The 230,686-nt window shown below is 32.0% G+C and carries 195 protein-coding genes, 3 tRNA genes, 6 pseudogenes, 1 riboswitch and 1 other annotated feature (1 of these 206 cut by a window edge); of the genes and pseudogenes, 74 read left to right on the top strand and 130 right to left on the bottom strand.

Annotated elements, in window-relative coordinates:
- The 9 genes from NSQ15_RS01015 to NSQ15_RS00975 all read right to left on the bottom strand — a co-directional run.
- Nucleotides 1–761, bottom strand: the 5' portion of a protein-coding gene (locus NSQ15_RS01015) for a hypothetical protein (RefSeq protein WP_029055892.1). 559 nt of this gene lie to the left of the window's left edge; the window shows 761 of its 1,320 coding nt (coding positions 1–761); it begins with the start codon at nucleotides 759–761; its stop codon lies beyond the left edge, outside the window.
- On the bottom strand, nucleotides 745–2,043 hold the full coding sequence (locus NSQ15_RS01010; RefSeq protein ID WP_029055891.1) for an O-antigen ligase family protein: 1,299 nt from the start codon (nucleotides 2,041–2,043) through the stop codon (nucleotides 745–747). The genes NSQ15_RS01015 and NSQ15_RS01010 overlap by 17 nt, the downstream gene beginning before the upstream one ends.
- A complete protein-coding gene (gene wecB / locus NSQ15_RS01005) occupies nucleotides 2,044–3,168 on the bottom strand; it encodes a non-hydrolyzing UDP-N-acetylglucosamine 2-epimerase (protein ID WP_017637269.1) in 1,125 nt (374 codons plus the stop codon).
- 2 nt (nucleotides 3,169–3,170) lie between these two features.
- Nucleotides 3,171–4,307 carry a polysaccharide biosynthesis C-terminal domain-containing protein gene (locus tag NSQ15_RS01000; RefSeq protein WP_124760328.1) on the bottom strand — a complete coding sequence of 379 codons (1,137 nt, stop codon included), beginning with the start codon at nucleotides 4,305–4,307 and terminating at the stop codon, nucleotides 3,171–3,173.
- Nucleotides 4,308–4,332: 25 nt separating this feature from the next.
- Entirely contained in the window at nucleotides 4,333–5,355 is a 1,023-nt protein-coding gene (locus NSQ15_RS00995) for an SDR family NAD(P)-dependent oxidoreductase (protein WP_046466921.1), read from the bottom strand.
- A 161-nt stretch (nucleotides 5,356–5,516) separates the two neighbouring features.
- The gene (locus tag NSQ15_RS00990; protein WP_154873964.1) at nucleotides 5,517–6,284 is read right to left on the bottom strand and encodes a tyrosine-protein phosphatase; all 768 of its coding nucleotides are present in this window, start codon (nucleotides 6,282–6,284) and stop codon (nucleotides 5,517–5,519) included.
- A complete protein-coding gene (locus NSQ15_RS00985) occupies nucleotides 6,281–6,973 on the bottom strand; it encodes a polysaccharide biosynthesis tyrosine autokinase (protein ID WP_017637273.1) in 693 nt (230 codons plus the stop codon). Before NSQ15_RS00985 ends, NSQ15_RS00990 begins: the two co-directional genes overlap by 4 nt.
- An 11-nt stretch (nucleotides 6,974–6,984) precedes the next feature.
- Complete coding sequence (locus tag NSQ15_RS00980) at nucleotides 6,985–7,656, bottom strand: Wzz/FepE/Etk N-terminal domain-containing protein (protein WP_340746875.1); 672 nt, start codon at nucleotides 7,654–7,656, stop codon at nucleotides 6,985–6,987.
- A gap of 307 nt (nucleotides 7,657–7,963) precedes the next feature.
- A complete protein-coding gene (locus NSQ15_RS00975; RefSeq protein ID WP_070453371.1) occupies nucleotides 7,964–9,133 on the bottom strand; it encodes an MFS transporter in 1,170 nt (389 codons plus the stop codon).
- A 386-nt stretch (nucleotides 9,134–9,519) separates the two neighbouring features.
- Between NSQ15_RS00975 and NSQ15_RS00970 the strand changes: the two genes are divergently transcribed.
- Together NSQ15_RS00970 and NSQ15_RS00965 are read left to right on the top strand one after the other, a co-directional pair.
- Nucleotides 9,520–9,663 carry a hypothetical protein gene (locus NSQ15_RS00970; RefSeq protein WP_017637276.1) on the top strand — a complete coding sequence of 48 codons (144 nt, stop codon included), beginning with the start codon at nucleotides 9,520–9,522 and terminating at the stop codon, nucleotides 9,661–9,663.
- Nucleotides 9,664–9,778: 115 nt separating this feature from the next.
- Nucleotides 9,779–9,868, top strand: a tRNA-Ile gene (locus NSQ15_RS00965).
- Between the two features lie 110 nt (nucleotides 9,869–9,978).
- On the opposite strand, the gene NSQ15_RS00960 is transcribed toward NSQ15_RS00965, so the two are convergent.
- The gene (locus tag NSQ15_RS00960; RefSeq protein WP_017637277.1) at nucleotides 9,979–10,317 is read right to left on the bottom strand and encodes a hypothetical protein; all 339 of its coding nucleotides are present in this window, start codon (nucleotides 10,315–10,317) and stop codon (nucleotides 9,979–9,981) included.
- 300 nt (nucleotides 10,318–10,617) lie between these two features.
- On the bottom strand, nucleotides 10,618–12,843 hold the full coding sequence (lip, locus tag NSQ15_RS00955; RefSeq protein ID WP_340746874.1) for a YSIRK-targeted triacylglycerol lipase: 2,226 nt from the start codon (nucleotides 12,841–12,843) through the stop codon (nucleotides 10,618–10,620).
- 385 nt (nucleotides 12,844–13,228) lie between these two features.
- Between lip (NSQ15_RS00955) and NSQ15_RS00950 the strand changes: the two genes are divergently transcribed.
- Nucleotides 13,229–15,487, top strand: coding sequence for an ATP-binding cassette domain-containing protein (locus NSQ15_RS00950; RefSeq protein ID WP_217194043.1), 2,259 nt, complete (start codon nucleotides 13,229–13,231; stop codon nucleotides 15,485–15,487).
- 363 nt (nucleotides 15,488–15,850) lie between these two features.
- Nucleotides 15,851–17,416 (top strand): YfcC family protein, encoded by a 1,566-nt coding sequence (locus tag NSQ15_RS00945; protein WP_017637280.1) that lies wholly within the window; start codon nucleotides 15,851–15,853, stop codon nucleotides 17,414–17,416.
- A 55-nt stretch (nucleotides 17,417–17,471) separates the two neighbouring features.
- Here NSQ15_RS00945 and NSQ15_RS00940 read toward each other — a convergent pair whose 3' ends face one another.
- Nucleotides 17,472–18,284, bottom strand: coding sequence for an alpha/beta hydrolase (locus NSQ15_RS00940; protein WP_017637281.1), 813 nt, complete (start codon nucleotides 18,282–18,284; stop codon nucleotides 17,472–17,474).
- A gap of 54 nt (nucleotides 18,285–18,338) precedes the next feature.
- The gene (locus NSQ15_RS00935) at nucleotides 18,339–18,866 is read right to left on the bottom strand and encodes a VOC family protein (protein ID WP_017637282.1); all 528 of its coding nucleotides are present in this window, start codon (nucleotides 18,864–18,866) and stop codon (nucleotides 18,339–18,341) included.
- Between the two features lie 223 nt (nucleotides 18,867–19,089).
- Here NSQ15_RS00935 and NSQ15_RS00930 point away from each other — a divergent pair, with 223 nt between their 5' ends.
- Nucleotides 19,090–19,605 (top strand): YceI family protein, encoded by a 516-nt coding sequence (locus NSQ15_RS00930; protein ID WP_017637283.1) that lies wholly within the window; start codon nucleotides 19,090–19,092, stop codon nucleotides 19,603–19,605.
- 112 nt (nucleotides 19,606–19,717) lie between these two features.
- On the opposite strand, the pseudogene NSQ15_RS00925 reads toward NSQ15_RS00930, so the two are convergent.
- The 3 genes and pseudogenes from NSQ15_RS00925 to NSQ15_RS00915 all read right to left on the bottom strand — a co-directional run bounded on the left by NSQ15_RS00925 (nucleotide 19,718) and on the right by NSQ15_RS00915 (nucleotide 22,739).
- Nucleotides 19,718–21,126: pseudogene (locus tag NSQ15_RS00925) on the bottom strand (DHA2 family efflux MFS transporter permease subunit).
- Nucleotides 21,127–21,287: 161 nt separating this feature from the next.
- Complete coding sequence (locus NSQ15_RS00920) at nucleotides 21,288–21,737, bottom strand: MarR family winged helix-turn-helix transcriptional regulator (protein WP_017637285.1); 450 nt, start codon at nucleotides 21,735–21,737, stop codon at nucleotides 21,288–21,290.
- Between the two features lie 30 nt (nucleotides 21,738–21,767).
- Nucleotides 21,768–22,739 (bottom strand): annotated as a pseudogene (locus NSQ15_RS00915) (SMP-30/gluconolactonase/LRE family protein).
- A 269-nt stretch (nucleotides 22,740–23,008) separates the two neighbouring features.
- On the opposite strand from NSQ15_RS00915, the gene trhO reads away from it, so the two are divergent.
- Both trhO and NSQ15_RS00905 read left to right on the top strand, forming a co-directional pair.
- Nucleotides 23,009–23,971, top strand: a complete 963-nt coding sequence (trhO, locus tag NSQ15_RS00910; protein ID WP_154873948.1) for an oxygen-dependent tRNA uridine(34) hydroxylase TrhO — start codon at nucleotides 23,009–23,011, stop codon at nucleotides 23,969–23,971.
- Between the two features lie 127 nt (nucleotides 23,972–24,098).
- Nucleotides 24,099–25,083: pseudogene (locus NSQ15_RS00905) on the top strand (choloylglycine hydrolase family protein).
- Nucleotides 25,084–25,158: 75 nt separating this feature from the next.
- On the opposite strand, the gene NSQ15_RS00900 reads toward NSQ15_RS00905, so the two are convergent.
- Together NSQ15_RS00900 and NSQ15_RS00895 are read right to left on the bottom strand one after the other, a co-directional pair.
- Nucleotides 25,159–26,532 (bottom strand): MFS transporter, encoded by a 1,374-nt coding sequence (locus tag NSQ15_RS00900; RefSeq protein ID WP_017637288.1) that lies wholly within the window; start codon nucleotides 26,530–26,532, stop codon nucleotides 25,159–25,161.
- A gap of 185 nt (nucleotides 26,533–26,717) precedes the next feature.
- Entirely contained in the window at nucleotides 26,718–27,908 is a 1,191-nt protein-coding gene (locus NSQ15_RS00895; RefSeq protein ID WP_046467195.1) for an NADH-dependent flavin oxidoreductase, read from the bottom strand.
- Nucleotides 27,909–28,151: 243 nt separating this feature from the next.
- Here NSQ15_RS00895 and NSQ15_RS00890 point away from each other — a divergent pair, with 243 nt between their 5' ends.
- The 5 genes from NSQ15_RS00890 to NSQ15_RS00870 are packed head-to-tail and all read left to right on the top strand — an operon-like array spanning nucleotide 28,152 to nucleotide 32,219.
- On the top strand, nucleotides 28,152–29,156 hold the full coding sequence (locus tag NSQ15_RS00890; RefSeq protein WP_340746873.1) for an LLM class flavin-dependent oxidoreductase: 1,005 nt from the start codon (nucleotides 28,152–28,154) through the stop codon (nucleotides 29,154–29,156).
- Between the two features lie 21 nt (nucleotides 29,157–29,177).
- Complete coding sequence (locus NSQ15_RS00885; RefSeq protein ID WP_029056213.1) at nucleotides 29,178–29,510, top strand: glycine cleavage system protein H; 333 nt, start codon at nucleotides 29,178–29,180, stop codon at nucleotides 29,508–29,510.
- The gene (locus tag NSQ15_RS00880) at nucleotides 29,511–30,308 is read left to right on the top strand and encodes a protein-ADP-ribose hydrolase (RefSeq protein WP_070452905.1); all 798 of its coding nucleotides are present in this window, start codon (nucleotides 29,511–29,513) and stop codon (nucleotides 30,306–30,308) included.
- Nucleotides 30,295–31,185 carry an SIR2 family NAD-dependent protein deacylase gene (locus NSQ15_RS00875; protein ID WP_340746872.1) on the top strand — a complete coding sequence of 297 codons (891 nt, stop codon included), beginning with the start codon at nucleotides 30,295–30,297 and terminating at the stop codon, nucleotides 31,183–31,185. Before NSQ15_RS00880 ends, NSQ15_RS00875 begins: the two co-directional genes overlap by 14 nt.
- An 11-nt stretch (nucleotides 31,186–31,196) precedes the next feature.
- Nucleotides 31,197–32,219 (top strand): lipoate--protein ligase, encoded by a 1,023-nt coding sequence (locus tag NSQ15_RS00870; protein WP_340746871.1) that lies wholly within the window; start codon nucleotides 31,197–31,199, stop codon nucleotides 32,217–32,219.
- A 278-nt stretch (nucleotides 32,220–32,497) separates the two neighbouring features.
- Here NSQ15_RS00870 and NSQ15_RS00865 read toward each other — a convergent pair whose 3' ends face one another.
- The 4 genes from NSQ15_RS00865 to NSQ15_RS00850 are packed head-to-tail and all read right to left on the bottom strand — an operon-like array spanning nucleotide 32,498 to nucleotide 36,551.
- On the bottom strand, nucleotides 32,498–33,853 hold the full coding sequence (locus NSQ15_RS00865; protein ID WP_070452899.1) for a PTS ascorbate transporter subunit IIC: 1,356 nt from the start codon (nucleotides 33,851–33,853) through the stop codon (nucleotides 32,498–32,500).
- Nucleotides 33,854–33,868: 15 nt separating this feature from the next.
- Complete coding sequence (locus tag NSQ15_RS00860; protein ID WP_017637296.1) at nucleotides 33,869–34,153, bottom strand: PTS sugar transporter subunit IIB; 285 nt, start codon at nucleotides 34,151–34,153, stop codon at nucleotides 33,869–33,871.
- Between the two features lies 1 nt (nucleotide 34,154).
- Nucleotides 34,155–34,598 carry a PTS sugar transporter subunit IIA gene (locus tag NSQ15_RS00855; protein WP_017637297.1) on the bottom strand — a complete coding sequence of 148 codons (444 nt, stop codon included), beginning with the start codon at nucleotides 34,596–34,598 and terminating at the stop codon, nucleotides 34,155–34,157.
- 3 nt (nucleotides 34,599–34,601) lie between these two features.
- Complete coding sequence (locus NSQ15_RS00850) at nucleotides 34,602–36,551, bottom strand: BglG family transcription antiterminator (RefSeq protein WP_070452897.1); 1,950 nt, start codon at nucleotides 36,549–36,551, stop codon at nucleotides 34,602–34,604.
- A 193-nt stretch (nucleotides 36,552–36,744) separates the two neighbouring features.
- Here NSQ15_RS00850 and pcp point away from each other — a divergent pair, with 193 nt between their 5' ends.
- Nucleotides 36,745–37,383: a pyroglutamyl-peptidase I gene (gene pcp, locus NSQ15_RS00845; RefSeq protein WP_124760318.1), complete on the top strand. Its 639-nt coding sequence runs from the start codon at nucleotides 36,745–36,747 to the stop codon at nucleotides 37,381–37,383.
- A 58-nt stretch (nucleotides 37,384–37,441) separates the two neighbouring features.
- On the opposite strand, the gene NSQ15_RS00840 is transcribed toward pcp, so the two are convergent.
- Nucleotides 37,442–38,002, bottom strand: coding sequence for a tubby C-terminal domain-like protein (locus NSQ15_RS00840; protein ID WP_070452891.1), 561 nt, complete (start codon nucleotides 38,000–38,002; stop codon nucleotides 37,442–37,444).
- A gap of 162 nt (nucleotides 38,003–38,164) precedes the next feature.
- Here NSQ15_RS00840 and NSQ15_RS00835 point away from each other — a divergent pair, with 162 nt between their 5' ends.
- Both NSQ15_RS00835 and NSQ15_RS00830 read left to right on the top strand, forming a co-directional pair.
- Nucleotides 38,165–38,632, top strand: coding sequence for a bacillithiol transferase BstA (locus tag NSQ15_RS00835; RefSeq protein WP_070452888.1), 468 nt, complete (start codon nucleotides 38,165–38,167; stop codon nucleotides 38,630–38,632).
- 174 nt (nucleotides 38,633–38,806) lie between these two features.
- The gene (locus NSQ15_RS00830) at nucleotides 38,807–40,225 is read left to right on the top strand and encodes an anion permease (RefSeq protein WP_070452885.1); all 1,419 of its coding nucleotides are present in this window, start codon (nucleotides 38,807–38,809) and stop codon (nucleotides 40,223–40,225) included.
- Between the two features lie 67 nt (nucleotides 40,226–40,292).
- Here NSQ15_RS00830 and rarD read toward each other — a convergent pair whose 3' ends face one another.
- Nucleotides 40,293–41,192 (bottom strand): EamA family transporter RarD, encoded by a 900-nt coding sequence (rarD, locus tag NSQ15_RS00825; protein WP_070452882.1) that lies wholly within the window; start codon nucleotides 41,190–41,192, stop codon nucleotides 40,293–40,295.
- A gap of 154 nt (nucleotides 41,193–41,346) precedes the next feature.
- Nucleotides 41,347–41,553, bottom strand: coding sequence for a zinc ribbon domain-containing protein (locus NSQ15_RS00820; RefSeq protein ID WP_017637304.1), 207 nt, complete (start codon nucleotides 41,551–41,553; stop codon nucleotides 41,347–41,349).
- Between the two features lie 238 nt (nucleotides 41,554–41,791).
- On the opposite strand from NSQ15_RS00820, the gene NSQ15_RS00815 reads away from it, so the two are divergent.
- On the top strand, nucleotides 41,792–42,799 hold the full coding sequence (locus NSQ15_RS00815; protein ID WP_037536337.1) for a HoxN/HupN/NixA family nickel/cobalt transporter: 1,008 nt from the start codon (nucleotides 41,792–41,794) through the stop codon (nucleotides 42,797–42,799).
- Between the two features lie 71 nt (nucleotides 42,800–42,870).
- The gene (locus NSQ15_RS00810) at nucleotides 42,871–43,728 is read left to right on the top strand and encodes an SDR family oxidoreductase (RefSeq protein ID WP_029056222.1); all 858 of its coding nucleotides are present in this window, start codon (nucleotides 42,871–42,873) and stop codon (nucleotides 43,726–43,728) included.
- 351 nt (nucleotides 43,729–44,079) lie between these two features.
- On the opposite strand, the gene NSQ15_RS00805 is transcribed toward NSQ15_RS00810, so the two are convergent.
- On the bottom strand, nucleotides 44,080–45,105 hold the full coding sequence (locus tag NSQ15_RS00805; protein WP_070452879.1) for an SDR family oxidoreductase: 1,026 nt from the start codon (nucleotides 45,103–45,105) through the stop codon (nucleotides 44,080–44,082).
- A gap of 201 nt (nucleotides 45,106–45,306) precedes the next feature.
- On the opposite strand from NSQ15_RS00805, the gene NSQ15_RS00800 reads away from it, so the two are divergent.
- The 4 genes from NSQ15_RS00800 (at nucleotide 45,307) to NSQ15_RS00785 (ending at nucleotide 48,183) form a co-directional block, all read left to right on the top strand.
- Nucleotides 45,307–46,356 carry an ABC transporter permease gene (locus NSQ15_RS00800; RefSeq protein WP_340746870.1) on the top strand — a complete coding sequence of 350 codons (1,050 nt, stop codon included), beginning with the start codon at nucleotides 45,307–45,309 and terminating at the stop codon, nucleotides 46,354–46,356.
- A 15-nt stretch (nucleotides 46,357–46,371) separates the two neighbouring features.
- The gene (locus NSQ15_RS00795; protein ID WP_340746869.1) at nucleotides 46,372–47,034 is read left to right on the top strand and encodes an ABC transporter ATP-binding protein; all 663 of its coding nucleotides are present in this window, start codon (nucleotides 46,372–46,374) and stop codon (nucleotides 47,032–47,034) included.
- A 253-nt stretch (nucleotides 47,035–47,287) separates the two neighbouring features.
- Entirely contained in the window at nucleotides 47,288–47,638 is a 351-nt protein-coding gene (locus NSQ15_RS00790; RefSeq protein WP_046467206.1) for a DUF4064 domain-containing protein, read from the top strand.
- A 185-nt stretch (nucleotides 47,639–47,823) separates the two neighbouring features.
- Nucleotides 47,824–48,183, top strand: coding sequence for a hypothetical protein (locus NSQ15_RS00785; RefSeq protein WP_070452870.1), 360 nt, complete (start codon nucleotides 47,824–47,826; stop codon nucleotides 48,181–48,183).
- Nucleotides 48,184–48,255: 72 nt separating this feature from the next.
- Here NSQ15_RS00785 and NSQ15_RS00780 read toward each other — a convergent pair whose 3' ends face one another.
- From NSQ15_RS00780 to NSQ15_RS00740, 9 genes and pseudogenes are all read right to left on the bottom strand, one after another.
- Complete coding sequence (locus tag NSQ15_RS00780) at nucleotides 48,256–49,950, bottom strand: ABC-ATPase domain-containing protein (protein WP_124760314.1); 1,695 nt, start codon at nucleotides 49,948–49,950, stop codon at nucleotides 48,256–48,258.
- A 185-nt stretch (nucleotides 49,951–50,135) separates the two neighbouring features.
- A complete protein-coding gene (locus NSQ15_RS00775; protein ID WP_070452864.1) occupies nucleotides 50,136–50,912 on the bottom strand; it encodes a tandem-type lipoprotein in 777 nt (258 codons plus the stop codon).
- A gap of 13 nt (nucleotides 50,913–50,925) precedes the next feature.
- Nucleotides 50,926–51,540 (bottom strand): DUF5080 family protein, encoded by a 615-nt coding sequence (locus NSQ15_RS00770; RefSeq protein ID WP_070452861.1) that lies wholly within the window; start codon nucleotides 51,538–51,540, stop codon nucleotides 50,926–50,928.
- Between the two features lie 44 nt (nucleotides 51,541–51,584).
- Nucleotides 51,585–52,216: pseudogene (locus NSQ15_RS00765) on the bottom strand (DUF5079 family protein).
- Between the two features lie 54 nt (nucleotides 52,217–52,270).
- Nucleotides 52,271–52,933 (bottom strand): DUF5079 family protein, encoded by a 663-nt coding sequence (locus NSQ15_RS00760; RefSeq protein ID WP_046467212.1) that lies wholly within the window; start codon nucleotides 52,931–52,933, stop codon nucleotides 52,271–52,273.
- Nucleotides 52,934–53,154: 221 nt separating this feature from the next.
- A complete protein-coding gene (locus NSQ15_RS00755) occupies nucleotides 53,155–53,547 on the bottom strand; it encodes a DUF5084 family protein (RefSeq protein WP_046467213.1) in 393 nt (130 codons plus the stop codon).
- A 1-nt stretch (nucleotide 53,548) separates the two neighbouring features.
- Entirely contained in the window at nucleotides 53,549–53,938 is a 390-nt protein-coding gene (locus NSQ15_RS00750; protein ID WP_046467214.1) for a DUF4064 domain-containing protein, read from the bottom strand.
- A gap of 18 nt (nucleotides 53,939–53,956) precedes the next feature.
- The gene (locus NSQ15_RS00745; protein WP_070452858.1) at nucleotides 53,957–54,331 is read right to left on the bottom strand and encodes a cystatin-like fold lipoprotein; all 375 of its coding nucleotides are present in this window, start codon (nucleotides 54,329–54,331) and stop codon (nucleotides 53,957–53,959) included.
- 308 nt (nucleotides 54,332–54,639) lie between these two features.
- A complete protein-coding gene (locus tag NSQ15_RS00740) occupies nucleotides 54,640–55,098 on the bottom strand; it encodes a DUF1433 domain-containing protein (RefSeq protein WP_070452854.1) in 459 nt (152 codons plus the stop codon).
- Between the two features lie 429 nt (nucleotides 55,099–55,527).
- Here NSQ15_RS00740 and NSQ15_RS00735 point away from each other — a divergent pair, with 429 nt between their 5' ends.
- The 6 genes from NSQ15_RS00735 (at nucleotide 55,528) to NSQ15_RS00710 (ending at nucleotide 61,594) form a co-directional block, all read left to right on the top strand.
- Nucleotides 55,528–56,139 (top strand): DUF5067 domain-containing protein, encoded by a 612-nt coding sequence (locus NSQ15_RS00735; RefSeq protein ID WP_070452852.1) that lies wholly within the window; start codon nucleotides 55,528–55,530, stop codon nucleotides 56,137–56,139.
- A 102-nt stretch (nucleotides 56,140–56,241) separates the two neighbouring features.
- Nucleotides 56,242–57,726, top strand: coding sequence for a DUF6583 family protein (locus NSQ15_RS00730; protein ID WP_070452849.1), 1,485 nt, complete (start codon nucleotides 56,242–56,244; stop codon nucleotides 57,724–57,726).
- Nucleotides 57,727–57,872: 146 nt separating this feature from the next.
- Nucleotides 57,873–59,039 (top strand): ABC transporter permease, encoded by a 1,167-nt coding sequence (locus NSQ15_RS00725; RefSeq protein ID WP_124760310.1) that lies wholly within the window; start codon nucleotides 57,873–57,875, stop codon nucleotides 59,037–59,039.
- On the top strand, nucleotides 59,036–59,956 hold the full coding sequence (locus tag NSQ15_RS00720) for an ABC transporter permease (RefSeq protein ID WP_017637614.1): 921 nt from the start codon (nucleotides 59,036–59,038) through the stop codon (nucleotides 59,954–59,956). The genes NSQ15_RS00725 and NSQ15_RS00720 overlap by 4 nt, the downstream gene beginning before the upstream one ends.
- A 15-nt stretch (nucleotides 59,957–59,971) precedes the next feature.
- On the top strand, nucleotides 59,972–60,646 hold the full coding sequence (locus NSQ15_RS00715) for an ABC transporter ATP-binding protein (RefSeq protein ID WP_154873933.1): 675 nt from the start codon (nucleotides 59,972–59,974) through the stop codon (nucleotides 60,644–60,646).
- A 24-nt stretch (nucleotides 60,647–60,670) separates the two neighbouring features.
- Entirely contained in the window at nucleotides 60,671–61,594 is a 924-nt protein-coding gene (locus tag NSQ15_RS00710; protein ID WP_046467223.1) for a hypothetical protein, read from the top strand.
- A gap of 126 nt (nucleotides 61,595–61,720) precedes the next feature.
- Here the strand turns inward: NSQ15_RS00710 and NSQ15_RS00705 are convergent, their stop codons facing one another.
- The 9 genes from NSQ15_RS00705 to pflB all read right to left on the bottom strand — a co-directional run bounded on the left by NSQ15_RS00705 (nucleotide 61,721) and on the right by pflB (nucleotide 75,114).
- Complete coding sequence (locus NSQ15_RS00705) at nucleotides 61,721–62,350, bottom strand: putative bacteriocin export ABC transporter (protein ID WP_070452843.1); 630 nt, start codon at nucleotides 62,348–62,350, stop codon at nucleotides 61,721–61,723.
- Complete coding sequence (locus NSQ15_RS00700) at nucleotides 62,347–62,667, bottom strand: YxeA family protein (RefSeq protein WP_070452840.1); 321 nt, start codon at nucleotides 62,665–62,667, stop codon at nucleotides 62,347–62,349. The genes NSQ15_RS00705 and NSQ15_RS00700 overlap by 4 nt, the downstream gene beginning before the upstream one ends.
- A 2-nt stretch (nucleotides 62,668–62,669) precedes the next feature.
- Complete coding sequence (locus NSQ15_RS00695; protein WP_124760307.1) at nucleotides 62,670–64,634, bottom strand: DUF1430 domain-containing protein; 1,965 nt, start codon at nucleotides 64,632–64,634, stop codon at nucleotides 62,670–62,672.
- Nucleotides 64,635–64,789: 155 nt separating this feature from the next.
- Nucleotides 64,790–66,187: a YfcC family protein gene (locus NSQ15_RS00690; RefSeq protein WP_070452834.1), complete on the bottom strand. Its 1,398-nt coding sequence runs from the start codon at nucleotides 66,185–66,187 to the stop codon at nucleotides 64,790–64,792.
- Between the two features lie 174 nt (nucleotides 66,188–66,361).
- Complete coding sequence (locus NSQ15_RS00685) at nucleotides 66,362–67,738, bottom strand: MFS transporter (protein ID WP_017637621.1); 1,377 nt, start codon at nucleotides 67,736–67,738, stop codon at nucleotides 66,362–66,364.
- Between the two features lie 12 nt (nucleotides 67,739–67,750).
- Nucleotides 67,751–70,783, bottom strand: a complete 3,033-nt coding sequence (locus NSQ15_RS00680; RefSeq protein WP_070452831.1) for an NADH-dependent flavin oxidoreductase — start codon at nucleotides 70,781–70,783, stop codon at nucleotides 67,751–67,753.
- 71 nt (nucleotides 70,784–70,854) lie between these two features.
- Nucleotides 70,855–71,784 (bottom strand): FAD:protein FMN transferase, encoded by a 930-nt coding sequence (locus NSQ15_RS00675; protein ID WP_083279979.1) that lies wholly within the window; start codon nucleotides 71,782–71,784, stop codon nucleotides 70,855–70,857.
- Nucleotides 71,785–72,095: 311 nt separating this feature from the next.
- Nucleotides 72,096–72,851 carry a pyruvate formate-lyase-activating protein gene (pflA, locus tag NSQ15_RS00670; RefSeq protein ID WP_029056736.1) on the bottom strand — a complete coding sequence of 252 codons (756 nt, stop codon included), beginning with the start codon at nucleotides 72,849–72,851 and terminating at the stop codon, nucleotides 72,096–72,098.
- Between the two features lie 19 nt (nucleotides 72,852–72,870).
- Nucleotides 72,871–75,114, bottom strand: a complete 2,244-nt coding sequence (gene pflB, locus NSQ15_RS00665; RefSeq protein WP_070452828.1) for a formate C-acetyltransferase — start codon at nucleotides 75,112–75,114, stop codon at nucleotides 72,871–72,873.
- Between the two features lie 367 nt (nucleotides 75,115–75,481).
- Here pflB and NSQ15_RS00660 point away from each other — a divergent pair, with 367 nt between their 5' ends.
- Nucleotides 75,482–76,144 carry a M15 family metallopeptidase gene (locus tag NSQ15_RS00660; RefSeq protein ID WP_046467230.1) on the top strand — a complete coding sequence of 221 codons (663 nt, stop codon included), beginning with the start codon at nucleotides 75,482–75,484 and terminating at the stop codon, nucleotides 76,142–76,144.
- Nucleotides 76,145–76,225: 81 nt separating this feature from the next.
- Here NSQ15_RS00660 and NSQ15_RS00655 read toward each other — a convergent pair whose 3' ends face one another.
- Together NSQ15_RS00655 and pbp4 are read right to left on the bottom strand one after the other, a co-directional pair.
- Nucleotides 76,226–76,864 (bottom strand): NAD(P)-dependent oxidoreductase, encoded by a 639-nt coding sequence (locus NSQ15_RS00655; protein ID WP_070452825.1) that lies wholly within the window; start codon nucleotides 76,862–76,864, stop codon nucleotides 76,226–76,228.
- Nucleotides 76,865–77,027: 163 nt separating this feature from the next.
- Nucleotides 77,028–78,269: a penicillin-binding protein PBP4 gene (pbp4, locus tag NSQ15_RS00650; protein WP_070452822.1), complete on the bottom strand. Its 1,242-nt coding sequence runs from the start codon at nucleotides 78,267–78,269 to the stop codon at nucleotides 77,028–77,030.
- Between the two features lie 383 nt (nucleotides 78,270–78,652).
- Between pbp4 and NSQ15_RS00645 the strand changes: the two genes are divergently transcribed.
- On the top strand, nucleotides 78,653–79,009 hold the full coding sequence (locus NSQ15_RS00645) for a DoxX family protein (protein WP_029056731.1): 357 nt from the start codon (nucleotides 78,653–78,655) through the stop codon (nucleotides 79,007–79,009).
- Nucleotides 79,010–79,093: 84 nt separating this feature from the next.
- Here NSQ15_RS00645 and NSQ15_RS00640 read toward each other — a convergent pair whose 3' ends face one another.
- Nucleotides 79,094–79,657, bottom strand: a complete 564-nt coding sequence (locus tag NSQ15_RS00640; RefSeq protein ID WP_046467232.1) for a PepSY domain-containing protein — start codon at nucleotides 79,655–79,657, stop codon at nucleotides 79,094–79,096.
- A gap of 566 nt (nucleotides 79,658–80,223) precedes the next feature.
- Between NSQ15_RS00640 and NSQ15_RS12490 the strand changes: the two are divergent.
- The 9 genes and pseudogenes from NSQ15_RS12490 to gtfB all read left to right on the top strand — a co-directional run.
- Nucleotides 80,224–80,343 (top strand): annotated as a pseudogene (locus NSQ15_RS12490) (KxYKxGKxW signal peptide domain-containing protein); the annotation flags it as partial.
- 33 nt (nucleotides 80,344–80,376) lie between these two features.
- Nucleotides 80,377–86,949: a lectin-like domain-containing protein gene (locus tag NSQ15_RS00635; protein ID WP_445684186.1), complete on the top strand. Its 6,573-nt coding sequence runs from the start codon at nucleotides 80,377–80,379 to the stop codon at nucleotides 86,947–86,949.
- A 118-nt stretch (nucleotides 86,950–87,067) separates the two neighbouring features.
- On the top strand, nucleotides 87,068–88,276 hold the full coding sequence (gene secY2, locus NSQ15_RS00630) for an accessory Sec system protein translocase subunit SecY2 (RefSeq protein WP_070451657.1): 1,209 nt from the start codon (nucleotides 87,068–87,070) through the stop codon (nucleotides 88,274–88,276).
- 10 nt (nucleotides 88,277–88,286) lie between these two features.
- Nucleotides 88,287–89,837 (top strand): accessory Sec system protein Asp1, encoded by a 1,551-nt coding sequence (gene asp1, locus NSQ15_RS00625; RefSeq protein ID WP_070451651.1) that lies wholly within the window; start codon nucleotides 88,287–88,289, stop codon nucleotides 89,835–89,837.
- Nucleotides 89,837–91,405, top strand: coding sequence for an accessory Sec system protein Asp2 (asp2, locus tag NSQ15_RS00620; protein ID WP_037555839.1), 1,569 nt, complete (start codon nucleotides 89,837–89,839; stop codon nucleotides 91,403–91,405). The genes asp1 and asp2 overlap by 1 nt, the downstream gene beginning before the upstream one ends.
- A complete protein-coding gene (gene asp3, locus NSQ15_RS00615) occupies nucleotides 91,395–91,976 on the top strand; it encodes an accessory Sec system protein Asp3 (protein WP_340746868.1) in 582 nt (193 codons plus the stop codon). Before asp2 ends, asp3 begins: the two co-directional genes overlap by 11 nt.
- A gap of 35 nt (nucleotides 91,977–92,011) precedes the next feature.
- Entirely contained in the window at nucleotides 92,012–94,402 is a 2,391-nt protein-coding gene (gene secA2, locus NSQ15_RS00610; RefSeq protein WP_154835576.1) for an accessory Sec system translocase SecA2, read from the top strand.
- Nucleotides 94,403–94,417: 15 nt separating this feature from the next.
- The gene (gene gtfA / locus NSQ15_RS00605) at nucleotides 94,418–95,935 is read left to right on the top strand and encodes an accessory Sec system glycosyltransferase GtfA (protein WP_070451648.1); all 1,518 of its coding nucleotides are present in this window, start codon (nucleotides 94,418–94,420) and stop codon (nucleotides 95,933–95,935) included.
- On the top strand, nucleotides 95,928–97,268 hold the full coding sequence (gtfB, locus tag NSQ15_RS00600) for an accessory Sec system glycosylation chaperone GtfB (protein ID WP_070451645.1): 1,341 nt from the start codon (nucleotides 95,928–95,930) through the stop codon (nucleotides 97,266–97,268). Before gtfA ends, gtfB begins: the two co-directional genes overlap by 8 nt.
- Before the next feature lie 74 nt (nucleotides 97,269–97,342).
- Here the strand turns inward: gtfB and NSQ15_RS00595 are convergent, their stop codons facing one another.
- Nucleotides 97,343–97,816: an arginine repressor gene (locus NSQ15_RS00595; protein ID WP_029056722.1), complete on the bottom strand. Its 474-nt coding sequence runs from the start codon at nucleotides 97,814–97,816 to the stop codon at nucleotides 97,343–97,345.
- Nucleotides 97,817–98,234: 418 nt separating this feature from the next.
- On the opposite strand from NSQ15_RS00595, the gene arcA reads away from it, so the two are divergent.
- The 5 genes from arcA to NSQ15_RS00570 all read left to right on the top strand — a co-directional run bounded on the left by arcA (nucleotide 98,235) and on the right by NSQ15_RS00570 (nucleotide 103,764).
- Nucleotides 98,235–99,470: an arginine deiminase gene (gene arcA / locus NSQ15_RS00590; RefSeq protein ID WP_029056721.1), complete on the top strand. Its 1,236-nt coding sequence runs from the start codon at nucleotides 98,235–98,237 to the stop codon at nucleotides 99,468–99,470.
- Nucleotides 99,471–99,522: 52 nt separating this feature from the next.
- On the top strand, nucleotides 99,523–100,530 hold the full coding sequence (gene argF, locus NSQ15_RS00585) for an ornithine carbamoyltransferase (RefSeq protein ID WP_017637760.1): 1,008 nt from the start codon (nucleotides 99,523–99,525) through the stop codon (nucleotides 100,528–100,530).
- 108 nt (nucleotides 100,531–100,638) lie between these two features.
- Nucleotides 100,639–102,069 (top strand): arginine-ornithine antiporter, encoded by a 1,431-nt coding sequence (gene arcD / locus NSQ15_RS00580; protein WP_070451643.1) that lies wholly within the window; start codon nucleotides 100,639–100,641, stop codon nucleotides 102,067–102,069.
- 17 nt (nucleotides 102,070–102,086) lie between these two features.
- A complete protein-coding gene (gene arcC / locus NSQ15_RS00575) occupies nucleotides 102,087–103,028 on the top strand; it encodes a carbamate kinase (protein ID WP_017637762.1) in 942 nt (313 codons plus the stop codon).
- 19 nt (nucleotides 103,029–103,047) lie between these two features.
- Entirely contained in the window at nucleotides 103,048–103,764 is a 717-nt protein-coding gene (locus NSQ15_RS00570; RefSeq protein ID WP_046467242.1) for a Crp/Fnr family transcriptional regulator, read from the top strand.
- A gap of 148 nt (nucleotides 103,765–103,912) precedes the next feature.
- Here the strand turns inward: NSQ15_RS00570 and NSQ15_RS00565 are convergent, their stop codons facing one another.
- Nucleotides 103,913–105,508 carry an ABC transporter ATP-binding protein gene (locus NSQ15_RS00565; RefSeq protein ID WP_070451641.1) on the bottom strand — a complete coding sequence of 532 codons (1,596 nt, stop codon included), beginning with the start codon at nucleotides 105,506–105,508 and terminating at the stop codon, nucleotides 103,913–103,915.
- 101 nt (nucleotides 105,509–105,609) lie between these two features.
- Here NSQ15_RS00565 and NSQ15_RS00560 point away from each other — a divergent pair, with 101 nt between their 5' ends.
- Genes NSQ15_RS00560 through ggt form a run of 4 tightly spaced genes read left to right on the top strand, consistent with a single transcriptional unit; the run spans nucleotide 105,610 to nucleotide 111,962 of the window.
- Nucleotides 105,610–106,941, top strand: coding sequence for an ABC transporter permease (locus NSQ15_RS00560; protein ID WP_096807711.1), 1,332 nt, complete (start codon nucleotides 105,610–105,612; stop codon nucleotides 106,939–106,941).
- Between the two features lie 4 nt (nucleotides 106,942–106,945).
- Complete coding sequence (locus NSQ15_RS00555; RefSeq protein WP_046467245.1) at nucleotides 106,946–108,112, top strand: ABC transporter permease; 1,167 nt, start codon at nucleotides 106,946–106,948, stop codon at nucleotides 108,110–108,112.
- Nucleotides 108,113–108,128: 16 nt separating this feature from the next.
- Complete coding sequence (locus NSQ15_RS00550) at nucleotides 108,129–109,907, top strand: ABC transporter substrate-binding protein (protein WP_340746867.1); 1,779 nt, start codon at nucleotides 108,129–108,131, stop codon at nucleotides 109,905–109,907.
- 42 nt (nucleotides 109,908–109,949) lie between these two features.
- Nucleotides 109,950–111,962 carry a gamma-glutamyltransferase gene (gene ggt, locus NSQ15_RS00545; RefSeq protein WP_124760293.1) on the top strand — a complete coding sequence of 671 codons (2,013 nt, stop codon included), beginning with the start codon at nucleotides 109,950–109,952 and terminating at the stop codon, nucleotides 111,960–111,962.
- A gap of 258 nt (nucleotides 111,963–112,220) precedes the next feature.
- On the opposite strand, the gene NSQ15_RS00540 is transcribed toward ggt, so the two are convergent.
- The 13 genes from NSQ15_RS00540 to NSQ15_RS00480 all read right to left on the bottom strand — a co-directional run bounded on the left by NSQ15_RS00540 (nucleotide 112,221) and on the right by NSQ15_RS00480 (nucleotide 125,290).
- A complete protein-coding gene (locus tag NSQ15_RS00540) occupies nucleotides 112,221–113,057 on the bottom strand; it encodes a tandem-type lipoprotein (RefSeq protein WP_070451631.1) in 837 nt (278 codons plus the stop codon).
- Nucleotides 113,058–113,270: 213 nt separating this feature from the next.
- The gene (locus NSQ15_RS00535) at nucleotides 113,271–114,071 is read right to left on the bottom strand and encodes a CPBP family intramembrane glutamic endopeptidase (protein WP_017637770.1); all 801 of its coding nucleotides are present in this window, start codon (nucleotides 114,069–114,071) and stop codon (nucleotides 113,271–113,273) included.
- 236 nt (nucleotides 114,072–114,307) lie between these two features.
- Nucleotides 114,308–114,946, bottom strand: a complete 639-nt coding sequence (locus NSQ15_RS00530) for an HD domain-containing protein (protein ID WP_029056712.1) — start codon at nucleotides 114,944–114,946, stop codon at nucleotides 114,308–114,310.
- Nucleotides 114,947–115,153: 207 nt separating this feature from the next.
- Nucleotides 115,154–116,335: a staphylopine family metallophore export MFS transporter CntE gene (cntE, locus tag NSQ15_RS00525; RefSeq protein WP_340746866.1), complete on the bottom strand. Its 1,182-nt coding sequence runs from the start codon at nucleotides 116,333–116,335 to the stop codon at nucleotides 115,154–115,156.
- Nucleotides 116,336–116,346: 11 nt separating this feature from the next.
- On the bottom strand, nucleotides 116,347–117,096 hold the full coding sequence (locus NSQ15_RS00520) for an ABC transporter ATP-binding protein (RefSeq protein WP_029056710.1): 750 nt from the start codon (nucleotides 117,094–117,096) through the stop codon (nucleotides 116,347–116,349).
- The gene (gene cntD, locus NSQ15_RS00515) at nucleotides 117,089–117,904 is read right to left on the bottom strand and encodes a staphylopine uptake ABC transporter ATP-binding protein CntD (RefSeq protein ID WP_070451627.1); all 816 of its coding nucleotides are present in this window, start codon (nucleotides 117,902–117,904) and stop codon (nucleotides 117,089–117,091) included. The genes NSQ15_RS00520 and cntD overlap by 8 nt, the downstream gene beginning before the upstream one ends.
- Nucleotides 117,901–118,770 (bottom strand): staphylopine uptake ABC transporter permease subunit CntC, encoded by an 870-nt coding sequence (gene cntC / locus NSQ15_RS00510; RefSeq protein WP_070451625.1) that lies wholly within the window; start codon nucleotides 118,768–118,770, stop codon nucleotides 117,901–117,903. Before cntC ends, cntD begins: the two co-directional genes overlap by 4 nt.
- A complete protein-coding gene (gene opp1B / locus NSQ15_RS00505; RefSeq protein ID WP_340746865.1) occupies nucleotides 118,767–119,702 on the bottom strand; it encodes a nickel/cobalt ABC transporter permease in 936 nt (311 codons plus the stop codon). The genes cntC and opp1B overlap by 4 nt, the downstream gene beginning before the upstream one ends.
- Nucleotides 119,703–119,714: 12 nt before the next feature.
- Complete coding sequence (gene cntA / locus NSQ15_RS00500) at nucleotides 119,715–121,313, bottom strand: staphylopine-dependent metal ABC transporter substrate-binding lipoprotein (protein ID WP_017637777.1); 1,599 nt, start codon at nucleotides 121,311–121,313, stop codon at nucleotides 119,715–119,717.
- A 69-nt stretch (nucleotides 121,314–121,382) separates the two neighbouring features.
- On the bottom strand, nucleotides 121,383–122,672 hold the full coding sequence (cntM, locus tag NSQ15_RS00495; protein ID WP_017637778.1) for a staphylopine biosynthesis dehydrogenase: 1,290 nt from the start codon (nucleotides 122,670–122,672) through the stop codon (nucleotides 121,383–121,385).
- Complete coding sequence (gene cntL / locus NSQ15_RS00490) at nucleotides 122,665–123,480, bottom strand: staphylopine biosynthesis enzyme CntL (RefSeq protein WP_217194137.1); 816 nt, start codon at nucleotides 123,478–123,480, stop codon at nucleotides 122,665–122,667. The genes cntM and cntL overlap by 8 nt, the downstream gene beginning before the upstream one ends.
- Nucleotides 123,480–124,319: a histidine racemase CntK gene (cntK, locus tag NSQ15_RS00485; protein WP_070451617.1), complete on the bottom strand. Its 840-nt coding sequence runs from the start codon at nucleotides 124,317–124,319 to the stop codon at nucleotides 123,480–123,482. Before cntK ends, cntL begins: the two co-directional genes overlap by 1 nt.
- Nucleotides 124,320–124,729: 410 nt before the next feature.
- A complete protein-coding gene (locus tag NSQ15_RS00480) occupies nucleotides 124,730–125,290 on the bottom strand; it encodes a TetR/AcrR family transcriptional regulator (protein WP_082082900.1) in 561 nt (186 codons plus the stop codon).
- A gap of 141 nt (nucleotides 125,291–125,431) precedes the next feature.
- Here NSQ15_RS00480 and NSQ15_RS00475 point away from each other — a divergent pair, with 141 nt between their 5' ends.
- Complete coding sequence (locus tag NSQ15_RS00475; protein ID WP_017637782.1) at nucleotides 125,432–126,157, top strand: ABC transporter ATP-binding protein; 726 nt, start codon at nucleotides 125,432–125,434, stop codon at nucleotides 126,155–126,157.
- Nucleotides 126,157–127,242 carry an ABC transporter permease gene (locus tag NSQ15_RS00470; protein ID WP_070451610.1) on the top strand — a complete coding sequence of 362 codons (1,086 nt, stop codon included), beginning with the start codon at nucleotides 126,157–126,159 and terminating at the stop codon, nucleotides 127,240–127,242. Before NSQ15_RS00475 ends, NSQ15_RS00470 begins: the two co-directional genes overlap by 1 nt.
- Before the next feature lie 68 nt (nucleotides 127,243–127,310).
- Here NSQ15_RS00470 and NSQ15_RS00465 read toward each other — a convergent pair whose 3' ends face one another.
- The 10 genes from NSQ15_RS00465 to NSQ15_RS00420 all read right to left on the bottom strand — a co-directional run bounded on the left by NSQ15_RS00465 (nucleotide 127,311) and on the right by NSQ15_RS00420 (nucleotide 135,468).
- Nucleotides 127,311–127,997 carry a type 1 glutamine amidotransferase domain-containing protein gene (locus NSQ15_RS00465; RefSeq protein ID WP_070451663.1) on the bottom strand — a complete coding sequence of 229 codons (687 nt, stop codon included), beginning with the start codon at nucleotides 127,995–127,997 and terminating at the stop codon, nucleotides 127,311–127,313.
- 19 nt (nucleotides 127,998–128,016) lie between these two features.
- Nucleotides 128,017–129,021 (bottom strand): NADP-dependent oxidoreductase, encoded by a 1,005-nt coding sequence (locus tag NSQ15_RS00460; protein ID WP_070451950.1) that lies wholly within the window; start codon nucleotides 129,019–129,021, stop codon nucleotides 128,017–128,019.
- Between the two features lie 37 nt (nucleotides 129,022–129,058).
- Entirely contained in the window at nucleotides 129,059–129,505 is a 447-nt protein-coding gene (locus NSQ15_RS00455) for a MarR family winged helix-turn-helix transcriptional regulator (protein ID WP_070451665.1), read from the bottom strand.
- A 167-nt stretch (nucleotides 129,506–129,672) separates the two neighbouring features.
- Complete coding sequence (gene rbsK, locus NSQ15_RS00450) at nucleotides 129,673–130,581, bottom strand: ribokinase (protein WP_046467258.1); 909 nt, start codon at nucleotides 130,579–130,581, stop codon at nucleotides 129,673–129,675.
- Nucleotides 130,582–130,604: 23 nt separating this feature from the next.
- A complete protein-coding gene (rbsD, locus tag NSQ15_RS00445) occupies nucleotides 130,605–131,009 on the bottom strand; it encodes a D-ribose pyranase (RefSeq protein ID WP_029056702.1) in 405 nt (134 codons plus the stop codon).
- Between the two features lie 18 nt (nucleotides 131,010–131,027).
- Nucleotides 131,028–131,909, bottom strand: a complete 882-nt coding sequence (gene rbsU, locus NSQ15_RS00440) for a ribose/proton symporter RbsU (RefSeq protein WP_017637789.1) — start codon at nucleotides 131,907–131,909, stop codon at nucleotides 131,028–131,030.
- A gap of 192 nt (nucleotides 131,910–132,101) precedes the next feature.
- On the bottom strand, nucleotides 132,102–133,046 hold the full coding sequence (locus tag NSQ15_RS00435; RefSeq protein ID WP_017637790.1) for an amidohydrolase family protein: 945 nt from the start codon (nucleotides 133,044–133,046) through the stop codon (nucleotides 132,102–132,104).
- Nucleotides 133,047–133,063: 17 nt separating this feature from the next.
- Nucleotides 133,064–133,687, bottom strand: a complete 624-nt coding sequence (locus NSQ15_RS00430; protein WP_046467261.1) for a nuclear transport factor 2 family protein — start codon at nucleotides 133,685–133,687, stop codon at nucleotides 133,064–133,066.
- 238 nt (nucleotides 133,688–133,925) lie between these two features.
- On the bottom strand, nucleotides 133,926–134,951 hold the full coding sequence (locus NSQ15_RS00425; RefSeq protein WP_340746864.1) for an NAD-dependent formate dehydrogenase: 1,026 nt from the start codon (nucleotides 134,949–134,951) through the stop codon (nucleotides 133,926–133,928).
- A gap of 157 nt (nucleotides 134,952–135,108) precedes the next feature.
- Entirely contained in the window at nucleotides 135,109–135,468 is a 360-nt protein-coding gene (locus tag NSQ15_RS00420) for a DUF2294 domain-containing protein (protein ID WP_070451668.1), read from the bottom strand.
- 162 nt (nucleotides 135,469–135,630) lie between these two features.
- Between NSQ15_RS00420 and NSQ15_RS00415 the strand changes: the two genes are divergently transcribed.
- Nucleotides 135,631–136,179 carry a cysteine hydrolase family protein gene (locus NSQ15_RS00415; protein WP_046467263.1) on the top strand — a complete coding sequence of 183 codons (549 nt, stop codon included), beginning with the start codon at nucleotides 135,631–135,633 and terminating at the stop codon, nucleotides 136,177–136,179.
- A 289-nt stretch (nucleotides 136,180–136,468) separates the two neighbouring features.
- Here the strand turns inward: NSQ15_RS00415 and NSQ15_RS00410 are convergent, their stop codons facing one another.
- The 4 genes from NSQ15_RS00410 to NSQ15_RS00395 form a co-directional block, all read right to left on the bottom strand.
- Nucleotides 136,469–137,836: an MFS transporter gene (locus NSQ15_RS00410; RefSeq protein ID WP_340746863.1), complete on the bottom strand. Its 1,368-nt coding sequence runs from the start codon at nucleotides 137,834–137,836 to the stop codon at nucleotides 136,469–136,471.
- 186 nt (nucleotides 137,837–138,022) lie between these two features.
- Nucleotides 138,023–139,384 (bottom strand): branched-chain amino acid transport system II carrier protein, encoded by a 1,362-nt coding sequence (brnQ, locus tag NSQ15_RS00405; RefSeq protein ID WP_046467265.1) that lies wholly within the window; start codon nucleotides 139,382–139,384, stop codon nucleotides 138,023–138,025.
- A 263-nt stretch (nucleotides 139,385–139,647) separates the two neighbouring features.
- Nucleotides 139,648–140,205, bottom strand: coding sequence for a sugar O-acetyltransferase (locus tag NSQ15_RS00400; RefSeq protein ID WP_070451672.1), 558 nt, complete (start codon nucleotides 140,203–140,205; stop codon nucleotides 139,648–139,650).
- A gap of 171 nt (nucleotides 140,206–140,376) precedes the next feature.
- A complete protein-coding gene (locus NSQ15_RS00395; protein ID WP_017637798.1) occupies nucleotides 140,377–140,598 on the bottom strand; it encodes a hypothetical protein in 222 nt (73 codons plus the stop codon).
- A 315-nt stretch (nucleotides 140,599–140,913) separates the two neighbouring features.
- On the opposite strand from NSQ15_RS00395, the gene NSQ15_RS00390 reads away from it, so the two are divergent.
- Nucleotides 140,914–141,951, top strand: a complete 1,038-nt coding sequence (locus NSQ15_RS00390) for a PTS sugar transporter subunit IIC (protein ID WP_154840843.1) — start codon at nucleotides 140,914–140,916, stop codon at nucleotides 141,949–141,951.
- Nucleotides 141,952–142,007: 56 nt separating this feature from the next.
- Here NSQ15_RS00390 and NSQ15_RS00385 read toward each other — a convergent pair whose 3' ends face one another.
- Together NSQ15_RS00385 and NSQ15_RS00380 are read right to left on the bottom strand one after the other, a co-directional pair.
- Complete coding sequence (locus NSQ15_RS00385) at nucleotides 142,008–142,577, bottom strand: hypothetical protein (protein ID WP_340746862.1); 570 nt, start codon at nucleotides 142,575–142,577, stop codon at nucleotides 142,008–142,010.
- An 81-nt stretch (nucleotides 142,578–142,658) separates the two neighbouring features.
- Nucleotides 142,659–143,612, bottom strand: a complete 954-nt coding sequence (locus NSQ15_RS00380; protein WP_070451676.1) for a hypothetical protein — start codon at nucleotides 143,610–143,612, stop codon at nucleotides 142,659–142,661.
- Nucleotides 143,613–143,896: 284 nt separating this feature from the next.
- Between NSQ15_RS00380 and isaB (NSQ15_RS00375) the strand changes: the two genes are divergently transcribed.
- Nucleotides 143,897–144,406, top strand: a complete 510-nt coding sequence (isaB, locus tag NSQ15_RS00375; protein ID WP_017637802.1) for an immunodominant staphylococcal antigen IsaB family protein — start codon at nucleotides 143,897–143,899, stop codon at nucleotides 144,404–144,406.
- Nucleotides 144,407–144,472: 66 nt separating this feature from the next.
- Here the strand turns inward: isaB (NSQ15_RS00375) and NSQ15_RS00370 are convergent, their stop codons facing one another.
- The 3 genes from NSQ15_RS00370 to NSQ15_RS00360 all read right to left on the bottom strand — a co-directional run bounded on the left by NSQ15_RS00370 (nucleotide 144,473) and on the right by NSQ15_RS00360 (nucleotide 148,204).
- Nucleotides 144,473–145,210: a methyltransferase domain-containing protein gene (locus NSQ15_RS00370; protein ID WP_154873906.1), complete on the bottom strand. Its 738-nt coding sequence runs from the start codon at nucleotides 145,208–145,210 to the stop codon at nucleotides 144,473–144,475.
- 493 nt (nucleotides 145,211–145,703) lie between these two features.
- Nucleotides 145,704–146,942, bottom strand: a complete 1,239-nt coding sequence (locus NSQ15_RS00365) for an ArgE/DapE family deacylase (protein ID WP_070451680.1) — start codon at nucleotides 146,940–146,942, stop codon at nucleotides 145,704–145,706.
- Nucleotides 146,943–147,091: 149 nt separating this feature from the next.
- Entirely contained in the window at nucleotides 147,092–148,204 is a 1,113-nt protein-coding gene (locus NSQ15_RS00360) for an amidohydrolase family protein (RefSeq protein ID WP_124760276.1), read from the bottom strand.
- A gap of 217 nt (nucleotides 148,205–148,421) precedes the next feature.
- Here NSQ15_RS00360 and NSQ15_RS00355 point away from each other — a divergent pair, with 217 nt between their 5' ends.
- The 4 genes from NSQ15_RS00355 to NSQ15_RS00340 all read left to right on the top strand — a co-directional run bounded on the left by NSQ15_RS00355 (nucleotide 148,422) and on the right by NSQ15_RS00340 (nucleotide 153,450).
- Nucleotides 148,422–149,018 carry a TetR/AcrR family transcriptional regulator gene (locus NSQ15_RS00355; protein WP_017637806.1) on the top strand — a complete coding sequence of 199 codons (597 nt, stop codon included), beginning with the start codon at nucleotides 148,422–148,424 and terminating at the stop codon, nucleotides 149,016–149,018.
- A 283-nt stretch (nucleotides 149,019–149,301) separates the two neighbouring features.
- The gene (locus NSQ15_RS00350) at nucleotides 149,302–150,003 is read left to right on the top strand and encodes an ABC transporter ATP-binding protein (RefSeq protein ID WP_154835553.1); all 702 of its coding nucleotides are present in this window, start codon (nucleotides 149,302–149,304) and stop codon (nucleotides 150,001–150,003) included.
- 11 nt (nucleotides 150,004–150,014) lie between these two features.
- Nucleotides 150,015–152,633, top strand: a complete 2,619-nt coding sequence (locus NSQ15_RS00345; protein WP_154873904.1) for an ABC transporter permease — start codon at nucleotides 150,015–150,017, stop codon at nucleotides 152,631–152,633.
- Nucleotides 152,634–152,805: 172 nt separating this feature from the next.
- Nucleotides 152,806–153,450 (top strand): FMN-dependent NADH-azoreductase, encoded by a 645-nt coding sequence (locus NSQ15_RS00340; protein ID WP_017637809.1) that lies wholly within the window; start codon nucleotides 152,806–152,808, stop codon nucleotides 153,448–153,450.
- Between the two features lie 110 nt (nucleotides 153,451–153,560).
- Here NSQ15_RS00340 and NSQ15_RS00335 read toward each other — a convergent pair whose 3' ends face one another.
- On the bottom strand, nucleotides 153,561–154,931 hold the full coding sequence (locus NSQ15_RS00335) for a CitMHS family transporter (RefSeq protein WP_340746861.1): 1,371 nt from the start codon (nucleotides 154,929–154,931) through the stop codon (nucleotides 153,561–153,563).
- A 220-nt stretch (nucleotides 154,932–155,151) separates the two neighbouring features.
- Here NSQ15_RS00335 and NSQ15_RS00330 point away from each other — a divergent pair, with 220 nt between their 5' ends.
- The 6 genes and pseudogenes from NSQ15_RS00330 to lip (NSQ15_RS00305) all read left to right on the top strand — a co-directional run bounded on the left by NSQ15_RS00330 (nucleotide 155,152) and on the right by lip (NSQ15_RS00305) (nucleotide 162,322).
- Nucleotides 155,152–156,180 (top strand): family 20 glycosylhydrolase, encoded by a 1,029-nt coding sequence (locus NSQ15_RS00330; protein WP_070451686.1) that lies wholly within the window; start codon nucleotides 155,152–155,154, stop codon nucleotides 156,178–156,180.
- Between the two features lie 288 nt (nucleotides 156,181–156,468).
- Nucleotides 156,469–157,692 (top strand): poly-beta-1,6 N-acetyl-D-glucosamine synthase IcaA, encoded by a 1,224-nt coding sequence (gene icaA / locus NSQ15_RS00325; protein WP_017637812.1) that lies wholly within the window; start codon nucleotides 156,469–156,471, stop codon nucleotides 157,690–157,692.
- Nucleotides 157,662–157,988: an intracellular adhesion protein IcaD gene (gene icaD, locus NSQ15_RS00320; protein WP_046467279.1), complete on the top strand. Its 327-nt coding sequence runs from the start codon at nucleotides 157,662–157,664 to the stop codon at nucleotides 157,986–157,988. The genes icaA and icaD overlap by 31 nt, the downstream gene beginning before the upstream one ends.
- Nucleotides 157,972–158,850: an intercellular adhesin biosynthesis polysaccharide N-deacetylase gene (gene icaB / locus NSQ15_RS00315; protein ID WP_029056682.1), complete on the top strand. Its 879-nt coding sequence runs from the start codon at nucleotides 157,972–157,974 to the stop codon at nucleotides 158,848–158,850. The genes icaD and icaB overlap by 17 nt, the downstream gene beginning before the upstream one ends.
- Entirely contained in the window at nucleotides 158,834–159,901 is a 1,068-nt protein-coding gene (gene icaC / locus NSQ15_RS00310; RefSeq protein WP_029056681.1) for a polysaccharide intercellular adhesin biosynthesis/export protein IcaC, read from the top strand. Before icaB ends, icaC begins: the two co-directional genes overlap by 17 nt.
- Before the next feature lie 246 nt (nucleotides 159,902–160,147).
- Nucleotides 160,148–162,322, top strand: a pseudogene (gene lip / locus NSQ15_RS00305) (YSIRK-targeted triacylglycerol lipase).
- Nucleotides 162,323–162,418: 96 nt separating this feature from the next.
- Here the strand turns inward: lip (NSQ15_RS00305) and NSQ15_RS00300 are convergent.
- The 6 genes from NSQ15_RS00300 to NSQ15_RS00275 form a co-directional block, all read right to left on the bottom strand.
- Nucleotides 162,419–162,817, bottom strand: coding sequence for a hypothetical protein (locus tag NSQ15_RS00300; protein ID WP_070451693.1), 399 nt, complete (start codon nucleotides 162,815–162,817; stop codon nucleotides 162,419–162,421).
- 524 nt (nucleotides 162,818–163,341) lie between these two features.
- Nucleotides 163,342–163,659 (bottom strand): hypothetical protein, encoded by a 318-nt coding sequence (locus tag NSQ15_RS00295; RefSeq protein WP_070451695.1) that lies wholly within the window; start codon nucleotides 163,657–163,659, stop codon nucleotides 163,342–163,344.
- 217 nt (nucleotides 163,660–163,876) lie between these two features.
- Nucleotides 163,877–164,932 carry a PTS transporter subunit IIC gene (locus NSQ15_RS00290; RefSeq protein ID WP_070451697.1) on the bottom strand — a complete coding sequence of 352 codons (1,056 nt, stop codon included), beginning with the start codon at nucleotides 164,930–164,932 and terminating at the stop codon, nucleotides 163,877–163,879.
- Between the two features lie 671 nt (nucleotides 164,933–165,603).
- The gene (locus NSQ15_RS00285) at nucleotides 165,604–166,581 is read right to left on the bottom strand and encodes a LacI family DNA-binding transcriptional regulator (RefSeq protein ID WP_070451699.1); all 978 of its coding nucleotides are present in this window, start codon (nucleotides 166,579–166,581) and stop codon (nucleotides 165,604–165,606) included.
- A gap of 139 nt (nucleotides 166,582–166,720) precedes the next feature.
- The gene (locus NSQ15_RS00280) at nucleotides 166,721–168,136 is read right to left on the bottom strand and encodes a glycoside hydrolase family 32 protein (protein ID WP_154873892.1); all 1,416 of its coding nucleotides are present in this window, start codon (nucleotides 168,134–168,136) and stop codon (nucleotides 166,721–166,723) included.
- 2 nt (nucleotides 168,137–168,138) lie between these two features.
- A complete protein-coding gene (locus NSQ15_RS00275) occupies nucleotides 168,139–169,440 on the bottom strand; it encodes an MFS transporter (protein ID WP_340746860.1) in 1,302 nt (433 codons plus the stop codon).
- Between the two features lie 170 nt (nucleotides 169,441–169,610).
- Between NSQ15_RS00275 and NSQ15_RS00270 the strand changes: the two genes are divergently transcribed.
- Nucleotides 169,611–170,084, top strand: a complete 474-nt coding sequence (locus NSQ15_RS00270) for a peptide-methionine (S)-S-oxide reductase (RefSeq protein ID WP_017637820.1) — start codon at nucleotides 169,611–169,613, stop codon at nucleotides 170,082–170,084.
- Between the two features lie 111 nt (nucleotides 170,085–170,195).
- On the opposite strand, the gene NSQ15_RS00265 is transcribed toward NSQ15_RS00270, so the two are convergent.
- From NSQ15_RS00265 to NSQ15_RS00225, 9 genes are all read right to left on the bottom strand, one after another.
- Nucleotides 170,196–171,581, bottom strand: coding sequence for an MFS transporter (locus NSQ15_RS00265; protein ID WP_217194024.1), 1,386 nt, complete (start codon nucleotides 171,579–171,581; stop codon nucleotides 170,196–170,198).
- 1 nt (nucleotide 171,582) lies between these two features.
- Nucleotides 171,583–172,761: a M20 family metallopeptidase gene (locus tag NSQ15_RS00260; protein ID WP_124760268.1), complete on the bottom strand. Its 1,179-nt coding sequence runs from the start codon at nucleotides 172,759–172,761 to the stop codon at nucleotides 171,583–171,585.
- 146 nt (nucleotides 172,762–172,907) lie between these two features.
- Complete coding sequence (gene aryK, locus NSQ15_RS00255; RefSeq protein WP_070451709.1) at nucleotides 172,908–175,145, bottom strand: transcriptional regulator AryK; 2,238 nt, start codon at nucleotides 175,143–175,145, stop codon at nucleotides 172,908–172,910.
- 280 nt (nucleotides 175,146–175,425) lie between these two features.
- Nucleotides 175,426–175,836: a phosphate-starvation-inducible protein PsiE gene (locus tag NSQ15_RS00250; RefSeq protein WP_070451711.1), complete on the bottom strand. Its 411-nt coding sequence runs from the start codon at nucleotides 175,834–175,836 to the stop codon at nucleotides 175,426–175,428.
- Between the two features lie 139 nt (nucleotides 175,837–175,975).
- Nucleotides 175,976–177,844 (bottom strand): DUF262 domain-containing protein, encoded by a 1,869-nt coding sequence (locus NSQ15_RS00245; RefSeq protein WP_070451713.1) that lies wholly within the window; start codon nucleotides 177,842–177,844, stop codon nucleotides 175,976–175,978.
- Between the two features lie 111 nt (nucleotides 177,845–177,955).
- Nucleotides 177,956–179,842 (bottom strand): hypothetical protein, encoded by a 1,887-nt coding sequence (locus NSQ15_RS00240; protein ID WP_117239461.1) that lies wholly within the window; start codon nucleotides 179,840–179,842, stop codon nucleotides 177,956–177,958.
- A gap of 80 nt (nucleotides 179,843–179,922) precedes the next feature.
- The gene (locus tag NSQ15_RS00235; protein ID WP_117239462.1) at nucleotides 179,923–180,261 is read right to left on the bottom strand and encodes a nucleotide pyrophosphohydrolase; all 339 of its coding nucleotides are present in this window, start codon (nucleotides 180,259–180,261) and stop codon (nucleotides 179,923–179,925) included.
- On the bottom strand, nucleotides 180,254–181,984 hold the full coding sequence (locus tag NSQ15_RS00230) for a DUF2075 domain-containing protein (protein ID WP_117239463.1): 1,731 nt from the start codon (nucleotides 181,982–181,984) through the stop codon (nucleotides 180,254–180,256). The genes NSQ15_RS00235 and NSQ15_RS00230 overlap by 8 nt, the downstream gene beginning before the upstream one ends.
- A gap of 236 nt (nucleotides 181,985–182,220) precedes the next feature.
- A complete protein-coding gene (locus NSQ15_RS00225) occupies nucleotides 182,221–183,183 on the bottom strand; it encodes a zinc-binding dehydrogenase (RefSeq protein ID WP_124760262.1) in 963 nt (320 codons plus the stop codon).
- A 380-nt stretch (nucleotides 183,184–183,563) separates the two neighbouring features.
- On the opposite strand from NSQ15_RS00225, the gene NSQ15_RS00220 reads away from it, so the two are divergent.
- Together NSQ15_RS00220 and NSQ15_RS00215 are read left to right on the top strand one after the other, a co-directional pair.
- Nucleotides 183,564–184,139: a hypothetical protein gene (locus NSQ15_RS00220; protein WP_070451724.1), complete on the top strand. Its 576-nt coding sequence runs from the start codon at nucleotides 183,564–183,566 to the stop codon at nucleotides 184,137–184,139.
- Nucleotides 184,140–184,160: 21 nt separating this feature from the next.
- Entirely contained in the window at nucleotides 184,161–184,613 is a 453-nt protein-coding gene (locus NSQ15_RS00215; protein WP_124760259.1) for a hypothetical protein, read from the top strand.
- 295 nt (nucleotides 184,614–184,908) lie between these two features.
- On the opposite strand, the gene NSQ15_RS00210 is transcribed toward NSQ15_RS00215, so the two are convergent.
- Nucleotides 184,909–185,484 (bottom strand): TetR/AcrR family transcriptional regulator, encoded by a 576-nt coding sequence (locus tag NSQ15_RS00210; protein WP_017638061.1) that lies wholly within the window; start codon nucleotides 185,482–185,484, stop codon nucleotides 184,909–184,911.
- A gap of 25 nt (nucleotides 185,485–185,509) precedes the next feature.
- Nucleotides 185,510–186,295 (bottom strand): arylamine N-acetyltransferase, encoded by a 786-nt coding sequence (locus NSQ15_RS00205; RefSeq protein WP_340746859.1) that lies wholly within the window; start codon nucleotides 186,293–186,295, stop codon nucleotides 185,510–185,512.
- A 141-nt stretch (nucleotides 186,296–186,436) separates the two neighbouring features.
- On the opposite strand from NSQ15_RS00205, the gene NSQ15_RS00200 reads away from it, so the two are divergent.
- The 3 genes from NSQ15_RS00200 to NSQ15_RS00190 are packed head-to-tail and all read left to right on the top strand — an operon-like array spanning nucleotide 186,437 to nucleotide 189,247.
- Nucleotides 186,437–187,834 (top strand): MDR family MFS transporter, encoded by a 1,398-nt coding sequence (locus NSQ15_RS00200; protein ID WP_154873886.1) that lies wholly within the window; start codon nucleotides 186,437–186,439, stop codon nucleotides 187,832–187,834.
- Nucleotides 187,835–187,856: 22 nt separating this feature from the next.
- A complete protein-coding gene (locus tag NSQ15_RS00195) occupies nucleotides 187,857–188,228 on the top strand; it encodes a DoxX family protein (protein WP_108000551.1) in 372 nt (123 codons plus the stop codon).
- A 53-nt stretch (nucleotides 188,229–188,281) separates the two neighbouring features.
- Nucleotides 188,282–189,247 (top strand): amidohydrolase family protein, encoded by a 966-nt coding sequence (locus NSQ15_RS00190; protein WP_070451732.1) that lies wholly within the window; start codon nucleotides 188,282–188,284, stop codon nucleotides 189,245–189,247.
- A gap of 188 nt (nucleotides 189,248–189,435) precedes the next feature.
- Here the strand turns inward: NSQ15_RS00190 and NSQ15_RS00185 are convergent, their stop codons facing one another.
- Nucleotides 189,436–190,317: a LysR family transcriptional regulator gene (locus NSQ15_RS00185; protein ID WP_340746858.1), complete on the bottom strand. Its 882-nt coding sequence runs from the start codon at nucleotides 190,315–190,317 to the stop codon at nucleotides 189,436–189,438.
- 108 nt (nucleotides 190,318–190,425) lie between these two features.
- Here NSQ15_RS00185 and NSQ15_RS00180 point away from each other — a divergent pair, with 108 nt between their 5' ends.
- Nucleotides 190,426–190,995 (top strand): LysE family translocator, encoded by a 570-nt coding sequence (locus NSQ15_RS00180; protein WP_070451736.1) that lies wholly within the window; start codon nucleotides 190,426–190,428, stop codon nucleotides 190,993–190,995.
- Nucleotides 190,996–191,118: 123 nt separating this feature from the next.
- On the opposite strand, the gene isaB (NSQ15_RS00175) is transcribed toward NSQ15_RS00180, so the two are convergent.
- The 5 genes from isaB (NSQ15_RS00175) to NSQ15_RS00155 form a co-directional block, all read right to left on the bottom strand.
- Complete coding sequence (gene isaB / locus NSQ15_RS00175) at nucleotides 191,119–191,616, bottom strand: immunodominant staphylococcal antigen IsaB family protein (protein WP_070451737.1); 498 nt, start codon at nucleotides 191,614–191,616, stop codon at nucleotides 191,119–191,121.
- Between the two features lie 302 nt (nucleotides 191,617–191,918).
- On the bottom strand, nucleotides 191,919–192,722 hold the full coding sequence (locus tag NSQ15_RS00170) for a Cof-type HAD-IIB family hydrolase (RefSeq protein ID WP_070451739.1): 804 nt from the start codon (nucleotides 192,720–192,722) through the stop codon (nucleotides 191,919–191,921).
- Nucleotides 192,723–193,007: 285 nt separating this feature from the next.
- Nucleotides 193,008–193,586, bottom strand: a complete 579-nt coding sequence (locus tag NSQ15_RS00165; RefSeq protein WP_051522845.1) for a Fic/DOC family protein — start codon at nucleotides 193,584–193,586, stop codon at nucleotides 193,008–193,010.
- Nucleotides 193,587–193,745, bottom strand: a complete 159-nt coding sequence (locus NSQ15_RS00160) for a hypothetical protein (RefSeq protein WP_017638051.1) — start codon at nucleotides 193,743–193,745, stop codon at nucleotides 193,587–193,589.
- Between the two features lie 185 nt (nucleotides 193,746–193,930).
- Nucleotides 193,931–194,635, bottom strand: coding sequence for an alpha/beta hydrolase (locus NSQ15_RS00155; protein WP_070451741.1), 705 nt, complete (start codon nucleotides 194,633–194,635; stop codon nucleotides 193,931–193,933).
- Nucleotides 194,636–194,711: 76 nt separating this feature from the next.
- Between NSQ15_RS00155 and NSQ15_RS00150 the strand changes: the two genes are divergently transcribed.
- The 3 genes from NSQ15_RS00150 (at nucleotide 194,712) to NSQ15_RS00140 (ending at nucleotide 196,536) form a co-directional block, all read left to right on the top strand.
- The gene (locus NSQ15_RS00150) at nucleotides 194,712–195,662 is read left to right on the top strand and encodes an ABC transporter substrate-binding protein (RefSeq protein WP_070451743.1); all 951 of its coding nucleotides are present in this window, start codon (nucleotides 194,712–194,714) and stop codon (nucleotides 195,660–195,662) included.
- Between the two features lie 290 nt (nucleotides 195,663–195,952).
- Nucleotides 195,953–196,201 carry an AbrB/MazE/SpoVT family DNA-binding domain-containing protein gene (locus tag NSQ15_RS00145; protein WP_176745276.1) on the top strand — a complete coding sequence of 83 codons (249 nt, stop codon included), beginning with the start codon at nucleotides 195,953–195,955 and terminating at the stop codon, nucleotides 196,199–196,201.
- Nucleotides 196,198–196,536, top strand: a complete 339-nt coding sequence (locus NSQ15_RS00140) for a type II toxin-antitoxin system PemK/MazF family toxin (RefSeq protein ID WP_070451747.1) — start codon at nucleotides 196,198–196,200, stop codon at nucleotides 196,534–196,536. Before NSQ15_RS00145 ends, NSQ15_RS00140 begins: the two co-directional genes overlap by 4 nt.
- 145 nt (nucleotides 196,537–196,681) lie before the next feature.
- Here NSQ15_RS00140 and NSQ15_RS00135 read toward each other — a convergent pair whose 3' ends face one another.
- On the bottom strand, nucleotides 196,682–198,181 hold the full coding sequence (locus tag NSQ15_RS00135) for an NAD-dependent epimerase/dehydratase family protein (RefSeq protein WP_154835527.1): 1,500 nt from the start codon (nucleotides 198,179–198,181) through the stop codon (nucleotides 196,682–196,684).
- Nucleotides 198,182–198,541: 360 nt separating this feature from the next.
- Here NSQ15_RS00135 and NSQ15_RS00130 point away from each other — a divergent pair, with 360 nt between their 5' ends.
- Nucleotides 198,542–199,846, top strand: coding sequence for a poly-gamma-glutamate hydrolase family protein (locus NSQ15_RS00130; RefSeq protein WP_154873880.1), 1,305 nt, complete (start codon nucleotides 198,542–198,544; stop codon nucleotides 199,844–199,846).
- 270 nt (nucleotides 199,847–200,116) lie between these two features.
- On the opposite strand, the gene rlmH is transcribed toward NSQ15_RS00130, so the two are convergent.
- From rlmH to hutH, 18 genes are all read right to left on the bottom strand, one after another.
- Nucleotides 200,117–200,596 carry a 23S rRNA (pseudouridine(1915)-N(3))-methyltransferase RlmH gene (gene rlmH / locus NSQ15_RS00125; RefSeq protein WP_002466394.1) on the bottom strand — a complete coding sequence of 160 codons (480 nt, stop codon included), beginning with the start codon at nucleotides 200,594–200,596 and terminating at the stop codon, nucleotides 200,117–200,119.
- A 363-nt stretch (nucleotides 200,597–200,959) separates the two neighbouring features.
- Nucleotides 200,960–201,760 (bottom strand): MBL fold metallo-hydrolase, encoded by an 801-nt coding sequence (locus NSQ15_RS00120; RefSeq protein WP_026083453.1) that lies wholly within the window; start codon nucleotides 201,758–201,760, stop codon nucleotides 200,960–200,962.
- 553 nt (nucleotides 201,761–202,313) lie between these two features.
- Nucleotides 202,314–203,105 (bottom strand): two-component system regulatory protein YycI, encoded by a 792-nt coding sequence (locus tag NSQ15_RS00115; protein ID WP_070451751.1) that lies wholly within the window; start codon nucleotides 203,103–203,105, stop codon nucleotides 202,314–202,316.
- Nucleotides 203,106–204,446: a two-component system activity regulator YycH gene (gene yycH, locus NSQ15_RS00110; protein WP_154873878.1), complete on the bottom strand. Its 1,341-nt coding sequence runs from the start codon at nucleotides 204,444–204,446 to the stop codon at nucleotides 203,106–203,108.
- Nucleotides 204,439–206,265, bottom strand: coding sequence for a cell wall metabolism sensor histidine kinase WalK (walK, locus tag NSQ15_RS00105; protein WP_070451754.1), 1,827 nt, complete (start codon nucleotides 206,263–206,265; stop codon nucleotides 204,439–204,441). Before walK ends, yycH begins: the two co-directional genes overlap by 8 nt.
- Before the next feature lie 12 nt (nucleotides 206,266–206,277).
- Nucleotides 206,278–206,979: a response regulator YycF gene (gene yycF, locus NSQ15_RS00100; RefSeq protein ID WP_017636740.1), complete on the bottom strand. Its 702-nt coding sequence runs from the start codon at nucleotides 206,977–206,979 to the stop codon at nucleotides 206,278–206,280.
- Between the two features lie 545 nt (nucleotides 206,980–207,524).
- A tRNA-Asp gene (locus tag NSQ15_RS00095) sits at nucleotides 207,525–207,597 on the bottom strand.
- Between the two features lie 7 nt (nucleotides 207,598–207,604).
- A tRNA-Glu gene (locus tag NSQ15_RS00090) sits at nucleotides 207,605–207,679 on the bottom strand.
- Nucleotides 207,680–208,004: 325 nt separating this feature from the next.
- Nucleotides 208,005–209,288 (bottom strand): adenylosuccinate synthase, encoded by a 1,284-nt coding sequence (locus tag NSQ15_RS00085; protein ID WP_154873873.1) that lies wholly within the window; start codon nucleotides 209,286–209,288, stop codon nucleotides 208,005–208,007.
- A gap of 285 nt (nucleotides 209,289–209,573) precedes the next feature.
- A complete protein-coding gene (gene dnaB, locus NSQ15_RS00080) occupies nucleotides 209,574–210,974 on the bottom strand; it encodes a replicative DNA helicase (RefSeq protein ID WP_017636738.1) in 1,401 nt (466 codons plus the stop codon).
- 29 nt (nucleotides 210,975–211,003) lie between these two features.
- Nucleotides 211,004–211,450, bottom strand: a complete 447-nt coding sequence (rplI, locus tag NSQ15_RS00075; protein WP_017636737.1) for a 50S ribosomal protein L9 — start codon at nucleotides 211,448–211,450, stop codon at nucleotides 211,004–211,006.
- Nucleotides 211,447–213,414: a DHH family phosphoesterase gene (locus NSQ15_RS00070; RefSeq protein WP_070451759.1), complete on the bottom strand. Its 1,968-nt coding sequence runs from the start codon at nucleotides 213,412–213,414 to the stop codon at nucleotides 211,447–211,449. The genes rplI and NSQ15_RS00070 overlap by 4 nt, the downstream gene beginning before the upstream one ends.
- Before the next feature lie 14 nt (nucleotides 213,415–213,428).
- Entirely contained in the window at nucleotides 213,429–214,370 is a 942-nt protein-coding gene (locus tag NSQ15_RS00065) for a YybS family protein (protein ID WP_340746857.1), read from the bottom strand.
- Nucleotides 214,371–214,509: 139 nt separating this feature from the next.
- Nucleotides 214,510–215,475, bottom strand: coding sequence for a homoserine O-acetyltransferase MetX (gene metX / locus NSQ15_RS00060; protein WP_070451761.1), 966 nt, complete (start codon nucleotides 215,473–215,475; stop codon nucleotides 214,510–214,512).
- A 65-nt stretch (nucleotides 215,476–215,540) separates the two neighbouring features.
- A riboswitch (SAM riboswitch) is annotated at nucleotides 215,541–215,646 on the bottom strand.
- A 103-nt stretch (nucleotides 215,647–215,749) separates the two neighbouring features.
- Nucleotides 215,750–216,079, bottom strand: a complete 330-nt coding sequence (locus tag NSQ15_RS00055) for an AzlD domain-containing protein (protein ID WP_154873871.1) — start codon at nucleotides 216,077–216,079, stop codon at nucleotides 215,750–215,752.
- Nucleotides 216,076–216,768, bottom strand: coding sequence for an AzlC family ABC transporter permease (locus tag NSQ15_RS00050; RefSeq protein ID WP_029056646.1), 693 nt, complete (start codon nucleotides 216,766–216,768; stop codon nucleotides 216,076–216,078). Before NSQ15_RS00050 ends, NSQ15_RS00055 begins: the two co-directional genes overlap by 4 nt.
- A gap of 331 nt (nucleotides 216,769–217,099) precedes the next feature.
- On the bottom strand, nucleotides 217,100–218,386 hold the full coding sequence (serS, locus tag NSQ15_RS00045) for a serine--tRNA ligase (RefSeq protein WP_017636731.1): 1,287 nt from the start codon (nucleotides 218,384–218,386) through the stop codon (nucleotides 217,100–217,102).
- 84 nt (nucleotides 218,387–218,470) lie between these two features.
- Nucleotides 218,471–218,688 (bottom strand) — a binding site (T-box leader).
- Nucleotides 218,689–218,766: 78 nt separating this feature from the next.
- Nucleotides 218,767–220,266, bottom strand: a complete 1,500-nt coding sequence (gene hutH / locus NSQ15_RS00040) for a histidine ammonia-lyase (protein WP_154873869.1) — start codon at nucleotides 220,264–220,266, stop codon at nucleotides 218,767–218,769.
- A 346-nt stretch (nucleotides 220,267–220,612) separates the two neighbouring features.
- Between hutH and NSQ15_RS00035 the strand changes: the two genes are divergently transcribed.
- The gene (locus tag NSQ15_RS00035; protein ID WP_017636729.1) at nucleotides 220,613–221,425 is read left to right on the top strand and encodes an NAD(P)H-hydrate dehydratase; all 813 of its coding nucleotides are present in this window, start codon (nucleotides 220,613–220,615) and stop codon (nucleotides 221,423–221,425) included.
- A 100-nt stretch (nucleotides 221,426–221,525) separates the two neighbouring features.
- Here NSQ15_RS00035 and gyrA read toward each other — a convergent pair whose 3' ends face one another.
- The 6 genes from gyrA to dnaA all read right to left on the bottom strand — a co-directional run.
- Entirely contained in the window at nucleotides 221,526–224,201 is a 2,676-nt protein-coding gene (gene gyrA, locus NSQ15_RS00030; protein ID WP_029056644.1) for a DNA gyrase subunit A, read from the bottom strand.
- 37 nt (nucleotides 224,202–224,238) lie between these two features.
- Entirely contained in the window at nucleotides 224,239–226,173 is a 1,935-nt protein-coding gene (gene gyrB / locus NSQ15_RS00025; RefSeq protein ID WP_340746856.1) for a DNA topoisomerase (ATP-hydrolyzing) subunit B, read from the bottom strand.
- Nucleotides 226,174–226,182: 9 nt separating this feature from the next.
- Nucleotides 226,183–227,298, bottom strand: coding sequence for a DNA replication/repair protein RecF (gene recF, locus NSQ15_RS00020; protein ID WP_340746855.1), 1,116 nt, complete (start codon nucleotides 227,296–227,298; stop codon nucleotides 226,183–226,185).
- Entirely contained in the window at nucleotides 227,295–227,540 is a 246-nt protein-coding gene (yaaA, locus tag NSQ15_RS00015; RefSeq protein WP_176745273.1) for a S4 domain-containing protein YaaA, read from the bottom strand. Before yaaA ends, recF begins: the two co-directional genes overlap by 4 nt.
- Before the next feature lie 326 nt (nucleotides 227,541–227,866).
- Nucleotides 227,867–229,000, bottom strand: coding sequence for a DNA polymerase III subunit beta (gene dnaN, locus NSQ15_RS00010; protein ID WP_340746854.1), 1,134 nt, complete (start codon nucleotides 228,998–229,000; stop codon nucleotides 227,867–227,869).
- Between the two features lie 321 nt (nucleotides 229,001–229,321).
- Nucleotides 229,322–230,686: chromosomal replication initiator protein DnaA (gene dnaA / locus NSQ15_RS00005; protein ID WP_154873867.1), on the bottom strand; the 1,365-nt coding region annotated here is incomplete at its 5' end.

The raw sequence follows: 230,686 nt of genomic DNA, 5'->3' as shown, positions 1-230,686 counted from the left end.
CCAATAAGTAGTGGTCCTGAATTTAATAAAGTTAATGAAGCTACGTCTAATAAAAAGAAACCTCCACCAAGTGACAATAATGGTTTAATTAAATCCTTTCGATACCCACTCATGTCTAATTTGACTATCTTTCTATATTTCTTAAAATAAAATACTGTAAAAATCAAAGATACACTTACATTTATTGAAAAATAAATTACGCATAACGATACAACGCTGTGTAAGCCAATCATGTTCATCGCTAATATTAATAAAGTACTAATGAATAAATTTAAAAATTGCATCAAATTAACAATATAAGATTGAAAATGAGCATGATAAATATAAGTTATGGTATTTAAATAAAATACAAATGGAAACATAAAGAATGTGATTAAAAACATTTGATTTACGTCTGATTTTGAATTTTTTATATGAAATAATGTTGTCCAATCCACCCATTGATTAACGATTAACCCTGCATAAAGTAATATAATTAAGGGAACAATCATCGCTACGTATGTCGTGTTGATGACTTCGTTTATACCATGTCGATCTTTCTTTTGAATAGCAATTGTTAATAGATTCCTTAAAGAATTAGAAATACCAAAATCCATAATATAAAACCATGTCATTGTAGATAATATAATTAACCAGATGCCATACAATTCATCATTGTTTAAGTATTGATTTGTCACTCGATAGAACAAGAAATTTGCACATAGTGATAATCCTGTAAATAATCCAATTAAAAGAACATTATTTTTATAGCTTTGATTCATGTTGTAATTCCATTCCTTCTTTTAAATAAATGCCCCATAATATATAACAAAAAATGCCAGCATTCGTTGAACTAAACATAATCATTTCTCCCATATTAACGAGTAACGTCGATATAAATAGTACGATAGTTAAACGAAATGGATGCTGTACAATGAACAACATAAACACGAGATAGATCAAATAACAAATTAATCCGAAAATACCTGTAAATATAATTAATGCAAAGAAAATATTCCCCGCTTCAAAGGTAAAGTTAAGTAAATCCAAACTTGTATTATTCACTGGTATACCAAATCCTCCACCAAATAAAGGGTACTTATCTAGTGCGTCCATTAAATATTCAATTTGTATATATCGAGAATATAATGCTTGGTCACTTCGCTGTCCTTTAACTAAAAAGGCTTTAATGCGTTCCTGAATAAAAGGATTCATAAAAATGATTACTACAGTCATAACTACACTACCGAAAATCAACCATTTATAACGCTTATGCATATTCATCAATAAGAAATACAAGCAGACACAAACAACAAATGATAATACACCTGTACGTGAATTAGTTTTCACTAGTTCATAAGTGCCAATTGCCACTATAATAAGTTGGCATATAATAAATTGTCTTTGATAATTGATTGATACAAGTATAAGTGTCAAACCCATTACCATAATGATTGCAAATAAATTTGGATGATTCAGTATACCTTGAAACGAATAACCATTAAGCAATTTCCCTATTGGTTGATTAATATAAAATGACGAACTTATAATCAACAACTCGATGTATACGGCTAACCAAAATATCAATTTTTTAAAGTCTTTGATCTGTGAAATTAATAATACAATGATCATTAACGGTAAAAAATAATTGATTAATTTAAGAATTGCAACCAATGGAAAGGCTGATGTCAACAAACTCGTAATCGCATATATTGTCATTAATAAGCACGAACCAAACACAAATAATGACATTACTTTACTTGTCGCCCATTGTCTTGAAGATTGATATAAGAAATAGCTACCACAAATGAAAATCAAGACATATTTCATTATATTAATGAATAATTGACTACCTTCAAAATCAATACCAGGCGAAATAAAATAACGCATCATATAAAGAAATATAAGTTTAACGACACCTATCTCACCTTGTTTAATGAGCAGCAAAGAACAACACATTGTAATCAATAATAAAGTTTGATTCTGTATGCTTAAGATAAATAAAATAATCGTTAATAAACACTCAATCCAAAACGAAATATTGATTTTAATACTTTTCTGCATTTACTTTCTCCACACCGTATCATTAATGATATCTTTATAACTTTGTATAATTTTCACTACCTTTTGAGAAACATGTATATCTTTATAGTCATTTGCCTCAATGATTGGAGATGCATTATCTTGCATCTTTTTAACCAGCGCAACCGACTGTATGATATTGTCAAAATGGATGCCGCCTAATACAATCGTTCCTTTATCTACTACTTCCGGTCGCTCTGTAGAATTTCTTAGTAATACTGCTGGAAATTTAAGTATTGCAGATTCTTCAGATAAGGTACCACTATCTGATAACACAACATATGCATTTTTCTGTAAGGCATTATAGTCTATAAAACCAAATGGTCGTAAACGCCGTACTAAAGGATGGAAGTTCACTTGTTGTTCATCAATCATTTTCCAAGTTCTAGGATGTGTAGAATAAATAATAGGCAATTGATAGTGTTCAGCGATTTGATTAATCGCATCCATTAATGATTGAAAGTGGTCTTTGTGGTTAATATTTTCTTCTCTATGTGCAGAAACAACGATATATTGTTGTGTTTTTAAATTGAGTCGTTCTAACACATCACTCGCTTCTATTTTAGACAACTGCTCATGTAACACTTCTTTCATTGGTGAACCTGTAACAAAAATATGTTCTCGTTTAATCCCTTCATCTAATAAATAACGACGACTATGTTCTGTATAAGGTAAATTAATATCACTAATATGATCTACTATTTTACGGTTAATTTCTTCTGGAACATTTTGATCAAAACAACGATTGCCCGCTTCCATATGAAAAATAGGAATTTTCAATCGTTTGGCAGCAATAGCTGATAAACAACTATTTGTGTCACCAAGTATTAGCAATGCATCTGGTTTCTCTTTCTTTAATACGTCATAGGCCTTTTCTATAATATTTCCCATAGTTTGACCCAAATTATCACCAACTGAATCTAAATAATAATCTGGTTCTCTTAACGATAAATCTTCGAAAAACACTTGGTTTAAGGTATAGTCGTAGTTTTGTCCTGTATGCACTAATATGTGATTAAAGTAAGTATCACATGCTTTAATTGTTGCTGATAATCTTATAATTTCAGGTCTCGTACCTATAATCGTCATTAATTTCAACTTTTCCATATTTATACCTCCAAGAAATATGTATCTGGATGTTCAGCATCGAAGATCTCGTTAGCCCACATCAAAGTGACCATATCTTCTTCACCTAAATTTTCAATATTGTGTGTATAACCTACAGGTATATCTATGATTTCCAATTTATCCGAAGACACTACATATTCAATAATTTGTTTGCTATCAGGTAATCGAAAGCGAATGATACCTTTCCCAGCTACGACTAAAAATTTTTCATTTTTAGTATGATGCCAATGATTTCCTTTAACTATACCTGTCTTAGAAACATTAACAGAAATTTGTCCTCGATCTGACGTTTTAAATATTTCTGTAAATGAACCTCTGTCATCTTTATGCATATGCAATGGATAGCCGAATGCATTATCAGGTAAATAACTTAAATATGTGCTGTATAACGCCTTTTCAAAAGGATCTTCTAAATAAGGAAGCGACAATGTTTCTCTCATTTTTTTGAAACGTCGTAATAACTGTTCAATTTGACCTAACGTTTTACGATGTACATTGGGTACAATTGCAAATTCTGCTTGCTTCGTTGGATGGCCATTAATCGCTCTTATTAATTCACGAATAACATCATCAATATAATTCAATTTAAGTTCTTTAGTTGAATCAGTGACATGGATAGGTTTATTTCGAGCAATGTTATAACAAAATGTCGCAACCACTGAGTTATAATTAGGCTTACACCACTTACCAAATAAATTTGGCAACCTGTATATAATAACTTCATTTCCATGGACTTGTTTAAATTGTTGTAGTAACAATTCTGCTTGTAATTTACTTCTTCCATAATGATTATCTAATTCTGCTTGTATTGACGATGTAAATATAATCGATGGTCTTTTTTTATTTTTACTAACGATTTGTAACCAGTCTGAAAGTTGATTCACATTACATTTATTAAATATATCTTGTCTCTGTGTATCACTTATATCTTTTGTGGAATTAAAGCGATTCAAAGCAGCTAAATGAACGATAATATCAGCATTTAATAGATATTGTTCTACTAATTTGGAGTTAGTTTCACGAGATATTTCATAGACTTGATATTGACTATAATTTCTCAATTCAATACAAAGGTTTCGTCCTATAAATCCTTTCGCACCAGTTACTACAATATTCATTCTTAATGTTCCTTCCCTGCAGTTGTTATTGAGTCTGATATACTTTTAATTCATTTCTTACATACTCTAAAGTTAATAATTTTTCTTTAATTTCTGCTACATTTAGTCTTTGTGTATTATTAGAATTATATTCATAAATTGTTTTGTCATGATGTTGTCCTTCATCAAAGTACTTATCATAATTTAGGTTACGTGCGTCTACAGGTATTCTGAAATATTCTCCTAAATCCTCGCAGCGTGCATATTCTTCTTTAGTTAACAAAGTTTCTGCCTCTTTTTCTCCATGCCTTGTACCTATAATTTGGATATCATTATTTGCCTCAAACAATTCTAATAAAGCTTGTGCTAAGTCTTGAATTGTACAACTAGGTGATTTTTGAACCATAATATCCCCATTTTCAGCATGTTTAAAAGCATAAATAACAAGTTCAACAGCTTCGTCCAAGCTCATTAAAAATCGAGTCATTAAGGGATTTGTAATTGGTAACGGCTCTCCTGCTTTAATTTTTTCAATGAATAAAGGAATAACTGAGCCACGTGAAGCCATGACGTTACCATATCTTGTTCCACATATAACAGTTGCTAACGGGTCGACCTTTCTCGATTGAGCGACAAATGTTTTCTCCATTAATGCTTTAGACATGCCCATAGCATTAATCGGATACGCTGCCTTATCTGTAGATAAACAAATAACCTTTTTTATTTTGTGATTGATAGCACTTTGTAACATATTAGCAGTACCTAAAATGTTTGTTTTCACCGCTTCTAATGGAAAGAATTCACATGAAGGAACTTGCTTTAATGCTGCTGCATGAAAGACAAAATCAACACCATTCATAGCTAATTCAATACTGGATAAATCACGTACATCTCCAATATAGAATTTTAATTTTTCACTTTTGTATTGTTTTCTTAAATCATCTTGTTTCTTTTCATCTCTTGAAAATATTCTAATTTCTTTAATACCGGTGTTAAGCAACCTTTGAAGAACAGCGTTTCCAAAAGATCCAGTACCACCCGTGATTAGTATCACTTTATCTTTAAACATAATAAAAAATCTCATATTTATAAGAATATTCTGACTAATAATCTTAAAATGACTTCCACCATTATCCATTCACAGATCCATAGATTCATTTGACTACGAAATAATAACATTTAGTATTTTGAATGTTATTATTCAGAGGTGATACACAACCATTTCTTTTATTAAAACCATTTTAAAAATCGTTTAATTGTTTCCGGTTTACATGGTCTATCTGAATATATCACTTCGTTATTTACAATTGCTTTAGCATTTTGAATCATTTCTTCTATTTCATTACGATATGATGATAGCTTTCGCTCATTAAATAATCCATTTAATGCGAAGGGGCGTTGTTCTATAGAATGTGCATCCGAAGCAATAAAGTGAGCTAGATGACAGTCAATTAAACGTATAGATAACCTTTGAATATTTTTACCAAATTGACCTAATAACGAATCTGCTGTCAATTGACTCAACGCACCATTGCAAATTAACTCGTATAAGATACATGGATTTTTAGCAATCATTTTATTCCTTTCAGGATGAGCTATGATAGGTATGTAACCTCTGGTTTGTAATTCAAAAAATAAACGTTTGGTAAAATGAGGAACTTCTCCAAAAGGAAATTCAATTAATAAATATCGAGATCTATTTAATCCTTGAATACTACCCTCTTCAATACCCTGTATAATTTCATCAGTTATTCTTATTTCCTGACCTGGATAAAACTCAATCCCTAATGATTTAATTTCAGGTAATTGTTTTAATTCCGCTAATTTAAGTGACGTTTGTTGAAAGCTATTTTGATATTTAGGATGTAAATGATGTGGCGTAGCGATGATGCAAGTAATTCCTTCTTGTTTTGCTTGTTTAAGCAATTGGATCATTGCTTCTTTTGATTGTGGGCCATCATCCATATTAACCAATATATGGTTATAAATATCAATCATGATTTGTCATCTCCGTAGTAAGCATAATATTTAGAGTTCTTCTCTTGAGGTGCTTTATTTAATACGATACCAATAATTTTTGAGCCACTTTTTTCAAGTAATTGTTTACCTTTCTTAACTTCTTCTTTATTATTTGATTCAACGTTAACGACATATACTGCATGTTGCGTATAGTTAGAAAATAATTGTGCATCTGTGACTACATTTACGGGTGGCGTATCAATAATGACAAAATTATATTTTTCCGAAATATGATCAAACATATTTTTAAACGATCTTGAGGTAATGAGTTCTGAAGGATTTGGTGGAATAGGTCCTGACGTAAGTACATCCAATCCTTCAATGTGAGTAGATTGAATCGCACTTTCATAATCTGACCATTTAAGTAATAAACTAGACAATCCTTCATTATTAGGCAACTTAAAAAGATAGTGCTGTGTCGGTTTACGCATATCACCGTCAATAAGTATCGTTTTATAACCAGCTTGGGCAAATGAAATTGCAAGATTAGCAGATGTGGTTGATTTACCAGACCCTGGTCCATCTGACGTAACTACAACACTCTTAATAGGATCATCCGCACTTGCAAATAAAATATTTGAGCGAATACCTCTAAATTTTTCACTAATAGGAGATTTCGGTTGTTCATTAACAATTAATTTGGGATATTTTCTTCTTACATTTGACATTGTACTTCCTCTTATACTTTAAATTTTTGTATGACACCTAAAACTGGTAACTGCAATTCATCTAAAACATCTTGTTCAGTTTTAATGCGTCTATCTAAAATATGTTTTAAATAAATGATAAGCAATGTTAAACCTAAAGCCGCAAGACCAGTAAGAAGCATATTATTAGTTATATTCGGTGCTACTTTATTCTCAGTATCGCTCGCTTTAGATAATACAGATACATTATCTACATCCATAATATCGGGCACTTCTTTAGCAAAAACTTTTGCAACTTTATTTGCTATCTTCGCCGATACCTTGGCATTTTCTGTCACTATAGAAACATTAATAATTTGAGAATTCGATTGATTCGTCACTTTTACAAATGAACTTAATTCCTTAACATCGTATTTATAGTCTAGTTCTTTTGAAACTCTCTCAAGTATCCTTGGACTTTTAATTATTTCTGCATATGTATTAACTGACTGCAAACTATTTTGCACATTATTTGGGTTTACGATATTGTTCTCAATTTGTTTCTGATTAACTAAGATCTGTGTCGAAGCCGCGTATTTCGGGGTTACGAATAATGATGTAAAAATTGCACTTAAAATCATAAAGATAACAGGGATGGTGATAAGTTTTTTAATATTTTTACGTAATACTTTGAAAATGCGACTTAAGTCTACCTTTCCTTCCATCATAGGCCTCCTCAATTAGACGTACTATCATTGCTGTGTTGAAGCGCTATTTCGACTATTTGTTCTATTTATAAAATTGTGCCAACGCTCACTATTATAAAATGAATTTTATAATAAATATATCGAATTTCATTATATCATGTTTTTTGAGCGATATATATTCAAAAAATGTATTATTAGGTCTCTTTTTTTCGAATAATTCGTATCATTTTCTCTAAGCCATAAAATATGTGAATCAATTTATACTCAGTTCTATCTTATATAAATAAAACACCTACTCGATACAACTTCGAGTAGGTGATCTCACTTAATTATGAAATTGTATATGTTTTTTCTCATAAAAATGGTTCACTGTATTGAGTAAAATACCTAAAATAATGATGCTTCCTGAAATAAACGTAATCGTCAAATAAGGTAAACCTATAGATAGTAAAATTGATCCTAATATAGCTCCAATAAAATTAGCAACGTTAAATATAGATGCAGCTAATGTACTTGCAAGTAATGGTGCTTCTTGAGCACTTAAAATAATTTTACTATTAAGCAATGGTGTTGTTCCAAATGTACCAAAACCAAATAAAAAGCAGATTAAAAATGCTAATATCGCATAATGCACGAATGTTACAAATAAAATGATTGTGATAAATAGCAATAAGAAAGTATAGAATAAATATTTAGTTAATGCATGTTCTGGTACACTTCCTGTGACTAAATTGCCTATTACCCCACCGAGACCAAATAAAAATAAACATATTGTTAAGCCGACGATTTTGAATGGTGCAAACTCATGTATCATTGGTTCCATAAATGTATATGTTGTAAATACACCTGAGTAACCAAAGACAATGATTGCTATAATGATTAAGATGTGAGGGTTTTTGAATACTGTTAATTCTTTAGAAATATTTACTTCTGAACTTAATGATACATGTGGCGTGAATTTCATCATGCCTAGCATTGTTATGACAGCTAACATAATCATAATGCCAAAAACAACTCTCCAATTTGCTAATCCACCTAAAAATGATCCAAATGGTACGCCTATCATTACTGCTATAGTCAATCCAGCTTGCACTAAGGCAATGGCTTGTGGTTTTTTAGCAGGTGGCGCAACTGCTGCTGCTACACTCATACAAACACCAAAGAAAGGTGCATGCATTGCCGCAGACAATACTCTAGATAATAATAATACATAAAAATTAGGTGCTAACATTCCTATTACATTACTAATAACAAATATCGCTACGAGAAGAGGTAATAGTCGATGTGCATGTACTTTCATAGTAGAAATTCGCATGAAAGGACCTATTACTGCAACACTAATGGCATAAACACTTACTAATAAGCCTGCACTTGAAATAGATACACGCATATCATTGGAAATTTGAGTTAATAATCCTGTTACGACATACTCAGCCATTCCTACAGTAAATGTACCTAACATAAATATGAAAAACATCATTTTATTTTCTCTCATCACTGCTTCCCCCTTTAATCGTTTCGTTAAAAAATCAACATGCGTGATATATTACAAAAAAATTGGAGGTACGTGAAGAGGGAAATTGATATTTTTTTAAATACTCCAAGCGAGTTCTCATAAGCTTTCATTTTATTTTCATTATATTAAAATTAAGACAATTTTTAATTAAGCATTCTAAAGCATCATCTTTAAAAAATCATAATTCTTCTCTTTGAATTACTTTGCATTATAATGTATATTTTTTAAAATTGACGATTATGTGACACCAAGTAATTTTTACTACATACTAAATAAGCAGGATTATTCATTTAATATACAGTAATATGTATAAACGTTATAATATAAGAAAATATATTAGGAATTATTGTATAGGAGGTATAACATTGGGAAACCAACGTAAAGATCAAGATGAAAAAGTAATTGATCAAGAAGATAAGAAGTATAAGCAATCGTTTTGGGCAGATGTATTGAGCTTTATCCCCGAAATAATGAGTGGTATTGCCCGTGTTATTCGTTCTTTATTTTAAAAAAATTGAAGTTGATACCTTGAAATTTACTTATTTTTTACAAAAACTTAATTTTTTCACCATTTGTCTTTACAAATCGTTTAAATTATTATATACTAGTTTCTGTTATTGATTTGGAGGGATACTCAAGTCTGGCTTAAGAGGCCAATCATTTATGATTGGTAGGAGCTTTTAGCTCGCGTTGGTTCAAATCCTTCTCCCTCCGCTACTTATATTAAAGCAAGTTCTTCATTGAAGAACTTGCTTTTTTTATTACCTAATTAATTAACGAGGAGTATCGAATAAATCGATACTCCTTATTTGGTATATTTAAATTTATTTATGAGGATGGAATGTTTTTTGTGGTGTATAAATTGTAACACCATATTTATCTGCAATTCTTTGTGTTTCTTTATTAATTAATTGATTATATTCTTTTACTGAAACTTCACTCGCTTTAGGTAATCTACTTTCTAATTCTTGATATTGTTTTTCAGTCATACCTTTAGGAGCAATACCACCATATGGGCGTTCACCTTGTTTTGTTTGTTGTGTATGTTCTACTTTGTTAGTATCTTGCTTTTGAACTGAGCTTGCATCCGCCACACTAGATACTCCTGCCATAGCAATTGTTCCAGCCAATACAGATCCTGCTAACATTGTCATCTTTTTCATTGTTAAAATCTCCTTCCAAAGTGAATAATTAACTACATACTCATCATAACAATTTTTTAATTTTAAATCATTTATTTTTATAATTTTTACATAAATTTAACTTTTATATTTTACTATAGTCACTATTAATTTTTAAATATAAAAGAGCACCTAACAAATATATTAAATTTTGTTAGGCGCATTTTTAAACTTTTTTATTTAAATAATTCTTTTAACACTTTGAATAATGAACCGATTAATTGGAAGAAGTCTCCAGACATATCGCATTCTCCTTTCTTTATTTTCTATATAATTACTTATTTAAGCATGTGCCTTTTCCTCTGATGTTAGTTTTTCACTTTCTACTAAATCAGCTGCTAAGCCATGCCAGAATTGTTGTAATTCTTCTCTAGTTCTCACTGTATCAGAGCTATCTTGTCCGACAAAGTCAACGTGGTCCCAATCGTGTCTTGTTGGTGTTACTTGCCAAATGCCCTTTTGATTTTTATCTGTAGCATTTGTATATTTTTGATTAAATGGGTGTTGTGAAGAAATAACTGATACAAGGCCATCATTTTCACGCCATTCTTTTTCAGTTGCTTTACCAATTACGTTACCAGTTAAAGTAAACGGCAAGAACATATTTAAATCTGCTTTTTGTCTACCAAATAATCCTTTATGCGTTGCTTCACCTGTATATGTTTTATAGACAATGTTTGGATTTAATGATGTTTTACGGTTTAAATCTGTAGCACCATCTCTAGTTAAATCGTATAACCCACTATCTTGTGATTTCCATAATTTAGAATTTTTCACACGTTTGACATAGTCGATATATGATTCATTAGGTTTTTGTTTTAAGCCCCATTGAGATAATCCGAAATCTACTCTTGAATCTTTATTACCAAATGCTTTACCTAAATCATAAACGACTTGTCTTACAACCGCTTCATTTCCGATTAAATCAGATGCATGCGTACCATTGTGAGGTGTTCCTAATGTTGTAATTGAAGAAACCATATTATCATTATTACCTTTATACAATGGTGAAATTGTGCCACCATGTTTCTTCTGATAATCAATTTCTTCTTGATTACCATTTCTTAATAGTTCTTCAAGTTGTCGAATCGTTTGACCACCCATACTATGTCCTACTAAATGGACTTTTTGACCAGGTTGCCAATCTTTATAAACACCTTCGTACGTTTTACCATAACGGTCATGACCGTATTTTGCAGCGTGAGCAGCACCGTAGTCTACACGACCACCTTTAATATAGTAGTAAAGTTCTACTGCTCTATCATAGTTACTACCAAAAGCACTGATACTTGCTTCGTATGATTTATAACCATTTTCTTCTAAGTCTTGGCGAATATTCATTTTATCGCCACCCCAATAGTGTGAAAGTACTGCTGGGTTAATATCATCTGTAAAACCATTGAATCCATGTACTAGAATAATTGGATCATGGTTTTTATATTGATCTTGTTTAGCCTTCTTGTTTGTTTGATCTTTATTAGCAACAGTGGCATTATTTTTAGATTTATTGTTTAAGGTTGCTACTGAATTTGATTTTAAAGCTTTCAAACCATCTTTTTCTTCTTTATCTTTTTTACTTGGATTATCTTTTGATAGTGTAGTAGTACCATTTTCTAATTCATCTAAAGAAATAGCTTGTTTCTTTTGTTTTGTTGATTTAGAGGCATTTGTTTGATTTAATCCTTTATTATCTTTCGAAGCAGTTTGTTGAGCAGTTACTTTATTTTGTGGCTGTGTTGTTTTACCTACTCTACTGAATTCTGGATCTACTTGCTTCTCTTTGTCGGCCTTGTTGTATTCTGGATCCACTTGCTTCTCTTTATCTGCTTTGTTGTATTCTGGGTCGACTTCTTTATCTTTGTCGGCTTTGTTATATTCTGGGTCTACTTGCTTCTCTTTATCTGCTTTGTTGTATTCTGGGTCGACTTCTTTATCTTTGTCGGCTTTGTTATATTCTGGGTCTACTTGCTTCTCTTTGTCTGCTTTGTTGTATTCTGGGTCGACTTCTTTATCTTTGTCGGCTTTGTTGTATTCCGGATCTACTTGCTTCTCTTTATCTGCTTTGTTGTATTCCGGATCCACTTGCTTCTCTTTATCTGCTTTGTTGTATTCCGGGTCGACTTGCTTCTCTTTGTCTGCTTTGTTGTATTCCGGATCTACTTCTTTGTCTACTCTTTGTTCATTTGTATTATTATTTTTTAACTCAACAGATGATTCATTATGTAAATTTGATTTTACTTCTTCATTTTTATTATTATTCTGTACTTCAACATTATCATTATTATTTTTTGATTCACTAGATTGATTTAATTGTTCATCTTTAACATCATTCCCATGTTGTTCCCCAATAGATTGTGCTTGTTTAGCTTCAGAATCTAGATTTCCCTGATCTTGATTTTCAGCTGCTTGTGCAGAACCGCCACCGATAAATAATAAGGCTGCAATTAAAATCGATGATGTTCCTACGCTAAATTTACGAATACTATATTTATTTTCTCTATTTTTCATATTCAGCACCTCTATTTTATTTTTAATTTTCAAATCAATTCTATGTGACTAGATAAATAAATTAATGATTGCACGTGGTAAAAATTCAAATAGTTTAGTAAACCAAGCTTTCATAATGACCATCCTTTCTCATTTAATAGTAAGCGCTTTCAAAAGCATTAAAATAAAAAATCCTTTTTACATTAAAACCAACGCTTACTTTAACTGGTTATTTATTAAAATGTTACGAATTTTTGTACAAAAAGTCAATCATCAATTCCAATTTTATATAATTTTTATTTTTTACCTAGATATACTTTATATATTAATAGTTAATCTTAAAATACAAACATTAAACGAGTTGGATATCAATTTTAGGGTAAAGTCGACTAAGAGGTGAAGGCATATGTCAGATATTAAAGTCGTTGGCGCCAAACAAAATAATTTAAAAGATATTGATGTTACTATTCCTAAACATCAACTTACAGTTTTTACAGGGAGGTCTGGCTCCGGTAAGTCTTCTTTAGTATTTAATACACTAGCAGCTGAATCTGAGCGTTTACTCAATGAGACCTATTCAAGTTATATACAACATCAATTGAGTCAATTTTCAAAACCTGATGTTGATCAAATTCAAAACTTACCTGTTTCAATGATTATTAATCAAAAACGATTAGGAGGAAATTCTCGTTCCACAGTTGGGACGATTTCTGATATTTATGCATCAGTGCGTTTATTATGGTCACGTATAGGAGAACCATTTGTAGGTTATTCTGATGTCTTTTCCTTTAACAATACAAAAGGTATGTGCGAAACTTGTTCAGGCTTAGGTTATGTAGAGGATATTGATTTAAATGAATTAATTGATTTTGACAAATCTTTAAATGAAGATGCTATCAATTTTCCATCTTTCCGACCTGATAGTTGGAGAGGGAAACGTTATTTATATACTGGACTGTTTGATAACGATAAAAAGTTAAAAGATTATACTAAGGAAGAATTAGATACACTTTTATATACTGAACCAACAAAACTTAAAAATCCTCCTTCTAATTGGCCCAGAACCGCAAAATTTGAAGGTTTAATTCATAGATTCAGACGCTCATTTTTACTAAATGATAATTTTGAGAAAAAAAGATTTGCTAAAGATATAGAACGTGTTGTTCATAAACATGCATGCCCAGATTGTCATGGTAAACGTCTCAATGATAAAGTACTAAGTTGTAAAATTAATGGTATGAATATTGCTGATTTTACTGATTTACAAATTGAAGATGCGTTAGACTTTTTACATAAGATTCATTCTACTAAAGCACAAGTAATTATCGAACCGTTAAAAAAACAGCTTGAATCACTTAGTTATGTAGGTCTCAATTATCTAACTTTATCTCGTGAAACCACGTCATTATCTGGTGGTGAATCGCAACGTATCAAACTTATTCGTCATCTCAACAGTCCATTGAGCGATTTAGTTTATATTATTGATGAACCAAGTGTTGGACTGCATCCTGAAGATATTCAACGAATTAATGATTTAATTCAATCTTTAAAAGACAAAGGAAATACAGTACTCGTCGTAGAACATGACCCTGATGTCATTAAAACTGCCGACCATGTTATCGATATTGGGCCATTAGCCGGTAAAGATGGCGGACAAATTACTTTTGAAGGTAGTTACCAAGACTTACTTAAATCTAGTACGAGTACTGGACAAGCGTTGCATCGCTCTCATAATCTAAAAGAAAATATAAGAGTATCATCTGATATGTTAGATATTAAGGATATTTCTAAAAATAATTTACAACATATTACGACTCAATTACCTAAATATGCGATGACTGTTGTTACAGGCGTAGCTGGTTCTGGTAAAAGTTCTTTAATTACAACAGCATTTGAAAAAGATGAGCAAGCTATATTTATCGATCAGAAGCCTGCTCATGCTTCAAACCGTTCGAATCTACTAACTTATTTAAATATCTTTGATGATGTAAGAGCGTTCTTTAGTGAGCAAACTGGCTTAAAGAAAAGTATGTTTAGTTATAATTCAGAAGGTGCATGCCCAGAGTGTCATGGTAAAGGAGTTATTAAAACTGAATTAGCATTTATGCCCGATTTTTCTCAAACATGTGAAATGTGCGGTGGTACAAGATATCGTCCTGAAGTGCTTGAAGCTAAAGTAAATGGCTATTCTATTGCAGATATTTTATCTTTAACAGTTCAAGAAGCTATTGAGAAATTTAAAGATGACAATCATATTGTGCAACCTTTACAAGCCCTAGCCAACACTGGATTGTATTATATGACACTTGGACAGTCCCTTGATACATTGTCTGGTGGTGAAATTCAACGTGTTAAATTAAGTAAATATTTAACAGAAACTGTACATGATGCGATATTTATTTTTGATGAGCCCACTACTGGACTTCATGAAGATGACCTGCCCATTTTAATTGAATGCTTTAACCATTTAATTGAAGAAGGTAATACCGTTATTTTAATTGAACATAATTTAACAATGATGACTCAAGCGGATTGGTTTATAGATATTGGCCCTTATGCTGGCGATAAGGGCGGACAATTACTATATAGTGGTGAGCCAAAAGGATTACTAGATATAGAACAATCCGTAACTGCCAAACATTTGAAAAGATATATTCAATCCTAGTTAGGATATCAATATAACAACCAGTACAATAGTGACATTTACACCCTTGTATTAGGTTGTTATTGTTTTTAATAAGTAATTAGTATACAAACTTCAAACTTACTTATCTTTAAAAAAAGACTTTGTCAGTCATATTAATAATATATTCTTATTCATAATTTCTTATAGTCTCTTACTTTTATACTAAGTTAAAGTCTTATCCTCTATTTTTTACAAATTTTTAAATTTATAAATATTTGCTCATAAATGTTAAATTTTCCTCACTGTTTATCTCTATCCATGTTATGCTTAAATTGTTTGGAATTAAATGCATATTTATTTATAATAATTCATCAATATAGAATTTGGGTAGGAGGAGATTTTATGAAAGCAGAACAAATAAAAAAAGAAAAGCATACATCTTCACCTAAGAGAAAGTTCAAGTTGAAAATGCCTGGTGCCTTTGCAATTTTATTCATTTTAACCATTTTAGCTGTATTAGCAACTTGGATGATTCCAGCAGGTTCGTATTCAAAATTATCTTATGAAGATCACTCATTAAAGGTCGAAAATCCTCAAGGTAAAGTTGAAACACATAAAGCAACACAACAGGAATTAGACAAAATGGGTGTCAAAATTGATATTAATCAGTTCACTTCAGGTGCGATTAATAAGCCTGTTTCTATTCCAAATACTTATGAACGTTTAGATCAACATCCTGCTAAATTAACTGACATTACAAGTAGCATGGTTAACGGAACAATTGAAGCTGCTGATATTATGGTCTTTATACTTATACTAGGTGGTTTAATTGGTGTTGTTCAAGCGAGTGGTGCTTTTGAATCCGGACTTCTCGCGTTGACTCAAAAGACAAAAGGGAGAGAATTTCTTTTAATCTTCTTTGTTTCTATATTAATGGTACTTGGTGGAACACTATGTGGTATAGAAGAAGAAGCTGTAGCCTTCTACCCTATTCTTGTCCCTATATTTATCGCAATGGGATATGATTCTATTGTTTGTGTAGGAGCTATCTTTTTGGCGAGTTCTATGGGATCAACATTCTCAACAATCAATCCATTTTCAGTGGTTATCGCTTCTAATGCAGCTGGTACAACTTTTGCTGAAGGATTGTACTGGCGTGTTGCCGGTTGTATTATCGGAGCCATGTTTGTTATAGGTTACCTCTATTGGTACTGTAAAAAGATTAAAAAGAACCCTGAAGCCTCATATAGTTATGAAGATAAAGATACATTTAATCAACAATGGTCTGTCATGGAGCATGATAATCAGCAACAAACATTTACTACACGTAAGAAATTAATTTTATTACTATTTGTTATACCCTTCCCTGTGATGGTTTGGGGCGTCATGTCTCAAGGTTGGTGGTTCCCAACTATGGCTTCAGCATTTCTAATATTTACCATTATTATTATGTTCTTAGCTGCGACAGGTCCAAAAGGATTGGGAGAACAAGGTGTTGTAGATGAATTTGTTAAAGGGGCATCAAGTTTAGTAGGTGTCTCACTTATTATAGGGTTAGCACGTGGTATCAATTTAGTATTAAATAACGGAAGAATATCAGATACGATTTTACATTTTTCTTCATCACTTGTTGAAAATATTCAAGGTCCATTATTTGTTATCGCATTACTATTTATCTTTTTCTTCCTAGGATTTATTATTCCATCATCATCTGGACTAGCTGTATTAGCGATGCCTATTTTTGCACCATTAGCCGATACGGTGGGTATTCCTAGATATACGATTGTTACGGCGTATCAATTTGGTCAATATGCAATGTTATTCTTAGCCCCAACCGGTTTAGTCATGGCTACATTACAAATGCTTAACATGCGTTATTCTCATTGGTTCCGTTTCGTTTGGCCAGTGGTTGTCTTTGTACTTGTATTCGGTGGTGGCATGTTAGTAACTCAAGTTTTATTACATTAACTATATTTTATGAAAAGGGATAATACATCGCCATTGATGTATTATCCCTTTAACTCTATTTATTAATTTCACGTGTTAACCACTCAACAATTTCCCGGAAAATATTTTTATTATATGATGACTCATTAAATATTTCATGTTGAAGGCCGTCATAAATGTGTATTGATTTATGTTTAGAACCAATTTCATTATACAATTCTAGTGAATCTTGATAACTTACTAATCCATCATCTTTGCCATGCAAGATCAATATCGGTTCAGTAAAATATGCTGCATTTTCTTTCAATATCTTAACACCATCTAATAACGTATAAATTAAACCCATTGATATATCTTCAGCAATTAAATCATCCGTCTCATATATTTGAACTACTTCTTCATCAGAACATAAGCCTTCTCCTAATTCATTAGGTATATACATATCATAAGGGTGATTACTATCAAGGTCTCCAAACAAATTTAAATGATTCCTCGTTAACGCTCCAGAAGTAATAATACCATCAACAAGCCCAGGATGCTTCGTTCCATATAGAGTAACTGCATAACCACCCATACTATGACCAATCAAATAAATGTTACCTGGACAATTTTCCATCACACATTGTACGGTTGCATCCAAATCTTCAATAATTTCATTTTCATTATTATAATATACAGGTTTTCCTTCTGAACGACCATGCCCTCGTTGATCATAACGAATAACATTAAATTGATTATCGTTCAAAAAAGCCGCCAACTCATCATATCTATCAAGATACTCTGCTAAACCATGTACTATAATGACATTAGCTTTTGAGTTATTAACCGTGTTAATTTTACCGTACAAATTTGTACCATCTGCTGATTGTATATATTTTATAAAATTCATGGTCATCGACCCCTTTATATTATTAATACCCCTTTTTCGAACAATCATAACTCATCACTTAATTTCGTTCGGAATGTAAACTTCTGATTCACTATCAGGAGGATAATAATATCCGTTAGGAATCGTTTGTAATTCAATTAAACTGCCCCATGGTGTTTTGATATAAACTGTTTGATTATCGTTCGTATCTTCATAACGTGTATTTAAATGTGGTTCTGAAATTGGCTCGCCACCAGCAGATTTAACTTGTTCTACAGCATGCTCAAAGTCATCTACATAAAAAGATATGTGCGTATAGCCAATATCTTGCAATGTCTCTGCTTGACGTTGTGTCGCATCTTTAAACTCAAATAGTTCAATATTAGGTCCATTTCCAAATACCATCATTCGTTTTTTAATAATTTTGGCACCTTGTTGTAGTCCTAAGACACGTTCAACAAATTCTCCTTCTCTAGGATTGTCGTATTTTGTTTGGCTATCATAAGCAATTTTTCCATCTAAACCTTCTTTAAAAAACTGTGTTGCTTCTTCAATATCAGGAACAGTAAGTCCAATATGATTAATACCTCTTGAAATTGTCATATTTAAACACCTCTTTACTTTTATTTTTCCCGTATTTTAATTTTTCTACTTTTTTATTCTTATCATTTGACACTTTTTGTTAATAAATATACTTTTAAAGTAGAAAAAACCTAAAACTTTTAGATATTTAAGCATTAAAAAGTTTGCTTTTCTAAAAATAGTGTAGTATATTATTTATATCAAGTACAAATGATATATTAAAAAGAAAACGGAGGAGTTAATTATGACTCAATTTACATTCGATAGCGTACACAGTTCTTTAGAATTCCAAATCAAACACTTAATGGTATCAAAAGTTAAAGGAACATTTGATCAATTTGACGTAAATGTTGAAGGCGACATTAACGACTTAAGTTCTTTAAAAGCAACAGTAACAATCGATCCAAAATCAATCAATACTGCTAATGAAGATCGCGACAATCACTTAAAATCAGGAGATTTCTTCGGTACTGACGAATTCGACAAAATCACTTTCGTAACTAAAGAAATCAGCGAAAACAGTGTTGTTGGTGACTTAACTATTAAAGGTGAAACTCATGAAGAAAAATTTGACGTTGAATTCAATGGCGTAAGTAAAAACCCTATGAACGGCGAACAAGTTACTGGTTTCATCGTAACTGGTAAAATTAACAGAGAACAATACGGGATCAACTTCAACCAAGCATTAGAAACTGGTGGCGTAATGTTAGGTAAAGACGTTAAATTCGAAGCTTCAGCAGAATTCAGCGTACAAGACTAATTTAAATATATTTTTTTAAAACGTCTGGGTATAAACCTAGACGTTTTTTTATTTTATAACTAAAAAGGTTTGCACACTTAAATTAGTATACAAACCTTAATACTTATTTTTCTTAATTATCTACCTTTGGCTTTTTAACAAATAATGAACAAATTAAACCAATGAATGCTAAGACTACTAAATACCAGAATGCTTTTTCTGCTCCATGTGCTATTAATATTGTTTCTGATATTTTTTCATGAGTTTCTGAAAAATGTTTCATTGCAATAGTATATATTGTAATAGCAATTGTGGTACCAGCTGAACCAGCCACTTGTATTAATGTAGTAATCGTTGCAGAACCATCCGGGTATAATTCTTTTGGTAACTGATTTAGTGCATTTGTTTGAGCAGGCATCATAATCATTGTTATTCCTATAAACATTAACATGAAATTACAGATAATCACCCAAACTGGTGTATGCGCTGATATGGTAAAAGCGAAGATTAACATAGAAATAAATAAAATAACAAAACCAAATATACCAAATATTTTCGCCCCAAATTTATCAAATAATTGACCTATTATAGGGGACAAAATTAAATTCATAATATTGCCTGGTAATAAGATAAGGCCTGCCATAATAGCGCTAAACATTAACGATCCCTTGATATATATCGGTAGAATAATACCTGATCCTAGAATACATAATATAACAAGAAAAAACATAAGAGCCCCTAAATTAAACATGCCATATTTAAATACTCTTAAATTTAACATTGGAGATTTAAGTGTAAATTGACGTCTAACAAAGACTATTAATGCAAGAATACCAATCAACAACGGTCCCCAAACAACTATATTCATGAATGGTTGTTCTGCCATCATATTTAATCCAAAAATTATTCCAGAAAATCCAATTGTCGATAAAATAATAGATAATATATCAATTTTCGGTTTCGTAATTTCTGAAACATTCTCTACTTTATTGATAGCTATAATTAAAATAACGACATATAATACTGCACTAATCCAAAAAATATAGTGCCAACTAAGAGATGAAATGATGATACCAGCAATAGTTGGTCCTAAAGCTGGTCCTGCAGTCATTACAAGTCCCATAATCCCCATAACTACCCCTCTTTTTTCAATGGGGAATATAAGCATTAACACTGTAACCATTAACGGCAGAATAATTCCAGTACCTAACGCTTGGACAATACGACCTAATAGTAAAAAGGAAAATGCAGGTGCTATTGCAGCAATTACAACCCCTATAAGAGATAATATGATACCTGATATTATCAATTTTTTGTGCTAAACCATTTAGTTAAATAGACAGATACGGGTACCATACATGCCATCGTTAATAAATATCCTGTAGTCAACCATTGGGCTAAAACAGCACTAACATGGTAATCGCTCATTACATTTGTTAATGCCATGTTTAATGCTGTTTCACTAAACATTCCCATAAATCCACCTATCATTAATACAAAAGCAAACATTTTGGGACTTTTTACTTTTACTTGAGTCGTCATTCTATACCTCTTCCCTTATAACATTCTTTTTTTAAAGCATTAGCACTAACTTTAGCAAATGCGTTTCAATTTTGTCAACTTAGTTGACAAAAATAAGGCATAAAATAACTGTTGAACTACAATCTGTGTAAATTCAACAGTTTAATTAACAAAAGATATATTCAGTTATTTTTAAACTCCTTTAAGTTCCAATCTTCACTTAAAAGTTTCTTTAAGGTTTTCATATTTTCAGTACCAAGTTGTTTTTCAATATGCGATTCTAATTGTTGATTAATTTTTAAATACTGTTCATAACATTTTTCTCCATATTTTGTGAGCTGTACACTTTTCTCTTTTTTATTACCTTCTACATCTTTTATAACAGCTATTTCTTTATCTTGTAATTTATTTACAACTTTATGAATGGCTTGACGTGATAAATTCACTGATTGATTTAATTCTACAAAACTTAATTGCTTTTTATAAATTCTAAAAATAACGTACCACTCAGAACTTGATAATTTGCTATCAGTTATTTCTTGATTCGTTAAGTCTTCAACTATCCCTCTTAAATGGCTATGGCGCTCACTTATTAAATCAACAAAATCTAATTTTTCATAGTCTTCATACATATTTTTCACCCGTTAACTTAATCTATTTTCTTATTGAAATTGATAACTGTCATGGCCTTTTGCGAATCCATTAACTGTATACAACATAGAACCGCCACCCATTTCTATATCATTCGCACATATGATTAATTGATTTGTACCAGGGATAAATTGAGGGTGTGTAGAACGTAACATATGACCTTCATCTCGACCTGGCATTAATATTTGTCCAATCGGATAGCCTTTTTTATTAAATACTAATACTCTACCTTGCCCATACATTGCTACATATAAATTATCATCACTATCTATACAACATGAGTCTGGTCCTTCATGACCTGTGAAATAATATGGAATCGTCGCGCCAAATGGTGCAATCGTCACTCCATCTTCTTCTAAGTCTATTCGATGTAGACGATTAGTAGTTGTTTCAGTTACCCAAAGAGTGCGCTCGTCAGTACTTAAAGCAATACCATTAGCAACACTAATATTTTGTATCACAGGTGTTACATGTTGAAAATCTGGTGATACTTAATATACACCGCCTTGAGGATTAGTTGAATACCCTCTAAAATCTGTAAAATAAAATCCACCTTTACTATCAAACACCATATCATCAATACAATATTCAGTAGTTAATTCAGCAATAATTTCTTCAAACTGTTCCCCTTTTTCAGTAGTAGCAAAGATTCCGCCAGTTGATTTGAAATCACCTAAATAACAAATAAACAAGCGACCATCCTTATGAATTTTAATTGCTGCTGGATTGTCTTTTTCTGATTGGAATGGACGTGTTACTTCTTTAGATTCGGGATTTACTTTAAAAATATTACCTTCAAAAACATCTAGTAAAAATAATTGACCATCACGATCAAACTGTAGTCCTTCAAGTTGTAGTCCTTTATCGGAAATTTCTACCCATGGTTCAGCCGTAATTGTTTGAAGTTCACTTTCAGAAACAATCGGTGCGACACTTGCTGATTTCCCTTCATATTTTAATGTTGGTAATCCATTTTGTTCCATATCCATACCCCTTCTTTCTTTAATATTAATCACTCCTATTTTATCTGAAATTATTTTTAAAGTCATTGAAAGGCTAACTCATTTTAAAATTTAATATATAAAATAATACATAATCATTTTTAATTTATAAGCTGAGATATTGAATCATTTGCTAATTTTGGTACAATATTATAATGGTATAAAAAAATGCACAGACATTAACGAAACAAATGATAAATAATCATATATGATGTAGAAATAATTAGATTAATATTTAGAGGAGAATAAGAATGGATTATAGAGTACTTTTATATTATAAATATACAACTATTGATGACCCCGAAACTTTTGCAGCTGAACATTTAGAATTTTGTAAAAACAATAACTTAAAAGGTCGTATTTTAGTATCTACAGAAGGTATTAACGGTACATTATCAGGTACAAAAGAAGATACTGATAAATATATGGAACATATGCATGCAGACGAACGTTTTAAAGATATGACATTCAAAGTTGATGAAGCTGAAGGTCATGCTTTCAAAAAAATGCACGTACGTCCTAGAAAAGAAATCGTTGCACTTGATTTAGAAGACGATGTAGATCCACGTGAAACAACTGGTAAATATTACTCACCTAAAGAATTTAAAGAAGCACTTGAAGATGAAAATACAGTCATCTTAGATGCTAGAAATGACTATGAATTTGATTTAGGACACTTCCGTGGTGCAGTACGTCCAGATATTACACGTTTCAGAGACTTACCAGATTGGATTCATGAAAACAAAGATCAATTAGATGGTAAAAACATCGTGACATATTGTACTGGTGGTATTCGTTGCGAAAAATTCTCTGGTTGGTTAGTTAAAGAAGGCTTTGAAAACGTAGGTCAATTATATGGCGGTATCGCTACTTACGGTAAAGATCCTGAAACTAAAGGCCAATATTGGGATGGCAAAATGTACGTTTTCGATGAACGTATTAGTGTAGATGTTAACCAAGTTGAAAAAACGGTTGTCGGTAAAGAACATTTTGATGGCACACCTTGTGAACGTTACATTAATTGTGCAAATCCAGAATGTAATAAACAAATTCTTGTTTCAGAAGAAAACGAAGAAAAATATTTAGGCGCTTGTTCATATGATTGCGCTAAACATGAACGTAACCGTTATGTAGCAACTCATGACATTAGTGATGAAGAATGGAATCGTCGTTTAGAAAACTTTAAAGACGTACCAGAACACGCTCACGCATAAATAATTATTGATTGGACCCATTTAAAAAAATGTGGTCCTTTTTTATTTTGCAAGTTCATTGAATTAAATGTTTATCAAGAATATAATTGATAATAGTTATCAATTAAAAGATGTGGAGGTTTGCTTAATGTGTACTGGTTTTACGTTTCAGTCTTATCAAAATGAGACTATTTTAGGTCGAACAATGGATTATGATTGGCCTTTAACAGGTCATCCAGCAATACTGCCTCGTCATTATACTTGGGAGTCTCGCGCTGATTATCAAGGTACTACTTTATATGGTTTTGTCGGCACAGGAAGTGACATGGAAGGCTTTATGTTTGGTGATGGCATGAATGAACATGGTCTTGCTATTTCTACACAATACGACAGAGATTATTGCACCTACGCTTCAGAAATACTAGACGATTATATTAATATTTCTCAAAATGATGTATTAATTTGGGTACTTGGATATCATCAAACGATTGAAGAACTCATTCAACATACAAGCAAAGTTAATGTCGTCGCCGTAACACTTAATGATATTAATGACGTCCCACCGCTTCATTATCATGTATCCGACGCAACTGGACGTTCTGCAGAAATCACTTTTGAAGACGGACGTATGGTAGGTAGTTCGTGATAATCCAATTGGCGTATTAACGAATCATCCAGACTTAAATTGGCATTATGAGAATCTCAAACAATATATTAATATCACACCTTATCAACCACAATCTCAATTAACCAATGGAGCTACATTACAACCTTTAGGAGCAGAAAGCGGTACACACGGCTTACCTGGTGGTTATACATCAACTGAAAGATTTGTCCGTGCTGCTTATTTAACACGTCATCTTAAACCATCACCAAACGATAATCCTATCTTAGATGCTTTTAGAATTTTAGACACAGTGAGCATTCCAAAAGGAGCTGTGCGTCCTATAGGCAGTGACTTTTACTATACGCTATATCAAACTGTATTTAATTTAAGTACTAAAACGATGTACGTCAAATACTATCAATCTAATCAAATTTTAGAATTACAGCTCAATGAAGATCTTTTAAATCAACATGATTTAATTATTTATGAACCCATACAAGGCATTTCAACAACGTCTTTAAATTAATATATAGCATATATAAAGGCAGTACTGATACGTTTTAATTTGTATCAATACTGCCTAATTTAATATTATTTGTTATTATGCTTTTACATTTTTTGGAATAAGTATGAACGCAGAAATAACACCTAATACCATCATAACTGCACCTGTTAAGAATGAAATCGATGCAGCAGTGGCAACTGGATAAAATTGCGAACAAACAGTAAAGATTGTGGTGTTAATTGCAACACCAAATGCCATACCAAGCGTTGCTCCCATTTTATATAAACCAGTGGCAAAACTTACTTTATCATCAGGCATATTAAATACTGCAACAGTTAGACCAGGTGTAGCAACTAAGCCGTTACCAATGGCACATATCACAAACGCTACCACTACTACTCCAACATACCAATGTGGCACAAAGAACGTCATACTAATTAAAATGATTCCTAATGTTGGGAATAGTGGACCGGCAATTAACATACTTTTACCACCGAAACGTTTAATCGCAAGCTCACCGAAACGAATCATCAGTATCGCCATAATTGTATAAGGTACGATGACTAATCCCGTTTGTGCTTCGTTTAAGCCAAGTTGTTGTTGAGCATAGCCGTTAAATACAACTGTTGTACCTGTACCAGTATTAACAACAAAGTTATTAATCGTTGCTCCTAAAAATGATTTATTTTTTATAATTGAAAAGTCAATAAACGGTACTGTCTTTTTCTTTTCATAAAAATAAAATATTAATAATGCAATGACAATAATAACGACAAGTGTGATTGTGAATTTCCCAATGCCGTATGTATATCCTTGAGTCATTAGAATCATCAATGCCGCGATAAATATGCCAAACAACACCATACCAACATAATCAAATGGTTGATGATTACGTTCTTCTCGAGGTGCTTCTTGTTTATTTCGTAATATTATTAAAGCAATGATTGATAACACGATAGAAACTATAAATATAGATTGCCAGCCTAAGTGACCAGATAACCATCCACCCACATATGATGTAAGTCCTATACCACCTACCGTTGCAATCATTAAATAGCTATATGCTTTACGTAATTGTTGTCCTTTAAAATGATCTGTAACTAACCCTATCGTCGACGGTAATAAAATCGCCGCTGATAAACCTTGAAATGCACGTCCAATAATTAAAAACGCAGTAATATGCGTACTAATCAGACTTAAACAACCAATAATACTAAATAATAGGCCTAATTTCGTCATTCTTAAGTTTCCTATTTTATCGGCAACATCCCCTGCACAAACCATAAATATACCAGTTACAAAGCCTACTAGACTGATAGATAAGTTTTTAGTTGCATCCGTTGTATCAAATGTTTGTTGCACACTAGAACCTATATTGATAAACGATTGTGCGAACATCCAATATGTTAACACTGCAAAGCACGCAGCTAATACGAGACTGCCATCAAATTTATTTACCTTGATAGACACATTTGTCACTCCTTATATTTTAAATGAGAATTATTATCAATTAAGACATAAGTTATTATAGCATGCTTCACTCTCATTAAACATATCTTTTTTATCATTTTTAAAGTTCACAATAAACAATCCGTTATACTTAATAAAGTTATAACGGATTAATGTTGCAATAAAAGTTAATATTCTTATATATATTATTCATCATAGTTTTGTTCTAATTTACGAAGTTCATCGCGAGTTTGTTTTTTTAATCCTTCTCCATAATCCATCATTTTCACTATATCTTTGAATGCAGCATGTGGTATCGCTAATGCATCGAATTCTTCCGGTTGCACGTGTAAATTGATTTGTTCAGGGTGACCTTCTTTTAACTTACTAACAAAATCTGGCTCTGTCACAAATGGTGAGGACATACCTACCATATCTGCATTTTGTAACGCGTCTAAAGCTGTTTCAACGGAATTAATACCACCACTAGCAATCATAGGAATTCTACCATTTAAATGTTCATAGACAACTTGATTCACACGTCGTCCAAAGTTCTCGCCAGGTGTACGTGTCGTATTTTGATATATATGACGTCCCCAACTTGCGATAGCTAAATATTGTATATCAGCAACTTCCATTACCCAGTCTAGATGTTGGTTAAATTCATCTACCGTGTAGCCTAAGTCACTACCACGTGTTTCTTCAGGAGTAGCCCGATAACCTAATATAAAACCTTCAGGCGCTTCTTCATCTATCACTTGTTGCACAGCTGACATCACTTCTAAACAAAATCGTGTACGGTTTTCCAATGAATCTACACCATATTTATCATGACGTTGATTGGAAAAGGTAGAAAGGAATGTTTGTAGTAACAATCGTTGTGCTATAGAAATTTCAACACCATCAAAGCCCGCTTGAATTGCTCTTGAAGTCGCATCTGCATATTGTTGAATGACCTCTTGAATTTTTTCTTGTGACATTTCTAATACTTCATGTTTGATGGGTGAATGTAATGTCATAGGACTTGGACCATATACTTGTCCGTAATTAAGAATAGCTTGATTCGAAAAACGTCCTGCATGAGCTAATTGTATAATTGCTTTGTTGCCTTCTTTTTTCATTGCTTGAGCAACTTTTTTCAAACCTGGAATACATGCATCATCCTGAATGTTAAATCCATATTCAAATAGTTGACCATAAGGTTCGATGTACGCAGCACCCGTCACTTGTAATGCTGCCGAATGTGCACGTCTTTCAGCATATCGTAAGTCTTCATCGGTGATATGTCCTTCTTTCGTTGATGAATTAGTTGTCATCGGTGATAAAACAAATCGATTGTTAAGTTGTAAACCATTAGGTAATTGAATAGGTTGTAACAATGCTGAGTAATCTTCCATGTCGTATCCTCTTCTTTCGTTCACATTTATTAAACTCAACGTATCACTAACATGCCCAATAATCAATTTAAGAAATTGTGTCACCCATTAATATGATTTTTATATTTTAACTATGGCGCTTTTAGTACGAATATACTTTAACAATTATTTTTTATTTTTTAATCCAAAAATTTAACAAATTAGGGCAATGACAGTTACAATAAGGATGGGTATATAAAACGGAAGTAAGATGGAGATGAGTCTTTGGTGGAACTAAGTATTCTTGATTATGCAATGATTGATGAAGGAAAAAATGCACAACAAGCTTTAGATGATACAGTCCGATTAGCTAAACTGGCTGATAAATTAAATTACAAACGTTTTTGGATTACAGAACATCACAATGTGCCTGCCTTTGCATGTAGTAGTCCAGAACTATTAATCATGCAATTGTTAGGACAAACATCACATATTAAGTTAGGGTCTGGTGGCGTAATGCTTCCACACTATAGTCCTTATAAAGTGGCCGAAAACTTTCGTATGTTAGAAAATTTTTATCCTAATCGTGTCGACTTAGGTATTGGTAATAATGTGGGGACGCCTATAGTCAAACGTGCTATGGATGAAGATAAAGCTGATTATCTAGATTATCAACAAAGCATTATCGATATCAGACAATATATAACGGATCAAACAGCGGAACAACGTTTTCCATCTATTATTGGACAACCACAAATTTCACATCATTCAGATATGTGGTTACTAGCTATGAGTCAACGTTCAGCTAAGATGGCAGCAGAACAAGGTATGGGCTTTGTCTTAGGTACATTTTTATTACCTAACGAAACTGCTATTCAATCAAGTAAGTTAAGTATTCAAACGTACCATGATCACTTTCAAACAACATCATTACAAATGGAACCAAGAGTCATCATCACTGTTTTCACTATCGTTACTGATACAGAAGAACAAGCTTACAACTTACAACAAGCTTTAGATGTCTGGTTATTAGGAAAGGAAAACTTTTCAGAGTTCGACAAATTCCCTTCTCCTGAAACAGCAGCAGCATATCAATTATCCGACCGTGACCGAACACGAATACAAGATACACATGCTTCGATATTAGCTGGTACAATTGATACTGTTAAACCAAAACTAGATAAAATGGTTGAAGATTTTAATGCAGATGAAGTGTTAATTGTTCCACTTTTACCAGGTATTGATAATCGTTGCCGTACTATCGAATTACTAGCACAAGCATATTTATAAATATTGAAAGGAAGATGCAAAATGGCTAAATTAGCAAATTATATCAAAGTTGAAAAAGAAGGAAATCAATACGTGTACTATATGACTCCAGAATTACAAGATGACGTAGGTACTGTTGGTTATGTAGAATTCATGTCTCCAGATAAAGTCGAGAAAAATGATGAAATTGTAAGTATTGAAGCTTCTAAAACAGTATTAGATGTTCAATCACCTCTTGCAGGAACAATTGTTGAGCGTAACACTAAAGCAGAAGATGAACCTGCTATCTTAAATTCTGAAAAACCTGAAGACAATTGGTTAGTTAAATTAGAAGATGTTGACGAAGACGCATTCAATGCATTACCAGAGGCATAAATGATACAGACACAACAAGAGCGACTACATTATCTCATTCAATATCTGTGGCAAGAAGCACATGGTGATAAGTCTTTAAACATACCTTCTAATGAACAAGACCAATGGGAATTATTTAGAGGATTAGTAAATGTACGATCACCTAAACCAATTGACGATGAATTCCTTAAGATACAAGACGCGTATTTAAGCACTTTAAACAATGAAAATCCGGTTAACATCGATGAGTTATCACCTATTTTAGGAAACAATATTTATTTATGGCAAGGTGACATTACTCGTCTTAAGGTAGATGGTATTGTGAATGCTGCAAACAGTCGTTTATTAGGCTGTATGCAAGCAAATCATAACTGTATAGACAATATCATTCACACTAAAGCAGGTGTTCAACTTCGTTTAGCATGTCATGATATTATCGAAGAACAAGGTCGTAAGGAAGGCATGGGCAAAGCCAAAATAACGTCTGCTTATAATCTTCCATCACAGTATGTGTTGCATACAGTTGGGCCTCAAGTTCGTAAATTGCCTGTTTCTCAAATGAATAAAGATTTGCTGGCTAATAGTTATCTTAATTGTTTAAAATTAGCTGACCAATACGACATGAAACATATCGCTTTCTGTTGTATATCTACCGGTGTTTTTGGTTTTCCTCAACAGGAAGCGTGTAATATTGCTATTGAAACAGTTTTAGATTATTTAAAAGAATCTCAGTCATCGTTAAAAGTTGTATTCAACGTCTTTACTAATGAAGACCACGCATTATATAAGGAGGCGCTTAGTCATTATGAATCAAACTAATTGGAAAGCGCTCCAACTTGCTCAAAGCGAAGCATCACAATCAAGCATTTTAGCACAAGCCATCGATGAAGCCGATGCAGTGGTTATCGGTATCGGTGCGGGTATGTCCGCATCAGATGGTTTTACATATGTTGGAGAACGTTTCACGTCTAATTTTCCTGATTTTATCGAAAAATATAACTTCTTCGATATGCTTCAAGCCAGTTTATATCCATATGGTAGTTGGCAAGAATATTGGGCGTTTGAAAGTCGCTTTGTCAAACTCAATTATTTAGATCAACCAGTCGGCGCTTCTTATGTAGCACTTAAAAATATATTAAAAGATAAAGACTACCACATCATTACAACAAACGCCGATAATACTTTTCTCGTAGCTAATTATGATTTAAATAAAGTATTTCATATTCAAGGTGAATATATTTTATGGCAATGTAGTCAACACTGCCATGCACAGACTTATCGTGATGTTGATGCCATTCGTGAAATGGTAGCCAAACAAGAAGATATGAAAATTCCTTGGGAACTTATTCCTCATTGTCCTAAATGTGATGCCCCTATGGAAATTAATAAACGTAAAGCAGAAGTTGGCATGGTAGAAGATGCAGATTTCCATGCACAACTAGACCGTTATAATGCTTTCCTTGAAGCACATCAAACGGGTAAAGTATTGTATTTAGAAATTGGTATCAGCTATACGACACCTCAATTTGTGAAACATCCATTCCAACGCATGACACGTCAAAACCCAGACGCTATTTTTATGAATTTAAATAAAAAGGCTTATCGCATTCCAAATACAATTAAAGATAAAACAATTCATTTAACTGAAGATATTTCGACATTAATTACAGATGCACAACAAAAATTAACAACTTAGGAGCTAAAAATATGTATTTAATTGAACCTATTCGAAACGGCGAATACATTGCTGATGGCGCCGTAAATCTTGCGATGCAAGTATATGTAAACCAAAACATTTTCTTAGATGAAGACATTCTATTACCTTATTATTGCAAACCTAAAATAGAGATTGGACGTTTTCAAAATACTGCTGTTGAGTTAAACCAAGACTATGTTGATGATAATAATATTAAAGTCGTACGTAGAGATACTGGTGGTGGCGCTGTTTACGTAGATGAAGGCGCAGTGAATGTATGTTGTATTTTAGAACAAGACACATCTATCTATGGAGACTTTCAAAGATTTTACCGTCCAGCGATTGAAGCATTACATAATTTAGGTGCTACTGATGTTATTCAAAGTGGACGTAATGATTTAGCACTCAATGGTAAAAAAGTTTCTGGTGCGGCAATGACTGTTATTAACAAACGTATTTATGGTGGCTATTCATTACTATTAGATGTTGATTATGAAGCAATGGTTAAATCACTTAACCCTAATCGCAAAAAGATTGAATCAAAAGGTATTCAATCCGTACGCGCTCGTGTAGGTAACATAAGGGACTCACTTTCACCAGAATATCAAAATATCACGATTCAAGACTTTAAAGATCTTATTATTACGCAATTAATGGGTATAGATGATATCAAAGATGCTAAACGTTATGAATTAACAGATGAAGATTGGGCTGGTATTGATCAATTAGTAGCTGAAAAATATGATAATTGGGAATGGAACTATGGTCGTTCTCCACGTTATGAATATAATCGTAACGACCGCTTCGCATGTGGCACGATTGATATTTCTCTATCAATTGCCGGAAATCGTATAGAAGGATGCAGTATCTTTGGTGATTTCTTCGGTCAAGGTGATATTAAGGATGTAGAAGACCAATTGATTAGTACTCGCATGGTCAAAAGTGATTTACTCGATTGTCTTAACAATATTGATTTAAACTTCTATTTCGGTAAAGTAACCGCAGAAGAATTAGTCACATTAATATTGAGTTAGAATAAAAAATTTCGAATATATATCAAAAAATAAAAGCCAGTCAATGAATTTTTTTAATTCATTGACTGGCTTATTTATAATACTTCGTATTATTGGCTCCCATTCCCAGGGTACAGTTTCAGCCAGAAATACTGAACGGATAAATCCGTAAGTATTTCTAAGGTCTTCAACTAGTACTGTTCCCTCGGGAGTCTCGCCATAATACTACGTGTCAGCATGTGAATTAATATGAAAATCACTTTTTTCATTTTTTAAAAGTTGACTACTAAATTAGTTTCTTAAGATTGTTGTTCTAATTTTTTGTCTGACTTACTTTTAATAAATATAGCAACTGTTGCTAATACAATAATGAAAATGACTGATCCAATGATACCTGTGAATTTCACAATATTACCAAATATAATTCCTACTGCTAAGAAATCTGTGTCAGAGAATGTAGTTGACGCAAGACCTAAATCTCCTAAGAAAGGCAAGAATAATAATGGTAAAAATGTAATCAATAAACCATTCAATGCTGATCCTGCAATAGCACCTTTAATTCCACCTCGAGCATTACCAAACACTGCTGATGCAGCTCCTAGGAAGAAGTGTGCTACTACTCCAGGTAAAATAACTACGCCACCAAATAAGAATAATATGAACATCCCTATTACACCTGTGATAAAACTTACAAAGAACCCAATTAGCACAGCATTTTGTGCATAAGGGAATACTATCGGGCAGTCTAAAGCAGGTTTAGAATTAGGTACAATTTTCTCAGATATACCTTTAAATGCCGGCACAATTTCTGCCAATATCAATCTAACACCAGTTAAAATGATAAATACACCTGCAGCAAATGTAACACCTTGAATTACTGAAAATACAATAAAGTTTTGCCCATCGCTAATTTTATCTACATACCCTACTCCGGCAAACAACGAAGCTATAAAGTATAATAAAGCCATGGTAATTGAAATACTAATTGTACTTTCTCTTAAAAAACTTAATCCCTTAGGAAATTTAATATCTTCAGTTGATTTAGATTTACCTTTAAATAACTTACCAACTTCGCCTGCAGCCCAATAACTAACAGTACCAAAATGTCCCAATGCAACTTGGTCATTTCCAGTGATCTTCCGCATTGTTGGTTGAGCTAGTGCCGGTAAAATAGCCATAATCAAACCTAAAATAATTGAACCTATAATCACAGTTAACGATCCTTTAACATGACCGACTGTTAATAATATCGCTAAAAAAGCAGCCATATAAAATGTATGGTGTCCTGTTAAAAATATATATTTAAGATTTGTAACACGTGCTATCAAAATATTTAAAATCATACCAAACACCATAATAAGTGCTGCAGTAGTACCATAATCTTTTAGTGCTAATGAAATAATAGCTTCATTGTTAGGTACGATTCCTTGCACGCCAAATGCATGTTGGAAAATTTTGCCAAAAGGTTCAAGTGATTTTGAAACGACTTCCGCGCCAGCACTTAGAATTAGAAATCCTAACATGGTTTTAATTGTACCTGAAGTTATGGCTGATGCTGATTTCTTTTGAACTAATAACCCTATAAAAGCTATAAGTGCTACTAATATAGCTGGTTGACTTAAAATGTCTACTATAAAATCAAGAATTGATTTCATATGCCAAACCTCCTTTTAAATAATATTTAATTCTTTTAACTTACTTTCAAGTTTTTGCTGTAGTTCTTCTTTATCTAAAATGTTATCTAATACTAAAACATCTCCGAGACGTTCTGCATTTTCTTCTAAATCTCGACCACAGATAAATAAATCTGCCATTTCAGGACTAGCTGTCATAATATCGCTATGCTCTACTTCAACATCAGAAGGTGCATTTAAGTTTTTCAAAGCTTCCTGAGCATTCATTTCAACCATAAAACTACTTCCTAATCCATGTCCGCAAACTACTAAAATTTTCATCTTAATCATTCTCCTTTAAAATTTTTATAATTTCTTCTTTATTTTCTGCATTAGTTAAACGTGTAACTCTCTCAGAATCTCCTAAAATTCCTGCTAAACTTTGTAATATATTCAAATGTGATGTATTATCGATTGCACTCAATACGAAAACTAGTGATGCATAATGACTATTCTCTGAAAAATTAATATGTTGATTGAGCTTCAGAAGACTTAATCCTACTTCGTTAACATTATGATCTGGTCTTGCGTGTGCAATAGCTATCTCCGGTGCTATAACAATATATGGGCCAAATTCATGAACACTTTCAATCATTGAAGTAATATAATCATGATTAATAATATTGTTATCTAATAATGGCTCTGAAGCTATTTCTATCGCTTCAATCCAATTTGATACTTGATTTTTTATAATAATTTTATCTTCTGTCAAAATATCTAATGCCACTCATTACACCCTTTCTACTGAGATTTCTTTAATATATTGATTTATCTTTTTAATGTTTCCTTCCAAAAATGCTTTCTTTTTAACTTCATCAGTTAAAAGCTGACTCAATTGTCCAAGTGCTTTTAAGTGAATATGAGGTTTTTCTGTTGCTAAAACAATAATTACCTTAACTGGATCATATGTTTGATGGCCAAAAGAAATTCCATTTTCAATATAAGCTAACGCAAATCCAGCACCACTTCGAACATATGTCGTATCAGAATGAAGTAAAGCTATGTGTGGACTAATAATCATATATGGACCAAACGATTCCATTTGTTTTATGATTTCGTCTGCATATCTATAATCAATGATGTCATCATGAAACAACAATTCTGAAACTTGATGTATAGCCTTTTCTTTATTAACAATTTGATTTAATTTAATAATTCTATGTTCAGGTAAAAGTTTTCTAAGATTTTCACCCATATGTTCAATATTAACCACTTTAGATTCTCTGAAATGATTTACTATTTGATTTAATTTATCTCTAGAATTTCTATTTAAAAAGGCATCTACCGTTACAACTGGGAGCTGATTAAACTCACAGTCTACTGTTGATATAATGTAATCCACACCTTTACTTAACAATGCTTTTTCATCAATTTGATAAATTGAATATGCATCAATCACTTCAAATTCAGGATAGATATTGCCTAATTTACTTTTTAATAATTGAGATGTTCCTATCCCCGAACCACATAACAATACCACTTTGATATAACTGTGCTTTTGTGTAGAAACACGTTCGATACTAGAAACAAAATGAACAGTAAGATAAGCAATTTCATCTTCAGTAAATGTTATTTCATAAGTTTTTTCGATTAATTCGATGTTTCTACTTAAGATGTCGTAAACATTTCTATATTGATTTTGTATATCATCTTTTAAAGGATTCTTTTCAACTAAATTAAACTTTAATCTGTGAATTGCTGGTTGTAAGTGTACTATTAATCCTTTTAATAATTTTTTGTCTTCCCGCAAATCAATGCCCATTTCAACACTAACTTGTTTAATAAGCTCGTTTATCATATGTTCTAATTCACTAGTATTTATGTAATTTTCTTTGATATTAGAAATTTTGGAACTTAATAAATGTAACGTTATGAAAATGGCTTCTGATTTAGGGAATTGAATATCAAATTCTTTTTCTAAATTCTTTTTCAATTTTTCAGAAATACGATATTGAACTGTGTCACATACTTTTTCATATTCACTGTTTGGTACATCAATTGAGTAATTCAACTTCAATCTATGTATAGCAATAATAATATGATATACCAAGCCATCAACAGCCGATTGTACAAGCTGATAATCCTCTTCTATTAAAGTATCAATAACTGTTTTTCTGACACTCGCTAATTCTGCTTCAGAAAATAAATGATCTTGGAAATATGGCACAGTCATTTTGAAATAATTTTTTACTGTATTGGCATAGGCTTGTCGAAATGCTTCTTCTTCACCAATAATGATGAATCCCTTATTTTGTATATATTTCATTTCTAATTGATAAGTCGCTAACCATTGTTGTACTGATTTAAGATCATTAACAATAGTTCGTCTTGATACTTTCATTAGTTCTGCTAAATGATTAGATGACATAGGTTGTGTCGACTCAAAAAGTGTAATTAAAATATTTATTTTACGTTCATTTTTAGTAAGATGAACTGTATTAGCGATAGCTTCGAATTCACTATTTAAACTATTTTGATTCAATGACTTCGCCTTTACACCTAATGATTTATGTCTAATCAACATGAATTGCTTATTGTCTTGAACACTTTCAATATGTTGTAAATCATATTGTATTGAACGTTGTGAGATATCAAACATATCTGCTAACCTAGCGATGGATACAAACGTTTCTGCTTTCAGTAAGAAATACAAAATCTTTGTTTGTCGATTACTTAACAATATCTAATCCTCCTAATTTCATTGTAAGCGATTTCTTAATCTAATAGATGTGCAATTCTTTTCATATTTAAATCCGAAATTATGCATATCAATGTGCCGATTTAATTTTATACAAATTTTGTTTAGCTTAAAATATAGCTAACTCATGTTATGATTTATTAAAATAACTACGTCGATTGGATGGGATATTTTTATGAAAATATTGGTCACTGGATTTGATCCGTTTGAGGGTAATGAAATGAATCCTTCTTGGGAGGCTGTCAAACAATTACCTTCTCAAATCGGGGAGCATGACATCACTAAAATAGAGATTCCTACTGTATTTCATAAAGCTATTGAGGTCATTGAGCAAAAATTAAACTCAGAGCACTATGATGCTGTCGTTGCTATTGGGCAAGCTGGAGGACGCGCAGAAATCACACCTGAACGTATTGGAATTAATATTGATGATGCGCGAATTGCAGATAACGATGGGAACCAACCTATAGATATACCTATACGAAAAAATGGAGCTGCCGCTTACTTCTCAAATTTACCTGTTAAGCGTATGACAGAAAGTATAAAAAATAATGGAGTTCCCGCTAAACTTTCGAATACTGCAGGAACATTTGTATGTAATCATATCTTGTATCAATTAGGATATTTAAATGCGACACAATACCCTAATTTATTATTTGGATTTATCCATGTCCCTTATTTACCTGAGCAGGTTACTGACAAACCTGGCACACCTTCCATGTCTTTAAATACAATTGTTCAAGGATTAACCGCTGCTATTAAAACTATCGACCATTTACCTGATTTAAAAGCAGCTTTAGGCGAAACACATTAGTTTCATATATAAGAAAAAACCGGAAATGAAAAGCACATTCATTTCCGGTTTTGCTATTTTATATTGTAGGTGGTCCTAACAATGACCATGCTTTTTGATGTCTAACATGATTATCAGCAAAAATATGAAGCATAGCAATACATAATAAAGTATGTTCTTGGAAAAATGAATCTTTTCCCGCTCGAACTTCTGCATAGTCTCCTACTTGCTTCCAACTTGCAATATCTGTATCTAATTTCGCATCTTTAATATATGCATTTTGATTTTCATCGGCATAAATATTCAATATCCTATCATTGAGTTTAATAATGCCATACGTATCTTTACTTCCACTACTCTTTTTATCAAACAATACTTTTTGTTGCGTATTATCGTGATAGTAATCCAATGTAAAATGCTTACTATCTAGCATGGATTTAGCATTTGCTTTAATTATCACATTACCCTCATGATTACGAACTTCATATTTTCTAAAACGTAACGACAACGTTAAAATACTGATTAACCTTTGTATTGGGTTATTATAAACTTTTCGAATATAAGCTATGTCTTGATTAGTTTCATCATATACAACAGATGCTTTGGTTGAAAAAGGATTCCTTTTTTTATACTTATACATCAAGTTACCACCTTATAATTCTATTTTAGCTACTTTTCTTAATATCATCTTACTATAAATATCCTACAACTGTACAAGCTTCTAATGCATACAACTTATTAATTACGGGTAAACATTACTAGAATGATAAGTATAATTTTTATACAAAGGAGAATAACTAATATGACTAACACAGTATATGATGTAATAGATACAGGTGTTCATTATTTATTAAATATGTACGAAGATTGGAAAATTGAAGACGTATTAGATAAAGATAGCGACGTATTCCCTAATAATTTACATTGGCAAATGGGTCATGTATTAACTGTTTTCGAAAATGCTTTATCTAAAGGTGACCAAAATGTCGTAGATTTAGATCTTTATATAAAACTATTTGCGCCAGGTTCTAAACCTGCAGATTGGTCTAACATTGACGGTGACGTTCCTAATATAGAAAGTATCTTAAATGATATTAAAACTATTCCTGAACGTGCAAGAAAATTAACAGATGAACAATTAGCTATAGAGCTAGATCAACCGATTGCTGGTTTCTCAACTGTTGAAGGTTTATTAATGTTAAATGCCATCCATATTCCGCTTCATGCTGGTAAAATGGAAGAAATGGCACGTGTATTAAAAAACAACTAAATTAGACTAAATTTAAGCTGATTTCACAACGGTGTGAAATCAGTTTTTAACGTTTTAGACATATATGCTATATCTCTTACCGATTAAATTTAAAATCCCTCTGTACATTAATTTCAATTAGGATTATTCTGATGTTGTACATATGAATTCTCTACAGAAAGAAGGACACTTATTGTGGAAAACTCAATAAAATATAAAAAATTCATTTTACCAATTGTTGTTGGTTTACTGATTTGGGCTTTAACCCCTCTTAAGCCTGACTCATTAGATACACAAGCTTGGTATATGTTTGCGATATTTGTCGCTACGATTATCGCATGTATCACTCAACCTATGCCAATTGGTGCAGTATCAATCATTGGTTTTACATTAACTGTATTAGTTGGCGTAGTCGATATTAAGACGGCTGTGCAAGGCTTTGGGAATACGAGTATATGGCTGATTGCGATGGCTTTCTTCATTTCTAGAGGTTTTGTCAAAACTGGATTAGGTCGTCGAATTGCACTACAATTCGTAAAATTATTTGGTAAAAAGACGCTTGGTCTAGCATATTCACTTGTAGGTGTTGATTTAATATTAGCTCCGGCAACTCCAAGTAATACTGCTCGTGCTGGTGGCATCATGTTCCCTATTATTAAATCCCTTTCAGAATCATTTGGCTCAACACCAAAAGATGGCACAGAAAGAAAAATGGGTGCTTTCCTGATTTTCACTGAATTTCAAGGAAATCTGATTACTGCTGCAATGTTCTTAACTGCAATGGCTGGGAACCCTCTTGCACAAAACTTAGCTGAAAAAACTGCTCATATACATATAACATGGATGAACTGGTTTTTAGCAGCACTTGTTCCTGGATTAGTTTCACTCATTGTAGTGCCATTTATTATTTATAAAATGTACCCACCTACAGTCAAAGAAACACCAAATGCTAAAAATTGGGCAGAAAATGAACTAGCAAAAATGGGTTCAGTTTCTCTTGCTGAAAAATTCATGGCAGCTATCTTTGTCATTGCATTAGTGTTATGGATGATAGGAAGTTTTATTAATTTAGATGCTACATTAACAGCATTTATTGCTTTAGGCTTACTTTTACTTACAGGTGTCTTAACTTGGAAAGATGTATTAAATGAAACAGGCGCATGGAATACATTGGTTTGGTTCTCAGTACTTGTATTAATGGCTGATCAATTAAATCAACTTGGATTCATCCCTTGGTTAAGTAAAGTAATAGCTCAAAGTTTACATGGTTTAAGTTGGCCAATTGTTATTGTGTTATTAATACTGTTCTTCTTCTACTCACATTATTTATTCGCAAGTTCAACTGCACATGTGAGTGCAATGTATGCAGCATTATTAGGTGTTGCCGTAGCAGCCGGAGCGCCACCATTATTCAGTGCATTGATCCTTGGTTTCTTCGGTAACTTAATGGCTTCAACAACACATTACAGTAGTGGTCCTGCACCAATTCTTTTCGGTTCTGGTTACATTACACAAAAACGTTGGTGGACAATGAACATCGTATTAGGCTTTGTTTACTTCATTATATGGATTGGTTTAGGTTCATTATGGATGAAAGTTTTAGGTATATTTTAATCCTTTGAAATAAAGAAAAGTCATCACCTTACTCACTCGAAATAGTGTTAAGGTGATGACTTTTTTATTAAGTAATTGGTCTTCTTTTCATTTTTAAATATTGAGAGATACTATATAAAATAATACCTATCCATATAAAGACAAATGTAATGAGTTGATGAACATCAAATGGTTCATTAAACAAGAATATGCCTAGAACAAACATAATCGTTGGTCCAACATATTGTATAAATCCTGTTAAAGATAATGGGATACGTTTAGCTCCCGCAGAAAATAAAATTAAAGGGATTGCTGTAATGGCACCTGAAAACAGTAACCAGAATGAAGACATATTCATACCAAACGTTAATTGATGTTGTTGCCATAAATAACCTACATAAATTAGTCCTGCAGGTGCAGTAACAATACACTCTACCGCAATACTACTAATCGCATCGATATGAACAACCTTTTTAAGTAGTCCATAAATACCAAATGAGAATGCTAACATGAGTGAAACAACTGGAAATTCTCCAACTTTCAATGTCATATAAAGTACGCCGATAAATGCGAATAAAATGGCTAGCCATTCAAATTTATTGAATCTCTCTTTTAAGAAAATCAATGCTAATAAAATACTCACTAACGGATTAATGTAATAGCCTAAACTAGACTGTAATACGTGGCCGTTTGTAACTGCCCATATAAATGTACCCCAGTTAACTGTAATAACATAGCCAGCAACAATAATTGCTAAAAGTTGTATCGGATGTGATACTAACTGATTCACATCTCTCATAAAGGACTGTCTTTGATGCTTTCCTACAATCAAAATTAAAACCATGAATATTGCAGAAAAGATAATTCTAAAAGCTAAAATTTCAAACGCACCGATTTGATCAATCAATTCCCAATAAATCGGTAAAATTCCCCATAATACATATGCGCCTAACGCGAAAAATATACCTTTTTTATATTCGTTACTCATCAAAGTCCTCCCTTCACTCTTTTAAATAGTAATAATATCAGTCTACTAATAATCACCTAGAAAAAACAATAGTTTGTTTATATTAAAAAGCAGCGTGTATGAATATCATACACGCTACTCAAATATCATATTAAATTTACCCTGTACTTTAAATTTAACCAAAGAATAAATCAACGATATCCATTTTATTATTTTTAGTGTCTTTATAAAATTCAGTGTAACCACAGTTTTTACAAGTAATCGTTTTAAAATTATTATGCTGTAAATCAAATACTTTAGATAGACCTGAGCCTGTCGCAGAGAGTGTCCCTTCTTCTACTTCAGTATGACCACATTTAACACAACCATTTTGTTCAGCCATTTCTCATCTCTCCTTTATTTAAAATGTTTATCAATATTACAATACCTAACTCAATAGTTAGCTAAACGTATAGTCATAGATATCATTTAATATGCACGATATTTAAAAAATTAATAAATTATATGTATTTTCTCCATAACAGTTTTGTTATACGAATTAATTTTTCTTTTCGGTTATCAAGAATCAGAGTATGATTAATTAGCATATTTATTGGAAAGAGGGTATTATTTTGAAATTCATGAATCGACAATCATTAAGTTGGTTGCCATACATAAGTATTGTTATTGCACTTCATATCATTGGGTTTAGCTTTTTGTGGTTTGCTGGTAAAGACCACCATATTTTATTTGGCATGGGAATATTGGCATATACATTAGGTTTGCGTCATGCATTTGATGCTGATCACATTGCAGCAATTGATAATACAGTTAGAAAGTTAATTCAACAGAAACGTGATTCAGTAGGTGTTGGATTTTACTTCTCAATTGGACATTCAACTGTTGTATTTTTAATGGCAGTTTTACTAGGTATTTCCGTAAAATGGGCTAAAAGCGAGCTACCACATTTCCAAGAGATTGGTGGCACAATTGGTACTTTAGTATCAGGATTTTTCCTAGTTTTAATTGGCGTATTAAACCTTATAATTCTAGTGTCTTTAGTTCAACTGTTTATGAAATTGCGAAAACAAAAAGGAGTTAATGACGAAGAAATCAATGATTTATTAGAATCTCGAGGATTTATTACAAGATTTGTTGGTCCTTATTTTAAAGTCATTAGTCGAAGTTGGCATGTATTACCATTAGGATTTTTATTTGGTTTAGGCTTTGATACTGCTAGTGAGATTGCATTACTTGCTCTATCATCAGGTGCTTCTCAACAAGCTATTTCATTTATTGGTATTTTGTCATTACCGATTTTATTTGCAGCAGGAATGAGTTTATTAGACACATTAGACGGTGTCGTTATGAAATCAGCGTATAATTGGGCATTTTTCAATCCTATTCGTAAAATTTATTACAATATTACGATTACGACTATTTCAGTAATTGCTGCCTTAATCATTGGTTTAATCGAATTATTACAAATAATGGCTGACAAATTTAAATTATCTGGAGGCTTCTGGTCATTTATTGAATCTATACAATTTGATTATTTAGGCTATATTTTAGTCGCATTATTCTTAATCACATGGTTAATTTCTACATTGATTTGGAAATTTGGTAAAGTTGAACAACGTTGGTCTTAAATCTTTGCGATTCTATCAATAACAAAGTAAACTAAGTTCAATTAAAAAATAGAAACTTGGGGTATTTATTCATGAATCAAAAAGTAGCATTAATTACTGGCGCATCAACTGGATTAGGATTTGAAACATCTATTTTATTAGCTAAAAATGGTTATAAAGTATATGCAACAATGCGTAATCTTGAAAAGCAAGAGGATTTAATTAACAAAGCACAAGAATTAAACTTAGATATATATACTAAACATTTAGATGTCACTAATGTAGACAATATTAATCGAGTTGTGAATGATATTGTTGAAACTGAAGGTCGCATTGATATTCTTGTAAATAATGCAGGTGCAGGTTTTGTCAAAACAACAGAACTCGCTACTGATGAAGAAATTATGTGGCAAGTGAATTTAAATTTAATGGGTGTTATTCGTATGACTAAAGCAGTATTACCTACTATGAGAAGTCAAAGAGATGGTCGTATTATTAACATTTCTTCTGTAGGTGGTTTAGTTGGGCAACCGTTTAATGAAATATACTGTGCAACGAAGTTCGGTGTAGAAGGATACACTGAATCTATGGCGAGTTATGTTCAACCTAAATTTAATATTAAGTTTACCGTTATTGAACCTGGTGGCATTCAATCAGAGTTCACGAATAATGTGATGTCACAACTTCAGTCTACGGGTGGTCTTAAAGACGACGAATACAAACCAATTCTTGATAAATATTTAGGTGGTTTGAAGGAAAATTATGGAACAGGATCTTCTCAGACATCTGAAGAGGTTGCAGAAGTTATCCTTAAAACATTAGAAATGAATGAGCCACCAATTCGTACACGTACTTCTGAATGGTCAGAAACATTTACTCAATTAAAAACAAAAGCCGATCCAGATGGTAAAGAACAACAACAACGTGTTGTTAAATTACTTGGGAAATAAAAAATAGAGAGGCTAGGACATATATCCAAAATAATAGCACTAAGATAATTTATTTTAATCATCTTAGTGCTTTCTTTATATCCAATACTTCGTATTGTATGGCTTCGCATTCCTAGGGTACAGTTTCAGCCAGAAATGCTACACAGATAAATCTGTGAGAATTTCTAAGGTCTTCAACTAGTACTGTTCCCTCAGGAGTCTTGCCATAAATACTACGTATTTGTACATAATTTTATATTAAAATACTAAAAAATAATGAAAAGGATAATTTCTATATTACTTCAATAGAAATTATCTTTTTTCACTTGTCTAAGAACTTTATCTTTCGGTTACTCTTTTTCTTCGTCTTAATTAAAATAAGTTATATTTTGCCATGCTATCTACAGCTTCTAGTACTGCATCTTCTTGTGAACCAATCGGACGCCAACCAAGAATAGATTTAGCTTGTTCATTACTTATATTTCTATTCATATTTAATAGTAATTTACCCTCTTTGGCTTCTTTATTGAAATAAGCACCAATATTAATTGCAAAGTTAGGTAACGTTTTAGTTGATACCTTTTCTGAAAGTTCAGGACGTTTATTTTTCACTAATTTAGCTATTTCTGCTAAGGTAATTTGACCATCTGCAGAAGCAATAAATCGTTTACCATTAGCATCGTCTGATTTCATTGCTAGAACGTGTAAACGAGCTACGTCTCTGACATCAACTACATTTAAAGGTACATTTGGCACACGTTTCATTGATCCATTCATAATGTTTTTAATCATATCAAAGCTACCAGATACATGAGAATCCATAGATTTTCCTAACACAGCAACTGGATTAATCGTCGCAAATTCAATTTGGTTGTCTTTATTATTAACAAAATCCCAAGCTGCTTTTTCAGCTAATAGTTTTGATTTTTCATAAGCAGAAAGACCTGGTTCATCTTGATTTGTCCAATTTTTTTCAGTTGTAATAGTTGATTTATCTTTATTACTGAATCCTACTGCACCAAAGTTAGATGTCATAACTACTTTTTTAACATTTTCTTTTTCAGCTGCTCTTAAGATACGTTGAATACCTTCTATCGCTGGTCGAATGACTTCACTTTCATCTTCAGGAATTTCGAAAAATACTGGAGAAGCCACACTTAATACATATTTACATCCGCGCATTACTTCATTCCAATGTTCATCTTTAGAAAGATCTGCTTCAACAAATTCTAATTTATCAGTATTGATATGGTTATTTTGCAATGTTTTGATTACTTGTTGTTTTTTATCTAATTTACGTACAGTTGTACGTACTTCATAGCCGTCTTTTAATAATTCAGAAATGATACGCATACCTAAAAATCCAGTACCGCCTGTTACTAATACTTTATCATTCATAATTTAACCTCCTCAGGTTATCCAATTGAGATTTTATTATAACAGTTTAAAAATCTATCAACTAACTAATTATATGTTAAATACCTAAATATCAATATTTTTATTTTTTCTCATCATCTAAACTTATACTTCATACCAAAAAATGGTATCTTTAAGAAATAAAGGTGATGGAACTAATGTTTAAAAGGAGGTTAAGTATGTATGTTCTTAGCTTGGAATGAAATTAAAAGAAATAAACTCAAATTCAGCTTAATTATCGGAATTCTAGTACTCATAAGTTATTTATTATTTTTACTATCTGGCTTAGCTAACGGTTTAATTAAGATGAATACAGAAGGCATTGAAAAGTGGCATGCAAATGCCATTATTTTGAACAAAGATGCTAATCAAACTGTTGAACAATCAGTATTTGATCGTTCTAAAATAAGTAATGAATTTAATGAAGCAACACCTTTAAAACAACAAGGTGTTATTGTTTCAAATGATAATAAAGAAGAAAATGCTTTACTCTTTGGTGTCACTTCAGATTCATTTTTAATACCCAAATTAGTTGATGGTAATAAAGTTAATAAAACAAATGAGGTAATCATAGATCAAACGCTTAAAGATAAAGGTTTTAAAATTGGTGATACATTGTCATTATCCCAATCAGATGAAAAATTAAAAGTTGTTGGTGTCTCAGAAAGTGCGAAATATAATGCATCTCCTGTTATTTTTTCCAACAACAAAACTATAGAAAAGATTAATCCAGCTTTATCTAAAAATCAAACAAATGCCGTTGTAGTTAAAGATAAAAATTGGAAAAATCATAAGTTAGATAGTGAACTTGAAGGGGTTTCAATTGATCAATTTATTGAAAATCTACCGGGTTATAAAGCTCAAAATATGACACTTAATTTTATGATTTCTTTCTTATTTGTGATTTCAGCAACTGTGATTGGCGTCTTTTTATATGTTATGACGCTTCAAAAAACGCAGTTATTTGGCGTATTAAAAGCACAAGGGTTTACGAATGGATATTTGGCAAAGATGGTGCTTGCTCAAACATTTATATTATCACTCATTGGTACTGCAATTGGACTCGTACTCACACTATTAACGAGTACTATTTTACCAGATGCTGTTCCTATACAATTTAATATGGGTACGTTATTAATTTTTGGCTTAGTACTTATCATTATTTCATTATTAGGAAGTCTATTTTCAGTATTATCTATTAGAAAAATCGACCCACGAAAAGCAATTGGATAGAAAGGAGTGTGTGCTATGTTAGAGTTCAAAGGCGTTACAAAGTCCTTCAAAGATGGTAATCATATTATTGAAGCAGTTAAACCGACTGATTTGAAATTTAACCAAGGTGAATTAATCGCAATTGTTGGGCCATCTGGTTCTGGTAAGAGTACATTTTTAACTATGGCTGGCGCGTTACAAACACCAACATCTGGTGAGATATGGATTAACGATAACAATATTACTAAATTAAACCAAAAAACTTTGGCACGAATCAGAATTAAAGAAATTGGATTTATTTTACAATCGACTAATTTAGTACCTTTTTTAACAGTTAAACAACAATTTCAGTTATTAAAAAAATATAAAAGAGACACACTTAATAAAGAAGAATACCAAACATTGTTGGAACAATTGGGATTAGTTGAAATAGAAAATCAATTGCCGAGCGAAATATCAGGTGGACAAAAACAACGTGTTGCTATAGCTAAAGCGATATTTACAGACCCATCACTCATTTTAGCTGATGAGCCAACCGCTTCACTCGATACAGATAACGCTATGGCCGTCATGAAAATATTAGAAAACCAAACAAAACAACGAAACAAAACATGTATCATCGTTACACACGACGAACGTCTCACACAATTTTGCGATAAAGTTTATCATATGAAAGACGGCGTGTTAAAAGAGCAATGATTTAAAATCACATTTTTTATAACGTAATAGTTAGAGTTAGTTAATGATTTAATACTTTTTTTATTTTTGTAGTTACATTATCACCCATCATTAAAGAAGTTGTTCTCGTCTTTAAAGTGAGAACAACTTCTTTTTGTTTATTAATTTGTTTCGTAAAGAATTTTTGATTTTAATAAAAATAGTTGTAACAAAACTATTTATTTTATTTTTTATATAGGATATATTAATAGTATACATAAAATGAGGTGAATTAATGAATAATTATCAATTTGAAAGACAAACAAATCGAGTAGCCGAAATGGTATTGGGTATTATGGGAAGTATTTTTGGTATGCTTGGTGGACTATTTGCAATAATGGTTGGTAGTATTGGCAATGAATTTGAAGCATCTGATAGTGGTCAAGTTTATGGTTTAGGCGTAGCTGTCATACTCACTTGTATCATTACATTAATCTTAAGCTGTATCATCAATAAGAAAAGAGTATTAATGGGTGTTCTTTTAATTATTGGTGGAATTTTAAATTTTGTTTTCATCAGCTTCTTTGGTATCTTATCAGGTATTTTAATTTTAGTTGCTGGTATTTTAGCATTAATAAGAAAGTAATATTTTTAACCTTCATTCAGTATTGGATGAAGGTTATTTTTATTTAATGTCATTTGTCATCAATATCATTGAGGAGAAATTTTTATTTTTTGATATAACCGCCTCTCCACAACTCATTTTATAAATAAAATCAATAATTTTGTGATATTATTTTTATAATAAGTGATATAGTAAGGGGTGGTCATGTGAGAAGAGATGAATTGAAACCTTTTCGGAATAAATCAGTAGTTGTTACTGGTAGGCTTGAATATATTGGATATAAAAATAAATTAGATCGTGATTTACCATATAAACGAAATGTACGAATTTTACTCAAAGATGTTCAAATTAATGGCATTTCAATAGATCATTTATGGCTTTTCGAACGTCAAAAGTATTTTAAAATTGGTTTTTCACTTCTTTATAAAAGAGTAAAATTCAGAGCTATGGTTGTGCCTTATTTAAAACTTGGTAAACGATTTTATATAGAAGATTATGGCATTCAAAGAAAAAGTACGCTCATGACAGAAGAAGAATACAATGAAAATAAACCATTCAAAAGATAATCGATATTACATAAACAATGCGCATGCTATCATGGTACATAACGTACACTCTGATACATGCGCATGTTGTTATTACTTCACATTCAACCCACGATAACGGTTTAATGTCCCTATAAGTTCTTGTTTACGAGGTAATGCTAAATTACCTGGATGGCCTTGATGATGTGATATTGTTTCTAGTCCCTTATGTTCAATAAGTTGATATACATCATCAACGATATCATTGATTGTCTTGTCGTTACCTAACTCGTGTTGTTGGATATAATCGATCATCATCGCGAGTGTGTTAGTCTGACTATCATCTACTAATTGTTCTAAGCCATTAATATCAATCGTTTCTTTTCCATACATGACTGCATGTTGTCCTTTAGCTTTAAGTCGACTATCTTTTCCCTTTTTATTAAAACTATTTTTAAGAGGGATACGAGACGGAATTTCACCAAATGTCTTATGAGAAGTATCTTCACGTTCATATCCTGCTGTTTGTGCAATTTCTTTAGCTTCTTTAGTCACATCTTTTAGCACATATTCATCCATCATTAATACTTGATCAGCGACTTCAAAGTAATCACCAGAACCACCTACGATTAAAATAGTCGAAACATCATAATCATCATACAGAGGTTTCACTCGATTTGAAAATGGGGTAATCGGTTCTTTCTCAGGTGCAATTAACTTCTGCATACGGCCATCGCGAATCATAAAATTCGTTGCCGATGTATCTTCATCAATTAATAATACTTTAGTACGTGCTTCTAATGCTTCCATCACATTGGTCGCCTGTGACGTACTACCACTTGCATTATCAGTTGAGAATTGACTTGTATCTTTTTTACCTGGTAAGTGATCAATAAATGGTTGAATATTCACTTTTTCTACACTTCTACCGTCTTCTGCACGTATTTTCATCGCACTATTATTTGTAATTACATACTCACGACCATCGCCATTGATATGATCATAAACACCTCGTTCGAGTGCTTGTAATAAGGTAGACTTACCATGGTAGCCACCACCAACGATTAATGTAATACCTTTTGGAATTCCCATACCTACAACAGGCTTACCATATGGTACTTCCATTGTTATTTCACATGATTTTGGGCTTGAAAACTCAATTGCTTGAGGCATCGGCCAATCAGATACGCCACTTTTCCTAGGTAATATGGAACCATTAGCGACAAATGCGATTAAGTTTTGTTGATCTAGTTGTTCTCTAATATACGTTTGATTCAGTTTCAATTCAATTTGACGTTTTAAAGCTTGTTGATCCATATGTTGGTATTTGAGCGCTTGATTAACTACTTGTGGTAACACTTGAGTTATTGTTGATGCTGCAGCTTTCCCTAAAATTTTGCGACCTGCAGCAGGAAGACCCACCTCTAGACGTACCTCTATGACATCATCATTAATAACTACAGATGTGCGTTGAAGCATCTCTTGACCACAACGATCGATAAAGATTTTATGTTGTCCTTTTGCTTTTGATAATATGCTTTTTAATTTTCGAGCTACATTTCTTGTTAAAAAGTCAGCAACTGCAATACGTTTATCTTTTGTATCTAAAAAGTCAGCGGGTATGCCAACTACTTTTCTATCTATAATTAGTCTCATTTTTGAGGGCGATGCAAAAGGATCTACTTGGACATGGTCGATGGCTAATCGAAAGTCATCAAATTGATACATCCCTTTTGTACGTTTATAAGCACCATATTTTTGTCCATCTAATTGTGTTAACATCTTTTTTAATTCTTGTGCTTGTTTCATTAATTATTCTCCTTAAGAACATGACATCCATCTGTAAACATTACCCGTTAAGCATTTTCAATTAAACGTTCAATCACCATACAAAAAGCCATTTTTAGCATAATATTAAATAGTGGAATATACAAAAATAGCACCCAACACCTTTGTTTATAGTAAAGGAATCGGACGCTATTCGAGTGGTTTGTTTAATTTTTCGTTGGTTGATATTCAATAGAATCTGTAAAATATATATTATTTTTCTTACCTTCTTCAAAAGTATATTCTATTGACTGATCTCCTATAGAATCTCCGCTTAATTCCCCTGTACCTTTCATTGTAAATTTAGGTGCTTTTTTTGTTGGTACTTTATATATTTCTCTAATTTTTTTCACATTAAAATCGCTATTTGATAGTTGGTACTTTGCTGAATAACTAGGAACCTCTGGATTATATTCAATATTACCATTTTTATATTTCTTTAAATCTTTAAAGTTTGCATATTGAGCGAAAAATTTAAAATGTTCAATTTTGTTTTTCAATTTTTTATCTTGGATTTCCTTATTAATAATAATTTTATTATTTTTTAATTTAATTGGGACTTTAATCTCCTTCTGTTTAAGTCTCCCATTTTTATCATCATAAACTTTTTCAATATTGTATGATCCTTGGGTTTCTTTAGTATTTCTATTCATGTAAATAACCATGCCTTCTGATACTAATTCACCACCATCCTTTTCAACATTCATTGTTGATTGTATTATCCACTCACCTTTATCATCTTTATCAAACTCTTCATCTCGATATCCTTCTTTGTCATATAGGTCTTCTAAATTTTTGATTGGATACATCTTTAATGTTTTTGCAAAACTATCTTTGATTTCATTTTCTTTTTTGAGTTTCCATGAATAATAAATCCCAACTATAATGAGTACAATTGCTAAAGGTATGATAATAACTAACAACCATTTTTTCGATATATTCATATCTTCACCTATCTTATCTTTGTATTAGTAATATCATTATGAAAATAAATGACCAAATCGACATCAGTAATGGTCTTATAGATATGAGTCTCCATCGTCCTTTTATTATTCTTAAAATAATATCTATAATTATGTAAATAACAAATATTGCGATAAAAATAAAGAGTATGATAATGTTGTCAAATGCAAAATCTTCTTTATATTGTGATGAAGCTTTAATAGACATCGTTATCATAAAGATAAATGACATCACTAATGATATTATTCCTTTATATTTAGCTATTTCTAAATTAATTTTCATACTTTCAATTTTGTCATATTTCTGTTGTGTAATCATTTTATCTGAGGACTTAGTTAACTCTTGAATTTTAATTTTTAAGGGTCTAGACCATAATCCCCTTACTCCCATAATTCCATACAACAACACACCTATATTTAATATAAGCATCAAGTTTTCAAACTGGTTTGCACTTTCTTCTTTTATAAGAATCACAGGAATTAAATATAAAATAAGAGCTATAATATAGGTCATTGTTGGCAATACTTTAAGTCCGCCTGAATGCATTACAGATGTAAAATGCACTAAATAAAACAAGCCAAATACAATGATAACAAGTAAAATATCCATCGAGTTTAATCTTCCTCCATTTGATAAAATATCAGCCAATAGATTTAATTAGAATTATTAACTGCAGTATATACTCTTCCATATAATAAATAGTATTGAGAAACTAAAAAGTTACAAGTAAAAATCAAGATAATAGATACAATAAATACAAAATGAGAATCAGCAATATTAGGAACTATTATATATTCAATGATTTTTTGAACGTATATTAATGATGCAATAACCTTAGTGTTAGAATGACTATAACCTTATCTACTTTTAACCAATTTGGATAAAAGCTCATCAAAATTAGACTTAGAATATGGAGTGTACTGCATACAAATAAAGTAATGAACCCAACATACCAATACTTATCTAAATAATAATGATGTTCAGCTGCTACAAAAAAATATAAATTATAAACTGTTATATAAGTAAAATAGCAAGTTAAAATATTAACTATTAAATATCTTCTTGCTTGTTTTGTAGGATTAGTTATTTTACTTTCGAACATTTGTAATAATCCTAATATATTGATTACAAGCCCAATTGCTGTCGTAATCAATAAATATTTAGGGGTATTTTCAAATGTAAGATCATAATGATATTGAATAGCTGACGCTAATATAAACAATATTGATAACACGTTCATTACTTGTATAGATGGCTTTCTCAACTGTTTTAATGATTCTTCCAATTTTAATTTAACTCCATTTCAACTATATTTGGCATTATTAATAAGCCTGAGCCATTAATTATCGTGTTTATCTCTTTTTTTATCTTTACTTATTTTATTAACATCGGTTAACACTCTTCCATATAATAAATAGTATTGACTCACTAGTAAATTACTAACAAAAATCATAAACATACTTAATATGATTAAAAAATGTGATTCTGCAACATTAGGAATCATTATGTATTCTATAATCTTTTGAACATAAAAAGTACATGCTATTATTTTTAATATTATAATCCACATTGTTTTATCGCCTTTGAACCAATGAGGAGTATTGCCCATTAACAAAAGACTACATATATGTGCACAACTGCATATAAAAAGAAAAACAAAACCAACAATCCAAAATCTAGTTAAATCATATTTATTTTCTTCAGCCATAAAAAAATAAAGATTATAAAATGATAAGTACGTAAAATAACTAGTCAAAATCCCTACTATTAAATATCTTTTTGCTTTCTTTAAAGGATTAGCAGTATTTTTTTCAAATAACTGTAAAAGCCCTAATAGTATGACTATTATTTCAATTAAAGTCGTAATAATTAAGTATATTGGGGTAGTTTCCATAGTCAAACTATAAAAATATTGTGTTGTTGATAATAAAATCATTAATAATGAAATAAAATTCATTACCTGAATAGTAGGTTTACGTAATTGTTTTAGACTTTCTTCCATCTTACCTTCTCCTCTAAAGAATAAATTCTTTTATTTGCCACTTACTTATTTAAATTTGAAATATACTATTTCAACTCTTTTCAAATCAATTATTTAATAATTGTAATTCTCATTAATTTTATTATATTTATAAAAATTGAGAGTAAACAATATTTAGTTGTTTAGTCTCAAAATTCAAAGAAAATAATATAATTTTGTCTCAATATTTTACAAATTCAAGTTTATTGATTTAATCTGCTTCTTTGTATTTTAAAAACTATCCCAGTTCCTATAGAGAACAAGATAATAGCAAATATGAATAGTGTTAAACCAAAAATACCAAAGTTTTGTCCATACAATTGAACCCCAATATTTTTAAACACATCGTTCATTACAAAATAAAATAGAATAGTCATAAATATAAATACGACATATGTTCCAATAATTGATAAATATATTGTTGGTTTAGATATAGATTCAAGTGCTTTTGTGTTTTTATGAGGTGTATAAACAAATAACCACATAAGATTTAATGCTAACATTCCAAAACTACCAACACACAAAATAAATCCATAGACACTAGTTAAACTCAATATGCCTGCAATTGTTAAAAGTACCCACCATGCATATTTCATACTAATACACTTCTTTATTTGATTTTTTATAGCTTAATATTGAAATTCCACTTATTAACCAAGCAATAAAAGTTAATAAATTAGCACTGATAATTGCTCCAATAATATGTAAAACCCCGCTCACTTTATTGTTCACAAATATCTTTTTCATAGCAATAATACCTAATAAATCCGAAACTGAAGAAATAACAAAGAAAATAGCAAATATAGTAACAAATGTTGCTTGAGCAGTTTCTGGACTTTGAACAGTCTGTTCACCATTCACTGTTGTAGTTAATTCCGGATGCATCACACCTGTTGCTGAAAGTATTAAAAACAATAAAAATAATAAAGTTAAAAAGCTTTGTATTATTACCCCAATTAAAGATGTCACTTTGATTAATTTTTCCATTTTTCTACTCCTTTAAATTTATTTTACTTTGATATTTTTATAGTCAGGCTTATGATCTTTAACATATGTTTTTGCATCGAAGTGCTCTTTATAATATATTTTGTCATCTTTAAATACATAAGGTACAAAAAACAGATTACCACTATTTTTGAATGCTTTATAGCCTATTATAATAAGTTTTCCATCATCATATACATAGGAATTCACTTTATCTTTATCAAATTCTGGTATAAATTCATCATCCTTTTTAACCATTTCTTTATGAGTTTCTTGCTGAATTTCCATAATTTTATTTATTTTACTTTGATATTTGTTTTCCTCTTGATTATCACTACAACCACTATTCAATATACTTATCAATATAACTAAAACACCTAAAATAATTTTTTTCATTATCTTCTCCTTAAAAATCATATTTTTAAATTAATTGTACTAGGCAAATTGAAATTATATTTACAAAAAACAATAGAAAACTCGCTATTATATGTACTGAAATGAAAAACTTTAGATATTTATGTTTAATATATTTTAATGAAAAAGATAATATAAAACTGCCCAAGACAACAATTGCTGATGCAATAGGCGTCCAATATGGAAATAATCCCCAAACAAAAACAATCAACATACTACATACAGTTATCAGTATTACGAAACTGCTCATTATTGTTGATAGAATAGCAATAAGCATTAATGTCTTGCGCTTAGTTATTCTCTTCATGTTGTTCACCTTCCGATTGTATTTTTCTTAAGGCATCATTCACAGAATTGGCATTTCTTTCTTTTAATATCTCTTTTACAGATTTTATCTTTCTATTTGCTTTCTGCTTTTTTAGATTACCGTTTAAAATATAATCTTCTCCATTAAATTTTGGATTATAGTTACCACATTCAGCATCATAGCTTAATTCTTTATTTTTATCTCCATTAATACGGACGATAATATTGTAACTTCCTAGCGGGGAATCACTATTACTCTTATATACTGTTGTGCTATTAATATTTTTAAAATTATATTTTAAAAACAATTCAATCCGTTTTCCTTCTTTCTGGATATATTGATGTTGGAAATATAAATGAGTACATAATGCGCCTATAAAAATGATAATTTCAACGAGAACCAAAACAGCAAATATTCTCAGTATTAATACGAACCTTTTCATATTTATCCCCCTGACGTAATACCTCATAATTAGATATTCCCAAAATTTTCAAACCATTCTAGCTAACAACTAAAATCATTAATCTCATTAAATGATTCACTTAATGAACGATCCTTTCATTCTATAAATTTTATAAGCAATGACTCAATTCCATTAACCAAAATTGAATTTAATCCTATTAGATACACTGTATTTAAATTTAAAATAAAAATCATTATATTTTAAAATATAAATAATTATTTTAGTTTTATTCATTCATTCTATCAATATATTTTAACGTAAATATTTTTAAAATAAAGTATTACTTTAGTAACAATTAAATGATATACTAATTACCATAAATATTCGTTATTTTATTATTCATTTATTATTAATAAGTGAATATTTTCATTACATACTATTTATTTTATAATATTGGGAGGTTTAATTATGAAAAAATTACTAGCGTTACTATTTGCGTCAGTATTAGTATTAGCCGCATGTGGTGATAAGGATGATTCTTCTAAAGATTCATCAAGTAACAATTCTTCTAACAAATCATCAGAAAGTAAAAAGGATTCAGGAGACACAGATTCTGTAAAAGTTGATTCTTCTTCAGATGATAAAAAGAAATCAGATTCTTCTTTCAAAGATGATAAATTATCAAGTAAAAACTTTGATGTTGAAATTTTAGACACTCAAATTGTCGATGCAAGCAAATATGCAGACGATGATAAACCAAATATTGCTATTGTTTATGGTGTTAAAAAGAAAACTGACAAAGAAGATGTAACAGCATCATCAGCATTTGATATGAGTTTTGAAGCATATCAAGATTCTAAAGATGTTAAGAGAGAATTAAAAACTGGGGACGCTTACGATAGCGAATTAGATAGAAAATACGGTGAAAACGGTACTGATGAAATTAATAAAGGCGGTAAAGTTAAAGCTGTTAAGTTCTATAAATTAAAAGATACAAAAACACCTGTGACATTACAAGTTAAAGATCCAGATGACTACAGCAATGATAACCTTGCTAAAAAAGAAATCAAGTTAAAATAATACCAGTAAAGTGACTGAATAAATTGCTCGCAATTATTTGGTCACTTTTGCTAAATATAGCTATTTTTAATTGGGATAACGTACATTTTGGGAGGATATACAATGTCGAAAAAATTAAAAATCATTTTACCCATAGTAATTGGACTATTACTAGTACTAGGAATTGCTTGGGGTGTTTATGCTTTTATTACGAATACACCAAAAAATTCATATTTATTAAGCGAAAAGAAAACCGCTAAGAACTTAGATTCATATATTAATGATCGTTTCAAAAATGAAATGAAATTCCAAGAAAAATATAATGATAATTCTTTCTTATCTAAATTTGAAGTTACTGCAGATGCACCTAAAGATTACATAGAAGACTTAGGTTTGCCCAAATCCGTAGTCGATGGTTCAAAAATTAAAGGTACTGTCGGACACGATCCAGAAAGTAAAAAGAGTATCGTCAATATAGCACCTACTCTAGTTGATGAAGAAATTGGTAAGTTTCAAGCTAGTGCAGATGATAAAAATCAATATTATGAATCACCTTTCTTCAAAGGTGTTTATAGTGTTAAAAATAATGAAATCATTGATACTTTAGCTGAAATACAAGGAACAGACGCTTCTAAACTGAAAGAACAAGGTTATTCAAATGTAAACTTCAATTTGAATAATCAACTTGGTGTTCTACATACTCGTCAAGACGATATCGATAAAGTAACAAAACGGTATACTGATTTAATCACTGATAAATTAGATGATGATGATTTCAAAAAAGGTGATAAAGAAAAAGTGAAAATTGATGGGGAAACTAAGAAAATCAAACCAGTTACTTTATCAATTAGTAGAGAAAAAGCTAAGAACATAACAGTAGCAGTTTTGAAAAAAGCAAAAGATGATAAAGAGTTATTGAGACTTTCAAATATGAATGAAAAAGAATACAACAAATCAATTAAAGATGCTTTGAAAGATGCTAAAGACGCACAAGATAAAGATTTCCCTAAAATTAAATCAACTATCTATCAGGAAAAACATCAAATTCTCAAACGTGATATCACAATTATTGATTCCGATGATAAAAAGATGAACATCAAAGGTACAAATAAAATTGATGATAACCTAAAAGTGAATTATAAAGTAACAGGAAATGATAATTCATTTGAAATTAAAGGCTCTTCTAAAAAGAAAGATGATAAGTACAAAGATCAATATACATTAACTAGTAGCATCGATTATGACCGCTATTCACTCGATATCGATAACAAAGAGACTCAAAATGACTCAAAACGTAAAGACGCTGGTACATTAACTATTGATGATGGTACAGATAATTATGATATCGACTATGAAAACAACTTAGACACAGACGCGAAGAATAACCAACAAAAGCAAAAGTTAAATGTTGAATTCAAGCTAGATGGCGAACCAATTAATATTATTATTAATGCCAATACTAAACTTAAAGAAAAAATTAATTTCAATACTGACGGTGCAAAAGACTTCAACGCATTATCTAAAAAAGACAAAGAAAAATTAAGTAAAGAAATGGAGAAAAAAGGAAAGGATACATTTAAAAAAGTAGAGAAAAAATTGGATGACTAATTTCAATTATTTTTGTGTATTTAATGAATTTTTAAATATGTTGGCTAATCGCCCCCTATCCATGTAAATATTCAAGGACAAATCAGCAAGCATAAGGGGTGGGACAGCTGTCCTACCCTCTTTATATTATTATTAGGAGTGGTTATTTGAATTCATTAAAGTTGTTTCATATTTACCACTCTTTTTTATTAAAAAAGTGGTACTTATTTGTGTATTTACTATTAATCATAATTGCACTCATTGTCACTTTAACTACTATTCAACATATTAATAAAAATGAATCTAATTTTACTATTGGCATTGTAGATAAAGACCAATCCAAAGAAACACAACTTATTTTAGGGTCTGTTGGTAAAGGTAGCAATTTAGGAAAGAATGTATCATTGAAAAAATATAATGAAAATGAAGCACATCAATTATTAAAACAACAAAAATTACAAGGTTATTTTGTCTTTGATAAGGGTATGACAAAAGCTTTTTATAAAAATGGTAGGCTTCCTATTTCAGTTTATACATATGACAAACAATCCACTAAAAGTGTAGTGATAAATCAACTCACCCATTCAGTATATGACCGTCTAATGCTATCTATGGGAGGAATACTAAGTTTTTCACATCTTGCTGACAAACCATCAGACCAAGATACATTAATGACTATGACAGACATGTTGTTTACCGGACTTAATCGTACTGGTTCCTTTGATTATGAATCTATCCATATTTATGACACTGGAAGTTATTATGTTGTTACTGGCTATCTATTTTCCATATTTGTTCTTTGTTTATCACTTTTCACCGTTTTGAAAATGAATCAAGAATCAGCACTTAAAGAACGTTTACAAATGTTTCATTTTTCTTTTGAAAAGTTAACACTTGTACGTGGATTCATCTCTTGGTTTTATACCTTGTTGTGGTCAGCAATAGGTTTTGTTTGGATTCAATCTGCTTTGCATAGTGCTTTCAGAACATATAATTGGCCTACGGTAGCCATCCAATTAGTATATTTGGTCACGATTTTGGTCTTATGTCTCATCATTATTGATTTAGTATCAAAATCTTGGTTGAATTTACTCCTAAAAGTTAGTCTAAGCATACTCATTATTGGATTTTCAGGGATTACTATTCCTACTATTTTCTTCCAACATATATTGAATGATGTTTTAATTAGCCAACCGTTTAGTTTAGTAACGAATCAAATGCTAGAAATTACTTTAAACAACTATATTTTAGATTCACATCCAGCGTTCTATTTTAGTTTAATTGTATTAATTTTAGCATTGCTAATCATACTTGCTTGGAGGTATCGTCGATGAAACCGTATATCCAACTCGTTATTAAAAAGCAATGGTTCGCTTATTTTATATTTATTTTGACGATTATGCTGGCATTAGGTGCATTATGGATCGCTCACAAATCTGCAAGTCAAACGTTTAAAATTCCAATTGCAGTCCAAGATATGAGTCACAGTAAAGCATCTAAACAACTGATTCATCAAATGGATTCAAGTCCATACGTAGAAATTCAATATTTATCTAAAGACGATTTTTATATTGATGACTTGGTTAAGAAAAAAGAAGTTATGGTAAGTCTGCAAATCCCCAAAGATTTCAATAGTAAACTAAAAAACAATAATTTAAAATCCTCAATCCCTTTGTATGGACGAGATGATTTTATTGGTAGTATAGCTGTCGAAATTGTGAGTCGTTCTTTATATGAACAACAGATACCATATATCATTCAAGAACACTTAGACGATATGAATCAAACAAAATCTCACTCAGATATCCAAAATCAATATTATAAAGATACACCTAAATCACAATTAACAACGCATTCTATAACTCAAAACGCAAATCAATCTATCTCCATTGGTGTTGTATTTGCATGTGTCATCATGGTTAGTGCCATTCAAATTTTATTACATCAGCGTCTCAAACAAAACGCACCATTACAGCGACTTTTCCTAACTAATCATAGTCAACTTAAACTTTATAGTACGTATGTCGTTACACATGTTTTTATTTTAATAATTATACTCATTGGCATTAGCTTAGTTATTCATCAACCATTAAGCATATTCTTTTATTTAAAATCATTAATCATATTAGTTATTTACGAATTAGGCATTGCTTTATTACTATTTAAAATTAATGTACTGAGTCATCGTATATTTATGGCTATTGTCTATGCCATTGTTATGAGTGTCATTTATCTATGGATTCAATTGTAAAGGAGTGTGAACTAGATGATAAACATTAATGACGTAAGTAAAAGTTATAGAAATAAACATATTTTCGATAAACTCAATATGCAAATTCAAGATAATCAAATTACTATTTTATTAGGAGAAAATGGTGCTGGGAAATCAACTTTATTACGTTTAATTGCTGGTATTGAAAAGGTAGATTCTGGTTCCATACAATATTTTAACCAAACACTAACTAAACGTCATATTAGAGATATGGTCGGTTATGTTCCACAAGATATCGCACTTTTTGAACATATGACAGTTAATAAAAATATTAACTTTTTCAAGTCACTGTGTAATAATCCTGTATCAGAAGAGACAATACAAGATTATTTATCACAGTTAAATTTTAAAGAAACTAAAGTTAAAGTTTCCAATTTATCAGGTGGTAATAAACGTAAAATTAATATTTTAATTGGATTGCTCAGTAATCCTCATATTTTAATACTTGATGAACCAACCGTTGGAATTGATCTTGAGTCAAGATATGATATACACCGCCTATTAGAGCAATTAAAATCACATTGTTTAATTATCATGACTACACATCATTTAGACGAAGTAGAAGTTTTAGCAGATGAAATTAAACTTATTGGACAAAACCCGTTTTATCAAGAAATGCTTGAAGATAAACATTGGCACTATGAAAAATATAATAATGCATTAACTTAAAACATAGTTAAAGGAGAACTTATTATGAAAAAATTAATTAGTGTATTTATTTTAGCCTTAGTATTATGTTTAGCAGGTTGTAGCAATAGTAATAATGATAAAGATTCACATAAAAATGAGGAGAAAAAATCAGAATCTAAAGCTAAAAGTAAAAGTGAACGTTTTAAAGAATACGATGACAATAGTGAAGCGTATGAAGAAGCTAAGAAAAAATATAGTAAACAAAAACCAATCTCTATGCTTAATAAACTAGATCCAATTATGACAGATAAAACTTTCACTAATAAAAAAGGAATGCAAGGTTGGAAAGATTATAAGAAATTAATGGATAAAGTAAAGCTTGCTGATTATAAATATACTAAAGAATCTAAGGGTTCTTCATTAAGTGATGTTGATGCATTTTTCAAAGATAAAAAAGATGTAAAACGTCAAAAAATGGATGCTGGCGAAGATGGTATTAAGCAAGTTAATTATTGGTATGTCACTGGATCTGGCAAAAAAGTTGGCAACACAAATTACCCGGAATATTATACTGAAATCATGACTAAATATAAAGAAGGTAAACTTGTTTATGCTTCTGTTGAACCAGGTCTATACCATGTAAGTTTCAGCGATGCTGTAGAAAATAAAGATTTCACTAAAGTTAAAAATCTAAAGCAATTATTAAAACTTAACCAATCAAAACCTATACCATATAGTGTAGCTGAAATGAAATATGAAGCACTTCCAGTTACTAATGTGTCAGTATTAGTTAAAGGTGAAAAGGACAAAGACGAAAAATCCGCTTCTAACTATTTAGCTTATTTTAATTTCTCACCTGTTAAATATGATAAAGATAAAAATCATGAAGTAGTGAGTGTTAATGGCGCTCCGTTTGAAAGTGCACAAGCAGACTTTGGTAACTATGCTTATGTTGCTATGAAAGAGGCACTCAAAGAAGCATTATAAAAATAAAAATATCCTCAACTTGTTTTAACATAATCCCTTGTAACTAGAGTAATCTGCTAGTTCTGAGGGACTTGTTTTTCAAGTTGAGGATTTTCTTTTCTAATTATTAATTTTACTGTTTTCAAATTATGCTAACTTTGTTAAATCGATCACTTCATCGCATTGGGCTGCAATATTCATATCGTGTGTGGCCATAATCAATATATTATGTTCATCTACTAAGTTGAGTAATAATTGTATAATCAACTGTCCAGTTTCAGGATCTAAGGCTCCTGTAGGTTCATCAGCTAATATAATCGTTGGCTCTTTCAACATTAACCTTATTAATGCGACCCGTTGTTGTTCACCACCACTCAAAGTATGAACCTTTCTCTTTTTATTTTCGGTCAGACCAAATTGACTTAAATACTTCGACTTTAATGCTTCTTTTTCTCTTTTGGATAACTTTTTATAAGCAAGTCCGATGTCTAAATTTTCATCAATAGATAAGTTCTCTACTAAACCATAATTTTGAAATAAATAACCCAATTGTTCTCTATAAAATTTCGCATTAAACTTTTGTATTTGGCCATCAAATACTATTTGTTCTTTATCGACTTTTTCAATGCCGGCAATGGTGTTTAACAATGTTGATTTACCACATCCACTTGTTCCGATTAAAGCGTATGATTTTCCATATTCGAATGTTAAGTTAATATCTTCAAATATATGATAGTTATCTTTGTGAATTGATAGATGATTCAATTGTATTGTCATTGAGATTTAACCTCTTTTGGAACATTCGCTTCTTTAACATATGTGATTTTTCTTACGTATTGTCCTTTATGCATGACTTTCACATATTCTCTATCAGGATCAAATCCATTAAATGTAAGTTTATAATCCAATTTTTTGCCATCTTTGTTGAATACGGAAATATTTTCATAGTACTGCGTATCTTTCGGTACTTTAGCATAGTCATCTTCCATTTTAAGTAATGGATTAACACGGTCAATAATTGGATGATGTACAAAAGTGAATACGATGAGAGTAGCTGAGATAAGAATAATAAGTAATGTAATGATGTATTTCATAGTTATAACTCCTTGATGACTTGTTGTGATTTCTGTTCAAAATGACGTAAGGTAAATAGTTGTAATAATAATTGTAAGACAATCATGAAAGAGAAAATCGACAATAATTGAGATGAAGCAAAGTAGTAATATGTAACTAGACCGACAAAGATAAGAAATAAGTTGCTCATCATTAAATACTTATAATTTGAACGTAACGCCGTGTATCCATGAATTTTCTTAATTAAAATGAGCTTTTTATTTTGGTCAAAATAATATTTCACATCAAATAAAATAATAATCACGGTAACAATCGCTATAATGATTTCAGAGACAATATAAATTACTAATTTGATATTGTTATCACGGTATTCTTGCATAATGCTGTCTTTGTAGTTAGTAATGCCACTGACATCATTTTCCAGATTATATTTTTCAATATTTTTAACTAAAGCATCGTAGTCTTTAAATAAATAACCACCTTGACTGAGCATGGCATAGTAAAAATCATCCCATAAATCTGTAGACTGCACATTGACGATAATTGGTGAAGGTACGAGACTCAAGTCACCTATCGAACGGTTATTAAAGGAGAAGATGTGATAATCATCTTTATTAGTTAAATTAATATTGAGTTTTCCATCTTTGTTATGCTTATCTTTCAAAGTATTAAACCATTCTTGGTATTCTTTATTAACTTGTTTAAATTTGTCCTTATATTTATTAGGCAGTATAACTTCTAGAACATCTTTATTATTATTCATAGTCAAACCAGTTGGATAATATTTATTGTATAAATCCCGAAATTGCTGATTCACAAAAATCACATTACCCTCATATGGAGAGTAATCATTCTTAGCACTTTGATGATTATTTTCCTTAATTAGAATAACGTTATTTTGATTTTCACTATCCATAATAAGTTGACGTGAGTGGACCATTCTCTTATTTTGAGTACTTTCATTTCCATTTGAAGGCGTAAATTCTACTGTGTAATAATCATCTAATAACTTCCAGTATTTCTCCGATGCCTTTATTTTATTCAACTCTGTAATCATAGCCATATTTTGAATAATTACTATAGCCATTAGCGCCAATAAAAAACCTTTAGCACTAGTATTGATTAGTCGAATCGTTTTAAAATGCTGCTTTCCTTTAATCATATGAGCTATATTCAAATTTAATAACATGAGGTAAGTCCATAAATTAATAAAACTGATGATGATAATAAAAATACTAGATAGTAGACTTAGCCTTATCATGTATAACTTTAAATTTCCACTATAGCCTAATAACCATAGCGTAATGGCACTTATTCCTATTTGAATAATATATAAGCTGAACCAATAAGCACATTTCATATGAAATTGTTCAAAAATGATTTTCGGGAGTGTGTAACCATGTAATGTTTTTACTGCGTAGGCTTTGAAATGAATATTCTTTTCATAAATATAATAAAGTAAATAAATGATTACTAATGCGATTAATGGAATGACTAGATTCATTTCAGCAATAATACCCATCGCAATCATCACTCTATTGAGTTGATACGTTTTGATATTGACACCCTTAGCCTTCAAAGTGTCTTTTAATTCTTTAGCATTAAACTGATTGTCAGTAATTAAGTAGTTCCCTTTTACCTCTCTTTTAATAAGTTCTTTATTATTAATATAGTTGTATTTTTGTTTGGTATTAAAGGAATTAAGCGAAGTTTGTTGAGTTGGATTAAAGACATATATATCTTTATTTATCTTCTTATTTTTATAATTAGTAATCACTTTATATATTGCAATATGTTCTTTTTTAGCAAATTTTGTGATTGTATCAAAAATCTCTTTTTTATTATATTGATGATCCCAGTCAGTTACTTCAACTATATATTTACTACTAGGTAACAATTGTTCATTTTCTTTATATGTATATAAGAATAAAAGTGTTGTTATTAATAGTAATACCGTGATGTCTAATATTATCTTAAACCATTTCATGTTGTACCTCTTATGCTGTATCGATGTCTATTTTCATTAATGATTTGTCTCCATTTAATTATACTGAATATTCTGATAATAATAAACGATTTTTTTACGACAAAAAATGGCCTACCCATAAGTAAGCCACTCGTTTTTTTCAAGTTATATAAAAATCAATACCCTATCATTAAAGCGATGGACATGGCAACTGCACAGATAACGACCCATATAATTATTAATTTCCATGCAAATTTTAGCCATTGTGTATATGTAATACGCGCTACTGCTAACGCACCCATTAATGTTGCAGATGTTGGGAATAGAATATTACTAATTGCATCACCATATTGGAATGCGAGTACTGTTATTTGACGATTAATGTGTAATAAATCAGAAATCGGAATCATTAATGGCATTGTTGTTAGCGCTTGACCTGATCCAGACGGTATAAAGAAATTAAGTATAAATTGTAAGACGAACATGACCATGATAACTAATGAAGCTGGAACATCAGCTAATAGTGTTGTCATACCATGTACAATACTATCAATGATTTTCCCATTCTCTAATAGTACAACAATCCCTTTGGCGATTCCGACAACTAGAGCACCATATAAAATATCTTGCATTCCTTTTACTAGTGCATCAAATGTGCCATTAAATCCAAGTCCAGCAACTAAACCGGCTACGATACCTGCAAGTAAAAAGTTGGCACTCATTTGTGTGAATGTCCAATCATACTTGAAAATACCGAATACATTAAATAAAATGCTTCCTAAAATTAGCGCTAAACTGAATGCTTGTCTCTTACTAAAATGCTGGTATTCAATTTCTTTATTAAGTTGTCCTTCTTCCTTTTCTAATTCATAAACAATACTTTTAGTATTATTCTTTTTAACTTTATGACCATACAACATCACTGTTGCAATTGCTGCAAATAATATAAATATGTATATTATTGTTCGTAAACCCCAACCTGAAAACAACGGCAATTCGGCCACTTTCTGCGCAACCCCAACGGTAAATGGATTTAACATACCTCCCATAAACCCGCTTCCAGCACCTAAAATAACGACAGCTGCTCCAGTCAAGGCATCATAACCTAAGGTACGTGCGATTAAGACGCCAATCGGTACAAAGATGATTGTTTCTTCTGACAAACCAATAGAAAATCCTAAAATAGAAAAAGCCGTCATTGTTAACGGAATCATTAAGAAGTTAGCCTTCCCTAGTGTACGCATGGCTTTATTCACACCATTTTCAAAAGCACCTGTTTGATGCACAATACCGAACGCACCACCAACTAAAAACACGTAAAATACTATCTCTCCACCACTGACGAGACCCTCTGGTACAGCTCTAAAAATATCTAAGAAAGACAGATGTTGATTAGCTACTCCGTGGAATGAACCCGAAACTACAACTGTTTGACTCCCTTTCTTTTCTCGCGCATATTCTCCTGCTGGAATAATATAAGTCATAATCCATGCAAAAATAATTACCATCAGTAATAAAGCGTACGTATGTGGTGTCTTAAATTTAAATTTCTTCCTTTGTTTTTCTTTTGTCATATGATTTAACCCCTTTTTAAATCACGTCATTTAAAATCAATTTATTTTGAAGTTTTATTTTTATACCGATACCCTATTTTCAGAAAATTAACAATAATTTTATTAAAAAAGAATTTAGCAGCTACATCGAGCTACTAAATCCCTCTTTTAAATACAAGTTTTTTATTTTATGATCTACACTTCTACATTTCGTTTTGGTACTAAAATAAATGCGGCAATAAATGCGACTAATACCATACAAGCACCTACGATAAAGGCGATTGTTGCTGCAAAATGGGTATCGTTATAAATACTAATTGTTGAATAAACTGTTGTCACCACTGCGATACCAAATGCTGCTCCTAATGTTGATGTCATTTTAATAATACCTGATGCTGTACCTACTTTTTCTTCTGGAACGTTTGATACTGCTGTTGATAAGGCAGGTGTTGCAAAGAAACCTAAGCCTAACCCTATGCAAATAAATCCAATCACAGAAACAATATAATAAATTATACTTGGTAAGGCTGTAATGGATAGTAAAATAATTCCTACAGCAATAGTGATTGGTCCAAACATTAATGGTATTTGAGGTCCATTTTTTTGCATGAAACGTTCACCTACACGAACCATGATTAAACTACAAACCATATATGGAATAGTAATTAACCCTGCTTGTGCTCCTGATAATCCCATGGCGTCTTGCATATAAATATTGAATAATGCAAGCACTCCAATTTCAGTATTAACCATTAAATTAGCAATCGTTGTACCTATATAAATTTTGTTTGAAAATAACGTAAAATCAATAAATGGTTCTCTTTGTTTACGTTCATAAATGTAAAATGCAAACAATGTGATAATAAATACTACGATTAAACCTATAATCACAGGATTAAGCCAACCTAATTTTGTACCTTGTGTGATAACTATATTAATACTTAACATCATTATTACGAAGATGAAAATACCCATAATATCAAATTTCTTATTATGTGCGGATTCATCTTTAGACTCTGGTGTACCTCTTAACAATATCATTGCGATGAATGCAAAAATAATTGATAAGATAAAAATCCAACGCCATCCTACATATGTTGCGACTACACCAGCGAATAGAGAAGCTAGTCCAGTTCCACCATAAGAACCAAATGACCAAAAGCTTAATGCTTTTTGACGTTCTTCACCTGAGAAGAATGAGTTAATAATCGCAATCGTCGCTGGTAATAAACAAGCGGCTGAAAGACCTTGTAATACACGTCCTGTAAGTAAGAAGAACGGCATATTAGTTATAATAACGGAAATAGATCCTAATATACTTAATACTAGTCCCGCTCTAGTCACTTTTACTCTTCCTATTTTATCTGAGAGTCCACCTGCAACAACTATGAACACACCAGTTAATAGTGAGGTAAGACTTACTGCAATATTGATAATACTCATATCAACGTGATAATCATTTTGCACATGAGGCGCTATATTTAAGAGAGATTGAGCAAACAACCAATATGTCAAAATCCCTAATATAATAGCTAGTATTAATTGATTTCCTTTTTTGTAATTTCCAGACATAGCTAGTCACTCCTATTCATTAGTAACTTGATGCGTAGCTGCACTTTTACCAGCAATTCTTCCATAAGTAAAGATATCAGCAAGTGCATTACCACCTAATCGGTTACCTGCATGAATACCTCCTGCTACCTCACCAGATGCATATAATCCTTCAATAATATGACCTTCAACATCAATAACTTGTGCTTGAGAATTAATTCGTAAGCCTCCCATAGTATGATGTACTGCTGGTTTACGAGGTGTTGCATAGAATGGTGCTTTTTCAATTTTTAAATCAAATGCACTTTTATTGAAATCATCATCATGACCTTGATCAACAAATTTGTTATAACGTTCGATAGTATTAATTAATTGTTGTGGTTCGATGTTTAGTTTTTCTGCTAATTCTTCTAATGTGTCACCTTTTACTAATGTACCGTCTTCAAGCTCATGATTAATTTTGTCTTCAGAAGTATTCATCGCTAATGATTTAATATTTTCATCAGCAATAATGTAGAACATACCATCTTTTTGTTCTAATGCCGCTTTAGATAACACGTCTCTACTTTCAAATTCATTTACGAAACGTTGTCCTTCTTTATTAACAAATACGAAGTTAGATGGTGTCACAATTAAACCTGTGAATAGTGCGCCTGTTTTAGGGTCAGATATTGGCATCATTTGAGAGAATCCCATACCAACAAGTTCTGCACCTGCTTGGACACCTAAACGTATACCATCACCAGTAATTGCAGGTGAGTTTGTTGTTTTAATATCATCTGGAATACTATCCCAATACGTATTATATTGTTGTAACATTTTAGTATTAGCACCAAATCCACCTGTAGCAAGTACTACACCATGTTTTGTATGAATTTTAACTTTAGCTCCGTTTGCTTTACGAGCTTCAATACCTACAATTTTATTGCCTTCTTTGATTAATTTTTCGGCTGTTGTTTCAGTGAATATACGACCGTGATGTGTTTTAACATAGTCACCAAGATTTTCGATAAATTCTAAACCTTGTGCTTTCATTGGTTTATGACCACGACGCCATAATGCACCAACTGGCATATCTACGAATGAACGATCGAAATGTACGCCTTTTTCTGTTAGCCATTTAACAGAATCTAATACATTATCTGTGAGTGTTTTAACTAGTTCATAGTCACCTGTAATTTCTACATTATTTTTATCTTTACGTTTACCACCTAAATATGTTTGAATTCGGTGTAATTCAATTGAATCGAATAAGTTATTGCCTTTTTCACTATCGTCATCTAAATAGGCTTTAATTTGAGATTTTACTGTGCGGAAATCTTCTTTATAATCATCATCTATATCATTTTCATCATGTTCTAATAGTTGTTTTAATGTCTCATGTTCACCAGCTAATGCAGGGAAACTACCTTGCCATTCTGGTTCAACTGCATTGACTTGTCCGCCAGTACGTATCGTATTTCCTCCGATAGCGGCAAATTTTTCAAGCATAATCACTTCTTTACCTTCATCTAAAGCAGTAGTTGCAGCACTTAAACCTGCACCACCAGTACCGATTACAACAATATCCGTTGTTTCTTCAATTGTTTCGTTTGACCATTGAACAACTGGTTTAGGACGCGCGCGTAGTACATCAGGATCTTCGCCAGCTTGTTCAATCGCTTCAGCAATACCTTGAATAATACCTTCACTTGTAACAGTTGCCCCAGAAACTACGTCTACATTTAATGTTTGTCCTTCTATGATATCTTGTGGTAAACGTTCAAATACTGGATTAGCAATACCTTCAGATTCTCCACTGTCATCAACTTCAATACTTACAATTTTGTCTTCAGACAGTTCAACTTTCATAGGTAAATTACCATTATGACCTTTAGCAAAAACGTTATAAGTACCTTTATTAAATTTCACTTTTTTATTTTGTAATGCTTTAAGTTTTTCGTATTTTCTATGTTCTTCTTCTTTGTCTAATATCATAAAGTCCATTACTTTCCATAATGGTGATGGAATGTGTAATACTTTTTGGTCATGAATATCAACAAATTGTTCTACTTCTTGGTCGTTAATAATTTTTTCTGTCCAATTTGGTTCAATTAAGTATGCTTTACCAACTGCTAATAAGTCATACCCTAGTTCTAAAGCTTCTTCAGCATCTTGTTTTTGTGAAATGCTTCCGACACCTATTAAAGGAATGCTTGCTAATGTTTCATTTCTAGAATTTAAGTATTTATTAATTAATGGCTCAGAATCGTCTTGATTAACGATTGACGTACGTTTATAACTATTTGCTGAAATATGGAAGTAGTCAGGTTTATATTCAGCAAGTGTATTTAAGAGATACATTGTATCTTCAAATCTAATACCTGGTTCTTCTAATTCTTCTGGAGAGAAGCGATAACCTATAATAAAATCTTTAGCGTCTGCTTGAGCTACAACACTTTGAACTTTTTTCAATACTTCGATTGGGAATTTTGTGCGTTTTTCTCGACTACCGCCCCATTCATCTTGTCTTCTATTAGAGTGAGGAGAGAAGAATTGTTGGATTAAATACGTATTTGCACCATGAATTTCAACACCATCGAATCCCGCTTCAATTGCTCTACGAGTCGCTTCACCAAAGTGATTAATCATTTGTTCTATTTGTGATGTAGTCATTTCACGAGGTGTTGCAGCATCAGGTCGCAATGCAGTAATTGGACTTGCGGAGATTGGCTGTTCTCCTTCATTTAATTTTGGATTAGCCATACGACCGGCATGATAAATTTGTAGAATTGCTTTTGATCCTTTGTCTTTAATCGCTTGTGCTAATCTTGCTAGACCTTTAACCTTTTCATCTGTGTCAACACCAATAGCACCAGGGAATCCACGTCCATGATCTTCAACAAAGCAACTTTCTACAATAATTGCAGCTGCGTCACCTGAACGGTATTGATAGTAATCTATCATTTCTGAAGTCACACTACCGTCAAAATATCCAGCTTGAATTGTCATTGGCGCCATTACTATACGGTTTTTCAATTCAGCTCCAGAGTTTAATTTGACAGTATCTAAAATTTCTTTATTCATAAGTCATCCTCCTGATAAATTGTGATTATTTTCACATGTATATTTAAAAATATAATACTCATTTAGAGTATTTAAATTACATATTCTTTTTGCATAGAAATTCTTGAAGTTGAAACAATGTCGCCATCACGTTTAACAATGACACCTTCAATACCATCTATTTGATTAAGTAGTTCAATATTTTGTGATGCTTGCCCAAAACTACAAATCGTAGTCCATATCTCGCAATCCACAGAATGATCAGATACGATGGTTACGCTAGCAATATCATTATTAACTGGGTATCCTGTTTTACTATCTAATATGTGATGATACAATTGATGATCTTTTATAAAATAGCGTTCATATATACCTGAAGTCACAACAGATTGTTGATGAATATCTAAAACTGCAAGTGGATTACTATTCTTATAAAAAGGATTACGAATACCTACTTTCCAACTTCTTGATGTTGGTGTATTTTCACCAATCGTAATCACGTTACCACCAAAATCAATAATTCCTGAAGTTACACCTTGATTAATGAAAAATGTTTGAAGTTGATCAGCAAAATACCCTTTTACAAGAGCGCCTAAATCAATCTCCATACCTTTCTTAGTTAAATAAACTTCATTTGTTGCTTCATTCAATTCTAGATTTTCAGGATTCGTTAACGTTATCGCATGTTGAATGTCTTGTTCATTCGGCTTTTTAGCATCTTCAAAACCAATTTTCCAAAGTTTAACTAAAGGGCCTATTAAGATATTCATTTTTTGATTAGAAGTTAATGTTGCATGATAACCTAGCTGAATCATTTTAAATATTTCACCACTAGTTACTACTGGCCTTATACCAGCCATTCGGTTAATTTTCATTAAATCTGAGTGCTCGTCATTAGCACTAAATTGTTTTTCCCAAGTATGAATTTTTGACTCGGCTTGAGATAAAATTGAATCTGGTTGATTGTGATTAATTGATAAGCGAATCACCGTCCCCATTGCATTAATTATGACGTTTTTCAATTTATCCCCTCCTGAAATATATTTTGATAGCGTTTACAAAAAGTGCTAAAAAAATATAAAATTTAGAAATATTGTTAACTAATTCTATTTCCAAGTTCATACTACCATAAATACACAAAAATAGTTAAAATATGATAAATTTTCACAATTAAAACACAATTTAAAAATAAACTTAATGATTATTAAATTATTTTTTATATTTTGATAAATAATTAACAATTACTTCAAATTTTATTAAAAATGGACATATCAAATTCTGCTTTGATATGTCCATAATTTGAAGGGTATTTTATGGGGTATAATATAGTTTTTTATAGCGTGATTGGAATTTTTCCTTTGAAATTAACGTATTGATATGCCATTTTGACTGCTTCATCATTTGGTGGTTCAACATTTTCTAATTGATATGGGATACCTAAATTTTTCCACTTGTGTACTCCGAGTTGGTGATAAGGTAAGATTTCAAATTTTTCAACATTATCTAGCGAATTGATAAATTCACCCAATTTAATTAAATCTTCTTTATCATCTGAAATTCCTGGGACTAGAACGTGTCTTATCCATATAGGTTGTTTCATATCTGAAAGCTTACGTGCAAATTTAAGAATATGTGTATTCGGTTTGCCTGTTAATTTAATATGTTTTTCATTATCGATATGTTTAATGTCTAAAAGCATGAGATCCGTATATTTTTGTAATTCATCAAAATGACGATTAAATGCTACTGTATCATTAACACATCCAGCAGAAGTATCAAGACATGTGTGTATTCCATTAGCTTTTAATTCTTTAAATAATGCTTCTAAAAACGGCATTTGTAACAATGGTTCGCCACCGCTAACTGTAACTCCTCCACCTGAAGCGTCAAAGTATGGTTTATAAGGTAATACTTCATTTACCATTTCATCTACTGTCACTTCTCTTGATGGCTCATTAATTTTCCATGTATCTGGATTATGACAATATAAACATCTTAATAAACAACCTTGTGTGAATAATATATATCTAATTCCTGGTCCGTCTACTGTACCCATACTTTCAACGGAGTGTAAGTGTCCTTTAAGCATTTTGCTCCCACCTTATTTTCTACATTTGTTCGTGGAATGTACGAGAAATAACATCCAATTGTTGTTCACGAGTTAATTTAATAAAGTTAACTGCATAGCCAGATACACGAATTGTTAATTGTGGGTATTCTTCAGGATGATCCATTGCATCTAGTAATGTTTCTCTATTAAATACATTGATATTTAAGTGATGGCCATGTTGCATAGCGTAGCCGTCTAGCATACTTGTTAAGTTTTTGTTTTGTGATTCTTCTTCTTTACCTAGTGATTTTGGAACAATACTAAATGTATTTGAAATTCCATCTTTACAGCAATCATAAGGTATTTTAGCTACAGAACTTAATGATGATAATGCGCCTTTTTGGTCGCGTCCATGCATTGGGTTAGCACCTGGTGCAAATGGTTCTCCAGCTTTACGTCCATCTGGTGTATTACCTGTTTTCTTACCATATACAACGTTTGAAGTAATCGTTAATACACTCATTGTATGTTCTGAATCGCGATATGTTTTATGGCTACGTAATTTTGTCATAAAGCGTTCTACTAAGTCGACTGCAATATCATCTACACGGCTGTCGTTGTTACCATATTTAGGGAAATCTCCTTCGATTTCAAAGTCTGTCACAAGTCCATTTTCATCTCTAATAGGTGTTACTTTTGCATATTTAATTGCTGATAATGAGTCTGCTGCTACAGATAATCCTGCTATACCAGTAGCCATTGTGCGAATGATATTTGTATCATGTAATGCCATTTCGATTCTTTCATAGCTATATTTATCATGCATGTAGTGGATGATATTTAATGAATTAATGTAGACACCTGCTAACCAATCCATCATTTTTTCAAATTTAGCAAAGACTTCATCATAATCAAGTACGTCAGATTTAATACCTTCGTAACTTGGTCCTACTTGTTTTCCAGATTTTTCATCTTTACCACCATTAATTGCATATAATAATGTTTTAGCTAAGTTAGCTCTTGCTCCGAAGAATTGCATTTGTTTACCAATTTTCATAGCAGATACACAACATGCAATACCATAGTCATCGCCATAACTTTCACGCATCAAGTCATCATTTTCGTATTGAATTGAACTTGTTTTAATACTCATTTTTGCACAATAAATTTTGAAGTTTTCAGGTAAACGCACTGACCAAAGTACTGTTAAGTTTGGTTCTGGTGCTGGACCTAAATTGTCTAATGAATGTAAGAAACGGAATGAGTTTTTAGTAACAAGTGGTCTGCCATCGATACCTACACCACCAATAGATTCAGTAACCCATGTTGGATCTCCTGAGAATAATTTATTATAGTCTGGTGTACGAGCAAATTTAACAATACGTAATTTCATAATGAAGTGGTCGATAATTTCTTGTACTTCACTTTCAGTAATGTCACCATTTTTCAAATCACGTTCTGCATAAATATCTAAGAATGTTGATGTACGTCCTAAACTCATTGCTGCACCATTTTGTTCTTTAATTGCAGCTAGATATGCTAGATATAACCATTGCACTGCTTCTTTAAAGTTAGTTGCTGGTCGACTTAAATCGAAACCATACATTTGACCTAATTCTTTTAATTCATTTAAAGCTCTATATTGTTCTGATAATTCTTCACGTAAACGAATTACATCTTCTGACATTTCAGTAGACATTGTATTGAAATCGTGAAGTTTTTCTTCCATTAAGAAATCTACACCGTATAATGCCACACGGCGGTAGTCTCCAATGATACGTCCACGGCCATAAGCGTCTGGTAACCCAGTAATAATTCCTGCTTTACGGCAATCTAACATTTCTCTGGAATATGCATCGAATACACCTTGGTTATGTGTTTTACGATAATCTGTGAAGACTTTTTCAGTTTCTGGATCTAATTCATATCCATATGCTTCACATGCAGCTTTCGCCATACGTATACCACCAAATGGTTGCATTGAGCGTTTGAATGGTTTATCTGTTTGAACACCAACGATTGTTTCTAAGTTTTTGTCTAAATATCCTGCATCATGTGAAGTGATTGTCGATGCAACTTTTGTATCCATATCCCACATGCCACCGCGATCACGTTCTTCTTTAGACAATTGCATCACTTGGTCCCATAATTTTGAAGTAGCTTCTGTTGGACCTTCTAGGAATGCGTCGTCGCCTTCATATAAAGAATAGTTTAATTGAATAAATTCTCTTACGTCTGAATGTCTATTCCAACGTCCATTTTTAAAACCTTGCCAAGCATGAGTATGATTTGTTTCTAACATACCTTTCGCCTCCAATTATTTATTATTAGTTAATTAATTCCAAATTTTGTTATCGCTTTCACAAAGAGTATAGCATGTATTTTGTGATTACTTTCACATAATTTATGGCTAAATTATATATAATATGTGGCTGATTAAAGAACCTGTGAAATAAATTAATACAGTATATCTTTTAAATTATCTGTTATATAACAATTTTATAGTTAATGGTAAAAAGAATAGTTTGTCACTTTAAAAAAAGTGAATTTATTGACTAAATACAATTAAATTTTCAAGCAAATATGTTAGGCTAATTTAGTATGGAATGATGACATCATCTAACCTTCAAGTATTGAGTGATTAATAGTTTAAAGGAGTTAAATGTTACATGAAGAAGTTATATCTTTTTTTATTAATGGGATTATTAATACTGTCAGCATGTTCAAATGGTCATTTAGGTGAAAAAAATCAAAAAAGTGATAATAACCATTCGAAGAAAAATCATAAAAAGATTAAAAAAGACGGAAAGACATATATTGATGGTATTCTAATAGTAAATAAACAAATTAAATTACCTAAAGATTTCAATCCAGGAGAAAATCCAAAAGCGGTACGTGCTTTAAATAAAATGATGACAGATGCGAAGAAAGATAATATTCAATTATATAAAATAAGTGGTTTTAGAAGTTATCAAACACAAGTACAACTATTTAATAATTATAAAGCTAGAGATGGCGAAAAAGCTGCTAATAAATATAGTTCGAAACCAGGTCACTCTGAACATCAAACTGGATTATCATTTGATGTAGGAGCACAGGGCTCAGATAAAAATTTATATCGTAGCTTTGGTAAAACTAAAGAAGGTAAATGGATTAAAAAACATGCTGCTGATTATGGTTTCATTGTAAGATATGGAAAACATAAAGAGAATGAAACAGGTTATCAATATGAACCATGGCATTTACGTTATTTAGGAAAAGATAAAGCGAAAAAAGTTAAACAATCAGGTAAAAGTTTAGAATCATATTTAGGTTTATATCCTAGGAAATAAATAATAGAAAAAGGCGGAGATTTTGAATTGAATATCAACTCAAAATTTCCGCCTTACTTTATGATAAAAGTGATAACTTTATTATTTTTCTTCGCCTACAACTGTAAAACGTTCATTAATATGTTGTGGGTTTTCAATTTCATCTACAATAGCTATTGCAAAATCAGCATAGCTAATATAACTTTTTCCATTAGAATTCACTAATAGTTGATCTTTACCAGATTTATATTTACCAGTTCTTGCACCTTCATAATCAAATTCAGCTGAAGGACTTAAAAATGTCCAAGTAATTCCTTCTGCATTTTGTAATTCTTCAAGGTTTTGTCCTTGGCCTATTGCAGTTGGTTTGACTACATCTGGAAATTCATCAGTGTCAATAAGTTTAATAGTGTGAGCATCATCAACATATAAACTTCCTGCGCCACCAACAATAATTGCTCTAGTATCTGTACCTTTTAAAATATCAATTAAATGACGACCTGCATTAATATGACCTTCTGAATCGCCTAATGGTGCACCAAATGCATTTACCACTACATCAAATCCTGCAATATCAGAAGTAGTTAAATCATGAATATCTTTTTCAATGACATCTACATTTGAGTTCGAAACTTTTGATGCGTTTCTTACGATAGCCGTTACTTGGTTTCCTCTATCTACTGCTTCTTCTAAAATAAGTTGTCCAACTTTACCTGAAGCCCCAATAATTCCTACTTTCATTATAAACCCCTCCGTATTTCTTGTTATAAAGGTTAATTTAAAAGCAATTAATCTAAATATATAAATGTAATCTTTGCAGTTACTTATGTTTTTGTCAATTTAATAGCTCTTAATACAAATTCTTATCCATAAAGTGGTAGGTTAGTTATCTCAATTTATATATTTATTTATTATTCTTAAAATAAATTTTGATGCCAATAATTGTCAACATACCAAGTAATACAAGGCCTACGACCGCCATAAGTATGTAAAGGAAAATCATGCCCCAATGTGTCGTAGCTTCAACTTTAACGCTAGGGGCGTGATGATCTTTTATAAATTGTCTATCATAATCAACGTATAATCGATTGTCTTTAGAAACTTTCAATTTATATTTTTTCTTATCTTTTGGAACTAAATCATATAAATCTTTTTTAACTTCGTATTCCTTATCATCTATCTTATGTTCCCCTTTTGAAACAACTTTACGGTATTCATATTGTTTAAAAGCATGCTCAGTCAAAGCATTCGCAAGTTTTTGACGTGCATGTTTAGCTTGTTCATCAGGATAAGGCATTACATTAAATATGCCAGTAACAATTCTTAAATGATGTCGTTTAGCTGTTAATTCTAGATTATAGCCATTGTCACTAGTACCTGTTTTCAATCCATCAACATCTTTCATAGCATCTGCTGCATTTGGTAATGATGTATTTGTATTATGTAGCTCTTGATTAGATTGAGTATCTTTAGAAAGCTTTGTAATTTTTAAAACATCCGGATGTTCTTTTAACAAATTTGTACTGAGTATAGCCATATCTCGTGCAGATGTATGAGAAATAGTATCATTTTTATATTTTTTCGGTTCATATGGTTGTAAAACTTTATTATTTGCTCCACTTGGATTAGTAAATTTTGTATTTTTCATACCTAATTCTTTTGCTTTTTTATTCATTCTGTCTGTGAATTTTGAAGAATTGCCATCAATATGTTCAGCTAAGACTAATGTAGAAGCATTACTTGATTCTAATGCTGCTTGTTTCAATAATTGATTGATTGTAACAGTTTCACCTTGTTTTAAAGGAAATGTTGTTAAATTAGGTAATTCTGACATTTTTTCATATCTTGATGTAATTTTTACTTTATCGTTCATTTTCACTTTCCCAGATTTAATATCATCGTATATTAAATCCATTGTCATCAATTTAGTTGTTGAAGCTGGATCAACTTGTTTTTTGTCGTGATAATTGTAGAGTATTTGTCCATCCTCAGTTGTTACTATCATACCTTTTGGATTGTATTGCTTATCAATGTTTTGTTTTTCTTGTTTAGCTACGTCTACAGGTGACTGTGATGCTAAAACAGTTGGTGATACAACGATTAAACACATAATTATCATCAGAATACTGGTCAAAACTTTTTTCAATGATGCTCCCCCTATTAATATTTTTTATATCATTTAGTTACTATATGTAATTTGCATATACCTATGTTTATAAGTGCCCTACTTAATTTCACTCTAAACTAATTTGGTATTTATGTATATATTATATGAACATAAGTATTATAACGTAATTGACTTACTCTATTAAAATTTTATTATCAAATTTTGTAAAATATGTATTTCTAAAGTAAGAAGGACTTTATTTTTTAAAATTTATAGCATTTTATCGTTTTATTACATTTTGTAATCTATTTTTAATTGTTTAGTTACAATAAATATCTGATTTGTTCTTGAATGTAAATAGCTAGTATTGTAATATAACTGTTATATCAAGTATATAAAATATACAAAAGGAGTTATACGCTATGAGAATAGGATTATTATTAATTAGACTTATGTTAGGTGTCACTTTTACAATACATGGTTCACAAAAGGTATTTAGTGGATTTAAAGAACCTATGGAAATGATGGCTGGCTTAGGCTTTCCAGCATTTTTAGGCATTTTATTAGGATTGTTTGAATTTATTGGTGGTATCTTTATGATTATAGGTTTACTTTCAAATTACGTTGCTGCTGGTTTTATCGTTATTATGCTAGGCGCATTATTTACGGTACATCTATCACAAGGTTATATGGCTTCAGAACTTGTAATTATACTTCTAGTTATGAGTATTGCTGTAATGATCTCTTATAATTGGAAGAAATTATTAGAACTATATTAATTTTTAAATAGAACATTCAGATACACGAAAAGCAACCTAACACATCGTTAGGTTGCTTTTTCAAATACGATTTTCTATTATATACTAATCATCTTGTTGATTGTCTAATACTTTACCTGTTTTAGCATCGACTGTTATTTCATGTTTTTCTTTACCTTTTTGTAGGTCGAAATCATAAACTAATTTTCCATCATCTTTAGATAATGACCATTCTTTAACGTCACCGTCAAATTCTTTTTGAGCAGATTTAATGGCATCTTTATAATCTTTTACATCACTATATTTAAACGAATCATTAGAATTATTAGATTCGCCTTTTTCAGTTTCTTTATGAATTACCTTTTTATCTTTGTCATTAATAATGACTTCTGATTCTTTGTTATTCTTAGTGTCTTGTTGTTCAACTTTGTATACCCAGTCGCCATTTGATTTTTCATATGAAATATCTTTTAAATCTTGACCTTTATATGTTTGTTGCGCTTTTTTAATCGCATCTTCAGGATTTGTCTTAATATCTTTTACTGCTACAGTAGTATCTTTTGTACCTTCGTCTTTTTTATTTGAAGCTGAATCACTACCTCCATTGCCACACGCACCTAATAAAATGGCTGCCGATGATAATAAAGCTATTGTTTTTGTATGTTTCATTGTTAGTCTCTCCTTTATATTAGATATTTCTTAATCCCCAACTTTCTATACAAAAAAACTTAAATTAAGGAATTGTAAAGATTTTGTAAAGATTTATTGAAGGTAAATGTTTACAGTAGTTCACTTATATTAAAGTATTTATCATTGCTTTTTATTGAATTTTACGTTTCGATTGTACTTAAAAATTTTAGAATATCAGTTCTAAATTAGACCACGAGCACGTTGACGTCAGACAAACCTCAGTGTCCTCTCACAGAAATTATTTACACTTATTTTGATTTTTATAAATTTTTAAATGTTTTCAAAAATAATAGCTACAAAAAACTTTTTTAGAAATAGATTTGTGAATAGTTATACTTGTATTACAACAAATATATTATACAAACTTATTGAATTTTACTCTATTCGTTGTAATGGGATAACAATTTTATTTTCCAAATAATATTAATATTTTTTAATCTCAAAGTGTGATATATTTGTTACGTAATATGAAGTTAAATATTAGTGTATTATTACATTGAGACTAACACATTCTTACACAGCAACATTTAAAGGAGTATGGTTCAATGTCAAAAAGACAAAGAAATTTAAAACACAGTTTAGAAAACGAAAAATCTCGGGTTAAATTATATAAATCTGGGAAACATTGGATTAAATCAGGTATCAAAGAAATTAAATTAATGCGAATCATGGGATTACCTATCTTTTCCAATCATACAATGGAAGATTCTGATGAAGGTAAAGAAAAAGGTAACTTTGTAAAAAGAAATGCTATAAAAGCTTCTACAATAGCAGGTGGCGCTTTTGCAGTTAATATGTTACATAATCATCAAGCAATGGCAGCTTCTGAATTACCTGTAACTTCAGAGCTTTCTACACAAAGTCAAGCAGTCGCAAATCAAAATTCAACTGAACTTAAACATGCAAGCAATAGTGAAAACACAGCGAAAAGTGAATCTGTTTCATCAGAAAAAACACAAAGTTCTGAAAAAAATGACACAACTGATAGTACTCAATCTACGTCTAGTAGTAGCGAGAAATCAGATACACAATCTAGTGAAAGCGTTGAAAATAAATCTGAACAACATAGTGAAACTGATCAAACTAACAAACAGAATTCTGATTCAGAGCAAGCTTCTAAGTCTAGTCAATCAGACCATAGTAACTCTGAAGCAAGCAAAAATGATTCAAAAAATTCTCAAAGTACAAAATCTACTTCATCATCTAACGATAATTCATCTGATTCACAATCGCAGAAATCAGAAACAGCTACAAATGAAAGTAAAACAAGTACTTCAAGTGAAACTAAATCAACTTCACCAGACTCTCAATCTCAAGCTTCAACGAAAAATACCGACAGTCAATCATCTGCAGGTGCTACATCAAGTGAATCCCCAAAACAAAATACAGTAAATAGTGAAGCGATTACGAATAAAACATCATATATTAATGAAAGAATGACACATACTGCTTCTGAGAGTGTTGTCACTACACCGGTTGCTAGTGAATCTAGTAAATCGACTAGTACAACTAAAGTACGTGCATTTAGTAGATTAGCGGTCAATCGTTTAGCAGCTGCAGCAACAACAGCATCACCAATTGCACCTACAACTTCACAGGTCGTAGTTGATAAGGATAACTTTACTGATCATTTCACAACTAGCGGTTCTGCAACATACGATCAAAGTACTGGTGTTGCAACATTAACTCCAGATGTTGGCGGACAAAAAGGTGCTATATCTCTAGGTACTAAAATTGACTCAAATAAAAGTTTCCATTTTGAAGGTAAAGTTAACCTAGGAACTCGTTATGAAGGAACTTCTCCAGACGGCGTCACTGGTGGCGATGGTATCGGTTTCGCCTTTTCACCAGGTACACTCGGACAAATTGGTAAAGAAGGGGCTGCCTTAGGTATTGGTGGCTTGAATAATGCTTTCGGCTTTAAGTTAGATACTTATCATAATACCTCACAACCTAACTCATCTGCCAAAGCTAATAAAGACCCTGCTAGTGTAGGTGGCGGTGGCGCATTCGGTGCATTTGTAACAACAAATAATTCAGGCGTAGCAACAACTTATACAGATAATACAAAAACTGCTAATGCGGCTAAATTAACAACACAACCTAATGGTACTTTCCAAGATTTTATCATTGATTATAATGGTGATACGAAAGTCATGACAGTAACATATGCTGGACAAACGTGGACTAGAAATATTTCTGATTGGATTAAAGCCAGTAAAAATACTAACTTCTCGCTATCTATGACAGCGTCTACTGGTGGAGCTCGAAATTTACAACAAGTTGAAATTGACTCATTCACGTATACTGAAACTGCTACGGCACAAGTTCACTATGTTGATGCCGATACTGGTAAAGAAATCGTTGCAGCTAAAACACTGGCTGGAGACGTAGACAATACTGTCACTATTGATGATCAACAAAGCGCGATTACGGCTAAAGGTTATCAATTAGTAAATATAGATAGTACATATGCACCAACATATAACGCAACAAATAAAACAGTTAAATTAACAAATGCAGGGCAAGCTATAACTGTCTTTTATAAAGATGTACAGGCACCAACTATTAACATGTCTAATCAAACTAAAGAAATTAATAGCCCAATTTCACCTATTACAGTGAATACAACAGATAATGGTACTGGCACTGTTACAAATACTGTTACAGGTCTACCTTCTGGATTAAGTTATGATTCAGCATCAAACACAATTACTGGAACTCCTACACAATTAGGAAATAATACTGTTACTGTCACTTCAGTTGATCAAGCCGGTAATTCGTCTACATCGACATTTAACATTAATGTAGTGGATACTACTAATCCGGTCATTAATATTAATAATCAATCTAACCAAGTACTATCACCTATTAATAACGTAACAATTGATACAAGTGACAACAGTGGTTCAACAACTGATACTGTAACTGGATTACCACCAGGTTTAACTTATGATCCTACAACTAAAACAGTTAGTGGCACACCTACTACAATGGGTGACTATACTGTAACAGTTACATCTAAAGATGCTAGTAATAATACAACTACTAAAACATTTACTTGGAATATAGGAAGAAATGCAGAAAGTGATTCTATTTCTAACTCACAAAGTACTTCAACTGTTGATAGTACAAGTACTTCAAATAGTACATCTAATAGTAATAGTATTTCGTCATCAAATAGCACTAGTGCATCTATAAGTAATTCTACGAGTGCTTCGACTTCTGGTAGTACAAGTGCTTCACTAAGTAACTCACAAAGTACTAGTGCATCCTTGTCTGATAGTCAATCAGTAAGTAACAGCATGTCAGTTTCTAATAGTGCAAGTGCGTCATTAAGCGATTCTATTAGTGCTTCAACTTCTGGTAGTACAAGTGCTTCACTAAGTGACTCACAAAGTACTAGTGCATCCTTGTCTGATAGCCAATCAGTAAGTAATAGCATGTCAGCTTCTGATAGCACAAGCACTTCTATGAGTGAATCTCAAAGTTCTAGTACTTCTATGTCGGATAGCACGAGTGCTTCAACTTCTGATAGTGCTAGTGCTTCTCTAAGTGATTCATTGAGTACGTCTGTTTCTGACAGTACGAGTACGTCTGTAAGTGATTCAAATAGTACAAGTACTTCGACATCACTCTCTGATAGTTCTAGTACATCTATGAGTGATTCTACTAGTACAAGTACGTCTACATCTGATAGCACAAGTGCTTCTCTAAGTGATTCATTGAGTACGTCTGTTTCTGACAGCACGAGTACGTCTGTGAGCGATTCAAATAGTACAAGTACTTCTACTTCGCTTTCTGATAGCGCAAGCACGTATACTAGCGATTCATCTAGTACAAGTACGTCTACGTCTGATAGCACAAGTGCTTCTCTAAGTGATTCATTGAGTACGTCTGTTTCTGATAGCACGAGCACTTCTGTGAGCGATTCAAATAGTACAAGTACTTCTACTTCACTTTCTGATAGCGCAAGCACATCGGCAAGTGACTCTACTAGTACAAGTACGTCGACGTCTGATAGTGCTAGTGCTTCACTAAGTGATTCATTGAGTACGTCTGTTTCTGACAGCACGAGTACGTCTGTGAGTGATTCAAATAGTACTAGTACTTCTACGTCGCTTTCTGACAGTGCAAGCACGTCTACGAGTGACTCATCTAGTACAAGTACGTCTACGTCTGATAGCACAAGTACTTCTCTAAGTGATTCTACTAGTACTTCTACGTCACTCTCTGATAGTTCTAGTACGTCATTGAGTGATTCTGCTAGTACAAGCACTTCGACATCTGATAGTGCAAGTACGTCTGTAAGGAATTCTACTAGTACGTCTATTTCTGCTAGTACGAGTACGTCTGTGAGTGATTCATCTAGCATGAGTACTTCTACGTCACTTTCAGACAGTGCAAGCACATCGACAAGTGACTCAGCTAGTACAAGTACGTCGACTTCTGATAGCACAAGTACTTCTCTAAGTGATTCTGCTAGTACAAGTACTTCGCTTTCTGATAGCGCAAGTACTTCATTAAGTGATTCATCTAGTACGAGTACGTCGCTTTCTGATAGTTCTAGTACTTCTATGAGTGACTCAGCTAGTACACAAACGTCTCTTTCTACTAGTACGAACGAATCAATGAGTGAATCATCTAGCATAAGTTCTTCATTATCTAATAGTGTAAGTACTTCTACTTCAGGTAGTACTAGTACATCATTGAGTGGTTCATCTAGTACGAGTACGTCACTTTCTGACAGTTCTAGTACGTCATTGAGCGACTCATCTAGCGTGAGCACTTCTACTTCGGTTAGTACGAGCACTTCTCTAAGTGGTTCGACAAGCACGAGTACGTCGCTTTCTGATAGTTCTAGTACGTCATTGAGCAATTCATCTAGTGATAGCACTTCTATTTCAGATAGTACAAGTACTTCGTTAAGTGATTCTGCTAGTACAAGTACTTCACTTTCTGACAGTACGAGTACTTCATTGAGTGGATCAGCTAGCACAAGTACTTCTACTAGTACGAGCACTAGTACATCGCAAAGTGATTCTACTAGTACGAGTACGTCACTTTCTGACAGTTCTAGTACATCATTGAGCGACTCATCTAGTGATAGTGCCTCTACTTCGGATAGTACAAGTACTTCATTAAGCGATTCATCTAGTACGAGTACGTCGCTTTCTGACAGTTCTAGTACGTCGCTAAGTGGTTCATCTAGCACAAGTACTTCTACTTCGGTTAGCACAAGCACTTCACTAAGTGATTCTACTAGCACGAGTACGTCGCTTTCTGACAGTTCTAGCACTTCTCTAAGTGGTTCAACTAGTACGAGTACGTCGCTTTCTGATAGTTCTAGTACGTCATTGAGTGAGTCTTCTAGTGATAGTGCCTCTACTTCAGATAGTACAAGTATTTCATTAAGCAGTTCGACTAGCACGAGTACGTCACTTTCTGACAGTTCTAGCACTTCTCTAAGTGGTTCAACTAGTACGAGTACGTCGCTTTCTGATAGTTCTAGTACGTCATTGAGTGAGTCTTCTAGTGATAGTGCCTCTACTTCAGATAGTACAAGTACTTCATTAAGCAGTTCTGCTAGCACGAGTACGTCACTTTCTGATAGTACAAGCACTTCTCTAAGTGGTTCGACTAGTACGAGCACGTCACTTTCTGACAGTTCTAGTACGTCATTGAGTGAATCATCTAGTGACAGTGCCTCTACTTCGGATAGTACAAGTACTTCATTGAGTGGTTCGACTAGCACGAGTACATCACTTTCTGATAGTACAAGCACTTCTCTAAGTGAATCATCTAGTACGAGCACGTCACTTTCTGACAGTTCTAGTACGTCATTGAGTGGTTCAGCTAGCACGAGTACGTCACTTTCTGATAGTACAAGCACTTCGTTAAGTGAGTCATCTAGTACAAGTACTTCTACTTCGGATAGTACAAGCACGTCATTAAGCGGTTCGACTAGTACGAGCACATCACTTTCTGACAGTACGAGCACGTCATTGAGTGGTTCGACTAGTACAAGTATTTCTACTTCGGATAGTACAAGCACGTCATTAAGCGGTTCTACTAGCATGAGTACGTCACTTTCTGACAGTACGAGCACGTCATTGAGCGGTTCTACAAGTGCAAGTACTTCAACATCAGAGAGCACGAGCACTTCTCTAAGTGGCTCAACTAGTATGAGTACGTCACTTTCTGACAGTACAAGCACGTCATTGAGTGGTTCTACAAGTGCAAGTACTTCAACGTCTGATAGCACGAGCACTTCTCTAAGCGGTTCTACTAGCACGAGCACGTCACTTTCTGACAGTACAAGCACGTCATTGAGCGATTCTACTAGTACAAGTACGTCACTTTCTGATAGCACTAGTACTTCATTGAGTGGTTCTACTAGCACAAGTACATCGCTTTCTGGCAGCACGAGCACTTCTCTAAGTGGCTCAACTAGCACAAGTACGTCACTTTCTGATAGTTCTAGTACTTCAACTAGTATGTCTATAAGTGAAAGCTCATCTATCAGCACAAGTACGTCTAATAGCGACAGTACAAGCACTTCTGTTTCAGATAGTACTTCCACATCTAATAGTATGAGTACTTCCATAAGCGACTCTGCTAGTACAAGTACTTCGATCTCTGACAGTACATCTACGAGTGATAGTACGAGCACGTCTATAAGCGATAGTGCAAGCACTTCAACGTCTGATAGTACTTCAACATCAACATCTATAAGTCAGTCACAAAGCCATACAAATAGTACTTCATTCAGTGATTCAACAAGTGCTAGTACGTCTACGTCTGAACCAACAAGTCATAGTGATTCAACTAGCGATAGTAGATCAGCAAGCAATAGCCATAGTACGTCTGAAACACCAAGTCATAGTGACTCATTCAGTCATTCAATGAGTGGTAGTAACTCAACTAGTAGTAGCACATCAACATCTTCGTCTATTAGACCAAGTGAAAGTGCATCTACATCTCAAAGTCAAAGTATGAGTACATCAACATCAGACAGTACATCTCAATCTAACTCATCAAGCATGAGTACATCATCTAGTGAGGCAAATATCATTGATCCAACACACCAATCATCTGAAACACAACATCACAATACTAAAGATGATTCAGAAGCATTACCTGATACTGGTGAAAATGATAACCAATCTAAAGGATTATTATCTGGACTATTGTCATTGATTTTTGGTCTTGCTATATTTAGAAAATCTAGAAAAGATAAAAAAGATCGTAAAGAAGATAAAAATAACTAAGTAAAATAAAATAGAGGCGAAAGCATTATTATTTCAAAGTACTTTAATGACTACTAAATAATGAGCGCTTTTGCCTCTTTATAATCATTTTAAGAAGAGGATTATTATGGGAAATAAGATGAACTTCAAAAACATTAAAAATATTGAATATAAAATTTTATATAAACGGATTCTTTTCACCCTAATGATTATTTTCATATACATATTGGGCAGTAATATTAAAATTGCTGACATGAAATCATCACCACATTCACAAGGTTTTCTGAATCTAGCCATTTCAAATGTTGGTGGCGATATTACAACTCTAAATCTATTCTCATTAGGTTTAAGTCCATGGTTAACTACAATGATTATCATGACTTTACTCTCTTATAGAGATATTGAAAAAGGTCAAAAACAAACTCGACTAGAACGTAGTTACAAAGAACGCTTTTTCACTATTTTATTAGCCATTATCCAAGGCTATTTCATTTTAAGCGAGTATATTAATAAAGGTATGATATATCATGCAAACTTTGCTTTATTGTTACTTATCCTATTAACAGGAACAATGTTACTTGTATGGTTAGCTGATCAAAATACAGTTTATGGAATTGCTGGGCCGACGCCTATTGTACTAGCAAGTATTATTAAATCTATTTTTCAAAATAAACAATTCGAGCATATTGATGGAATAACTATAATCATAGGTGGCATTATGCTTTTTGTCGTACTTGTACTTTTATTATTTATAGAGTTAATTGAATATCACATGATTTATAAAGATATTATGAATATTAGTACTTCTCAAAAAGATACTTACGTTTCTTGGAAGTTAAATCCCGCTGGAAGTATCTCAATCATGTTTAACTTTTCATTATTTTTCTTAGTAGGCGTATTAGTCCATTTAGCTGGTAGATGGATAACGGGTAATGCTAAATATCGTCCTTCATTTTTGGAATTGGATAATCCATTAGGCGTTATTATTTTCATTGTGATGCTCATTGTTTTAAATTATTGTTTATCAAGAATGATGTTAAATGTGAAACGTATAGCTAAAGATTTCCAGAAAAGTGGTAACTATTTTGAAGGTATTTATCCTGGTAAAATGACCCAACATTATTTAAATCATAGAGCTAAGCGAATTAGTGCAATTGGTGCATTTGTCATTGGATTCATTATTAGTTTACCTTTAATTAGTTCGATTTTTATATCTGGTATTTCAGCACAAATTTCGATATTCACTCAATTTATTATTTTGATTTACATTACGATTAATATTGTAGAAACAATACGAACATATTTATATTTTGATAAATACAAATCATTTTTAAACAAATATTGGTAAGGAGTAAGGTATGAAATATTTTGTTCCAGCTTGGTACAACGGAGATAAATGGTGGCGTAATCTTAACCAGCCATTTTACTTAAAAAGTGCAATGATTGAATTTGATGATTCTATTAGTTTAATGTCTATGCACGAAAAAAACGACGAACCTTTCAAACTTTTACATTTAAGTTTTAACCCAAATTTGCGTTTATTTTTGCATAAATATGATTTATATGAAGCGAATGTTTGGTCACTATTTGATGAGATTCAAGATTTCGATCAACTACCATCTCGATCATTTCAATTTGAAGATTTAGAGTGGCCTGAGAATACAGAATTCTTTTATTCACCTTATTTAATACAAGCTATGAAAGATAACTATGAATCTCGCATTTATTTCAATCAAGATGGCTATCTAATAGTAGTAGATGATTATGAAAACAGTATACGTGTACGCAGATATATATTCGATGAACGTGGTTATTTAAGTGCTATACGTTATTACTCAGAAGGTAAAGAGGCATTTCAAGATTATCTAACCGCTTCTGGTGACGTGATTCTACGCGAGAATCTCGAAACAAACCATGTTGAAGTTATGTCCAACCACCAATATAAGTTCAATTCAAATTCCTATCCATCAATGGTTGAGTTAATCGAAGAACGTTTTAATGCATACTGTAATGATGAAATGAATTCGAACGATCAACTTATTGTCGCATCAAATACTTTGCATAATAAAATATTCAACACTATCAGACCTGACGTTCGTGTATGTTATTCCGTTTTTAATAAACGAAATCATACAATTGATGAATCCTTTATTCAAACTATGGCTCACAGTAATAAATGGATTGTTGATACTAAAGAAAATGAAAAAGCATTGAAAAATCTAATTACGAATCAATCATTAAGTCCTGAAATATTAAGACTCACCCCTTTCGATACTCAAACATTATCCAATCTTAGTAGTCAACTAAATGAAACTTACATTGGTCTTTGGATAGATGACATGAATGATAATGATTTACAAAACGTATTACATCATATAATTACGTATCTTAAACGCCATACATCATACAGATTAATCATTTTAACTAAAAAGGATGCTACGCAACTTGAGCAATGGTTATTGAATTTAATTAATGATGTTAACGAAAGCTATAATGAATCTGATGACAATGACCTTGCCAAATCAGAATTAGTACAAGCAAAAGAACCTGAGGAATTTGAAGAACTGATTCAAATTCAATCAGTCCCATTTGAAGAGGATTTGATTAAACTATTATCACGTCTAAGAATTGTGATAGATTTAAGTGATGAACCTAATTTATACTTACAAATTTCAAGTATCAGTGTTAGAATTCCTCAAATCAATATTCATCAAGGTAGTTATGTCATACATCTTGAAAATGGCTATATCATTCATCAATATGATGATGTTCCATTTGCATTAGATTACTTTTTAAGTACATTAAAGCATTGGAATCACGCTTACACTTATAACACTAATATGATTAATGACTTAGGATCTGGTCATATTATCCAACAACTTGATCGATTTTTAGAAGGTGAGAAATAATGCCACGAAAATTTAAAGCATTACAAATTGGTGGTTCTGATTTAGAACATTTATTTAACCATAGTCCAGAAGTATCTTGGGATTACTTTGATCCGAAGTTGTTCGAATTTGAAAGTAACTATATTGAAAGTATTGAGGAAATTGTTGAAGAGAATGGACAATTCGATCTAGTCTTTATCCAAACCAATTTAACTGATCATTTAGCTAACTTAATTAACATTGTTAGTCGTCCTTATAATACGCTTGTAGATGAAATTTATTGGCCAAGTGGATATGAAGAATTAGATTTAGTACAAAAATATCTTATCCGCCCTATTCATTACAATACAACTGATGAATTACACGATAAACTATTGTCGATTTCATTTCCTGGACAATATGGGGATAAGGTTAGTCCTGCTCTTACCCATGTGTTTTCGCCCAAACATATAAATGTGACTTACTTTGGAAATAAAGAAATACAATTCCAAGGTGATTTTGGTGACCATTTCATACCTATTCTTAATTGGCAACAAAATCTTATTTATGATAAAGATAAAGTCATAGAAGTATGGCCAGAATTTCATACTGAAGGCGACGTAACATTAGAGTATACTTTCAGACTAGTATCATTTAATCCAGAAGAAGGTATACTTGAAACATTTGTGCTGAGTGAAGAGGAACTTAAGGAACCACTTTATTTAAGACGTCGACCGTACTCTGCATATATTTCAACGTCCGTCAAAGCGAAAGGCAATGGCACTATTCATATTGGTGCAGTTCATAAACGTCTGTCACATATTGAATTTGGTCATCTCCTTCTAGGTAGCGAACGTTTTGTTGATGAAAAGCGAGAAGAATTCTTTTATTACTTTAATCCTGGTGATTTTAAGCCACCGCTTAATGTTTATTTTAGTGGTTATCGTGAAGCAGAGGGGTTTGAAGCTTTCTACCTAATGCAACAACTAGGTGCACCCTTCTTATTAGTCAGTGATCCACGTATTCAAGGTGGCGCATTCTATTTAGGATCTGAAACTTATGAAAATGGTATAAAACAAGTCATTAACGATACATTAAATCAACTCGGTTTCAATAAAAGTGATTTAATCTTATCAGGATTATCCATGGGTTCTTTTGGCGCTTTATATTATGGTGCACAGTTAAATCCTAAAGGTATTAATGTCGGAAAACCATTAGTCAATGTTGGTACAATTGCGGAAAATATGAAGTTATTGCGACCTAATGATTTCGAAACTTCTTTAGATATCGCCCTATCATCTAACTATCAATTGTCTGACTCAAATGAAATAAATCATATAAAACAATTAGATAATAAATTTTGGAACGTTTTTTCCAATAGTCATATTAGTGATACAACTATTGCAATCACCTATATGGAAAACGATGACTATGATCAATCTGCGTTTGAAGACTTGTTACCTATATTCAGTCAACAGAATGTTCATTTAATGAATAAAGCTGTGCCAGGACGACATAATGATGACACACCTACCGTAGTTAATTGGTTTATGAACTTTTACCATATATTACTTAAAGATCATTTTGGGAGAGACAGTCATGCAGAATAATCAAAGATTAGAAGTAAGATGGCGAAAAGTAACACGTCATACTTATCAACACGGCGCTATAATACAATTCCATGATAATTACACATATTATGAGAACCAATTGATGCCCTCAGGATTGCAAATCAATTTATGGGAACCTTCAACGTTATTTGATAAAGATGGACATCCGCCTAAACTTCCCATGTTAAAAAGGGGCTATCATTATCATATTTCGTTAAATATCGCAGCAGTTCCTGAGCATAGTGTGTATGTTATTGTGACTTTTTATTTAGAGAATGGCACTCAACTTGAACAAGTCATTATCAAAGAAGATGAAAGTGAATTTAAATATCCTAATGAAGCATATAGTTATGACATTCGACTTATGAACGCAGCATGTCATCATCTTAAATTTAAAAATATTATATTAACCGAATTAGACCATGCAACCGAGATGAGTGATTCTCCAAAGGAACCTCAAGAAAATATTAATGATAATAACAATGACAATCAGACTTCACAATCACATCAAAACGTGACATTGGTCAATCAAATTATGCGACATACTCGTATGAATAGTGATTATAATTAATCTTCGCAATATCACTAAATGAAAGGAGGATAACTATGAATCTCAATGTAAATACCGCCATTAACCATATTAGACTAAAAAAACTATACAAATTGTTGAATCAAATCAATAACTATAGTGAAGAAATGAAGCAACTCACTGACAGCCAATTACAACAAAAAACACTAGATTTTAAACAGCGTTTAAATAGTAAACAGAATACACTCGATGATTTATTACCAGAAGCCTATGCCGTTATACGTGAAGCTTCACAACGTGTATTAGGTATGTATCATAAAGACGTCCAAGTATTAGGTGCCATTGTGATGCACCAGGGCAATATTTCTGAAATGCAAACTGGTGAAGGTAAAACATTAACGGCTACCATGCCTTTATACTTAAACGCCTTATCAGGCAATTCTGTTTTTCTTATTACAACTAATGATTACTTAGCAAAACGTGACTATTTAGAAATGAAACCGTTGTATGAATGGTTAGGTCTCACTGCATCATTGGGATTTATAGAGAATCCTCAAGGTCCTATATCTAACCAAGAGAAACAAGCGTTATATAACCATGATATTATTTATACTACCAACGGAAATTTAGGGTTTGATTATTTAATCGATAACTTAGCAGATACTAAAGAAAGTAAATTTTTACCTGAATTATACTTTGGCATCATTGATGAAGTAGATTCAATCATATTAGATGCAGCTCAAACACCACTAGTCATCTCTGGTGCACCAAGAGTTCAATCTAACCTATTCGAAATAGTTAAAGCATTCGTCGCAACACTTGAAGAAGATAAAGACTTTAAAATGAAAAAGACCAAACGTGAAATTTGGTTAACTGAAGAAGGCATTGAAAAAGCAAATACTTACTTTAATGTACCAAATATATATGGAGGTCCATATTTAGATTTAGTAAGGAATATTAACCTTTCCTTACGTGCTAAATACCTGTTTGATATTAATCTAGATTATATTGTTATGGATGGCGAAATTATGCTGATCGACCGTATAACAGGTCGTATGCTACCAGGTACAAAAATGCAAGCCGGACTCAATCAAGCATTAGAAGCAAAAGAAAACTTAGATATTTCAGATGATATGAGTGTCATGGCAACTATCACCTTCCAAAATCTGTTTATGCAGTTTCAACGATTTTCAGGGATGACAGCAACTGGGAAACTAGCTGAAAAAGAATTTTTCGATTTATATTCAAAAATTGTTATCCAAATTCCAACTTCCAGACCAGTTATAAGAGAAGACTTGGCTGATAGAGTATTTGTTAATGAAGACATTAAAAATGATGCCATATTAGAAGAAGTGATTAATTATCATAAAGAACAACGACCTGTCCTTCTGATTACACGAACTGCAGAGGCAGCAGAATACTTTTCAACTGAATTATTTAGTCGTCATATTCCAAATAACCTATTAATTGCACAAAACGTTGCTCGTGAAGCACAAATGATTGCTGAAGCAGGTCAATTAAGTGCGGTAACCGTTGCAACAAGTATGGCTGGTAGAGGTACTGATATCAAACTTTCAAAAGACGTACATGCTCTTGGTGGTCTAACCGTATTAATTAATGAACATATGGAAAATAGTCGTGTAGATAGACAATTAAGAGGACGTGCTGGACGACAAGGTGACCCAGGACAATCACAAATTTTTATCTCTTTAGATGATTACCTAGTACAACGTTGGAGTGATTCAAAATTAAAAGACAATCCAACATTAATGAAACAAGATACTGATTATCTATCCGATAGCCCTACTTTTAATAACAAAATCAAGCGCATCGTTAAAAAGGCTCAACGCATTTCTGAAGAAGAAGGAATGAAAGCACGTGAAGCTGCAAATGAATTTGAAAAAAGTATTAGTACACAACGTCAGTTAATTTATAGCGAACGTAATCGCATATTAGAAAGTGAACATTTAGATACATTAGACTATGATAGTATTGCACGAGACGTATTCAATCATCACTTTAAAAATTATAAAAATATAACTGAAAACGACATCACCAAATATATTTATAAAAACTTAAGTTTTAGCTTTAATAAAGATGATTTTGAAATTCATAACCATGATTATGAAGCCATTATCACCTTACTAATTTCTCAATTTAACAACCAACTAATGCTAAATAAAAATAAGATAAATGATGAGGAGTTATTCCAACAATTTCTTAGAAAATCAGTACTCAAAGCGATAGATTCTGCGTGGATAGAGCAAGTAGACTACTTACAACAATTAAAATCAAACGTAAATCAACGTCAAAAAGGTCAGCGAAATTCCATTTTCGAATATCACAAAGTAGCCCTAGATTCATTCAAACAAATGGAAGATATCATTAAACATAGAATCATTAGAAATTTATGTTTAAGTATTATTGATCAACAAAAAAATAATGACTTAACAATTCATTTCCCATAGAAAGGAGGTCTATTGATGACAATATATAATATCAACTTTGGTATAGGTTGGGCGAGTAGTGGTGTTGAATATGCCCAAAGTTATCGTGCCAAAATGCTTCGCCACTTAAAAGATGATGCAAAATTCATATTTTTAGACTTTATTTCATCAGAAAACATACAAACGTTAACACAAAATTTAGGATTTAAAGATAGCGAAGTTATTTGGATGTATCAATATTTTACAGATATTCCAATCGCCCCTACGACGTATACTTTAGAACAGCTCAAACATGATATTGGAAATACCATTACACGAATTGAAGTAGATGCTCAAGGTAAAATCCAACGTCTTTATTTAGATCATCAATCACAAACTTTTGTGACTTGTTATATGAAAAATGCAAATAAACCTTATGTTGATCGTGCTGAATTTGTAGTTAATGGTATGCTTATTCGCAAAGATTTCTATAGCTATGTGCGTGTCTTTTCTGAATACTACGCACCTTATGACAACTATGCGAAACTATATATGCGACAATTCTATAATGAAAATGGCACTATTGCTTATCAAGAAATCATAGATGGCGATGCGCGTTCTTATATATTTAAAGATGCACGTTTTTATAGTAAAGAATCTTTTGTTGCTTATTTTATTCAACAATTAAATTTAACTAATCAAGATATAGTAATATTAGATCGAGCCACTGACATTGGACAAGCTGTTCTACAAAATAAAGGAGAAAGTCATGTAGGTGTCGTCATACACGCTGAACATTTCAGTGATAATATCACAGATGATACTAATATATTATGGAATAACTATTATGAATATCAATTTACCAATGCAAAGTACATTGATTTCTATGTCGTTGCTACAGACCTACAAAATCAAATATTGTCTGAACAGTTTCGTCACTATACTGCAGACCGCCCTCGTATCAGAACAATACCTGTCGGAAGTCTCAATCAATTAAGTTTACCGAACGAACATCGTAAACCATACTCAATACTAACCGCTTCCCGATTAGCATCTGAAAAGCATGTGGATTGGATCGCACTCGCAGTTATTAAAGCGAAACAATCTTTACCACAATTGGAATTTGATATATATGGACATGGTCCTGAAAATAATAAAATTCAACAAATCATACATGATTATCATGCTCAAGATTTTATTCACTTACGAGGTCACGTTAATCTTGATGACATTTATTCACAATATGAATTATTTGTATCTGCTTCACAAAGTGAAGGATTTGGATTAACACTTATGGAAGCTGTTGGTTCTGGATTAGGTATGATTGGATTTAATGTTAATTATGGAAATCCAACTTTCATTGCAGATGGTCAAAATGGTTACTTACTAGACAAACCGTCTAAAGACGAGTCCATTGAGGAGATTACTGATCGTATGGCTGCTAAAATAGTTCAATACTTTAAAAATGGTCCCAAAGACCCTCATCAGAAATCATATGATATTGCTACGCCATTTGAGACCAATGAAATGATTAAAAGATGGCAACATTTAGTCGACGAGGTGCTATATGATTAATTTATTTGAATACTATAATCAACCAACACAATTATTACACCAAACATTAGAATTATCGGGTAATCAACATTTTACTATTTGTATCGAAGATGATGGATTCTTACCTGATGAAGTCACATCCCCATATCAATTCTTTGCGGCTAATCAACTTCATGATAATGATCGTCCTAAATTCTTTAACGAAGTGAGTGTCCCCCCATTTTGGGAAATTAACGGTGATGGTCAATCAGCTCAAATTAAAGATATGAGTCATATTAGAGGTGAAATCGTTTATCGTCCACACTTTAAGACAAGGATTGTTAGTCGGGTAAGATGGCTAGATGATAAAGGGCGTCTACGTTCAGAAGATCATTATACAAAGAATGGCTTTAAATTTGCTGAGACAATCTATGACTTAGCAGGAAAAGCAATCTTAAAGAAATATTTAACAAGAGAAGGTAAAGAAGTGATTTATGAGAACTTTGTTACTGGAGATTATGTTTTAGATTGGCAAGGTCAATCTCATTTCTTCGCTTCAAAAGTCGAATTTATCACATACTATCTACAACAAATTCAAGTCGATTTATCAGATATTATTATTAATTCACTATCTACACCTTTCTTAGTATTACATCATATGAATACAGCTGGTAGAGGTATTTTGTTCTGGCAAGAAAATAGTCAAGGCCATGTCCCAGGAAATATGTTGTCCTTACTTGATAATACATTGCAACGTGCATTCTCAGTCATAATTCCTGACTATAAAGAATATGACACTATCGTTTCGCAACTTAATCAAGAACAAGCTTTAAGCGTATTTCAATCTGGTTATTTGTATGATTTTAATAAAACTAATCAATATTCAAATCATGCGTTAATTCTGACAAATTCTGATGATATTCCACAACTTGAGACTTTAATTATTACACATCCAAATATACAATTTCACATTGCTGCTGTAACTGAGATGTCTTCCAAATTAATGGGATTCGACCGATATCATCACGTACATCTATATCCGGCAGCTACAAAAGATATTTTTGAAGCACTATATCAACGATGTGATATTTATCTTGATATTAATCAAGGAAATGAAATTGAAAATGCTGTTACTCGTGCTTTCCATCATCAACATGTCATCTTTGCTTGGGACGAAGTGATACATCAACATACATTTATTGCACCAGAAAATATATTCACTTTGACTGATGTGGAAACATTAAACCATGTATTAACTGATATCACTTCGAATAAACAACACTTTGATCAGCATCTTGCATATCAAGCGAGACATGCAAACCAATCAACAGTAAAAGATTTTACCAACACAATGCATCTTGCATTACATGAATAAATTCTAATAAATATGCGAAAAGCCACTTCTATTTGAATTAAAAATAGAAATGGCTTTTTGTATACTTATTCATTTTAAATAATATCATTATTATACGTCTCTCCAAATAATTGATAATGAACAAACGCTGCAAGTTCTGTTGATTCAACTAAGATGAGTATTGTATCATTGCCTCCCACTGTTCCTAACACTTCATTTAATTTCATTTGATCAATATAAAAATTCACACTTTGTGCAAATCCGGGAGACGTTTTAATGATAAGATAATTATCTTTAATCGTTACCTTCTCAATTTCTTCTTTATATAAGTTAATAAGTTTTGTTTTTGCTTCATTTTGAGCATTATCATTAAATTTACGATAATAACGCTCATTATTGGCAGAAGGCATTTTATAGATTTTCAACTCATTTAAATCTCTTCCAATCGTTGCCACACTATATTTAATACCAAAATGTTTATCGATATAATCTACAATTTCAGCTTTCGAATGAATGTCATTGTCTTTAACGATTGTTGATATTAAATCTAATCGTTTACTTTTTTTCATATTTTATACTCCTTTATCTGCATATTTTATAAAATACAGACAAAATACGTCACAATTACCATAACAAATTTCCCTTCAATGATATGTGAAGTTTTTCTCATAATTAACATTTATTATAAACTTTTTTATAACAATATTGAAAATGTTTATTAAAATGCATAATTAATTACTCTCTCATGACTATAAATACATTCAAACGAATAAAAAATAATATTATATTAATTACTCTATATAATATTAATCGAATATACATGTACATATAGGTTTTATGCGTAAATAATGCATAATTTATCATCATATTGCATTGAATAAATATTTTATATGAAGTTTTAGACATTAAATTTGTGAATTTTTTCTCAAACTATTACTTGAAAGCGCTTTATACTCTAGGTGTATTAAATCAAAGGAGGAAATAACAATGGAAACAGGACCTATCCACGTAAACAGTGAAATCGGCAAATTAAAAACGGTATTACTTAAACGACCAGGTAAAGAACTTGAGAATTTAGTACCTGATCATCTAAGTGGATTGTTATTTGACGATATTCCTTATTTGAAAGTTGCTCAAGAAGAACACGACCGTTTTGCACAAGTATTAAAAGACGAAGGTGTTGAAGTTGTCTATTTAGAAGATTTAGCTGCTGAAGCAATCGCAGATAAATCTGTACGTGAACAATTCATTGACGATATTTTAAAAGAATCTCAAAAGACGGTACTTGGCCATGAGAATGAAATCAAAGAATTATTCGCTAGCTTGAATGATAAAGAACTCGTAGAAAAGGTAATGGCTGGTGTACGTAAAGAAGAAATTCAACTTGAAACAAACCACCTAGTAGAATACATGGATGATCGTTATCCTTTCTATCTAGATCCAATGCCAAACCTTTACTTCACAAGAGACCCTCAAGCTTCTGTTGGTAGAGGAATGACAATTAACCGTATGTACTGGCGAGCACGTCGTCGTGAATCTATCTTTATGACATACATCTTGAAATATCATCCTCGATTCAAAAACGATGATGTACCTGTCTGGTTAGATAGAAACTCTCCTTTCAACATTGAAGGTGGCGATGAATTAATCTTGTCTAAAGATGTCCTTGCAATAGGTATTTCAGAACGTACTTCTGCACAAGCTATTGAACGATTATCTAGACAAATTTTGTTTGATGACAAATCTACATTTACAAAAGTACTTGCTATCGAAATTCCAAATAGTCGTACATTCATGCACTTAGACACTGTATTTACAATGATTGATTATGACAAATTTACAATGCATGCCGCTATTTTCAAAGAAGAAGATAATATGAACATCTTTACAATTGAAAAAGATGAACAAGGCAAAGATATTAAAATCTCACATTCTAGCAAATTAAAAGAAACATTAGAAAATGCATTAAACATCGATAATATTGAATTTATTCCAACTGGTAATGGAGATGTTATTGATGGCGCACGTGAGCAATGGAACGATGGTTCTAATACGTTAACTATTCGCCCAGGTGTAGTTGTCACATATGACAGAAACTATGTATCTAATCAATTATTACGAGACAAAGGTATTAAAGTAATCGAAATTACTGGTAGTGAACTAGTTCGAGGACGTGGAGGCCCAAGATGTATGAGCCAACCACTTTATAGAGAAGACATTTAACCAAACCAATATAAACGACTTACTAAACTTTTAAAGAAATGAGGAATGAATCATGTCAGAAATTCAACAACCACTTAACTTAAAAGGTAGACATTTATTAAAAGAAGACGATTTTACTAAGAAAGAATTTAGCGATTTAATCGACTTTGCAATTACTTTAAAAGATTATAAGAAACAAGGTATTCAACATCGATATTTAGACGGCAAAAATATTGCACTTCTATTTGAAAAAAATTCTACACGTACTCGTGCAGCATTCACTGTAGCATCAATCGACCTAGGTGCACATCCAGAATTTTTAGGAAAAAATGATATTCAATTAGGTAAAAAAGAATCAGTTGAAGATACTGCCAAAGTATTAGGTAGAATGTTCGACGGTATTGAATTCCGTGGTTTCTCACAAGATATGGTAGAAGATTTAGCAAAATATTCTGGCGTCCCTGTTTGGAATGGTTTAACTGACGCATGGCATCCAACTCAAATGTTAGCAGACTATATGACAGTTAAAGAAAACTTCGGTCATTTAGATGGAATTAAATTAACATATGTCGGTGACGGACGTAATAATGTAGCAAACTCACTATTAGTAGCAGGTCCAATGCTAGGTGTAGATGTAACTATTTGCTCACCAAAAGAACTCTTCCCTTCTCAAGACTACGTTGATATTGCTGAGAGACGTGCTAAACAAGACGGAGGTTCTGTAACAATTACAGATAATATTGATGAAGGCGTTAAAGATGCAGACGTTATCTATACAGATGTATGGGTATCTATGGGTGAAGAAAGTGAATTTGAATCACGTATTAACTTATTAAAAGATTATCAAGTCAATAAAGCAATGTTCGATAAAACTGGTAAAGACAGTACTATATTCTTACATTGTTTACCAGCTTTCCATGATACAAATACAACTTACGGTCAACAAATTAAAGATGACTATGGTTTATCTGAAATGGAAGTCACTGATGAAATCTTTAGAAGTAAACATTCTAAAGTATTTGATCAAGCTGAAAACCGTATGCATACCATTAAAGCTGTAATGGCTGCTACGCTTGGATAGTTAGCAAAAAAGTACATGCAGGTTTAGTTAAGATATCCTCATATCACTATACATCCAAATACGTATCACTAACTGAACCTGCTTAATTATTCAAAGGAGAAATGACACATGAGCGAATCAGATACAAATAAACTAAGTAAAACCTCCTTGATTGGCCTCGTCATTGGTTCAATGATTGGTGGCGGTGCATTTAACATTATCTCTGACATGGGTAACCAAGCAGGTGGTTTAGCTATTATTATCGGCTGGATCATTACTGCAATTGGTATGATTTCACTAGCCTTTGTCTTTCAAAATCTAACAAATGAAAGACAAGATTTAGATGGCGGTATTTATAGTTATGCACAAGCTGGGTTCGGTGATTTTATTGGATTTTCAAGTGCTTGGGGCTATTGGTTTGCAGCATTTCTAGGTAACGTTGCTTATGCCACATTATTAATGTCAGCAGTCGGTAACTTCTTCCCTATTTTCAAAGGTGGAAATACACTCCCAAGTATTATCGTAGCTTCTGTCTTATTATGGGGTGTTCATTACCTTATTTTAAAAGGAGTAGAAACAGCTGCCTTTATCAATAGTATTGTTACTGTAGCTAAATTAATCCCTATCTTACTTGTCATTGTATGTATGATAGCAGTCTTCAACTTTGACACATTTAAAGCAGGTTTATTCGGTATGACATCTGGAGATACTGGTATGTTCAGTTGGGGTGATACTTTAGGTCAAGTGAAAAGTACCATGCTTGTAACTGTATGGGTCTTCACAGGTATAGAAGGTGCGGTTGTCTTTTCAAGTCGTGCTAAAAGTAAAAAAGACGTTGGTACTGCTACCGTTATTGGCTTAATTTCAGTATTAGTCATCTATTTCTTAATGACAGTACTAGCACAAGGTGTTATACAACAAAACCACATTTCTGAGTTATCTAACCCATCAATGGCAGCAGTATTAGAACATATTGTCGGACATTGGGGATCTGTGTTAGTCAATATAGGATTAATTATTTCAGTTCTAGGTGCATGGCTAGGATGGACGTTATTAGCTGGAGAGTTATCATTTGTAGTTGCCAAAGATGGACTATTTCCTAAATGGTTTGCTAAGGAAAACAAAAATAAAGCACCTGTTAACTCTTTATTAATCACAAATATACTAGTACAAATTTTCTTAATCAGTATGTTGTTTACAGAAAGTGCATATCAATTTGCCTTTTCATTGGCATCTAGTGCCATTCTTATACCATATATGTTTAGTGCTTTCTATCAAGTTAAATACACATACTTAACTAAGGATCGTGCTACAACAAAACAATGGGTAATCGGTATTATATCTTCTATTTATGCGATTTGGTTGATTTATGCTGCGGGAATAGACTACTTATTATTAACCATGTTGCTCTATATTCCTGGACTGTTCGTTTACCAAACCGTTCAAAAAAATAATAAAAAACCTTTAACAAAATTAGATTATATATTCTTTGTATTAATCACAATTCTAGCAATCATCGGTATTATCAGATTAATAACTGGTGCCGTAGATGTATTCTAAGTAAGGAGTGAAACTTTATGGACAACAAAATTGTCATTGCTTTAGGCGGAAATGCCATTCAAACTGACGATGGTTCCGCTGACGCACAAAGAAAAGCAATACGTTCAACAATGCAAGCGCTCAAACCTTTATTCAATACAGACGCTGATATTGTTATATCACATGGTAATGGACCACAAATTGGTAGTATGTTAATTCAACAGGCTAAAGCTGATAGTCCGCAAACACCTGCCATGCCACTTGATGTTTGTGGATCTATGACACAAGGTATGATTGGTTTTTGGATAGAAACTGAAGTAAACAGAGTGCTTTCAGAGATTAATAGTCCTAGACGCGCAGGTACTGTCATTACGCGTGTAGAAATTGATGAACATGATCCTCGTATGTCTAATCCTACTAAACCAATAGGACCATTTTACACTAAAGAAGAAGCTGACCAACTACAAAAAGACAATCCAGAATCAACATATAAAGAAGATGCTGGACGTGGCTACCGTAAAGTGGTACCTTCACCTTTGCCAGTGTCTATTTTAGAGCATCAACTCATTAGTACATTAGTAGAAAATCAAAATATCATCATTGCATGTGGTGGCGGCGGCATTCCAGTTATTAAGCGAAATGACACATATGAAGGTGTGGAAGCTGTAATAGATAAAGATTTTGCTAGCGAACGCTTAGCACAACTCATCGATGCTAATACGCTAATGATATTAACGAACGTAGAAAATGTTTATATCAACTATAATCAACCTAACCAAGAGGCATTAACACAAGTTAATGTAGAAACTTTAAAAGACTATGCTAAAGCAGGTAAATTTGCTGAAGGCTCTATGCTCCCTAAAATTGAAGCAGCAATTGATTTTGTTGAAAGCGGTGAAGGTCGACGTGCGATTATTACTAATTTAGAACATGCTTATGACGCTTTCAAAGGACAAGTTGGCACACAAATCAAGCATTAATCACTAAGGTGGTGCGTTTATGACAATCAACCAATCTAGAAACACAACAATCGACAATTCATTAATCACAAATCGTAGTGAGCAGTGTCTTGAGCGTTTAGCCGCATTTATAAACATCCCTGCCGTAGCTCTACAACCGTATAAAAATGAATGCATTGTTAGGCAATACAATAAAGGACAAGTTATTTACTATTCTTCTGACGAATTAACTCATGTATATTATCTCATCGACGGTTATATACTAAGAGAACATTTTAATATGAATGGTGATGTATACAGACTCTTAAATAAAGATGATCAATTGTTCCCCATGCACAATTTATTTCAAGACAAAACAACTAATGAAATGTGTACTGCTATCACAGACTGTATTATGATTGCCATTCCTATTGAATTAATCGAATACCTTTGTAGAAATAACGATAAAGTGTTTATTAGAATCTATCAATTGTTATGTGACAACCAAAGACAACAAATTGAATATCATATGGCTTTAAGTTCTAAAAGTGCAAAAGCACGCGTGACTAAGCTATTAATCTACTTATGTCACATGATTGGTTATGATAACGATGAATTTTACGAAATCAAATCATTTTTAACAATTCAAATGATTAGTGATCTTGCTAGCATTTCACGTGAAACAACTGGACATATTATTCAAGAATTAAAAGAACACAATATTTTACTTAAGCATCATAAAAATTGGATTATAAGCAAACAAATTTCAGAGTTGTAATTTTATTCCCATGAATTTATACTTTATCCCATTTATACGTAACAATGATTCAATATGACCTCCTGTTCAATTAAATGATTGTTATAAGTAAAGCACGACCCGGTCAGAATTAGCTGAACCGAGTCGTGCCTTTAATTTTTATGTTAACTTATCGATGAGGTATCACTGGAACGTGTGATATTAAATTTCTAGTATATGTCTCTTGTGGTCTTTCAATAATACTTTCAACATCATTTACTTCTACAATTGTTCCATATTGCATAACTGCAACACGATCACACATGTCTTTAATTACACCCATATCATGTGTAATAAATATATATGTCATTCCTAAATCATCTTGAAGTTGTTTCAGTAATTGAATGATATCCTTTTGTATTGAAACATCTAATGCAGACACCGCTTCATCGCAGATTAATAATTTAGGTTTAATGGCAATGGCACGTGCAATACTAACACGCTGACGTTGACCACCCGATAATTCATGTGGATATCGATATAAGAAACTTTCATCTAACCCTACACGTGTTAATAAACGTTTCACTTCTTTAACTAATGCTTCATGTGTTGTGACAAATCGATATAATTTTAAAGGACGACCGATAATATCTATAACTTTAAATTTAGGGTTAATAGAGGAATAAGGATCTTGAAAAATCATTTGTATATCCTTACGCAAAGACTTCATTTCTTTAGCAGAAAATAAATTTAACGGTAAATCTTGAAACCAAATCATTCCTTCAGAAACGTTGTTTAAACCAACTAATGCTTTAGCTAAACTAGACTTCCCTGAGCCAGACTCACCTACAATTCCTAATGATTCCCCTTCTTTAATTTCAAGATTAATATTTTTTACTGCTCTAAATTCATTGCCATTACTCTTAGTATAATCGATACTTACATTTTCGATTTTCAATAATGTTTGATCACTTATAGTTCTAGGTTGTTTAGGTGCGTGCAAATCCGGAATGGCATTAATAAGACGTCGCGTATAGTCAGATTTTGGATTTTTGAAAATAGTTTTGACATCACCACTCTCAACAACTCTGCCCTCTTTCATAACAATCATTTCATCGCAAAATTGATATACAATACCTAAATCATGCGTAATAAATAAAATAGACGTTTCGATATGTTTATATAATCGCTTCATTAATTCTAAAAGTTGATTTTGTGTGCTAACATCAAGTGCTGTTGTTGGTTCATCTGCAATTAAGATTTGTGGCTCTAATACTAATGCCATTGCAATCATGACACGTTGGCGCATCCCACCAGAAAATTCATATGGATAAGCATGTAATTTATCTTGAGCATTTCTAATGCCTACACTTTCTAAAATATCAATTGTCATTGCTTTCGCGCGTTTTCTATCAATATTACGATGCTTTAAAATCACTTCCATAATTTGACTACCTATTGTCATTCTGGGATTGAGTGAGGATAAAGGATCTTGAAATATCATGGCAATATCTTTTCCTCGTATACCTTGAAATGCTTTATTAGAAAGATTTAATAAATTTTTCCCATTAAATTTAATTTCCCCGGTTAAAGTGTGCTGAGGATAATCAGGTAATAATCCCATAATCGATTTAGCTGTAATACTCTTTCCAGAGCCTGATTCACCCACAATAGCTAACACTTTCTTTTTATCTAATTTAAAACTTACGTCTTGAACTGCTTTAACGGAATGTTGTTCATATTCGAATGATACTCCAAGGTGTTTAACTTCTAAAAAAGATGACATAATCATTCCTCCCTATTCACAAATTACAATTTTTATTCTATAATACTTTTATTATATATCATAGTAATTTAATCAAGATTATTTTTCAAGGAGTGATACCCATGTCAAATTATCGAAAAGTCTTTTTAGTTCTTTATAATAAAGGACTTTATAAAATGATTTTTTCAATTCTTAGTCTTCCGATATTTTTGTATGCTAGTTTAGTTTATTTGTTAAAACACCATCAAAAAACAACATTAGTGCAAATCCAAGACGAATATAAATTAGAACAAGCACTAAAGAAAAAATATCAATTTCTAAATCGGCGTAAATCTCGATCGCAACTCCAGAAAGAAGCTAGAAATATTTATCACAGTCATCATCGCCGTGATAATCAATATACTACAACTGATTTTCCCACTTTATATACAAACATCTTATTCGGAAAATTTCCCATTATAAAAATAATTTTAGCTTTACCATTGTTTGTTGTGTTGTCTTTTTATCTCAATCCAATCGTACGTTATATTTTCGAACGCATAATTATGACGCTAGTTGTCATTATTGGTGTAGTCATTGTTGTTTTTACAATACTATATTTATCACCTTTAGATGCGGCATATAGTATTTTAGGACCTAATGCGACAAAAGAACAATTTGCAAAATTTAATCAACTACACCATTTAAACGATCCATATCTTATTCAGTTATGGGAAACGATGGAAGGTGTATTTACATTTGATTTAGGTACTACCTTTAAAGGTAATGAAGTTGTTTCTGATGCTGTAGGATCTAGAATACCTATTACATTAACAATATCTGTGTTGGCATTAATTGTAGCGCTAGTCATTGCTATACCTATTGGGATTATTAGTGCATTTAAACGCAATAGTTGGATTGATATTACATTGATGATTATCGCTTTAATTGGATTATCTATTCCTAACTTTTGGCAAGGGTTACTGTTTATTTTAGCCTTTTCACTTAAGTTAGATATTTTACCACCATCGTATATTCCTAATGATCCTTTATCACTAATATTACCTGTACTAGTCATTGGTACTGCAATTGCTGCATCTATTACGAGAATGACACGTTCATCTGTATTAGAAGTGATGCGCAATGATTATGTGATGACTGCATATGCTAAAGGTATTTCTAAATCTCAAGTTGTCATAAAGCATATTTTAAAAAATGCACTCATCCCTATTGTGACACTTATTGGAATATTATTTGTAGAATTGTTAGGCGGATCAGCAGTAACTGAACAAGTATTCAATATTAATGGAATAGGCCGATACATTGTTCAAAAGCAATTTGTACCTGATATACCAGCAGTTATGGGTGGTGTTATTTACATTTCAATTGTCATTTCACTCATCAACTTAGTTATAGATATTTTCTATGTCATGATTGACCCTCAACTTCGTGAAGAAATTAAGGAAAGGGTGTAATTATATGCCACAAATTTCAATAACAAAACTCAGTTCACTACAACTGTTTACCATTTCTGCAGTATCTGTATTTGTATTAACTTTTGTCACTACTTTGCTCAATTTATTCAAAGGTAATGTTTCAAATACATTTTACATTGCACAGTTGATATTAATTATTTTGACACTCGTAGTGGCTACTATTGGATTTTCAGAAAGTAAAATACAATCTCATAAAGTATATCGTTGGCTTACCTATGTCGTTCTCATATTAACGACAATTACCGGTAATCTATTCACATTGTTAATGTTCGTGAGTCTATTCCGTTACGAACATACATCAAAATACAATATATACAATAGTTGGGAAGCGTTTATAAGCAAGATTAAACAACATAAAGTCGCTTTAGTGAGTTTTGCTTTATTAACTTATCTTCTAACATTGTCAATTACTGGTATTTACACATTTAATACTTCTTTAGCAACCCAAAACCAATTCAATGAATTATTAAAAGGTCCAAGCTTAGCTCACCCTTTTGGAACTGATGATTTTGGTCGTGATTTATTTACTAGACTCGTGGTGGGTACTAAATTAACTTATTTTATTTCAATCACATCAGTAGTAATTTCAGTTCTGTTCGGTGTCCTTTTTGGTATGATTGCAGGCTACTTTACTAAAGTGGACAATACGGTGATGCGCATACTTGATATTATTTTTGCGATACCAACATTATTATTAGCAGTTGCGATTATCGCATCGTTTGGCGCTAGTACATTAACATTAATCATTGCTTTAAGTATTGGTAATATACCTTCCTTTGCTCGAACTATGAGAGCAAATGTACTCGAAATCAAACGACAGGAATATATACAAGCAGCTCAAATTACCGGAGAAAGTCATCGTCGTATTTTATGGAGTTACATCTTACCTAATACTCTCGCACCTATGATTGTCAGATTTTCATTAAATATAGGTGTCGTTGTACTAACTACAAGTGGCTTGAGTTTCTTGGGATTAGGTGTAGCACCAAATGTTCCTGAATGGGGAAACATACTCAGAACTGGAAGCAACTTTTTAGAAACGCACAGCAATTTAGCCATATTTCCTGGGTTATGCATTATGTTACTTGTCCTCGCATTTAATTTTATCGGGGATGCTGTCCGTGATGCACTAGATCCGAAGATTCAATAAGATAGGATGATTTTATATGAAAAGAATTTTATTAACATTAACAGTAAGTTTAACTTTGATACTAAGTGGTTGTGGTGTACCTGGCAAGGATGATACGAAAGATAAAAACAAACAAGTCAACGTTAAAGGTACTAAACCGACGATTCGCTTTTTAGGTCAAGCGAGTTATCAAAATGATATGAACATTGTTAAACAACAATTAGAGCGAGCTGGTTTTAACGTAAAGATGAATGTTCAACCTGATTACGGTAGTTATCGTACACAACGTCAAGCTGGTAATTATGATATTCAAATCGATGACTGGACAACAGTATTTGGCGATCCTAACTATGCAATGAATGCAATATTTAGCTCTACAGGCTCAAATAGTTTGATTAAAGACCCTAAAATCGATGCATTAATCAATAAAGCATCTAAAGAAAATACTTCTGAAGCTAAAAATACATATAAAAAGTTAGAAGATAAAGTGATATTCGACGAAGGATTCATGGCACCTTTATATGGTTCGAAGAAAAATCTCGTTTATGACAATAAAATTTTAAATAAAAATAGTGTTGGTTTACCTAATTCTCGCGCGCTTATTTGGCAACAATTTGATTATAATGATAAAAAATTACGTAATACACGACCTTTAGTGATGACACAACCTGATGGTGAATTCCAATCTCTAGACCCTATTCGTTCTATTGCGCCTAATGTCTACAATATCAATATGAACATGTATACACGTTTATTAACACTTAATGATAATGACAAAATCACAACTGATGGATCACTTAGTCGTAGCTATACATCTAACAAAGATAACAATGCATTTTATTTCTTATTAAGAGACGATAACTATTTTGTAAAAGTAAAAAATGGCAAAGCAGAAAATACACATGAAAAAGTATTAGCAGACGATGTCCTATTCAGTCTCAACCGTGCTAGAGATAAAAATGTTGTTCCTAACCATGTGACTTATAATATGCATAAACATATTAAAGATATTACTGAGTTAACAAATGATGATAAGAAAGAACTTAAGAAGACTAAAACAGCATCTGGCAAATCGGTATGGGATACATTAACTAAAGGTTATAAAGTTAAAGATATAACAAATCAAGATAGTGAAGTTAATAATGCTGAAGGTAAATATCAAATTATTAAAATTACAACTGATCAACCAATGCCTAAAGAAGTTAACTATTTAACACACTCATCAGCTGGTATTTTATCAAAACATTACGTTGAAAAGCTGAAAGAAGAAGGCAAAGATTTTGGAGCACCTAATACTGTACCTAAATCTGATGACGGTCAAAATGAACTCGTTACTAGTGGTGCGTACATTATGACTAAAAAAGACAATTATCAAGCTACTTTCCAACGTAATCCAGGTTTTAATATCGATGAAAAAGACAGCTACGGTCTAGCTAAAATTAAGAATATTATTTTGAAATTCAATGGTGACCCAGCAAGTGCACTGTCCGAATTAAGAAACCATGCAATCGATATACTTGCTGACATAGATCAAAAACATTTTGAATTAATAAAATCTGATAAAGATTTAAGTATGATTAGTAAACATGGACGTAAATCGGTATTCTTAATTTTAAATAGTAAGAGTGGTGTATTTAAAGACAATCCACATTTAAGACGAGCTGTGGTTAATGCTATAGACCAAGATCAATTCATTAAGTTTTACCGTGGAGATAAATTCAAAATAAGTTCACCTGTTACACCATTACTTGATACAGGTAATGAGCAAAAACAAGATTTAGATAAAGTTGAATCTGAGATTAATCAAAGAAAATAACTCATATCAAAGATTTCTATTTTAGAAAGAAGGCACTATTCGATGTCGGACACGCATTTCAAATATCAATTAACTTCACAAGAAGGCTTGGTTTCAGTGTCACATCCACTCGCAGCTAAAGTGGGAAAAGATATACTTGATAAAGGTGGAACTGCCATAGATGCAGTAATCGCCATTCAACTAGTACTTAATGTTGTGGAACCTTTTACCTCTGGATTAGGTGGCGGTGGTTACTTATTATATTATGACAATACGTCAGGCGATTTAACTATATTCGATGCACGTGAAACTGCCCCTAGCAATGTAGACAAGCACTTTTATTTAGATGAAAAAGGACACTATAAAAGTTTTTTAGAATTAACGACACATGGCTCTATCGTGGGGGTTCCAGGAATTGCAAAGCTCTTTGAATATTTACACAAACATTATTGCAAATTGAATTTAGCTGACTTGATTAACCCGGCGATTGAATTAGCCGAACACGGTCATCGTGCTAATTGGGCGATTGAAAAATATTCACAACAACAACTTAAAAGAATTAACAAGTACGCTGAAACACGTCGTGCATTTACTAAAGAAGATGATGATTATATCCATGACGGGGATTGGATTAAATCTCCAGAAATAGCTCGTACATTACGCTTACTAAGAGATAAAGGGTTTGGCGCATTTTATACTGGCAATATCGCGAAACAATTGGTAAATGTTGTAAACAAATATGGTGGGACAATTAATGAAGAAGATTTAAAGCATTATAATATTCGTATCAAACAACCTATAACTGCCCAATATCGAGGTTATCAAATACATTCTATGGGACCTTCTAGTTCAGGCGGTATTACTTTGATACAAATTTTGAAAATACTAGAATCATTTGATTTAAAAAGTATGGGAGCACGATCCACCGATTACTTACATCATCTTGTTCAAGCAATGCAGATTGCCTACAGTGACCGTGCCAAATATATTGCTGATGAGGACTTTTATGATGTACCAGTCAGCGAGCTTATTGATGAGGGTTATTTAAAGCAACGTAGCGAAATCATTAATCAACATATTGCTAATTTTAATATTGAACATGGTGAGTTAAGTAATAGTTCTCGTGTAGAAAGTCATACTCATATAGATGAAAACCATACCGAAACGACACATTTTTCTGTAACAGACCGATTTGGTAACGTAGCCTCTTTCACTACATCTATAGGAATGATTTATGGTTCTGGTATTACAGTTCCAGGTTACGGTGTTTTACTTAATACCACAATGGACGGCTTTGATGTCATCTCAGGTGGTATTAATGAAATCGAACCACATAAACGTCCGTTGAGTAATATGGCCCCAACAATCATTACTGAAAATGGGAAACCTATCATGGAAGTTGGCGCACCAGGTGCAATTAGTATCATCGCTAGTGTTGTACAAACCATTATTAACGTTTTAGACTTCGGGATGTCTATCCAGGAAGCAATTGATGAGCCAAGAATATACACAAGTAACCCTTCTCGTATAGAATGGGAACCACAATTTGATCAAACACTTATTTTGAAACTTATTGCCAAGGGACACGCTTTTGAACATCGACCAGACCCTTATATTGGTGATGTACATGGTTTACAATTTTTGGAAAATGGTGTTATCGGTGGCGCTGATAATACAAGAGAAGGGACAGTTGCAGGTGGCCCTATCTATGATGTCAGAGAGAAAGAGAATGATTTAAATATCGATGATTTTACGCAGTATCATATTGAATACAATCACGTGAGACTACCTTTATTTAAGAACCAGATTATTAAGGAACATGGTGATTTTTGGTTAAGAAATGATGTTGTCGAATTGCTATTTGATATTAATGAAAAAGACTATGAAGTCGAGTATTTTATTGAAAAACAAGGTCAGGATAGTCGTTTTATCAATATTGAACAACTTGCTCATCAATTAAATTATCAATTTCATAAAACTGAAAATGGTATTTCTATTTATAAAGATACACAACAACGCATTACCGAAACACAAGCCAAATACTATCGATACGATAGAGACAGTATCACAAGATAACAAACAAGCTGAGCAACCGAATTGGGCGCTCAGCTTGATTTTTGTTTTTTTATTTATATATCATTTTGAGATATTATGTAATAACTATTGCCTCATATTGATTATAAGACAATTGTGTTTCCATCGTAACCATAAACATCATAAGCAAACATATTTTGTTCTGCATCTAATAAATATTTCTTTTGTCTACATATTCAATTAGTTTATACCCGACATACTATAAAAAATAGTTACTTTTATTAATTTCACCATATTATTTTATTCAATACTCACTTCATTATCCTCTTCGTCTTCTGATGGTGTAAATTCGATGATATCTGTATAAGTTATGGTTTCTTTGTCATTATCTACAAAATTATATTCTATATGTTGGTCACCTATTTTACGAGCACCTATGTTTCCTGATTCATCAAATAAAACTTTTGGCGCTTTATTCGTATTAATATCAAAACGGTTTTTAATCTCTTTTACATTTTTATCTTTATTATCAAGTTGATATTCTGCGGTATAAGACGGTCTATCACCATAACTATAAGTTATGGTTCCATTTTTATAATCTTTAATATCACTATAATCAGCAAATTCTACTAAAAATTTAAAATTATTTATCTTCTGTTCTAATGATTTACTAATCCCCTTTTCTTTTGCTTCTTTAGTTAATTTAAGCTTTTTGTTTTTATATTCAACGGGATAATGTTTTTCCTCTTTATCATGTTCATAAGTCTCACTGTTATAATTATCTTTATCTACAAAGTAATAACCACTAGCATCATGAGTCTGTCTATTAAATTTCATCTCAACACCTTCAGTTACAGTGTCCCCTTCTTCACCTTTACGTTTCGTTGTAAAGGATTTGAGTTCCCATACACCTTTGTCGTCGGCTTCTAACCCCCTGCCACCTTTTTCTTCAGCTCTTATCCCTTGTTTATCAAATAAAACATCAAGATTTTTCATAGGAAGTGGCTTAAATATATGTGAAAGACTACCTTTAATTGCGTTTTCTTTAGTAATTTTAAATCCATAATAACCACTTATAATGATGATTATTGCAATGATTGGTAGTAATATAACACTCAACAATTTTTTAGAAATCAACTATAAGTCACTTCTTTCTGTATTTTAATGAGTCAATCCACCTTGTTCTTTGTGATTTACATTTTCAATTTTTAATAAAATCTTTTCATGTAAGTACTAGACCTGTTTTAGCGAAACATTAATATTTTCTTATAATATTTTTTCTCGTCGACTGCTTTTTCGAAAGGAATATGTTATCTACTGTAACCTCCATTTATCTCAACTATCACTTTATTATTTAAACAATATATAAAAATAATTGATGAGTATCATAACACCAATAAGGCCATTATGAATCATATGTACTGTCATACTGTCTTTAATGTTACCTCTTCTTGAGTAAGCAAGATAAAAAATCATACCCATTATCATATACATTAAAAATGCAATAATATTATTAATGCCATGTTGTGAGGCGAAGACAATCGATGAAAGTATGAAAGGCAACCAGAATACTGATTTTCTAAATAGTGTTTCTTTAAAAATGCCTCTATAAATCAATTCCTCTAGATATGGAACTAAAAAAGTAAGTGTAATCACAAATATAATTACGGGAAATACTTGTCCAAGTTGACTAGCGTCTTGTGCTTGAGCATTGACGTCACCAAAAAGCAATTTATCATTATCTGTTTGCATTGAACCAGTGGTTAATTTTAGTAAGTATGTGAATCCATATACAACTAGTCTTAATATAATTGCCCAACCTATGGCTATACCTAAGTCTTTAAGACTAAAACCTTTTGTTTTTTCATATGTATGATTTAAGTAGTATCGTCTTATTAACCAAATCACTATAGCAATAACAAAAAGATATATAATAGTACCTATTGTTATACTTAAAACCTCAGCTTTAACAGAAAGACTTACAAGAGTTATTATTGCAATAACTGGTAATTGTGCTAATATCATCCAACCTATAAATATTAAAATATTTAGCGCAAGATTTCCTTTAGGTTTGATATCATTACTTTGTTCTTGATTAAATTGATTTCTATTTACATCTACATTATCGTTATCAAATCTATTTTCTTCCATATCAAAACCACCTTATATATCTTAATATTTAAAACTAATTAATTATATAATTAATATAACATTACTCCAAAATAAAAAATAGTTTATTAGTATTCTTTATTTTTATAATTAACATTAAAAATTGATTAGAATGATTTTTCAAAACAAAATAAAAAGTCCTCGCACACTATGTACGAGAACTCCTTAATTTAAATTCCTATTTAATTTTCATATTCCGTCGAACTTAAGTTCCAAATCTAATGATCCCAATTTGAACGTAAAATGCATGAACAGAAGTTATTTTGAGGATATTCTGGTTCAAAATATTTAATAACGTCAGATTTGATATTACCAAATGTTGTTTCTGGTTTATGTTTGAAACCATCATAAAATGCTCGAATCACATCATGTTTAAAATTGCCACGTGGAAATTTATCTACAACTGCTTTTCGAATTTCATCAGAATATTGATTCCAATTATCTCCCATAACATCCATACCAACACCATGATATAGCAATGCTACGTTATTCTCTTTATGCTCTGCTACTCCAAGTGTCGTATGCAATGCAATAGAATCCCATGCTAATTGTAAATCTCTTTCATCATAGTTATACGTTTCTAAAAATTGTCTCACCGCATTAGCGCCGTCTACTTCAAAACGCAAATCATCGCTACTATATTGATTAGTTAGACCTAAATCATGGAATAAAGCAGTAATATATAGTAACTCTTTATCGTATTTGAGTTTATCTTGAATACCTTTAACTTCTCCAAATAAATATACTCTATTTGAATGATTCCAAATTAATTCATTACCATGTTCGTGAACAATACCTTGTGCATCTTGAACAATCTTACTATCTGGAACAGTGACTTCATTAATATCTCTAATCATGGTTATACGACCCTTCTTATTGTGATATTACATCTATTCCACTCATAAAGGCTTGGTAATCTTTATACATAATATAAAATCACAAATATAGAGATACCTAAGTACTACTTCAGAACATATTTTCACATCAAAAAGTAGACAAGCAATTAGTTTACAAAGACAACCGCTTAATATTTCAACTAAATGACTATGACTAATAACATCTTTCTATTTAACATATCGTGCTCCTTTAAACATACTCATCACAATCATACACACAACGAGCAATCCGCAAATGGTGTACATCCAGCTAAATCCTACTAAATCTGACAAGGGGCCCATCAGACTTCCACCTAATGACACACCTAAATCTGCACATGCAATAAATAAACACAATAGCATATTACGACCAACTTTCGGTAACACAAAACTTAGATATGATGTTAGCGTTGGATAAACAAGTGCTTGTGTCGTACCAATCAATATGGCACTACTATAAAATATGAGTGCGTGTATGTTAGGTCCAATAGCAACTAACATCGCTGCAACGGCAAGCAACATCAGCACACTCACCATATACAACGGGTGCCATAACCCATCAGATGGAATGTATTTACGTAAATAAATTCTAGCTAATACCACCGCTATCGCTTGAATCGTTAAGAATATACCGGCGTCTGCAAATCCGAATTTCACAGTATATAATGGAACAAATGTACTCACTGCGCCAAAGACTATCGACACGATAATCATAATCAACCCACTCGTTAAGAGTTCCTTATTTTTAAAGAATTGGGCAAACACAGTCACACCATTAAAGGGTAAGGGTTCAACTTTGTGACTAGTATCAGGTTCCTTACCTGCAAATGAGACACGATAACCAAAGAATGTTGTCGTTAACGCTATAGCAATCATGACTACGGCAAATACTGACATTCGATCCAGATGCCAAATACCTATAGCAATGAGTGGTCCTACTAAATTAGGTATCGTTGAAAATAGAGAGTATAAAGAGACACCTTCTGAGCGATGTTCTTCAGGTAAAGCATCTATAATACCTAGTTGTAGCGACATCGAAAAGAATGCCGTACATACACCCTGCATCACTCTTGCTAAAAAATATCCCTCTAATCCAGTAAATCCATATAATATCAGTGCACAAGCATTAATAATCAAAATAATATGTAGTACTTTAATTGGACCAACACGTGCAATAATTTGTCCTGCCCATGGACGAAAGACCATTGCAGTCAACATGTAGGCACCCATAACGATACCTATCATTGTATTGGTTGCACCTAAATCATGACCTCGTAATGGAATGAACACATTCAAAATGGCATTCGCACTAAAGAACATGAGAGTTAGTATATATAATCTTAGAAATGGCCAAGCCATTGCACCTTTCATTAACTCACTCCTTAGAATGATAATTGTTTCTCTATTAACGCTCTTGTATAAGCATTACGTGTTGTATTTAAATGGCATGTGGGAAGGCTTTCCACAATTTGACCATTTTTAAAAATAACTAATTGATCACATAAATACGTTGCCGCTTGAATATCATGCGTAATAAATATATAGCTTAAGTTCCGTTCTTCTTTTAACCGTTTCAATAAATCTAGAATTTGAGTTTGTATCGACATGTCTAGCGCGCTTATGGCTTCATCAAATAAAATATATGTTGGGTTAATACATATTGCTCTTGCAATAGCAACACGTTGTGCCTCTCCGCCCGATAGCATATTGGGATATTTTTCTAGAAAATTACTGGATAATCCTACCTCATCTAATAATTGAGTTGCCGTTGTTTCCATTTCTTTCAAGCTTTGTTTATCGCACTGGCACATGACTTCGAATAAAATATCTCTTACAGTTTGAAAAGGATGTAATGACGATGTATAGTCTTGAAATACTGCACTAATTTGATGACGTCTTACCTTTTTTATATACATCGGTTGCTCATTTAATGTCACGTTACCTTTGTCTGGTCTTTCAATGCCTAATATCATACGACTTAGTGTAGACTTACCACTGCCACTCTCACCGATAATAGCGATAGATTGACCTACAGGACAATCGAAGCTTACATCTTTAACGATAGGTTCTGTTTTAGAGCTAAATCGCGTTCGTTTGTCATAATGCTTTTCAACATTTGATATTTTAAGCATGACAATCTCCTCTCATTACACGTTGAAAATAATCATTCACCTTTTGCTTTGTGGATAATAAATATTTCGTGTACTCATGTTGAGGATCATGCAAGACCGCTTCTTTAGTTCCTTCTTCAACCAATTGTCCCTCTTTCATAACGAGTACATGATCTGCAACTTTATGAATAACTGTTAAATCATGCGAAATAAATATCATGGCACAATCAAAATGTTGTTTAATATCTTCAAATGCTTCCAACACGTCAAATTGATTAATCGTATCCAATGCAGTTGTTGGTTCGTCTGCAATAATGAGTTTTGGTTTTAATGCTAAGGCTAAGGCAATCATTAACCGTTGCAGCATGCCACCTGACAACATATATGGATAAGATGCCAAAATGGTTTTAGGATCTTTTAAATTCATATACGTCATATATTTAATAAGCGTTTCTTCAATTTCTTGTGTTGATAATGATGTATGTGCTTGCATTGTTTCCATCATTTGTTTGCCGACTCTTGATGACGGATCAAAAGCTCTTGCACCTTGCTGCATGACCATCGCAATATCTTTACCTCTATATTGTCGTAATTGTTGCTCTGACAAATTCAATAGTTGTTGACCTTCAAAACAAATGTCTCCAGTAACTTTAAGACGATTAGGATTAAGTCCAATTAATGATTTACAAGTAATGGATTTACCACTACCACTTTCACCTATTAAACCTAGTGTTTCACCATGTTCAACTTGAAAGTTAATATCATCAACAAGTACATTACCTGTCCAAGAATCTATAATTGTTAAATTATTTACTTTTAACAACGTCATTCATGCATCACGCCTTTCTTAACTGCACGTAATTTTTCTTTTGAAGAAATGCGTGGATCTATTGCCACTTGCAACGCATCTGATAGAAAATTGAATGCCATAACAATAATGACAATAACAATACCAGTAGTCACCATTAATTCAGGATGAGTAAACATCACTTTACGTGCTTCATTTAACATCATGCCCCACTCCGCTGTTGGTGCTTTTACTCCTAAACCTAAAAATGAAAATCCTGACATTTGTAATATCATAGAACACATGGCACTACTAGAAATAACGGCAATATCGCCTAATGTTAATGGAAGAATATGTTTACGAATAATCAATAAATGACTCATACCAATCGTTTTAGCAAATTTTACATGATCGGCTGCGGTATATTGCATGACACTAGTACGTATTACACGGCAGAACCATGCCCAACGTGTAAGTATAAATGCCAGAATAATATTTTCCACACCCATTCCGAATAATGTAATTAACGCTAAAGTGACAACGTAACTTGGGAATGCCAACATGACATCACAACATCGCATAATCAATGCATCAATATAACCCCGGAAATATCCAGATATAAATCCGAGTATGGCTCCAATTGCGACCGATACAAATAATGCAATCAATACATATAATAAGCTTGGTCGAATAGCATAAATAACCCTCGTCAATATATCTCTTCCTAAATGGTCTGTGCCTAACCAATGTGATGTGCTAATACCAGCAAATTTATTCGCTGTATCGATATGATTGGGTTCATGGACTGTAATGAACGGTGCTGTTAACCCGAGTATGATATAAGTCGCTATAACAATTAATGCAATTACTGCACCTTTATCTTGTAATAATCGTTTTAAAATCATCATCTTGTCGCCTCCCTCAGCCTAGGATTCAACAAGGCATTAATAATATCTGCCAGTGTGTTAAAGACAATAAATAAAACTGCAACAATTAACACGTAAGCTTGTATAACTGGAAAATCATGTTCGACAATTGCTTTAATACTCAATTGTCCTAATCCTGGCCATGCAAAAACATTTTCAACAACGACTAAGCCACCCATAATCATAGGTATCGACATACAAAAAATAGATACAGCGACTTGTAATGCATTGCGTAATACGTGTTTTAATAAGGTTATAGTATATACACCACTCGCTTTTAAATACATCACATACTCTTCATTAAGTTGTTCAATCATCGCTCGTCGTACATTTCTAAAGTAAATACCAGTATACGTCATTGTAATAACTACAACAGGTAAAATATAACTTTCTGGTCCAGTTAATCCTGATGTTGGTAATAAATTTAACTTAACTGATACAAAAATAATGAGCATTGATGCTACCCAATATGATGGTAAAGCTGTTAAAAAGAATGCTATCAATCGTATTACTCGATCTGTACTACGACCTCTAGTTAGTGCACTCACCACACCTAAAAAGATAGATGTCACCATAACTGATAGACTAGAAATTAATGTTAATTTTAATGTATTCATAAATGCAGGACCTATACGTTCTGAAACCGGGTCTCCTGTAATATAGCTTGTCCCAAATTTAAATTGTATTGCTTGTTGTAACCATTCTTTATATTGAATAAGAATAGGTGCATCAAGACCATACTTCTTTTTCGTCTCAGTAATTAATTGCTCTGTAACATTCGGTGTTCCTTGTGCATGTAGAATCGTTACAGCAGGATATTCATTGGATAGGTACGTCATCATAAATGTCATAAAACTCACTACAATCAATAACGGAAACATGAGTGCAATACGTTTTATTATTAATTTGAACATTTAGATGCTCCTTTATTTATATTGCATTTCATTAAATGGTAATTCATATTGTGATTGCGTGAAGGATACATTTTTTAAGTCTTTAGGTGCTACTACGGTCATACTGCCATGAGAAATTGGAATAAAGACACCCTCATCATCGACTTGTTTTAAAATGTGTTGATAAGCTTTTGAACGTTCTTTCGCATTTTTAATTTTGAATGCATTGTCGATATTGTTATATAACTGTTGTTTGTCTTTAATACCTGATGTAGCAGTTTCATAACCTGTTTTTGATTTGAATGCAGCAATAGTACTTTGTGGATCATAAAGTAATCCCCATGTCTGATTGAACATTAAATCATAGTCACCAGATGTACGACGTTCAGCAATTTTATCTGATGTTTCACCATTTATATTTAATTTGACGCCTAACTTTTTAAATTCTGCTTCTAAAAATTCTGCCTGTTCTTTCTGACTTGTTGAGTCTTTGTCATAGTACATTGACATAGCTAAGTCTTTACCGTCTTTTTGACGTACGTGTTTATCTTTATTTAACTTCCAGCCTGCTTTATCTAATAATGCTTCAGCCTTTTTCTTATCAAATTGACGCGTAGGCATATTAAAATTAATATCTGTCACGTTCTTTGCAAAAAGTTGTGTAGCTGGTTTTTCTTCTCCATCAAGAATATCTTTTGCGATTTTATCGCGGTCAACCATGTGTCCAATGGCTTGTCTAACCGATTTGTTACTTACCGCACTATCTTTCTTACCAGCGTTAGCAACAATCATTTTGGTATTCATCGGTTGGCTACGTTTGACTTGGTAATTTCCAGTTTCTTTGAGTTGTTTTAAACTATCATTATCTAAACTATCTGTACCTCGATCATCAGTAAATGCAAAGTTAGTCTCACCTTTTTTCATAGATAAGAATGCTGTTTCTCCTGCTGGTTTAACCTTTGCTTCTACCTTATTTAATTTAGAAGATTCTCCCCAATAGTGTTGGTTTTTATTAAAGGTAGCAGATTCATCTTTCTTATGTTCGCCCATTTTGAACGGACCTGTACCATCAAACGATTTCACGCCATCTTTAGTCGTTCCATGTTTAAAGTCTTTAGGTGATACAAACACATATGGACGAGGCATTGCTAATTCTGCTAATGCAGGTTGATATGCTTCTTTCAAATGAATTTGTACCGTGTATGTATCTTTCACTTTGACATCATCAATTAATGTCGAAATCTTTAACCATGAATGTAACTTTTTGTTTTGTTGTATGGCATCAATATTTTTCTTCACAGCGTCTGCATTAAATTTTGAACCATCATGGAATTTGACGTCCTTTCTTAGATGAAACGTATATGTCTTCCCGTCTTTCGAGATGTCCCATTTCTTAGCTAATAATGGCTTGATACCATCTTTAGTGTTACGTACTAATGGTTCATATATCATACTTTCCGCCGACATTGATCCTCCATAAACATGAGGATTCATATCACCAATGTCCTTTACAGTTGTATAGGATAGTGTCTTTTGATCCTTTTTATCTTGTAATGCCTTATCACCACCGCATCCTGCTAATACAATTCCTGATGCTAATAAAATTGCGCTTATTTTAGTTTTTGTTTTCATTAATTTTTCCTCTTTCTATATTGAAAAGTGTGTTGTCTCTTCTTAAAACCTCAAATCTTTAAAAAATCCCTATTGCATTGCTAAATAAGTTGTAATGAGTGAAATATCCTGTTGGAAATGGTTAAGCTCAAATTGAGAAGATAGTGATTGATGTGGATGTTGGCTTTGGTAATGTCGACAATACGTTTTATATCTCTCCAACAATTCATCTATCATAGGTGTAGGCACTTCTAAAGCTTTACCAATAGACTGAATAACCGTTGTACGATAATAATCTTCACTAGGCATTCTTGGTATATGTACGACACCCTTTTCGTTTTGATATAACTGTTTGAACGGAACCGCTGAAAAGTCGAAATAGCGACCCTCTTGATCTGGTTGTGAAAATGGATCAATTAATATAGCTGAATATCTCACATAGAGTAGATATTCTTGTTTTACGCTAGGTAAAGATTCAAATTGACTGATATCTGCCTCGTTTAACGTTTCTGGTCTCACTGGATAATTTTCTTTAACCATAAATTTCAAAAGATTGACTGAGGGCACACTTAATTTCTGTAAAATTGCCATCATCTCTTGCCACATCTGACGCATTTCACTAATTAGCGTCATTGTAATTGGTCCTTCTGGAAATAATTTATATACATAAACAGGTACATCTGTACCTTCGAAAATAGCTTTTAATGAAAAATCATTCATAAACAATGGCGGATGTACATATAATGAACTATTACGTATTTCCGCATGTAACGGTGTATTCATCACTGAAAGCTTTATGTTTAATCTCTTAAATAATAGCTGTAATTGATTCATTAATTTTGATGATTGTTTATTCGAACCTACAAATAACTTCGATTTCACTCCTGTTGTAAGTACACGATGAGGTTGGGACGAGTCTATGATTCTTGTATCTCCTAGGTATGTTGAAAATGAAATGATCTCAACATCCTCATTCTTGTCTTTCATTAATTGTTCTATCATCATATGCGAACCGAACGTCGGCGACACTAATATAATATCTTTGATCTTTTGCAATGTATTGGAATCTAATTGACGCAGCATAGAACAATACGCATCAGCAGTACATGCCAAAATAATTGTGTCGTATAGTTGATTCACATGTTGAATGTCTTTATAAAAACGACGAATTCGGAATTCCCCTGCAAATTGACTATGAGCTTCATTTTGCGTTGTAACTTTGAACATACCGTCGTGTTGATAACCGTTATAGACTGCTAACGATTTCTCAGATGTAGTAGCACGACCAACCATATCTATATCTTTAATTGATAATTGATGACAAATTTGTGCTAGTTGTACGCCAACAGGACCACTACCAATAATTAATACGTTAGACATACGGTTTATCCTCTTTCAACAAAGGCTTTTGATATAATGCGATATCAAAAATTTGATTCTCTTGTACTAATCGATAAACACATTGCCAATGATGCGTTAATGTTGGTTGTGAGGGATAATTAAATATCGATTTCAGATCATCGCCATAACGCATAGCTACAACCACGTTATCGTTCGTTAATTCAAATAGTTGGTCTAAGATGTCATATTTAACAGGTATGGTTGAACTAAAAATAATATGTGTCACTTCATTGATATCTGGTATTTGATCTACAGTTTTGTTTGATATTTCAATATTTTCGTTAGGTGCTAATACATTAACGACACGTTGACCTAAGTACATAGCTTCACTATCAACATCGATACCAATAACAGAAGCACCAGTTTCTTTAGCAACTTGTATTAATGTCATTGGATACGCGCCTGATCCAACAAGTAACAATTTATCATCCTTATATATACGCCATTGTCCAAACTCTTCATCAATGCAATGTTCAATGTTGTCAAAGTATCCTGAGGTAGACGTCTTACCGTCTAACAATCGTCTTGCTCTTATCATTTCAACTTGTTTTACACACTGTGCTGTAATGTCTTGTAGTTGTTGCGTGAGTTGATGTTTTCTCTCTTCATCTTGCCAAGCTACAAATTGTTCTTGCTGTGTTGAATCCAATATGAATTGACTATAGCTATCAACCAATGTTTCTAACTTATTAATGTCATTTGGATTCTGAATCACATCTTGATACACCTTTTCAAATTGATTTAAGTATTGTTGTAAAAGATGATCTATCTCTATCTTTGAATTCATCAATTTACTATCGTCTCCTGTTCTATATAAGCTTTTCCTGATGCAACAGTAGATACGCTACCTTTAATTGAAGTACGATATCCATGAGTCGGGCAGTACTTAGATGTTACTGAAATACTGCCACCTGGTTGATATACAATGTAATCAGCACACGGATTTTCACTTTGATAATTATTAAATACACCTATAGTAGCCGCCCCAGAGCCACAGCTATTCTCCCAAATTAAACTTTCCACTTCTGGTATATAAATTAAAGGATGGAGAAATTGGTTTTGAACATGAAACAACATGATGCCAATGGTTTTGTATTGATTGTCCCACTGCTGATTTTTAACATATTGCTCTATTTGGTGTTTAATGGACGGCGAAATCTCTTCTATTGGAATGACATAATGTACATATGAGTCATATGTCACCTTTATCGCTTGCCATACCTGTTGCCCAATATGTAAATATTCCTGTGATACTTGCTGTGCTTGGGGCATGCCAACTTCATATAATTGATAATCATGTATCGTGCAAGGTACTAACTTTTCACATCCAGATACATCGACATAACATTGTTTTGATGTCAGTAGTTTGTGTTCCTTTAAATATTGAATGTAAGACATTGTTGCATTGCCACAAAATTCATTTCCACTCATGACCAAACGAAATGTCTCACCGCTGTCTTGCTTCATAGATTCTATAAAACCTACTTGTTCACAACATACATGTGTAGATGCCATTAGTTGATTGGCAATCCTTGCATAGTCACTTGGACAATGTTGTGAATGTACAAGAATAGTCATATTTCCAGACGGATTATACTTAGAAAATTCAACAACTTGTCGTTGCATATAATACTCCTTTATGTTGTAAATTCTTTTTACATTTATTGATATAAGCCAGTTCTGACCTATATATCCAAAAATGCAAAACAGTTGCACGAAACAAATCGTAATTATTACGATTTAAAGAAGATAATATATGACTAAGATATTATTGTCAATATAACTGATAATAATTTTCATTAAAATTACATACATTTATTAAATTTGTGCCTTTAAATATGGGATTGATACTGATATATTAAACCCATCAAAAATGTCTATTCTATATACAAAAAATCACCTTACTATGTGTCTTAGTAAGGTGATCTTATGCGCGTTTTAATAATTTATTTTATTATTATAGATATGTGTAACATAATAAAAATAGTGCCATTCTAAAAATAATTTCCTTGATACTGATGTATTTTAAATTCTTATTAGGCAAATACTGTGTTAAAAATTTTATCAATAATTAAGGTTAATTCTTTAGGTGATTCTTGTCTGCCACGCTTTACCCAATCTTGTAAAACACCAAAGACTGCATTGCTCATAAAAATAATTAAAAAATATTTTTCTTTAGTCGTTAATGTTTGAGTATTGACGATAGGTATTAACTGTACTTCAATATTTTGCTGTAAATTCTGCTTCATTACTTGATGAATAGTATAAGCACCATTATCTTTTAACAATAATAGGAATAATTCCCCTTCATTAAGCCAAAAGTTCAAAGCATATTCAAAAAATTGAAGACGATGTGTAAAGTGAATGTTCGCTAAGCGTTTCTTTCCTTTCTTCATCATTGCTTGCTGATATTTAAATAAAAAATCATCTTTATCTTTATAATGTTGATAGAAAGTCCCTCTACTAATACCACTTTTAAGACAAATGTCTTTTACAGTAATTTCATTATATGATTTATTTTCTAATAACTTAATTATGCCTTTTTCTATTCTCATTAACGTTTTATATACACGTTTATCAACCACTTGTTCATCCATTTTCTTCATCTCACTAACTTTATTGAACATCTATTTATGATTTGTCTAATACTTTTCAATTAATATACTTTTATATGTAAATCTGATTTATATTGAATATACAGTAATTAGACACAGTGTCAAATAAGGAGGTAAATGAATATGACAAAGCCAATCGCAGCATTAACTGATGCAGTAAAAATATACGATAAACATAAAGTATTAGATCATATTAGCCTTGAAATTCATGAAGGAGAACTATTAGGACTAATTGGTCCAAGTGGTTCAGGTAAGACAACAACAATTAAATGCTTATTAGGTATGGAAAAATTAAATTCTGGTTCAACACAAGTTTTTAATAAAAAAATGCCCCATCGACGTGTATTGAGTCATATTGGTTATATGGGACAAACTGATGCACTATATGAATCATTATCAGCTAAAGAGAATTTAACCTTTTTTGGTCATTTAGCAGAATTAAAAGGTGAACAATTAAAACAGAGTATTGGTAAAAATTTACAATTAGTCAATTTAGAAAATTCACTAACTAAGACTGTTAATACATTCTCCGGTGGTATGAAACGTCGATTATCACTGGCAATTACACTATTAGCTAATCCAAGCCTTATCATACTAGATGAACCGACTGTCGGTATTGATCCTAAGCTGCGACAACAGGTCTGGTCTCAATTAAAAAATTTAACTCATGAAGGTAAAAGTGTCATTGTCACTACACATGTAATGGACGAAGCTGAACGTTGTGACAAAATAGGTCTCATAGTTGAAGGACGACTATTTGCTATAGGAACACCTAATGAATTAAAACAAAAATTCAAAGTCAAAACAATTGAAGAAGTCTTTATAAAAGCAGAGGAGGTTAAACACTAATGAAACTGATGGCTATCATTCAACGTGTCATTATAGAATTACTAAGAGATAAGCGCACATTGGCACTTATGTTCTTAGCACCTTTATTAGTTCTCACACTCATGTATTTTGTATTTAATTCTGATGAAGATACCGATTTGAAAATTGGTGTTGCCGATTCTGTATCAAGCCATGTTACTGATAATATTAAAAATGATGATATTTCTTTTAAACACTTTGATTCAGACAAAAATATTAAATCTAAAATAGAAAACAACGATTTAGATGCCTATATTTATCAAGATAAACATACTTTGCATGTCACATATACAAACGAAGATCCAAGTAAATCAGGTTCAATTAAACAATTATTACATCAGTCAATTCAGAAAAATAAAATGTCTGACGTTAAAAAGATAATCAATTCTATGCCTCAAGCTGCAAAAGGAAAACAATCAGAAGATACTAAAATAGACAATAGCTATTTATATGGAGACAAAGATAGTAACTATTTTGATAAAATGTTCCCAATTTTAATGGGATTCTTTGTATTTTTCTTCGTCTTTCTTATTTCAGGAATTGCACTACTGCGTGAACGTACGACAGGTACTTTAGAACGTGTGTTATCAACTCCTATCAGACGTAGTGAAATTGTCTTTGGTTATCTATTCGGCTACGGTATTTTCGCTATTATACAAACGCTTATCATTGTCCTGTTTTCAATCTATTTATTAAGTATCAACTTAGCAGGTAGTCTGGGGTATGTCTTGCTCATTAATATTTTACTAGCTATTACAGCGTTAGTAATGGGAATATTTATCTCTACATTTGCTAATTCAGAATTTCAAATGGTTCAATTCATACCTATCGTTGCCATCCCACAAGTGTTCTTTTCTGGTATCTTTCCACTAGAAAACATGACACCTTGGTTAAGTAATATTGGCTACTTGTTCCCACTTCGATATGCTGGTGACGCTTTAACAAATATTATGATTAAAGGGCAAGGTTGGTATCATATTTGGTTTGATGTAATGATACTTTGTTTATTTATCATTATTTTCATTCTACTCAATATCATTGGACTCAAACGCTATCGAAAAGTTTAATCATTTAATCTTCATAATAAAGAAGTACTTGATTTCAACTATAATCAAGTACTCTTTTTTATTCTAATCTATTTATTTAACAATGCTTTTACTTCACGGGCAACATGTTCTGGTGATTGTGGGTTTTGGCCAGTAACGATTTGTCCATCAACAACAACATATGGACGAAATGGCAATTTAGCTTTACTATAATGTGCGCCACGACGTTTAATTTCGTCTTCTAATTTAAAAGGAACGACATTTTTACGATTGGCAAGCACTTCTTCTACATTTGAAAATCCAGTCAATTGATGTTGATCAATAATGAAACGGCCTTTACTATTTTTAGCATTTAATAACCCTGCGATGCCATGACATACAGCTGAAACAATACCACCATGATTATAAATTTCATTAATTGCATTTTGTGCATCTTTATTATCAGGAAAATCAAACATCACACCATGACCACCTGTAAAATAAATGGCGTCATATTGTTTAGGGTCCGCTTCAGCAATAGGTTGCGCATACTTCAATAAATTCATAAAGTTCTCATCATATAAATATGATTTAGTCGTTTTATCTAATGTTAGACGTCCAAGACTTACTGGATCGATAGGTGTGTTGCCACCTGTAATGTTGAATAAATCGACTTGGTAGTCATCACTTCTAAATTGATTATAAAAATGTACGAGTTCACTTAACCATAAACCAGTTGGTATTTCAGTACCTTCAAAGACATCAGTACTTGTATTTACTATCATTATTTTTTTCATTGTATCGGCTCCCTATTCTCTATTTATCTTCCATCTTAATAATAATTTTACCTTTAGCTCTACCGCTATTTGAATATTCAATAGCTTGTTGAGTATCTTTAAAATCATATACTCTATCTATAACTGGTTTAATTTGACCTTTTTCAATTAAGTTGCGAATGATTTCAAGCTGTTCGCCGCTAGGTTCCATAAATAAAAATTCATAATTGACATGATGTTTCTTTGCTTTAAGTAATAGTTTTAAAGATGCCAAGCCTAATAGCGTAGTTTTAGCAAATCCAAGTTTCAAACGTCGTCCTAGTTTAGCTGTTGGAATACCTGAAACTGATGCCACTGTACCGCCAGTCTTGAGTACCTCAAATGAATGATTCAAATTATCTCCACCCAATGTATCAAATACACCATCATAGTTTGATATTTCTTTCCAAAAGTTTTGTTCTCTATAATTAATTATTTTATCAGCACCTAATTGTGATACAAGGTCGTATCCTTTAGGACTTGCTGTTGTCGCTACAAATAATCCCATTGCTTTAGCCAATTGAATAGCAAATGTACCTACACCACCTGATCCAGCTTGAATTAATACTTTATCACCTTTTTTAAGTTTCATCATATCATTAAACGCTTGATATGATGTTAGACCAACAAGAGGTACACTCGCTGCTTCTTCAAAAGTTAAATTATTTGGTTTTAAAGCAATATCATGTTCATCAATTGAAATATACTCTGCAAATGTGCCTATTTTCTTTTTCCGTGGACGACCATATACCTCGTCTCCAATTTTAAATTGTTTTACGTTACTACCAACTTCTGTAATGACACCAGAAAAATCATTTCCTAGTATGAGCGGGAATTGATATTTCAATAATATACGTAACTCACCATCTCTAATTTTAAAATCTATAGGATTTATACTTGCTGCTATAATTTTTACTCTTACTTCATTTGGATTCATACTTGGTATCGGCATACGTGTTTCAGTTACAGGGTTATTTCCATATTGATAGATAACCATTGCCCTCATATCTGTTTTCATCTTTATCTCTCCTTTAAATGAATGTTTAATGATGTCTGCTTAATACTTGTTCTAGTTGATCGAGTTGATTCACGAAGTCGATAAGTTCTTGCTCACTAAATTCATTATTTAATCTTGATTTCAAAGTATTAGCAATTTTTGAAGTAACTTCACTAATCAATTTCTCTCCCTCATCAGTTAATGTGATTAATTTAATTCGCTTATTATCAGAAGGTGCTTGCGCTACATAGCCTTTGTCTTGAAGTTTATTTATTCTCTTTGAGGCTGCCGTCTTAAATATATTTTGCTGTGTGGCTAATTCTCCAACAGTCATTGAACCATTAGCTTGTATCATTCTAAGTGCTTCAATTTGTTCTCTTGATAATACATCATCAAGTCCTGTTTCTTTAACCATGTCATCGATTTCTTTATTAATGTGCATCATTACAACATGAAATTGGTTAATGGATTGTTCTAGTTGATTAATATTCATTTTATTGCCCCTATTTCAAAAGTAATTATTTAATAGTACACCGGGTGTACTATTAAATATAAGATATCTTTCTTTATAATTCAAATGATTGATTTGATTAATACTTTTTAGAAATTAAAAACCTCTGATTAGCCGTTCAAAAAGAAGACTATCAGAGGTTTATATGATTATTCTACTTCTTCTGCTAAAGGAATAGAGGCTTGTGCGCCTGATTTTTGTACTGTAAGTGAAGCTGCCCTGTTAGCAAAATCAATGGCTTCAACAAGATTACGTTCTTCCATATTAAATCGACTGACGAAAGCGCCGATAAAAGTATCTCCTGCTGCTGTTGTATCAATGGCTTTTACTTTTTGAGCTGGTACTAATCCAGAATCATTTTCAACGGCATAATATGTACCTTGTTCTCCTAAAGTAATGATGACCACTTTTGCACCTAATCCTAAGAAATAATTCGCATTTTGTGCCATAGACGCTTCATCTGTGACAGGGGTGCCTGATAATATTTCTGCTTCAAATTCATTAGGCACAATCACATCAATTAATTCCAATAATTCTTGTGGTAATTCCTTGGCTGGTGCTGGATTTAAGACTGTCGTTACACCTGCTGCTCTTGCTACTTTGAAAGCTTCAATGATTGCTGGTACCGGTACTTCTAACTGTGCAACAATGAAATCTGCTTGTGTAATTGCCTCTTTAGCACTAACAACATCTTCTGGTGTAATGGCCATATTTGCACCGCCATAGACGTAAATCGTATTTTGACCTTGCGCGTCAACAGTGATAAATGCTTGGCCAGTTGATTCAGTTTCAGATTCTAAAATATAATCTATATTCATACCTGCATCTTTAAAATCGTCGAACATAAATTGCGCTAATCCATCTTTACCTACTTTAGAAATAAATGTCGTATTAGCTTTCATACGTGCTGTTGCAATAGCTTGGTTGGCACCTTTACCGCCACCATAGGATTGTTGTGCTTTTTCCACATGTAATGTTTCCCCTGGTTTGGCATATCGTTCAACTGTTAAAAATTGGTCTACATTTGTAGATCCCAAAATAACGACTTTATTAGTCATAACAACCTCTCCGTTTCAATTAATTAAAATGTTACGTTTGATTCAAGGATGATATTAGAGAATGGTGTAGTTTCACCAGTACGTATATTTCCTTTATTTAATGGATGACTTAAATATGCTTTCATTTCTGAATGTGGAATAAATTCAATTTCCACATCATCATCAATTAAATTTTTAATTTGTTTTAACTGTGTCGCATTATTTGTTTTGATTTCTTCAGCTAAATAAATTTTTTGAATTTTCATTTCTGATAATACTGTTTCTAGTACATCAATAAATTTAGGTAATTCCTTTGTTACTGCTAAATCAATTCTTCTATCATCATTTGGGATAGGCATTCCCGCGTCGTTAACTGTCAGTAAATCATAATGACCAATCGTTGCGATAGCTTTTGATACATGACTATTGAGTAATGCTGTTTTCTTCATCAAAATCTCTCCTCTTTATTATTTGATAAATACTGTTACAGTCGCTGCTACTAAAATAAGTACTAATCCAATGACAGTGACTAACATTTCTTTAGATGTTTTACGTTGGTTTAAGAAGTAAATGCCAGTTAAAGTTGCAAGCACAACAGAAGTTTGAGATAGTACGAAACCTGTTGCTAAACCATTCATATTTGGTTGTGCAGAGATAAGATATGTCAACGCTGCAAATGCAAAGAAGAAACCTGAGATAATTTGCAACCATGTTACTTTCATAGTAAATGGATTACTTTCTTTCATGTTCATCAATCCATAAATAACAGCTACAATCACCATACCGATTGCTTGTGGTAAGAATGCTGCTTTACCACCGATATCTGTCGCTTGTGGTGCTGCTGAATATAACCAATAACCAATTTCACCAATTAATAAAATCACAACTGCTTTTCTTAATAATTTGCTATTTGTTGCTTCTGGATGCTCATCCCAAACTGTCATACGCGCACCAATTAAAATAACAATTAATGCGATAAATCCGATAATTTTATTTGTAACACCAGGCCAGTTACCAAGTGCAAAGACGCCCCATAAAGAAGCACCTAACAATTGAAATGCTGTTGTTACTGGCATTGCACGTGATGATCCTACATATTCAAATGCTTTGAATGTCATGATTTGACCAAAACTCCACCCTGCGCCTGATAACAGTGCAAAGAATAAATCCATACCTGTTGGGAAACTATGACTTGTCGATGCAAAGAACACAATGGCAAAAATTAATGTTCCGACAGTAGCACCTATAATTTGGTTTACTGGTTTACCACCAAATTTTGAAGCGATAGTTGGAAATAGACCCCAACCTATTAGTGGTCCTAAACCAATAAGTATTGCGACTAAATTCATTATTAAACACCTCTATCTATATTTTTTATAATGACCAAATTTTTAGGAAAACGCTTTACTCAAGTATAGCACTATCATGTATAATTGATGAAATATTAAGAGGACAAAAGATCTATTCTGATTTATTGTCATAACTTATTCAAAATATAAAAGGAGCGTATCCTCATTGGAACGCTCCTTTTTTAAATACTATTATTTATTTGAAAATCCTAACAATTTACTTGCATTGTTATATAAGAATTTTTCTTTTTGTTCATTAGATAATTGATCTGTAGATTCAAGCTGATTCGCTAATAATTTAATTACTTCATCAGTTGTATAAGGAGCATCTGCACCATACACAATTTTATCTTCATCCACCATTTCTAATAATGTTGGTAATTGATAAGGTAATACCATACCGGCTAAATCAAAGTATAAGTTTTTCATAACTTGTTCGATATCATCCGGTCCATTTTCAACATTAAACATTTTATTACCTATGCTCACACGTTGTGCGATAACTGGTAACAACGCACCGCTATGTGGCACAATCCATTTAATATTAGGATATTTACTAAACACATTATTTTGACTCATGAAAATAATAGTACGTGTCGTATCAAAGAAAAATTCCATCAATGGTGATAGTATTTTTTCTTTAATTGAATCATTAACTGGTTTAGGTTCATTAGGATGAATTGCTACTAATGCGTGACGTTCATCTAGTTTAGCAAGTATTTTATCTAAACGATCATCACCTAAATAAATACCTCGTGCATTGGTTGGTAATGTAAACCCTAATGCATGTTGGTCATCTAAGGCACGGTCGATCATTTGAATACTCTCTTCTACTAAAGGTAGAGGTAATGATGCGAAGTAGTCTAATTTATCTTGATGCGCTGTTACCATCTCAGCAGCATAGGTATTCGCTTCTTCAGTTAACTCAAGCATTTCTTTATCTGGTGCAGCACTTAAATGTGGGCTTGAAATTGATAATACACTATAATCTATCTCTTCATCTTCCATTAACTTTAAATAACTATCTATTGAAAATGAAGGCGTTGGTACACCGTCACCTTTACCATCAAAATAATCATCTAAAAATTTCACAAATCCTGGTGAAAGATAATGTGAATGTAAGTCTATTTTTTTCATCTTTAATACTCCTTTATTTATATCGTGTCGTTTTGATAAGTTAACCATTGATCTAAACGTTGATAATAATCGTTCAATTGCTCTGGTCGATCAATACCTTGTAATTCATGATTTACACTATAACCAATGTAATTTAGGCAATAACTTAAGCATGCATAACTTGAACGATATGCTTGTAACTGTTCGTCTGGAATAGTAATCGTTGAAGGTACGACAGGTGTAAGACTATCTTTTTCATAGACACATTCCATATTTTGGATATACCAAGTGTCTCCTTCTTTAACTAATCCATACACAATTTTCGCATCTGAATTGAGTTGCATTTGAACATCCTCAATAGGTAATCGTGCTTGGATTGTTGCCTGCATAATTGCAACTGCTCTATGTTGATTAATCCAAATCTGTGAATTATAAATTTGATGCGGTGCATAACGATTCATTTCTTTTGATGATTCTACAAATTCAGCGCCTGACCCTTTAAACCACGAAATATTTACCGTTGAATCTTTTGAAAAACATTGATACATACTGTCCCAAAGACTGTTATCACGACAAAATCTTTCAAATTGAATCAGTTCTAATATATTTTCTTTATCAAGTAATGTTTCGTTCGTAAATGGTTTATTTCTTTCGAATAACATAATCTATCTCCTTTAATTTATAACTAAAGTCTAGTTTTGCTCATTCCAATTAATATGTGGACATCTATCCGTTTATTATGAAAAAGATAAACCTAAATTACAACCAATTTGTAATCGATGCTAAATAATAAAAATAGAGAAACATTGTCCAGGGGTAAACAATGTTTCTCTATTATAGATTTATATTTTTTAAGGGAGATGGGAAAGGGTAATATCCATGGCTATGGTGTTGTGTGAATTATTTTGCGTTATAGCTTGCGCTTGTGATTTGACCTCCGTCAACTATCACATCTTTGTCTTGGAATGGTTCATTGTTAAAGAAACGATTTAAAATATCTTTTGTACCTTCTTCTATACGTTGTTGTGCTTCTAATGTCATACCTGAATAGTGTACAGTCATTGCATTTCTAGGCATATTTCTCCAAGGGTGATCTGCAGGAGCAGGTTGTGGATACCATACGTCGCCAGCATAACCTTGAATGTGTTTAGATTCTAATTGTTTTACTAATGCTTCTGTATCTACAATTTTACCTCTAGCTGTGTTAACTAAATAACTACCTTCTTTCATTTTACTTAACACATCGTTATTAAATAGTGTATCTTTATCTGGTGTAAGTGGTGCATGAATAGTAATTGCATCACTTGTTGATACTAATGTTTCAAAGTCTACAAATTTTGAATGTTCATTATCTTTTTGGTTGATTGGGTCATAATGTTGAATTGTTACGTTAAATGGTGCTAAACGTTCAGCTACTAATTGACCAATTCTACCGAAACCAAAGATACCGATTGTTTTATTTTGTAATTCATGTGCGTCATTACCAACTCTAGAAAGGTTCCATTCACCTTCAACTGATTGTCTATGACCTTCTTCATAATTACGTAGTAAGATTAATAAGTCCATAACAGCATGTTCGGCAACACTTACTGTATTACTACCTGTTACTTCTACAACACCCACATTGTTTTCACTAGCTGCTTTTAAGTCAACATGGTCAGAACCGACACCTGCAGTAATAGCTAATTTTAAGTTTGGTGCTTTTTCAAGACGTTCTTTAGTCATATAAGCTGGATAGAATGGTGCACTAATAACAATATCCATATCTGCTAAGTGTTTATCTAAGTCAGCTTCACCATCAGTTAAGATGACTAATTCATGTCCTTTTTCTTCTAAAAATGGTTTTAAACCAATTGCTTTTTTAGTATTTAAAATTTGATTTTCTTCGCCCTCTACATATTCTGGAAATAATGCTACTATTTTCATAAAATAATACACTCCTATAAAATTTTTTATTTAAAATTTAAATTACTTCTTAATACACAAAAATACCTGCTACTATTTGCACATATCACCCCCTTGAATAATTAATTTTATTCAAGCGTAGTTAGCAAACAGCACCAGGTACCTTACACCAGCACGCTTATTCTATTGATTTATCGAAAACAAATATTGACACTACTTCATCAGCAGCTAAATCAACATCTGTAAATAGTTTTACAAATTTAGCACCGACAAGTTCTTCCATCTCATCAGGATTGACCTCATCATATAGACGCTTTACTTCTTGTGTTCGTGCATGACGTAACATTTCTTCATTACGTTCATCACGCAAGTAAAAGTTTTCAACTTTACTTAATGCACCTGTCATAAAAGCGATTGCCCAATTACCTTTAAAATCGACTTCGATTTTTTCAGGTCCTTTACCGACATGTTCTTTACGATAGGCACGTACAAGATTAGCAAAGGCTTGCTCTTTTTTTCTTTTATCTATTTGACTCACCTTCTTCTAATTAAGAAGCGTTTTCAATTACGTTACAGATACCATTGTAATACTTTTGACAAAATTTTCAAGAGAAATGATCACAATTTAGACACAAATCTAAATATTTCTTTTTTTTTAGTTACATACGTTAGAATTAACAAAACGTTTAGGAGAGATAAAATGACTAAAAAACAAGCACTCGTTATTATAGATATACAAAATGATTACTTCGATGGTGGTAAAAACCCACTTGTTAATCCGGAAGCTGCTGCAGACAAAGCAGTTCAATTGAAAGATGCATTTAAAGAACAACAGTTACCTGTTATTTATATTCAACATATTGATCATACTGAAGGTGCTCCTTTATTTGAAGCAGGTACTAATGGTATTGAAATTCATGAAAAATTCAATGTACAATCTGATGATATTATCATTGAAAAGCAATATCCTAATAGCTTTTTAGGTACAACTCTACAAGACACTTTAAAAGAACAAGGTGTTGAACAACTTGTGATTACAGGTATGATGACACATATGTGTATTGATTCTACAACAAGAGTTGCGGCTGAACTTGGCTATCAGCCTATTCTAGTTGAAGATACAACTGCTACATGTGATTTAGAGTATAATGGCGAAACAGTCGATGCTAAAAATGTTCAAACTGCATATATTTCAGCATTATCAAACTTCGCTTCAGTAACAACAACTTCAGAATTTTTAACTAAATAATAAAGATTTTGCTCTCATATTTGAAATGAGCGATTTATAATCTAATATCTGAATTATAACTAAAGACCTTCTTATTGCATTTTATGTGCAATAAGAAAGTCTTCTTTATTATTAATGATTGCCACCTCAATCAATCTAGATAGGGGAGGGGATAATGCTCTGAAGAAAAGTAGATTTTTAGACCGCCGTTACACTAACTTCAGACAAACCGAACACTTACCTCTAGCCAAATAATCCCTTCATGGCAGTTATATACAAGCATCTTTCCCAATTATCCCCTTTGTCCGCATTAACTAGTCAGTTCATTCTCAACGTTCTTTCCGACTGGCTCCCATTTCAGTACGAACGTAATTGTTAAACCTATTAAAGGTACAAGACCAATAATTAACATGGTTTGATTTAAACCTACAGTTGCTAAAATAATTGGGAATATGAACGTACCTATAATACTACCTGTTCTACTTACTGATTCTACAATTCCTGTCGCTTGTGAACGTAATTGCGTTGGAAATGACATTGCTCCTATCGTTTTACCTTGTGTACCTGGTCTCCCTGCATGTCCAAATAAGAATAGTGCGATTAAACATGAATTAATTATCATAGGCATAACACTATATAATAATCCCGTCATAATCATGACAAAGAGTACAATAGCAAAGCCTATCATTGTGAGTTTACGTGTACCTATCCGATAGGTATATTGTGCTCCTAAATAAGCACCAATAATACCAGCAATATTAACAATTCCAGTCCCAAGTAGCACACCTAGTTTATCTTCACTTATCATATATTTTGCAATTATAGGGATATATAAACCAACCGCATAATACTGCATTCCTTGTAAGGTAGAAATTGCTGTTGCTAGTGTAATTCTTTTTAAGTATGGCGGCTTTAAAAGTCTTTTATATTCAGGTTTAGCTGTGTCTATTTCTTTAACATCTGTTTCATTTTCTACTAATTGAATTTGAACGTCATAATGCTTTTGAGTATATAGTGATGCTTTTTTAAGAGATAAATGATTAACAATCCATGTCGGACTTTCTTTCAAGTATTTCAATCTCATAATGTATAATATGAGGGCAATACCCCCTCCAAATGCAACTGCCATTCTCCATAAGAGTTCTCCAACACCTAATAAGAAAAACATAATGACCACTAATGAAGATATTACAATAGCGATGTACCATACAACTTGCCAGTAATTAACATTACGACCTCTTTGTACTTTATTACTAATTTCTGCAATAAATGTGAAGGCAACTGGACTATCCATACCAATAGCGATTCCCATTAAAAATCGGCTAATTAACAACATAAATAAATTAGGTGATATGGCTGCACATAATGATGTAACGATAAGAATTAAAAGAGAAATAGAAAGGATTCTTTTTCTCCCAAAACGGTGTGCTAAACTCCCTCCAAAAATCGCACCTATCAATGCACCTACAGGTAAAGATGTCATCACAATGGATAACATTGTGGGAGATAAATGAAACTCTTTTGTAATTTGATCAGTCATTGTTCCTAAAATGGTAATATCATATGCATCTAAAAATATCGTTCCCAATACCATTAAAAGTAACATTTTAGAAGTCTGTTGCTTATCAGAATCATCAATAATTCTGTATAAATCTTGCTTAGACTTTACCATTTCCATATTAACCATCCTTTAGATTTTCGTTAGATTAAGCTTAATTAATGATTATTAATTCATTATTAAGTAAAAATAAATATTTATTTAAGCCTTCTTTATTTCGCATATAATATTAATGAATATTTGTTTAATTGATATAAAAAATCGCGCCTATCTTATTAAGGATAGACGCGATACACTCTTAGAATTCTATTCATTTGTTGAAGATTTATTTGAACGAACTTTGTAAACAATGAAGCCAATAATAAAGCCAACCAATGCTGGTAAAATCCATCCCATTCCAATATCGAAGAATGGTAGGTATTTTTCACCTAATGAAATAACGAATTTAGCAAATGATGTTTTTAAAAATGGTTCTGGACTTGCTTTAACTCCGTCAATGAATGAAGCAATCATAGTGAAGAAAATCGTGAATCTATAAACAATAGTTGAGTGGTTAAATAATGGACTAATTAATGTTAATAAAATAATTGTGATCGCTAATGGATAAATGAACATCAATACAGGTGTTGAATACATAATGATTTTCGTTAAACCAACGTTAGCGAATACACATGCTAAAATACTGACTACTGTCGCAAACATTAAGTAGCTACGTTTCGGGAACAACTCAGTAAACGTTTCAGAAAAGGCTGTGATTAATCCAATAGCTGTTTTTAAACATGCCACAATAACAATCAATGATAGGATAATGATGCCGTAATCTCCAAGATAATGTCTCGCGATTTGTGCTAATGCGATACCTCCATTTTCACTCACTTTGAATTTACCGATACTCATTGTACCCATAAACGCAAGTAAGCTATATATGATACCCATTAATACAATACTGATTGTTCCTGACTTAATTGTTTCTTTAGCAATACTATTAGGATTTGTAATACCTAACTTTTTAATCGTTGTTACGATGATAATACCAAATGCTAGTGACGCTAATGCATCTAAAGTATTATAACCATCAATAAATCCTTTGAGCAGTGGGCTCTTACTATAATCCGCACTTACTGGCGCATTAGTTAATCCACCTAATGGATGGATAAAGGCTAAGACAACAACGATACCTAATAAGATTAAAAATACAGGATTTAAAAATTTCCCTATGTAATCTAAAATTTTAGATGGTTTTCTCGCAAAGAACCATGCTAATAAGAAGAAAATAATACTAAAAACTGGTAAATAAATCTTCGCAGCACCTGGTGAGATAAATGGTGAAAATGCAATTTCAAATGATGTCGTTGCTAACCTAGGTAAAGCAAAGAATGGTCCGATTACTAAATATAGACCTATTGTAAATATGTATGCGTACGTTTTACTTACCCTTGAAGTAATTTCAAAAATGCCATTTGTTTTAGACATACCGATTGCTATGATACCTAAAAATGGTAACCCAATGGCTGTAATTAAAAAGCCTAAATTGGCTATAAATACGTTTGATCCTGCTGTTTGTCCTAGATGAATTGGAAATATAATATTCCCTGCACCAAAGAATAAACCAAATAGCATTGATCCGATAAAAATATTCTCTTTTAATGTCAATTTGTTTTTCATCATGTCTGTTTATTCTCCTAGTTATTTTTTGTTCATTATACATTATATTTTGTAAAGGAAAAATGTAAATAACAAGAAAATTTTTAAAAATTAGACAATAATGGTTCATCATTACACATAAATGTATAAAATTACATTTTAATGCACTTAATAATTGATTTTACATATTTAAACAGACCTTTTTCGTATAGCTTTTCAAAACTTTATTATTAGCCGATTTATTCTTCACTGCAGAAATTAGCGATTCATTAAAACTGTTTATGCCTCTATTCTTCTAATTGTTTAATGACTTTAGCTGGTACACCTGCTGCAAGTGAGTTATCAGGTATGTCTTTTGTTACTACTGCACCTGATGCGATAACTACATTATCACCTATCGTAACACCCGGTGTAATAGTTACCTTGCCTCCTATCCAAACATCATTTCCTATATTAACTGGGCTTGCTTGTGCTAAATATTCTCGTCTGCCTTTTGCACTCAAAGGATGATTAACAGTATAAATATCGACGTTTGGACCTATCATGACATGATTTCCTATTGTTACTGGTGCAATATCCAAAATAGTAAGATTATAATTAGTTAATACATCATGCCCTACATGTATATTGCTTCCATTATCGCAATTGAATGTAGCTTGGAAAGAAATGTTATCTCCAGCTGAACCTAATATTTCACGAATTTTCTTTTCCTGTTGTTCTGGATCTGTAGCAGGAATGGCATTAAATTCTTGGCATAATTGCGCGGCTCTTGCTTTACGATCTGCTACTTCTTTATCATCAAAATGATATGGCATACCTTTATCAAGTTTTTCAATTTCTCTCATAGTAATCCGACCCTCTCGTTTCTATATTATTCAATGTGAATTTAACTTAATATATCAATCAATAACTCTGTAATTATGAGTTTTTTAGTGATATTCAAAAAGCTGTAGTCTGCCAATATTTAGCAATCTACAGCTTACCCCTTTTATTACTTTACTTGTTACACTTAAACATTATAAATATTGATCTGCATGTTCTAATCTATAATGTTCAGTGACTTCTTTTTCGTGGTCAAATTCTTTTTGACTTAATTTTTTAATGTTTTCCACTGCGTAGCCTAATTTTTTAGCAAATTCTTCTACTTCATCTTTATTTTTAGCAATAACAAACATAGTTAGAACATTATCGTCGACAATATCTTTATTGTGTTGATAATCTAATTTGAAAAATTTCATAAGAATCTCCCCCCTCTGTTGTGTATATTATATACCCCAAAACATAAATTTATACATGTAAATTGTTATATTTTATGTCTATATTGTTAAAACATTTATTTTGTAAAAATAAACAAATGATTTCCAAACGAATTGTATACTTTTTTAACTTCTATATAGATTTACAACTCGAATTCTGAATTTGAATTTTCAAAAAGATTAAATATTTAATAATAATTATTTGTGGGCGATTTAATTTTTTGAACATTACGTTACAATTGTGAAATGATTTTTTATAGAGATGGTATTTAAATTGTACTAAAGGGGTTAATATACATGAATATTATTTTAGGCGTTGGAACACTTGTCGCCGTGTTAATTATAATGACTTTATTTTTAAAATTTGCACCATACGGTAAGGAAGGCTTACAAGCATTATCAGGTGCAGCTTGTGCGACATTCCTTCCCCAAGCATTCTTAAGCTATGCCATAGGTGGTATCTTACATATTAAATTCTTACAAGACATCGGGGATCTTGCAGGTAGTCTAGGTGGTATCGCAGTGGGTATACTCACATGTATCAATTTAGGCGTATCACCTGTATTCGCTATTATTGTAGGTCTAGTATTAAAAGATTTCAGTTTATTACCAGCGTTTATCGCTGCATATATTGTTGCATTCATCATTAAATTTATTCAAAAGAAAGTACCAGAAGGTTTAGATTTAATCGTAGTTATACTCATTGCACCAGCATTAGTTTATGGACTCGCTTCTATAATCAATCCAGGAGTCACAGCCGTATTAAACCAAATTGCCGGCGCTGTTAACTCAGTTGGCGATAGTAGTCCTTATGCATTAGCAATTATATTAGGTCTTATTATTCCAGTAACAAGTATGACACCATTAAGCTCAATGGTACTTGCAAGTATTTTAGGTCTAACTGGTCTACCAATGGCTATCGGTGCGATTACTTGTACCGGCGCATCATTTGTAAACTTTACGCTATTCAATATTTTAAAAATTGGCGAAAAACCAAATCGTTTCGCCGTCTTTATAGAACCATTGACACAAATTGATTTAATTGTAAAATATGCGTCCGTATTATACGGAACCAACGCTATTATAGGTATGGTCAATGCTTGCATTATCACATTTAGCGGTCTAAAAATAGGCGTAACTGGTATGGCAACGCCTATTGCAGGTGCCATTGTACTATTTGGCTTTAATAATCCAGTATCATCCGCTATAACAATTATTGCCGTAGCAATTACTAGCTTAATACTCGCTTACATTATTGGCACATTAATTAAAAAATTTGATTTAATGCACTTACACATCCCAATGCCTGGTAACAAAAAAGCGAAACATTCATAGAATAAAACCATCTCCCAAAAATGCGGCTAAACTCGCAATTGGGAGATGGTTTTTTATTATTCTTCACTAATTAATTCTTTTGTATATTTTTTTGTTACTGATTTAATAATAATCAATACCATGGCTGTTACTGCTACTATAACCAACGAAGCGCCACCGACATACTTAAAGACTTCCTTACCGTTAGTATAAGCGACTACATCAGATTCAGTAGTTCTCATTTTTGAAGTTATTAATAGATTTATACCATAAGTTAAAGGTAATGCGCTGACCATACTCCACAATATAATGGGAAATATTCCCCAAGTACTTGTATATTTAAATAATGGTAAAAATAAAAGTAAGTATGGTGTAAATATGACAATGATTGTAACTGGAAATACAATTGCCCAAAGTGTTGCTGCTTCTAACATAAAATAAAACGTGAATTCGTAGATACCTATTGAAATAAGGACAACATAAGCCAAACTCAAACAATATTTTACCCAACTGTCTAACTCTATTGCTATGTCCATTATTCTTTTCTTATTTTTACTTATAGAATTGATTAATTCTACAGCTAATAAAATAATTACAAATACAATGAGGGATGTTATAAACCATTCCATAACAGGCGCTTCAAACATATTTCATTTAATCCTTTCTTATAGAAGTCGTTGATTATAAGGTACATACTTCTTATACATTATTATGAGTTGCATTAAAGCTTAATAACCTGATCCTACTTTGTCACCATTTTCATCATATTTCGTCACATAGCCATCATCAACATCTACAGTATATGATCCTGCTAAATTGCCATCTTTATCATCATATGAGAATCCCCATTTACCATCACTTGTTTTTTCAGGTTCTTTAAATGTATATTCGTCTGTATCTAAATTTTCTCCTTCGTAGGATTCTACTTTATCAATAACGTTATCACGTGTAACTTCTTCAGAATCAGAACTACTATCTGATGAACTATTATCATCTGAACTTGAATCGTCATCACTTTCTTCATCGTCATCATCTGAGAATGTTGGCATTTTATCATAAATATTAATCTTGTTAGCTACTGATTCAAATTCACTAGAATCTTTATATTTTTCGTAGACTTCTTTAGTGTCGTGTTCTTCACCGTACTTTAAAGCATCTTTATATGAAGGAATTTCACTTTGAGTACCACCTAAATAAATTTTATCGTCACTGACACCTATAATAGATCCAAACATTCCTACAGAAGGAGATACACCATAAAATTTCATCCCTTCAGGTGAATTTGGAATATCTTGAATTTCTCTACTTACAGCAAAATTTTTCAAAGTTTTAGTCTCTTTACCATCTGACATCTGAGCTGTATATCTACCAGTCAAAATATCATTTTTCGTTAAAGTATATTTACCTGATTCATTCGCTAAAAATACTAAAGCTACTTTCTCTTTCTCAGATAAGTTAGCTATGTCATTACTAGATGAACTTTTCGAACTATCTGAATTACTTTCTTTATTTGAGCTATCTTTACTAGAAGATGATTTTGAATTATCCCCTTTGTTGCTATTTTCACTTTTTTGACTATCTTCTACATTTGACGCACCTTTGTTGTCACTTGATGAGTCATCATTATTACACGCTGCCAACAATAAAAGTGCTGTTCCACTTAAAAATAACAATTTCTTCACTAATAAGTCCCCTTTGTTTAGTTAATGATTTAATTTAAATATGCATAAATTTACATTTATTGAAAAAATACTTTATACATATAGACTATACTATATTTTTATATAAATATAGACACGAAACAAAAATATTTCACAATATAGATATAAATGAATTATGTACTATATATCATTAAATAAAATAAACGAAAATAAATTTATACTTTAAGTTTGAATATCTTATAATAATATTGTAAATTAAAAGTGATAGTGTTTTCACTACCAAAATCATATAGGAGTGATGCTTTATGAAGAAATTAACAAAAACTTTTGTTGCTAGTAGTATTATTCTCGGCACTGCATTAGGAGTAAGTGTTTCTGCAGACAATGTATCATCTCACGAAGCTCATGCTGCTTCATCTCAATATTGGTATAAATATAATGGTTATACCGCTTCTGGTGGCAATTTTGTGTTAAGTTCATCTTTCTACAATGGACTAAAAGCAGGTAACGTAGAATTCAACGGTGTGAAAGTAAATAGTAAGTATCAAGCACCCAATAATTCTAAAGATATTTATGATCAAAATTTCCAACAATATAAAAACCACAAAGCAAATAATGTAGAATTTAAAATCAAACCAAATACAATTACTTTAAAACAAGTGAAACAAAAATATGGTAATCACTACGATTTCCAAAATCCATTAAATGGTCCTACTAAGAAGAAAGGCGATGGCTTATATAGTTATCAAGTAGGTAAAGGGCATATTGTTTTTGTTGTACAAAATGGATATGTCACATACGCGAATGTATCTTAAACATAACTTTTAATATATAAACGAGGCTAGAACCCATTTTGCGGGTTCTAGCCTCTATCTTGTTTATTAACCTTTGATTTTTCCTGTTATGGCAAAGGCCATATCTCGTATAAAAGCAGCTGGATTTTGATTCGCTTCTTGATTTAATTTATCTTTAAATGTATCCATTGAGAAATTGTCTTCCACTACGTGATGTGCTTTCATTCTAGGTAACATCATTCCCACTAACCATTCTAAATCATTATTTTCAGAAGTATGAATCACCGCTTCAGCGAAGTAATCTATATCACGCATACCTATTTCGTTAAATAATTGATATAGTTTTTGTCCAATATGAATATCTCCACCTTCTTTTTCAACAGTATCCCAGATCCACTGTATTGCTGTTTGATGGTTTGGTAATTGATCTGCACCCGTTCCTCCATTAATCGCATCACTCTCTTGAAAACAAAATTGCCCGCCAGGTTTTAAAAATCCTTTTAATATAGATAAAGCTTGTTTCACATCAGGCAAGTACATTAATACGCGTCGACCAACAATTGCATCAAATTGACCCAACGTTTCGGGTAATTGGTAAATATCATGTAATTGATAACAGACATTTGTATATGAATTTCCTTCAATTGCTTTAGCCAATAAGTCTTCATTCATATCGATACCAATAACTTCTCCTTGTGATCCTACGCGTTTGGCGATTAATTGTGTTACTTCACCAGTAGCACATCCAATATCTAGTACACGCATACCTTCATGAATATCTGCACGCTCTAGTAATTTGTTAATAACTTCATTTCTCTTATTCATCTATTTTTCTCCTTCATCAAACATTTTTGATTATATATCTTACTGAAGCTCACTTTATACTAAAATATAAATGACGCATTAAATCTATTTACAAACTGAACAACAAAATTATATAATATTATCTTAATATAAATACATGATTAGAAAGGACAGACATCATGAAATCAACTCGCATCTTATATTTATTATCAATCATTTTAAGTATAGTTAATTTATTCGTTGTTTATACAACATTTTTTACTAACTTATTTAATGATACTAAGTTCTCACTATGGTATTGGCCAGGTGCCACTCTTATCATCATAACTTTAATCATCAATTTAATTTCTCTTTTTAAATATGGGCAACGCTTTGCTCTTATCATATTAATAATACTGAACGCAGTCTTACTTCTTATATATTCTGCGCCATTACTATTAGTTTAAATTAAAATGGAGTTAGCCTACGAAGACATATATTATGTTTCCATAGGCTAACTCCATATACTAAGAAACTAATCCTCATTTAAATAAGTCGTTAATAATTCAATATAGTACTCAACAAATTGATGATATGTTTCTTTATTGACGTGCTCATTGATTTGATGGGGTACAGTTCCAGGTCCAAACATTAAGAATGGAAAATGTTCATCTTTATCTCGAAGTAAATTAGAGGCATCAGTCACGCCTACAGTTGGAGTCGCAACGACCTCACGATTAAAGATAGTCTTTGCAACTTGTTGACCTAACGCTATTAAGCGATTCTCACCTGTTGTAAGCACTGGATTTAAATCTAAATATATATCCTCTTCAAGTTGTCCACCTTCACCATTAATTTGATTGATATGTTTGTCGAATAGTGCTTTTACTTTATCATTATCAAATTCTGGAACAGTTCGGATATTAAAATCAGTTGTGGCCTTATCTGGTATCGAATTCACTTGATTACCACCATGAATCATTGTGTGATTAATAACTAAACCTTTGACTACTTGTGCTAGTTGCTGTTCGTCTATAGGGCCGTTTATTCTTTCCTTAACGCCTTCTATAAAATGAGAAAAATCTAACTGCTTATAATTTAATTCTTGTTGAAGTTTTTCATAATCATCATCAATATTACGCACAAAGTCTAATAAAGGTTTAATCGCATTTTTACCTACAATTGGCACAGAACTATGTGCTGCTTGTCCTCTAGACACAATTTGATAATCCATTGAACCTTTATGTGCATAGACAATACCTGACTCAGATGGTTCAGCAATGATAAGCGCATCTACGTCGTCCATATAGCCTGCTTTGTATAATTGTTCGGAACCAAGCTGTTGCATTTCTTCCCCAGCTGTCGCCATTAACTTAATTGTACCTTTTTCCAATAAACCACGTTCATGAATATCTATCATTGCAATAACTAATGCAGCTAGCCCTGCTTTCATATCCGATGTCCCACGACCATATAAGAAGCCATCTTGTTCAGTTAATTCAAATGGTGGGTATGTCCAATCGCCATAATCACCTTCCGATACTACGTCCATGTGACCAGAAATGCCTACAACAGGATGACCATCACCAATTGACGCAATTAAATTGGCACGATGATGATGTCCTTTAATTTCATCAATTTCTGCCTTGATACCGTGCTTTTGTAGTAATGATTGTAAATATTTTGCTACTTCAATTTCATTATCATTTACGGTTTTAATCTCTATCATATCTTTTAATATTTGTAATTGCTCATCTTTTGAAAATACACTCATGTTAAATACTCCTTTAATACTGTTGTTCCATTAGGATCATTTAATAACATTACCCATATCCTAACTTGCAAAAATTTAATCTTTGGCAACAGATTCATGGTATCTATCAAAGTGTAGTCAATCAAACAATTCATATTGAAATATAGCTATTAACCTTTAACATCTTTCAATTGATAGCTTTTATTTTTTAATAATGCATTACTATTGTCATTAAAAATCTGATGTTGCTCATTTTTTTCAAAATAATTAGACGCTCCAATATCTTGTTCCATTTTAGCAATCCAATCGTTAGGTGCATAATGTGCATCTGAGCCAAAAACGATATGAGATGTATCAGTAACTTCTTTCAAACTCGCAAATGTAGAGTTACCTGTTGAAAGTGCTGTATCATAATAAAATCGACGAATATAATTGTCTGCCGAATATTGTAATTGTGACATTCGCTTCAAACTATGAAGATATGTTTTGAACATTTTTCCATAGCGAATAGGATGTTTAGCAACTTCTCCAATCATCTTTGTCTTACTTCCCGTTAAATACGGCTTCAGACGTTCTTTCGGATTCACCATGATATAACTTAATGTTTCAAGTGTTTGGTTAATTCGCCATTCTAAATACGGCAACGTACCTCCAGCATGCGCCAAAATAAATTTAATATTTGGATAACGATCCAACGTACCACTCAATATTAAGTTAGTCGCTGCTCGCGTAGTATTAAAGGTAAATTCTTCTATAAAATCCGCTACAACATATTGAGGTTTTTTCACTTTATCTGAAGCCGAACTAGGGTGCACAAACACCACGCCATGACGATCATTAATTGCTTTCATCACAGGTTCAAATATATCGTCACCTAAATATTGATCTCCATAATTAGATAACAATCCAATACCGTCTAATTTCAATTCATCTAGAGCATAAACTACTTCATTGATTGACTGTTTAATATATGGCATCGGGAGTAAAGCAAAGCTTTTAAAACATTCTGGGTAGTCTTTCTTTAATTGTGCTTGATATTCATTTACTTCTCTAGCTACTTTAGAAGCTTGCTTCTTATTAAACGGTAATGTAGCAGGCTCTGAAATTGAAGTTACACCTATATCTATATTTAATTCATTCATCATATTAAGACTGTCCTCAGGCTTCCAATCCTTAATAGGATAGCCACCAGCAGTTGTTACACCTATCTTACGTAATGCGTCTTTATATACTTTAGGAATAATGTGATGGTGAATATCTATTATTTGTAAATTCTCTTTCATAATCAAACACTCACTTTCTACTATTGAAATCAATTGCAATATTATTTAAGTTATCTTATATTTTAATAGACAATACGTCTATTAAATAACTTAACAAATTTCCATAATGAATACTCGCAGAAACTTCTCGAATTATAGGTTTAATGTACATATCAATGATATATGTTGATTATCTTTAACATAATAGAGTATTTATGCAATAAAGGATGAAGCAGAAATGGACAAAAGACAAATTCGTACTAACCAATATTTAAAAAAGGGACTTACTCAATTATTAAATCAAGTAAGTTATTCTAATATCACGATTAAACAATTAGCTGACGCTGCTAATATCAATCGCAGTACTTTTTATTTACATTATAAGAGCAAGGACGATTTCTTAAACTCTGTAATTGAGGAAACGATTGATGAGCTTACCGATTATGTAAAACAATCTTCAGTCAATGATGATGCTATATTTAATACTGAATTTAAAGTGTCTTTCACACGGTTATTAGAATATATTGAACTTAATTTTGAGTTTGTAAAAGTACTCATTACAAATATGAATACAACCTATTTTCGCGCATTACTAGTAGAAAAGGTTCGTGAAAATATTTATTATCCATTATTGGAAAAAAACAACGTTGAAATGAACTTCCAAAAAGATATTATATTGAATCATACAATATATGGTGATTTAGGAGTTATTGAAAGTTGGTTTAACAGCGAGAATTATTATAGCTCTCATTATATTGCGGAGGTACTTTTCGATGTTTCTAGCCATTCTCCCATATCACTATTAGGTATTGAATCTGAATTTGAAAATCAATAACCTAACATCAACCTATATCATATTCAAATTCGCACTCTAAAGATTAGTTATTTGTCTAATTTTTAGAGTGCTTTTTAGTTAGCTTAGTTTTAAATCAACACATATTTATCTATTATTTTAATATTGATAGACGATAATATACATACTGTCTATTAAGTCGAATTTTTATATAACGAAACCAAGATTTTCTAATCAAAATATGCTATTTTAACTAATAGACACACTGTCTATTATAAACAAACCAATTATTATTAATATTCAACTATATGGAAAGAGGGATCATATGGCGTATATAAAATTAGAAAATTATTCAAAAATATTTGGAACTGGAGATCAAAAGGTCTATGCAAATAACGATATTTCATTTGAATTGGAAAAAGGTCAACTTATGGTCATTGTGGGTTCATCTGGTGCAGGTAAATCAACATTATTAAATACATTAGGTGGTATGGATTCAGCTACAGAAGGAAAAGTCATCATTAATGGTACGGATATTGCTCAATTTTCCGAAAAAGAATTAACTACTTATCGACGAAAATCAGTTGGCTTTGTCTTCCAATTTTATAATCTCATCCCTAACCTAACGACTTTAGAAAATTTAGAACTTGCATCTGAATTATCATCAGAAGCATTAGACCCTAAAGAAACGCTAAAAAAAGTTGGTTTAGAAAAAAGAATGGGTAACTTCCCTTCCCAACTATCTGGTGGTGAGCAACAACGTGCTTCTATTGCCCGTGCCGTTGCGAAAAACCCAGACTTACTCTTATGTGACGAACCAACAGGCGCATTAGATTACAAAACTGGTAAAAAGATTTTACAAGTTCTGCAAGATTTAAGTCATGAAAATAATAAAACTGTCATCATCGTGACGCATAACGCAGCATTAAAAGATATGGCCGACCATGTAATTGAAATATTCGACGGAAAAATTAAAGAAGACTACATCAATGATCATCCTAAACCAATATCAGAAATTGAATATTAAGGAGGATATACATGAGTAAATTAAATAAAACGATATTACGTGAATTTAAGTCATCATTTCCTCGCTTCATTTCAATTACTATTTTGTTAGCTTTAGGTGCTTTTATATTAATTGGCTTAAAAGTAACTGGCGATGATATGCGACTAACTGGAGATCAATATTTTAAAGATCATCATATGGCTCACGCACAAGTAACAAGTCCTATTGGATTTTCAAAAGATGATAAACAACATATTAATAATATGGATCATGTGGCTAAGACAGAATATAGCATTTCGAAAGATGCTCGTATTGCAAATTCAAATAAAGCTATTCGATTAAACGAAAACACATCAAAATTATCTACCTACAAAGTTAAAAAAGGTCGTTTGCCAAAAGCTTCTAATGAAATTGCTTTAAATGCGCAAGATACTTCAAAATATAAAATTGGACAAACAATCGATTTTACAAATAATAAAGGTAAAAAAGATATTTCTGGACTTAAACATCATCAATACAAAGTTGTTGGTTTCGTAACCTCAAGTGATTACATGCAAAAACAAAATTTAGGCGTAACCAATGTCGGTAAGGGACAAATCGATACATTCGGCGTACTAGCAAAATCTGGATTCAACACTTCTAAACCTAATGTAGCCAAATTAACTTATAATAACGCTCACGGTAACAGCTACTCAGACCGATTTGAAAAACAAATTAATAGTAATGCTTCAAATAATGCTGATGATTTAGAAAAATGGTCTGACAAACAACGTTCAGATATGAAAGATGATAAACAAGCAGAACTTAATAAAGCGAAAAAAGCGTTAGATAAACAAAAAGATTCAGTTAATGAAAATAAAACTATGCTACAACAAACTGGCAAACTAAAAGACGCTCAACAAGATATAGCTAAATCTGAAACACAACTCAAAAACAAAGGGAACGACATTAAAAAATTAGATGATATTAACTACGAAATTCAACCACGTAGTGATTACAATCAAGGCTATAGTCAGTTTGGTGAATCAGCTAAACGTATTGATATTTTATCTAACACATTCCCTATCATCTTCTTTGCAGTAGCAATTTTAGTTACATTTATAACAATGTCTAGAATGGCTGAAGAAAAAAGAATGAATATGGGTGTAATGCGTGCTCTTGGCTATACAAAATTTGACGCTATGAAACTGTTCTTAATTTATGGCACAAGTGCTGCAGTTATAGGTACTGCCCTAGGTAGTTTCTTCGGTACATGGTATTTACCTGAAAAAATTTATCAAGCTTATGCTGCTAACTTGATTGTACCTGAAATCCAAACACCTACTCATTGGTTGTGGATTGGTATTAGTCTATTAGTCGCATTACTTTGTACAGTTGTACCTTCAGTATATATTGCTTGGAAAGCATTAAAAGAACAACCTAAATATTTATTATTACCAAAACCACCAAAAGCCGGTTCAAAAATATTATTAGAACGTCTACCATTTATTTGGAATAAATTGTCATTCAATCATAAAGTGACTGCTCGTAACCTTTTCAGATACAAAGGTCGTATGTTTATGACAATACTCGGCGTGTTTGGCTGTACATCACTGTTAATTACTGGTTTCGGTATGCGAGATTCATTAAATGGTATTATCCATAACCAATATCAAAATATTATTCACTACGATATTATTAGTGTTTATAATACGCATGCGTCACAACAAGACAAAGATAAATATAATGACAAAATTAATGATTTAGACTCAGTTAAACAAAAAGATGATGTCTACTATCAATCGGTTACTACTAAACCTAAAAACGTTATAGATAATCAACAAATTTCTATGATTGTTCCTAAAAACTCTGATAACTTTAAGGATTATATGACCTTACGTGACGCCGATTCAGATAAGAAAATAAAATTAAGCAATAATGGTGTTGTTATTTCTGAAAAATTAGCTAAACTTGGCCACTACAAAAAAGGTGATACTCTAACAATTAAAGATGATACTAATGCTAAACATAAAGTCAAAATTGATGGTATCGCTCAAATGTATGCTGGACATTACATGGTGATGAACAAACAATATTACGAAAAAGCATTTGATAAAGATATCGATTATAATGCTAAAATTTTAAATTTAAAAGATAGATCCGCTTCAAATATTAATAAAGTTTCAAGTGAATTAAATGAACAAGATGCGAGCCAAACAGCCGTGCAATCCAACCAAGCTAAAACAGCCATCAATACAATTTTAGACGGTCTTGATAATATCGTCTTAATCATTGTCGTTGCATCATCTGCGTTGTCATTCGTTGTACTCTTCACATTAACGAATATTAATGTATCTGAACGTACACGAGAACTCGCCACACTTCGAGTATTAGGCTTTTATAAAAAAGAAACAGTGATGTATATTTACCGAGAAACAATACTTCTCACTATCATCGGTATTTTAACTGGATTTATCGGTGGCACTTATTTACATCACTTTATTATGGATACATTGCCACCTAACAATGCTATGGCTGACTTAACGTTATATTGGACAAACTTTACATTCTCTACGCTATTAACGTTAGTATTTGCATTTATTGTAATGCTGATTATGGCTAGAAAAATAAGTAGAATTGATATGCTCAATGCGTTAAACTCAGCAGATTAAAGTAAATATATGTATATATTCCTGTAATTAAGGGACATGCAACTCATGAGCGAAGCGTTCTAGAGTTGCGTGTCCCTACTTTAATATTTGTTAATTTAAAACTATATAATAGTATTTTCAAATTTATATGTATATACTATGAATATTACATTTAAAGGAGCAAATAAAATTAATGAAGACATTACTTATTAATGCGCATCCGTATTTTAATAATGATGCGACTTATACTGCTAAATTGAAAAATTTATTTTTAGAAAAGTTTAATACTGCATTTCCAGAAGGTGAAATTGAAGAATTAAATTTATATGATATTGCACTACCTCGTTTAGAGAGTGATCAATTATTACATGTGTGGTCTAAATTAGGTTCAGGAGAAGAATTATCAGCTGAAGAAAGCCAAATCGCTGAGATGTCTTCATTTTTACTAAACCAATTTAAAGAACATCATCGTATTGTTATTTTGACACCTTTACACAACTTCAATATCACGTCTAGATTAAAAGATTATATCGACAATATTATGGTGGCAAGAGAAACATTTAAATATACTGAAGATGGTTCTGTTGGGCTGATGACAGATGACTACAAAGCATTATTACTACAAGCGAGTGGTGGCGTTTATACGAATGATGATCGTTACACACCTCTTGAATTCTCATACCATTATTTAAGAGAAATGTTCAAAGAAATTATGGGCTTTGACGAATTTTACGTAGCTCGTGCGGAAGGTACATCAGTGCTACCAGAAGATGAAATTATGAAAGGCGCTAAAGAAGACTTAGACCAAGTATTCGATGCGTTTTATACAAAAGGATAATATCAAATAAAGAAACCCGTAATAGAACGATTTAATCGCTCTGTTACGGGTATTTATTTTGTCTTTATATTAAATAATGATATTTAGACTACCTCAAGACTGCCCAAACATTAAAATGCCACTGTACCTACCAACATTGCAATTAATAATAATACGATTGCGAAGCCCCATACCCAGAAGAACGCATATTTGATATATGTTCCCATATTAGCTTCAGCTAATCCAAGTGCAAGCCATAATGCTGGTGCAAATGGGCTCACAAATGTACCAATAATATTACCGATGACCATTGAGTATGCAGTAGATACTTGAGATACGCCAAATTCTGCTGCAGTTTGTTTCACAATTGGTAATAACGCAAAGTAATAAGCGTCTGTACTTGTTAATAAATCAAGTGGCACACCTAATAATCCTACAATAATGTGGATATAAGAGCCTACAGGTTGTGGAATGATCTTAATTAAATCTGTTGCGATTGATTTCAACATTCCTGTATGGTCTAACACACCTAAAAACATACCGGCACCGACGATAACTACTGCCATCATTAATGCGTTAGGTGCATGTGCTTTGACGCGGTCCATTTGTTCATCGACACTCTTATAGTTAATAATTAAAGCTAATGCGACACCTATCATAAATGCAAATTCTGGTGGTGCTATATTTGAAAGCATAATGACCATAACTAAAATCGTTAACAGTGTATTAATCCAAATGATAGACCCATGCTCTTTTGCGCGACCTCTAACTGGGAATTTTATCTCTTGATCGTGTTCATAATGTCTCACCAATTTATGTATATCTATGTCTTGTGTTTGTTCAAGCTCTCCATTAGCGATACCTTTTTGAATGCGTCGTTTCTCTCTAAATCCTAAATAAACAGCTAGTATCATGACTAATACAAAGCCAATAATTTGTATAGGTATCAAACCGTACCATAATTCATTAACACTTTTAGCCTTTAACACTGTTGCTACACGAGCCATTGGTCCGCCCCACGGCACCATATTCATAATGGCTGCACTCAGTGCTAATAATAAGATAAGTAAGTAACGACTCATATTCAATGCTTTATAAAGTGGTAATAACGCTGGAATACATAGTAAAAATGTAACCGCTCCTGCACCATCTAATTGCGCAATTGTACCAAGCAATGCTGTCATAATACATACAATAATCACATTACCTCGTGTCATTAATAACAATCTTTTAACGACGGGCTTAAATAAACCACTATCTGTCATAATGCCAAAGAAAATAATCGCGAAAATAAACATAATGACGACATTCATGACTTGTGCCAAACCTTTGTCAAAGAACGTCACTAAATCATGAACGTTATAGCCTAGTATAAGTGCTCCAAGACACGGAATTAGTGTCATCCCCACGAATGGACTAATCTTTTTGGCAATTAATAAACCAACAATTGAAATAATAATGAGTAGACCCATTATCGTTAACCACATATGATCCCCTTGCATGACTAACATCCCCTTTGAAATTATTAAATTTTAAAACCCCTAAACATTTAAGTAGAAAAAATTTTCCGAAAATTTATTTATTACAAATATTTTAACATAAATGATTAATCGAGGAATATATGGGTATTTAAATATATTATTATTTTTAACTTAACTACGCTATTTCATTTTAAATAGTATCTTGTACAATAAAAAACTTTCTAATTAAAAGGGATTAATCATGTTAAAGAAATTTATTTTATGCCTAGTAATCTTTTTAGCGATATTCACTATATTTTTCCAAAAGAAACTAGATAAATCAGAAATAGAAAAAGGCATTACGTTAGATATTGCACGTAAACACTATACAGAACATAGTATTAAGCAAATTATCAAACATCTTAGCAAACATCATGGTACATACTTACAGTTACATTTTTCTGATAATGAAAACTACAGTATCTATTCAAAAATGTTAAAGCAGACATCCAACAAAACGAATTCATACTTTTTAACTAAAAAAGAACTCAAATCTATTATTAAATATGCGAACAAAAGGAATGTGCAAATTATTCCAGAAATAGATTTACCTTCTCACTCAAAATCCATTCTTACTTTATTAAGAAAACATCATCCTGATACATATCAAAAAGTCGTATCGCAAGATGATTCAAGTACGATTGATTTTATAGATAACAAAGATTCATTGAAATTCTCTAAAGATTTAATTTCAGAAATTAGCGATTTATTTAAACAGCCGAAGTATAAAAATGAACAGAAAATGGTCATTGGTGGCGATGAAGTTCCCGGTAGTGGTGCGAACCAACAACAATTCGTAAAATACATCAATCAAATTTCTAACTATGCTAATTCCAATAACTATGAAACTAAAATATGGAACGATTCCATAACTAAAGAAGGTCTGAAACAGTTAGATCAAGCCATTATCATTATGTATTGGCAACAGAAAAATCAAAGTAGCCTAACACCACGAGACTTTTTCAATTACAACCATCAAGTTGAAAACTTTAATAGTCAGTCCTTATATCTATTTCCTAGAGATGAAAAATCAACTTCAACATCTAAAAATATTGATTTAATATCTGACACAAAAATAACGTCATTTAATACGTACCATAATCATCAAAAGAACTATTACGATACAAACCTAAACGGTGTGACGATGAGTTTTTGGGGAGAGTTTGCTTCTTCTCTAAGTCAAAATGATCTCATCAAGTACATCATTAAATACATTAAAATATTTTTCTAATATTAAGCTATTGTTAACACAACATTTTTTGTCCATTGATTTATTGCTAAGTTTTTCCTTTTTGACAGTAAACTAAAACTGTCTAAAGCGTTTTTTCACCCATAAACTCTTTTTACCAACTAAAACTTCTTAAGCATAAAATTTTTAACTCTATTATTAATAATAGAGTTATTTTTGTTTAATAATAATTATACCAATTATAACTTTTTTATATATTAAAAAAGTGTTGCAACTCCTAGAAAACTGCATTATCATCAGTTCATGTTAAAAATTCCTAGGGGGAGAAACATGAACTTATTAAATTTCTTAATACTTTATCCGTTATTTATGTCTGTATTTTGGATAGTAGGAACGATTATTTATATGTTCTTTTCTGAGCTATGGCTTACTCAAAAACCGACTAAAGCCATAGGAGAAGAAGGTATATCATTTTTAGTTCCTTGCTTTAACGAAGAAGAAACAATTAAAGATACAATTGAAAATCTATTGTCATTAGAATTTCCAAACAAACAAATCATTGTCATCAATGATGGAAGTTCAGATAATTCTGCACAGATTATTTATAAGCTTCAAGAAACAATGGATTTCACATTTGTCGATCTTAAAGTCAATCAAGGGAAAGCCAATGCTCTAAACAAAGGTGTTGATTATGCCGAGTATGATTACGTTATGGGCATAGACGCAGACACGCTTATCGATAATTGCGCACCTTACTTTATGATTCAACACTTCCAAGACAATCCTAAATTAGCAGCAGTTACTGGTAATCCAAGAATAAGAAATAAAAAATCTATACTTGGTAAAATCCAAACTATTGAATATGCAAGTATGGTAGGAAGTATCAAACGTGCACAATCTTTAACAGGAAAAATTAATACAATCTCTGGTGTATTTACACTATTTAGAAAATCTGCAGTTATACAGGTTGGAAAATGGGATATCGATATGATTACTGAAGATATTGCCATCTCATGGAAATTCCATCTAGCAGGATTTCAAATTAAATATGAACCTAGAGCACTTTGTAGAATGCTTGTACCCGAAACTGTGGGAGGCCTATGGAAACAACGATTAAGATGGGCACAAGGCGGACAAGAAGTTTTAATTCGTGACTTTAAAGCCGGGTTAAAATCAATGAATCCAGCCATATATTTACTCGTATTCGAACAAATCTTTTCGCTTATTTGGGTTTACTGCGTTGTCTCTATTTTAATCATTCAAATTATAAATGCTAACTTCTTAGACTACTACTTCTTAAATTATAAATTTTCACTCATCATTTTATCGGCCTTATTACTAACATTTATCAATACAGTTCAATTCACAGTTTCACTTATTGCAGATAGTAAATACGAAAAAATTAATATTTTCACTATTTTCTATTTAAGCTGGTATTCAGCTATATATTGGTTGCTTAACGCTTCCGTCGCTATTATTGCCTTTCCAAAAGCACTTACTAGAAAGAAAGGAGAGTTTGCCACATGGACAAGCCCAGACAGAGGAAAAAGCTAAGTACATATTTTTGTTTACATTGTATAAGAGAAGTCATTACTTTTGCATTAAGTATTATATTTTGGGTCTATTTCGCTATAGCCTGCATTCTAATTATTGGCTCACTTTTCAATTTAAGTCATGAATTAGTTTTAATTATAAGAACGTTACTGAACATTGAACAAGACACTATGTTCGAAACTTTCAATTTATTATTAAAATTCATCATTTTTGATGCTATTGTATTCTCATTATTCTTATTAATTAGAAAAAGAATATATAAAAAAGAAGGTATTAATCATGGGAAAGTGTTCTAAACTTATTGCCACCCTATTATTCACGTCATTATTTTTCTTGATGATTTTTTATGACAATACTTCATTCGCTAAAGAAAAGAAAAACCCGTTAAATAGTAAACATCATGAAAACAGCGCTTTAGCATTAAATTACCATCGTGTCCGTGATGGTAATTGGTTTGAAGATACATTATTCACCATTTCAAGTAGTAAAGAAATTAATGATTATAGTGTGACTAAAAAAGAATTTAATAAACAAATTAAGTGGTTAAAAGATCATGATGCACACTTTTTAACAGAAAAGGAATTTCAACATTATAAGAGTAAAGGTAAGTTCCCTGCGCGTAGTGTATGGATCAACTTCGATGATATCGACATGTCCGTTTATGACAGTGCTTATCCGATATTAAAGAAATATAATGTACCAGCAACAGGATTTGTGATTACCGGCCATGTCGGAGAAGACGATTTCCACAATCTTAACCTCATTAACCTAAGTAAATTAAAAGAAATGCAGAAATCAAAGATTTGGACATTCAGTTCTCATACACATAACCTTCACTCATTAACCAAAGACAACAAGTCAATTATTACAAAAAAAAGTGGAAAACAAATTAAAAATGATATAAGTAAAAGTAACCATTATATTAACAAAAACTTTGATAAGACTAATAATTCTTTAGCCTTTCCATATGGAGAACCAAGTAAGAAAAATATAAAAATATTGAAATCTGAAAATATTAAATATGCTTATACATTAGCAGACCGCTCAGTCTATCCAGATGATGATAATTATGCTATTCCACGTGTTTTAGTAAACGAGGATTCCTTTAATAAATTAATTAAAAAATGGGATGGTTTTAAAGATGGCAAGTCAAAATAAAAAGAAAAAAGAACTCATCTACCTTAGAGCATTTCTCTGCGTTATTATTATCGTCACACATATATTAACGCAATATATGCGCGGTATAGATGGTGATGATACAGCGCAACTTAAAGTCATTTATTATGCTCAAAATATATTTATCTTTGGCACACCGTGTTTCATCGTGTTGTCTCAATTACTGACAACGTTAAATTATTCTTCATTAAAATTGAATTATTTAACATCACGTTTTAAATACATCATTATGCCCTATTTATTAGTAGGTTGTTTCTATTGTTATAGTGAATCCAGAAAATTAGGAGATCCTTTCTGGCACCAATTCTACCAAAATGTCGTATTAGGATATTGGTATGGTTATTTTATTATCGTTATAGTTCAGTACTTCATATTAAGCTATATCATCTATAAAATATCACCTAAAATATTCAATAGTAAAATTCTATTAATAGGATCATTCATTGTTCAATTTGTATTTTTGCGTTTACTACATACAAATCATGCATTCGAAACACAATTACATCACATATATCCATTAAGTGATAATACATTTATTTTAGGATGGATCTTTTTCTTCTTCCTAGGTGGTTATATCGGCTATAACTACAATAGAATTATGAAGTTTGTTTATGAATTTCCGTTTATTATACTAACTTTATCTGTAGTGTCTTATTTAATTTTTGTGTTTGCATTTGGTAAACATGATTATTGGAATGTAACAAGTTATACTGAAACATTAATGCTATATCATACATTTATGTTTTTACTATTACTTAGTATATTTATTCATTTCAATACGCTTATGTATGGCGTCACGAATTTAGTTAATTCATTTTCATTTTTCATATATCTATTACACCCGATCATTTTAGAATATCTATATGAATATACGTCTATTTTCATCAATACAAGTATTATCTTTATAGTAATATCATTAGTGTGTACTTTAGGTATGTGTGTGGGTGTCGGTATTATTCTCCGAGAGTTTGCTCTATGTCGTTTCGTAATTGGTAAACAACCATATAAACTGAATGTGAATTTAAAAGACTAAAACTTTATACGAATTTATTGCCATTTGTGGTCTGTAAACAACTTACAGATTACAAATGGTTTTTTTAGTTAGTTTATAGTTGGCTTGGAATTGATGTGTTCAATGACTTTAAGAAATTGTAAATAGAAATTTATATTAGCTTCATAATTCTTATTTATGATGAAGACATCTCGTGATTGAATTTGATTAACTTTAAATTTGATCACGTTACAGTTTAAAAATTTAGTTAATAGAGGTGCTAAAATCATGACAAATAGAACGCATGCTTATAGTATTCGCAAACTAAGTATTGGTGCATCTTCAATTATGGTCGCAACGATGCTCTTAATAGGTGGCGGTAGTGTTGCACATGCCGATGAAACTAAAAACGAAAATAATAACGCACAAACGACTGCTACAACTCAATCAGATCAGCATTCAGCTCAAACTGAACAAACACAAAATGAGAACTCAAATAATCAAAATAACAAAGCTTCATCTATAGCGAATGAAAATGCGCAAACAACTGAAACTAAAGAAGAACATTTAAATTCACAACAAGAAAATAATAATAGTGATGTTTCACGTGAAAATACAAATACTAAAACACCTAATAATAATGAAGAAAAGACTGCAAAAGAATCAGATGATCAGCAGCAAAAATCAACAAAACAAAATCAAGAATCGACTACTCAAGAAGACTCCCTTCAACCTAAAGATAACCAACAAACTAATGATTCATATGTAAATGAAAATCAATCTGACAAACCAAACTCAGAGAAACAACAACCTCACGAGTTATCTAAAACAGATCAACAATCTAACACTAAAGTGGAGAAATCGGATCAAACACCATCATTAGAAAAAGACCAAACTTCTAACGAGCATCAACTATCAGCAACTCAAGCTAATGACAGCACAAATAAACAAGAGGTCCCTAAGACATCCCTGCAAGAAGATTCTAATAAAGAAGTGTCGTCAGAGACCGAGTCACAACAATCATCATCGAAACAACATATCACAGCTAAAGATTCTTCTGCAGCAGAAGAAAAAACTAATGAAGTAAATAATCAGTCACAAACTAAAAACACTCAATCTCAAAATGATATTAAATTGAATCAGTTAGATAATAGTAATCAAAAACATAGCAACCCAACAAATGATAAAGATGATGAATCAAAAGACGGTATTAATACTCTTACAAAAAACGCCGTAGCAATACATAACAATAAATCTAAGGATAAAGCTGTATAACCAGCTAAAGACCAAACCAATAAAGTTGCGCCTCAAATTCAATATAAAAATCATGACCCTATTATTCTTGTACATGGCTTTAATGGTTACACTGCCGATAATGGTCCCGGCCTTGATAACAGCAATTATTGGGGTGGCGATCGTCTTAAAATCACTCAAGAAGCGCGTGCTAAAGGTTATAACGTCAGTGAAGCTAGTGTCAGCGCATTAGGCAGCAATTATGATAGAGCTGTTGAACTATACTATTACATTAAAGGTGGCACTGTAGATTACGGCGCTGCACATGCTGCAAAATACGGTCACGAACGTTATGGTAAAACTTATGCAGGTGCTTATAAAGATTGGAAACCTGGACAGAAGATTCACTTAGTTGGTCATAGTATGGGCGGACAAACCGTTAGACTATTAGAAGATATGCTTCGTAATGGAGATCCTGAGGAGGTTGAATACCAGAAGCAACATGGTGGCGATATTTCACCGTTATATAAAGGTGGACAAGATAATATGATTTCTTCAATTACAACGCTTGCAACACCTCATAACGGTACACATGCGTCAGATAAATTAGGCAATGAAGCTATCATTAGACAGGTACTATATGACTATGCTAAAACTCAAGGTGGTAAACATTCCCGCTCTGACCTTGGTTTAAGACAATGGGGATTAAAACAACAGCCTAACGAATCTTATACTGAATACGTGAAACGCGTTAAAAACAGCAAACTTTGGACAACTCAAGACAATGGCTTATATGATTTAACCACTCAAGGCGCACAAGAACTTAATAATAAGACATCTTTAAACCCTAATATTGTATACAAAACATATTCAGGTGAATCTACCGAACCAGATAAAAATGGTATTTATAAACGCGATCGTCATATGAACATTAAGTATCTAACAACAGCAAATGTTATTGGTAAACTAGACGATAAAGTTTGGCGAGAGAATGATGGACTGGTATCAACCATTTCTGCCAAACATCCATTCAACCAAAAATATGTGGATGCTTCAGATCAACCTCAAAAAGGCGTATGGCAAGTGACACCTGTTAAACATAATTGGGATCACGGTGACTTTGTCGGTACACAAAAAAATGAAAAAGATATCTCAGTAGAAGAACTTCAAGGATTTTGGGATAACATTTTAGCGGATACCGTCAAAAGCGAGAAAGTTACAGATAAGTAGGATATGTAAACAGGTCTTCCAATTTTCTTTTTAGGAAGACCTGTTTCTTTAACGTTTACAAGTTTAGTAGATTACTTCAATATCATGTTCATAATTTTATTTAATACTACCTATACCTTTTAATTCTTCAGAATAAGGCATTGTTAATTCATTACAACTTATTACTTTTCCATCTTCATTAAATTTAAATTCTGCATACACTTCTATTTTCCCACGATTCCCATTCTTTTTTGTAACGTAAACATTATAACGTAAGAATACAGTATTCTGATTTTCGTCAATTAACATTGTTTCAAATTGTTTAATTGTTAGCTTTGAAACTACTTCTTTTAGTTTCCTAAGATGTTCAGTAAACTCATTAATATCAGAAGTTACGTGGTCAGTAGTTTGAACATACAAAGGTGAAAAATAAGTATTTATCTTATCAATATTCAAATCAATCAAAATATCATTATATAGTGCTTGTATCGTTGTTGATAAATAATCTCTATCCATCACTAAACACAACCTTTATTAATGTTTATTATTTATGTTCTATCTATAAATTTAGACTATCATTAAAAACGAAACTATACAAATGTTAAATTATATTTAAAACAATCTATTAACTTAGTATAATATAATCATAAAACTTAGTGAGCCTATTTGTCATATGTTATCACATACACCTATGAATATTTGTAAGTAAAGTGGGGTGATAAGTATGACAATATTCCTTCAAATTGATTTTTCAATCATTGTAAGCATAATAGGAACGTTCTATGTCATTATAGTAATAAAGACAAAAAAATAGCCCCCGTATTGGAAGTACGGGAGCACCTATTACATAGGCTGTAAGTAAATAACATATACCGAGTTATCCAGCTCAACGAATATGTTTACTAAGTTTTACACCTAGTTGTTGATTCGCCATCAGTGACTAGGTGTTTTTTTATACTTTTATAATACTATATTATAGGATTATAGACAATATTTTTAAAATTAATATATCTTAATATAACTAAGATATATAGCTCGTTTCAATTACTTTCTTTTATGTCATTATATAATTCTACAAATTTCTTCCCTTCTGCACGTGGCACATAGTCAAAAATCCAATTTTCGCCATCTTTTTCAGTAATAACAATTCTAAATGGATTTAAAGATAAACCAAATTTCACACTTTTAATCTCATCAAAATGAAAGACATTTTTAATTTCAGAACCTTTTAAAAACCCATCCGCTTCAAAGTAAATGGCATCTTCTAATAAACAAAGCGTTCCTGGAATACCTTGAGCTTGAACAATTTTCATTAAACCATGAACTGTATAAACTGGATGATCTAAATTAATTTCCATGTTATATCTCCCCTAATGTTTGTCATTAATATGGTGAGTCTTTACTTTAAACAGATATGAAGATAAACCCATTTGCATTTTTATTATTCTTAATATGAGTATACCTAAAGCATGTGACTCACTCAAATTTTAATATGATATTTTAGGAATAAAAAAAGCTCCCGTATGATCTATACGAGAGCGTTGATTGAATATTAATATCATTATTATTGTCTTATTATTTTGATCTGAAAACAAACACTTCTGAATCGTATAATTTCAAGACTTTTGTAAATAAATAGTTGAAGAATATGGCTGCTACCAATGGGACAATAATATATGTAATAGTAACTATTACCAGTCCACTAGCCATACCTCCGTCTAATAATCCTAATGATTTTATAGGTCCTACTAAACCAATTAAACCAAAACCTGCAGAATCTGATGCACCTTTAATATTAAACAAACCGCCTATAAGTCCTGATACTGCGGCTGAACATACAATTGGTAAGAATATAATCGGATGTCGTATTGTATTAGGCATCATTAATTTAACTGCACCAAGAAGTACTGTAATAGGAACACCTACTTTGTTTACACGCCATGCTCCAACGGCTAACACAATCGCACAAGTACCAGCGCCAATTGCAGCAGAGCCAGCAGCTAATCCTGATATACCAATTGCGACACCTATTCCTATGGACGATATTGGTGATACTATAAGAATTGAAAAGATCATTGCAATCAATATCGTCATAATAATAGGTTGTGTATTCGTTAAACTATTAACAAAATTACCTATGCCAACCGTAATTAGTTTAGTATAAGGTAACAGTAACAAACCAATTAAACCAGCGACACCTGCCCCAACAATAGGTAACACAATCATATTAAAATTTTCTACTCGATCTTTAATCAATAATATAATACCTACTGCAATAGCAGCTGTAATCATTGTGTTGATTAAATCACCTATACCAGTAATAACCCATTTATTATCTGTAATCGTAGTTGCTCCTGAACCCACAAAGGCTGCTGCACCCACTACAGCGGTTTGTAATTGTCCTAATCCAAATTGTATCGCAATAATGACGCCTGTAAGTATTGGAGTCGTATATTGAATACCTTGAACCACAATAGCTATCTTAGCGAAAATTTCATTATACTGACTTAAATATTTACATAATTCTCCTAAAATCGCATTGGGAATCATTCCTACTATAATTGCTATCGCTAATCCATTTAATACATTAAATAAAAATGTTTTGGGTGTAATTATCTGTTTCTCGCCCATATTTCAAATACCTCATGTAACTTTCATAATTTTTCTTAAATTTAAAATATTCTAAATAATATTCTTTAAAAAAACACTCTCGAGGAGAGAACCGGACAAAAGCGCTTAGGATATCTTTAATTCGTTTTCCAGAGCATAAATACTTTATGTCTCAGCCTCTTATACGAAAGTGTTTTCAAGTTATGATTATGATACCATTATTTTCCATAATAGCATAGTTATTTTATAAGTTTTTAAGCAGTTTTGTGATAGCGGTTTCAATTATAGCGAACATGATAGGTACGTTCTATGTCTCTATAATAATAAAGACAAAAAATAGCTCTCGTACTGGAATACGAGAGCACTTGCTACCATGTTAATGACTAAAACAATACTAAGAGTAAAATTGGAAATATAATCACTATATTAACGAGATTAATAAAAACACTGATTAAAAAAGATTCCAATTTGTATATAAAATAAACCAAGATTGAAATAGTAAGCAATACGCCACTCGCAATTAGAAAATATAAACAAATATCTAAACCAAATTGACTTAATCGATTAAAATTAATAACAATCAATATAACTAGAACTAAATAGTTAATGATATTCAGCAAGTTTAATGTTAGTTTCATGTATTTGCTCCTAAACACTTTATTACACCCTTTTAAATAATGATAAATACAAAACTAACTCGTCGAACCTTGCCATAGTTCCACTGGTAATATCGTATGTTGTTCTGTTTCTTCATTATTAATACGTTGTTCCAAAGCGTTCACTGCTTGTTGTGCAATGCTGTTAATCGGTTGAATGATTGTTGTAAGCTCTGGATGCATATGTCTCATTAATTCCGTACCGTCATACCCTATAATTTTGAGATCTTCAGGTACTCTTTTATTATAAGTTGCAGCCATGTTATAAATTTGAATCGCATCAGTATCATTAGACGCAAAAATGCCATCAACTTCTGGATGTTCTTCAAAAATTTGTCTAAACTTTTTAGCTTTTTCATCAAAGCTTAATTCGAAATTAATTGTATATGTGATCGGTGTTAAACCATGTTGTTTCATAGTGTCTTCGTAGCCTGATTGTCTCAAATTAGCAGTCGTATTTACATCAATTGGCCCATTAGTATGGATAATATGCTTTGCACCTCTATCAATTAAATGCTGTGTTGCGAGTACTCCACCTTCAAAATTATCTGACCGAATATCAGGAATATCTTCATTAACTACTCTATCTATCGCCACTATCGAAAGGTTTCTATTATTGTATTGCTCAATACCAATATTATGGGTACCAACAATCAATCCATCTAATTGATTTGATAGTAACTGATTAATATAATGCGTTTCCTTGTCACAATCATTCATTGAGTTCCCAATAATTACGATATAACCCAGATCATATAATTTTCTTTCAAGTTCTAATACTAACTCCCCGAAAAATGGGTTTGATACAGTAGGAAACAATAGCCCAACTATATTTGTTTTTTGATTATATAATTGTCTAGCTGCAGAATTTGGTTGATAATTTAAAGTTGTCATCGCTTGATAGACTTTATCTTTAGTTTCATCACTAATATATCCACGATTATTTAATACACGCGAAACGGTCGTTTTCGAAACTTGGGCTAGTTTAGCTACATCTTCCAATTTCGGTTTCATCGTTATCTACTCCAATTCATTTAAATACTTATATATATTATGCACGTTTCATAAACAGAATTCGACAGAAAAATAAGAGTTAAGCACAGGCAATTATTTTTACCAATATGTGCTCAACTCTATTTTAACTTACTTTATGTTAATCAAATTGTATTGCTTGATGTTCCAATTCATAAACTGAAGTTTCTATATTAATGACTTCCTCTGAAGAAACCCATAATTCTGGTGCCTCTTCACTGTAATATCTTTCTGTGAATACCGCTTCTCCATCATTAATAAATATTTCAATAGAACTTGTATCAATATATAGTTGTAAATTTAGATTATCGCTAGATTGAACCGTCGCATATCTATAATCACCAATATCATTACGGTATAACGTGAATTTTTGACTTTCAGCATCATATTTTAAAGATAATAAGTCATTGTGTTGATGTTTTAAATTAATAGTGAAATCTGATGCTGGTATATTTAAATTAACTTCTGCTTGTTTCTTGCCTTGTGAAATCATTACAGGCTCAGTGAGTGTGTAACTTTGTTGTTTACCATCATCTATACGTAAAGACTTTAGTTCTTCAACTGGACGCATGTATAAGTGGTTGTCTTTCAAATAAAGTTCTCTAGGTAACGTTAATGCGCCAGACCAGCCATCTTCTTTTTCCGGCATATTCGCTTCCCACATAGCCATCCAACCAATAAGGATTCTTCTGCCATCAGGTGCTTGCATCGTTTGAGGTGCATAAAAGTCATGTCCATGATCTAACTCTTTAAATTGTTTTCTTATGAATTTATGAGTGTTGTAATCAAAGTCCCCAACAAAGTAGCCATTTTGGAATAGATTTAAGTATTGTTCTTCTTCAGCTTCCATTCCTTGTGGTGAAAATAGAAAGACATGTTTCCCATCAAGTTCAAATAAATCTGGACATTCCCACATATAGCCTTCTGTATGTTGTCCATTTGATTCATCTACAGGACCGATATATTCCCAAGTATATAAATCATCTGAACGATATAAAATAATTCGACCAAGTTCTTTGTCATTCTGGCTTCCGACAATCATGTAATAACGGCCATCATGTTCCCATACCTTTGGATCTCTAAAATGATGTGTATTATCTTTAGGTGGCGTTGGAATAATCGCATTATGCTCATATTTTTGAAAATGAATACCATCTTCGCTATAAGCCATGTTCTGATTTTGCCAAAAATGATCTGGGTCATCATCGTTATAATAATGATGTCCTGTATAAAATAAATATAAGATATCGTCTTTTACAATGCCTGTTCCAGAAAAACAACCATTTTTGTCTTCCGTGTCTCCTGGTTCCAAAGCGATAGGTAATGTTTCCCAATGTACTAAATCTTTACTACGTGCATGTCCCCAGTGCATTGGCCCCCATTCAGGTGCATAAGGATAATATTGATAAAACATATGATAATATCCATCAAAATATGAAAAACCATTTGGGTCATTGATCCAACCGTATTTAGGCATGACATGATAACCTAAACGATATCGTGAATTTGTTACTTCTAATTTATTTTGTTCGTCCATTGTTATACAATCTCCTTCTCTTTATGTAAATCTTTGACAAAAGGATCACCATAAACATATTCATTATCTTTTCTTAATGTAAAGAATGCGAAAATACCTGCTAATAACACAATAGATGATATAACGAAGAACGTTGGTTGATAACCAATATGATCTCGTAAAATACCCAATGGACTAGATAAAACGACTTGTCCAATTTGAGCAGAAACATTATATCCAACCATATAAATTGTCGCTGATAATTTAGTATCAAAGTGTAACGTGATATATCTAAAAATTGGTAATACAAATAATGGTACTTCTAATGCATGAAACATTTTAATAAAGGAAACACTCACTGGTCCACTTGCTATACCACATAATCCGATACGTAAAAACATCACCGTCACACCTAGTAGTAATGTTTTTCTGACACCAATTTTCATCATAATAACGGGAACAACTGCCATCATAATACTTTCAAAAAATACTTGTACAGAATTGAGTGTGCCATACGTTTGTTGTCCCATACTTACTGTTGGGAATAATTTAGTATAGAAATCTGGGAACATTTGTTGATCAAATATCGTATAGAAAGACCAAGAAAACATAATGAAAATAATAATAACCCATAAATCTTTAACTTTGAGTAGTGAAATAATTTTATTGAATGAGGGTACCGCCTCACTATCACCCTCTTCAATAGGTTCTTTAATATCAACTTCTTTTTTAGATTTCCAAAAAATTAATAACAATAATAGTATGAAACCTAGAACAGAACCTAACCAAAAGTTAAGATGTGGATTTTTCACAAAAGTAAATCCAGCCACAAGTGCCATAACAGCATAACCGAATGAACCCCATGCACGAGCTTGACCGTAATTAAAGTTAAACATACGACTAAATCTCTCACCAACTGCTTCAAATACACCCACAGCAGCTAAGAATCCACATGAAAGGAAGAACGCACCAAGAGGAACCCCTACCCAAAAATGACTTTGTATTAAAGGTGCATAAACCCAAATGAAAAATGGTCCAACCAATGTAGAAAATATTGCACAAAAAATAAGCAAACCACGTTTAATGACTAACTTATCTTGAATAACCCCATAGAAAAACATCAATATTAAGGTCACAAATGAATTGGCTGAATAAATGATACCTACTTTCTCTCCATTTAGTCCTAGCCCATTACTATCAGATGTTAACCATATTTGGAAAAATGACCACCAAATACTCCATGAAGCAAAGAAAAGCATTATCATAACTGAACTTTGTAAATAATATCTATTTTTAAATGGTGCTGTTAGACGGTTTATATTCATACTATATCTCCTTTGTTTTATGAAATCGCTTTATTTAATATGAATTGTAAACGCTTTCTAATAGTGTGTCAACCGGATGACATATAATATAAATTTGTTCATTTGAATTATCTCTCATTATTCGTTACAGTTTAATTGAGAATTATTTTCAATTAAAAGGAGCGAATATGATGGAAACAGTTTATTTAGCTGGTGGTTGTTTATATGGTGTGGAAGCTTATATTAGAACACTTCCTGGTGTTATCGATACGACAAGTGGTAGAGCGAATGGAATTACCGATACTTTAGACGGCGAGTATGATGGTTATGTAGAAGCTGTTAAGACAGAATTCGATCCTGAACAAGTATCAGTGACTGACTTAATGGGATACCTTTTTGAAATTATTGATCCATATAGTCTTCATCAACAAGGACAAGACATTGGTTTGAAATATAGAACAGGCTTATATAGTGAAGATCCAAAACATTTAAAAGAGGCACAAGCGTTTATTGACGCCATCGAAGACCATCATCTTATAGCGACGGAAGTCTTACCACTGACTAATTATGTAAAAAGTGCCGACATGCATCAAAACAGACTAGAACGCTATCCAGATGACTACTGTCACCTACCAAAATCATTGGTATATAAATATAAAAAATAGTGGTTAATTGGATTTAACGAGTTACAATATGGTGATTGAAGAGTTTGAAAAATCTTAATTAGATATTAAATATGGTTGGTTATGCATAATCGCAAAGCCAACCATTTTTGTTTATTTAGTTTTAACACGTTTATCATCATTAGGTATAGCATAAATAATAGCGATAAGAGCAAGTACACCCATAAGTACATTAACCCATAATGCAATCATAGCACCTGTGTGTAAGTTAGTAGCTGCAACAACGCCTGCAAATACTGCACCACTAATAGCAACTCCGAAAGCACCGCCAAGTGATGATGCCATTTTATAGATTCCTGAAGCTACTCCTACTTTATCTAAAGGCGCATTTGAAACAGCAGTGTCAGTAGATGGTGTAGCATATAAACCTAATCCTAGTCCGAAACATAAGTAACCTATGACACAACTAATGATATACAATGTTTCTGGTAGGAATACTAATGAAATTAAGAGAATACCAATGACAACAATCATAGATCCTAATAACATCGGTCTTTTAGAACCCATTTTTTGAAGTAATTTTTCTCCAACACGTATCATTGCTAATACTGCTATTAGATACGTAATTGATAAATAACCTGCTTGTAATGAAGTATAACCTAAACCTTGTTGTACAAATGTATTAGCAACAATTAATGTACCTGCAACACAATTCAATAAGAAGTTAGAGATTGTTGCGCCTGTATATGGTTTGTTTTTAAATAATTTAAAATCGATGAGCGGGTTGTCCACTTTTTTCTCTACATTTAAGAAAACAAAGAAAGAAACTAATACGATTGCAACTAATAAATAGAACCATAATGACGTATAGCCAATCGCGCCACCTTTTGTAATTAATACGTTCAAGCTTAATAACATAATTACTAAAACTGTTAATCCTTTAACATCAAATTTCTGTACATTTGTCACTTCTGATTTTGTTTCTGGTGTTCCTTTAATTAAAATCATTGAAAGTATTGCAATAATAATTGAGAAAATAAATATCCAACGCCATCCCATTGTTGTAGCAACAGCGCCACCAAATAGTGAAAAAATACCACTGCCGCCCCATGAACCAATAGACCAAAAGCTAAGGGCACGTTGACGTTCAGCACCTTGGTAATATGTTTTCATAATAGCAAGTGTTGATGGCATAATACATGCTGCTGAAAATCCTTGGATCACGCGACCTAAAATTAATAATGAAGGTAAATTGGAAATAATGATTAAAGCAGAACCAATAATGCTTAATATTAATCCAATATTTGTCATTTTGACCCGTCCGATTTTATCAGCTATTCCGCCGGCACCTACTACAAACATACCAGAGAATAAGGCTGTTAAACTTACAGCAATACTAATTGTACCCATATCTGCACCGAAACTTTGTTGCAAATTCGGTACTACATTAACAAGTGATTGAGCAAACAACCAAAATGTAATAACGCCTAATACGATGCCTAAAATTAATTTATTACCGCCATGATATGTTTCATTCATGCTAATTCTCCCCTTTTAGGTAATCTAATACAACTGTCCCAACTGCTTCTGCAGAAATAAGTAATGCTTTTTCTGAAATTTTAAATTTAGGATGGTGATGTGGATAGATTTTGCCATCTTCTGGAGCTGCACCTGTATAAATAAATGCACTTGGTTTTTCTTTAGCATAATAAGCAAAATCTTCTGAAGGTGGTTGAGGTTCACAACTTTCAACACCAAAATCAAGATCTGCATTTTTCAAAGTTTTAGCAACATATTCTGTGAATTCAGGATCGTTATATAATGCTGGATAATCATCGTTATAGTCTAGCTCACAAGTCACATCAAATGTTTCTTCTAATCCTTTTGATAATCTTTTAATTTCACGTTCAATAGTTGCTTTAGTGTCTTCAGTCAAACCGCGAACATCGCCTTCAACTTCAATAGAATCTTTAATGATGTTAAATTGTCCTTTACCATCGAATGAACCAATAGTAACAACCCCTGTTTCAAAAGGACTTAAACGTCTAGATACAACTGTTTGTAATTGTGTTATAAAATAACTTCCTGCCACAATAGCATCATTTGCCATATGTGGAGATGAACCGTGTCCACCTTTACCAATAACTTTTAATTTAAAGAAAGCACGACCTGTTTGAACATATCCTGGATGATAGTAGACACTACCAGTTTCCATTGTGCTCATTACATGTACACCAACTACATTGTCCACACCTTCAAGTATACCTGCTTCAACCATTCCTTTCGCTCCGCCTGGAGGTACTTCTTCTGCTGGTTGATGTATTACAATGACTTTACCTGTAAACGCATCTTTCATTTCGGATAAAGTTTCAGCTAACACGAGCATATATGCAGTATGTGCATCATGACCACACGCATGCATTACACCTTCATTTTGTGAAGCAAATGGTAATCCTGTATCTTCAGTAATTGGCAGTGCATCGAAGTCAGCTCTAATTGCTAATGTTTTACCTGGTTTTCCTGAATCGATTGTGACTTTAATTCCTCTACCACCGAAATTAGTTTCTACTTGAACATCTTTTCCTTTATAAAAATCCGCAATATATTTAGCTGTTTCATCTTCGTGAAAAGATAGTTCTGGATGTTGATGTATATAACGTCTAATTTCAATCATTTTATCTTCTTTAGCTTTTAATGTTTCAATTAATTGTTGTGTCATAATTACTTCATCTCCTTGATTACATATTAATAAATTTTATCTTTTTAATATTGTCATTATTCAAGAAGTGTATAGTTAATTTTTTGTTTTTTAAAAAATTATGATAATAAAGAACAAGAATTGTTATACATTATTTGTGGTTTTAATTAAATATCTGGATAACGTTTAACTTCAATTAAATGTATACCATTAGTAATCATTTTCATATTTAAAATGAGTGTATCTGTCACTTCTACTTCTGCCACTTCTAATTTCGGATAGCTCATACGATTAATATAATCAATAGAATCTTGATCCATACCATGTTTCGAATGATGCATCCTCCATATTTTAAATAATGCACCATTTTCTTTATCTAATGTGAAATGTTTTATTTTATATGTTCCTTGTCTCAGGTCTTTTATTTTTAAATGTATCATTTCAGTAATACGTAGGTTCATCTCATCATCTAATGCTAAATAAGGGTTAAAGTGTTTAGCATCGAATAATAAAACTTGGAAATCGCTATCTGAACCTGTAACAATACATGTTTCATCAATATATAATACATTATTGGATAATTTATTATATAACAACGCCGTGTAATAAACTGGTCGCTTACCATCATATTGGTGAAATAACTCAATAGAATTCATATAATCTCTTTCAGTTTTACAATGACTGACATGCAAGTCGTAATTTAACCAATACCCAATCATATCTACTTTAGAGCTCAATTTTAGTAATTGCTCGACAATAATGCCCCCTCTAAAATATTCGCCATTAGTAATATAGGTATTTCCAGTTAAAGTATTCCAATTTAATAAAATTAGTGGTCGTTTAATCTTATATTTGGCCATTAAATCTATTAAATAATTCGTTTTATTAATTATAATTTGGCTCGCTGTTTTAAATTCATCATCATTAACTTTATCGAAATTAACCGCATCGTTGGAGTTAGCATCAAATACAAAATAATTGATATCTTGTTCAAGTTGTTTGGCAATTGGTAACCATTTTTCAATAAATTGATTAAAATGAACATACAATCCACCGTCTGGAAATAACGATTTGAAATACTTCATCATTTCAATAAGTGAAGAATGCAGTTCAGTTACATAGATATTGATTTTTAAATTGTGTTTACGATTAGTATGTACAGCAACGTGATGCATAAATAATTTAAACGTTTCAAGATATGCTTCAGATTGGTAATTATTGAGATGCATCGTTAAAGCAAAGTCATGTTCCATCAAGAAATCTAAGCATAAATCGATATCGTAAAATAAATTTGAAACATTGGCATCATACATAAATGGTGCATTTAATTTTTTCGTAATATACGGCATAATATCGTACACCAAAACTTCGTTAACAAAGAAATCCTGATGACAAGTAAGTAATTGTGATTGGTATTGTTTACTTAGTAAGTTGCTTAAATATCCTATTTGTATAATATGGTTAAATTTATTCAGTGGCTTTGTCGCTTTTGTAAAATCAATTGCCTTATCATTAATTTTTTCAACATCTTCTATAAAGTGATTCATTTCAACAATATAATCATTGAGTAAAAAAATTAATTCTCTATCATTATAGGTCTGTTGATGTGTAATGTTTTCTTCAGTTTTATTGTCATGTTTACATCTGAACATTTTTGGTGTTTCATTTGTAAATTGTTTAAAAGTTCTAGAGAATGTTGTCGCACTCGAAAAACCATTTCGTAGAGCTATGTCAGTAATAGAATCGTCTGTGTATTGTAAATCTAACTTTGAATGTTCAACACGTGTTTGATTTAGAAATTGCTGGAATCCCATACCTAATACTTCAGTGAATTTCTTAGATAAATGACTTTCAGACCAATCGACATACTGACTTAGGGTACTCAGACTCAAATCCTCATGAAAATGTAGTTCAATGTAATCACAAACTTGATCAATTTTAGAATTGTTCATCATCGTTTGTTTCGATTGATATGTTCTTGGTACATAGTGAATCATATGCATAAGTAATTGGATAATTAACTGCTGTTCAGTAAGTTTCGATAATTCATTATTGCGAATGTGAGTTGAAACAAGTCTTGCAATAATGTTACGCATTTGATTAATATTCTTCTTCGTCGTAGCATCAGTTAAATTAAAATACAAACGCTGATCATCATCAATTTTATCTGCTAAATATTGCAATTGGAAATGCACAAAACAAATAATAGAATCTTTATGAAATTGAAAGCGATACAAATCACGATGATTCACAAAAAACAAATCCCCTTGATTTAATACTTTCAAATTATTTTCTAAATAAAGATGCACATTCCCTTTTATAACGAATCCAACTATTAAACCATTTAATCGCTTGAAATCATTCATTGATTCTGTCTTTACTTGAATTACATAGCTACGTTGCATACTATCCCTCTATTCACTGGGCTACTCATTTTAGTAGTGGATGATTTTTTATTATTTTACATCAACCTATATTAAAATACGAGCTGAATGTGAGAAGGAACGTGTGGATAGAAAAGTATGCAGTATTGGAGATAACCATAATCAATAAGGAATTAAATTCGAGGCGCTTTTTGGATAATCGGAATGTGTCGGTAGTCTCTTAATTATAAGCATATTAAAAGAGGGAACTGTGCTTTCACACAAACTTCCCTCTAAAATAAATGCTATATTTGTATTTAATTTAATCGATGGTGAATTTTCTTAAACAATACAATGAAATGGTCAAAATAAATATACTTAAGACTAATAAAATAGTCTCAGTAGCATCGCTATGTTCTACAATAATGATTCTCACAATTGCAGTGATACCAATATAAATAAAGTATTGTAATGAAAAATGATAATTATGTTTGAAATATTGAATAATCAATAAGATAAACTCAATATACATAAATGACACTAATAAATCTTCGATAACCTGACTATATTTTAAATCTTTATCTTGTAAAAATAAATTGTTAAAGAAACCAAAACATTCGGTAAATAAAAATATAACTAACGTTATAGCTATGATAGCAATACAAATATTAACTGCTAATAACAATAAATTTGAAAATCGCTCACTTATCTTATCTGGTGTGAATTTTTTCATCTGTTCTCCTTAGTGTTGTTAATTCTGTTTTAGAATAAATTGATAATAGATTTGTTAACAACAGTATATTTCGAAGATCAATTATTAGATAATTATACATACTTTTGAAAATTATCCATTTAGGTATTTAAGGGTACACTTATTTGATATTAAAATCATCTGTAACAAATGAAATTACTAGATTTGTTATCTCATTAGATCTAAGATCAATCATTTCTTTTGTGAAATGACCATCAACATTATCCTTTTTAGGAGTTGTAATATAACTATTAATCAATTTAACTAGTTTAGTATCTTTTCCATTTTTAACATTTGTTTCTAAATTAACTGCTAATTTTTTAGTCAGTAAAAATTCAACATCTTTTTCATAATGAAGTAACTTATCTACATATTTTTTATTTCCTATAGATGAATTATCAGTATTATATATTAAAGTTAAATTACCAACTTTGTTTTTATACTGGTTAAATTCTTCTTCATCAGAAAAGCCGATTTTAGTATAATCATCAACTTTAATTTTTTGTGAAAGTATATGTTCAATTGTAAGTTGTTTTGATAAAGATTTAGCTATTGCATTTCCATTTTCACAAATAAGACCTTCTAATAATCTATATAGTAGTAAAGCTTTAGGCGAATGAGAGCCATTTTTATTTTCTAATTTTTTATTAGGTAAATTTGACATAATATCATCTGTGAAAGAAAATATTTCTTGATTTATTAAATTAACCGTGTTTTGTAAATCTTTCTTCGTATTATAGTTTTTTATCATTTTAGGAATAAAACTTTCAATGGTATTGGTCTGATTAAAACTAAAAAGAATTGTAGTGACATATCTAATAATTGTTTTTAATATTAATTCTTTTTCATTTTCCTTATCAAGTAAATAGAAAGGCATTAACATGACTTTGGCTTGTTCAATACTTATAACTTCATAAATTATTGAGATTAAATATTCGTGTTTTTTTGTAAAAGATTTATAATCATGAACTTCTAATCTAGAATAAATATCAGAGATATGTTCTAAATCTTTTGAAAAATCAACAATATCATATGAATCCCAATTTTTTAGTTTTTTCTTAAAATAATCCAACAAATTATTTTTTTTAATGTTTTCACCATGAAAAGCTAACAAATAATTTGTTAAAAACTTAGAGGAGGATATTTTTTTTCGACGATTATCTTTTAACAAAGGGTACTCTAAATTTAAGCTGAAAGATTTCCAGTTTGCTAAAAATTCATCTCTTAAAGTATCATCACCACTTTTTGCAATAGATTTCAACGCTAAATTTTTAATTAAGTCAAGCGGTTCAAGAGCTCTACCTCTATCATTTAAAACTTCAAACAATTGAAAAGCCTTAGATTCATTTGGAGCAGTTGTCATTATTAGATACACATTGTACATTAAATAGTTAATAAAACGAATTATTTGTTTTTCAGTTAAATAATTATCCTCTATAAATTCTGAGACACATTCATATATTTCATGAATGTTTTTATCACTATTATTATCAATCGAAGAGGTTTCAAGTTGTTGATCTTGCATTAAACGTCTATAATAACTTCCAAAAGGTAAAGACGTATGGTGATTAATTTTTAACTTTACAAATTCTCCTAAATCATTTGTCATACTATAACCTTTAGAAAGAGTACTTGTTAAGTTATTCCATTTATCTTTGAAAGTACTATCTTCATTTGACTTTTCTTTAGCATAAGTCTGAAGTGCTTTGAAAATTATTGTTATCGTAGTTAAACGCTGTTGCCCATCTATGACAGTCATATATTCTTTATTCGTAATTAGTACAATATTACCAAGTAAATAGCCACTTAATTCACTAGTTTCTTTTTTAAAATCTTCTGAATCTTCTTTGAAATCATATAATAACTCTAGAATATCTTTTTTATTCCATACAAATTCTCTTTGGAATTCCGGTATAAAAAAAGGGAGTTTGCTATTAAATATGAGCTCAGAAATATTTTGGTGACGTGAATCAATTTTACTTTCTTCCATAAGAATTAAACCTCACAATTTTATAGTTGAACTAAGTATAAAAAATAATTAGTATAGATCAACTATTATTTTAAAAAGTAAAAGTAAATTTATAATTATTAATTTTATACCTTAATGAGCAGTTAATTCTTTATTTAAACACACTTCATCATTAAATTTTAAAATAATCATAATTGTAATTCTTAATAGCATTATATAGTTTTGATAATGATCTTTTTCATTTAAATAAGCTAGATTACCATGTGCATATCTGTTTCTAAGACTATATCCATTGGAAAAACTTTTATTATTTAAGTAAAATTCAAACATCTCTGATTCTAATTTACTAAACATTGAACTTGATATATCTATTAATTCTTCTTTATGGAAAGTTTCTATTATTTCTCTTTCTTCTTTAGATAATCTATATAATAACAATGTATTATTTTCATGTAATATTTTCATTAAATTTATTGTATTTACATTTCCCAAAGTAATTGTTTGATCCTCATCAACTTTTAACATATTGAGTCTTTTTATCTTTTTTACTATTTCTGATTCTTTAATTAATGTTACTACTCCATCTTCATCTAAAAGCAAATCGAAGAAATTGTCATAACCATCATTTTCACTTTTTATGAAATCAATAAATAAAGGATTACATGAAAAAAAGAAATTGTATATTTCTTCTACACTATTTGTAGTATTAATATACTTATTAGTGATGTTGGTATGCAAAGTCTTAAAATCCATCATTCTAGATGACAGATGGATTAATTTTAAATTAACTTCACCATAGAGTGTATAACATTCTATTTGATTTAATAAGGATTCAATATTAGCCACTAAATTTAAGCATTTTTCTCTATATGTGCTAGAAGTTGAAATTGAAAACACCATATTCTTGACACTAAACTCACTAGACACGTAATCTTCGAAAAACCATTTGAAAGCATTCTCTATCTCAATATTATTTACTTGTAAAAATTCATAATAATTTCTCATAATTAATAACTGAACGTTTTCTAAAATTCTAAATGAATGTGAAATAGGATAATTATTCGGAATTTGAACACTTAACACTTCTTCAATTTGGGTTTGTTTATTTTTATTATTCAAAATACAAGTTAAATTCCCATTTAAATTTATAAATTCAAATAGCCAAATAAAATTATTAAATATTGTTGGGTAATCTAAATTTGATTTTAGATATTTTTCATCAAAATAAAGATGAAGGTTATTTCCTTGATTATCGAACTTCATTATTTCATTTATATCTGAGAATTCTATACTATATTGAAATTTAATAGCTTGCTTTTTCTCAAAAATTTGCTCATTAATATCTTCAATTTTTTCTTTTGCCTTTTGTTTGTTTTTTACGTCAATCTCGAAACCTTCATATGAGGCAGAATCTATTATTTTAAGTAAATAATTATAACTCACTTTTTCACTTGTTATATAATTTAATATTAAATTATTAGCTATTTCGTGTGTAATTTCTTTTGGAAGTATACCTTTGAATACCCCTAATTTAATATCAATAATTATCTCACTGCTATTAATATCTTCCTTCATATATTTATACAAAACTCTACTAAAATTAGCTACTATCTCTTTAAATTCACAGACTTTTCTAAGAGAAATTAATTTTTTACTCAAAAGAAAAACAAATTTCCCTTCATTTATTTTCTTATAGGTCTTAAATTTATTTAACAAAAACATAAAATCAGAACTATAAATTCTGTTCATATATTCAACTTCTTGGATTATGTTTTTATTATTTATTTTAGAAAAATATCTTCCTATAATTGAATTTGTCTTTTCTAATAATTTTCTATTTTCTTTTTGAAAACAGTAGTTAGGAAATTTATTTAAATAAATATTACAATTATAAAGCTCTAAAACGTCATTAATATTTTGATTATCTTTTTGTCTCAAAATATTCAATCTAGAGTTAATTTTTTCTAAATACCAACCAACTGATAAATCATCTGCACCAAAATATTTAATTCTTTCCATTTACGTTTCTCACCCTATTTATAGGTTCATCTATCAATAATAACAACTGAGTATTAACAAATTTTTTAATTATTGATATTTTATAATTCATTATATTTAGAATTATTATCTTTACTTTTTTCTAATGGGTATTTTTCAGAGTTCTTTACTAGTTTTTTGCGAATAATATCATTAATATCAAAATCTAAGTTATCTGCTAACATATAACTATAAATTAAGACGTCAGCTAGTTCTTCTGCTAATCTTTCTTGCTTATTTTCTACTACTTCTTCAGGTGACTTCCACTGGAATAATTCGAGTAATTCAGCAGCCTCTAAGCTAATAGATAATGATAAATCTTTCTCATTATGGAATTGTCTCCAATTACGAGCATCTCTAAATTGGTTGATTTCTTTTAATATTTCTTTAGTTTCATCCATTATTTTCACCCTTTGCGGCTTTTTTAAGTGCTTCCCTTAATTGATCATCTACTGCATAAATATATAATCCATTAACACCACGAGTTAATAAGACATTTAATTCATTTTTTAAAAGCATATCTGAGAAGTACTGTTTTGACCCATCTTCTAATGTTCTTCTTCGAGTTGCCTTTTTATTAGCACTACTGCTTTCATCAAAGATGATTTTACCATCTCGATATTTAACAGAAGGTCCTATTACAACGCCGGCATAATTTAAATCTAATCCTTGAATAGTATATGTAGACCCTATTTCATCAATTGTTTGTTCTCGTTCAACCCATGGTAATTTAGATTGGTTTCTTTTAGTTTTTAATTGATAATTCCATGGCATAGACCAGTTTCCAATTTTAACTCGCCAAAAATCCTCATCTTCAGGAGGCTTATCTTTATACTTCCAGTCAAATGTAGCAAGCATTCTTGAAATACCACTATCTGTGTGTTGTGCTTTATTTCTAATAGCATTTTCCAAATCAACTGGCGTATCAAAAATTTTAATTTCATACCCTTTTTTATCTTTAGGTATAGTGTTAATTGTTTGATTATCTACTAAATTTCTAATCCATTTAACTGTGGAATCATCACTATTAATACGCATTTGATTTTTTAAAGTTACAAGATTATTTTTACTTTTTGTAACATCAAAATATTCATTTAGTTTGTCTGCTTCCCAAATTTGTTCAGTCGTTAAGACTTGTTTTAAGTCAAAAACGATTACTACAACTTTAGCTCTTGCTAATAAATCGTCTAGATGATTTTTTCCTTGATAACTTTGTTTACCTTGAGTTAAAAGTAAATGTGCCTCGTCTACAATAACAACATCTACCTTTTCATCTGGTGAATGATTATTAATAAAGCTCGTTGGCTTACCAACTATTTTATTGTTTTTGTTAGATATACCTAATTTAGATGCTATTTGATTATATATAGAAACATGTTCATTTTGATTTACAAGAAGATGAATATCTAGATTTTTATCTAAATCCAAATGATATTTTCCTAATTCATATAGTAGTGTACTCATTAAAACAGTTTTTCCAGATCCCGCTTCACCTTCAACAATAATCAATTGTCCATCTTCGTCTAAAAGTATAGATTCTTTAATTTTAGTTAAGATTTCTTCTTTCGCATTAATTTGTTCTTGAGTCAATTTATGGAAAGGAGACGCTTTGAATATAGCTGAATCCTTAATAATACTTTCGATAGGAAATAGAGATTTATTTTCTTTGTTTAAAGATTTCCAAATCTCAGAGAAAATTTCGTCTAGCATGTCAGACGTATAATATTCATTTTGTTGATTAGTTCTACTATTATGAACCCTAGTAATATTATCAACGCTTAATAAATACTGCATTAATCTATTTTCAATATCGAGTGTTAACGATTTATTAAATAACTCATGACCAATCACATACATTGATGATTGATTTGATTCAGAAAATTCTTCCCAAAAGGTTTTTACCTTTGTATCAGCATTAAGATGTTGTCTGGTTCTATTTCTAATATCTGCCGTTTCTCCCACATAGACTTCAAAATTGTTTTCACGCTTTTTATCATTAATTATGTATACAGTTGGATACCTTAATAAATATCTTCCATCTGCCGAAGAATTCCACTTTTGTACTGAACTATCCAAATTATCCAATGAATATTTAATATTTTCTATTTTTAATAAATTTCCCATCATATCACCTATTGAATTATCATCTATTAATCTCTATTTTATCAATTTTGTGATACTTTTATATAGTTTTTTGATATTTATTGCCTTTAATGTTTTAAACTATTATTTACTAAACTTTGTTCTTATTTCAAACTTCATTATTTTCCTCTCAAAAATCCTCTAGTTAAACACAATAAAAGCAGGTGACTTGTATCATTAGTCGCCTGCTTTATATTTAAGTGTTCTTGTTATCATCCTTACTCAAATTCGTTTAACACAATAACTTTGCCGAAGCTATTTGTGCTTTCTAAATAGTCGTGTGCTTTATTGACTTCATCGAGTTTGAATATTTTTTCTGGTTTAACAATAATATTATTGGTTTCTATATAATCAAAGAGTTCTTTTATCTTTGCTTCATCAACATTTTCTGAAACAAAGCTTGTTAGGTAACTATTTTTCTTAATATCAAAGATAGGATCAAATTCTTCTAAGTACCACTTACCTCCAAGTATTCCTGTATCACAAAGGATTCCGCCCTCTTTAAGATGTTTAAAACTATCTTTAATGGTAACTGTACCAACCAATTCTAACACTTTATCATATTCAGAACTTGTATCTAGTTCATTTTCTTTATCTTCGATTACTTCATCAAAGCCTACTTCTATAAGCAATGATTTCTTACTCATATCCCGTGTACTACCACTTACTGTTACATCTTTATATTTAGCTTTAATTAGATTAAGAAAAGCTACGCCTACACCACTAGTTGCACCTCTTACTAATACTTTGTCATTATGTTCAATTTTTAAATTTTTCATAGAACCAAATGCCGTATAGTATGTTTCAGGAATAGTAGCTAGCGTCTCCCACGATAAATTAGTATCTATAGGATAAATTTGTTCATTAGGTAATAATGCATATTGCGCATAACTACCATCAAAGTCACGTCCCATTTCCCCCATTATAGAAACGACCGTTTGATCTTTAGGTAATCTCTCAGAATCTGTTGATTCTTCAATCACCCCTACACATTCAATTCCTAATATTCTCGGGAATTGTACAGAAGGTGAAAAACCTTGTCGAGTGAAAATTTCTGAACGATTAATACCAAATCCCTTTATTTTCACTAAAGACCAGCCTTCTTTGACGACAGGTGTTTCAACATCTTGATATTTTAATTGTTCTGAATCACCAGGATTATATATGACAACTGCTTTCATATGTTTTCTCTCCTTTATTTTTGTTGGAAGAATCTCATTTCTATTTTCCCCATTTTATACTAAATTAATGCCTTTGTTTAAAAATTATTCTCTTATGTACTGAATTCCATAAGTTGCAGTTTGATTTAACTTTCAGTTTAAATAACTAAAACATTTTAAACTACTACCTTTTTCAAAAATAAAAAACATAGCGTTACTACTTAATATAAATTTTACAAATAACTAAAAAGTATAAATTAATTCAATAATATAGTAGATATAATTATTAAAGTTTGATAACCTTAAGTTCACTAACCACTGTTTTAAACATTAATATGACAATTTATATAATTTAAACAATACGCAGATATTTTCAAATAAGAAAAAGAGGAAAATTAAATATGAAAAAAATTATTCAAATATTAACGATTATTGCACTCATTTTGATGATAGGAATTGCAGCAATATTCGGCTATAGTAGCGTTAAAAATCTAACCGCCAGTAATCATCAGAAAAAGACTGAAACTACTATAAAAGAGAGTAAAGATAAAGATTCAAAATCAAATGATACTACTACAGATAAGAGTAGCCAACAAGATTATTCCAACAATACGAATCAAAGTAATACACAAAATAGCTCACAAAATAATACAAATGAACAAGCAAACACTACAAATGAAGAAGATCCTAATAACCTTCTCAGATTTGATAAAAATGGGGATGGCTTGATTTCTACATCTGAATTAACTCCTGAAGCACAAAAACTAGCAGACGAAGGTAAATTCCAACCTGTTTCCGATAGAATGGCCCAAGAATGGACTAAAGATAAAAATAATGAAGATAATTCAAACAGCTCTAATCCTAAAACGATTAATGGTAGACCTGCTGGAGATGCTGGTAATGAAGTGAATATGTCAGCTAAAAATGCAAATGTTGATAGCGAAAATACAGAAGATGAAGATGACAGTGAAAATTAATTAAAACGGAGAATATAAAGAATGAAAAATGTAATTATTGGTTTATCAATATTGTTTGTATTAGTCGTATTAGGTTCAGGAATACTTTTTGGTTACAGTCAACTTAAAAACAGTGTGTTAGCTTCAAGTGACAATAAACAAACACAAGATAGTAAAACAAAAGATAATCAAAAATCTGAGACAACTAATGATGACAACCAAACTAGTAATAATAGTAGTCAAAATAATTCCACTAATGAAGCAATACAAAATAATAATGAGCAACAACCAGCTAATAATCAAAGTAATAAAAGTAATACAACTTCTAATAATTCAAATATCGATAACATGTCTGACGAGGAATTAATGAACTATTACACTCAAAATATGGATGATGATAATAAAAAAGTCGTCGAGGGAAGATTTGAATATCAAAAAGGTAACGAGTATGCAAATTATGTTAGAAATCAGCTAAAAAACAACCAGAATCAATAAATACTGAAGAAAAAAACAAAACTAATTGTGCAAAAAGCAGGATAGCTTTTAGAAAATGTATTTTCAACTAAAAATATAATTGAGAATTTAATTAACAACCTATTCGAGTATAATTGATTTTTAACTCATAATTAATGACTTTATCACATAAAACCTCTTACAAGCCGTCACATCAACGGTTCACAAGAGGTTTTTATTTGTTAACAAGATATCATTTTTTCTAGAGTTCAAACGTTAATTATCTAATAAAAGTCCTTAAAGATATTTATGTCAATCCTTCTATATTGAAATCTATTTATATCTGAAACAAGTCTAATAGTTTTGTTAAGAATTGATCTTTAGATAGTTGTTGATTATGTTTTACAAAGTAATAGAAGTCGGATGAAAAGGAATTAAGCATTAAATTAAGTCTGAAATCTAAGTCGTCTGTGTACATGTCTTCTTCGAATTGTTCACTTAATAAATTTTTAAGTCGCTCAAAAAATGGAATATTAATAATCGAATTAAAGTGCTCGCTGGATTTTTCTATGAAATTTAATGTTGTGAAGTTAGCTTCTTTTAAATCTAAATACTTTGATAAAATTGTATAGATTTTATCTCGCACAGACCATTGTTCATTTTCCGATAAAAGATTTTCTATTTCTATAAACATTTGATCGACCTTTTTATCCATAATAGCCTGACATAACAATGATTTACTTTCAAAATGACGATATAATGTACCAACGCCAACGCCTGATAGTTTAGCGAGATCCGACATTTTTTTAGTGCTTATATCTTCTCCCTGTTCAAGCAAGTCTTCCATTGTTGTTAGGATCATCTGTTGGTTATATTCGGCATCGCTTCGTTTTTTTCGCTGATTTCTTTCCATAATAACCCTTCTTTTAAAGTTATTTTTAACTTCCTAATCTATCAATTTTAACATCCAAATTAAATTCTTCTTTTAAAAATTGTCTATAATTCTCAGATGTTACGTCATATTTTTCTTTCTTTTGTTGTTTAGTTAAAGTTAAATTATCTTGTGACATTGTAGCACGGCCGTATGACTTAGGCATTGTGACTAATAAACGTTTCACAAAGGTAGAATTAGGATTCGTTTGGTTATATTCAATATTGTAATCAAAGTCATGAATATGACGAGGTGTTAATTCCGCTTCATATTGTGTATCCCAGTCATCTTCTTTCCATTTTTGTATATAAAATAAGTTATCGTTGACGTAAATCGCACGAAAATCTCCATTAATATCATGAATAATTGTACTATTATCTTCTTGAGTAATTGGCATTACACTTAATGGCAAATCACCAAATCCCACATCTGAAACATAATCAACGCCATCAATAGGTACTATTAAAGACATATGAGAACCTTTTAAACTTCTGCCACCACCAGGGGTATGAATCGTTGCGGAAACCATATTTACAGTAAATCCTTTATGTTCTAAATACGCTTTAAAGAAATTATTCATCTCATAACAAAAGCCACCACGTTGATGATTTACTACTTTGTTATAAATATCTTCTACTTCTACAGAAATTTTCACTCCATTTTGAACGTCAATATTTTCAAACGGAACAGTTAACATATATTGTTTTAAATAATAATTGAGTGCATCTAAACTAGGCGTATTATATTTTGTATTATCAATATTTAAATATTGTTCTAAACCTTCAAAATTCATTTAAATTACCTCTTTCATTTCTATATGTTCATTTTATTAGATACATAATATCATACCCTCGAATCATTAAATTGACAAACGGAACGCATTCCGTATAAAATAAGTGATAGTAGGTTCCACTTAAAAGCGGGGTGTCAAAATTTGGGAAATGAATATGGTTTTAATATAGATTTGAAGCAACGGAACCGTGTGATAGCTGTCGTAATGATAGGTGCTTTTGTTGGTGTGCTGAATCAAACGTTGATGACGACAATACTTCCAGAAATAATGAAAGATTTTGCGATATCAAGTAGTACAGCACAATGGCTCACAACAATTTTTATGCTTGTCAATGGGATTATGATTCCTATCACAGCTTTTTTAATTGAACGTTTTACATTACGTTCTTTATTTTTTAGTGCAACGTGTTTTTTAATTATTGGTTCATTTATATGTATGTTGGGAATTAATTTTCCAATGTTATTAGTAGGACGTAGTATCCAAGCTTTAGGTGCTGGTATGCTCATGCCACTTACACAGACATTACTTTTCATCATGTTTCCACCTGAGAAACGTGGAATGGCAATGGGAATGTTTGGTCTTGTGATAGGTTTTGCACCCGCAATTGGACCTACTGCAGCTGGTTGGTTCGTCAATATATTCGATTGGCGTTACCTGTTCCTAGTTGTATTGTTGATAGGTATTGTTGATTTTATATTCGGATATCTATCATTAGAGAATATAACAGAACTAAGTAAGCCAACCTTAGATAAACTATCAGTTATTATGTCGACAATCGGCTTTGGTGGCTTATTATATGGCTTTAGTACAGCCGGAAACTTAGGATGGTCACATCCTATGGTTTATATCACTATTATTGTTGCGATAGTAGTATTAACCGCATTTATTTTCCGACAATTAAAACTAGAATCACCATTATTGGAATTTAGAGTGTTTAAATATAATGATTTTTCAATCGCGATGGTCTTAATTGTACTCATGTTCATGTTATTTATAGGGAATCTAACCATTTTACCGATTTATATGCAAACGATGATGAAATGGTCACCATTAGAATCAGGACTTATTTTATTGCCTGGCGGGTTGATTATGGGATTGTTATCACCTGTAACTGGTAATTTATATGATAAAATTGGCGGCCGTATATTGAGTATCATTGGGATGTTAACCATTATGATTGGCGCATTATTCATGGCTCAATTTAGTGAAAATACAACACCATTATATGTGATTATTTCATTTTCAATTGTCATGTTAGGTAATGCTATGATTATGACGCCTATGACAACTCAAGCTTTGAATGCTTTACCACGTCAATATATTGCTCATGGTACTGCAATGAATAATACGATTAGACAAGTTTCAGCTGCAATAGGTACTGGCATTTTAGTCACATTGATGACTGGACTAGGTAAAACATCATCATTGAGTGGTATTCAAGGCCTTATTCATGGTCTAGATATTACATTCTATGTAGTCGCATTGATTGCCTTAATAGGTACTATCATTGCATTTTTTGTTAAAAAACAAGGAAATTAATATTATATTGGGGGATTTTTAAATGTTATTAAGACATGTTATTAACGCATATGTAGGTAGTGAAATTTTTAAAAGTAGTCTACCAAAAGTAAAAAACAGTGATGAAATGGCTCAACAATTCGAACAAGGCTTTGGTTTATCACGTAGATCTATGAGATTAGCAGGCGCTTTCGAAATGATTGGATCACTTCTTTTATTTACTTCTATTTTCGGTAAATTAGGTAAGAAATTAGTAGCTGTTGGTACGATTATGATTAACATTGTTATGGGTACAGCAATTTATAACCACTACAAAGCTGGTCATGGTCATAAAGGCGCTCAAGCTGCTTCTAAATTTTTCTTCTTAAATGTATTAAGTTTACTGGAAGTGTTAAGCTTATCTCGTAATAAATAAGATGAATGTTAATGATTAGAATATGAACAACAATTTTTAATGGAGGGGAAATTATGACTGAAACAAAAGCGATTGATACACACGCACATTTATGGGATGAAGATTATTTAGATAAACTTGGTAAATTAGGCAGTCAAGGTACTGAGGTTGCTAAAGGTATTAATCAATCTGCCTCTAAAGAAGATTTAGACAAACGTTTCAAAATGATGGACGATGCAGGCGTAGACTTACAAATTATTTCTGCAACGCCACAATCTCCACAATGGGGTACTAAAGAAGAAGCTCATCAAAGTGCTCAAGAAATCAACGACTTATATGAAGGACTAGTTCAACAATATCCAGATCGTTTCTTAGCATATGGTGCTGTCTCACTTCCTTATGTCGATCAAGCTATTGAAGAGGCACAAGCGCTTTTGAAAAAGGACGAGTTTGTGGGCATTGCTATTCCAACTATCGTGAAAGATAAAGTATCTGTAGCTGACAAACAATTTGAACCTTTCTTTGCAGCAATGAATGAGTTAAATGCTACGATTTATATTCATCCAACAGGTTGCGGTGCTCAAAGTCCGTTAGTCAATGACTATCAATTAGAATGGGTTATTGGCGCACCATTAGAGTCTACATTCATTACCTTACAATTGATTAAAAATGAAATTCCACAGAAATATCCAAATATTAAATTCCATATTTCACATTTAGGTGGCGCATTACCATTCTTCATGACTCGTATTAAAGATAATTATGAAGACTGGAATGCCTTTAATATTGATCCTTATGAAGTGTTAAATCGTCAATTTTGGTACGATACAGCTAACTTCCATGAACCTTCATTGATTAGCTCTATTGAAACATTTGGTAAAGATAAATTTATGATGGGGTCAGACTTCCCTTACTTCCAAGATGAGAAATATACTCGCGGCGTAGACTATATTAAAAATAGTGATATCGATCCTGATACCATTGATGGTATTTTAAGAGGTAATGCCATTGAATTTTATCAAATAGATAATCATTCTTAAGGCATTGCTTGAAGATTTAATCGTAACTATAAGCATCGTTTTATATTCTATGAAATGATAAAGAAAATCCCTTTTGATTGGTCGTCCATGATTCTATGAGACAACTTTCAAAAGGGATTTTTATTGTACTTTAGTGATTAATTTAGCTTTTTATGAAACATTTTGTTTGAACCGAAAATGGAAATTTCTTACTTACTACTGAAAAAATTTGTTACCTCTTCAATCATTAGTTGATTAATATCTTTGTTCCATGGATATGACTTTGTAAGTATATATGAGCCTAACTTTTCTACAGAAAATGGTGTATCAATTACTTTAAGTTGTCTAGATTCAATCTCTTTTTTAACAGTACGATAAGGTAAAAAAGAAAAACCAATATTATCTAATAACAACGATTTGATAACTCCTATACTCCATAATTCGGTTGTTTTTATAATATCTATTTGATTATTTTGAATGATTTTTTCAAACATATTTCTATATACAGACCCTTTTTCATTAATTACAAAATGATTGTATTGTCGGTACTGTAACAATTCATTAAAGTGGTCTGGTGCTTCTTGATGTGCCACGACAACAATGTCTTCCTCACAAATCAAAGTAGAATTCAATTTATGATGATTTACACCATCATTCAATACAAAGGCAATATCTACTTCGTCCTCAAGTAACTTCTCTTGATTCATACTGCAACTGTTATTTTGAAGATTAATATCTATATTGGGATAATTATGAATCATATTTTTAATGACTTCACTTAATCCTGTAATCATTAATGATTCTGGTGCAGCTATTCTGACCTTACGGACTGTATTATTATGTGATGATATTTGTTTAATTTGTTGTTCTGCATCATAAATTTGATTAATCATCGGTAAGATTTCTTTAAGAAATGGTGTTGAAAGTAGTTGTTTGTGCCGATAATCAAATAGCTTTTGATTCAAGGTTTTCTCTAAAAGTTGTACTTGCTGAGTCACATTTGATTGTGTGTAATTAAGCCTGCGGGCAGTCTTGGTATAACTACCTGTTTCTATTAATGTTTTAATTATTTTTACTTGTCTCAATTCCATGGCCGATTCACCTTTATATATTAGTAGGATTAATTTCAATATTATTATCATTAATTTCACTTATATTAATATCCTTACTATAATAACATAGAAAGGTAGGCGAACAACGTGTTATCGTTTTTAATATATGTCTTTGTTACTTCTATCACACCAGGTCCAAGTAATTTATTTATGATGAATGCTACGAGAATATATGGTTTACGTGGTGGTAAATCTTTCATTACAGGTATTCTTACAGGATTTGCCTTTTTAGGGTTAGCTTCTTATATTGTCATCCTTTTATTCAGTAAATGGATTGTTTATATTGAAACACCTCTTAAATATTTAGGATTTGCTTACTTGATTTACCTATCCTTTAAAATTTTAACTTCAACCAAAAGTAAAGCCCCTTCTAAAGCCTATCAGAGCTTTAAAAGCTGTTTTGTACTACAAGTACTTAATATGAAATCTCTATTATTTTTTATCACTTTAATGGGTGCTTTCATTATCCCTTCAGTTACTGGTTCAATATGGATTCTAATCTATTTAATCATTAGCGTCTTGATTGGTTGGGCTTGTCTCCTAGTTTGGGCATTTGCGGGTAGCATGCTTAACGAATGGCTAAATCAACATCAAACTGCTTTTAATATCGTTATGTCTTTATTACTTTTATATTCAGCTATTTCTATATTTATTTAGAGGAAAATTAAAAGGCTTGTTTCCTAAACAATATAGGAAACAAACCTTTGAAATCGTGTACTTAACCAAAGTTGAACTTTGGGTTTTAGTACAAATACTTTGTATTTATTTTTATTTTAAAAATTATGCGTTATATTTACCAATCATGACTTTTTCAATATATTTGCCATTGTAATTAAAGCTAATTTGTTGTCCATTCACATTATAAATAAGACCATTGTGTGTTTTATCTTCTTTTAATTTATATCCAGCATATGCTTTTTTAACATCAGATACTTTCAATGATTTGTTTGTAACTGAGAATGACGCAGAAACTGGTTTTTTGTTAATGTATTCGAACTGTTGATCATATTTCTTTTTATAAGTTAATGAACTACCACTTTTGAAGTTTTGAGCTTTAGCGTTTACTTTAATACTATTCATTGTTACATTATTATGTTTCAATGCATTAATAAACGCTTTTTCAGTTACAAATTTTGCGTTGTAACCTGCATTACCATTGTAAGTGTAATGAGGAGTAGTTGCTGCATGTGTTACTGGAGTTGCTACGCCTGCAACACTAACCGTTGCACCTGTTAAAACAATACCTGCTGAAAGAATCAATTTACCCATTTTATTCATAATTTTTCCACATCCCTATTGAAATTAGCTATTGCTCTTTTATATTACGAAATTATTACAAATATTACAATAAGTTTTCACAATATTTTTTATATTTATTTTTTGTTGTTTCATCACTTTACATATTTTTGTTAAGAACAAAAAGTTAAGCTTTTTTAGTTGGTGGAAAGGCGTGAATAATGAGCCTTAGAATATGATTAAATATTCAGAGAGTAACATTGAAGGTTTTATTTATAAGATGAAAAAATCAAGCTAAGATACATCTACACTAATATACCTTAACTTGATTTGTATAACAGAATTTAATCTTCATAATTCTCAAGCAATGTATTTAATGTTTCTATGACACCGTCTCTATCGTTATTAATAGAAATTAAATTAGCCTTATCTTTTAGTTCTGGGTAGGCATTATCCATTGCGACTTTGTATCGTGCATTTTCAAATAAAGGAATATCGTTTAGACCATCACCAAATGCAATTGTTTCATCACTGCTAATATTTAGTAGATTTTGTAAGAAGCGAATGGTTTTCCCTTTGTCAACGTCTTTATGTGTGATGTCTATCCAATTCTTTTCTGAAGCAACAATATATAGATCATAATTATATTTTTCTAAACCTTTAACATGTTCAAAACACTGACCTTGCGTATCAAAAATAGTAATTTTTAAAATATCTTTATCAATCGTATTTAAATCATCTAAAAATGTTACTTTTTCATATGAACCTAAAACCATTTCTCGTTCTTTCTGAGAAATAGTATCTTCTACATAAGCCATACCTTCTGTACAAACAATAATAACTAGTTGATCATCAATATGTTTAATAGTTTGAATTAATTCAAGGCCCAGTTGATTGCTGAACGTCTTGGCGTATATATTCATATCATTGATTTTAATTCGAGAAGCACTATCCCCGATGATAAATAAATCCTTAGTTAAGTCTCCAACTATCGCATCCACGCGCTCATTTTGCTTACCAGTACAAAAGGCAAAACGAATCCCCTTATCTTTTAATTGAGTTGATAATTGTTGAAACTTTTCACGATTAAAACTACCTTCCGAATTCAAAAACGTCCCATCCATATCTGTAACTACTAGTTTAAACATGGCTATCCCTCTTTTTTTTATTAAAAATAATATACTAGGTTCAGTTTTATAAATGATATAATTTCTAAACTAAAGGCTGAATTGAAAAATCACTATAAGTATAAGTAACTGATTTGTGTTCACTTTGCTAAAAAAGTAACATTAAGAATTGTGGATAAAATAGAGCATCTGTCATTTTGCTGTGATGGATGCTTTAATTTGTGACTAACAATGTGACTACTAACTTGAAACATATGTATTATTTGAAACGAAACTATTACATGCCTATCTATATATCTATAAAGATTATTTTAATGTAAACAGTGTGTTTTCAAATATTTTAATTAAAGCTTTTTCATTCCAAATTGATTTTTTCATTGCATCTATATAATTTTCTCGATCTAATAAATCAGTACGCCATTCATATCCTTTTAGCTTAGCTATTTCTCTAACTATTAACCTTATTGTTCTTCCGTTACCTTCACGAAAAGGATGTATCATATTCAACTCTATTTTATAATAAGCAAGTTTCTCTGCTGCAACCTTTATATCGGACCACTCATCTTCTAATTTAAATTCTTCGATGAGTTTATTTAAATTTGTATTAATATACTGTGGTTCACAAAACCGCGTATTTTCTTTCATAAGGCTTACATCTCTAATCTCACCAGCAAAACTGTATATTCTTTCGAATAGTTTTTTATGTAATAACTTGATTGAACTTACAGATAATGGAAACAAAAAGTCGTATCCCTCTTCTTGCATTAAACCTTCAACAATATAAAAAGCAACTTTCTCAAGTTGCTCTAATTCATCTATTGTTTGGGCACCTAGCAAGTTCGAATTTATAAGATATTCGTCCTGAAAAGTTGCTTTATATTTCATTTATTTAAAAGCGATTTTACGAATCACTTCATTCGTAATTTCCTTTTTATTATTAATAACATCAAGAATTTGTTTTTGTTGTTCCTTAGTTACATCCATGCCTTCAAGTGAAAGATTTTTAGCGATTTGTTTGTTAACTTTTGAATCAATTGTAATCATATTATCGCCTCCTGATGGTAATATTATACCATAGTCTCTTTTAACTTATCGACATCCAATATTCATAATAAACTTAATACTTTCTCATAAGATGAGTATTTTTTGTATCAATTATGATACGCTTCTACGTATCGCTTAATAATATAACTAATTCAATAAGTAGTAAATCGTCACAATATGTAGTATTAGCGACCTTTTTTATTTAATTTTAAATAACGCAAACCTTTTTTAAAGTACTTGTTAAAATATGTTTGACGATGGATGCCTTGTGGGTCAATTTCAAATTTAAATTTAGTGTTAGATGAGACAAGTAATGATTTCACGCTTTCTACTGCAAGTTTATTTTTACGTACCATGGGTTTGATCACTTTTGTATTTTTAATGCCTTCAGAACCACCGACATACCAATAAATATTTTTTGCTTCGTATATAGAATCTGCTTTTTTTAAAAATTCCAGAAAATCTGGATACCACATTGAAGGCGACAGAACAATATAATGTCCAAATTGATTAGGCATGGTAATCAGTGCATAGAGAGACAGTAGACCACCATAAGACGCCCCAGCTATAGCAAGATCATTGTTATTTAATGAGATACGATAATGTGCTCTAAGGTATGGAATAAGTTCTGCAGAAAGCCATTTCAAATAAGTATTTGCACCGCCACCATCTGGATTTTGTGTAGTATGCCAAGGTGTATAGTCATGAGCACGTTGATTAGGTTGAATACCAACAAAGATAATATTATGACGGCGAATGGATTTAAATAAATCATTGCCATCTTGTGTAATGACGGTTTGATAATAGTGGTGTTTATTTTTTTCGTAATTATTAGGTAGTTGAATAATAATCTTATAATTTTGGAAATAAATGATATTTGTCTTTCCCATAGTACTCCTCCTTATAAAGTTATGCTATAATCGATATTGAGAATCATTATCAATTATACATAAAGGAGAAGTGATTATGAAGAAACTTTTATCCGTTTTATTATGTTTAGCACTATTTTTAGTAGCGTGTGGCAATAACGATAGCAATAAAAATGATAGTCAAGATAAATCAAGTCATAAACAAAGTACGACTAAAACATTTACTACTGAAAACGGGAAAAAAGTTGACGTGCCTAAGAATCCTAAGCGTATCGTGGTATTACATCCAACGTTGGTAGGCGCACTCGTTAAGTTTGATCATAAACCTGTTGCAGTACCAGAATTTGTAAAACAGAATCAAACATTAAATGATGCAACTAAAGGAATCAAACGAATCGATAATACAAGCGTGGAACAAATTGCCAAAGAGAAACCAAACTTAATTGTAACAACTTCGGAAGACAAAAATATGAAGAAATTAGAAAAGATTGCACCCACTGTATCATTTAATATGGCAAAAGCAGATTACAAAGATACAACTATAAAGCTTGGAGATTTAGTTGGAGAGAAAAAACAAGCTGAACAATGGGTTAGCAATTGGGAAGATCAACTAGCAAAAGAGAAAAAAGAATTAGCTCCATTTATAAAAGGAAAATCTGCAACTGTTATTCAACAAACACCTAAAGGCACAATGGCATTTAGTGACCATATGGGACGCGGAACGGAAATTATTTACAACAATGGCTATGGCTTCAAACAACCAGATGCATTGAAAAAAGCACTAGGCAAAAATTTTGCGATACCTGTAAATTCTGAACAGTTCAATCAATATTTAGGTGACATTATAGTTATTGCACAAAATGGCAAACAAACTTCAGAGTTTGAAAATACAAATACTTGGAAAAATCTTCCCGCAGTTCAAAAAGATCATGTTATTAGATTTAATGTAGAAGATACACAATATAACGATCCAATTTCATTAGAAAAACAACATAAAATCTTTTATAAAGCATTGAAAAAAATGAAAGATGATAGTAGCAATAAATAAATTTAGACTGCCTTAAGATTAAAGTACCTATAAATTAAAAATGAAATAGTAGATAAAATTAAGCATCTATCGCTTTGCTGTGATGGATGCTTAATTTGTAATCACAATATTCCAACGTGAGCAATCATATGAAATTTTTAGAATATGCAACCTAGAATATAGTGTTGTTATTTAGTTCCTGTTAGAAGGTATTTAATATCTTTTTACAAACATTTGTATTTACGCACGTAAGTATAAATTGTTATAATGAAATCAAGGAGACGATGATTATGTCAAAAACATTAAAAGATATGAATAAAACGTCTGAACGCATTTTCAAAAATGGTAATAGTAAAGCTATGAGCTTAAGTAAACAAACGATTCAACTCGCTAATTTCGACGTAGGGGATAAAGTTGAGGTTCAAGAAATGAATGGTGGATTATTTATCAAAAAAAAAGAAGAATCGATTGAAGATAGAATTACAAATTTTTTCAAGAATGGTGGTAAATACACTGAAACTGAAATTGATTTTGGCGAAAGTGTAGGTCGTGAGATATGAGTATAAAACAATTCGACATACTTTATATTGACCTAGATCCAACACGTGGTCGTGAAAAACAAAAGATACGTCCATGTCTAGTTATAAACAATCAAATGAGCATTGAAGGTACTGATTTTGTTTGGGTATTACCAATCACAAATCGAGAAGTAAGATTTCCCACTGACATTGAAGTCAAAACTAAAAAAGGATTAGTTACAGGTGTCATAGATACTATTCAAATACGCTCACTAGATCTCAATGTTCGTTATCATAACTATAGAGATGAATTACAAGACAACTTAAAAAAGGATGTACTACAAGCGGTACAGACGTATTTAAAACCTACTTTATAAATAAAAGTAATTTAGATTTGGCTATAATATAATGCACCCCAAAAGTTAGATTTTTGTCCGACTTTTGGGGCGCTTATTATTATAATTTTTTGTTTGATTTAATTATTTCATTTAGTTTTATAGTCTATTTCCACTTCTTTAGCCACTACAATTCAGCATTAGATATGTTGTTTTTTCTAGCTAGATACTTCTTCACTCCATATAAATTTAAGGCAACAGCACCAACGATAACAACAGGTAAAATAACTTTTTTCATATTCACAGCTCCATTTTTCTTGTTTTTCTCAGTTTCTAACTTCAATTTAAAAATGTTCATTACACTTTTATGTACTTTCGCTTGGGTATACTTATAGACCCACCAAGGTAACGTTGGTCTATATTCTTGTAAGGCAATAATACATTCATCACTATTAGGCAACCTTCTAAACTCTAATCTCGCATTACCACCATCTACATCTAAAGCAAAATCCCCACCAACAATTCGATATAAAATTCTCTCATTATCAGAAGCTTTAAAGTCTTTTCTTAATAATAATAATTTCTTATTTAAGCAAGGCACAGTAATCGTAAAGTTATCTTCGTCAAAATCACTATTAACGACATTTAATGTAATTTTATTTAAGAAATTGGCATATACTTCTGCTAATTGAATCATATTCATATCTTGAGGTAAGACTACCCTCGATATTGCTCTAACATCCTTAATATCAGACTTACGTGATGACTTCGATTTCTTTGGTGTATGCGTTTCTTCTTCTAAAGCAATACGCACACTTTCTTTATAATCCGTCTTACCTATAGAAATACCTTCGACTACATGGTTACTTTCTCGAACCATATCATGAATTAAGCTGTCCATTAACGGATAGACCATCTCTTTTGGTACTCCAGAAATAAGTTTCACCCAATATTTACTTAGCCAAATAGGAATAATAGGTAAATCCATAGTAGGTAAACGTTTATCTAGTACCTCTGCAGTTTGGTTGAAAAGGTCTTTATAAGTCATGTGACTAGGACCACCAATATCTATCGATTCATTCTCATTTGGCGTACGCTCTACTATTTTATATAAGCCATTAATAACATCATCTATTGCGACTGGCAATGTTGTATTGTAAGCCCATTTTGGCAATAACAGACCGGGTAATCTTTCTACTAATTTTTTTAAAATAGGATAAGAACTTCCTTTAGAACCTATAATTAATCCAGCTCTTAACGTACTTACTGGAACGCCATATGATCCTAAAATTCGTTCACATTCTAAACGACTTCTCAAATGTGGGGATAATTCATTTGTATCTGGTATCAAACCGCTCATAAATACAATATGTTGAACTTTGTTATAACTCGCAGCTTTAGCAAAATTATCAGCTAACAATGCATCCATATCTTCAAAGCTCGCCTGTGTTAACTTAGCTGAAGGCATCATAGAATGGACAAGATAAATAGCGATGTCAATGTCCTCCATTACCTCAGTTATTTCATTTAAATCAAACAAATCAGCTGCTTTCCAAGTAACATTACGTTCATCCGATTTATTCTCTATATTTCTAGAAATAGCTATAATTTCATAGTTTTCTTTTAATTTATTCATTAAGTGACTGCCGATGTATCCAGATGCGCCCGTTAATAAAATTCTTTTCATATATTTAGCCTCCAAATAGAAAAAGATGAGCAGGTAAACATTACCTCAGCTCATCTTTAGATTAACAAGCTCACTTGCTTATTATTATAAAGGACAAGAACTTCATGTCTCTTATTTAACATTGTACCCTTCTTAAAACTATTTAAGCCTATATTAGGAGTAATAATGATTTTGAGTATAAGTAATTTTTGTTTTATTTTTTTATCGCACTCTAATTAAGTACAGATTAATAATTTATTTTAATATTGTGTATAGGCAAAAAAAATTATTGTTAAATATGTAATAAATTAAATAAAGTTATTGCTATTTTGAAAGAATAGGTTAATATGAGTTAATGGCAAACTATTTAAGGGGCTACAAATGAATAAAAATAGAAGTAAGCGAACAAAACCAATTGTGAAAATAACATTAGGAGTTATAACAGCATCACTAAGTTTAGGATCAATAAACATCATAACTCAGCAAACAACTGCCCATGCATCCACAGTACAAAATGAGAGTAATACTAATTCAAAAACATCAAATATAAAAAATATTAAAAACTCTAGAACAAGTAGTTCTAATATCACAACACCAATTAAACATGTGACGACAACAGTAAAGTCACCTACAACAGTAAAAACAACAGCTAAAATTGCAAATGTAAAACAGTCTTCAACGACAGTGAAACCAGAAAAGGTTAAAGCACCGACTTCTTTGAAACCAAAAGCTATTCAAACATCTACAAGTCAAACTCAAAAGCCGATGTCTACTAAAGCACCTATAAATTCATCTACTAATATCAAAAATAGCACAATAGGAACTAAACGCGACCAACAAGCTATTTCTACAGTAGAAGTAGCAAATAAAAATAAAACAGCAAATACAACAAAAACACAAATAAATCAGGCTAAAACAGCAGTATCGAAACCCCATGTATCATCAATAAAAACTAAAGCACCAATTAAAAAATTAGCAGAAACAACAACTAAGAAAAAAGCCACAGCTATAGCAACAATACCTAAAGCAAATTCAATCAAATCAACTAAAAGCAATCATAAAGATTACTACAAATCTATGACCCAGTTAGAAAAATCGACTAAAGAAGGTGTTGATTGGAAGAAAGAGACATCTAATAAAGGTAGTAAAGTACTTATTGTAGCCCCACATGGCGGAAACATAGAACAAGGTACTTCGGAGTTAACAAAGTTATTAGCACAACAAGGTGGATATGATTATTTCTCGTTTGAAGGAATAAGAAACTCAAATAATACGCAATTACATGTAACGTCTACACATTATGATGATCCAACGTTGCATCAAATGGTCAAAGGACGAACAGCAAACATTTCTATCCATGGCGCAAAAGGCGACGACCAAATTGTATTCTTAGGAGGAGTTAAATCTAAACTAAGAGATGCTATTCAATCACAATTGAGGAGTAGAGGTTTTACCGTTAAAGTGCCTCCAGAATATCTAGGTGGTTTAAATAATCAAAATTTTATTAATAAAAATCAAAATAGTACAGGTGTTCAATTGGAATTAACTACTGCACTGAGAAAAGCTTTATTTAAAAATCAAAATATGAGTACAACTTCACGTAAAAATAAAAATAATTGGTCACCAAAGATGTATCAATTTGTTGATGCATTGCACACAGCTATTAAACAAACATCAATTAAGTAACATATTTACAAGCAAGTTGTTTCATATAGAACATATGCATACTATATATTGAATTTAATTTACGTTTTTTAATTAAAGTAATCCCTAGAGTAAGGGCGTCGCTAGACCTTTGTTTATTTAATTCATAGATATTGTTGAAATAAACTCACACCTAATATCTAATAGCTTAATTAATAACTAAATCTATATTATATAAGGTTCTATCTTACATTAACTTGTTTAATGTAAGATAGAACCTTATAATTTTTATTACAAAATACTAAAAAACCATCATTTATGATATGCTTCGCCACGCATAATTTTAAATGCTCTATACACCTGTTCAATCAACACAACGCGCATCATTTGGTGTGGGAAGGTCATTTTGCTGAATGAGAGTGCATAGTTACTGCGTTGTAATACGTCCTGATGTAGTCCGTTTGATCCACCTATCACAAAGACAAAGTCGCTTTGGCCCTGTGTCATGCGTTGATTAAGTTCTTTAGCTAGACCTTCTGATGACAACATCTTACCTTCAATTTCTAATGTAATAACCGTTGCTTGTGGTTTGATCTTAGCTAATAAACGTTGTCCTTCTTTTTCTTTTACTTGTTCAATTTCTTTGTCACTCATATTTTCAGGTGCTTTTTCATCTGGCACTTCTATTATTTCAATTTTAGTGTATGCACCTAATCGTTTTTCATATTCTGCAATTGCTTGTTTCCAGTATTTCTCTTTTAGTTTTCCAACTGAAAGAATTGTGATTTTCATATTATCCTCCACTTATACTTATTAGAGTTATCCACAAGTTATCAACTTGTTCACAGTATTCCCTCTTATTGTACCAGTTTATATCCCCAATTTTTATAAAATATTAGTATTTACTCACAATTTCTGTGGAATAACTTGTTATTTTGTGGATAAGTATGTGTACAATGTGGGTATTTCTGTGTGTATTGTACACAACTCTGGATAACTATGAACAATTCAGTGGATAACTTCACGATAGTCTTAATCTATTTTATCCACTTATCCCTTATAAACATCGCTTTTAAGACCTTCTTCAATGACTTTTCCACAGAAAAAGACATAAAAAAAGAGCAAGACCTTCTTGTCTCGCTCTGTCTAAAATAACTATAACGTATATATTGGTGTCGCTTGTGCTTTATCTGTATCACACAATAAGACTTCTTTTTCAGTATCAATATCATGTTGATTTAACACTTGACCAACACTCATACGTGCTAAATCTTTCATATTATTATCTTGAGATAAATGAGATAAATAAATACGTTTCGTATTACCTGTAATCACATCAGTCATCGCTAAACCAGCATCTTCATTAGATACGTGTCCCATATCACCTAAAATACGTTGTTTTGTCTTCCAAGGATAACGACACATGCGTAACATATCCACATCATGGTTACTTTCAAAGATGAAGGCATCACTACCTTGAATCATACCTTTCATTCTGTCTGAAACATATCCAGTATCTGTTAAAATCGTAAACTTCTTATGATCATTATGGAAAATATAAAATTGTGGATCAATCGCATCATGTGACACGTTAAATGACTCTATATCAAACCCCGCAATAGATTGTGTTTCATAAGGATTGAATATGAACTTTTGATCCATTGGAATGCGACTATCTTTCTTTTCTATTGCTTTCCATGTATTTTCATTCGCATAAATAGGTAAGTTATATTTACGTGCTAACACGCCTAGACCTTTAATATGGTCAATGTGTTCATGTGTAACTAAAATACCATTTAAATCTTTGATGTTGCGGTCGATTTGGCCAAAAAGTTCTTCCATCTTCTTACCTGTTAGACCAACATCAACAAGAATACTTCCTTTTTCATTTTCTACATATGTGGCATTGCCCGTACTACCACTTGCTAATACACTCATGCGTATCAAGCGGCTCATCCTTTCTAATATAGCACTCATCCCTCTTAGTGACGTAAGAGTGCCTTCCGTATCATTTTTGTATTTTTCTTTATTAATTGATTAACTTTTTGATTTCAGTTATGTACTGAAACCACCCGTTCTTAAAATAGCTTATATTATACTATACCAATTATGACATTAATCTGCCAATACTCCGTTTATTAAACTACCGGTATATTGATAAATTAAATTTTTCCTATGAATTATTTAATTGATGAGACAGTAGTTCATCATACAAATAACCACATAAAAACTGCCTACAAAGTACAAACCTTTGTAGACAGTTAAACTTATATATTAATACGAAGTATTTATGGCGAAACTCCCGAGGGAACAGTACTAGTTGAAGACCTTAGAAATACTCACAGATTTATCTGTGCAGTATTTCTGGCTGAAACTGTACCCTGGGAAAGGGAGCCCCTACAATACGAAGTATTACTTTTAAAGGTTCGCCTGAGCTAAAGCTCATGCATAAGAGCTGCTAAGTGCATAAGCACAAAGCAGCTCTAAGCGCTTTTCTACAGACCTTTTACTACTTATCTATAACTTTAGGGTTGGTACTTGTGGCTTCGACGTAGTATGTCTTAGTTTTGTCTTTGCCGTTATGTTTAACTTTGATTTCCCAGTTAGGTTGTAATAACTGAACGTTAGTTTCTTTAACAACTGAATAGTAGCCTAATCGTGCGTCAACTACTTCATCATGGCGTTTAAGATAGCGATTGAAGTATAGGGCTTCTATTGCTTTTCTCGGGCCTATTACTTGGCTTTTACTACTATTTGAACCTTTAGCTGCTTGAATATCATTCATCATTGTTTGTTTATAACTAGATGCTTTATGATCATTAATATTGAACTTCAATAGTGCTTTACTATTGTTCATTATAGGGTAGCCATTGTAAGTTTGTTCAAAAGTCATTGAATCAGAATTCATCTTACTCAACTGATAATTTTTACCACCAAATATATTGTCTTTCATATAATTCTTAATCTCTTTTAAATTATTATCACTCACATTGACTGTACTATCTATCTCACCATTAATTGTTTTTCCTGAATCAGATGTATTCAAACTTGAATGTTTTTTAGCATAACTTGAAAAGTTTTTAGACTGGGCAGTAATCTGTTGCATTTCTGTATCTTTCACATTTTTATTTAGAACGTCAGTGGGGACTTTGATCTCTTCTTGTTGGAAGTTAACACGATTATCACTTACCGCTTCATTAATCTGTGATTTGTTAACTTTATCTATATATATAGCAACTAAGAAGATGTTGACGAGAATAAATACGAAAATGAATAGTGTCTTTGTCAGTTTCCAGTTCATTTATTCTAGCCCCCCATCTTTAAATGCATACCATTTGCCGTCATATTCGACATACCATTGAGGCGTAAATTCGCTATTACGTTGTACTTCAATATCATCATTTTTAGGTCGGTCATCCATATTGTAACCGACTGCTATATTGGATACACGTTCAAAATCAATACTATTATTGTTAGCAAGTGCTGAGCGTACTGATTCGGCGCTTTGTAATGACTTTTTATCGCCGCTATTCAATATGACATCAGTTCTTAATAATGAGCGTTTGTAATCAAATACGCCTTTATCGCCCCATGTCACTTGAATTTCATTTAATTTTTGAGTGTTGAACGTAGGGTAACCATTTAAGAATCGTTGATAAGTTAATTCACCACTCATATTATCAGTGCTAAACAATCTATAATCTTCGTCTAAGAAACCACCGTGTCCATTGATAAATTCGAATGTACCACCAATTGTTTCTTCCATATTGGTAGAGCTTTTCTCATCTTCGGACAAGTTTCTATAATGGTATTTCTCACTTTTATCGTTATAGTTAGCAACACCTGTATTATTATTGTACGTCGTCAAGCCACTTTGAGAACTACGGACGATAGTTGAATCGTTAAATAATACAGAGTTCATTTTTTCTACATTAATCGTATTAAATACCATACGATAACACTTGAGGTCTTTAGGCTTATCTGGCGCAAAAATATGTGTTGCTTTATCAATCGTATCTTTATTGGTGATGATTTCTGTATACTTTTGCATTTCTGAGCTAAGATTTTTTAATGATTGATTCACATCTTTGCCTTTAACAGATGTTTTCATCTTCACAACTTGATGTCTATCTTTACTAATCGCATATAATATCACATGACCTTCTTGATCTTGATCAATCAGTAGTCGATTAAAGTTAAAATGATTAGGTGTCTTAGCATCTATGTTTAATACTTGGCTTAAGTAAGTTGATAACGGTAAATCATATGTGAAATCAAGAACGATAAAGTTATCACTTAATTCAGGAATAATTAAGTTATGATTTCGTTTTAAATGTTGTACTGAATCAACATTTTTATCTTTTAATGGGCTTAAAATTTGAGATACTGCATGACCTGTTGCTGGCATACCTTTTGTTTTTTCGCCATTAGATTGAACGATTTGAAATGGTGTGATGGTTTTATCCGTTTTCGCACTCATTGGTTTTCCAATAGGTTTAGAATTATCTTTCTTATTATCTGATGACGTACTATCAGCATTTGATAGATCAGGTGAGAAGTTCCATACCATGTAGGTTAAGACGATACTCATTAATACAAGTAGTATCAGGATAATCGTTTTGATGTATTCTTTACTATTCATCCCAATCACCATCTTCAATAATTTCACATGGTAGGGTAATGAAGATAGATGTACCTTGTCCTTCGACACTATTTGCCCAAATACGGCCATTATGTGCCTCAACAATCTCTTTAGAAATTGCTAAACCAAGACCTGTACCGCCCATTTTACGTGTACGTGCTTTGTCGACACGGTAGAATCTATCAAAGATTTTATCTACTTTATTAATAGGAATACCGATACCATTATCTTTGATACGAATCGTCATTCTATTGTAAAGTGCATTTTGTTTCACGTGGAACTCAACGCGTTTATCACCACGAGAATATTTCATTGCATTCGTAATGACGTTATCAAATACTTGTGTCATCTTATCTGGATCTATTTCAGCAAAAATAGTTTGCTGTGGAATTTCGCGTACGAAAGTTGTATCTTTAGCAGACATTTCATGTCGATTAATAATTTTATTAATAAACATGTTAAAGTCGACGATTTCTTTTGTAATTTGATCTGATTCATTATCCATTTTAGATAATTGTAATAAATCATTAACGAGTCGAATCATCCGTTCAGTTTCTTCACGTGTAACGGATAAGAATTGTGGTGCTAAATCATCGTCTTTCCAAGCACCTTCTTCTAGTGCTTCGATATAACTATTCATAGATGTTAATGGAGTACGAAGTTCGTGAGACACGTTAGCAACGAACTCACGACGTTCACGTTCTACTTGTTGTTGTTCTGTTACATCATGAAGTACGGCAATATAACCTGTTACAAAGCCTGTTTCTTGCACAATCGTACTGAAGTTAACACGTGCAATGATACCTTCTTCTTCATTAATGTCTAATAAGAAACTATCGTTATTTTCATTAATTTCTTCTAGTGAGAATTCTTCTTCTAAGCTTAAAACACTTAACATATAGTAGCCGATAAGATCTTCTTTAGCCATACCCAGCATTTTAAGTGCCATATCATTGGCGATACGTACACGACCACGTCTATCAGTGGCTAAGATACCGTCACTCATATGTGTGATAACGGAGTCTAGACGGCGTTTCTCACTTTCTGTATTCGCTTGTGCTTCTTGAACTCGTTTGGATAAATTATTGAATGCGAGCGCAAGTTCACCGATTTCGTCATTACCATAAATTTTAACACGTTGGGTATAGTTACCTTTAGACATCTCAACTGTCTGGTTACGCATATCGGTAATCGGTTTGGTTATCGTTCGTGCAATAAAGAAACCGAGTATGACGGTAATAAATAACGAAATAGCGGTACCTACAATAAAGATTTGATTAATATTATTCAGTTGATTGTATACGTCATTAATTTTCGATTCTATGTAAATATTGCCTATCGTTTGTTTATCAGCTTTAACAGGTATGTTATATACCCAAACCCTTTCTTTACCATTACCATAGTCTTTCAATACCATATGGTTATTACTTTGACCTAGTGATAATGCCTTTTGAACAGAGCTATCGTTTGCCTTTTGATTGATAAGATCGCGGTTAGACTGCTTCGTCGTCGCCATAATAATTTGATCTTTGTCTATAAAACGAATTTCACCAATTTCTTGACGGTTGGCATACTCGCTCAAAAGATTTTGAATATCTTTCTGAGCGTTAACCGAACCTTTTTCGTTATAAACTTTCTCAATGCTTACATCTAATTGTTTCGCATATTGCGTAATATTCTTTTTAAAGTTATCTAATAATTCCTTTTCCAAACTATTAGTAAAATACAAACCAATAATTTGCATACCAATAATAATCAGTAAGACATATACAATGACTAGTTTCGTGTGAAGGGATTGGAGTTGTTTAAGCCACTTCATTCGACTGAACCTCTAATCATGTTGTTGGAGGAAGTATCCAACGCCTCTACGTGTCACAATATATTCAGGGTGTGATGGATCATCTTCAATTTTTTCACGTAAACGACGAATCGTTACGTCCACTGTACGTACATCTCCAAAATAATCATAGCCCCACACAGTTTGTAATAAATGTTCACGTGTCATTACTTGACCCATATGTTTAGAAAGGTAATGGAACAACTCAAATTCACGGTGTGTTAACTCGATGTCATCACCACGTTTTTTAATAGAATATGCGTCTGGATAAATGACGATATCTTTAATTGAAATTTCGTTTGTTGCATCATTCACTTCTTGTGCTGGTTGAGAATAATGACGACGTAAGTTTGCTTTCACACGGGCAATTAATTCACGTGTACTAAATGGTTTCGTCACATAGTCATCCGCACCTAATTCTAATCCTAAAACTTTATCAATTTCAGAATCTTTTGCAGTTAACATAATGATTGGCATTTCGTATTTCTTACGTACTTCACGACAAACTTCCATGCCGTCTCTACCTGGTAACATGATATCTAATAGAACGATGTCTGGTTCTTCATCATAAATTAAATCTACTGCGTCGTTACCATCGTACGCGCAAAATACATCATATCCTTCTTTTTTAAGATTAAATTCTAAAATATCAGCAATTGGTTTTTCATCGTCGACTACCACAACTTTTCTAGCCATATATATAAACCTCATTTCTCAAAGTATAATTCTACCGTTCAACTTAGCTTCATTCGTAACGTTTGAGACCTTTCTCACGACTCAAACTATTGTGCATTGAGAGCACAGTAACTACTATATAATTTACCATTTATGAACGGTTCATTCTATTTTTGTATAAAAAATTATAGAATAATATTATATATAAGTTTACCACCAAAATTGTATATCACAAAATAAGTTGAACACTTTCAGTAACCTTTAAAAACTAAATGATATCTATTTCATTATTTTGTAATATAAAAATTTAGTATAAAAGTGATTAATTCAATGTTTTACATTTCTTTAGTTGCAGTGAAAGGATAAATGTTAAATTTCGATTGCCTATTGTCATAGAGTTGTAAAATGAGTGAATCGTAGCATGATGTGGTGGGAGATTAATTCATTTATCTATAATGAAGAATGATGTGCAGTGTTATAGAGTAGAATGACGAATAAGTTGATGAACGACTTTGCTAATCAATAAAAATAGACAAAAAAATGCCTACCCTCTTGGGTAGGCAATACGGTCTCGACGGGAATCGAACCCGCGATCTCCTGCGTGACAGGCAGGCGTGTTAACCGCTACACTACGAGACCTAAAAAATGGTGACTCCTACGGGACTCGAACCCGTGTTACCGCCGTGAAAGGGCGGTGTCTTAACCGCTTGACCAAGGAGCCGTTCTTAAGCACAAGATAGATTATAGCATAGCCGTTATTTACATGACAAGCTATTTTTTTACATAAATATAACATTATTTTTGAAATGTTAATAAAGGAGAAATATTGCTATAAAAGTGACGATAGACTTATGATTATTTGAAAATGACTTACTTGAATTGAATATGTGTATATACAATGGCATTGAATTGAAATGATTTAAACATGCTCCCTCATTACCACAAATTTTAATTGTTTATTTAAACAAGAAAAAACCGATTCGCTTTTATGGACGAATCGGTTTTTTTCAAAATATTAGAGTATAAAATTTATTGTTGTCTAACTTTTACCATAATTTTTCTAATAGGTTTGTTTGCTCACGGTCTGGACCAACTGAGAAGATTGAAATGTGTACGCCACATAATTCAGAAATACGTTCTAAATATTTACGTGCATTTTCAGGTAATTCTTCTAAACTGCGACAACCCGTAATATCTTCTGTCCAACCTGGTAACTCTTCGAAGATTGGTTTACAACGTTGTAATTGATCTAGGTTTGCAGGATATTCAGTAATTTTTTCACCGTCTAATTCATAAGCAGTACAAATTTTAACTGTATCTAAACCTGTTAAAACGTCAATTGAGTTGATAGATAAGTCTGTGATACCACTTACACGACGTGAATGACGTAATACTACTGAGTCGAACCAACCTACACGACGAGGACGTCCTGTTGTTGTACCATATTCACGACCAACTTCTCTAATATGATGTCCATCTTCATCAAATAATTCAGTAGGGAATGGGCCATCACCAACACGTGATGTATATGCTTTACAAACACCAATTACTTTAGACACGTAAGTTGGACCTACACCTGTACCTACAGTTACGTTACCTGCTACTGGGTTACTTGAAGTTACGAATGGGTATGTACCATGGTCGATATCTAACATAACACCTTGTGCACCTTCGAATAATACTTTCTCATCCGCAACAAATGCATCATCTAATATTTTAGGTGTATCTGTAACGAATTCTTTTAAACGTTGACCTGCAACGTAATATTCTTCAAACATATCTTCAAAGCTAGGGCAAGTTTCGTTAAACATACCTTTGAAATATGCTGATTTATATGCAATATTTTCTTTTAGACGTCTTTCGAAAGTTTCTTTTTCCATTAGGTCTCCCATACGGATACCAATTCGTTGTGCTTTATCTACGTATGCTGGGCCGATACCTTTTTTCGTTGTACCGATTTTATTATCACCACGAAGACGCTCTTCAAATTCGTCTTGTGCGATATGATAAGGTAAAATCACTTGCGCGCGGTTTGAAATACGTAAGTTATCTGTTGAGATACCACGTTCATTTAAACCGTCTAATTCTTTAAGTAATGCAACTGGATCTACAACTACACCATTACCGATTACTGCTAATTTATCTTTATAAAAGATACCTGATGGTACTAAATGTAATTTATATGTTTCTCCACCAAATTGAATGGTATGTCCTGCGTTATTACCACCTGAAAAACGTGCAATAACATCTGCTTGCTCTGCTAAGAAATCAGTAATTTTACCTTTACCTTCGTCTCCCCATTGAGTCCCAACTACTACGATTGATGACATATGAGCACCTCCAAATTTTTCTCATTTAACCATGAAGTATTTTACCAATATAAATACCATATTGCAAATAAAAATCGAACATTAATTTTGGGCAACATGATTTACCTTTTAAGAAAACATATAACCTTCAAAAGTCTGTTAAACCCTTCAAGCAAAGTATTTTAGAGTAATTAACTAAAAATTAATATACAAACTTATTCATAATATCAAGCTAAAAGACAAAATAAAAACCGTACAATAAAACTAAAATTAATTTTATTGTACGGAAATTTATTCGTAATATTTTTATCCCATTTCTGCATGAGCATAATCAATATCAGTAAATTTATTATATTGTTTCATGAAGTGTAGTTTCACGGTACCGGTTGGGCCGTTACGTTGTTTAGCGATGATGATTTCAATTTCACCATTATCATCATTAGTTTGTGGTTCAAAACTTGAATCATCGTCATCATCCTCATCTTCACCACGATTATAATAATCATCACGGTATAAGAAAGCGACGATATCAGCATCTTGCTCGATAGAACCTGATTCACGAATATCACTCATCATTGGTCGTTTATCTTGTCGTTGTTCCACACCACGTGATAACTGACTCAATGCGATAACTGGACATTCTAATTCACGAGCAATAGCTTTAAGCGTACGTGAGATTTCAGATACTTCTTGTTGACGGTTGTCTGAGAATCTTGAACCACTACCTTGTATTAATTGAAGATAGTCAATCACAATCATATCTAAACCGTGTTCTTGTTTAAGGCGACGGCATTTAGAACGTATATCATTGATTCGAATACCTGGCGTGTCATCGATAAATATTTTAGTTCGGGATAACTTACCGACTGCAATAGTAAATCTGTTCCAGTCTTCTTCCGTCATAGTACCAGTTCTCAAACGGTTAGAGTCGACATTACCTGAACTACAAATCATACGTGTAGCTAATTGGTCTGCCCCCATCTCTAGTGAGAAGATTCCAACAGTATATAAATCTTCATGTGTCGCTACCTTTTGTGCAATATTAAGCGCGAAGGCAGTCTTACCTACAGATGGACGTGCCGCTAATATAATCAAATCATTTCGGTTAAATCCTGCTGTCATTTGGTCTAAATCACGGTAGCCTGTTGGTATACCTGGTGTTTGACCACTATTTTGATCGAGTTCTTCCGCAGTTTCATACACTTTACCTAATACGTCTCTAATATCTTGAAAGCCATCACTCTCACGTGTGGATGACAGTTCTAAAATACGTCGTTCCGCATCACTTAAAATAGTATCTAATTCTAATTCATCATTATATCCATCATTAGCAATACTATCTGCAGTTTGAATTAACTTACGTTTAAGCGCGTGTTTGAATACGATATCCGTATAATACTGAACGTTTCTTGTAGTAGGTACGTTTGTAGATAATTCTGCAAGATATTGCGGACCACCCGCTTCACTTAAACTTCCTTCAGTTGTAAGTTGATCCATCAACGTCACAACATCAATTTCTTTGTTATCTTCATTTAAGTGCATCATCGCACGGAAAATGTGTTGATGGGCGCCTCTATAAAATGACTCAGGAAGTAACACTTCCTGAGTTGTATTAATCAATTCTGGATCAATAATAATGGCACCTAAGACAGATTGTTCGGCTTCGTTGCTATGTGGCATTTGATTTTGCTCGTACATATTATCCATTATTGATCACACCTCTATTTCAATCCATCTTATTGTTCTACTGTATGCACACGAATTGTACCTTCAACTTCTTTGTCTAATTTAACAGGTACGTTTGTATAACCTAAAGTGTGGATACCTTGTGGTAAATCCATTTTACGTTTATCAAGTTTAATATCATGTTGATCTTTAAGTGCTTGCGCAATTTGTTTCGTACTTACTGAACCAAATAATTTGCCGCCTTCACCAGTTTTAGCAGATACTTCAACTTCGATATTTGCTAATTTTTCTTTTAATGCTTTAGCATCTTCAATCTCTTGTTGTCTATCTGCTTCAGCACGTTTATTTTGTTGTTCTAATTGTTTTAAGTTACCAGGAGTCGCTTCTACAGCGTAATTATTTTTTAATAAGAAATTATTTGCATAACCTACTGGTACATCTTTAACTTCGCCTTTTTTACCTTTACCTTTAACATCTTGTGTAAAAATTACTTTCATGCGTTTTCACTCCTACTCATTTGTTCTGTTATAGCTTGTTGTAATTGTGCGATAGCCTCTTCAACTGAGACGCCTTTTAATTGAGTCGCTGCGTTAGTTAAGTGTCCACCGCCACCTAAGGCTTCCATAGTTAACTGAACGTTAACAGCACCTAATGAACGGGCAGATATACCAACTAAATTATCTTCACGTTTCGCGACTACATAAGAAGCTTCTATACCTTCTAAACTTAACAACTCATCGGCTGCTTGTGCAACTGTAACAGGATGATAAATCTTATCGTCAGATCCATGGGCAATTGCAACGCCATTATCTTGTACTTCTACTGTTCTAATTAATTCAGAACGATTAATGTACGTATCGACATCATCTTTTAAGAAGTGTTGCGTTAAGATTGTATCTGCACCATGAGCACGTAAATAGCTTGCCGCATCAAACGTTCTTGAACCTGTACGTAATGTGAAGTTACGTGTATCGACAATAATACCAGCATACATTACTGTTGATTCAAGTCTTGTTAAGCGTTGTTCTGTTGGTTGATATTCTAATAACTCTGTTACAAGTTCTGCTGTTGAACTTGCGTAAGGTTCCATATATACCAATAAAGGATTAGAAATAAAGCTTTCGCCTCGTCTATGGTGATCAATGACTACTTTACGGTTAGCTTTGTTTAATACATTTTCATCTAAGACCATTTCTGGTTTATGTGTATCAACGACAACGACTGTTGTTTTCGAAGTCATCATGTCCCATGCATCATCGGACGTAATGAAACGTTCTTTAAGTTCTGGTTTCTTATCAATTTCATCCATAACACGACGCAATGTTGGGTCGATATCTGATTCATTTAACACAACATATGATTCTAAGTTATTCATTAATGCAAATCTAGATACACCGATTGCTGCGCCTATAGCGTCTAAGTCTGGTCGTTTATGTCCCATAACGATAACTTTATCGCCTTCAGTTAAGATATCTTTTAATGCATGTGAGATAACTCGTGCTCTTACGCGTGTACGTTTTTCCATTGGGTCAGTCTTACCACCATAGAAACGCACGTTACCATTCATATTTTTAATAGCAACTTGGTCACCACCACGGCCTAATGCTAAGTCTAAGCCTGATTGTGATAATTCACCAAGGTCAATAAGATTTTCAGTACCTTCACCAACACCTATACTTAATGTAAGTTGGGCGCGGTAGCCGACACTTTTTTCACGTAATTGACTTAGAATATTGAAATTTGAGTTTTCAATTTCTGCTAAAATCTTTTGGTTTAAATATGCTACGAATTGATCTGAATTATAACGTTTAAAGAAGATACCATATTCTGAAGTCCATCTGCTGATTACTCGTGTAACCATAGAGTTAATTTCAGAACGTTGTGTATCGTTCATATTTTGCGTGATTTCATCGTAGTTATCTAAGAATAATGTCATGATAATTGGTTTAGAATCTTCATATAACTGATTAGTTTGTACCTCTTCTGTAATATTAAAGAAGTATAAACAATGTTCATTATCAGAATAACGTACTCTGAAATGATAATTTTCGTGTTCAATTTCAATTTCTTGAACTTTCTCTAATTGCTTTAAAATATTGGGAAATACTTCATTAACCGATTCTGAAATCACGTTTGTTGTTAGATGTTCAGACATAAATTGGTTAACCCATTCAATATGGTCATTTTCATCTAATACAATCATCCCGATTGGCAAGTGTTTAATTGCCTTATTACTACTCGTTGTAATATGGCCACTTAAATCATCCACGTAATTGTCCATTTTCATAAAAGCTTGTCTCAACAAGAATCCACTAGCAATTAACATCACTAGTAGTACCCCTGCCGCTATACCTGCGATAATTTGGTTAAATATAAACCAAACGATGACTAAAGCAATGGCTGTTAATGCCATTACAATAAAAGGTATGAGCAAAGCTTTTTTAGTGGATTGACGGTTCATTTTTCCACCTCTCATCACTTTTTATTATTATTGTTATTCATTAGTTGTTTTAAATTAATACATAAATCAATGACACCAATTAATCCTACAATGTGTGTCATAGGTGTTAATAATGTTCCTAAAATCATTAATATAACTGTTACTACATTCGGTAATCGTTTCGCTTTCCCGAAGAAATGAATGACGCTCATCCCTTGAATGTACATCACTAATGATAACACAACTTCAAAGTTCAAAACGATACTCTGGAAAGTATTTGGTTGAGTCGCAAACATCACGCAAATTAAATCAATAATATAGATTGTTAATAGCGTACGATTCATTTGCCAAGCAAATAATGGCTTGAATATAGGCGTCGCTACTTTGAATTTACGTAGGATTGGAAATGTTATAATCAGATTAATTAAAACGATAAGGAAAACGATAATAATGAGATAACTTGGGAGTTGGACCGTCATTTTGCGGATGCTTTCTTCAAGCATCTGTCTATAATCAGTATTTGCTCCACTTGTTAATAAAACGTTATGTACGGTTTCTTTAACAGGGTTAACTAATGCGGTTGCTCTTGGTATTTTTTCAAATACTTGTAATAACATGAATCCTATCAATGTCATTAAGCTTAGAGATACCGTTGTTACATATAAAATTCTTTCTTTTGTTGCTCTTTCCTTAAGTAATTGTCCAATGATTAAACTTGTTAAAATCACTAGAACCATGATACTTAAGACGAATGTATTACCTAATAAGGTTGTAATTATAACTGTTACTAAAGCACTAATTCCAAATGATTGAATAGATTTATTCCATAACACGACACCTGGGATTGTTGCAAATAAACATAAAATTAAGCCGAGAATAGGTAATACATGTGTTACTAAAGCTACTATCGCTAATACTAAAGTCCCTATAATAGTTGCTTTAGGTTGTATTTTTGAAAACACACACGCCACTCCCATACTTTTTTTGACTATAACTACTATTTTAACCTCTTTGAAAAAAATAAACAATAAAGTACTATAGTCATTTACGAAGGGTGATTTCTCGCATGCTTCCTATTAAAAATATTTATTCTAATTACTACTTCAAGTTAGTTAACTAACGTCTTATTTGTTTTAAATTTAAAAAGTAATATAGATTAGGTGCCCAAGTTTCAAAGTTTAGTAAAAAGCCATCATGTCCAATATTATCTGGTACGAAAATGTGACGATGATATTTAAATCGTTGCCCCGCAGCTAACACTTGATCGTCAGGGTATAATAAATCATCAATAAATCCCATTGTTAAGACTTTAGTATCTAGTGATTTGAACACTTCATCAACATCATCTCTACCTCTATCAATATTATGACTATCTAAGACATCTAGCAGTGTTAAATAGCATGATAAATCAAATGATTCTTTGAATTTATCTCCTTGATGTTGTTGGTAATTGACAACTTCTTCTGGAGTGAATCGCTGATCATAACTTTTCGAAGAACGATAGGTTAAGAATCCTAATTGACGAGCAATACTTAAACCTTCCTTGCCTCCGATATGAATGGCTTGTCTTGCAATTTCATTAAATGCTCGACTATATGATGACGTTTTTTCAGTAGCGGCTAGTATGACCGCTTTATTCACAGGAAAACGTTGATTATAAAGAAATTCTAACGCTTGCATACCACCTAAGCTTCCACCAATCAATATATCAATTTTATTAAATCCTAATGCTGCCATCCCTTTTTCAAGGGCACGAACTATATCTCTTAATGTTAAATGATTAGGAAAGTGCTTATCGTTAAATTTTGAACTTGAACCAAACGGACTGCCAATGACGTTAAATGTTAAAAATTGATAATCATTAATTGGCATATATCCACCATCAATAATTTCACGCCACCAACCTGGATTGTCATTAGTACCATATGTTAAATGATTACCAGTTAGCGCATGACAGACCAGTACTAATGGTTGTCCAGGATAACCTACATGTTCATATCTTAGTTTCAAATCTTGTATTGTTTCTCCTGACTCAGTCGTGAATTCGCCTAAATGTAATGTATCAACAATATAATTCGACATATATCAATCCATCCTCCTTTAAATAAAAAAGCTTCTTACTCTTTGAAAAGTAAGAAGCAGTTCAGTACTTATCATTCGAGTAATCGTTGGTTTTAGCACCGTACTCTTAATATTTGTAGCCGGTTGCTGAAGCGTCTACGGGCCAAGTCCCTCAACTTCTCTGAATAAGGTTTTATGATTAAGTTTTTAAGAAAAACGATAATTATCAAAATATTCTAATTACTTAAAGTTTAACTAACTCGAATTTGAAATTCAATATGATACGAAGGAAATGTTAAATAAAATATCTTAAAATCGCTATAAAGGCAACACCACCTAAAATAGTCCAAGTTAGACTTCTCGTTAAAATTGCTAAAAGTACTGTAGGTATAAGAGCAATAATGAATGGAATATTTAAAGTGTATCCTACACTACCCTCATGTTGTTGAATGATGCCGTCTAAAACGAGTGCTGTAAAAAGTGTAATAGGAATAAATGAAAGCCATCGTATCACAACATCTGGCAAACTAACTCGTGAAATCATCATAAATGGAATAATTCTAACCAATAGTGTAACTACACCACATAATATGATTACAACTAACATATGCGTATCTGTCATCATCTATCCATCACCACCCCAAGTGCAGAAGCGACCACTGCTGAAATAATAATCGCTACATATGATGGCATAACAAAGCTTAACGCTAGCATCATCACAATAACGAATAAAATTAAAACAAGATAAATATTAATTTTAGATTTCTTAACCGATTCAAATTGAGCGATACCTAAGAAGACGAACATAGCAGTAATAGCAAAGTCTAATCCTAACATTTCTGGGTTTGAAATATATTTTCCAAAGAGCGCCCCAACCACACATGAAAATGTCCAAAATAAATATGCAGTAATATTTAATCCATGTAACCATCGATCATTAATTGATTCTCCCTTTAAATACGGCGTGATGGCAACACCAAATGTTTCATCGGTTACGAGTGACCCTAAACCAACTCTATTCCATAAACTATAAGATTTATAATTGGGCGCTAAAGTCATACTCAATAGAAACATGCGTGAATTCACAATAAATGTTGTTAATACTATCGCAGTTATAGGTGTACCTGCAATTACTAAAGCACAAATAATAAATTGAGCAGCACCTGCATAAATAATTAAACAAAGTAAAATAATTTCTAACAAACTAAACTTTTGAGATGCGGCAACAATTCCAAACGAAATACCTACGCCTGCATATCCAAATAAAGTTGGAATACATTCTTTCACGCCTTGTCTAAATGTGAGATGTGTCATATATGTATGTGTCGCCCCCTTTTTCATTCTATTTATAAGATCGTAAATAATAAATTCAAGTCTAATATACAATTCACAAAACGGCAATATTTTTAGACTACTGTATGTGTGACGTTAGACAAACTTCCGTTTAAAATCGTTGTCATTACAACGTTTAATATATGACAGAATTTTCAATAAATATTTAGACTTACCTACATATAATTACGGATATTTATTAATTTAATGCTCCCCCTACCCCACTTCATATATAAAATGGCATAAAAAAATACGTGGCAATGATGGCTCTTCATTACCACGCATGTTTACTATTTATTCGCAAACAATCTTATTATTTAGTTGGCTTTTGAATGTGAGTTTTACCACCCATGAATGGTACTAAGGCTTCAGGGATTGTTACAGTACCATCTTCATTTTGGTAGTTCTCAACGATTGCTGCGAATGTACGACCTACAGCTAAACCACTACCATTTAACGTATGCGCTAATTCAGGTTTAGCTGCATTATCACGTTTGAAACGGATATTTGCACGACGTGCTTGGAAATCAGTACAGTTTGAGCAAGAACTAATTTCTTTGTAATCATTGTAGCTTGGTAACCATACTTCTAAGTCATATGTTTTACTAGCACTGAATCCGATATCTCCAGTACAAAGAATCACACGACGGTATGGTAAACCTAATTCTTCTAAGATAGCTTCAGCGTTTGATGTCATTTCTTCTAAAGCATCCCAAGAATCTTCAGGTTTTTCGAAACGTACCATTTCAACTTTATCGAATTGGTGTAAACGAATTAAACCTCTTGTATCTCTACCAGCTGAACCCGCTTCACTACGGAAACATGCAGATTGTCCAGTGAATTTTTCAGGTAATACGCCTGGTTGAATAATTTCATCACGGTAGAAGTTAGTTAAAGGTACTTCAGCAGTTGGGATTGTGTATAATCCTTCTTTTTCTACTTTAAATAAGTCTTCTTCGAATTTAGGTAATTGTCCTGTACCAAACATAGTATCAGAGTTAACTAATTGAGGAACCATCATTTCAGTGTAACCATGTTGAGTTGTATGTTTAGTAATCATATAGTTCATTAAAGCACGTTCTAATTGTGCGCCATCTCTTGTTAAGTATACGAAACGTGCACCAGAGATTTTAGCAGCACGATCAAAATCAGCCATTTTAAGATCTTCTACGATATCCCAGTGAGCTTTAGCTTCAAAATCAAATTCACGTGGTGTACCCCATTTTTTAACTTCAATATTTTCTTCATCTGAATCACCTTGAGGTACATCATCATTGATAAGGTTAGGAATACGGACAAGAATATCAGTCATTTTATTATCAATTTCATTTAATTGTGTATCATATTCTTTAATATCATCACCTAATTGACGCATTTCAGCAATAACGTCATCAGCGTTTTCTTTATTACGTTTCTTCTGAGCAATTTCTTCACTTACTTTATTACGTTGTGCTTTCATTTCTTCTGTCTTGCTAATTAAAGTACGACGTTTTTCGTCTAATTCTAATACTTCATCGACTACTTTAGGGTCGTCTCCTCTTAATTCAATTTTGCTCTTAACTCTATCTGGCTCAGTTCTAAAAAGTTTAATATCTAACATGAAACCTTCATCCTTTCCCATTTCCTATAATTTATATTTAGCGTGACAATTATGTATAAAAGCATACAAAAAGACCACGCCCCAACAAGGGACGTGGTCTACGCGTTGCCACCCTATTTAACAAACAAAGAAAATATCTAACAAAGATATTACTTTATCTGCACTTAACTAAAATAACGGTTATTCACCGGTTGTTCACTATATGTAGGTAGATTCACATTAAAGTGGATTACTTGTTCTCACTAACCACAAGCTCTCTGAAATCCATCATTAATACTACTTGGCCTACGAACAATGTTTTATTAACTTACTCACAATATAGCAAAGTTTTTTGTAATTTTCAAGTTATTTTAAAATTCAATAATTTTATTTAACTGATCTTAATGATATGCACTATCTTTTAGATACTGGGATACAGCTTCTATGTCTTTATGGAATTGTCTGTCTTGTTTAATAGATGGCACAATATTTCTAAATTCGTCATATTTAGCACGTGTTTTTGGTGATAATCCTTCTATACCTTTAAGTTCGACAGCTTGTAAGGCAATAATACATTCAATTGCAATAACTCTTCTCGCATTTTCAATCATTTGATAACCATGTCTTGAGGCGATAGTTCCCATTGAAACATGGTCTTCTTGGTTAGCTGAAGAAGGGATAGAATCTACACTTGCTGGATGAGCTAATGTTTTATTTTCTGAAACTAAACTTGCTGCTGCATATTGCATAATCATCGCACCACTTTGTAATCCAGGCTCTGGACTTAAAAATGCTGGTAAATCTCCATTAAGTTGTGGATTAACTAAACGTTCAACACGTCGCTCAGAAACGTTTGCTAGTTCGCTCACACCTAGTTTTAAATGATCTAAAGCAAATGCAATCGGTTGGCCATGGAAATTACCTCCAGAAATAACTGTAGTTTCACCATCTTCTTCAAATATAAGAGGATTATCATTAGCGGCATTCATTTCAAACTCTAACTTTTCTTTTACATAATTAAACACTTGATAGCTAGCGCCATGAATTTGTGGAATGCAACGTAAAGAGTATGCATCTTGAACGCGAATTTCAGCTTGTCTTGTCGTTAATTGAGAATCTGATAACCAGTCACTCATACGTGCAGCTACATCAACCTGTTCTTGACTATTTCTAACGGTATGCACTCTATGGTCATATGCATCAATGATACCGTTTAATGCTTGGTGCGTTAATGAAGCAACCCATTCTGCTTGGTATCCTAAATCTTCCGCTTCTATATAGTTGATAACGCCTTGAGCTGTCATAGCTTGTGTTCCATTGATTAAAGCTAATCCTTCTTTTGCTTGTAAATGTAATGGTGTTCTTCCTAATTCATTTAAGACATACCGATTGTCTACTTCTTCATTTTTATAATATACAAGACCTTCACCGATAAGCGCTAACGCTAAATGAGATAAAGGCGCTAAGTCACCAGAAGCTCCTAATGAACCTTGTTGCGGAATCACAGGTATAATGCGTTCATTGATAAAATATTGTAATTGATCAACTAATTCTAATGTTACACCGGAATGTCCTTTCAATAATGTATTTAAACGTAAAATCATCATAACAAGCGATACTTCTTCAGAGAAGGGTTCACCCATACCACATGCATGTGAACGTATTAAATTGACTTGTAAATCATTATATTGCGTAGAATCAATACGCACATCACTAAATAGACCGAAACCAGTTGTAATACCATAAATCGTTTCATTATTATTAATAATTCCTTCTACTACACTTCTACTTTTTTTAACTCTTTCTAATGCTTCTTCTGTAATTTCAATTTTTAAATCTTGGTGTAATAATTGTTTGATATCTTCAATCGTTAAAGCATCTCCATTTAAAAATAAAGTCATAGAAACAGCTCCCTTTTTGTAGAATTAAAACTTCTATCAGTAAAAAGTATACGTTTTCATTTTTACATAAACAATACCTTTTATAATTTTTGTATTACATTACCAATTTAATTATTTAATACGCTAAAATATTTTAATTTTGGTGTATGAGGTAGACTGTGATATTTCTTAAATACCTATTGACGAAAGTCTATTACAGGTATAGTATTTTCTATTGTATTTGAAATGAGTAAGCCTTTTTCATAAGTAAATGTATTAGGCTACAACTATATATTAATTAAAAATTTGAACCCGGTAAGTACTGTTAAATCAAATAGATAATACCGGTAAAAGGAGGTTTAGGTAGATGGAAACTTTAGATACGGTTAATATCCCCAAAAGAAAAGAAGATACTCATAAAGGCGATTACGGTAAAATTCTATTAATTGGTGGCTCTGCCAATTTAGGCGGTGCAATTATGTTAGCGGCACGTGCATGTGTATTTAGTGGTAGTGGATTAATCACTGTTGCGACGCATCCAACAAACCATGCAGCATTACATTCTAGATGTCCAGAAGCCATGGTAATTGATATTAATGACACTAAGATGCTTACTAAAATGATAGAAATGACTGATAGTATCTTAATTGGTCCAGGACTTGGCGTAGACTTTAAAGGGAATAATGCGATTACTTTCCTACTACAAAATATTCAACCTCATCAGAATTTAATCGTCGATGGTGATGCAATTACTATCTTTAGTAAACTTAAACCTCAATTACCATCATGTCGTGTTATCTTCACGCCTCATCAAAAGGAATGGGAACGATTAAGTGGTATTCCAATTGATGAACAAACATATGAACGTAACCGTGAAGCGGTAAATCAATTAGGAGCTACAGTGGTACTTAAAAAGCATGGTACTGAGATATTCTTTAGAAATGAAGATTATAAATTAGCTATCGGTAGTCCAGCAATGGCTACTGGTGGTATGGGTGATACACTAGCTGGTATGATTACTAGTTTTGTAGGACAATTTGATAGTATTAAAGAAGCGGTAATGAGTGCCACATATACACATAGTTATATTGGCGAAAAGTTATCAGAAAAGATGTATGTGGTACCACCATCTCGTTTAATTAATGAAATCCCATTTGCTATGAAGCAATTAGAAGAATAGGATATAAGATATTTCTTAAAGTCCTATTTCAATCATATATAACACAAAATAAGACTTCCCTTATTATAGGGAAGTCTTATTTTTAGTCTATATTTTAATTTTATTCTTCTTCATTATCTTCGTCTGAATCATTTTCAATGTCTTCATTGACACGATCCATAAAGTCTTGTCTTACATCGATACGTTCATCGTTATCTGAATTATCTTGTTCTTCGTCAGTAACTTCTGTTTGAATAGCTTGACCAGGTGCGCCACCTTCAATGACTTCTTCATTGCTAGGTCCAGTTTGATCATTTTGAGTACTTTCTTCGTTCTCATCTTCTACATCTGCTTCGTCTTCTTGTTTTACTTTAGCAACTGTAGAAACGAATTGTTCGTTACCTAAACGCATAAGTCTAACACCCTGTGCAGAACGTCCATTTTGAGAAATATCATGTACATCAAGACGAATGATCACACCTGCGTTTGTTACAACCATTAAGTCTTCTTCACCTGTTACTGTAGTAATACATACGATATTACCATTACGTTCTGTAATCGTTGCAGTTTTAATACCTTTACCACCACGATTAGATAATCGGTATTCACTAACTGGTGTACGTTTACCGTAACCATTTTCAGTAACAACTAACACTTCGTCTTCGCTATTAGCATGAGCAACATCTAAGCCAACAACTTCATCACCTTCACGTAAGGTAATACCTTTCACACCTGCTGCTGTACGACCAAGTGGACGTAACGCTTTTTCAGAGAAGCGAATTAATGATGCATGTGCTGTACCGATGAGGATATCTTCTTCACCATCTGTCAGTCTAACCGCAATTAACTCATCATCTTCTTTAAAGTTAATCGCAATTTTACCGTTTTTGTTAATACGAGAGAAATTACTTAATGATGAACGTTTAACGATACCTTTACGTGTAGCAAACACTAAGTAGTTATCTTCTCTTTCTAGGTCTTTAACAGCTATCATTGTACTAATACTTTCATCATTTTCAAGTTCAATGGCATTCACAATTGGAATACCTTTAGATTGACGAGAAAGTTCTGGTACTTCATAGCCTTTAAGTTTGTATACGCGTCCTTTATTTGTAAAGAATAAGACGTTATCGTGTGTACTTAACGTAACCAATTGACTCACGAAGTCTTCTTCTAAAGTATTCATACCTTGTACACCACGACCGCCACGGTTTTGTGCACGATATGTAGATACAGGGAGACGTTTAATATAGTTATTATGACTTAGAGTAATAACAATTTGTTCTTCTGGGATTAAGTCTTCATCTTCAATGTCATCTAAGCCACCAAGTTGAATTTCTGTACGACGTTCGTCACCATAACGTTCTTTAACTTCTGTTAATTCGTCACGAACTAATTGTAATAACACTTCTTCGTCCGCTAGAATAGCTTCTAATTCATCGATATATGCTAATAAATCATTATATTCTGATTCAATTTTGTCTCTTTCTAAACCAGTCAGACGTCTTAAACGCATGTCTAAAATGGCTTGTGCTTGTCGCTCAGACAATTTAAATCGTTCTTGCAAGCTTTCCATTGCGACTTTATCTGTTTCAGATTCACGAATCGTCGTAATAATTTCATCGATATGATCTAGCGCTATACGTAAACCTTCTAAAATATGCGCACGATCTTTGGCTTTTCTTAAATTATATTCAGTACGTCTACGTACGACTGTTTTTTGATGTTCTAAGTAGTGTACTAATGCTTCTTTAAGATTGATTAGTTTAGGTCTGCCATTAACTAGGGCAATCATATTCACACCAAATGATGTTTGTAATGGTGTTTGTTTATATAAGTTATTTAATATAACGCTAGCATTTGCATCTTTACGAATATCAATAACAACTCTTACACCTGTACGTAAACTTGTTTCATCACGTAAATCAGTAATACCATCGATTTTCTTATCACGAACAAGTTCAGCAATTTTCTCTATCATACGTGCCTTGTTTACTTGGAAAGGTATTTCTGTAACTACGATACGTTGACGACCGCCACCGCGTTCTTCGATTTCAGCACGTGAACGCATTTGTATAGAACCTCTACCTGTTTCATAAGCACGTCTAATACCACTTTTACCTAAGATAAGACCTGCAGTAGGAAAATCAGGACCTTGGATATCTTCCATTAATTCGCTAATAGAGATGTCTGGATTCTTACTTAAACTTAAGACACCATCAATGACTTCAGTTAAATTATGTGGTGGTATATTTGTTGCCATACCAACCGCGATACCTGCAGCACCGTTTACTAATAAGTTAGGGAAACGAGCAGGTAAGACTGACGGCTCTCTTTCATTACCATCATAGTTATCAATAAAATCAATTGTATCTTTATTGATGTCACGTAAAAGTTCTAAAGTGATTTTAGTCATACGTGCTTCGGTATAACGCATGGCAGCAGCTCCATCACCATCCATAGAACCAAAGTTACCTTGTCCATCAACTAATGGATAACGATAACTGAATTCTTGTGCCATTCTTACCATTGCTTCATAAATTGATGAGTCACCATGGGGGTGATATTTACCCATTACGTCCCCAACAATACGTGCTGATTTTTTATAAGATTTGTCTGGTGTCATACCTTGTTCATTTAATCCGTATAAAATACGACGATGAACTGGTTTCAATCCGTCTCTGACGTCTGGCAATGCACGAGAAACGATAACACTCATTGCATAGTCTAAAAATGATTCGCGCATTTCATTGGTTATATTTCGTTCATTAATTCTTGATTGAGGTAATTCAGCCATCAAGAGATCCTCCTTCAAAAGTTCAGTTCATTTCTACTTAGAAATCTAGGTTGGCATAGACTGCGTTATCTTCGATAAATTGTCTACGATTTTCAACAACATCTCCCATTAACATTTCAAATGTTTGGTCGGCATCAATCGCATCTTCTAAAGATACTTGAAGCATTGCACGATGTTCTGGATTCATTGTTGTTTCCCATAATTGATCAGCGTTCATTTCACCAAGACCTTTGTAACGTGCAATTGACCATTTAGGTGTTGGATTCAATTCTTCTTTTAATTTATCTAATTCTCTCTCGTTAAAGACGTAATATTTTTGTTTACCTTGTGTTAATTTAAACAATGGCGGTTGTGCAATGTATACATAGCCCGCTTCTATAAGTGGTCTCATAAAACGATAGAAGAATGTTAATAATAATGTTCTAATATGCGCACCGTCTACATCGGCATCTGTCATAATAATAATTTTATGATAACGTGCTTTTGAAATATCAAATTCTCCGCCAATACCTGTACCAAATGCAGTAATCATAGAACGAATTTCATTGTTATTTAAAATACGATCTAAACGTGCTTTTTCAACGTTAAGGATTTTACCTCTTAATGGCAATATTGCTTGTGTACTTGAGTCACGTCCTGATTTTGTAGACCCACCGGCAGAGTCACCTTCGACAATAAATATTTCACTTTCTTCTGGGTTTTTACTTGAACAATCAGCAAGTTTACCAGGTAAACTTGAAATTTCTAAAGCTGATTTACGACGTGTGACTTCACGTGCTTTTTTAGCTGCTACACGCGCACGAGATGCCATAATACCTTTTTCAACAATAATTCTAGCCACATTAGGATTTTCATATAAGAAACGTTCAAAGTATTCAGCAAATAATTTGTCTACTACTTGACGAACTTCTGAGTTACCTAATTTCGTTTTAGTTTGACCTTCGAATTGAGGATCACCATGTTTGATAGAAACGATAGCTGTTAAACCTTCACGTGTATCCTCACCTGAAAGTCTATCTTTATCTTCTTTGATAATTTTACTATTCATACCATAACTGTTTAGTACACGTGTTAATGCTCGTTTGAAACCATCTTCATGTGTACCACCTTCATACGTATGAATGTTATTAGCATATGTTAATAGGTTAGTTGCGTAGCCTTTATTATATTGCATCGCAATTTCTACTTCGATATCGTCTTTAGATTGATGAATATAAATTGGCTCGCCGTGAATCGGTTCTTTATTTTCATTTAGCATTTCTACGTAAGACTTAATACCACCTTCATAGTGATATGAATCTTGTCTAATTTCATCTTCATCACGTTCGTCAGTTAAAGTGATTTGAATTCCTTTGTTTAAGAAAGCTAATTCACGAATACGTTGTTGTAATGTTTCATAGTTGTAAACAGTTGTCTCAGTAAAGATACTACTATCTGCTTTAAAGCGAATGACTGTACCTGTCTTATCAGTGCTACCAACTTCTTTTAGATCAAATTGTGGTACACCTTTTTTATAAGCTTGGTGGTAAACTGTTTCGTTACGATGTACATATACTTCTAAGTCTTCTGATAAGGCGTTTACTACAGATGACCCAACACCATGTAAACCACCTGAGACTTTATATCCACCGCCACCGAATTTACCTCCGGCGTGAAGTACAGTTAAGATAACTTCAACTGCTGGGCGTCCCATTTTCTCTTGAATATCAACTGGAATCCCACGTCCATTGTCAGTAACTTTAATCCAATTATCTTTTTCAATTGTTACGTTAATTTCATCAGCATAACCTGCTAACGCTTCGTCAATACTATTATCAACAATTTCCCATACTAAGTGGTGCAATCCTCTTTCTGAAGTTGAACCGATATACATACCGGGTCGTTTACGAACCGCTTCCAGTCCTTCTAGTACTTGGATCTGGCCAGCACCATAATTATCATTGTTGTTTACATCTGACAATGTATTCACCATCACTTTCTGTTACTTTATAATTTCACCTTGATTAATACGGTATAACTTAGCGTTATTCATGATTTCATGATCAATACCGTCTACGGATGTCGTAGTTACAAATGTCTGTACTTTATGTTGAATTGTGCTTAATAAATGTGTTTGTCGAGAATCATCTAGCTCACTTAACACATCATCTAATAATAAAATTGGATATTCTCCAACTTCTATATTCATTAATTCAATTTCTGCTAGCTTAATAGACAATGCAGTTGTTCTCTGCTGTCCTTGTGACCCATATGTTTGTGCATCCATGCCATTAACATTGAAACCTAAGTCATCACGATGAGGTCCAAACAGGCTTACACCGCGGTCTTTTTCTCTTTGAAGATTGTCATTAAGTAATGCCAACACTTCTTCAAGCATTTCTGATTCCGATCGGTCGTGATTGCTTATTTTCAAACTTGGTAAATATTTGAGCGCTAATTGCTCACGCTCGTTTGTAATACCTGCATGTATGGGTTGAGCTAATTGTTCTAATTCTTTAATAAAATGTTCTCGACGTAACGTTACCTTCAACGCATACTCTGCAAATTGCTCATTTAAGACTTCTAGCATAGTTGTGTCAGTCTTATTTCCAATTTGTAATTGTTTAAGGTAATTATTCTTTTGTTTTAAAATACGTTGATATTGAGAAAGATCGTTTAGATAGACAGCTGAAATTTGTCCCAACTCCATGTCTATAAAACGACGACGTACTAGAGGTGCTCCTTTAACGATGTTTAAATCTTCTGGTGCAAAAAGCACCACATTTAGATGTCCGATATATTGTGTTAGTCGGCTTTGCTCTAAGTGGTTAACTTTAACTTGCTTACCTCTTTTAGTAATAAACATCGTTAGTGGCATTGTGCCATGTCTATAATTTAGCTCACCTTCTATTTTAGCATACTCAGAATCAAAACGTATGAGTTCCTTATCATTTGAAGTTCTATGGCTTTTTGCCAAAGCTAAAGTGTAAATTGATTCAAGGAGATTCGTCTTTCCTTGTGCATTCTCGCCAATGAGAATATTCACTACAGGATGACAATCGATTGTAACTTCTTCATAGTTACGATAGTTTTCCAATTGGAGTGTATTTAGTTTCATTGTTCACCTTGGTGAATGATTAAAAAGGCACCTGTATCTTCAGGTAATTCAAGTATATCGATACGGTCATGATGTTCTAATTTTTTGCCACGTCTTACTTCACGTTGCCCATTGATTAAAACTTCGAAATCTTGTAAGAACCATTTCGCTTGTCCACCTGATTCAATAATACCTTCTGTTTTCAGAAATTGACCTAAAGTAATGTCACCTTCTACAACAACTTCTTGAATCAAATTCATCACTCCATTTCTTTTTATGTCATTAATATATTATACCTGTTTTGCGCTTAAATTTCATGTAAAACAAAGAAAGTAAACGTTTACTTAATGTGATAATTTTCTATTTTTATTTTTAAAGCACATTTTAATACGATTTTCGAGAGTTACATTATCATTTTTTAATTTTAAAGGCGATATTTGCTTCGTTTTTTCTGAAACGATAAAATTCCTCCTAAAAATTTTTCCTTAAGCTTATACAGAGGCTCACATACTTTAAAACTCAAATAAAATAAAAAAGCTGAGACAAATATTTGTGTCTCAGCTTTTTTCCTTTTGATCTATAACATATTTTAGTAAGTACGAATCGGTAATATAAGTTGTGTTACTGAATCGTCATCTTTTGGTTTTAAGATAAATGGTTTCATCGTACCAAAGAATTCAACTTCAACTTCATCATTATCAATGGCTTTTAAAGCATCCATCATATATTTTGAGTTGAAAGAAATTTTAAGATTTCCACCTTCAACATCAGTTGCTGTCACTTCTTCTTTAACAGTACCGATTTCTGGAGATGTTGAAGACAATTCAACTAATTCGTTTCCAGTACTTAACTTGATAACATTATTGCCACCTTCTCTGGCTAATAATGATGCACGATCAATTGCGTGATAGAACTCACTGTTGTTAATACCTAACTTAATTTCATAGTTCTCAGGGAACAAACGAGTTGTATCAGGATAATGACCTTCAAGTAAACGAGAAATGAAATTGACATGTCCCACTCTGAATAACACTTGGTTAGATGCAAAGAAAATATCAATATCTTCGTCAGTGTCACTCATAATTTTATTTAATTCAGATAATGCTTTACCTGGAATGATGACATTTTTGTTTTCAGATGTATCTTCTAATTTCAACTTTCTTACAGCCAAGCGGTGTGAGTCAGTTGCTGTGCATATTAATTCATTATCTTGTATAAGCCAGTTCACACCAGTTAATACTGGGCGTGTTTCTGAGGTGGACACTGCAAAATTCGTTTGTGCAATGATATTTTTTAATACTTTTACAGATAATTGAATTGCATCGTCTCTAGATACTTCAGGTAATAATGGATATTGATCTGGATCTAAACCACTTAAGTTAAATTCAGAATGACCTGATGTAATTAGCGTTTGGAATTGTTCATTAGTAGATAATTTAACGTCTTTTCCTGGTAACTTTTTGATAATATCAACGAAGAAACGACCAGGAAGTACGACTGAACCAGTTTCTGATATATCTACAATATCTTCACCATCTACTTGTTTAGGGATTGAGATTTCAATTGAGATTTCAGAATCTGAACCAGTTAAGATGACTTCATTATCTTTAGCATCGATTTTAATACCTGTAAGTATAGGTAATGTAGTTCTTGGTGAAATAGCTTTTAGTGTATCGTTTAATTGATTAATAAAATAATCTCTTTTAATAGTGAATTCCATCATTAAAATTTAAACTCCTTCCAGTCGTTTATATATAATTATATAGGTTTTAAATTCATAGTAATAGTAGTAGGGCTTGTGAATTAGTGGATAAGTGACATTAAGTCTGACGTGCCAAAGTTACACACATGTGGATAAAGTGTGTATACTGTGTACACCTTTTCAACATTGTCCACAATCCACAAGTTGATTATCTCTGTTAGCTTTATAAAAGAAAAAATAAGCGAAATAAAATATTCGATGTAATTATTCCCTTTTAGAGTTAAATTCAATCTTAAATTATAGCTGTATTATAACAGCTTAATATTTAAAATTATTTCCCAACTATTGATTTCTAAATTCTTTCTCTAAATTCTCTACTTCTTGTTTGAATGTTGGATCTGCTTTAATATCATTTACAATTTTTTCGTGAGCGTGAATCACAGTAGTATGATCACGACCGCCGAACTCTTCCCCAATCTTAGGTAATGAGAAATCTGTTAGTTCTCTTGAAAGATACATCGCGATTTGTCTTGGATAGGCAATGGATTTAGTACGTTTTTTAGCACTAAAGTCTTCAATACGTACATTGTAGTATTGACCTACCACTTTCTGAATATCTTGAATTGTAATCTTTTTAGATTTAGGTGCTTGAATAATATCTTTTAAAGCTTCAGCAGCTAATTCAGTTGTTATTGGTTTACCTTGAAGTTGTGAATAAGCCAACAAACGTGTTAGCGCACCCTCGAGTTCACGAATATTGGATTGAATTTGATTAGCAATATAATTTAGAGATTCCATTGGTATATCTAAATTTTCTTCTTCTATCTTTTTCTGTAAAATAGCCATTCGTGTTTCGTAGTCTGGTGGTGTGATATCCACGATTAAACCCCACTCGAAACGTGAACGAAGTCTATCTGATAGTTTAGAGATTTCTTTAGGTGGGCGATCGCTTGAAATAACTATTTGTTTACTATTATTATGTAGCTCATTAAATGTATGGAAAAATTCCTCTTGGGTTTGTTCCTTATTTTGGATGAACTGAATATCGTCGATTAATAATACGTCGATATTACGGTATTTCTCTCTAAATGCATCACCTTGATTATCACGAATAGATTTAATAAATTCATTCGTAAATTTCTCACTAGATGTATAAATCACATTAGCATTAGGATTATTACTTAAAACATGATGCCCAATCGCATGCATAAGATGGGTCTTTCCTAATCCAACTCCACCATAAATAAATAAAGGATTATATGCTTCTGCTGGTGCTTCAGCTACGGCTAAACTTGCTGCGTGTGGGAAGCGGTTGCCTGGACCAATAACAAATGTATCAAACGTATTATGTGTATTAAATTGTTCGATACCACCTGGGTTTTCAACATTATGTGAAGTTGTTTGTTCTTTAGTAGAAGTTGGTTCAGGTTGTTTTTGATCTGGGTTCATATATTTAGACAATTCTTCTTCAGTTATAAAATGTGGTTTAACCTCATAACCAATGACGTCATATATGATGCTTTGCATAATCTCACTATATTTTTGATTTAGCCAACTCGCATTAAATGATTCACTTACTAATACGATGGCTTCGTCATTTTGGAGTGAATAGAGTTGCGTATCTTTTACGAAGGTATCAAAGCTTATTTTTGAAATTCGTTCTTTGGCAAGATCTAATACTTTTTCCCAAATTTCTTTTTCAGACAT

It is taken from the genome of Staphylococcus sp. FSL W8-0774, from assembly GCF_038006785.1.
Classification (GTDB): Bacteria; Bacillota; Bacilli; order Staphylococcales; family Staphylococcaceae; genus Staphylococcus; species Staphylococcus pasteuri.
The sequence above is the reverse complement of the archived record's forward strand: the minus strand, read 5'-3'. Positions and strand labels throughout refer to the sequence as shown.

Excerpts from the sequence above, each read along its gene's own strand:
- NSQ15_RS00415 (WP_046467263.1), top strand. The coding sequence starts at position 135,631 with ATGACTAAAAAACAAGCACTCGTTATTATAGATATACAAAATGATTAC.
- NSQ15_RS00820 (WP_017637304.1), bottom strand. The coding sequence starts at position 41,553 with ATGGCTGAACAAAATGGTTGTGTTAAATGTGGTCATACTGAAGTAGAA.
- NSQ15_RS00700 (WP_070452840.1), bottom strand. The coding sequence starts at position 62,667 with ATGAAATACATCATTACATTACTTATTATTCTTATCTCAGCTACTCTC.
- trhO (WP_154873948.1), top strand. The coding sequence starts at position 23,009 with ATGGATTATAGAGTACTTTTATATTATAAATATACAACTATTGATGAC.
- NSQ15_RS00805 (WP_070452879.1), bottom strand. The coding sequence starts at position 45,105 with ATGAATGATAAAGTATTAGTAACAGGCGGTACTGGATTTTTAGGTATG.
- NSQ15_RS00555 (WP_046467245.1), top strand. The coding sequence starts at position 106,946 with ATGCCACAAATTTCAATAACAAAACTCAGTTCACTACAACTGTTTACC.
- NSQ15_RS00470 (WP_070451610.1), top strand. The coding sequence starts at position 126,157 with ATGAAACTGATGGCTATCATTCAACGTGTCATTATAGAATTACTAAGA.
- dnaN (WP_340746854.1), bottom strand. The coding sequence starts at position 229,000 with ATGATGGAATTCACTATTAAAAGAGATTATTTTATTAATCAATTAAAC.
- NSQ15_RS00755 (WP_046467213.1), bottom strand. The coding sequence starts at position 53,547 with ATGAAATATGCATGGTGGGTACTTTTAACAATTGCAGGCATATTGAGT.
- rbsU (WP_017637789.1), bottom strand. The coding sequence starts at position 131,909 with ATGAATTTAGTCGCAATACTTATTGGTTTAGGACCACTAATAGGTTGG.
- lip (WP_340746874.1), bottom strand. The coding sequence starts at position 12,843 with ATGAAAAATAGAGAAAATAAATATAGTATTCGTAAATTTAGCGTAGGA.
- NSQ15_RS00395 (WP_017637798.1), bottom strand. The coding sequence starts at position 140,598 with ATGAAATTTTTCAAATTAGATTATCAACACAATAAAGATATTGTCGAC.
- NSQ15_RS00995 (WP_046466921.1), bottom strand. The coding sequence starts at position 5,355 with ATGTTTAAAGATAAAGTGATACTAATCACGGGTGGTACTGGATCTTTT.
- asp2 (WP_037555839.1), top strand. The coding sequence starts at position 89,837 with ATGCCACGAAAATTTAAAGCATTACAAATTGGTGGTTCTGATTTAGAA.
- pcp (WP_124760318.1), top strand. The coding sequence starts at position 36,745 with ATGAAAATATTGGTCACTGGATTTGATCCGTTTGAGGGTAATGAAATG.
- NSQ15_RS00235 (WP_117239462.1), bottom strand. The coding sequence starts at position 180,261 with ATGGATGAAACTAAAGAAATATTAAAAGAAATCAACCAATTTAGAGAT.
- rbsK (WP_046467258.1), bottom strand. The coding sequence starts at position 130,581 with ATGACTAATAAAGTCGTTATTTTGGGATCTACAAATGTAGACCAATTT.
- NSQ15_RS00345 (WP_154873904.1), top strand. The coding sequence starts at position 150,015 with ATGAGTAAATTAAATAAAACGATATTACGTGAATTTAAGTCATCATTT.
- NSQ15_RS00460 (WP_070451950.1), bottom strand. The coding sequence starts at position 129,021 with ATGAGGGCAATGGTTATCTATCAATATGGAAATAACCCTGTAACTGAA.
- NSQ15_RS00065 (WP_340746857.1), bottom strand. The coding sequence starts at position 214,370 with ATGGGAGTGGCGTGTGTGTTTTCAAAAATACAACCTAAAGCAACTATT.
- rarD (WP_070452882.1), bottom strand. The coding sequence starts at position 41,192 with ATGAGTAACGAATATAAAAAAGGTATATTTTTCGCGTTAGGCGCATAT.
- pflA (WP_029056736.1), bottom strand. The coding sequence starts at position 72,851 with ATGCTTAAAGGACACTTACACTCCGTTGAAAGTATGGGTACAGTAGAC.
- NSQ15_RS00070 (WP_070451759.1), bottom strand. The coding sequence starts at position 213,414 with ATGAACCGTCAATCCACTAAAAAAGCTTTGCTCATACCTTTTATTGTA.
- NSQ15_RS00370 (WP_154873906.1), bottom strand. The coding sequence starts at position 145,210 with ATGAATAAGAGAAATGAAGTTATTAACAAATTACTAGAGCGTGCAGAT.
- NSQ15_RS00950 (WP_217194043.1), top strand. The coding sequence starts at position 13,229 with ATGTCAGATATTAAAGTCGTTGGCGCCAAACAAAATAATTTAAAAGAT.
- NSQ15_RS00225 (WP_124760262.1), bottom strand. The coding sequence starts at position 183,183 with ATGAAAGCAGTTGTCATATATAATCCTGGTGATTCAGAACAATTAAAA.
- asp1 (WP_070451651.1), top strand. The coding sequence starts at position 88,287 with ATGAAATATTTTGTTCCAGCTTGGTACAACGGAGATAAATGGTGGCGT.
- opp1B (WP_340746865.1), bottom strand. The coding sequence starts at position 119,702 with ATGTTCAAATTAATAATAAAACGTATTGCACTCATGTTTCCGTTATTG.
- NSQ15_RS00810 (WP_029056222.1), top strand. The coding sequence starts at position 42,871 with ATGAATCAAAAAGTAGCATTAATTACTGGCGCATCAACTGGATTAGGA.
- NSQ15_RS00935 (WP_017637282.1), bottom strand. The coding sequence starts at position 18,866 with ATGACAATTTCAAGAGGTATTAATCATATTGGACTTACTGTTCCTGAT.
- NSQ15_RS00705 (WP_070452843.1), bottom strand. The coding sequence starts at position 62,350 with ATGACAATACAATTGAATCATCTATCAATTCACAAAGATAACTATCAT.
- NSQ15_RS00165 (WP_051522845.1), bottom strand. The coding sequence starts at position 193,586 with ATGAAATATAAAGCAACTTTTCAGGACGAATATCTTATAAATTCGAAC.
- NSQ15_RS00220 (WP_070451724.1), top strand. The coding sequence starts at position 183,564 with ATGAAAAAAATTATTCAAATATTAACGATTATTGCACTCATTTTGATG.
- NSQ15_RS00870 (WP_340746871.1), top strand. The coding sequence starts at position 31,197 with ATGTATTTAATTGAACCTATTCGAAACGGCGAATACATTGCTGATGGC.
- NSQ15_RS00270 (WP_017637820.1), top strand. The coding sequence starts at position 169,611 with ATGGAAACAGTTTATTTAGCTGGTGGTTGTTTATATGGTGTGGAAGCT.
- NSQ15_RS00210 (WP_017638061.1), bottom strand. The coding sequence starts at position 185,484 with ATGGAAAGAAATCAGCGAAAAAAACGAAGCGATGCCGAATATAACCAA.
- NSQ15_RS00750 (WP_046467214.1), bottom strand. The coding sequence starts at position 53,938 with ATGGAAAAATTAATCAAAGTGACATCTTTAATTGGGGTAATAATACAA.
- NSQ15_RS00720 (WP_017637614.1), top strand. The coding sequence starts at position 59,036 with ATGAAACCGTATATCCAACTCGTTATTAAAAAGCAATGGTTCGCTTAT.
- rlmH (WP_002466394.1), bottom strand. The coding sequence starts at position 200,596 with ATGAAAATCACAATTCTTTCAGTTGGAAAACTAAAAGAGAAATACTGG.
- cntA (WP_017637777.1), bottom strand. The coding sequence starts at position 121,313 with ATGAAAACAAAAACTAAAATAAGCGCAATTTTATTAGCATCAGGAATT.
- argF (WP_017637760.1), top strand. The coding sequence starts at position 99,523 with ATGTCAGAAATTCAACAACCACTTAACTTAAAAGGTAGACATTTATTA.
- NSQ15_RS00425 (WP_340746864.1), bottom strand. The coding sequence starts at position 134,951 with ATGAAAATAGTAGCATTATTTCCAGAATATGTAGAGGGCGAAGAAAAT.
- NSQ15_RS00035 (WP_017636729.1), top strand. The coding sequence starts at position 220,613 with ATGGAAACTTTAGATACGGTTAATATCCCCAAAAGAAAAGAAGATACT.
- cntE (WP_340746866.1), bottom strand. The coding sequence starts at position 116,335 with ATGAAAGGTGCAATGGCTTGGCCATTTCTAAGATTATATATACTAACT.
- NSQ15_RS00730 (WP_070452849.1), top strand. The coding sequence starts at position 56,242 with ATGTCGAAAAAATTAAAAATCATTTTACCCATAGTAATTGGACTATTA.
- NSQ15_RS00365 (WP_070451680.1), bottom strand. The coding sequence starts at position 146,942 with ATGAGTGTATTTTCAAAAGATGAGCAATTACAAATATTAAAAGATATG.
- NSQ15_RS00055 (WP_154873871.1), bottom strand. The coding sequence starts at position 216,079 with ATGATGACAGATACGCATATGTTAGTTGTAATCATATTATGTGGTGTA.
- NSQ15_RS00780 (WP_124760314.1), bottom strand. The coding sequence starts at position 49,950 with ATGAAACAAGCACAAGAATTAAAAAAGATGTTAACACAATTAGATGGA.
- NSQ15_RS00635 (WP_445684186.1), top strand. The coding sequence starts at position 80,377 with ATGGAAGATTCTGATGAAGGTAAAGAAAAAGGTAACTTTGTAAAAAGA.
- NSQ15_RS00875 (WP_340746872.1), top strand. The coding sequence starts at position 30,295 with ATGAATCAAACTAATTGGAAAGCGCTCCAACTTGCTCAAAGCGAAGCA.
- NSQ15_RS00350 (WP_154835553.1), top strand. The coding sequence starts at position 149,302 with ATGGCGTATATAAAATTAGAAAATTATTCAAAAATATTTGGAACTGGA.
- NSQ15_RS00160 (WP_017638051.1), bottom strand. The coding sequence starts at position 193,745 with ATGATTACAATTGATTCAAAAGTTAACAAACAAATCGCTAAAAATCTT.
- NSQ15_RS00330 (WP_070451686.1), top strand. The coding sequence starts at position 155,152 with ATGTTAAAGAAATTTATTTTATGCCTAGTAATCTTTTTAGCGATATTC.
- yycH (WP_154873878.1), bottom strand. The coding sequence starts at position 204,446 with ATGAATAGTAAAGAATACATCAAAACGATTATCCTGATACTACTTGTA.
- NSQ15_RS00760 (WP_046467212.1), bottom strand. The coding sequence starts at position 52,933 with ATGGAAGAAAGTCTAAAACAATTACGTAAACCTACTATTCAGGTAATG.
- NSQ15_RS00430 (WP_046467261.1), bottom strand. The coding sequence starts at position 133,687 with ATGTTATTCGAAAGAAATAAACCATTTACGAACGAAACATTACTTGAT.
- rbsD (WP_029056702.1), bottom strand. The coding sequence starts at position 131,009 with ATGAAGAAAACAGCATTACTCAATAGTCATGTATCAAAAGCTATCGCA.
- NSQ15_RS00400 (WP_070451672.1), bottom strand. The coding sequence starts at position 140,205 with ATGAGAGAAATTGAAAAACTTGATAAAGGTATGCCATATCATTTTGAT.
- NSQ15_RS00120 (WP_026083453.1), bottom strand. The coding sequence starts at position 201,760 with ATGAGCCGCTTGATACGCATGAGTGTATTAGCAAGTGGTAGTACGGGC.
- gyrA (WP_029056644.1), bottom strand. The coding sequence starts at position 224,201 with ATGGCTGAATTACCTCAATCAAGAATTAATGAACGAAATATAACCAAT.
- NSQ15_RS00410 (WP_340746863.1), bottom strand. The coding sequence starts at position 137,836 with ATGGAAATGGTAAAGTCTAAGCAAGATTTATACAGAATTATTGATGAT.
- cntC (WP_070451625.1), bottom strand. The coding sequence starts at position 118,770 with ATGATGATTTTAAAACGATTATTACAAGATAAAGGTGCAGTAATTGCA.
- NSQ15_RS00050 (WP_029056646.1), bottom strand. The coding sequence starts at position 216,768 with ATGACACATCTCACATTTAGACAAGGCGTGAAAGAATGTATTCCAACT.
- NSQ15_RS00690 (WP_070452834.1), bottom strand. The coding sequence starts at position 66,187 with ATGACAAAAGAAAAACAAAGGAAGAAATTTAAATTTAAGACACCACAT.
- hutH (WP_154873869.1), bottom strand. The coding sequence starts at position 220,266 with ATGACTTTATTTTTAAATGGAGATGCTTTAACGATTGAAGATATCAAA.
- aryK (WP_070451709.1), bottom strand. The coding sequence starts at position 175,145 with ATGCAACGTAGCTATGTAATTCAAGTAAAGACAGAATCAATGAATGAT.
- NSQ15_RS00715 (WP_154873933.1), top strand. The coding sequence starts at position 59,972 with ATGATAAACATTAATGACGTAAGTAAAAGTTATAGAAATAAACATATT.
- NSQ15_RS00895 (WP_046467195.1), bottom strand. The coding sequence starts at position 27,908 with ATGGAAGATTACTCAGCATTGTTACAACCTATTCAATTACCTAATGGT.
- NSQ15_RS00240 (WP_117239461.1), bottom strand. The coding sequence starts at position 179,842 with ATGGAAAGAATTAAATATTTTGGTGCAGATGATTTATCAGTTGGTTGG.
- NSQ15_RS00280 (WP_154873892.1), bottom strand. The coding sequence starts at position 168,136 with ATGGACGAACAAAATAAATTAGAAGTAACAAATTCACGATATCGTTTA.
- NSQ15_RS00390 (WP_154840843.1), top strand. The coding sequence starts at position 140,914 with ATGAATATTATTTTAGGCGTTGGAACACTTGTCGCCGTGTTAATTATA.
- recF (WP_340746855.1), bottom strand. The coding sequence starts at position 227,298 with ATGAAACTAAATACACTCCAATTGGAAAACTATCGTAACTATGAAGAA.
- NSQ15_RS00680 (WP_070452831.1), bottom strand. The coding sequence starts at position 70,783 with ATGAATAAAGAAATTTTAGATACTGTCAAATTAAACTCTGGAGCTGAA.
- NSQ15_RS00940 (WP_017637281.1), bottom strand. The coding sequence starts at position 18,284 with ATGAATTTTATAAAATATATACAATCAGCAGATGGTACAAATTTGTAC.
- isaB (WP_070451737.1), bottom strand. The coding sequence starts at position 191,616 with ATGAATAAAATGGGTAAATTGATTCTTTCAGCAGGTATTGTTTTAACA.
- gtfB (WP_070451645.1), top strand. The coding sequence starts at position 95,928 with ATGATTAATTTATTTGAATACTATAATCAACCAACACAATTATTACAC.
- NSQ15_RS00880 (WP_070452905.1), top strand. The coding sequence starts at position 29,511 with ATGATACAGACACAACAAGAGCGACTACATTATCTCATTCAATATCTG.
- NSQ15_RS00945 (WP_017637280.1), top strand. The coding sequence starts at position 15,851 with ATGAAAGCAGAACAAATAAAAAAAGAAAAGCATACATCTTCACCTAAG.
- NSQ15_RS00930 (WP_017637283.1), top strand. The coding sequence starts at position 19,090 with ATGACTCAATTTACATTCGATAGCGTACACAGTTCTTTAGAATTCCAA.
- NSQ15_RS00115 (WP_070451751.1), bottom strand. The coding sequence starts at position 203,105 with ATGAACTGGAAACTGACAAAGACACTATTCATTTTCGTATTTATTCTC.
- NSQ15_RS00645 (WP_029056731.1), top strand. The coding sequence starts at position 78,653 with ATGAGAATAGGATTATTATTAATTAGACTTATGTTAGGTGTCACTTTT.
- NSQ15_RS00300 (WP_070451693.1), bottom strand. The coding sequence starts at position 162,817 with ATGGATAGAGATTATTTATCAACAACGATACAAGCACTATATAATGAT.
- NSQ15_RS00250 (WP_070451711.1), bottom strand. The coding sequence starts at position 175,836 with ATGAAAAAATTCACACCAGATAAGATAAGTGAGCGATTTTCAAATTTA.
- arcC (WP_017637762.1), top strand. The coding sequence starts at position 102,087 with ATGGACAACAAAATTGTCATTGCTTTAGGCGGAAATGCCATTCAAACT.
- NSQ15_RS00260 (WP_124760268.1), bottom strand. The coding sequence starts at position 172,761 with ATGACACAACAATTAATTGAAACATTAAAAGCTAAAGAAGATAAAATG.
- NSQ15_RS00190 (WP_070451732.1), top strand. The coding sequence starts at position 188,282 with ATGACTGAAACAAAAGCGATTGATACACACGCACATTTATGGGATGAA.
- icaA (WP_017637812.1), top strand. The coding sequence starts at position 156,469 with ATGAACTTATTAAATTTCTTAATACTTTATCCGTTATTTATGTCTGTA.
- NSQ15_RS00790 (WP_046467206.1), top strand. The coding sequence starts at position 47,288 with ATGAATAATTATCAATTTGAAAGACAAACAAATCGAGTAGCCGAAATG.
- NSQ15_RS00865 (WP_070452899.1), bottom strand. The coding sequence starts at position 33,853 with ATGAAATCAATTCTTGATTTTATAGTAGACATTTTAAGTCAACCAGCT.
- cntK (WP_070451617.1), bottom strand. The coding sequence starts at position 124,319 with ATGCAACGACAAGTTGTTGAATTTTCTAAGTATAATCCGTCTGGAAAT.
- secY2 (WP_070451657.1), top strand. The coding sequence starts at position 87,068 with ATGAACTTCAAAAACATTAAAAATATTGAATATAAAATTTTATATAAA.
- cntD (WP_070451627.1), bottom strand. The coding sequence starts at position 117,904 with ATGACGTTGTTAAAAGTAAATAATTTAACAATTATAGATTCTTGGACA.
- icaB (WP_029056682.1), top strand. The coding sequence starts at position 157,972 with ATGGGAAAGTGTTCTAAACTTATTGCCACCCTATTATTCACGTCATTA.
- NSQ15_RS00835 (WP_070452888.1), top strand. The coding sequence starts at position 38,165 with ATGACTAACACAGTATATGATGTAATAGATACAGGTGTTCATTATTTA.
- brnQ (WP_046467265.1), bottom strand. The coding sequence starts at position 139,384 with ATGATGAAAAACAAATTGACATTAAAAGAGAATATTTTTATCGGATCA.
- metX (WP_070451761.1), bottom strand. The coding sequence starts at position 215,475 with ATGTCGAATTATATTGTTGATACATTACATTTAGGCGAATTCACGACT.
- NSQ15_RS00295 (WP_070451695.1), bottom strand. The coding sequence starts at position 163,659 with ATGGAAATTAATTTAGATCATCCAGTTTATACAGTTCATGGTTTAATG.
- NSQ15_RS00570 (WP_046467242.1), top strand. The coding sequence starts at position 103,048 with ATGACAATCAACCAATCTAGAAACACAACAATCGACAATTCATTAATC.
- icaC (WP_029056681.1), top strand. The coding sequence starts at position 158,834 with ATGGCAAGTCAAAATAAAAAGAAAAAAGAACTCATCTACCTTAGAGCA.
- NSQ15_RS00335 (WP_340746861.1), bottom strand. The coding sequence starts at position 154,931 with ATGCAAGGGGATCATATGTGGTTAACGATAATGGGTCTACTCATTATT.
- NSQ15_RS00435 (WP_017637790.1), bottom strand. The coding sequence starts at position 133,046 with ATGAAAAAAATAGACTTACATTCACATTATCTTTCACCAGGATTTGTG.
- NSQ15_RS00215 (WP_124760259.1), top strand. The coding sequence starts at position 184,161 with ATGAAAAATGTAATTATTGGTTTATCAATATTGTTTGTATTAGTCGTA.
- NSQ15_RS00475 (WP_017637782.1), top strand. The coding sequence starts at position 125,432 with ATGACAAAGCCAATCGCAGCATTAACTGATGCAGTAAAAATATACGAT.
- ggt (WP_124760293.1), top strand. The coding sequence starts at position 109,950 with ATGTCGGACACGCATTTCAAATATCAATTAACTTCACAAGAAGGCTTG.
- NSQ15_RS00185 (WP_340746858.1), bottom strand. The coding sequence starts at position 190,317 with ATGGAATTGAGACAAGTAAAAATAATTAAAACATTAATAGAAACAGGT.
- arcA (WP_029056721.1), top strand. The coding sequence starts at position 98,235 with ATGGAAACAGGACCTATCCACGTAAACAGTGAAATCGGCAAATTAAAA.
- cntM (WP_017637778.1), bottom strand. The coding sequence starts at position 122,672 with ATGTCTAACGTATTAATTATTGGTAGTGGTCCTGTTGGCGTACAACTA.
- secA2 (WP_154835576.1), top strand. The coding sequence starts at position 92,012 with ATGAATCTCAATGTAAATACCGCCATTAACCATATTAGACTAAAAAAA.
- gyrB (WP_340746856.1), bottom strand. The coding sequence starts at position 226,173 with ATGGTGAATACATTGTCAGATGTAAACAACAATGATAATTATGGTGCT.
- NSQ15_RS00795 (WP_340746869.1), top strand. The coding sequence starts at position 46,372 with ATGTTAGAGTTCAAAGGCGTTACAAAGTCCTTCAAAGATGGTAATCAT.
- NSQ15_RS00230 (WP_117239463.1), bottom strand. The coding sequence starts at position 181,984 with ATGGGAAATTTATTAAAAATAGAAAATATTAAATATTCATTGGATAAT.
- NSQ15_RS00205 (WP_340746859.1), bottom strand. The coding sequence starts at position 186,295 with ATGAATTTTGAAGGTTTAGAACAATATTTAAATATTGATAATACAAAA.
- cntL (WP_217194137.1), bottom strand. The coding sequence starts at position 123,480 with ATGAATTCAAAGATAGAGATAGATCATCTTTTACAACAATACTTAAAT.
- NSQ15_RS00245 (WP_070451713.1), bottom strand. The coding sequence starts at position 177,844 with ATGGAAGAAAGTAAAATTGATTCACGTCACCAAAATATTTCTGAGCTC.
- NSQ15_RS00840 (WP_070452891.1), bottom strand. The coding sequence starts at position 38,002 with ATGTATAAGTATAAAAAAAGGAATCCTTTTTCAACCAAAGCATCTGTT.
- NSQ15_RS00740 (WP_070452854.1), bottom strand. The coding sequence starts at position 55,098 with ATGAAAAGGTTCGTATTAATACTGAGAATATTTGCTGTTTTGGTTCTC.
- NSQ15_RS00535 (WP_017637770.1), bottom strand. The coding sequence starts at position 114,071 with ATGGAAGAAAATAGATTTGATAACGATAATGTAGATGTAAATAGAAAT.
- yycF (WP_017636740.1), bottom strand. The coding sequence starts at position 206,979 with ATGGCTAGAAAAGTTGTGGTAGTCGACGATGAAAAACCAATTGCTGAT.
- NSQ15_RS00745 (WP_070452858.1), bottom strand. The coding sequence starts at position 54,331 with ATGAAAAAAATTATTTTAGGTGTTTTAGTTATATTGATAAGTATATTG.
- NSQ15_RS01010 (WP_029055891.1), bottom strand. The coding sequence starts at position 2,043 with ATGCAGAAAAGTATTAAAATCAATATTTCGTTTTGGATTGAGTGTTTA.
- wecB (WP_017637269.1), bottom strand. The coding sequence starts at position 3,168 with ATGGAAAAGTTGAAATTAATGACGATTATAGGTACGAGACCTGAAATT.
- isaB (WP_017637802.1), top strand. The coding sequence starts at position 143,897 with ATGAAGAAATTAACAAAAACTTTTGTTGCTAGTAGTATTATTCTCGGC.
- serS (WP_017636731.1), bottom strand. The coding sequence starts at position 218,386 with ATGTTAGATATTAAACTTTTTAGAACTGAGCCAGATAGAGTTAAGAGC.
- NSQ15_RS00985 (WP_017637273.1), bottom strand. The coding sequence starts at position 6,973 with ATGTCAAATGTAAGAAGAAAATATCCCAAATTAATTGTTAATGAACAA.
- NSQ15_RS00275 (WP_340746860.1), bottom strand. The coding sequence starts at position 169,440 with ATGAATATAAACCGTCTAACAGCACCATTTAAAAATAGATATTATTTA.
- NSQ15_RS00960 (WP_017637277.1), bottom strand. The coding sequence starts at position 10,317 with ATGAAAAAGATGACAATGTTAGCAGGATCTGTATTGGCTGGAACAATT.
- NSQ15_RS00480 (WP_082082900.1), bottom strand. The coding sequence starts at position 125,290 with ATGGATGAACAAGTGGTTGATAAACGTGTATATAAAACGTTAATGAGA.
- NSQ15_RS00735 (WP_070452852.1), top strand. The coding sequence starts at position 55,528 with ATGAAAAAATTACTAGCGTTACTATTTGCGTCAGTATTAGTATTAGCC.
- NSQ15_RS00980 (WP_340746875.1), bottom strand. The coding sequence starts at position 7,656 with ATGGAAGGAAAGGTAGACTTAAGTCGCATTTTCAAAGTATTACGTAAA.
- arcD (WP_070451643.1), top strand. The coding sequence starts at position 100,639 with ATGAGCGAATCAGATACAAATAAACTAAGTAAAACCTCCTTGATTGGC.
- NSQ15_RS00360 (WP_124760276.1), bottom strand. The coding sequence starts at position 148,204 with ATGAAAGAGAATTTACAAATAATAGATATTCACCATCACATTATTCCT.
- NSQ15_RS00800 (WP_340746870.1), top strand. The coding sequence starts at position 45,307 with ATGTTCTTAGCTTGGAATGAAATTAAAAGAAATAAACTCAAATTCAGC.
- NSQ15_RS00710 (WP_046467223.1), top strand. The coding sequence starts at position 60,671 with ATGAAAAAATTAATTAGTGTATTTATTTTAGCCTTAGTATTATGTTTA.
- NSQ15_RS00640 (WP_046467232.1), bottom strand. The coding sequence starts at position 79,657 with ATGAAACATACAAAAACAATAGCTTTATTATCATCGGCAGCCATTTTA.
- NSQ15_RS00530 (WP_029056712.1), bottom strand. The coding sequence starts at position 114,946 with ATGATTAGAGATATTAATGAAGTCACTGTTCCAGATAGTAAGATTGTT.
- walK (WP_070451754.1), bottom strand. The coding sequence starts at position 206,265 with ATGAAGTGGCTTAAACAACTCCAATCCCTTCACACGAAACTAGTCATT.
- NSQ15_RS00085 (WP_154873873.1), bottom strand. The coding sequence starts at position 209,288 with ATGTCATCAATCGTAGTAGTTGGGACTCAATGGGGAGACGAAGGTAAA.
- NSQ15_RS00520 (WP_029056710.1), bottom strand. The coding sequence starts at position 117,096 with ATGCTTAAAATATCAAATGTTGAAAAGCATTATGACAAACGAACGCGA.
- NSQ15_RS00685 (WP_017637621.1), bottom strand. The coding sequence starts at position 67,738 with ATGTCTGGAAATTACAAAAAAGGAAATCAATTAATACTAGCTATTATA.
- pflB (WP_070452828.1), bottom strand. The coding sequence starts at position 75,114 with ATGTTAGAAACAAATCATACTCATGCTTGGCAAGGTTTTAAAAATGGA.
- NSQ15_RS00695 (WP_124760307.1), bottom strand. The coding sequence starts at position 64,634 with ATGAAATGGTTTAAGATAATATTAGACATCACGGTATTACTATTAATA.
- NSQ15_RS00170 (WP_070451739.1), bottom strand. The coding sequence starts at position 192,722 with ATGTTTAAACTAGTAGTTACAGATATGGATGGGACGTTTTTGAATTCG.
- NSQ15_RS00660 (WP_046467230.1), top strand. The coding sequence starts at position 75,482 with ATGAAGAAGTTATATCTTTTTTTATTAATGGGATTATTAATACTGTCA.
- NSQ15_RS00885 (WP_029056213.1), top strand. The coding sequence starts at position 29,178 with ATGGCTAAATTAGCAAATTATATCAAAGTTGAAAAAGAAGGAAATCAA.
- NSQ15_RS00565 (WP_070451641.1), bottom strand. The coding sequence starts at position 105,508 with ATGTCATCTTTTTTAGAAGTTAAACACCTTGGAGTATCATTCGAATAT.
- NSQ15_RS00560 (WP_096807711.1), top strand. The coding sequence starts at position 105,610 with ATGTCAAATTATCGAAAAGTCTTTTTAGTTCTTTATAATAAAGGACTT.
- NSQ15_RS00860 (WP_017637296.1), bottom strand. The coding sequence starts at position 34,153 with ATGAAAATTTTAGTAGTTTGCGGACATGGATTAGGAAGTAGTTTTATG.
- asp3 (WP_340746868.1), top strand. The coding sequence starts at position 91,395 with ATGCAGAATAATCAAAGATTAGAAGTAAGATGGCGAAAAGTAACACGT.
- NSQ15_RS00355 (WP_017637806.1), top strand. The coding sequence starts at position 148,422 with ATGGACAAAAGACAAATTCGTACTAACCAATATTTAAAAAAGGGACTT.
- NSQ15_RS00140 (WP_070451747.1), top strand. The coding sequence starts at position 196,198 with ATGAGTATAAAACAATTCGACATACTTTATATTGACCTAGATCCAACA.
- NSQ15_RS00975 (WP_070453371.1), bottom strand. The coding sequence starts at position 9,133 with ATGAGAGAAAATAAAATGATGTTTTTCATATTTATGTTAGGTACATTT.
- NSQ15_RS00770 (WP_070452861.1), bottom strand. The coding sequence starts at position 51,540 with ATGGATATTTTACTTGTTATCATTGTATTTGGCTTGTTTTATTTAGTG.
- NSQ15_RS00285 (WP_070451699.1), bottom strand. The coding sequence starts at position 166,581 with ATGAAACCGAAATTGGAAGATGTAGCTAAACTAGCCCAAGTTTCGAAA.
- NSQ15_RS00145 (WP_176745276.1), top strand. The coding sequence starts at position 195,953 with ATGAATAAAACGTCTGAACGCATTTTCAAAAATGGTAATAGTAAAGCT.
- dnaB (WP_017636738.1), bottom strand. The coding sequence starts at position 210,974 with ATGGATAATATGTACGAGCAAAATCAAATGCCACATAGCAACGAAGCC.
- NSQ15_RS00775 (WP_070452864.1), bottom strand. The coding sequence starts at position 50,912 with ATGAATATATCGAAAAAATGGTTGTTAGTTATTATCATACCTTTAGCA.
- NSQ15_RS00385 (WP_340746862.1), bottom strand. The coding sequence starts at position 142,577 with ATGTTTGAAGCGCCTGTTATGGAATGGTTTATAACATCCCTCATTGTA.
- NSQ15_RS00455 (WP_070451665.1), bottom strand. The coding sequence starts at position 129,505 with ATGAATATTAATCAACTAGAACAATCCATTAACCAATTTCATGTTGTA.
- NSQ15_RS00465 (WP_070451663.1), bottom strand. The coding sequence starts at position 127,997 with ATGAAAAAAATAATGATAGTAAATACAAGTACTGATGTCTTTGAAGGT.
- NSQ15_RS00155 (WP_070451741.1), bottom strand. The coding sequence starts at position 194,635 with ATGGGAAAGACAAATATCATTTATTTCCAAAATTATAAGATTATTATT.
- NSQ15_RS00550 (WP_340746867.1), top strand. The coding sequence starts at position 108,129 with ATGAAAAGAATTTTATTAACATTAACAGTAAGTTTAACTTTGATACTA.
- NSQ15_RS00595 (WP_029056722.1), bottom strand. The coding sequence starts at position 97,816 with ATGAAAAAAAGTAAACGATTAGATTTAATATCAACAATCGTTAAAGAC.
- NSQ15_RS00340 (WP_017637809.1), top strand. The coding sequence starts at position 152,806 with ATGAAGACATTACTTATTAATGCGCATCCGTATTTTAATAATGATGCG.
- NSQ15_RS00990 (WP_154873964.1), bottom strand. The coding sequence starts at position 6,284 with ATGATTGATATTTATAACCATATATTGGTTAATATGGATGATGGCCCA.
- gtfA (WP_070451648.1), top strand. The coding sequence starts at position 94,418 with ATGACAATATATAATATCAACTTTGGTATAGGTTGGGCGAGTAGTGGT.
- NSQ15_RS00135 (WP_154835527.1), bottom strand. The coding sequence starts at position 198,181 with ATGAAAAGAATTTTATTAACGGGCGCATCTGGATACATCGGCAGTCAC.
- NSQ15_RS00150 (WP_070451743.1), top strand. The coding sequence starts at position 194,712 with ATGAAGAAACTTTTATCCGTTTTATTATGTTTAGCACTATTTTTAGTA.
- NSQ15_RS00130 (WP_154873880.1), top strand. The coding sequence starts at position 198,542 with ATGAATAAAAATAGAAGTAAGCGAACAAAACCAATTGTGAAAATAACA.
- NSQ15_RS00655 (WP_070452825.1), bottom strand. The coding sequence starts at position 76,864 with ATGAAAGTAGGAATTATTGGGGCTTCAGGTAAAGTTGGACAACTTATT.
- NSQ15_RS00195 (WP_108000551.1), top strand. The coding sequence starts at position 187,857 with ATGTTATTAAGACATGTTATTAACGCATATGTAGGTAGTGAAATTTTT.
- NSQ15_RS00920 (WP_017637285.1), bottom strand. The coding sequence starts at position 21,737 with ATGTATGAAGACTATGAAAAATTAGATTTTGTTGATTTAATAAGTGAG.
- NSQ15_RS00290 (WP_070451697.1), bottom strand. The coding sequence starts at position 164,932 with ATGGGCGAGAAACAGATAATTACACCCAAAACATTTTTATTTAATGTA.
- icaD (WP_046467279.1), top strand. The coding sequence starts at position 157,662 with ATGGACAAGCCCAGACAGAGGAAAAAGCTAAGTACATATTTTTGTTTA.
- rplI (WP_017636737.1), bottom strand. The coding sequence starts at position 211,450 with ATGAAAGTAATTTTTACACAAGATGTTAAAGGTAAAGGTAAAAAAGGC.
- NSQ15_RS00815 (WP_037536337.1), top strand. The coding sequence starts at position 41,792 with ATGAATCGACAATCATTAAGTTGGTTGCCATACATAAGTATTGTTATT.
- NSQ15_RS01000 (WP_124760328.1), bottom strand. The coding sequence starts at position 4,307 with ATGAATATTGTAGTAACTGGTGCGAAAGGATTTATAGGACGAAACCTT.
- NSQ15_RS00265 (WP_217194024.1), bottom strand. The coding sequence starts at position 171,581 with ATGAATGAAACATATCATGGCGGTAATAAATTAATTTTAGGCATCGTA.